Genomic DNA, 230,686 nt, shown 5'->3' on the forward strand with positions numbered 1-230,686 from the left:
TCCCGTCATTTCCGAAGGATGCATCGGCCTCTTTCCTGGCCGATTCCCATGCGGCTTCCAGGTCTTCCTCTTTCCAAACAGCACGCATCCCTTTACCTCCACCACCGGCGGTAGCTTTCAGCATGACTGGAAACCCGATTTCTTTAGCGACTTTCAGACATTCCTTATAATCCTTCAAAACACCTTCAGATCCTGGGACACAAGGTACTCCGGCTGCTCTCATCGTAGCTTTTGCGGTAGCCTTGTCTCCCATTTTGGAGATCATCTCTGGTGAAGCACCGATAAATTTGATATCGTGCTCTTCACAGATCTTAGAGAACTTTGCGTTCTCTGATAGGAATCCGTATCCCGGGTGAATCGCATCGGCATTGGTGATCTCTGCCGCCGCGATGATATTCGATATTTTTAAATAGGAAAGGTTACTTGGTGGTGGTCCTATACATACAGCTTCATCAGCAAATCTTACGTGAAGACTTTCAGCATCTGCCGTAGAATAGACCGCTACCGTTTTGATACCCATTTCCTTACAGGTACGAATCACCCTTAAGGCGATTTCCCCTCTGTTTGCAATCAATATTTTCTTGAACATACCTAGTTGTTTTTAAAATTCTGAAGCCCTCGAAAAAAGGGCTTGCAGTTGTTAAAACGGGTAGTAAATTATGATGGATCTACAAGGAACAATGGCTGATCGAACTCTACCGGTGAAGAATCCTCCACAAGTACCTTAACGATCTTACCAGTAACCTCACTCTCGATCTCGTTGAACAATTTCATGGCTTCGATCACACAAAGCACATCACCTTCCTTTACGCTGTCTCCAGTCTCTACAAAAGCTGGTTTATCTGGTGAAGGTTTTCTGTAGAAAGTTCCGATGATCGGGGACTTTACGGTGATATATTTAGAATCGTCGGCGGCTGAAGAATCCTTGGATTCCTTCTCGCCAGAACCACTTTCCTGTTGCTGTGGAGCCGGAGCGGCTGGTTGAGGAGCCGAAGGCATTTGCTGCGGCGCATGTTGTTGTCCCATTGGGACATGTTGTACTATGGTAGTTTCCTTATCGTCTGAACCTGTTTTGATAGTGATCTTTACGTCACCGGTTTCGAGCTTTACCTCACTTGCACCAGATTTGGCTACAAATTTAATCAGGTTCTGAATTTCCTTTAAATCCATAATATAGGGTGTTGATTTTTTAAGAATTATAGGCCCATTTCAGGTAAGCCGATCCCCAAGTGAATCCGCCTCCGAATGAAGCAAAAATTAAATTATCTCCTTTTTTAAAATTCTTTTCATAGTCGCTTAATAACAATGGTAAAGTTGCAGAAGTAGTATTTCCATAACGTTCAATGTTCATAAGAACCTTGTTCTCGTCATGCAAATTCATCCTATTTGCAGTAGCATTGATTATTCTTTTATTAGCCTGGTGAGCAACCAGCCAGTCTACATCTTCATTGGAAAGATGGTTCCTTTCCATGATCTGCTCACTTACTCCAGCCATATTGGAAACGGCAAACTTGAATACCGTTTTTCCATCCTGCCTTACAAAGTGTAATTTCTTGGCCACGGTTTCCTCAGTAGGCGGCAAAATAGATCCACCTGCCGCTATCTTCAAGGACTCCCGTCCAATAGCATCGCTTCTCAGTATCTCGTCCTGTAACCCCAGCCCTTCTTCATTAGGCTCCATTAATACTGCACCGGCCCCGTCACCAAAGATGATGCAGGTAGTACGATCGGTATAATCAATGATAGAGGACATTTTATCGGCTCCGATAAGCAAAACTTTTTTATACCTCCCGGATTCGATATAGGCTGCCGCCGTAGACATTCCATATAAGAAACTAGAGCAGGCTGCCTGCAGGTCATATGAAAAGGCATTGGTAGCGCCAATTTCGGTGGCCACGTAAACTCCAGTAGAAGCCACAGGCATGTCTGGAGTGGCAGTCGCCATGATCACTAAATCTATTTCTTTGGGGTCCAGGTTCGTTTTTTCAAGAATTTCCTTTGCGGCCTGGATTCCTAGGTAAGAAGTTCCCTTTGCGGGGTCTTTGAGAATTCGACGTTCTTTAATTCCGGTTCTGGTGGTAATCCATTCATCATTCGTATCCACCATTTCTTCCAACATCTTGTTGGTTAAAATATCTTCTGGCACATAGCCTCCTACAGCCGTGATTGCTGCCGTGATTTTACTCATAAAATTGAATTTAATTCACTCATCACCGGTTCCAAATAGAATTCGTCAATCATAGAAAATTACTAAAATTAATTCTAACCGGCGTGCAAATTAAGGTCTTTTTAGGACTTATTCAACTAAAAACAAAAAACTCCCACAAAGTGAGAGTTCCTTAATTTTTTATGAAGCTCTATTGTTAAATTAAGCTTCTATTTCTTCGGTATTATCGATCAATACCTGGCCACGGTAATACAATTTACCTTCATGCCAGTGAGCTCTGTGATAAAGGTGAGGTTCACCTGTTACAGAATCTACAGCCACTTTTGGAGCTGAAGCTTTATAATGTGTTCTTCTTTTATCTCTTCTGGTTTTCGAGATTTTTCTCTTTGGATGTGCCATGGCTTCCTGTTAATTATTCGTTTAGTAAATTTTTTAATTTGTCCCAGCGAGGATCTGTCTCGTCCTCATTTTTCTTTTTCTGATTTTTCAAACTCAGCTCTTCGAGCCTGTCGAGTACTTCAGATTCCAGTGTTCCATCTTCAACTCCAGGATGAATACGCTTGGCAGGTACCGAAAGCACCACCAGTTCGTAAATATATTGCTGGATATTTACCTCAAATTCTCCATGAGGTATGATCAGCAGATCTTCATCTTCATCGTTGAATTCATCCCCAAACTTTATCACCAGAAATAAACTGCTGTCTATTGGCTGATCATAAGGTTCGTTAGTAAGATCACAATTTACATTCACTGTTCCCGTTGCCTTAAAAGTCAACTCCATCATGGTAGTTTTCTTTTCGAACAACAGGTCGATCTTTACATCTACACTATTGAATTCGTCGTACTCAAAATGTTCAAAGAACCTGTTATCTAACTCATACTCAAACTGGTGTTTCCCAAGCTTTAATCCCTTAAAAGGAATCGTAAACTCTGCTAAATTCCTCATCTCTCCTCAGTTTTGAGTGCCTAACGTTGCCGTAAAGGCGGGTGCAAAGATATAAAAATTAATCAATTAAGGCCTTTTTATAAACAAATTTTTGTTTATATCTTCTTGCCTTGTTTTTTTAACGGATTTTCGGTTAGAATCTTATATTCTTCCCGGGCTTTATAAATCTCGATAGCCTTAAAAACTGCCTCTTTAAACGAATTGATATTCGCTTCATTCTTCCCGGCAATTTCAAATGCTGTTCCATGGTCGGGTGAAGTCCTCACCTTTTTTAATCCTGCCGTATAATTCACACCCATTCCAAAGGAAAGAGTTTTAAAAGGAATTAGTCCCTGGTCGTGATAACTCGCAACCACGGCGTCAAAATTCTTATAATTCTTGGAACCGAAAAAGCTATCGGCAGAATAAGGCCCGTAAACCAGATCTCCTTTATCACGTATTTTCTGAAGAGTAGGTTTAAGAATCTCTTCATCCTCTTTCCCAATTACTCCATTGTCTCCACTATGCGGATTGATTCCTAAAACAGCAATTTTAGGTTTCGAAACCCTGAAATCCTGTTTAAGGGTCTGCTGAATGATCTTTACTTTCTTTTCGATCAGTTCCGGAGTAATGACAGAAGCAATATCTTTCAAAGCAACGTGATCTGTGAGCAACCCGATCTTAAGGTTATCGGTGATCATGAACATTAAACTTTCCCCACCTAGCTCTCTTGCAAGATAATCTGTATGTCCAGGAAAGTTGAATTTTTCAGATTGTATGGTTGCTTTGTTAATGGGAGCGGTCACCAGCACATCAATCTCATCATTTTTCAAAGCCATCGTGGCAGCTTCAAGCGATTTAAAAGCATAATTACCAACCTCGGTATCTTCCTCGCCAAAATTAATTTTGACATTCTCTTTCCACACATTCATGACATTTATCTTCCCGTCGATCGCTTTGGAAGGATGATCTATTCCCTGGAAATTCAGAGAGAGGTTATATTGCTTTTTTAAAAAATTGATGATCTTAGAGGACGCAAAGATGATCGGGGTACAAAATTCCAGCATCCTGGTATCATCGAAGGTCTTTAGCACAATCTCGCTTCCAATTCCGTTAAGGTCTCCAATGCTTATTCCTAATTTGATCATTTCGGCATGTTTCATATACTTTCCCGATATAATATTTTAATTTTACTCACAAATGTAACCATTATTATACAATACCATGTTCACAGGGATCGTAGAAGAAATAGGAAAAATAACCAGGATAAGCAAATCTGGAAATAACCTGGATATCTGGGTCCAGGCTCGTTTGACTCCAGAGCTTAAAATCGACCAGAGCGTAGCGCATAATGGCGTATGCTTAACGGTTGTTTCCCTGACCGATACACAATATAAAGTGACTGCCGTTAAGGAAACCCTGGAGAAAACCAATTTGGGTAACTTAAAGACTGGAAGCCAGGTAAACCTGGAAAGAGGTATGAAGCTAGGAGACCGGCTGGACGGACATATAGTTCAGGGTCATGTTGATCAAACGGCCAAATGTACCCGTGTCCAGGAGGTTGATGGCAGTTGGGAATTCAGTTTTGAGTACGACGCCGATCTAAACAATATTACGATCGAAAAAGGATCGATCACTATCAATGGTGTAAGCCTTACCGTGGTAAATTCAAAAAGGAATTCATTTAGCGTAGCTATTATTCCGTATACTTATGCACACACCACCTTTAAAAAGTTAAAGGAAGGAGATACGGTAAACCTGGAATTTGATGTAATTGGTAAATACGTAAAAAGGATTCAGGAATTAGGCTGAGAAATTTCAAAATCCCGTAGCTTAAAACAGCCGTACATCACTCCTACCGCCATTAACAAATATACATAATCATCTATAGGTAAGCAGAGACCAGGTGGCGGCGGAGTACCGCCTCCTCCAGTTCCCGGATCGCACGGGGGACCATCATGAGATTTAGTTCCAGGTTGAGGAGGATTCTCCTTATCCTGAGAAAACCCAGCAATAGAAATTCCAAAGCTGAAAATAATTACCAAAAAAATGTGTCTTACCTGCCCCATTGACGCTAGGTTAATATTTTCGGCGAAAGCCCTATTTATAAGTTAATTTTCAGAAGATTATAATCTAAAGTAAGAATTTTCAATCAATAACAAACCCTAAGGTCCTGTCATATACGGATATACAATTCTTACTTTAAAATTTACGCAATAAACAATCATAAGGTTTTAGTTTATTCTAACGTTTGGATATAAACTTAAAAACGCTGTGATTCAATCGATTATCAACATGTATTTATTTCAAATGTATTGAATTAGTGAATTGAATTCCTAATAAAATGCCAATTTTTACTTTACGAGGCTTAAAAATAATTGTCTACTGTAGTTTTTTGGGTAGGAAATTATAAAATTTGATTTTAATTCATAAGTGAGTAGGCTATGATTTAATTAAGGATCATAAAGTAAGAACTATTCCAATTTAGAAGCAAAAAAGCCCTGCATTTCTGCAAGGCTTCTGTTTAAAAGTGGTCCCACTTGGGCTCGAACCAAGGACCACCTGATTATGAGAATTCGATTTTAACATTTTTTCTAAGTCAAAAACCACTTATTTTTATGATTTTCAGCTATTTACATTTTATTTGTGTTCAATTGATTTCATTTAATATCAAACAAATAAGTGTGCATTACATGTGATTTTCCCGAAAAATTAGGGGCATAATTCGTAAATTATCTTCTCAATTTTCAATTTACTAATATGCAAACCAGTGCCAACTTAGCCATCGATAAGAGGAGGATAAAAAAGGACCAAACCTTCACTATAATTATTAGACTTTGTCATTTTCAAAAAACAACTTCCATATCCACTGGTAAATCTATTCCTTTACATTTTTGGGATAATAAAAATAAGAAAGTAAGATCAATTTATGGTCGGAAAAGCGAGGTTAATTTGTTGAACCAATTTCTTTATGAACAATTAGGGAAGGCAAGAAATATCATCAACATTCTGGAATTGAAAAATGAACTAAGATTCCTATCCATAAATCAGGTCAAGGAAAGAATTAGTAAACGAAGAAAGTTTGATTCCTTTTTAGAATATGGAGACAATCTAGTTGAAGAATTAATCAAAGCCAATCGAATTGGAAGTGCCAAATCCTATAGAGGATTACTAACTAGATTAAGGTCCTATACCAAGAAAAAAGATCTAAAGTTTAATGATATTAACTATGAGTTTCTTGTGAATTTTGAAACATTTCATTTATCCAATAATAATTCTTTAAACGGACTTGCATCTTACTTAAGAACGCTTAGATCTATATATAATAAAGCAATAAAAGACAGATTGATCGAGAAAGAAGCTTATCCTTTTAAGGATGATCAAATTAAAACTACACCTACCTCTAAAAGAGCTATTCAATATGAAAGTGTTTTGAAACTACTACATTATAAAACAGAGAAAGGCTCCTGGCCCTTTCATTATAAAAATTACTTCCTGATATCCTATTTGCTTTTTGGAATGTCATTCATAGATATGGCTTTTCTTAAAAAGAAAAATATTGTTGGTGATAGAATAAAATTTCAAAGAAAAAAAACATCTAAAAATTATAATATTCTTATTACCGATCAACTATGGGAAATTCTGGATTTCTATTTAGTAGATAAGGAATATGACGATTTTATTCTACCCGTTCTAAATTCTGAAACTTTGATTGAACAGTATAAACAGGTACAAGAAGCCAGAAATCGATATAATAAAGGATTAAGGAGAATTGCTAAACAATGTGGAATAAAGGAATATCTTACTTCCTACGTTTCAAGGCATAGTTTTGCAACCCACGCAATGTTAAAAGATATCCCTCTTCATGTGATTTCCTCGATGCTAGGCCACTCTAAACTGAACACAACTCAAATTTATTTGGATTCATTGCCAACTAATGTTCTTGATAAGTATCATAAACAGTTGGAATTGATATAAACTCTTTAACTTATTTATCTAAGCTTATCGACTAGACATATAAATAGTAACCTCATAAATGGTTTGATGTAGTTAACTTTTATTACGGAAGGAAAACTAACTATCAATCGAGGGAATGAAATTTAACTAAACTAGCATGATTTTCTATTTCTCCGTTAATTTATTTTTTGCTGTGATAGAAGTTCTTTTTCTATAATATTCTGGATTTTCAAAACAAACCCTTCCTCGAATAATTCCGGGATGAACTCTTACTTTTTTTGAAAACTCGTAAATCACCTCATCAGAAAAATGGTCATTAGAAAGAACAAAATCATTCCATTCTTCTAATTGAATTAAATTGTCCTGTGCAAAGTTATCTGCTTGAAACTCTTCTATCTTTTGCTTTGCATTATTAATGAAGAAATTAGCATCCATATAATCAGGATTTGTTAAATGTAGATATACGTGCCCCAATTCATGCATTAAAGTAAATGCAAAATAATCCAATCTTTTATATCGCAAGCTAAGAGCAATAGCCGGGCTACCATCTGACATAAACGTTTTACCTTCTACTGGAGTTTTCGGTGGTCTATCAAGTGTAAAGAATTTAATCCCGTATTTTCTTAGAAGCTTTTTTGTTCTTTCAATAACTTTAGTATTATTGAAAAATATTTCCTTTAATTCATTTATTAGATTTTCCTGATCAATAGGTCTAAATTTACCTACCTTAATCAATTTCGCTTTTGCTTCAGCAACTATCGACCATGTAATTACATTATTCTTTTCTTCAGCAAATTTGGATGATTTTCTAAAGTAATATAAATCATAGTTCTCTATTTTACTCTTCAATCCATCGTAATCTGAAACATTGAAGAGTTTATAAATATTACTAACATCTTCTGAACTTTGAACATCCAGAAAAGGTTGCTTTTTTAAGAATGTAAGAGGAACCAAGTTGTTTTCATCTATTTTCTTCCAATCTTTAATATTAGAATCCCGTTTTTGAAAAGTTTTGTTTTTTTTGGCCTCATATATAGAATAATGTGCTTGTAATTCAAGCCAATATGAAGCTTCCTTAAATCCAGCTGCCTCTAAAGCTAACGCATGATTTACATTAAAATTTCTAGTCCCATTCAGAATATTACTTAATAAAGAGTGAGCTATATCAATTTTAGCCGAAAGTTCTCTTTGTGTAACATTCCTTTCCGTCATAAGCTCTGCTAAGACCTTACCCGGATGTACTACCCTATCCATTGTCATAAAGAGTGAAGTATAATTAATACGCTAAAGTAAATAAAAATTTTTAATCGCCTAATCTGATAATATTCATTTAAGAAACAACCAGATTTATGAGTTCCAAAATTAGAAAAGTGTATTGCTATATTTTATATATTTGCCATATAACAATACCGTAATATACAAAAAATTCTTTAAACAAATAATATGTTTACAATTTTGTTACCATTTTCTTTGGTCTTAAAGAATGTTTAAAGTATATTTGTTCGTGTATGTGAAATTGAAAAAAAATATATATGCAGGATTAGCAAAAAAAAATCCAATCTATTGCGGCAACAATAAATTGGATTAAGCTTATAAGGAAAAAATAGTTGGTTGACTACGCTTGAGGATTAATCCACCTCAACGCCTTTCCTTTTATTCTTCTACAAAGATAAGTTTTTAATCAATATAAAACAAGTTTTTGTCGGGAGATTGCCTGAGCAGTTGTAGGTCTCAACTGTTTTAAAATCAGAAGACTAAAATTATTAATTGGTTAAAAACTTTATTACCATGAAAAACTTTAAAGAACCTTCGAAAGAAGTAAAATTAGAAATTACCGTAAACGGTACACCTAAAAATTGGTCTAAAAGAACACTCGCATACGATGAGATTGTGCAACTAGCTTACGGAGCAACTCCTTCAAATCCTAATACCTATTACACAGTAACTTATAAAAGAGGTCAAGGCCATGGAGAACAAGGGAAGGTCGCCCCGGGTCAAGAAATAAAAGCAACTAATAAAATGAAGCTTTATGTCACAGCTAGTAATAAATCATAGTCCGGATCTAAAAAAACTTCGTGATGAAGGTTACGAAGTTCGAATTATAGGTTCTCATTTAGTCGTGGACAGTATTCCCTATTTAAATTCTACTAAGAATTTAATGTTCGGAAAGTTCATTACAGACATTGTACCAGATCAAACTGGTAAGGCTTCAAAACCTAGAACACATGTTATTCACTTTCAAGGCGACTATCCAAGTAATTTGGATGGTCGTCCTATTGAAAAGATAAGACATAATTCCACAACTAGAAATTTAGGAAGTGGATTGATGGTTAATCATAGTTTCTCAAACAAACCTGCGGGTGGGTTTGAAAATAATTATGATAAGGTGATTCATTATATTAATATAGTCTCTGCTCCGGCAATGGCTATTAATCCTGATGTAACCCCACAGACATATAAGCCAGTGCAAAGTATGGTGGAGGAAAATTCTCCCCTGTGCTATTTGGACACCAATGCAAGTAGAGCTGAAATTGGTGGTCTAATGGAGGTATTCAAAAATCTTCGCATTGGAATTATTGGCTTAGGGGGCACGGGATCCTATATTCTTGATTCGGTAGCTAAAACCCCTGTAAAGGAAATCCACCTCATTGATGGAGATATATTCCTTCAGCATAACGCTTTTAGGTCTCCTGGCGCTGCTTCAATTGAGGATTTATATGGAATGCCAAAAGTTAATTACTACAAAAGGATGTATTCAAGTATGCACCAGGGCATTTTCAGTCATAACTTCTATTTTGATCGAGCCAGACTAAATTCTGTTCTTCCACTTGATTTTGTATTTCTTAGTATTGATAATGGTTTTGAAAAAAAGAAAATTATCAATATCCTGGAGGAACTCGGAATTTCTTTCATTGATGTAGGAATGGGGGTAGAATATAACCCTAAGGGGCTTATAGCAACCATTAGAACTACTGCTAGCACCAAAACCATGCGATCCCACATTAAGGAGAAAAATCGAATTTCCTTTGGCAAGGAAGATGAAGATGAATATTCATCTAATATCCAAATAGACGATTTGAATGCTATCAACGCTAAGTTGGCTGTGATTAAATGGAAAAAGTTTTGTGGTTTCTATCTCGATGATGAGCTCGAGTATCATTCTGTATTTAATATTAATTCAAATATTCTATTGAGTGATGATTTTGAAACATAGTTTTGTAGAATACATTCCCGAGGATATTAAAGAAGATAAACTTTATGTTTCTGTGGAGAATGAGATAATAGTTCATAAATGTTGTTGTGGATGTGGTGAAAAAGTTTTTTTACCCTTATCTCCAGTAGACTGGAAATTTATTTTTGACGGAGAATCTATAACAATTGACCCTTCCATAGGAAATTGGGGAATGGCTTGTAAATCTCACTATTGGATTAAAAATGGTAAAATAGTTTGGTCTAATAACTGGAATCAGGATCAGATCGATGATTGCAGGATTAATGAAACTGTAGAACACCAAAGGTATTTCAATAGTAAAAAGATTTCATTCTGGTCTCGAATAATAAGTTTTTTTAAATCTAATAATTAAAAAAAAGGGGGGGGTACCCCCTCTTTTTTTTACATACATCATTCGGTTCTACATCCTCTTCAAGAATTTTTTATATACCTCCCATTCTTTAGAAATGTTTTCTTCTCAGTTTTTATCAAAAAATTCGAATGGATGATTCTTCGGACTAGTCATCTAAACATAGAAAAAGTGGTTATTAGAAATTAAATGAAAGATTATGAAAATTTAGCCAATTTTAAAACTACACAAGGATTGTTGAAAGATGTACCACTTCATGTAATTTCCTCGATGCTAGGCCACTATAAACTGAACACAACTCAAATTTATCTGGATTCATTACCAACCAATATCCTTGATAAATATCATAAACAGTTAATTCTTGATTGATCTTTAAGTTTATCAAAAAAGGAATTGAGATAACAAATTTATTCTAAAGCAGTTAAACCTATTATAGAATAAACATGCGGTTTACAAAGAACAACCTTGTATGAAGTAAAACAAAATTTTTTTATTTATAATTAGTCTAAATAATATTAAGGTTTTTATATTTGCCCCCAGACAAACTATGTAAAAACCCAAAATGAGACTACTACTACCGCTTCTATTAATTTTAACTTCGATCGCTTACGCCCAAAATTCCAGTTTATCCGGAACAATTACCGATGAGAATAATGTACCTATTCCAGGAGTAAACATTTTACTAAATGGAAATCAAGGTACCCTCACCGATTTTAATGGTTATTATGAATTTAAAAATCTCCAACCGGCTTCTTATAATATGGAGATTTCCTTTTTAGGTTATGAAGATCAAACTGAAGTTATAAATTTAAGTGAAGGCCAGAATAAAGTATTAAATTTTACCCTGGAAACCTCTAATGAAAGTTTACAGGAAATTGAAATAACCGGTAGAAAAGCCAGGTCTTATAAAAATGAATTGACCTACGCCGCCACAAAAACTGCGACTCCAATTAAAGATGTACCTCAGGCTATAAGCTATGTGACCAAAGAAGTTTTTGCAGATCAACAAGCCTACCGGGTAAATGACATTGTAAAAAATGTAAGTGGTGTAAACATGTTCTCTTATTATGATGATTTTACTATGAGAGGATTTCGCTCTGGCGACACTTACATAAATGGCTTAAGAGTTGTAGGCCTTTTTGGTCCTCAACCTCTACTTGCAAATATTGAACGAGTTGAAGTAATTAAAGGACCTTCCTCTGCTATGTTTGGGAATTCAATTCCTGGCGGGGTAATGAACAGGGTTACAAAAAAACCTTTAGCAGATGACCGGAAATCTATAAACTTTACCCTTGGCAGTTTTAATACTCTAAGAACAACAGCTGATTTTACTGGTTCCGTTAATGAAAAGGAAACCCTTCTTTACAGGCTTAACCTTGCTTATGAGAATTCTGATAGTTTCAGAGATCTTCAGGAGTTTAAATCTTATATGATTGCCCCTTCCATATCGTTTTTACCAACTGATAAAACTCGAATTAATTTCGATCTTGTTATCACCAATTTTGATGGAAAATTAGATCGTGGACAGCCAATTTTTGGTGCCAGTGCTGGGACGGATTTAAATTCTACTCCAATATCTTTTGCATTAAACCAAACAAACGATTTTCAAAAGAGCGATGTAGTTTACTCAACATTATCTTTAAACCACAAATTCTCTGATAATATTTCCTTTAATACTTCCTACATGAAATATTTATTTGAAGAGGATTTGGTAGAACATAGAACTTCAAATCAATTTGCAATAGATGGTAACGGAGAACAAATTCCTACTTTAATGGGAATGCAGGTGATTCAACGTCAACGCCAGTTTATAGCGGACAACCTTTCCAGTTATTTTGTTTTTCAAGCAAACACCGGAGCCTTAGATCATAAAATAGTAGCTGGTTTCGATTACATTGAGCAAAAACAACCACGAGGTGGGGCTTCTGCATTTGCGAGAGGTTATAAATTACAAGGAGGGGGCGTTTCAACCAATCCGGCAGATTTTCAAAACTTTCTACTTGATGAAAATGGAAATCCGGTTCCTAATGTTCCACACTTTAACTTGGCAAATCCTACCTATAATCTCGCACAATTAAGTAATTACACCTTTACCCAAAGCCCCAGTCCCGCTACTAGGTATTATACCTATGGTTTGTATGTCCAGGATCAAATAAAATTTAATAAATGGCAGGTATTGCTAGGTGGAAGGCAAGAGTATTATAACGATGTGGTAAATGTTGATCAGGCAGATGAAGAAACAACAACTCAAAATAAATTTTTACCTCGCCTTGGTCTAGTTTACTCTGTTACTAATGCGATAAATTTATATGGTACCTACACACAAAGTTTCCAGCCTCAGGGACTTGCAGCTCAAACAAATCCGAATGTTGGAGGGCCATTTGACCCTGTTACAGCCGAAATGGTAGAATTCGGTGCAAAAGGTGAGTTCTTCAACAAGCGCTTAGGTGCAAACCTTGCTGTATATTATATTGAAAATAACAATATTCTGGTAAATGCTAATGAGCCTGGCAACCCTGAACTGTTAAGACAGAGGGGACAGGAAGAATCAAAAGGATTTGAATTGGATATTAATGGACGAATTCTTCCAAATTTAACCCTTACCGCAAATTATGCCTACAATGAAGCGATTATTTCAGAAAGTGATAATCCAGATGAAATTGGTATTAGAAAAGAAAACGCTCCCTTACACCAGGGTGGGTTTTTCGGAAAATATACTTTTATTGATGGAAAGATTCAAGGCCTAGGAATCAGCTTAGGTTCTAATTTTGTTTCTGAACGAAATACATTCTCTAGCGAATTACAATTACCTTCTTACACTATAGTTGATGCTGGAGTTTCATATAAAGTGGATCGCTTTAATATATCATTTTTACTAAATAATGTTTTCGATAAAACTCATTGGGTAGGAGGTTATGATTATGTAAGATTATTCCCTGGAGCCCCAAGAAACTATTTAATGAGTGTAGGTTATTCTTTCTAATATGAAATTAAAGAAAAAACATTTTTTTCAATTACATAGTTGGATTGGCACCCGGTTGAGCATACTATTTTTTATAGTATGCTTTTCTGGTACTTTAGCCACATTGAGTAATGAAATGGATTGGCTTTTCTTTCCCGAGAGCAGGGTGCGTCCGCAATCAGAATTAGCTGATAGAAATGTTATAGTAAAAAATATTAGCAAACAATATCCCAATGGGGAAATTCAATATTGGGATCTAAAAGAAGAACCTTATTTATGTGATATAGTTTATGTTGGGGTTGATGGCAAAAGAACCTATGTTTTTGTAAATCCCTATACCGGCGAAATTCAGGGAAGCACGAACCTAACATTTCAACGTTTTTTCCGGGATTTACACTATTATCTCTTTATTCCATTTCAAATAGGGCATTTTACGGTATTGGCATTTGGTTTTCTATTGCTTATATCATTGATAACAGCCCTATATTTCTATAAAAAATGGTGGCGTAAATTATTTGAACTACAAACCGGAAAAGGCAGATTAGTACTTTTTAGAAGTATACATAGGCTGGTAGGTTTATGGTCTATTCCTTTCACCATATTATTTTCTATTACGGGAATCTGGTATTTTATGGAACGTGCCAATGTTGGAGGATTATCTGATGCTGTAAACACATCTTCTCCTGATTTCATTCACAATAACGAAAAACAACCGGAAAGAGAACTTACATACAATGTAGATTATGAAAAGGCTTCAAAAATAGCTCAACAAGAAATCCCTGGACTGCAAATTGGTACCATACTTCCACCTACTTCCCCAGAAGCACCGTTCTATTTAACTGGAAAAAGCGAAGTCCCACTGGTCCGAAAAAGAGCAAATCGCGTTTATATAAATCCAAATACCTACGAAACGATAAAAGTCCAAAAAGCTGAAGATATAAGCACTACTATGTGGTTAAACGACATTGCAGATCCGTTGCATTTTGGCTATTGGGGAGGGCTAATTACCAAAATTATTTGGTTCATTTTTGGTCTTGGAATTTCCTCATTAATTCTTACCGGTATTTGGATCACCTTAAAAAGACAGGCCAATAAACGAAAAAAGAAAAGAAAACCGGTAATGGGCATTTGGCGATTTATTAATTGGGGAATATTTCTCGTTTTTGTAGGTTTTATGCACACGATTATTATAACGCGATATAATGCCTCTAATCAAGCCCTCGTTGTGATTTCATTAGGATGGCTCATTTTCGCATTTCTTACTTATTATATTTTTGTGTTCAGACTCAATAAAGCAATAACCAAATCCTGAAAATGGAAGACAGGGATATCCATATTTTATATTACAACCAGTCCGGAATAGGATTTTTATGGAATAATATCCCAACTAAATCTAAAATCCAGCTTGTTTTCAGAGATATGAATCTTGAATTCGAAAAGCCTGAATTAGAATTATTTCGGGAATTAATCAGTAATACAATCACCCACTACTCAGGATGTAAAAAATGTGAAAATCCAGATCATTGCCAGAATATTTTATTGCTTACTCCATTAACAGGCCTAAGTCTAATATTGAGCACGAAAGAGCTAGAATCAATTAAAGATCTGATTGAAGGAGTTATTTTTAACCTGAATTTGGAGAATTTGCTAGATGATTTGATTTTATAAGTTTAGCTAATTTATAAACTTCTGGATAGAAGCGACCTTGCAATTATTCATAATGTAAATTAAACAGGACAAGGCTCATTCCCGCTTATATAACTGGTCCATCCAGGTACAGTAATTTTCTTTTATTTCCGGATTTTCAGCGAAAAAGATTAGGTAGGATTTCAGTTCCGATTCAGAAATAGTTCGATAGATCTGGAATTTCTCTTCTTCTTTAACTTTATTAGAATAATAGAGATATCCTAGCCCAGATAAAAGGAGGAGAAGAATACTTCCAATTAAAACGATGATATAGTTCGGGATAAGGCTGGCTCGTTCCAGTTTATCATTAATATCTCTGAGTAATTCATTTTTTACTTCTTTGCCCTCTTCCTGTTTCTGAAGAAAACTCTGTAGATTCTCATCAATTGCAGCTCTACTAATGGGAATACTCATTTCGTTCAACTCTTTAGATAAGGCTTCCAGTTTTTCCAGCGATGTTTTAAAATCGGCCATTTCATCGGCCATCAATTCCATGATCTCATCTAGTTTTTTCATGCTATTTTCATTTTAATATCCCATACCGGCATCAAGGCCACGTTTAATTACCTGTTTCGCCAGGTCTTTCGCTATTTTATTAGCCATGTTTGTACTTAATTGTACTGTACTATTGATCAGTTTCAGTGTTTTTGGAGCGTCCCTGGATTTTTGATATCCATTATTCTGAGTAATAGATGCAATTAATTTGCTGCCACTCATGGAGCGGTCTACCTCACTACCTTTCAAATTGACGCCCTGGTATTCAAAACGAAAACCCTGCAGCTGATTTGATTTATTGATACTAAGAATCACTTTTACATTACAGGCTTTCATGTTTTTGATATATTCATCCAGGGATTTAGGCCGGGTTTCCATTACTGTGTTATTAACATGTTTAATGGCCAGTCGGTGCCATTTTAATTCCTGTAGCTTTTCATGTTGAACTTCTCTTACCCGGGTAAGACCTAATTGTTTAGCAACATTGTCTGCGGCAATCTGACTTCGCTTACCTATAAAATTGTCTTTATAGACTTCACCCTTTAAACTGATACGGTTCGCATAGATATGAATATGGGTATGCTCTTTATCCTTATGAACAAAACCAATAGCCTGATGATTCTTTAGATCCATCTCTTTAATGAATCGCTGAGCGATCATTTCCAGATCTTGATGGTTTAAATTCTTACCATCTTTGATGGTTGGACTCACCACAAAGCTCAAGGTATTTTTAATGCACCGGTCATTTTGCGATTGGATGATCTTAAACTCATCGGTGATCTCCTCTGGTGTATCGCCGGCCAGATATTGTTTAAGAACCACTTCGGCTTCTTTTTCCTGGTTCCAGCCATATGCGATGGATGCCTGGGTTCGTGATATGGATTGTCCCTTTCCGATCATTTTTGAAAGTTTTGTAGATGGGTTCTAATTTTTTCGGCGAGATCTTCAACTTCTTTAGCCAACCTGGAATCACGATGTTTGAACATATTGCTGATTCGCATAAAGTTGTTCTTGTACTGGATAAGCATCTGGTAACATTCCAGTTGTTCAGGAGTGAGTCTTTCAACAATATTGATTTGAAATGCGGTTAACCGCAAGTATTCCGAAAGTGAAATTCCAGCCCTGGCCGCTCTTTTTTTGAGTAGCTTTTTCTCGTAGATCGAGCATCGAATCTGGATGACTTCCCGTTTCATAATTCTGTCTTTTTAATCTTTGCAACCTCCGGGCGCAAAGCAAGATTGTCATGACAATGACACATCTTGCTTTGCTACTCAAAAACGATTTTAGCTTGTGGAAATCCTGTGTCCACAAGCTAGTTTTTCATTGAGGTCCTTATAGTTTTTATAGCGATAACTCTGGTCTTTTATATTCGGATAATACTTTAATAATTCAGTGGTGTTTTTCTTTCCGGGAAGATCATTATCCAGGTAAAGATCAACTGTTCTATATTTTTGAAAATAAGGGGTGATCTTTTGTAAAAATGAAATGGAGTTTAAACAAATAGCATCTGAATTCTTTAGTTCTTCGGGGTACAATTCAGCGATGGATAACAGGTCAAACATACCTTCACATACCACCAGAATATCCTTCTGATTTTTAATGAATGTATAGGTCTTTGGGGATGTTGAAGTTTTAAAATAGAGATTGCGCAGTTCCCAGCCGCCTTCGATATTCTGAAGTCCGATGGCATAGTAAATGGAGCCTTTAGATTCATACCAAACCTCTTTGCAATAGGTTCGGGCAACCTGTAAAGAAATACCTCTAGATCTCAGATACTTCCTTAAATGGCTTTTGGAGATCGGTCTTACTTCTATAACCCTGTTGCAGCTATCTTTTTTATAGATATGAGGTTCATGGTTTTGAGTTCTAAATACCGGCAGATCATCTGAAAGGAATTCCAGGGCTTCAGCAACACTACAGTTTGAAACTTTGGATACCAGGTCGATGACATTTCCACCTTCACCTATTCCGAAGTCGTACCATCGGTTTAGTTTTAAAGATACCTTGAAAGAGGCCTGTGTTTCTGACCGAAGGGGACTCAGAAACCAGGCTTCTTTCTCTGTTGTCTTACTGGGAAAGTGCCCCAGTTTTGCGAGTGTTTGCACGATGCAAATACTGCGGGCTCTTTCACAGGTTAATTTTTTTAAATTCATTTTTTCAAATTTTAGTTACCTACTTACCTATTGCAGCAGTAGCAAGGCTTTTCAAATAAAAATGCTACTTACCTTATCTTACCTATCTTACCTGGATTCCTGTTTTTAGGTAACTTAGGTAAGATGAATCTAGTTTTACTTACCTGGCTGAATGTCCCGCTATCATTCGGTTTCACAGATTTTAGGTAAGTAGGTAAGTGACTTTTATATTTTTTAAATTATTTCTTTCATGGTTTACCTAAACAAAGCCCTCACCCCTGGACGGGGTTTTGTTTAGGTAAACGGATGAAAGACTTTCCTTCCTTTTTTATTTCAATAGCATTTTCATTATTGCTATTTAGCCATGTTTAGTATCCCGTCAGTCTTTTCTTAATTTTGTCATCATTTTCATTTTGATGACAGTTTGATGACATTTTGATGACAGCCTAAACCCTTACTATTACTGGGCTCATCTTATTCTGTCATCAATTCATCAAAAAAAAGAGAGAATCAAAAGCTTTTCCCTGAAAAGTCCGTTTCAAAATGATGAATTGATGACAACACATGGGAACCCCCTGTGAATACTGGTATTTCCCTGTCATCATTTTTTCATCAAATCATCATTTTTGTTCGAGCCAGTAGAATCTACTCGACCTTCTCTTCCTCAAACTGCTGCTGTAAGAACATTTTAGTTATGGTGAAATAGCGCCCTTTAGCTTCCTTCCAGTTAATATCTCCATCAGCGTAAGTGACAAAGCGCAAGTAGCTATTAGAGTTCGATTGACTGGAAAGTTTCCAGTCTCTTTTAAAGATCTTCCGGATCTGGGTCAGGTCAGTTCGTACCCGGGATTTACCCAGGGCATTTAAAACATCTACCGGACATACTTTGATCTCCTCAGAATTATCTGTTTCCATGATGGCAAGTAGTAAACTGGCCATCTCCTTCTCCACCCGGTTCCTGTTATTATGAACCAGCCTTTTTAAGGCTTTGGTTTCTAATTGCTCAGGAGTAAACCACATACGCGTTTTCTTGCTTGTATTCATTTCCCGATTCGAAAGAAAATAGAGAAATGCCGGGATCTCATTTTGTAGTTTTTCTAGTAATTCGGTTTCTTCCTTTTCGGCCCTGGGTACTTTAAGAACCCAGAAGCGGGTTTCATGTTGGTCGATCTTGATAAAGTTTTCCTCATTATTACTGCAGAGGATAAACTTGCCAAAAAACTCTACTTCCCTCTTATCCTTTCCTTTTGCCTCAAGCTTGTTATAATTAGTGGTACTGAGGTATTTGATACGCTCGGTGAGTTCTTCCTTATTAAACAGCACTTCATCCACACAGATAAGCAGTTTATTAGTCCAGTCGGAATTGAACTGGCTACTGAAATCATCATTGAGCAAATAGGAAAGGTTCCCCTGGAAGATGTTCTTTAGCCATTTTAGAAAGGAGCTCTTTCCAGTAGAGCGTTCCTGAGAAACAAGGCAAAGAATGGGAAGAATCTGAGTGGGTTTGGTATACAATAACTGCAGGTAGTCCAGCCCGAGTTCAGCATGAGAACCGAAAATATGATTGATGAATGCTAAAGATCGATTGATACTTCCTTCCTCTGGACTATGGCTCAAGGGAGCATAGGTATTATAAAAATTATGGAAGGTCGATTGAAAGTTAAGATGGTCTGGAATGCAAGTGAAGCCATCAAATTTAGGGATTTGGGCTAGAAAGGTCTTACCATGATCCTGGCGGATAGTTTCGATATTCCAGGGAATCAAATTTTGATTCGTATGCCCTGAAATAGTAGGAATTTTCACCAGTTTAAAATACTGAGTTCCTACTCTAAAATATATGTTTTCCTTCTCCAAAATAGACCAGTAAGTACATGACCTATTAAAAGTAAACAAACATTTTATAATTACGAAATTAATAACAAAATACTACTATTTATGAATATACGTCAAAATATATCATTTAATATCAACTATTATGAATATATTTCAAATAAATTTAATATAAATACAAATGATATATTTTGAATGCAAAAATTATTTTTTAGTTATTCTACGTGTGAAATACGTGTGAAAAATGAAGGCTCCGCAAAACTGAATTTGCGAAGCCTTGATTTTACTAGTGGTCCCACTTGGGCTCGAACCAAGGACCACCTGATTATGAGTCAGGTGCTCTAACCAACTGAGCTATGGGACCTGAAATAGGTTTGCAATATTAGCATTATTTTTAATTTTCCACAAGGGATATTAGTAGAATAAATCAGGTGATCAAATTACCGTTTTCATCCCATTGAGCCTGTATCATTCGCTTGCTTTGATCAATGCATTTTTCGAGCCATTCCGGTTCATATTCAACTCCATGCTGGTCCAGGACATCCTGGGGAACTCCATCCCAAACATTGGGTCTGTTCCCCTTATACCCAATATCCTTTATACCCATTTCAGAAGTAAAATATCCGGTAAGTGTCAAATTACGCACCAAAGCAAAGAACTTTCTTCCCTGGGCGAGATGTGTCGACTCATCTTCTTCAACTTCAAAAGCGATATCTTCTAAAATCGATTTTTGGTCATTTTCTTTTAATGAATTGAAATCTTTATCGAACCTCGAATTTGCCTCGTGATCCAGCCACATCAAGCCACCTCTCAGTGGGGTTTGAAAAGGAGGATAATCCTTGACCATGAACTCAATAAAATCAACCGAACCCGCATCGGTAGCACTACCATATTCTTCATTAGCCGGCAATATCAAAGCGCATAGAACGCCGAGTGTATCTAATTCATGCTCATTGAAGAACTGTTTTTCAAGCAACTGCTCGTCATGCTTTTTTTCTGCTTCCGTTCTGCCATAAGCCGGAAGATTTTTGCTCGCTTCAACTAGCTTTTCAGTTTCAGTATCGTTATTACAACCCTGAAGGGGTACAGTAACTGCAGCAGATCCTAGTACGATGTATTTTAAACTCTCTCTTCTTTTCATAGCCTAGAGGTTTTGCTTTTTCAACTGTTCTATAATATAATCTGAAGTTCTCCAGCTTAGTGCCAGTATGGTCCAGGTTGGGTTCTTATCGGCCTGGGATACGAATGGGCCAGCATCTGTAATGAACACATTATCTACTTCATGCATTTGCTGGAACTCATTAACCACCGATTCCTTTTTATTGGTACCCATTCGCGTGGTACCAACTTCGTGGATAATTCTTCCGGGATTAAGCAAGCCATAATCGGTTTCCTCCCCGGGTTTATCTCCAATTACCTCTCCACCCATATTTTGAATTATTTCCTCGAAGGTGTCCTGCATATGCCTGGCCTGTTTCCGCTCGTAATCGCTCCATTTATAATGAAACCGCAGGACGGGAATTCCGAATTCATCCACGGTATTCGGGTCGATCTCGCAATAATTATCTTTCATGGCTATTGACTCTCCCCTGCCAGACATACCCATAACCGAACCATAGTATTTTTTAGCATCTGCTCTTAAACTATTTCCGTAGCCACCCACGGTAGTTCCAAAGAACCTGTTCAGAGCGTTTACATCAAATCCGAATCCGTAACTGGGCATTCCTATTCCTCCCCATACTTCAATATGATAGCCCCTTGGAAAATCGAGATTTTTGTTATCAAGCCACCATGGGGTATACACATGCATACCACCTACGCCATCTTCATTGTATAGTTTCCGGTTCATAAGGTCCGGAACAAAAGCTGCCCTGCTGGCTCCGGTTGAATCGTGAAGGTACTTTCCAACGATATCACTCCCGTTTCCAAGTCCGTTAGGGTGTTGTTCACTTTTTGAATTTAACAGGATTCTGGCGCTACTACAGGCTGAAGCTGCTAAAACCACGATCTTTCCTTTTAACTGGTATTCTTTCCGGTCTTCTTTATTGATGTACGAAACCCCTGTAGCTTTTCCCCTGTCGTCTACCAGGACTTCACGAACCATGGAGTTGGTATAGATCCTAACCTGTCCGCCACTTTTCTGAGCGGGAAATATCAAACAGGTACCTGCAGAAAAATCGGCGTAAGCCGAACAGGCCCGGTTGCATTGCCCGCAATAGAAGCAAATTCCCCTGTCGTTACTGATCTTTTTAGTGACCATAGACATCCTGGAAGGAATCACAGGCACCCCTGACTTCCGGGCTCCTTTAATATAGAATAACTCATGAAGTCTTGGTTTTGGAGGCGGAAGAAAAAAACCATCGGGCTCATTAGGCAGGTTTTCCTTAGACCCAAAAAGCCCGATCAATTTATCTACTTTATCATAATAGGGTTTTACATCTTCATATCCTATAGGCCAGTCTTCTCCGAGCCCATCAACACTTTTATGCTTAAAATCCCTTTCACTGAAACGAAGTGAAATTCTCCCCCAGTGATTGGTTCTACCACCCAACATTCTCGACCTGAACCAATCGAATTTTGTTCCGTCTTTATGAGTATAAGGTTCCCCGTCTATTTCCCAGCCCCCGTAGGCAGCGTCAAAATCACCAAAAGGTCTTTGAGTTCCCGCACCTCTTCGAGGTGACTGATAAGACCATTTCATCTGGGTCATTTGTTCGGGGTCTGCAGGATCGAAGAAAGGTCCTGCTTCTACAACGGCAACATTTAGCCCGGCATCGGCCAGTACTTTTGTGGCCATCCCTCCACCGGCCCCCGATCCCACAATGATGACGTCGTAGACCGTGGAAGATTCCTTTATTTGCATAGGTAAAACTTTAGAAGAATTCTGATTTGGTAAGCAATTAATTTTTACCCCTACAAATTATAAAAAGAAATGTTAAAAAATAAGATTTCTTACGATTTCTTATCGGCGCATAGCTCCACCAATACCCCGTTGGCATCCTTCGGATGCATAAAGGCAACTATCTTGTTGTCTGCTCCCGGTTTCGGGGTTTCGTTCAGAAGCCGGAAACCTTCTCCCTTAAGGCGTTCAATTTCGGCTTCGATATCATCTACATAAAAAGCCATATGGTGAATCCCCTCGCCCCGCTTTTCGATGAATTTTCCGATTGGGCTATCCGGCCTTGTGGCAGCTAATAACTCGATCTTGCTTTCTCCAATCTTAAAAAAGGAAGTACTCACCCCCTCGCTTTCCACGGTTTCGGTTTTGTAATGTTCCGATCCAAGAACAGCCTTATATATTTTGTTCGCGGCTTCCAGGTCTTTTACCGCAATTCCTATATGTTCAATTTTCTTCATTTTCTTAGGTATTTGCTGAACAAATATCATTAATTAATCTTATATCGTTCAATTTCATCAGGATGAAGATATTTCACACTTAAAAATTTTACTTTTGTAGCATGGAAGAAACAAACAGACAGAAAAAGATAGGAGGATTATTGCAGAAGGATCTGGCCGATATCTTACAGAATTCATTAAGAGAAAGCGGCAGGACAGGAATCTTGATTTCTGTTTCCAAGGTAAGGGTCACGACCGATCTTTCTATCGCCAAGGCCTATATCAGTATTTTTCCGGCGAAACACCAGGAAGAAGTGCTTAAAGAGATCAAGGAGAATACTTCCCAGATCAAGCATGAGGTTGCCCAACGCACCAAGCATCAGCTTCGAAAAATGCCTGATCTTAATTTTTATATCGATGATTCTCTGGAGTATATTGATGGTATAGAACAATCCATAAAAGGAAAAGAGAACCCAATCAGTAATCCGGATCTTCTGGACAAGAGGAAAAAATCATAATTTGAAGTTTCCCCTCTATATTGCCAAACGATACTTGTTCACCAAGAGCAAGAGCAATGCGATCAATATTATCACCATTATCGCGGCAATAGGGGTTTTTGCAGGAGCTTTCTCCTTATTTATCGTTTTAAGCGGATTTTCAGGTTTGCGGGATTTCAGCCTGTCCTTTTCCAACGAATTTGATCCTGATCTCAAGATTTTTCCGAAACAGGGAAAAACCATTCAGATTTCAGATTCCCAGCTCAATGAACTCGAAAAGCTAGAAGACATTGAAAATTTCAGCAAGGTCATCGAGGAACGGGTGATACTCAGTTTTAGATCCAAACAACAGCCGGCTTTTATTAAAGGTGTGGATGAGAGATACCGCCAGGTAAACCAGATAGACAGTGCCATCGTATTCGGCACCTGGTTAACCAGCAGCGAACCTCAGGTGGTGATGGGTAACGGCCTTTCCAGGCTGTTGAATGTTGGAGTCTTTAATTATCAGAACCTTTTAAAGGTCATGGTTCCAAAACCAGGCAGGGGACAAATAAGCATGACCAATATTCAGGATGCTTTCACTCAACGCCAGGTCGTGGTTACAGGAATATATAGTGTAAATGAAGAACTGGACGACAGGTATATTTTCAGCAATATTGGCCTTGCCCGGGATTTGTTGAATCTTGAGGAAAATGAATATTCTGCGATCGAGTTCAGGTTAAATCCTGGAGCCTCGTCCCAGGATGTGAGCGATAAAATTAATAGCATCTTCAACAACAATATAGAAGTTAAAACCAGGGCAGAATTGAACGATGCGCTCAATAAAATGCTGAATTCGGAGAACCTGTTCGTCTATCTTATTTTCACCCTCGTGCTTACCATCGCGCTATTTAACGTGGTAGGTTCCATCATCGTGATGATCCTGGATAAACGGGAAAACATAAAAACGCTTTACAGCCTTGGAGCAACGCCCAACCAGATCAAAAATATCTTCTTTATGCAGGGAATGTTGATGACCTGCCTGGGAGGATTGATAGGCCTGGTAGTAGCTATGCTATTAATAGTTTTACAGATGAATTTCGACCTCGTCATGATCACGCCTAATCTTCCCTATCCGGTTCAAATGAAGCTTGAGAACGTTCTGGTAGTGATCGTTACTATATTTATCCTTGGTTTGATCGCCTCTTATATCGCAGCGGGCCGAAGCAAAAAAGCGCTAAAGGCCGATTAAATATTTAGATCTAGTACTATTTAATATGTACTGCTTCCACTGCGCTCAGCATGACATTTTAAGCAAATTCGTAATCGGCGAATTCTCTTTCTACCTCATCAAAGGCGTCAAAAACATCTTTTGAATCATCACTGGTCACCATTTTCATTCGGTATTCCTTGAAGTGTGGAATTCCTTTGAAATAATTGGTATAGTGGCGACGGGTTTCAAAAACGCCCAGTTTCTCACCTTTCCAGTCGATCGCCATTTGAAGATGTCTCCTGGCAGCATCCAGTCTTTCCTTCATGCTTGGTGGCGGAAGATGCTCCCCGGTCTCGAAATAATGCTTTACCTCGCGGAAGAACCACGGGTAACCGATACTTGCACGGCCTATCATCGCGCCGTCCAGGCCGTATTGATCACGCATTTCCATGGCGCGTTCCGGAGTATCAACATCACCATTCCCGAAAACAGGAATATGCATACGCGGGTTGTTCTTTACCTCAGCGATCGGCCTCCAGTCGGCTTCTCCTTTATACATTTGAGCTCTGGTTCTTCCGTGGATCGAAATAGCCTGGCAGCCCACATCCTGAAGCCTTTCAGCTACCTCAATGATCTTGATGGAATCGTGATCCCAACCCAATCTTGTTTTTACCGTAACCGGAAGTTTGGTGTGCTTAACCATGGCTTCGGTAAGCGAAACCATCAGGTCTATATCTTTTAGGATTCCGGCACCGGCTCCTTTGGAAACCACTTTTTTAACCGGGCATCCAAAGTTGATATCGATAATATCGGGTCCCGATTTTTCCACAATTTCAACCGACTGAAGCATGGATTCCAGGTTCGCGCCAAAGATCTGTATCCCAACCGGGCGTTCCTTTTCGTAAATATCCAGTTTCATGGTACTTTTCGCGGCATCGCGAATAAGCCCTTCAGAAGAAATGAATTCGGTGAAAACCACATCGGCTCCCTGTTCCTTGCAAAGCGCACGAAACGGCGGGTCGCTCACATCTTCCATCGGTGCCAAAAGCAGCGGGAAGTCTCCTACATCTATATTTCCAATTTTTGCCAAAGCCTCTGTTTTTGAGATGGCAAAATTAGTAAATATTTCGGTTGTCTAAAAATATGAATTTCAGCCTCTTAGTCCAGAGGTCCTTTCTCTTTTAAACGCTCGCTTTCTTCGGCATCAATGGCCCTGTTATTATCGCTTAGGCGGAAATTTCCGAATTTATAGATAAGTCCAAACCGTATCATCCTGGATTCCGGCCGTGCGAAATAACCGTTATTCTGATTGAGGTACTGGGATTTAAGCGGAATATTCATCGAGTTGAAAATATCCTGTGCATCGATAGTGGCGACAAGCCTCGAATCCATGAAAGTTTTCCTTAGACCAATGTCGATCCCGTACTGCATCTCATCGAATTCATAGGAACCTGCAAGCCAGTCCGGACTAAAGGTCCCGATAACCTCTGCCGAAAAAGTACCGTCTTCAGACAATACCAGGTAATTATAAGCCTGCACATAGGTGCTGAAAATGTCTTTTTGAACAAGCTGTCCGCCACTCTCCAAAGCCGGGAACTCGTTTTCCATATAAAAGATCGAGGAGTAAAAAGACAAATACCACCAGTCTTTCAGGTAACTGAAATAACTGATATCAAGGCTGAACTGCTGGTTATAATTCAGGTTAAGGCTCTCTGTCCTGAGGGTCCTGTTCTGGTTGTCCTGGAAGGGTAAGTTTTGAATATAATCATCTGCCCGATCCCAGTAAAGATCGAAAGACCATTTATTATCAAAGGTATAATTGAAATTGATCTTGTTGGTAATCGCAGGCATCAGGTTAGGATTTCCATCCTGGAAATTATTTTCGTTCAGGAAATAGCGATACGTATTCAGGTTTTGAAAGGCCGGTCTTTGTATCCTCCTGCTGTAATCGATCCCGAATGCATGTTTTTCACTCCCGGTGTACATCAGGTAAAATGTCGGGAAAAGCTGAAAATATTCCTGGTTATTCACAAGGCCGAAGGAATTCGAAATTCCCTGAACATCGGTATACTCACCTCTTAAACCGGCTTTCATACTAATGTTATCCCAGTCATGCGAAAGGCTTGCATAAGCGGCGTAAATATTTTCATCGTAGTCCAGCTCGTCAGATAAGGCTCCCATGAATGGCTGCACCCCGGAATTGTTTCCGAAAAAGTCCTGCCCGGTCTGGGTTTGCAAACCTGAATATTTTGCCCCGGTCTCAAAGGATGAACCACCCAGCATGGTACTGATGTCGAATTGAGCCGTGAAAATATCGCTTTCCTGTTGAGCAAAAGTTGAAAAGGCATTCTGATTCAGCAAATTTCCCTGCGGACCAAAATACTCGGTCTCCAGGTCCTGAAGCTGTTCATCATCATATTTGATATAATTCGCAACTGCCTCAAAACTGGTATTTTCTCCAAAACTGGTGGAATAGGCAGCGCTAAAAAGCAGGTTTTTGGTTTCATTCTCCAGTCGGCTATCTGTAGTGAATAATGAATCCAGGCTACCTGAAGGCTGGTATATTTCGGTTAGTCCGCTTATATCCGAATCGGTTTTTGGAGTGAACAGTAAATTAGCGCTTAGGTTCAGCGTGCTTTTTTCACTTAAAATAAAATCAAGGATCGTGCTCACGCTATGTGAATAGCTTTCGGTATCTCTTCGAAAATCGGTAAGCCATTCAGAATCTGTCCCACCGCCAGGCTCGAAGAATTCAGTATAACTTTCGTCCTTTTTTAAGGCATCCCTCTGGTTATAGTTATAACTTCCGAAGACATTCAGCCAGTCATTTTTATAATACTGACTGGTTCCAAGGTTATATTTTGGAACCCTGGCAATGGTGTTTGAAGCATTAAAACTTCCTTTATAGCCAATAGAGATATTCTTTGAAGTGACGATATTCAGGATCGCTCCACCTTCGGCGTCATACCTGGCAGGAGGATTGGTGATCACTTCAACCGATTTGATATTGCCTGCAGAAAAGCCTTCCAGCAACTGTTGTAATTCCTGGGCGCTTAAATAAACTTTCCGTTCATTGATGTAAACCGTCGCTGCCCTGTTTCGAACCAGTAACTGTCCCTGGCTCACGATCACCCCAGGTGTTTTCTTCAAAATATCAAAAGTATTCCCAGATGACAAAACAGAATTCTCCACATCAAAAACAAGGCGATCCACGCTTCGGGTCACTTTAGGTTTCCTGACGTTTACGGTTACTTCATCGAGTGAATCTGAAGATGCATTCAGGGTAATAGGCTCCAAACGGGTATTCCCATTCACCTCGATTCTCAACACTTTTTCAGCATAACCAATAAAACTGGCCTTTAATACATAGGCTTTGTTTTCAACACTATCAAAACTGAAACTCCCATCTTCCTCGGTCACGGTTCCCCGGTAAACCGTTGTGGAATCCTGGGCATTAAAAAGGATGATATTGGCGTATGAAACTGGCTCGTTATTGCTATCCCGAACACTTCCCGTAAGCTGACTTTGCGAAAAAGAAAGGATAGGAAAAAGCAATAAGATCAGGGGGATGAACTTGGTATTTATCATGAATGGTTAGTTCGATTTTTTGGGCAAAAGCAGAACAAATATATACTTTCTGGCGATTTTTACAATATTTTAAGGATATATCGCCCTGAAAGCAAATAGCTTATCAAAATCGAAAAGAACTACCCAATTTTCAAAATTCTAATCCATCATAGAATCGTAGATCGCCTGCTGTATCTGGGTTCGGGTATTCAGCTGGTACAAACGGGTATTTTCTCGGGTTGGCAACACGCGGTTGGAAAGGAAAATATAAAGCAGGTCGTATTCAGGATCTACCCACACCATGGTCCCGGTGAAACCGGTATGACCAAAGCTGCTTTCACTGGCAGATTTAGCGGTATTATTGTTCTCACCGGTATATTCCAGGTTGGGTTTATCAAATCCAAGTGCCCTGCGGTTTTCATTTTCGGGAAATTGGGTTTTTGAGAACTCTTTTAAAGTAGCTTCTGAAATATATCGCTTACCGGCATATTCACCCATGTTCAGGTACATTTGCATCAACTTTGCGATATCGGTGGCATTGGCAAAAAGCCCCGCATTGGCCGAAACTCCGCCCATCATGATGGCGCCTTCGTCATGCACATTGCCGTGTATGGTTTCTCTTCTGAAATTAAAGTCACTCTCGGTAGGCACGATCTGGCTTTCAGGAAATTCCTCCATGGGATTATAGGTAAGGGTCGTGGCACCAAGCGGCGAATAAAAATTCTCGTTTAGATATGTCCTGTAATCTTCATTGGTGATTTCTTCTACAATGCTGGGCAATAAATAAAAAACAAGCCCGGAATATTTATATTCAGCCTTTTCCTCCAGCGGAGATTTCTTGATCTCCCTGAAGATCTTTTTCTGGTAATTTCTATGTAACCACAGCTCGTCGCTCACCTTTATAGGATACCTTGCTGAAGAATCCTTTTTAAAGGTGTTCCACTTAAAACTACCATTCTTTCTCAGGGTGTTTTTCCAGTAAGGGATCCATGGTTTGAGCCTCGCCTGGTGTGCCAGGATCTGGCGGAATGGGATTCCCGCTTTATTCGAATTCCTGAAATATGGCAGGTAATCATCTATCCCGGCATCAAGACTGAATTTGCCCTCATCGTACAATTTCATCAAAGCCGGCAAGGCCGAAGAAATCTTGGTTACCGAGGCCAGGTCGTAAAGGTCGTTTTTTTTTACCCTGATGGTATCGCTATACCTGTGAAACCCGTAAGCTTTATGCATCACCACCTTTCCGTTCCTGGCGATCAGGATCTGGCCTCCGGGAATGGCTTTGGCATCGATCGCCTGCTGCATTAGGGAATCTACCTTAGGAAATAAATAACTGGATTTCATGCCCGCTTCTTCCGGTAAAGTATATTTAAACCTGCCAAGGCTTTTAGAATTCAATCCGTCACCTAATTTGAATTTTTCACCAACACTAACCGGAAGTTTGCCACTGGCACCAATCGCCCCAAAAATAAGCTGCGCCGCCATTTCCTGGGTAACCTCTGAGTCCTGGTAAGCTTCAATAAGAACCTGGGCGTTTTCGATATTATCTAAACTGGCAATAACATAGGGGTTCTTGAAGAGACTCAGAATGGTATTTTCACGACCGCTTAATTCTGAAATGAATTCCTGGACCTCTTTGGAAAAGCCTACGGCGTTTCGCGGATATTTGCTAATGTCGTGCAAGCCTGCGATCACCAGGTTATAATCTTTTAATCTTTCCTTTAACGAATCTATTTCCTTGGAAGTAGCCTCAACAGGAAGCTGAAAATGGGCAACCCTGGCATATAATTCAAGTCCTTCCTGGAACCTGGTCATTTGCTCCGCTCCAATCGAAATGGAAGCGATCTTCAGGCTATCCGGTCTTTGCAAAGGAATCAGGGAAGCCTCATTCTTAAGCAGGGTTAATGAGGCCTCCACCAGCCTGCGGTGTAGAAGTTTTGCCTCAGCTGTGTTCAGATCTGCGACCATGTTTTGGGTGCTGGTTGGGGTATATTCATCCAATCCAACCCATTGCTTTACCGCAAGGATCTTTCGAACCCTGTTATCTATTTCCTCCTGCGTGATCAATCCTTTATCGATAGCATTTCTAATCTCAGAAATCGCCTTAGGAACATCTTCAGTGAACTCGAGAAGATCATTTCCTGCAAGCATTGCTTCCTTATCAACCACTCCCGGTTCGTTGCCTTTGGTCACGCCTTTCATGTTCATTGCATCAGTGATCACCAGGCCGCGAAATTCCAGGCTGTCTTTTAAAATGTCAGAAATTATTTTCCTTGAAAGCGTGGAAGGTACTCCGGAACCGTCCAGGGCTGGTATGTCCAGGTGAGCCACCATCACTCCGCCAATTCCGGCATCAATCAATTTTTTAAACGGGTAGATCTCAATGGAATCCAGTCGTGTCCTTGGATGATTGATCTGCGGAAGATCGTAATGTGAATCGGTAGCCGTATCGCCGTGGCCCGGGAAATGTTTTGCAGAAGTCAGTATATTATTGTCCTGCATACCTTTCATATAGGCTATTCCCTTTTTGGTTACATTTAATTTGTCTTCCCCAAAAGACCTGTAGTTAATCACGGGGTTTTCGGGATTATTGTTTACATCTACCACCGGCGCAAAGTTTACATGTAATCCCACTCTCTTTATCTGACTGGCGACCTCCTGGCCCATTTCGTATAACAATGAATCATTCTGAATAGCTCCCAATCCCATCTGGAATGGATAGCTTATGGTATTGTCCAGTCTCATCCCGAGGCCCCATTCAGCATCTATGGCGCCCAGAAGAGGAACATCAGCGACAAGTTGATAGTCATTCATCAGTTCGGCCTGGGTGACCGGGTCTCCCTGGAAGAAAATCAAACCACCCACCTTTTGCTCTTCTACAAGTTTTAAAATTTCCTGTTTGTGTGCCTCATCGCGATTCGAATAGGCTGCAACCATTATAAGCTGGGCGATTCGTTCATCGGGACCAAGGGAATTCATAATAGAATCCACCCATTTGCTGTTGGTGTATTTTAAAAATTCGGGCTGTTTCGAATTCTGGGCAATAATACCCGGGCTAATAAGCAAAAAACACAATACGATAGGGGCAATTATTCGATTCATTTCTATGTACTTAAACTTTGATATAAATTTTTCTTTTATCCATCCAGAAACCAATAAGCCACATTAGCAGCATAAAGGATAACGCAAAAAGCAGGGAGGCATTATTCGGTGCTAACCAGCTGGAATAAAACCGGTCGTAAATTACGGATTTAAGGCTGGAATCTCCTATTTTAATCAGGATCAATAATTTCACGATCACCCCCGAAAGGATGAAGATAAAAAGGGGATTTCTTCCAAAGGCCTGAAAGAAATAGGTCCATCTTTTCAGCCCGAGCAGTTCGATGATCAAAACCAGCAACGCAAGAATTATAAGGTCCCAACCGGTGCTGAATATCACAAAACTGCTGGTCCAGATCGCTTTATTGATAGGAAACCAGGTATCCCATAGAAGCCCTGCTCCAAGAAATACCAGGCCGGCAAGCAATAAATTAGTAAAGGTCTTCTTCGAATTACCGTATTTCTGAATGAACTTTCCGCATAGAAAACCCGCAAGTACATTTACGGTGGCAGGAAGGGTACTTAGCAAACCTTCAGGATCGAAGGTCTTTCCAAAGCCAGACCAGAGGTTTTCAGGAGAAAAGAGAAAAAGGTCAAATTTAAGAGCCGCGTTATTCTCCAGCGAATAAGGATTTGGGTGATCTCCAAAAAAGTATAGGATCGCCCAATAGCCGAATAATATCATGATCGAAACTCCAGAAATTGCCTTCCAATTGAGAAATTTCACAATTAAACTAGCTAAAAAATAACAGAGGGCGATACGCTGAAGAACGCCCATTATTCTAATTTGACTAAGATCTTTGAAGACAAGTTCTTCATTTTCGCGGGTAAGAAAAGGAAAGGCATTTAAAAGAAGACCAATCAGAAAGATCAGGATAGTTCTGCTTAAAACCTTTTTCCAGAAACCGGCATCTTCAGCCTTAAATTTCCGGAAACTGAAACTCATTGCGTTCCCAACCACAAAAAGGAAGGTTGGAAACACAAGGTCTGTAGCGGTAAATCCATGCCAGGCTGCATGTTTAAAGGGCGCGTAGATGCTTGACCAGCTACCCGGAGTGTTCACCAGGACCATCAAAGCGATCGTCATTCCGCGAAGTACATCCAGGGCCAGATAGCGTTTTAAAGGCTCGGCGCTTTTCTCCAGCATATCTTACTAAGATTAATTGTTTATAAAAGTAAATATATTTTTTAAATAAGTAATCTTTACTAATTTTTTTAATTAAGTCCTTTTTTATAACGGTTTTTTTATTAATTTTAAATCATAATTAGCTGTTTTCTTTTAATATGCCTATTTTAATAGTTTTTAATAATTTCACAGCCATTCTGACTATCTAAAAACTATATGACAAAAAATTTAAAAGGATTCCTGGTTTCGAAAAAAGAGATTGCAGGAATGAGCAATGTTGAACGCAAAAAGTACCTGCAGAAATTAAAGATCATCAAACATCTGTTTCTGAACGGGGAAACCTCTAACTCTGATATTTGCAGCCGTTTTAATGTAAGTTTACCCACCCTGATGACCCTCATCAATCAGCTAAAAGAGGCTGGAATCGTGGTAAAGACGGGACAGGGAAAATCGGAAGGAGGGCGCAAGCCAGACCTGTTTGGTTTAAGGGAGCATCTGTTCTTTGTACTTTCCATTCACATAGAAAGAGCCAGCATTAAACTGGCCATTATCGATAACAATCAAAGTATAATTGCTGAAAGGACCGTAGAAAAGGAATTATCGCCTTCCGCGGCAATTGTTGAAGACCTTCATAACCTGTCTAAAGATCTGCTGGCCGATTCAAAAATAAGCGGTGACCAGTTAATGGGCGTGGGTGTTAGCATGCCCGGCCTGGTTTCTACTGAAGAAGGTAAGAACTTCACGTATTATTTAAGCGAACAGGATCCTATTCCTCTTCAGAAAAAACTGGAAGCCACCTTTAATAAACCCGTTGCGATCCTTAATGATGCTAAAAGTTCCTGTCTTGCTGAATTCCGTTATGGTCTTGCAAGGAATAAACAGGATGTACTGGTGATCTCCATGGACTGGGGTATTGGCCTTGGCATTATCATGGGAGGAAAAATGCATTCGGGAACTTCTGGCTTCGCTGGAGAATTTGGCCATATTCCAATGACCGAGGATGGAAAATTATGCCACTGCGGAAAAAGAGGTTGTTTGGAAACCGAAGCATCAGGCCTTGCACTGGTTCAAAAAGCACAGGAAGGTCTTGATAAAGGGCAAACCTCTATACTTAACGACCTTTTGAAAACAAAATATGAAAAACTGGAGCCACAGGTGATCATCGAAGCAGCCAACAAGGGAGACCAGTTTGCGATAAGCGTGATCTCGGATATTGGAATTCAGCTTGGGAAAGGGATCTCTGTACTCGTACAGATCTTTAATCCCGAATTGATCATCCTGGAAGGAAAAATCTCTGAAGCCAGGCAGTTCATCACCACACCTATCCAGCAGTCAATGAATACCTACTGCATGATGCAGTTAAAGGAAAGAACCAAGATAGAACTATCCACCCTTGGACCTAACTCGAGTCTTTACGGAGGAATTATAGCGGTAATGGAAAATATTTTCCAGGAGCAGACCAACCTAATAAAAACACATATCAACTAAAATTTACCAGACTTTGCGATGGCCAGACTTAACTTTTTAGAAGAAACCAGATTCGAAAAACTACCGGTAACGGTCTATGAGAATGAATCTATTGCGTGCAGAAAGGTAGCATTGCGAATTTCTGATATCATCAAAAGCAAGCAACGCCGTCTCGAAAATGCAGTTCTTGGTCTTGCCACCGGAGCAACCCCCGTTGGCGTTTATGAAGAATTGATAAGGCTTCACAAGGAAGAAGGACTTAGTTTCAAAAATGTGATCACCTTCAACCTGGATGAATACTATCCCATGCAGCCAGACTCTAAACAGAGTTACGTCAAGTTCATGGATGAAAATCTTTTTAATCACATCGATATTAAAAGGGATAATATTCATATTCCTGATGGAACTTTGGACAAGGAGGATATCACCAATTACTGCCTGGCTTACGAGCAGAAGATATCGGCAGTTGGCGGCCTTGACCTGCAGATCCTGGGAATTGGTAGAACCGGTCATATTGGTTTTAACGAACCGGGCTCTGCTCCTAATTCGGGAACCAGGCTGGTCACTCTTGACGATCTAACGCGTAGAGATGCTTCCCGTGATTTTGGTGGAAAGGAAAATGTTCCCACCAAGGCCATTACCATGGGAATCGGGACCATCTTCAAGGCCAGGGAGATCATCCTGATGGCCTGGAACAAGAAAAAAGCGCCGATCATTAAAAAGGCAGTGGAAGGTGAAATTTCAGCAAATGTTCCAGCTACTTTTCTTCAGCTTGCTGAAAATGTCGAATTTATCTTGGATAAGGAGGCGGCATCAGAACTCACGCGTTTTGATACGCCCTGGCTGGTAAAGGATTGTGCCTGGGACGAACCGCTCATCAAGAAAGCGGTCATCTGGCTCTCTGGAAAATTGAATAAGGCAGTTCTGAAATTAACCGAAGAAGATTATAATGCCAATGGAATGGCCCAGCTTATTACCGACCAGGGAACGGCCTACGACATCAATATAAAAGTCTTCAATAAATTGCAGCATAGCATCACTGGTTGGCCGGGTGGAAAACCAAATGCCGATGACAGTCAGCGGCCTGAAAGAGCTAAACCTGCTCAAAAACGATCGCTGATTTTTAGTCCGCATCCAGATGACGACGTCATCTCCATGGGAGGAACTTTTATCCGTCTCGTAGACCAGGGACATGATGTACATGTGGCTTACCAGACTTCAGGAAATACAGCCGTATGGGATACCGATGTATTGCGATATGTTGAATTTACCATCGACTTCAATAAAAGTATAGGGGAAGATACCAGCAAGCTGGAAAAGACCTACCAGAAAATGTGGAAGTTCTTCGAAAAGAAGAAACCAAATGATATTGACCTGAAAGAGATCCAGGACGTAAAAGGTTTTATCAGGAAGACCGAAGCCATTGCCGGAGCGCGTTATGCAGGACTGCAGGACGAAAATATTCATTTTATGGCACTGCCTTTCTACGAAACCGGGAAAAAGGTAAAGAAACCGGTGACCAAAAAAGATGTGGAACTTACCAAGGAACTGCTTCAGGAAATAAAACCTCACCAGGTTTTCACGGCAGGCGATTTTGCCGATCCTCATGGTACACATATCGTTTGTTTTAATATCGTTCTTGAAGCTTTGAACCAGCTTCGAAAAACCGAGGAATGGACCAAAGACTGCTGGCTGTGGATGTACCGCGGAGCCTGGCAGGAATTCAATATTCACGAGATCGAAATGGCCGTACCGCTTTCACCACAGGAAGTGGAAAAGAAAAAGCACGCCATTTTCCAGCATCAGTCACAAAAAGACAGGCCTGTGTTCCCGGGAGACGACGAGCGCGAATTCTGGGTTCGCGCCGAGGAGCGAAATCGCGAAACTGCCGAAGCCTACCATAAACTGGGCCTTGCCGATTACGAGGCTATGGAAGCCTTTGTTAGATGGAAATTCGATTAACATGAAAAATGTATTCACACTGTTACTTGCCGCAATGTTTTTTGCTGCCTGTAGCTCCAACCCCTATTCCAAAACCAACCGGCTGCATAAAAAGCAGGTAAAACAATATGCAAAAGAGTTAAAAGAATTCCCTGTTGAAGATAACGGGTTTCAGAATCCACTCAATTACGGCCCTTACGAGGTTGGTACGACCAATTTCAACTTAAGAAAGCCTAATTTCGTGGTGATCGGATTCGGTGCGACAAACCCTAACTACTTTTACCATTCCCAGGACGCAGGTGAGCTCTCATTATGTGATTGGTGATGATGGCGAGATCTATCATATGCTGAATGACTATTTCAGGGCATGGCACGGAGGTATAGGAAAATGGGGAAATACCAACGATCTTAACTCTGCATCCATTGGCATCGAATTGGATAATGACGGAAAAGAAGAATTTTCGATCGCACAGATCAATTCGCTCATTAAGCTCCTGAAAGAACTAAAGGAAAAATATAAGATCCCGCAGGCTAATTTCATCGGGCATTCAGATATCGCTCCTACCCGGAAGGTCGACCCTCATGCAGGTTTTCCGTGGAAAATACTGGCCGAAGAAGGTTTTGGCCACTGGTATGATGAAGAAAGGGTTCGGGAACTTCAATTAGAAAAAGATAGCCTACCGACTGTTGCCAGTGATTCAACTGATCTTCAGAATCAAGCACTAGAAGCCAATTCAGAAAACAGAAAAAACCTGGTTCCTAAAAATTTTGATCCGGTCATGGCTCTACGAATCATCGGTTATGATGTTTCCGATCCCGTAGCTGCTAAAAAAGCTTTTAAACTGCACTTTATTAAGGAAGAAGAAACCAGTTCCGAATTAACCGATTTCGACCTAAAGGTCCTGTATAACCTGTACCAGAAATACCTTTAAATGATAAAACGCTTTCAATATATCCTGTTTCTTGGTTTGTTTTTATTTCAGCTGAATCTTCAGGCCCAGGATTTCAATTTTGCGCATGTTTCAGATACGCATATTGGATCCAGCACTTCTGAAGAGGACCTGAAAATGGTGGTTAGAGACATCAATTCCCTGGACAGCCTTGATTTTGTGATCGTCACCGGTGACATTACCGAAATGGGAACCGATGAGGAAATTTCAAAAGCGCATCAGGTACTCGAAGGACTTGATATTCCTTACTACGTGGTACCGGGAAATCATGACACGGGCTGGTCAGAATCCGGTGGTGTTAGTTTTATCAATGAATTTGGTTACGATAAGTTCAGTTTTGAGCATGAAGGTATCAAGTTCATCGGTTGCGCGTCCGGGCCTTATGTGAGAATGTCTGATGGGCATATTCCAAGGGACGCCATCGTTTGGCTGGATAAGATTCTGAAAGACACGCCGAAGGATCAGCCTATCATTTTTGTAAATCATTATCCGCTGGACAACAGCCTGGACAACTGGTTCGAGATCACCGAAAGACTGAAGGATTACAATATACAACTGGCGCTTTGCGGCCACGGCCATCGAAACAAGTTGATGGATTTTGAGGGAATTCCAGGCATTATGGGACGTTCCAGTTTAAGAGCCGAGGAAGAGACAGGCGCGTATAATATCATCGAAATCGATCAAAATAAAGCCAAAATACACGCCAAGCGTCCTGATAAGGATATTACGCACATCTGGACCAGGGTGGAACTTTACAACAGGGATTTCGATACAGATGTTACCTACGAACGGCCCACCTATAAAATGAAGGACTCTTTTCCGCAGGTTAAAAAAACATGGGAATATCATTCAAATGCCAATGTGATTTCCACTCCTACTCTGAATAATGGTAAGGTCATTTTCGGAAATAGCGTGGGAAAGGTAGAAGCCCTGGATGAAAACAGTGGAAAAAAAGTATGGAGTTTTGATACGGAAGGCGGGATCTTTTCATCACCTGCGAACTATCAAAATTCGGTCGTTTTTGGTTCGGGAGACGGAAATATTTACAGCCTGAATACCGAAAATGGTGAATTGAACTGGAATTTCAGGACCGAAGCTTCGGTTCTGGGTTCACCTATCGTGAAAGACGGCATCGTTTATATAGGTGGAAGCGACGGAAACTTCAGAGCAATAAATGCCGAAAGCGGAGAACAGCTCTGGAATTTTTCGGGCCTTGAAGGTCCTGTAGTAAGCAAGCCATTAATTTATAAAGAAAAGGTCATTTTCGGAGCCTGGGATAAAAATCTGTACGCACTTGATTTGAAGACTGGCGAGTTGGATTGGAAATGGAATAACGGTTCAGCAAACCGAATGTTCTCCCCTGCTATGGTAATTCCTGTTGCAGTTAAGAATTCGGTTTATATAGTGGCGCCAGACCGCTATATCACTTCAATCGATTTTAACACAGGAGAAACCCAATGGCGTTCCAACGAGGTAACCGTACGGGAATCTCTGGGCGTTTCTGAAGATGGAAAAACTTTGTTTGCCAAAACGATGAACGATACGCTGGTGGCCTTCGATCCCGCAGCTGATAAATCCTCCTTAGCCTGGAAAATGGATATGGATTATGGTTATGACCATGTCCCTTCCATGCCGATAGAAAGAAACGGCAGACTTTATTTCGGCGGAAGAAACGGGGTAGTATTTTCAGTAGATCCAGATAAACAGGAGTTAGTCTGGAAATTCAAAATCGATAACTCCATGGTCAATACCGTGAATATTATAAAAGACGGAAGATTGCTGGCAGCAACCATGGATGGAAAGATCGTGATGCTGGATGGCAGGTAAATATGGATTTGTTTAGTTTACTTTTATATAGTTTGTTTAGTTTGTTTAAATGAAAAGACCCGGATTCTCCGGGTCTTTTTTTATTTGGTGAACAGCGAACTGTCCTTGAGATTGATCATCTTCTCCTTTTCCTCGTTCAGTACCCGCTTGGTTCGCAAGTAGCGACCATAATTGTAATCGTCAAAATCGGTAGCTGTTGTATCAAAGTTACTGATGTGAACTTCTCCCATGGAATGTATGAACTTATTTTCACCGATCCACATTCCTACATGCACCACTCTTTCTGAAGTAGAGTCGGTTGCCTTTCTTCCGAAGAATAAAAGATCTCCCGGGATCAGGTTCTCGAAATTTTTAGTGGAATCTACCAGTTTCCCGGCATGAACCTGCTGGGAAGCGTCTCTTGGTAAAACAAATCCATTCAGAAAATAAACCGTTTTAGTGAAGCCACTGCAATCCACTCCCTTGCTGGAAGTTCCTCCCCAAAGGTATGGAAGGCCCATAAGCTCTTTTGAAGTACTCACAAGGCTTTCCCGTTCCTGGTCAAGGCCAGACAGCCATTCACTGTACGGCATGGCATTAGAACGTTCGATAAAGGCCTTTTTGCCATTCGGATATTTTACCTCGTAAAAATTTCCTGAAGTTCCGGTTAATTCAAGAATATTCCCGGCAACCAGGTCTCCGGCTACTGCTGAGGCTTTGTCGGCTTTTTGATAAGAAGCACCAAAGGTTTCGGTGAAGATCGCTTTTTCCGAAGCTTTCCAGGAATCAAATTCAGCCTTTGACATGCTTACGATCCCTCCATAATCCACCCATGCCAGGTAACCATCTGGTGTTTGAACATAGAACCAGCTATCGGTCTTTTTTAAAACTTTTAAAGGCATTCCCAGGGTTGCCTGGGTAACCAGCTGAGCTGAATGTTTTGGCTCGTCACGCAGGTTTGCTACCGAGATCGGCACTACTCCCCAGGTCTTGCTTTCAAGGCCTTTTTCATCGGGTAGCATCTGAATGCTATCTGTATAATTGATATTCTCTTCCTCCAGGTTCTTTTTTAGACTGGCAACCGCATCGGGAAGATTAGATTCCCCTTTCAAGACATAGGCATCTCCTGCCCTGTTCGCTTTGATATCGAAAAGTGCTACGCGACCATCCGGAGCATAATTTTCCCGTACCTCAGCGATCTCTTCATCAATAGTTTCAGTAGCCGGAGCTTCAGCCTTTTCTTCACAGGAAGCAAAAGCCAGTAAAAGGCCTAATAGAAATATTCCGTTCTTTATTTTCATAGTTTTCACTTCAGTTTTAGTTATTCAATACTACGCCGGTTCCGTTACGATTGGCATAGGTTATTTTACCATTTTCAATTTTTACGCCTTCTGCAATATCCTGTTTCAGCAGCAAGGGTCCGTCCATATCCACATAATCAAGCAAAGGCAGCAGTTGGGCAACTGCGGAAACTCCTACACTGGACTCGGTCATACAACCCACCATCACTTTCATTCCAAGCTCGCGGGCTTTATCGATCATTCGCCGTGCAGGGGTGAGCCCGCCACATTTTGTAAGCTTGATATTTACGCCGTGAAAATAAGGAAAACAATTTTCAACATCACCTTCAGTAATACAACTTTCATCGGCGATCACCGGAAGGGCCGATCTTTCATAAAGCTCCTTCATTCCTTTTTTATCATCTGGTTTTAAGGGCTGTTCCAGGAACTCAACACCAAGATCTTTCAGCTCATGACTGTAATCAATAGCCTGATTCGCACTCCATGCCGCATTCGCATCTAACCTGAAAAGCGCATCGGTATGTTTTCTTAATTCCTTGACGATCTCCACGTCATTTTCTGTTCCGAGTTTAATCTTATACACCGGCCACGGAAACTCCTTGATCTTTTTGATCATTTTCTCAACGCTGTCCATACCAATAGTATAACTGGTTAGCGGAAGATCCTTATTCTCAAGACCCCATAATTTATACAGGGGCTGTCCTTTTCGTCTTGCGTACAGATCATGTAATGCGATATCCAATGCGCAATGTGCAAAGCTGCTGGCCGAAAGATAGGGCCGACAGATCTCCCAGATCTCTTCAGGAGTTTTGTCTATATTTTCTGAAACGATCTTTTCAACAGAATTGATGGAATCGATCATCTTCTCCACGCTTACTCCGTAATAACTGGTAGCGGCAGCTTCTCCGAAGCCATGAAAATCATCATGAATCAGCTCAAGGATCAGGGACGGCTGAAAATCTCTCGAACCATAACTGATGGTAAAGGTATGTTTCAGCTCCAGGTTGTATGAATGATATTTAAATTCCATAGACCTTAATTTTTAATTGAACCTCGAGAAATTAAAAGTAATCCTAAAAAGGTGATCGCCGCATTTACCAGCAGGATCTCAAAACCAAACTGGTACCCGAAAAACCACTCCACCGAATTCGAGTCGAGTATGAACGAAAGTATGGGTGAAAGTATGCAAACCAGCGGTACGAACCTGTCTTTAACGCTACGCTTATTCAGCAAACCAAAGGCAAAAAGTCCTAATAATGGGCCATATGTAAAGCCGGCTACCTTGAATACGGCGCTTACCACGCTGGTATCGTTGATGGCATTAAAAATAATGATAACCAGGAACATGATGATCGTAAAACCAATATGCACCAGCATCCTGGTTTTTTTCTGGTCTTTTTTGCTTTTCTGAAGATCGAGTATGTCCACACAGAAGGAAGTGGTGAGTGCCGTAAGGGCCGAATCGGCGCTGGAAAAGGCAGCGGCCACGATTCCCAATAAAAACACGATCCCGGCGATGGTTCCGAATTCGTTCAATGCCAGGAACGGGTATACCTCATCGCTTCTTTCAGGAAGCAGCACCTGTTGATCAACGGCATATTTATACAATAGAACACCCAGCGCAAGAAATAATAAGGTCGATAAAAAGAAAGTGATAGAAAACCAGAAAATGTTCTTCTGGGCATCGCTTTTGTTCTTGCAGGTAAGGTTCTTCTGCATCACGTTCTGGTCCAGCCCGTTCATTGCAATGGTAATAAATATCCCTGCAAGAAAGGTCTTAAAGAAATTGCGGTCAGATCTCCAGTTCAAGTCAAATATTGTTGAAAGTTCACTTTTGCTTACCACGCTAAAAACTTCGGTCGCCTTCAGGCCCATATGGTTCACGATCACAAAGATGCTTATAACAACAGCCAGCAGGAGAAAAGTGGTTTGCAGTGTATCTGTCCAAACTATGGTTTTGATCCCTCCTCTGAAGGTGTATAGCCAGATTAAGATGATGGTTACCAGAACTGTGATATAAAATGGTATTCCGAAGACATCAAAAAAGGCCAGTTGTAAAACCAAAGCTGCCAGAAATAACCTGAAAGAAGCTCCAATCGTCTGAGAAACCAGGAAAAAGGAAGCACCCGTCAAATAGGATTTTATCCCGAAACGATCTTTTAAGTACTCGTAGATCGAAATAAGATTCAGCCTGTAAAATAATGGGATCAGGACCAGGGCAATAACTGCATAGCCCACCATGTTCCCCATGACGAATTGCAAATAGGTCCAGTTGGTATTCCCCACTTCTCCCGGAACCGAAATAAAGGTAACACCAGAAAGACTGGCTCCCACCATCCCAAAAGCCACCAGGTACCAGGGCGACTGCCTGTTCGCGGTAAAAAAAGTAGCATTATCGTTATTACCCGAGGTAAAATAACTTATGGCAAGCAATACCAGGAAATAACCAACGATAATACTTAAAACCAGGATAGGACTCATGCTTCGTTAGTTTTTGATTGAAATATTCCTGAATTCACCCTGATTTCCTAACCGGTCAACAGCAGTGATTCCTATTTCCTGCAGTTTTCGTTTTTTGTCTCCTACGATATACTGCATTTCAAAATTTCGCTTATCACCGCTGAAGATCCTGTAGTCCCAGTTTCCGCCTTCGTAACGGAAATACAACACCCACTTGTCTGCTTTTTCGGCATTTTCAGGGTAAGTCCATTTAATACCGATTCGTTCACCCCGGATCTCGGTGGAAACCTCTGGCGTTGCCGGCGGTTCATCATCCAGCCAGGGACTGGCAGGTACAAGCCCCGGTTTTTTATACGGCCCCTCTTTAATAGAAGTCGCCAGCGAACTATGCTGAACCAGGGGACCTATACTCCAGTGAACCGTTCCCGGACTTTCCGGGAGCATCCCCCGGGTGATCATGATCTGGTTAATCGTTTCGTCGGCATTGCTGGAATCTCCTCCAAGGCCTACATTGATCCCTGGCCAAAGATGCCTTCCCATAGTGTTCTCGCTTTCCCACCATCCTAATAATTCCGGAAAGCTCTGCCCGTACTGGTTGATCTTCCAGTATAACTGAGGGGTAAAATAATCTATCCAGCCTTCATTCAGCCATAATTTGGCATCGGCATAAAGCTTTTCATATTGATTATAACCAGTAACCGATTGTGGATAGCCCGGTTTCCAGATTCCAAAAGGGCTAAGGCCAAATTTCACGTAGGGTTTTTCAGCCTTGATTTCAGAATAGATACGCTTTATAAATCGGTTCACCTGGTCCCTTCTCCAGTCAGACCTGGATAATTCTCCACCATTGTTCACATAAGCTTCCCAGGTAGCCGAATCAGGAAAATCCTTTCCGCTGTTGTAGGAATCATAGGGATAGAAATAATCATCAAAATGAACCCCGTCTATATCATAACGTTTAACAATGTCCATCACAACTGCTGAAGAATGGTCCTGAGTTTCCTGTTTGGCAGGGTCCAGCCACCACATCCCGTTATCAAGCTTAACAGCCAGCCCCGGTTTTTGTTTGATCACAGAAGCTTCAGTGATCTCTTTCCCGGTGGTATGGTGGGCCCGGTATGGATTAAGCCAAACATGCAATTCGAGGCCACGCTCATGAGCTGCCTCTATCCAGAATTTCAGGGGATCATAATATGGATTGGGAGCCTGCCCTTGCTTCCCGGTAAGGAAATAAGACCATGGTTCAAGCTCGCTGTCATATAACGCATCGGCCTGTGGCCGCACCTGGAAGATCACGGCGTTGTAATGATGATCTTTCAGGAAATCGAGCAATTTGAGTGCTTCCTGTTGCTGCTGCGAAGTGGATAGTCCTGCTTTACTGGGCCAGTTGATATTGGCCACTGTAGCCACCCATGCCGCACGGAATTCATAAATGTCCTGGGGTGGTGGAGTAATGAACGGGCGCTCTTCTTTTTCTTCGGCTTTTTCAGGAGCCTCTTCTACCTCAGGAGCCACTGGCTCTTCGATAGTCTCTTCTTTTTCGTCAACAGGTTGTGGTAAAGGCTCAGAAGTTGTTGGTTTGCTTCCGCCACAGGCATAAAGAAATGCCAGTGCCACTACTAAAATTGCTTTCTTTATTTTCATCGGTTAAAACTATTGTAAAAAAGTAAGTCCTTCAAGGGAAAAATACCCAAGAAGGACTTTACTAATTCAAATTCACCTATTACCATCCAGGATTTTGTTCAAGGTGTGCACCGTTATTGCTGTAAAGTGTTATCTGGTCCAGCGGGATAGGCTGTAGATAAACCCTTGGATCGTCAAATGTTCTCAACGAAGCAGCGGCTGAAGCAGGAATTATATATCCCTCATCTCCTTCTGTTAGTACCAGGTTATCAAGATTCGCATCGGGATAGTCGGCTTTTACTATCCATGCTCCCCTGTTGATATCCGGATATTCTACCATATCTGTATACTCTAATTTTCTCCATCTTTTAAGGTCATCCAGTCGGAATCCTTCCATCATCAACTCGGTTCTGCGCTCTCTTCTTATTTCCCAGATAAGAGCCGGAACGTCTGGATCTCTAGCCGGGTCATCGTAGGTCATCCCATTCACGGCTGGCTGGCCTCCCACTACTTCAAGAGCTGGAAGATCTACCCCTGGGCGGTTTCTCAATACATTGATAGACTCATCAAGATCGGCCTGGCTAAGCGCAGGGCCTCCAACAGTGGCAAGTTCGGCAGCTGCTTCAGCATAATTAACCAGAACTTCACCGTAACGAATCACCGGAGCATCGGTTGGATTCAGGTTAGAGCTTCCAATTGGATCGTCCTTGATCTCTTCATTCAAAAACTTGTGAGTCGCATACCCGGTAGTTGAGTGGTTAAAATCAATTCCGTTCAACCTCAATTCATCTGATACAAAAGTCTCGTACATTCTTGGGTCCCTATTGGCCATGACATTGTCGATACCTCTGTCTCCCTGGTATTCTGAAGATAAAGCTATTGGTAGACCATCTGCAGCGAGGTAACTTTCAATCGCGTCTTTTGAAGGACCCGTCTGAGGTTCCTTATTATTATAGCTGTTAAGCGCGTGTGTTAGCACACCTTCAGCATATTCCCTGTAAAGGATCACCTCAGGATTTCCTGAAAGGCTTAAAGAGTTAAATACTTCCCTGTAATTTCCAAGTGAGAATTCACCAGAATTGATCACTTCCTGTGCTGCCCATTTAGCAGCTTCCAGGTATTCCCTGGCTTTTTCGGTATTATTCTCGTGATATTTTTGCCAGGTGCCTTCAAAAAGAAATACCCTGGACATATAGGCCAAAACTACACTTCTGTCTACTTCCTGGCCTTCGTTGGCAACATTCTCTCTAACGTTCGCAGCAGCGAATTCGAAATCTTCAAGCACGCGGTCCATTACGAAAGTGCGATCGTCCCTACTCTTATAGAGCATCTCATTATCATTTTCTTCCAGTTCCTTATCGTAATAAGGAACATCGCCAAAGCTTTTTACAAGATCGTGGTACTCAAGACCTCTAAAGAATCTTCCAACACCTGTCCAGTGATCAATAGCCTCCTGCTCCATTGGAACAGTAGCAACCCGATCTATAAAGATATTCGCCTTTCTTACCCACCCAAAGTTCCAGCCTCCACCAGAGGTTGGTACCTGCTGAGTGAAACGAGGTGGATTCGTAGGGGCAAAATCGTCATTAAGCGACTGGCCAGAGAAATAATCTCCCCAGGCAAAACTTTCTCCATATCCTATGAAGTAGCCTTCATAAAATCCATAAGAAAAAGTTCTTACATTCTCTTCACTGCTCCAGAAGGTTTCATCTGTTAACTGGTCCTGCGGGGGTACCTCGAGAAAGTCCTTCTCACAACCTAATATTGCGAAAGCAATAAGTATATAAATTGGTAATCTACGTATGTTCATTGCTCCTGTATTTTATAAAGTTAATTGTAATCCTAACGAAAATGTTCTTCGGAATGGGTATACCCTTCCAAAGGTGTTCGTATCATTAATTCCGGCATTGGTATAATCAACCTCAGGGTCAATAGGGAAATCGGTATTGGTGATTTCGAATACATTTTCCCCACTAAAATAAACTCTGAACCTGTCGATATTTACTTTCTCGGTTAGATTTTTCGGGATAGAATAACCAAACGTAATGTTCTTCATTCTCAGGTATGACATGTCTAACAGATACCTGGTCTGCGGCAGGAAGTTCATCGCGTTGTTGGAGTTCTGCTGGTCGTTTGGTCTTGGATAGAAAGCTCCTGGATTTTCTGGTGTCCAGTAATCCAACTGGTGCTCGTACCAACCTTCAGCATATCTGTATCCCGGAATAAATACAGGACCATTTGCCCACATATCACGTTTTCCAACTCCCTGCATAAAGATATTCAGGTCAAATCCAAGCCAGTCTGCTCCAACAGTGAACCCATACTGATATCTAGGAGTTGAGTTACCAATCACCTTTCTATCTCCAGGGTTTTCAATAGTATTATCCCCAAAATCGATCACTCCATCTCCGTTAAGATCTTTATATTTCACATCACCAGGCCCGTAATTAAACCATCCGTTAGTTTCAAAGATATCCTGATTAGCAACCCCATCGGCATACGAACCATCGGCATTGAAATCATCTTCTGTAAATAAACGATCGGTTTCATAACCCCAGATCTCACCCAGGTACATACCTTCATAATATTCACCTCTTATGGCTGCAATTTGTGATATAGGATTAGGAATTACGTTAGTGGAATTGGCAAATTTGGTTATTTTCTCTCTGTAATCTGAAACATAGGCGGTGGCGTTCAGGTTAAAGCCATTGCTAAATTCATAATTGAAGTCAAGTGCAAGTTCCCAACCTCTGGTTTGCAATTCACCAAAATTTCTCCTGGTAGCAGCTGTACCAAATGTACTAGGAAGGGTGATACCTGCACTGTGCATGTCAGAAACCGTTCTTTCGTACCAGTCGAAGGTAAGCCCCAGTTTATTATCAAAGAATCTGGCGTCCAAACCAATATCCAGTGTAGTTACGGTTTCCCAGGTAAGCGAGCTTGGAAGTGCTCCCGGAGTTCGAACCGAAATCTGCTCCTGCCCATCAATCACCCAGTCTGATCCATAAGAAGGCATGATCCTAAAAATATTTCCAAGGCTTGCGTCCTGGTTTCCAACAGAACCATAAGATGCTCTAAGCTTCAGGAATGAAAGCAAATCTGAATCATCCAGGAAGTCTTCCTGAGTGATCACATAACCTACAGATGCAGATGGGAAGAAAGCCCATTTTTCATTTGGAGATAGTCTTGAAGAACCATCATACCTCCCGTTAAGTTCTAGTAGGAATTTCTCTTTGTAGGAATAGTTGAACCGACTGAAAACACCCAGGGTGGTCCAGCGATTCCTGCCACCTCCCACAAACTGATCTCCTGTAGCCAGGTTTAATTCTCCCTGATCAGGATTAAGTAGCTGTCTACGCTGTGAGTATTGCGACCAGAATTCATATTCTTCCAGGTCACCTCCAAGCGTGAATTTTATATTATGATCTTCACCAAACACATCCTCGTACACACCAAAAGCACGAGCGGTGTTTCTTCGGCTCCAGTCTGAGTTATACTGTACTCTATCATAGGCGGCACTGCTGTAGGGAACATAAGAAAAATCGGCTCCCTGTGCCCAGAAGTTATAGGCGTAAAGGGTTCCACCGGTTTGGTGTTCATGCCCTTCTATCCTATCGTGCGTATAATCAAAGTTGATGGTTAATTCATCTAAAGGAGTAAGCGTTGCTCCTAAATTCGCACGAGATAACGAATTACTGATCTCGTTCATTTTTGCCTGCTCTACCTCTGTAATATGACTTCTGAAAGGTTTTCCGTCAAGCGTTCCATAAGGATAGAAGGCTGGCCATCTTGTTACATAATACCAGGCATCGTAAGTAGCCGAACCAAATTTAAAAGGTTCAGTTTTTAGGCTGTTACTGTGAAGCACCTTTGCCCTTGCTTCGAACCAGTCGTTCACCTGTGTTGAGACGGAAAGGTTAAGGTTATATCGTTCAAATTCATCCGGATTGGTTTTATAAACCCCGCCCTGGTTAAGATATCCAAGACCTATATAATAATTGGTGTTTTCAGATCCACCGCTAACCGAAAGGTCATGCTTTTGCTGTGGAGCCCAGTCTTCGATGAAAAGTTCCCTCGGATCCCAGGAACGATAGAAGAATAATCTTCCATCTCTTATTTCGAAATCCCTTCCTTCTACCATTTCCATCCCCAGGTCCTGGTCGCCATATAATTCTTCCCATTCTCGCATTCTATCAATTGCGGTCTGGTCAAGATACATACCTAGAACTCCATAAGCATCTAAAGAAGGTATTCTTCGGTTTACTGCAGCGAAGGCCATCTCTGCTCCTTCTGCAGCCGGTGCGACCTTTGGAAGAACAGTTGGTGTAGCCCAGGAAAAGTTATTCGAATAGGTTACACTTGGCGCCTGATTCTTTCTACCATTCTTAGTGGTGATCAAAATTACCCCCCAGGCAGCACGAGAACCATATATCGAGGCGGAGGCCGCATCTTTTAACACAGAAATATTTTCAATGTCTTCCGGGTTGATGGTTTGAAGATTGGTCACCTCCACATTATCTACAAGGATTAGAGGCTGTGATCCACCTCCTGCACCAATCGATCCTACACTACCACGAAGGCTAATCGATGGATTTTCACCAATCTGGCCGGATGGAGCGGTTATGGTTAAACCTGGGCTGGCTCCCTGGAGACCTCGTGCTACATCAGTGATTGGCCTGGAATCAAGGATTTCCGGATCGATCGTGGCGACTGCCCCGGTAAGATTTTTTCTTTCTTGTTTACCATAACCTACTACTACCACCTCATCCAGACTTTGAGTATCCTCTTCCAAAGTGATATTGAATTGTGTTTGGTTACCAATAGTTATGGTTTGCGTTTTAAAACCCAGGGATGAGAACTCGATTACGGCATTCTCATCATCTGGAACATTTAAAGTGAAGTGGCCGTCAAAATCGGTAATGGTTCCATTAGAGGTATTCTGTACAATTACATTCACTCCGGGCAGGGGAACACCATTTTGATCGAATACATCTCCTGAAATTTCTCGTTCCTGAGCCCAAGCACTCGTGGACATAAGAAAAATCAAAAGTGAAATAACTTTTAGAGTTTTTTTCATAATTAGAATCTGATTAAAAGGATTGTTAGATTAAAAGGACTTAATAATCATAAAATTTATGTTATAAATATATAATTATCTTAAATAATCTAAAATTATTTCAGCTTTTTTAAATAAAATAATCAGACTTAATAAAATTTTTTGAAGAAGTGGTTTTGAAAATCAGCTATTTAGCTAATTTGCCCTGAAGTAGTCAATTGCTTTTCGAACACTACCGTGTTCCTGGAGAAGTTTTTTTGCCTCATTTTCGGGAATATTGAGCTCTTCCATGATCATTCTGGTGCCACGGCCAACCAGTTTTATATTAGAGAGCTGCATATCTACCATCTTATTTCCCTTCACCCGGCCTAGCTTGATCATCACCGAAGTGGAGATCATATTTAGAAGCATTTTTTGAGCGGTACCGGCTTTCATTCGGGTGCTTCCGGTGACGAATTCCGGGCCGGTCACCACCTCGATTGGATATTCTGAAGCTGCTGCAAGCGGACTTCCTGAACTACAGGTGATACACCCGGTGACAATTCCTTTTTCCCGGCAATCTTTGATACCACCTATTACATAGGGAGTGGTACCTGATGCAGCGATCCCTATTACTACATCATTTTCTGAAATATCACAGGCTTTAAGGTCTTTCCACGCCTGCCGGGTATCATCCTCAGCATTCTCTACCGCATTCCTTAAGGCCGTATCTCCCCCGGCTATTAGACCTATCACGATTCCCGGACTTACCCCGAAGGTTGGCGGGATTTCTGAAGCATCCAGCACGCCAAGTCTTCCGCTCGTACCGGCTCCTATATAAAACAGGCGCCCTCCAGCCTCCATTTTCGGGACGATAACATTTACCAGTTTTTCTATAGCCGGGATTTGCTTATTGATATTGGCGGCAACACTTTGATCCTCCCTGTTAATGTTGCTTAAGAGTTCAAAAGTGTTCATCTTTTCCAGATGATCATAATTGGAAACTTTTTCGGTATCCGGGTTCTTTTTATTCATTATTTAATTTGAAAGTTTTTCAGAGAATATTCCTTTTTCTCCAGTGCTATTCCATTTAACTTCAGGACTCCTGAAATATTTGATTTCAAGCTCATCCAGCCTTAGGCCATGTTTAGCCAGTCTTTCGGTAAAATCCTGGAACTGCCTTTTATCGGTACTGGTCCAGCCTACCTCGGCCACAGCAATGCTCCTTGGCCAAAGCCTGTCATCTGCCCGATCGTCACTGATAACCAGCTCGCTCCATACAGGTGCTTCGATACCAATTACCCGATCATCATCCGGCTTATAACTATACACCTTTTCCAGGCTGATCCCATCAGGATTACACCATTTATAGGTGTTCTCCTGGTCGAGCACATTTCCGTGATCCAGGTAGAAAAATTTACAAAAGGAATCGATTATCTTCTGGTCATCGGCTATATCGATCTCCCCGGTCCATCGCTGAACGATAAAACTGTCGCTTAGTTCTGCCTTGGCGCTTTCCTCCCAGCCTATGGCCGTTTTCTCATATTTACTAACTATGCCACCAGCTTTTTCAATGAACTCTTCATATAAGGGGTCTTCGATCTCATCACCTCCAATGTGTATCCATTCTCCGGTGGTGATATTCGCTAATTCCTTTATGATATCATCTACAAAATCATAGGTTTTTTCATCTTCCAGGCATAGTCGTGTCCAGCCTACATTATAGCCATCATAGAGCTCTGGTGGAGTCGCTCTTTTTGGTTCGATGTTCTTGTTGTTTTCGCAATTGAGTTCAGGGTACGAGGTAAGCGCGGCATAGACATGGCCGGGCATATCTATTTCAGGAATGATCACGATATTCCTTTCAGCTGCATATTTCTGAAGTTCCTTGTATTCTTCCTGGGTCAAATATCCCGATCGGCCATTTTTCACAGCGCTCTTCCCTCCTATTTCAGTAAGTTTAGGATATTTCTTGAATTCGAGTCGCCATCCCTGGTCATCGGTCAAATGCAGGTGTAAACGATTCATTTTATAGAGGGCCATTCGATCGATATGATCCCTGATATATTCTTTAGAAAGAAAACTTCGGGCGATATCCAGCATACTTCCCCTCCAGGAAAAAGAAGGTTTATCGACGATCTCAACTTTTTTCAAGCCAATTTCAGAAAATGTTCTTCCGCTTTCGATACCTGCAGGAAAGAACTGCCTCAATGTTTGGATCCCATAGAACATTCCGGCTTCCGAAGCGCTTTTTATGTTTATACCTGATGAGCTGATCATTAACTGGTAGCCTTCCTCTCCTAGTTGTTCGGTTAGGGAAGGATCAATTTGAAGTTGCCAGTTACCACAATTCTCACCTTCTTTTAAACTGATCTTCTTTCCAGTAGCCTCCACTAATTTCTGGATCCATTTTGTGGAATTTCTCGCCGCCTGATTAAAACAGATAGTGTTATTCTCTGGAAGCTGGTAAGTTCCCTCGGTCCATTTCACCTCCTGAGGCAATGGAATAATGGCCGGTTTATCATTCGAAGCTGATTCGTTTCCAGCATTCTGCATTCCTGAAACTGAAAGGCTCATGATTAAAGCCATTAAAAGGCATACCGAAATTTGTGTGGTTTTTGATTTCATTTTTTTGAAGGTTTTTCAAATGAGCCTGAAATGAAAATCATTTTTCATATCGCTCATCTATTTTAATTTCAGATACTTCGATTATAAGGTTCGACAGTTTGTTTGTTACCGCCTTAAAAAAGCCTTCTCCCTTTTCTGCACTTGCTTTTTTTGGATTTCCAATCCCGGTATCTTCGGTAACCAAAGACCATTCTCTCTCAGCCCAGGCCCAGCCTTCTCTTATACCCCTTATCCTTGATTTTTTCTCTTTTCCTTCCCCGGCTTCTTCAAGATCTGAAACCAGGTCTGGTCTTAGATGCAGCATCAGGCTGGTTTCCATTTCATCGGCATGATCACCTTCTTCTTCAAAAAAGTCTGGTTTTTCTGAAAATTTAAAGAAATCGGAAGTAAGCAGGAACATCCTGGGAAACTTATATCCCAGTTCCCTTAGAATAGGTTTAAAGGTATTACCCCCATGCCCGTTAAGCAGGATAAATTTATAGATTCCCTGTCGGTTTAGCACTTCAATAATGTCTGAAAGAATTGCCAGTTGCGTGCTTGGAAGCAAATTGATATCCAGTTTGATATCGGCCTGACCTGTATTGACACCGAAAGGAATATTGGGAAGCAGCTTTACCTTCGCTCCTTTTCCATATGCGATTTTAACCGCTTCGGCAGCGACGGCTTCTATCTGGTAATTATCGGTACCATAGGGTAAATGATAATTATGTGCTTCGGTGGCCCCCCAGGTAAGGACGGCTACTTCAATTTGCTCATTTTTTACAGTTCTCCAGTTATTTTCGGCTAATACATAAGGTCTCATGATTTTCTGATTTTATGACCGGCAACAGCGAAATACAAAATAAACAGGTAACAAGGGATCAAAAGCCAGTATGCCTGTTGAGGTGTCCACGATTCAGCTAATGCACCATAGATGAGCGGGATTATTGCTCCACCCGCGATTCCCATTACCAGCAACGAGGATGCTTCCTTGGTAAATTTTCCAACCCCGGCCAGCGATAAGGGCCAGATAGCCGGCCACATCAATGAATTAGCAAGTCCAAGCAAGGCTATACATGCAAGAGAAACGTACCCATCAAAGAAAATTGCAGAAAGTGCGAATACCACGCCTAACACTGCTGAAACCTTTAAGGCTCCTTCCTGACTGATGATCTTTGGGATACTCACAATCCCGATAATATAACCTACTACCATGGCAATCATGGTCGCGGTGGCAAAGAATTTAGCGGTAGTAAGAGCAATACCCTGTGAAGCTCCGTAACTTATGATCGTATCGGCAGCTATTACCTCAACGCCAACATACAGAAAAAGCGAAATCACCCCCAGGATCACATGTGGATAATCGAAAACGGTTTTTTTAACCACCGGTTGTCCGGGAACTATCTCGCCTTCCTCTTCTTCATTATCAACTTCAGGAAGAGCGGATTTATAAACCCATAATGCCAGTAGCAGCAATACGACGATGATCCCAATATATGGCGGAATTACCCGCATTGCCATAGCATCCAGTTCAGAATTGAGTTCAGCAGGAGAAAGACTGGCAATTTCAGACCTGAGCTCATCGGCCTTATCAAGCTGAAGGAATAAACCGATCAAAATAGGTGCGATCGCGCCTGCAATTTTATTGCAAATTCCCATGATGCTGATCCTTTTCGCGGCACTTTCAGCAGGACCAATTATAGTCACATAGGGATTGGCAGCGGTTTGTAGGATGGCCAGTCCGCTTCCCATGATAAAAAGTCCCGAAAGGAAAAGGAAATAGGTTCGGGTCATGGCTGCCGGGATAAACAATAAGGCTCCAACGGCCATGATCAAAAGCGCCACCGACATTCCTTTTTTAAATCCAAGCCAGTTGAGCGTCCTCGCCGAGATGGGTGCCATTACCACGTAGGCGATATAAAAGGCGAAGGTCACGAAATAAGATTGAAACGTGGTTAGTTCACAGGCGATCTCCAGGTAAGGGATCAGCAGGGAATTCAGCCAGGTAACGAATCCAAAAATAAAGAACAGGGCTCCAATAATGATAATGGACCGGTTGGTTTTAGAAGTTTCGACTTTGGGGGTATAGGTTGTGCTCACGCTTATTGCTTTATTGAATGTCAGGTGTTTGATTCGAAAATTTACTGGCTTTATCCAGCCTGGCTTCCACCAGTGCTGCTGCTCCATACATAGCAACTTTTGAAATATCTGAAGTTTCGATAACCAGATCTTTCAGCACTCTGGAAAACGGGAATGAAGCTAAGGAATCTTTTAGTGCTTTTTCAAAAAATTTATAAGATTTACTTACCGAGCCTCCTAAAAATATCGCCTGGGGAGAGAGTAAAAAAAGAACCATTTTAATGGCTTCACCAAGATGACTTCCATATTCGTCAAAAATCCTTAAGGCTTTTTCATCGCCTTTAAGTGCCATTTCATAAACTTCACTTCCTTTTAATTGATATTGCTGAAGAAAGAACTTGCCGCTGCAATAATCTTCAATGGTTTTATCCTTATAAGGCAAACTGCCAAGTTCACCGGCTGCAGAATAATTCCCGGCATATAACTTATTATCTATAAAAATTCCTGTTCCCAATCCTGTACCAATACTAATCCCAACGAAATTTCGATAGTTCCGGGCCTTCCCAAAACATTTTTCACCAAGCACGAACATATTCGCATCGTTGGTTACCAAAACCGGGACTTTAAAATGACTCTCCAAAAAGTCCTTTAGATGCACTTCTTTCCAGGAAGGGATATTGTTAAGATCGTAAATGATCCCTTTCTTTTCGTCTACCAGTCCTGGAACCCCGATTGCGATCACATCAAAATCCACCTGGAAAGATTCGATTTGAGTTCGAATCTTATGGAGGATCTCCACGGCAGCAGCTTTCGAATTGGTAGGAAAAATCTTCTCCTTAAGAATTTTTCCATCGTGTATATGCCCAATATGGATCTTTGTTCCACCAATATCGATGGCCAGGACTAACTTTTTCATCTTTTAACGATTAGGAAACTTATAATTATCCTTCAATTATTGGATTCGTTGCTACAAAGTATAAATATTTTTTAATTATTCACAAATACTTTATTAAAAAAATTAAATAAGTATCATAGTTTTTATATTCTGCAGCTGAAGAGAAATTATTAGGTATGAGTGTTTATTCAATTATATTTGTAATTCTAAACTTATCGCATTTTTTTGCGATCATCAGAGAAGGATCGGAACATGAAGAATATTCGAAATTTTTGCATTATCGCTCATATAGACCATGGTAAAAGTACCCTGGCAGACAGGCTTCTTGATTTCACCGGTGCAGTAACCGAAAGGGAAAAACAGGAACAGTTGCTGGACAGCATGGATCTGGAACGAGAACGTGGAATTACCATAAAGAGTCACGCTATACAAATGGATTATGTTCATGAGGGAGAAGAATATATCCTTAACCTCATCGACACCCCTGGTCACGTTGACTTTTCGTACGAAGTTTCCCGTTCTATCGCAGCCTGTGAAGGTGCTTTACTGGTTGTAGATGCAGCACAGAGCATACAGGCCCAGACCATTTCCAATCTTTACCTGGCCCTGGAAAACGACCTGGAGATCATTCCAGTTTTGAACAAGGTGGATCTTCCCAGTGCAAATCCTGAGGAAGTAACCGATGATATCGTAGACTTACTGGGATGCGATCCTTCCGAAGTAATTCCTGCCAGTGCCAAGACCGGGCTGGGGATCAAAGAGATCCTGGACGCTATCATTAACAGGATCCCTGCTCCGAGCGGTAAGGTAGATGCTCCATTAAGAGCACTTATTTTTGATTCGGTTTATAACCCATTCAGAGGAGTTGAGACTTTCTTCAGGGTGATCAACGGGACCATTAAAAAAGGTCAGCATATCAAGTTCGTCAATACCGATAAGAACTATTACGCCGATGAAGTTGGAACTTTAAAACTAAAGCAGCTTCCTAAAAAAGAAATTAAAACCGGAGATGTAGGTTACCTTATCACAGGGATCAAGGATGCCCGTGAAGTCAAAGTTGGGGATACCATCACCGGTGCCGATAATCCAACAACCGAAGCCGTTGCCGGTTTCGAGGATGTAAAACCGATGGTTTTTGCCGGAATTTACCCGGTAGACACCGAAGATTATGAAGAACTAAGGGCTTCCATGGAAAAGCTTCAGCTTAATGATGCTTCCCTGGTGTTCACCCCTGAAAGTTCTGCGGCACTTGGATTTGGTTTCCGCTGCGGATTCCTTGGAATGCTTCACCTGGAGATTATCCAGGAAAGGCTGGAGCGCGAGTTCGATATGACCGTGATCACCACGGTACCAAACGTATCCTACCACGCCTATACCAATAAGAATCCGGATGAGATCATCCTGGTTAATAACCCATCAGACCTGCCGGAACCTTCTACGCTAAACCGTGTTGAGGAACCATATATCAAGGCAACAATTATCACTAAAGCCGATTATGTAGGAAATGTGATGTCGCTTTGTATCGAAAAAAGAGGGGAGATCACCAATCAAACCTATCTTACTACCGAACGGGTGGAGTTAAGCTTCGATATGCCGCTCGCAGAGATCGTTTTTGACTTTTATGACAGGTTAAAGACCGTTTCAAGGGGTTATGCTTCGTTCGATTATTCTCCAATTGGAATGCGGGTTTCCAAACTGGTTAAGGTAGATGTACTGCTGAACGCTAATAAAGTAGATGCCCTTTCCGCACTGTTACATGTTGACAACGCCTACGATATTGGCAAGAAAATGTGTGAGAAGCTGAAAGAACTCATCCCAAGACAGCAGTTCGATATTCCTATACAGGCAGCCATCGGGGCGAAGATCATCGCTCGTGAGACCGTAAAAGCGCTTCGTAAAGACGTTACCGCCAAATGTTACGGTGGAGATATTTCCCGTAAAAGAAAGCTGTTGGAAAAGCAGAAAAAAGGTAAAAAACGTATGAGACAGGTTGGGAACGTAGAGATCCCACAGGAAGCATTTATGGCGGTCCTGAAGCTGAACGATTAAAAATCTTTATTGTTTTAATCTGGGCGTTCCGCCTCCTTTTTTCGGCGGCGGGCTATCCGTTCTAGTCCCGTTCCGGGAGCTATCACTCCTATCCCTAACGCAATTAAATATACAGACCTCACAGGTTTCAAAAACCTGTGAGGTCTTCTGCTTTAATCCAGTTCCAGTACATTTTTTTAAATTTGTTTTTTAATCGCTTCGGAAAAATCTAAGAACTCCGAACAACAAACTACAAACTAAACAAAATGGCCGGACACAGTAAATGGGCGAATATAAAGCATCGTAAAGGAGCACAGGATAAGAAAAGAGCCAAACAGTTCACCAGGGCGATCAAAGAGATCACCGTTGCGGTGAAAGAAGGTGGTGGACCAGATCCTGAAGCCAATCCAGCGCTTAGAAATGCTATTCAGAATGCCAAGGGTGTTAATATGCCAAAAGATACCATCGAACGCGCGATCAAGAAGGCTAGTGGGGCAGATGCCGATAATTACGAAACCGTAACTTTTGAAGGTTACGGTCCTAACGGAATTGCCATATTTGTTGAATGCACGACCGATAATACCAACCGTACCGTAGCTTCGGTAAGATCTATATTCTCCAAGAACGGTGGAAGCTTGGGGACTAACGGATCACTGGAATTCCTGTTCGATAAAAAAGGCGTTTTTGTTCTGGAAAAAGAAAAGATCGAAATGGATCTCGAGGAATTCGAACTGGAATTGATCGAAGGCGGTGCCACCAAAATTGAAAAGGAAGATGAATTCATCACTGTATATACCGAATTCAATGATTTTGGCCTGATGTCTTCGAAATTAGAAGAACTTGAAATTGAACCAAAGAATTCCGAGGTTCAGCGAATTCCACTCAATACCCTTGAATTACCGGTTGATGACGCGATAAAAATCCTGAATTTGATCGAGAAATTCGAAGACGATGATGATGTCCAGAACGTTTACCACAACCTGGAAATTTCAGACGAAGTGATCGCAGAAATGGAGAAAGAGCAGGCCTAATCAGCCTTGATATTCTCTTCGATATTCTCCTTTTCCTTACTGTCTCCCTGCTCGATCTGTTTACCAAGGTAAACCAGCATATAATCTTCCTCGATCTCCACCTCCATGCTATTGGATGGAATGATGCTCAATTCGCCTTCTTTATCCTTTACGAATAGGGGAATGATGTCTGGATCGGTCTTACTGATCTCGATCAATCCTTCATAATGTTCCTTGGAGTTCAATTCGATCTCATGGATGGAAGGATATTTTCGGGCCAGGTTAGTAAGCTTGATATAATCATCGGTTTGGGAGAACAAGCCTTCCTTTGGATTATTCTCAGGATCATACATCTCATCTGATGACACTACCCTGAAAGACCCGTTTTCGCCAAAATGTTTTCTGAATTTTTCTATGGCATTCAGATTCACTTCCGTATTTCCGGTCATGGCCATCAAATAACCCACATCGCTCAACTCGATATTATTGATAAGATCGTCTGAATACACATTTTCCTGTATGGCATCAAGCCCCAGTTCCCTTGCCTTCCGGATATTTGCGCCGTTACTGTCTACCAATACAACATGGCGATTGTTCTTTTTGAGATAGGAGGCGATCAACCTTGAAATAGTAGACGCTCCAATGATAAGAATTCCCTGGGAATTCTTAAGAAATACACCAACCAGTTGGGCGAAATAACGGGCCGTTGTGGCATTCAGCAATACCGTTCCAAGTACGATCATAAACACCAGCGGAGTGATATATTCGGCTCCTTCAACTCCCTGGCTGGCCAGTTCAAGACCAAATAGCGAGGCAATACCGGCGGCTACGATACCACGTGGTCCAACCCAGCTTATGAACAGTTTTTCATTCACCTTTAAAGAAGATCCTATACTACTAATAAATACTCCTAACGGACGTATTAGCAGAACAACCGCAAGGAATAAGTATAAAGCCTTGATATCATAAACAAGCAGGAGGTCTTCCATGTTAATATTCGCGGCAAGTAAAATGAATAAGATGGATATTAACAGTACACTAAGTGATTCCTTGAAATAAAGCAGTTCCTTAAGGTTAGGCAGGTTGATATTCCCCATAACAAGACCCATCACTACCACAGCTAAAAGTCCGCTTTCATGGGCAAACATGTCTGCCAGTACGAAAACTCCCAGCACAGTTGCAAGGGTTAAAACGTTCAAAAGGTAATGCGGGATAACGTTCTTTTTGATCGCAAAGGCCAGGGCATGAGCAAAAGTAAATCCAAATGTAAACCCGAAAAGCACGATTTTCCCGAACTCAAGCAGGGCAGTGGTGGTAAATTCGGTTCCCGTACCTGCGCTGATGAATTCGAACATCAAAACCGCGACCAGTGCCCCAATTGGATCTATCAGGATTCCTTCCCATTTCAGAATAGCCGAAACATCGCTTTTTAACGGAATATTTCTAAGAATAGGCGTAATAACCGTAGGTCCGGTTACAATGATCAAGGCCGCGAACAGGAAGCTGATCTGCCAGCTAAGCCCGAATATAAAATGAGCGGCGATCCCGGCTCCAAAAAAGGTGATGATCACCGCGACAGTGATAAGTTTCAGAATAACGGGACCCACATTTAATATTTCACCCTTGCGAAGGGTAAGTCCACCTTCAAAAAGTATGATCCCTATAGCAAGGGAAACGAAATAGAATAAGCTATCCCCGGGGAACAAACCAGAATCCCCGTCCCATATAGGTTCTATTAATTTAGAGCCATCTGCGGTAAAATAGGTAGAAATTGGTCCTACGGCAAGACCTATCAAAATAAGGGGAAGAATTGCAGGAATTTTAAATCTCCATGCCAGCCACTGTGCTAATATTCCCAAAATAACTATACCTGCTAATTCAACCATAGGAAGTCTCTTTACTTAACTCAATAAAAATAATTAAAATGTTTTACTCTGAAAGCTTCGCTATAAAGGCCTTTCTGAAAGCATTTCTTGTTAAATGAACGAAAATTAATTAGAAATGGGGTCAAGATTTTCTATTTTGCGGGGAATTTTTAAAAATTTTATAATGAGATTATATCCTGTTGAAGCCGGAAATTTTAAACTCGACGGAGGTGCCATGTTTGGGGTCGTACCTAAAAGTCTCTGGAACAGGACCAATCCGGCCGATTCGAACAATATGATCGATATCGCCGCGCGTTGCCTGTTGATCGAAGAGGGTGACAGGCTCACTCTTATCGATACGGGAATGGGCGATAAGCAAAGCGATAAATTCTTCAGCTACTACTACCAGTGGGGAGATGATTCCATAGACAAATCCCTGAAAAAACATGGTTTTCACCGTGATGATATCACTGATGTGTTTATGACCCATCTTCATTTTGACCATTGCGGTGGGAGTATTAAATGGAACAAAGACCGAACGGGTTACGAACCGGCTTTTAAAAACGCACGATTCTGGAGCAATAAAGATCACTGGGAATGGGCTACCAATCCCAATGCCCGCGAAAAGGCCTCATTCCTTAAGGAAAATATTCTACCCATGCAGGAAAGCGGACAACTTGAATTTATAGAAAGAACGGCTCAGAACAGTTTTCAGAAAGACAGCGAACTGGGATTTGGCGTATTATTTGTAGATGGACATACCGATAAGCAAATGATCCCGCATATCGATTATAAAGGAAAGAAGCTTGTTTTTATGGCCGATCTGCTTCCCACCGTGGGACATATACCTTTGCCATATGTAATGGGATATGACACCAGGCCTTTGCTTACACTTCCGGAAAAGAAAAAGTTCCTGGAAACAGCGGCCGATGAGAATTTTTACCTTTTTATGGAGCATGACGCTCATAACGAGGTGATCACTCTTAAGCATACCGAAAAAGGGGTTAGACTTGATGAAATCTATACATTCGATGAGATATTTAATTAATATGAATAATCAGTTAATACGGGGCATATTTTTACTGTTCCTGGTAAGTCTTTTAGGCGCTTGTAGTACTAGAGCCCCAAAGATCGTTTCAACACCTATAGAAAATATCGATTCCATTCCTCTAAAGGTAGTGGAACTAAGCGATGCGCAATATAAAAGCTGGGTAGAAGCCGATCTTCGAAAAGATACCATCCCCGGGATGAGCGTTGAAAAGGCTTACAACGAGATCATCAAAAATAGAAAGCCCTCACCTGTTATCGTGGCCGTTTTAGACTCTGGTGTAGATATCGAACATGAAGACCTGGAAGGATCGATCTGGACCAATGCCGATGAAATTCCCGGAAACGGAAAGGACGATGATAACAATGGCTTTATCGATGACGTGCATGGCTGGAATTTCCTGGGTGATGCCGTTGCTGAAAATATGGAATATACCCGTATCATCAGAAGGCTGAAACCAAAGTTCGAAGGCAAATCAGAGAGCAGTATCAGTACGGCAGACAGGGCTCAGTTTAAAATGTACCAGGAGGCTAAAGCCGAATATGATAAGGAATACAATGAAACCATTGAAAACCGAAATTACACCAAGCAAATCCTGAACCAGGTCGAAGCTGCACACCAGGCGGTTTCAGATGAACTGGGTACCCAGGATTATACTGCCGAGCAGCTAGAAGAATACAGCCCACTTACAGATGGGATGAAAAGCTACAAACGCATGCTGATGTTTGTTCAGGAAAATGTGGATGAGAACATTCCGAAGGCTATGGAACTTATCCAGGATGATATCGAAATGCTCAACGAACGACTGGAAACCCATTTCAATCTCGAATTAAATGGAAGAGAAAAAACAGGAGATGATCCTTATGATATTACGGATACCGATTACGGAAATAACCAGGTTTATGGTCCTGAACCCGATAAGGAAAACGTAAAGCATGGTACTCATGTAGCCGGGATCATTGCCGCGAACAGGGGTAATAATATAGGTGCTAACGGGGTAGCTTCTAACGCCGTGATCATGGCGATAAGAGCTGTACCGGATGGTGATGAATATGACAAGGATATTGCGCTGGGTATAAGATATGCCGTGGATAACGGGGCAAAAGTGATCAATACCAGCTTTGGAAAATATTTCTCTCCAAATCCTGAATGGGTTTACGATGCCATCAAATATGCCGAAGAAAATGATGTTCTTATTGTAAATGCTGCGGGAAATGAAGGCCTTAACCTGGACACCAAAATGGTGTATCCTAACGACCAGACTCCGGAAAATACCACAGAGATTTCAGGTAATTTTCTCACAGTTGGAGCACTGAATTATGAATATGGCTCTGGTCTTATCGCCGAATTCTCCAATTACGGGAAAACCAATGTAGATGTATTTGCTCCGGGAACCAAAATATGGTCTACCACACCTAATGATGAATATGAGTTTCTTCAAGGTACTTCCATGGCCGCACCAGCTGTTAGTGGAGTAGCAGCGATCATTAGAGGATATTATCCACAATTGAGCGCAGCGCAGATAAAACAGATCATCATGGACAGTGGCCTATCTACCAACGCCACCGTCATTCTTGGAGGAGACCGAAATAGAACCAGTAAATTCAGGGAAATATCCACTTCCGGAAAAATGGTAAATCTTTATAATGCCCTTATTTTAGCAGACCAAATCGCAAAAAACAATTAAAAATGACACGCACTATATTTAGCTTATTAGTATTCGCAGTTGGGTTCTTACAGGCCCAGAACAATACCTCATACTGGCAACAGCATGTGGATTACACCATGGAAATAGACATGAATGTTGATAATTTCCAGTATACCGGGACCCAGGAACTGGTGTACACCAACAATTCGCCAGATACCCTGAACAGGGTTTTTTATCACCTCTATTTTAATGCCTTTCAGCCTGATAGTGAAATGAACGCCAGGCTGGAAAGCGTACGGGATCCGGATAGCAGGATGACCACAAACCAAGGAACTAAGGAAGATCCTAAGATCGTTAGTAGAATCTCTGAACTATCACCGGCTCAGATTGGTTATTTAAGAGTGAATTCACTTACGCAGGATGGAAAGGAACTTCAATATGAAGAAGTAGGTACCGTACTGGAGGTAGAGCTTGCCGAGCCTATCTTACCCGGGAAAAAAGTGACCTTCAACATGGAATTCGAAGGACAGGTTCCTGAGCAGATCAGGAGATCGGGAAGGAACAGTGCTGAAGGAGTGGCGCTTTCCATGAGCCAGTGGTATCCTAAAATGGCAGAATATGACTTTGAAGGCTGGCATGCCGATTCCTATATCGCTCGTGAATTTCATGGCGTTTGGGGAGATTTCGATGTAAAGATCACTATCGACAAGGATTACACCGTTGGAAGTACCGGTTATCTTCAGAATCCGCAGGAGATCGGGCATGGTTATGAAAAAGAAGGTACCAAAGTTTCAAAGCCAAAAGGAGATAAGTTAACCTGGCATTTTGTGGCACCTCAGGTTCACGATTTCACCTGGGCTGCAGATCCTGAATATATCCACGATACCAGAATTGCCAAAGATGGAACCGTGCTTCATTTTCTTTATAAAGACAATGATGAGATCAAGGAAAACTGGAAGAACCTTCAGCCAAAAACCGAAGAATTACTATTGTTCTTCAACGAACATATTGGTCCGTATCCATGGGATCAGTACTCTGTTGTTCAGGGTGGAGATGGTGGAATGGAATATGCCATGCTTACCCTAATTACCGGAGAGCGTTCTTTTGGGAGCCTTGTTGGTGTAACTGCACACGAAATGGCACATGCCTGGTTCCAGCACCTAATGGCCACTAACGAAAGCAAGCACGAATGGATGGACGAAGGATTTACTTCCTACATTTCTTCTGAAGCCGAAAACGTGGTAATGGGCGATAATGCTGAAAATCCGCATAAAGGTTCTTACAGGGGCTATTTCTACCTGGCAAGATCGGGCGCTGAGCAACCACAAACCACTCATGCCGATCGATACGCTTTGAACACGCTTTACTCTACTGCAGCCTATTCAAAGGGAGCGGTATTCCTGGCTCAACTGGGTTACGTGATAGGAGAGGAGAACCTTGCTAAGACCCTTAACAGGTACTATGATGACTGGAAATTCAAACATCCAACTCCAAATGACTTTATCAGGGTTGCCGAAAAAGTATCAGGTGCAGAGCTTGACTGGTACCTGATGGACTGGACACAAACCACCAATACGATCGATTATGAGATCGCTTCAGTTGAAGGAAGTAATAACACTACCACCGTGGGGCTTAAGAGAAACGGTCTTATGCCTATGCCGCTTGATATTGATGTGACCTATGAAGACGGTAGCAAGGAAACCTTTTACATCCCATTACAAATGATGCGTTGGGAAAAACCTGCTGAAGAAGGAACCAAGTGGACCGTGAAAGACGACTGGGCCTGGGGATTCCCTTCCTATGAGCTGGAGATCCCTGTTTCTAAAGAAAAGATCTCGAGCATCGTGATCGATTCTTCTGAATTGATGGCCGATGTCAATAGGGATAACAATAGCTGGCAAGCTGAAGATTCTTCAGAACAATAAAATATAATGACATTTTTAAAAACCCTTTCCTGCTGGAAAGGGTTTTTTTATGGCTTCGTTTTAAAAGAGATCAAAGATTATGATTTTGCAAATTCTTGAAGCCCGCGTTCGTCTCTTTAATTTACTGAAGTAATTGCTACTTTTACCGAAGAATCAGAAAACATGGACCAGACATTTTCCGCAGATCAGCGTTTAAAAAGCAAAAAACTGATAGACCAGTTATTCCTGGAAGGAAAAAGTCTAAAATCTTACCCCTTGAAATTGATCTATGTTCCCATAGAATCCGCTGAAAAGCCCCATCTCAAAACCGCGGTATCGGTTCCCAAGAAACTCGTGAAGACCGCCGTGCAACGCAATAGAATTAAAAGACTGATGCGGGAAGTTTTCAGAAAAAATAAGTACCTTGTTACCAAAGATTTAGACACTTCGCACGCTTTCATGTTTATTTACATCTCCCGTGAAGCCATTACCTTTGAGAGGATGGAGAAGTGTATGATCAAATTATTGGAAAAGTTCAGCGAAAAGAATTAGGCTATGAAAAAACGCATGAAACGAATAATCATTATTCCGGTTATTCTAATTGGAATATTCCTGAGCACGGTAAGTTTCAAATCAGATTTTTTTGAGATCGCGAAACAGATAGAGATATTCACCACCCTGTTCAAGGAAATAAACATGAATTATGTAGATGAGACCAATCCTGCAGCACTGATGGATACGGCCATCAAATCCATGTTGAGTGACCTGGATCCCTATACCAATTACTGGAATGAACAGGATGTGGAAGAGTCCCGCATTAACAATTCCGGGGAATATACCGGTATTGGTGCCTTGGTTAAAACAGGTCCTGAAGCCATCACCGTAGTGGAGGCTTATAAGGATTATCCTGCAGATAAAGCTGGTTTAAAGGCCGGTGACGAGATTATAAAGATCGGCAATGTGAATGTATCCGATTTCCAGGAAGATGCAGGAGAATTGCTAAATGGAGCTCCTAACAGTTCTATCAACCTTACCTATCGCAGGCAGGGTGAAGTGAAACAAACCACGCTGGAACGGGGCTCTGTTGAATTAAATGCAGTTCCTTTCTATAAATTGCTGGAAGATAATTCCGGATATATCGTTCTTTCACGTTTCAATGCGCGCGCATCGAGCGAGGTAGCAAGAGCATTAAAAGATCTAAAAAACCAGGGAGCTGATAAGATCATCCTTGACCTTAGGGGAAATCCCGGTGGGTTGCTCAATGAAGCCATCAATGTGAGCAATATTTTTATTCCTGAAGGTGAATTGATCGTAACTACAAAATCGGTGATCGAGAAATACAACCGTGAATATTTTACTCAAAAGGAACCGATCGATACTAAAATTCCATTGGTGGTACTGGTTAACGGAAGAAGTGCCTCAGCGAGCGAGATCGTTGCAGGAGCCGTGCAGGACCTGGACAGGGGAGTGGTTGTTGGTGCGAGAAGCTTCGGAAAAGGCCTTGTACAAAGACCCCGGGAACTGGCCTATGGTACCCAGTTAAAAGTGACCATTTCCAGGTATTATACTCCTAGCGGAAGATGTATACAGGCACTGGATTACCGCCGCAGAGACGAAAACGGCAAAGCCATACGTACCCAGGTGGAGGACTATAATGAATTCACTACCCGAAATGGCAGAAAGGTATTTGATGGTGGTGGAATCCTTCCAGATGTAAAACTGGAAACATCAGAGTTCAGCGATATCACACAGGCATTGCTTTACCAGGACGCGATCTTTGATTATGCCACCAAATATTATTATTCCCATGAACTTCAGGATGCTTCGAACTTTGAATTCACCGATTCAGATTACGAGGATTTCAAGAATTTCCTGAAAACTTCAGGTTTTAAGTATACTACGGCTACCGAAAAGGAACTGGAAGAAATGCTTGAAAAAGCCGAGGATGAAGAATTAAAGTCTCAGATCAGTTCTCAAATAAGTGGCATTAGACAACAGATAGAAGCCTTTAAAAAACAGGAGTTGAACAACAAGAAACCAGAGATCGTTAGTTTGTTGACCGATGAGATCATTAAAAGATATTTCTACAAGGAAGGTTTGTACGAATATTACACCGGCAACAATCCGGAGATCAAAAAAGCAAAGGCTATTCTTAACAATCCTACCGAGTATTCTTCGATCCTGAATTAAAATTTTCTGATGGAAGCTTTTCTATCATTTTTTGAACTGATGCCCGTCTGGCAGAAACTGCTATGGATAAGCCTGGTCTTATTCTTTTTCTGGATCCTAGAGGGATATTATGCGCTCATAAAGTTCAGATACAACAAATGGAAACATGCAAGGACCAATTTCATTCTTTTGGGATTTGTTATGTTGATAAACCTCGTATTCGGTTTTCTTACGGCTGGTATCTTTATATGGATCGATCAATCGGGTTTTGGACTATTAAACCTGGTAGAGTTACCGGTTTGGGTAGAACTGATACTCGCCATCATGGTTCTTGATCTTATCGCACAATATTTAGTTCATTTCCTGTTACACAGGATCAAATGGCTTTGGAGACTGCATCTTATTCATCATACCGATACTCACGTAGACGCCACAACCGGAACACGACATCATCCTCTGGATTTTATGGTACGAGAAAGCTTCGCCCTGATCGCTATTATCATCACCGGGATGCCGGTAGCCTTCTATTTATTTTACAGGATCCTGAGCGTATTCTTTACTTATTTTACCCATGCCAATATAAGTATGCCAACAAAAGTAGATAAGACGCTGAGTTATATTTTCGTAACTCCGAATATGCATAAATTCCATCATCATTACCAGCTACCCTGGACCGATAGCAATTACGGGAATATGTTAAGTATCTGGGATCGTATGTTCGGAACCTTTATTTATGATGATACCTCGAAGATCAGGTATGGGATCGATATCGTAGAGGACACTACTTCTAATGATATCGCTTACCAGTTAAGAATACCCTTTAACAGGAAGATAAGAACCAAAAATTAATATTTTACCATGGCGATATGAGGGATCCCATCTTCCAGGTAACCTTCACCAGTAGTTTTAAAACCGTGGGATTCGTAGAATTTGATGAGATATTGCTGGGCAGATAATTTAATCCTGGAAGTTTGAAAATACTTTTTAATAGCTTCTTCTGAAGCATCCATGATCTCATGCCCGTAACCAAATTTTCGTTCTGCCATTCTCACAAGAACCCTTCCTATAGAAGCCTCCTCGAAATAGTATCCAGGCCTGAAACACCGGGTATAGGCAACGATTTCTGAATTCTTTTTCCCAATAATATGAAGGGCTTCGGTATCCTTTCCGTCGATATCCTGGTAAACACAATCCTGTTCTACCACAAAGATTTCAGAACGCAGTTGTAAAACGTCATAAAGTTCAGTGAGGCTTAATTCACTGAACTTTTTAACTTCAATGTTCATATCCATAGGTTATGAACAGTTTTTCTTAGCAGGGATCTTGTCTACTCTTCTTTGGTGACGGCCCCCTTCAAACTGCGTATTTAAAAAGACTTCGGTCATTTTAGTAGCCAGTTCCTCTGAAACGAACCTGGCAGGAATACTTAATACATTGGCATCGTTATGTTCCCGGGCAAGTTGAGCGATCTCCTCATTCCAGCATAAAGCCGATCTTACTCCCTGGTGTTTGTTCGCTGTCATGTTAGCACCATTCCCACTACCGCATATAATGATTCCCAGGTCTGCTTTCTTGTTTTCAACATCCTCAGCAACCGGGTGCACAAAATCAGGATAATCTACGCTATCATCTGAATTTGTACCATAATTGGTAACTGTATGCCCCATAGCCTCCAGTTTTTCGCTGATCATTTCCTTATAACCAGTCCCGGCATGGTCGTTTCCTATTGATATTTTCATAGTTGTCTTGTTTGTGGCAAAGTTAAAAAAAGCCGCTATTAACCATCGCATTTTTGATTGTTAATTACTTTTCAAAAAAGGCTTATTTCCAGCTGTTTAAAATTGACAACCAATTGTGAAAAACCTTTGATGATTTAGTCAAAAAGAAATTTTGTTTTTAAGAAAATAATAACAATACACGCAGCAACCTGAATAATCCAAATTATAACTCATGAAATTTTTAGATAGTTATGAGCACTTAATAACCGGTTATTGACAAGGATTGATTTTAAACTTTTCCCAAAAACCTATTTAATAAAAATTGTGAACTTCTGTTAAGTAATTCTTAAAATCCGAAGATTATCAGGGCTTTATCGATTTAAACAGATGTTCATAAACTGTTATCAAAAACTTACAACTGAAATTCCAAAGCATCCTTCAAAAAATTGTACTACAAATTAACACGCCATCATATACCATCATTTAATTTTTTAAAAAAAGAAGAAATAATAAATATGATATATACTGTTTATAACTAAACGATGCGTAGATGAGAAGATCGGTCATTTAGAGAATCGATGATCTCCCTGGCCTTCCTGATGTCTGCTGGGTGAACCATAAGTTTGATGCCTCCAAAAGCAAAAGAAGAGAGAGGTAGCAATCCTACCAGGGTTTCGTTCTGGAAATAATGTTTAATACCTTTATCTTCCAGTTTCAATTTCAGGACGAAATATTCGTGGGGGTAGGTAAATACGGCAATGCAGCTATAATCTTTCATGCATTTTTTATTTACCAATAAATATAAGATATATCTAATTACCGGTAGTGGGAAACAATGGTTTCCTGGTGGATATGGAATTCCTGTAAGAAAATTTCGGTCTTCTTATTCAGGCTAAGGTTGATAGAAGTCACAGTAAGGACTACACCCAGTAGGAATATGAGGAAAAATAGTACCGAATATTTTGTAGCCTTATCTACCTTCATGATAATGAAATTGTTAGAACAAAAGTAGGGGGAAGTATTCGGGACAATGTTATTTTAAAATTAAGAAAAATTTAAGAATAACAATTAAAATTTTCAAAAAGATTAAAAATTTAATTTTTAGCGTCAAAATTAGAATTCGAATTGATTTTCAGTTCCTTAACAAAACTTTAAACCAGAAAAACCTTTGTCTGCCCATAAACACTTAATTTTACCCTATACAATCTAATGAATGAGTAAAAAGAAAAAGAACAAGGCTACTATACAGGGCAATCTATCCCGAAGCATCATTGATATCCTTAGAAATAATGCTGGGAAAACCTATAACTACAAACAAATCGCATCTATCCTGGGTGTGAATGATGCCAGTAGCCGGAACCAGATTATCAAGAAACTGGCCCAGCTTGCGGCCAAGAAACAAATTGAAGAGGTGGAAAGAGGTAAATTCAAGATAGATTCCTCTAAAAACTATTATACAGGGGTACTGGATCTAACCACCAAGGGATATGGTTACGTGATGGTACCAGAACTGGCAGATGATATCTTCATCGCCGCTAAGGATTTGCATGCTGCTTTTGATGGAGATACGGTGCAGATCTATGTTTATAACCGAAGAAGAAGAAAGCGTTCTGAAGGTGAGATCACCAAGATCATCAAACGCAAAAGAACTGAGTTTGTTGGAACCCTTCAGCTGAAAAAGGATTTTGGATTCGTGGTCATAGATGATAAATCCATGTACACCGATTTCTTTGTTTCGGGAAATAAACTTAACGGCGCTACAGACGGTGACAAAGTGGTAGTGGAATTCGAGGAATGGCCTGAAAAAGCCGACTCACCTTTCGGAAAGATAATCAGGGTGCTTGGTACGCCAGGTGAACATCATACCGAGATCCATTCCATCCTGGCTCAATACGGGCTTCCGCATGAATTTCCGGAGGAAGTGGAAGAATTTGCCAACAAGATCGATACCAGCATAAATGAAAAGGAGATCAAAAAACGCCGTGACATGCGTGATGTTCTCACCTTTACCATAGACCCGAAAGATGCAAAGGATTTCGATGATGCGCTGAGCTTTCAAAAACTGGAAAACGGAAATTATGAGATCGGGATACATATTGCCGATGTATCGCATTATGTGAAGCCGGGAACGATCTTGGATGATGAAGCCTATGAGAGGGCGACTTCGGTATACCTGGTTGATCGCGTGGTGCCCATGTTGCCAGAGATCCTTTCTAACAATGCCTGTTCCTTAAGACCGAAAGAAGAAAAATTCACCTTTTCAGCGATTTTTGAAATCGATGATAATGCAAATGTGAAAGATCAGTGGTTCGGACGTACCGTAACTTATTCTGATGAGCGTTTCGCTTATGAAGAGGCTCAGCATATTATAGAAACCGGTACGGGCACCATTCCCGATGATGTTTCCATAAGAAAGCATTCATATTCTGTACGCGGAGCTCTTGTAGAGGCTATTGTCACCTTGAACCGACTGGCCAAGAAGATGCGTAGTCGCCGAATGAGGGAAGGAGCCATCTCCTTTGATAAGGTAGAGGTTAAGTTCAACCTTAATGAAGATAATAATCCTACCGGTGTATTCTTTAAAACTGCGAAGGAAGCAAATAAACTTATCGAGGAGTTCATGTTGCTTGCCAACCGTAAAGTGGCTGAATTCATAGGAAAGCAGAAACCAAAAAAGACATTTGTGTATCGTTGCCACGATGAGCCGGATGAGGAAAAACTGGCGGCACTACAAAACATCGTAGGCAGGTTTGGTCATAAACTGGAATTAAGAGACCGTAAGACCACTACTTCTTCCCTAAATAAATTACTGGAAGATGTACAGGGGAGGAAAGAACAGAATATGGTTGACACGCTTGCGATTCGATCGATGAGCAAGGCTTACTATGGCACCGAGAATATTGGCCATTATGGGCTTGCATTCGATTTTTATACGCATTTCACCTCTCCAATCAGGAGATATCCCGATGTAATGGTGCATCGATTACTGCAGCATTACCTGGATAAGAATGAATCGGCTAGCGAGGAGGAATATGAAGATAAATGTCATCACAGCAGTGAGATGGAGAACCTGGCTTCTAATGCCGAGCGAGATTCCATTAAATACATGCAGGTGAAGTTCATGCAGGACCATGAAGATGAAGAATTCCTTGGAGTGATTTCCGGGGTGACCGAATGGGGAATCTTTGTGGAGATCGTGGAGAATAAATGCGAAGGGATGATTCGTTTACGAGATCTTAGCGATGATCATTATGATTACGATCCCGATGAATTTGCAGTAGTTGGAAAACGAACTGGTAAGGTTTATACTCTTGGAGATGAGGTTTACGTAAAAGTGAAAAATGCCGATCTGGTAAAAAGACACCTGGATTTTACCTTAATTGGAAGCCGGGAAGAAGTAGAAGCAGATTAATTGAAATAACGAAAATAGATCAGGGTAAATACAGGCGATTTTGATAAGACTTTTTAATTTATCAAAAAGCTTACATTTGTAAAACATGCTTAGTGTATGCTACAGGACATTTTAGCTGGTTTACCCCTTGGTCTCTTTTTGGCTTTCTTATTAGGGCCTGTCTTCTTCGTATTGCTGGAAACGGCAGCGATAAAGGGATTCAGGGCCGCTATTTCCCTGGATATGGGGGTGATACTTGCAGATATCGTTTTCCTGCTCATCGCTTATTTTAGTACCACCAAACTTCTCAATCGAATCAAGGATGATCCCGCTCTTTTTATTTTTGGCGGAATGATCCTGGCTACTTATGGTGTGATGAGTTTTTTGCAAACAAAAAAAGCCATTCAAACCGATGAGGATAGGCCTGAAATTCGAAAACTGGGTAAAAGCGATTATTTTGGGCTATTTGCGAAGGGTTTCCTGCTCAATTTTATCAATATAGGTGTTCTGGGCTTCTGGCTGGGAGTTATTATCGTATTCGGCCCTAAAATGGATATGGAACGAAACCGGATCTCGGTTTTCTTTGCAGCCGTCCTGGTGACGTATTTGATCATTGATGTGATCAAAATATTGCTGGCCAAAAAGCTGAATCGAAAACTGACTCCTAATCGCATCTATTTTATGAAAAAGGGCATCAGTGTGTTGCTGGTGGTTTTTGGCGTGGTCCTGATCTTCCAGGGTGCCTTTCCCAACCAGGCAGGTGAAATAAGGGATCAGCTTGAAGAAATCACCCCTAATGATTCTTTAATAGGAAATCTTCAGAATAAACTCCAGCTTAAAATGCCTGAAGAAAAGGAATAAGGAGTATCAACAGTGATTCAGCTCAATTAAAATTTGTGGAGAATGACAGCCTTGATCTAGCAAATAAGTACCAATGCTTAGTAAAATAAAATTCCCTGGTGCTTACATGGAAGGTTTCGATTTTCAGAAGGAAAGCTCTACAATTACCTAAATCCATTAAATAAAAAAAGCTCTCAGTAAAACTGAAAGCTTTTTGAGGCATCGAGCGTCCCGAAACCTCGGGAGAACCGCTGTACAAGGTTTTGTTTAAAATTAAAAAAGCTCCCAGAAAAACTGGAAGCTTTTTTGAGGCATCGAGCGGATTCGAACCGCTGTACAAGGTTTTGCAGACCTCTGCCTAGCCACTCGGCCACGATGCCCTAATCAGGGTTGGCAAATGTAATAAAAATTTTAAGTTTCAAAACTAAAATCTATCGAGTTTTAGTGCGGCTTACCGTAACCATAGCCACATTGCCCCCGATTGGCGGATTGATCTTTGAAACTTCCACCCTGGCCTTCTGAACCATGATCAATTCGTCCATGATTCGATTCAGGATACGTTCAGCCACATTTTCAAGCAATTTAGACCGGATAGCCATTTCTTCCTTAACGATCTTGTTCAAATGTACATAATCTACCGTATCGCTTAATTTATCGGTTTTGGCAGAATGAGAAAGATCGGCGTGTACCTTCAGGTCAACCCGGTAGTCGCTTCCAATTTTACCTTCTTCATCAAGACATCCATGGTAAGAAAATACCTTGATATTCTTCAGTTTTATTACACCCACGAATAATTAATTTTTTACAAAGATAGGTTCTCGGGTTGAGCTTATCAATTATTGAATTGTTTTGAACGATAGTATTTCTCTGTATTCAATGCTATCGATTTAAAATTTGATAAATTTGCGCTTTATTTTAATTCAGTTATGGCCGAAGGAAAAAAATCGCTCAATTTCATTGAGCAAATCATAGAAGAAGATCTGCAAAAGGACTATAAAAAGGAAAATTTGAAGTTTCGTTTTCCTCCGGAACCCAATGGATATCTTCATATTGGACATGCATCTTCGATATGTTTGAATTTCGGACTCGGTGAACGCTATGATGCGCCGGTGAACCTTAGATTTGACGATACCAACCCTATCAAAGAAGAACAGGAATATGTAGATGCCATCAAAAGGGATGTGGAATGGTTAGGTTTTAAATGGGCTAAGGAATGTTATGCTTCAGATTATTTTCAGCAGTTATACGACTGGGCCGTAGAAATGATCAAAAATGGAGATGCCTATGTAGATAGCCAGACTTCCGAAGAAATAGCTGAACAAAAAGGTACTCCAACCCAGCCTGGAAAGGAGAGTCCGTTTAGAAATCGTTCGGTAGAGGAGAACCTGGATCTTTTTGAAAAGATGAAGAACGGTGATACTCCGGAAAGAGGTCACGTACTAAGGGCAAAGATAGACATGGCTTCTCCAAATATGCTCATGAGAGACCCTGTTATGTACAGGTGTTTACATAAGAACCATCATAGAACCGGTGGGGAATGGAAAATTTACCCAATGTATGACTGGGCACATGGACAAAGTGATTTTATCGAGCAGGTTTCTCATTCATTCTGTACGCTGGAATTCCTTCCGCATAGAGAATTATATAACTGGTTCATTGAAAAGGTGAGCAACCCGGGTGAATTTGAGCCAAAACAAAGGGAATTTGCCAGAAGGAATCTGAGTCATACCGTGGTAAGCAAACGAAAATTGCTTCAACTGGTTGAAAAGGGTATTGTAAAATCCTGGGATGATCCAAGAATGCCAACCATTTCCGGCCTTAGAAGAAGAGGTTATACTCCGGATTCGATACGCAAGTTCGCAGATTCGATTGGAGTAGGGAAGAGGGAGAATTTAATCGATGTGGCCCACCTAGAATTCTGTGCTCGTGAAGATCTTAATAAAGTAGCTCCGCGTGTAATGGGAGTGTTGGATCCCGTGAAACTGGTGATCACGAATTATCCTGAAGGCGAAGAGGAGTGGCTGGAAGCCGAGAACAATCCTGAGGATGAATCGGCTGGAAGCAGGCAAGTTCCGTTTTCACGGGAATTATATATCGAACAGGAAGATTTTAAGGAAAGTGCCAACCGTAAATTTTTCAGGCTCACTCTTGGAAAAGAAGTAAGGCTTAAAAATGCTTATATCATAAAGGGTGAAGACGTGGTGAAGGATGAGGATGGGAATATCGTGGAAATCCATTGTTCCTATGATCCTAAGAGTAAAAGCGGAAGCGGTACCGAGGAATCTCTCCGTAAGGTAAAGGGAACCCTTCACTGGGTTTCGGTAAAACATGCTCTTGAGGCCGAAGTAAGGCTTTATGATCGATTGTTTACAGAGGAAACACCAGATGCCATTAAGGAGCGGGACTTCCTTGAATTCATAAATCCTGAATCCCTTAAAGTGGTTACAGGTTATGTAGAACCCAGTTTAAAAGATGCTGAAGTCCAGGATAAGGTGCAGTTCCAGAGAATTGGATATTTCTGTGTAGACAGGGACTCAACCAGTTCCAAACTTGTTTTTAATCGTACGGTAGGTCTTCGAGATAGCTGGGCCAAGATCAAAAATTAGGAATTTCTTAGGTTCTCTTTAAGAATAATTTAGCATAGGATTTTAACATATTAACCGGTTATTAACAAGCAGAGGTTTAGGCTTCTATTATCTTTGATCGAAACAACTGTTTAATCAATAACTTAAATTCAAAATCTTATGGCAAATACAGGAAATACTCTTTTAGCATTAATAACCGGAGCTGCAATTGGTGCAGGCCTAGGCTTGCTTTATGCTCCAGATACCGGTGAGAACACCCGTAATAAGCTAAAGAAAGATGCTCAGGATGCCCAGGATAAGTTCAATAAACGTTATCATGAAACCACTTCCAATTTGAGCGATAAAGCCAAAAAAGCAAGGCTGGATTTTGAACACAGGCTGGAAGAAACCTTGAATTCAGCAAGTCACAAGGCAGATGATATTTTGGTGGCGATGGAGAATAAACTTGAGGAATTGCGCAAACAAAACGCTAAATTGCAGAAAGAGAAATCAGGCAAATCCTCTGGAAGTAAACCAGATCAGGCCGTAGTATAAACCACTATATGGCATTTGAAAAGTTATCTCACAGCATTCAGGAATTAAACCATAATGTTCAGGCATTGATGCAAAGCAATGCCGAATACTATAAATTATTAGCCTTTAAATCGGGAATGAAGGGAGCAACTTCCCTTGTTCGGTTTCTAGTACTGGCTTTTCTTTTGAGTACTGCAGGAATGATGATCTCTTTTGCCCTGGCTATTTTGATAAGTGAAGCCATTGGAACGCCAAGTTCTGGCTACTTTATAGTAGGTGGATTTTACCTGTTGATCTTTATACTTATCTTTATATTTGGTAAGGAACCTATAGAAAAGCTAATACTTAAAAAGTTTTCGAAAGCTGTTTTTAAAGAAGACGACCACTAATGAGAACTTATAATTCTTTTGAAGAAATAGATAAAGATCTTAAGATCCTTAAGCTCCAGACCGAAATCGATAAGGAGGAGATCAAGTTGAGCATGGATAAAGTGAAAAGCGGGATGTCACCTGTGTCACTAATTGGAAGCGCTGTTGGTTCTATCGTTCAAAAAGCGATCTTATTGAAGGCGGTTTCCAAGATTTTCGGGATCAAGAAACTGTCATCCAAAAGAAAATAGAAAAAATCAGTTTACGAAAAAGCCCATATTATTATGGGCTTTTTTTATGTATCTCCGTTAGATTTATTTCTCCGTCCTGATTTGCCAGGTGTCTTTTTATTTTGTTCTTTCATGGCTTCTCCTATTTGATTAGAAGCCGTAAATGAGGCAACCATATTGTTGAGCATATCGCTTCCTGCCTGAGGTGAATTTGGAAGCAGGATAAGGTTGGTGTTGGTCTCTTCACCAATGGCCTGTAAAGTATCATAATGCTGTGTAACCACGATTAGTGCTGAAGCTTCCTGTGAATTGATCCCTACATTATTTAAAACATCCACACTTTCTTCCAGTCCGCGTGCGATCTCACGGCGTTGATCGGCAATTCCCTGTCCCTGTAATCGTTTGCTTTCTGCTTCGGCTCTTGCTTTAGCCACGATCTTGATACGTTCGGCTTCCGCATCATATTCTGCAGCGACCTTTTCCCTTTCAGCAGCATTGATACGGTTCATAGCGGCTTTAACCTGAACATCTGGATCTATATCTGTTACCAGGGTCTTGATGATATCATAACCATAAGACTGCATGGCTTCGTTCAGTTCACGGTTTACAGCAATAGCGATGTCGTCTTTGCGTTCAAAAACATCGTCCAGCTTCATTTTAGGCACTTCTGCGCGCACAACGTCAAATACATAGGCAGTTATTTGGTCATGAGGGCTTTCAAGCTTGTAGAAGGCGTCATATACATTATCACGGCGAACCTGGAACTGCACGGATATTTTCAGTTTAACGAATACATTATCCTTGGTCTTGGTTTCTACCAATACATCCAGTTGCTGAACCTTTAAATTGATCCTTCCTGCTACCTGGTCAATAATTGGGATCTTTAATTGAAGTCCGGAATTTCGTATACTGGTAAACCTGCCGAAACGTTCGATTACGGCTGAGGTTTGCTGTTTAACTATAAATATTCCAGAAAAAATGGTGAGAACCGCAAGAACGGCGAGGATTGGGATTAAAATTAAATTGAACATGATGCAAGAATTATTTCCTCACAAGTTAGGAATAAAAGGAATAGGCAACACTAAAAATAAAAACCCCAACTTGTTTGATAGTCGGGGTTTTTAGAAAAAATAGTATCAGTTTGTTTAATCCAGTGTTTTAATGGCCTTTTGAATTCGGTTGATGGTTTCTTCCTTCCCGATCATCTCAGCGATCTTGTACAGGTCAGGTCCCTGAAGGGCTCCAACCAGGGCGATTCGCAATGGCATCATCACTTTCCCGAATCCAATTCCCTTTTCCTTGATCCAGGCCTTGACCTTTTCCTGGAGGTTTTCAGCTGTAAAATCTTCCTGGGCTGAAAGCAGATCAGCTAATTCCTGCATCAGGCTGCCGGTATCTTCCTTCCATGCCTTTTTTGAATCTTTTGGCTCGAATGAGGTAGGGGAGATGAAGAAGAAATATCCCTGGTCCCAGAGATCTTCAACGAACACCGCTCTTTCCTTGATAAGTTCTATCACTTCAACAGTGTATTCCCTTTTTGCATTTACAGCTTTATCTTCCAGTACCTTTTCGAATTTTTCAGCCAGGATCTCGCTATTCTTTTCATGCATATAGTGCTGCTGAAACCATTTGGTCTTTTCAGGGTCGAATTTTGCACCACCTTTATGAACTCGTTCCAGTTCAAAAACTTTCGTGAGTTCTTCCAGGCTGAAGAATTCCTGCTCGGTACCCGGATTCCATCCAAGGAATGCGAGCATATTTACCACCGCTTCCGGAAAATATCCGTCTTCACGATATCCTGCTGAGATTTCCCCCGATTTTGGATCTTTCCATTCCAGAGGAAATACCGGGAATCCCATTTTATCACCATCTCGCTTGCTTAGCTTCCCTTTTCCCTGCGGTTTCATGATCAAAGGAAGGTGAGCAAATTCCGGAGCCTGCCATCCAAATGCGCGGTACAGCATAAAATGAAGTGCTAGGGATGGCAACCATTCTTCCCCTCTAATCACGTGGGTAATTTCCATTAAATGATCATCCACGATATTCGCCAGGTGGTATGTTGGCATCCCATCACTTTTAAAGAGAACTTTATCGTCCAGGATGTTCGTATCTATTTCAATTTCTCCGCGAATAATATCCTTAAGTTTCAGTATCTCATCTTTGGGAGATTTGAACCTGATCACATAATCATCACCTGATTCCAGTTTTTCATTCAGTTCATCCTGGGACATGTTGAGGGAATTCTTCAGTTTTTCCCTGTTATGCCAGTTATAAATAAAGGTTTTTCCTTCTGCTTCATGATCTTTTCTATGTGCATCCAGCTCTTCCGAAGTATCGAATGCATAATAGGCATTTCCAGATTCTATGAGCTTTTCAGCGTATTTCTGGTATTTATCCTTTCTTTCACTTTGCCTGTAAGGACCAAAACCCTTTTCCTTTCCCGGACCTTCATCAAAAGGAATTCCGCACCAGTTCAGGGATTCCACGATATAATCTTCGGCACCTTCAACATATCGGTTCTGATCTGTATCCTCGATTCTAAGGACAAAATCGCCACCGTGCTTTTTGGCGAATAAATAATTATATAAGGCTGTTCTCACCCCACCAATATGTAAAGGACCTGTAGGACTTGGCGCAAATCTCACTCTTACTTTAGAAGACATATTCTCTCGGTTTTTTAGGGGCAAAGATACAACCTTCTGTTACCAATCCTAAACGAGCAGCTTTAATGAAAAATTAAGTACGATTTTTGTTGTATTTTTAAGGAAACATTGCTTTTGAAATGGAGAACTTTGGACTGGTGAAGAGGAAGCTGGAAGCTTTCATCAAAAAGTATTATTTAAACCTGATCATTAAAGGCGGGATTCTATTTCTCGCTTTTGGAGCATTGTATTTTTTGCTGATCGTTGGTCTTGAAAATTTTCTTTGGCTTGACAGCCCTGGAAGAAAAACACTTTTCTGGTTGTTCATCGTGATCGAAATTGCCTTGTTTTCATATTACATTCTGATTCCGGCTCTTAAACTTTTTAAAATCTCAAAAGGGATCAATGATTTCCAGGCTTCGGAAATTATTGGAAACCATTTTCCGGAAGTAAATGATAAGCTTACCAATCTTTTACAATTACGCGGTAATTCCAAGGATTCTGAACTTTTGCTAGCAAGTATCGACCAGCGGTCTAAAGAACTTCAACCTATTCCCTTTAGCCGGGCAGTGGATTTCAAGGGGAATAAATACTACTTAAGGTACCTCGTTTTTCCATTTTTGATCATTTTAGGATTGGTGATCGCGGGGAAGGCCAATATAATAACTAATAGTTTTGGTAGGATCTCAGATTATAATACGGTTTATACCAAACCGGCACCCTTTCAATTCCTTATTCAGAACCCAGAACTTAAGGAACTGGAAGGGGAAGACTTTATTTTACAGGTGAGAACGGTAGGGGATTATGTTCCCGAAATGGTTAAGATCGAGTTTGAAGATAGCGAGGCTTTTCTCAAACAAACTTCGCCGGGTACCTTTGAATACCGTTTTAATAACCTATCTGGAAACGTGAATTTCAGGCTTATTTCCAATGGGGTTGAATCTATCGAACATACTCTTGAAGTAGTGGAAGTTCCTAAATTATTGAATTTTGAGATGTTCCTGGATTATCCGGCCTATACAGGTTTAAGCGATGAGAATATGAAAAGCACCGGGAATATAACGGTGCCTGAAGGTACCCGTATTTCCTGGAAGTTCAATACCAGTCATGTGGAAAGAATTCATTTCTCAACATTAGATACCGTTTATGATATCCCCATCGAAGCCAATTCTGGTGAATATGAAAAGAGGCTCTTATCAAATATGCCTTATTCCCTGAGCGCCTCCAATAAAGTGGTTCAGGAATATGAAAAGCTGGATTATGAAGTTTCGGTTGTGCGAGATGAAAGCCCCAAAATAAGCGTTTTAAAGCAGGTAGATAGTTTAGATTCTGATATTCAGTATTTTAAAGGAGATGTATCAGACGATTATGGCTTAAGCGCCTTAAGGATCGTCTATTATCCTGCCGATGAAACTGATAGTCTTAAATTTGGTGAAATACCTGTTGTTAAAGAGGGTTTTGATCAGTTTCATTATAGTTTTCCGGGTGAACTGGATCTTGAGAACGGGGTATCCTATGAATTCTATTTCCAGGTTTTTGATAATGACGCGGTAAACGGATCCAAATCGGCACGAAGTGAGACCTTCAGTTTTCGTAAAAAGAGCCAGGAAGAGATGGAGGATCAGAAACTGGAAGAACAAAATGATGCCATCCGTAAAATAGGGGAGCAGTTGAATGATTTTGACCGTTCCGAAGAAGAATTAAAGGAGATCTCCAAATTGGAAAAGGAGAAGGAGGAATTGAATTATAATGAACGTAAGAAACTGGAAGAATTCCTGAAGCGACAGAAACAACAGAATGAAATGATGAGGTCGTATTCCGAAAAACTGGATAAGAGTCTGGAAAAAAACAAATCGGATGATCCAACCTCCATGGAAAAGGAATTATCAAAAAGACTTGATAATACCGAGAAACGATTGCAGGAAAATGAAAAGCTATTGGAAGAGCTGGAAAAGTATTCTGAAAAGATCGAAAAGGAAGACCTGGGTCAGAAGCTGGAAGAACTGTCTAAACAAAACCAGAACAACCAACGAAATCTCGAACAGATCTTAGAGCTCACTAAAAGATATTATGTCGAGGAGAAGAAACAAAAATTGGCAAGGGATCTCGAACGTTTGGCTGAAGAACAGGAAAAAATTTCGGAAGATGAGCCTAATAATACATTAGAAAATCAGGAAAAGCTGGATGAGAAATTCGATGAATTTCGTGAGCAAATGGATGACCTGGAAAAGGAAAACCAGGCTTTAAAAGAACCTAATGATCTTGGCAGGGAAGAGGTAGACGAAGAAAGCATACAAAAGGATCAAAAGGAGGCTGGAGAAAAACTGGAACAGGGTGATAAGAATGAGGCCGGCAAAAAGCAAAAGGATGCTGCCAAAAAGATGAAGCAAATGAGCCAGCAGATGCAGCAGCAAAGCATGCAGCAGCAAATGCAGCAATTGGAAGCAGATGCTGAAACCTTAAGGCAAATTGTAGATAACCTGATTGTCTTTTCCTTTGAACAGGAAGCCTTGCTAAAGAACTTTAAGACCATTCAGCAAAACAATCCAAAGTATGCCTCCAGGTTGAAGGAACAAAGTAATCTTCGTGAAAATTTCAGGCATATCGATGATAGTTTATATGCCCTTGCGTTAAAGAATCCTATGATCAACGAGGCTATTACGGATAAAATAACCGATGTAGAATTTGATATTGAAAAGTCGCTCGAACGTCTTTCTGAAAATGAAATCCCCCAGGGTACGGCCAGCCAGCAGTATGTTGTAACCGGGGCGAATGACCTCGCAAATCTTCTGGGTGATATTTTGAATTCCATGCAGCAAATGATGGCAAATCCTCAAATGGGGAGCGGGCAGGGTGAACAGGAATTTCAGTTACCAGATATTATCGAAGGTCAGGAAAAACTGACTCAGCAAATGCAACAGGGGATGGAGAAAAAACAGCAGGGTCAGCGTGAAGGAGAATCCCAGGGCGAAGGAGAAAATGGTGAGCTCTTTGAAATCTATAAAGAACAACAAATGCTTCGTATGCAAATGGAAGAAATGTTGAGGCAAAATGGTATGGAAGATGGAGGTAGTCCGGCCGATGAAATGAAGGAAATAGAAGAACAATTGCTCGATAAAGGTTTTGATCCTGAAACCGTGAAACGCATGCAACAATTGCAGTACGAATTACTGGAATTTGAGAAAGCAAGGCAATTGCAGGGAAATAGTTCCAAGAGAAAGTCTGAAACCAATGAAACCGAATATCAGAATGATCTTCAAAATCAGATTGATAAGGCAAAAGAATATTTCAATTCCACTGAAATTTTAAATAGACAAATCTTACCTTTGCGCCAAATTTACAGGGAGAAAGTAAAGGAATATTTTGGAAAAGGGAGAGATTAATTTTTTTTCGGAAAACAGCTTTGAGTTAAACCAGGAATCGGCTTATAAAAATTGGGTCGGGAGAGTGATCGAATCTGAAGGTAAATACCAGGGGGAAATCAATTTTATATTTTGCGATGATGATTACCTCTACCAGATCAACCTGGAATACCTTTCTCATGATACCTATACCGATATTATCAGTTTTGATAATTCAATAGGGAATACCTTACACGGCGATATTTACATCAGTACCGAACGGGTGGCAGAAAATGCTTCCGAATTTGGGACGGAATTTGATGAAGAATTGAAACGTGTGATCATACACGGCGTTTTGCATTTTTGCGGTTATAAGGATAAAACTGAAAGGGAACAGGAAGAAATGCGACGCAAGGAAGAAGAAAAAATTGAATTGTTCCACGTGGAACAATAGATTAAAAATAAGATTTTATATGTTCGAAAAGGAGTATGATGTGATTGTTGTTGGAGCTGGTCATGCGGGTAGTGAAGCTGCCGCTGCGGCTGCTAATATGGGTAGTAAGACACTTCTTATTACCATGAATCTCCAAAACATTGCTCAAATGAGTTGTAATCCGGCTATGGGCGGGATCGCCAAAGGACAAATAGTTCGGGAGATCGACGCAATGGGCGGGTACAGCGGTATTGTAAGTGATACCAGTGCTATTCAATTCAAAATGCTCAATAAATCGAAAGGACCTGCAATGTGGAGTCCGAGGGTTCAAAGCGACCGTATGAGGTTTGCTGAAGACTGGAGAACTAAGTTGGAGCAAACTCCAAATCTTGATTTTTACCAGGAAATGGTAGCCGGGCTTATCATTAAAAATGATAGAGTAGTTGGGGTAAAAACTTCTCTTGGTCTCGAGGTAAAAGCAAAAACTGTAATCTGTACTAACGGAACCTTTTTGAATGGTTTGATCCATATCGGGGATAAACAATTTGGAGGAGGTAGGGCAGGAGAAAGAGCTGCTACTGGAATTACAGCCGATCTTATCGAAGCTGGTTTTGAAGCCGGAAGAATGAAAACCGGAACACCTCCTCGTGTTGATGGAAGATCCCTGGATTATTCCAAAATGGTGGAGCAACCTGGTGATGATATCCCGGGTAAATTTTCTTATTCAGATGAGACCAGGCCATTGACGAAACAGCGTTCCTGTTATATGACCTATACTTCGAACGAGGTGCACGAAATCCTTAAAGAGGGATTTGACAGGTCGCCTATGTTCAATGGTAGAATTAAAAGTATAGGACCGAGATATTGTCCTTCGATCGAGGATAAGATAAACAGGTTCGCCGATAAGGACAGGCATCAATTATTCGTTGAACCCGAAGGATGGAATACCGTGGAGGTTTATGTAAACGGATTTTCCACTTCGCTTCCCGAGGATGTTCAGTATAAGGCGTTGAAATCTGTAGCCGGGTTTGAGAACGTGAAATTCTTCCGCCCAGGTTACGCTATCGAATATGATTATTTTCCTCCAACACAATTAAAACATACGCTGGAAACTAAACTGGTTGAAGGTTTATATTTTGCCGGACAGATCAACGGAACCACCGGTTATGAAGAAGCAGCTTGCCAGGGAATGATGGCCGGAATCAATGCCGCTTTAAAGGTTCAGGAAACGGATGAATTTATCCTTAAACGCAACGAAGCTTATATAGGCGTTTTGATCGATGATCTCATTACAAAAGGAACCGAAGAGCCGTATAGAATGTTTACTTCAAGAGCTGAATATCGTACACTTCTTAGACAGGATAATGCCGATTTCAGGTTAACCGAAAAGTCATATAATCTTGGTTTGGCTTCGGAAGGTAGAATGCGAAAAATGGAAGAGAAAAAACATAAGTCTTTCAAATTCGTTGAATTTTTGAAGGACTTAAGTGTTGTTCCTGAGGAAGCAAATCCGGTGCTGGAAACCAAAAAATCCTCGCCCATGAAACAAAGCGACAAGGTTTTTAAAGTTTTCTCAAGACCTCAGATCACGATGGAAGATATCAAGAATTTTTCTGGTGTTCAGAATTTTATCGATGAGGAAGAACTGGATGAAGAGATGATCGAACAAACAGAAATCCAGGTTAAATATTCCGGTTATATAGAAAAGGAAAAGAACAACGCTGATAAGTTAAACCGACTCGAGGATATTCGAATTCCATCTAATTTTGATTATTCCAAGATCAAATCCATGTCTTACGAGGCTCGTGAAAAATTGAAAAAAGTTCAACCTGCAACCGTATCCCAGGCTTCGAGAATCAGCGGAGTGAGTCCGAACGATATTTCGGTTCTACTGGTATATATGGGTAGATAATTTAATGGTGTTCCACGTGGAACAAATCTTATTTTTGATTGAGAAAAGCACCCCAACAAGAAAGAACTAAAGCAACTTCCGGTATTAACCTGGTTTGTCAGGACCACCTGGTAAGTGGAAAGAAATTTACAATTTCAGAATATGAACCCGGGATCTTGAAAACAGAACCGGTTCCCGAAAATCTTTCTCATTATTATGAAAGTGATGAATATATTTCTCACAGCGATTCATCAAATAATATCCAGGATAAGATCTACCAGGTTGTTAAATCCTATATGCTCGATCAAAAAGCGAAATGGATTATAAAGGAAAAAGGTTCCGGAAGAATTTTAGATTTTGGAGCAGGGACTGGTGATTTTTTGAAAAAAATGAAATCGGTAGGCTGGGAAATAGAAGGAGTAGAACCTAGCTCAACAGCTAGAAATTTAGCCGATAAAAAAGAATTAAATCTAAAGAGTGATTTAGCTTCCATTTCGAAAACGAAATTTGATGTAATAAGCCTTTGGCATGTTTTGGAACATATTCCGGATTTTGAAAATCAAATAAAGAATTTTTCTGAACTCTTAGATGAAAATGGAATTCTTGTTATCGCTGTCCCAAATTATAATTCTCATGATTGTAATTACTACAAAGAATTCTGGGCAGCCTGGGATGTACCAAGACACCTTTGGCATTTTTCCAGGACAGGTCTGCAATCTAAACTTTCAGAACTTGGTTTTTCATTGCTAAAAGAACAGCCGCTTTTGTTTGATTCGTTCTACGTAAGTTTGCTTAGTGAAAAGCACAAAGCAGGAAAGGCAAATTATATGAATGCTTTATACCAGGGCTCAAAATCGAATACCAAAGCAAAAAGCTCGGGTGAGTATTCTTCAATCGCCTATTTCTTCCAAAAATCTACCAAAACCTCAATTTAAGGCCTTATAATGCGTTTTCAGCCTTAAAAGGTATGTGGCTGTGGGTTTTTTAAAGAAAATAGCATATAGCTCGTTTATTTAAGTTGTTTTAAATAGACGCCGCTTATTGTATTTATTTTTACGATAATTAAATATTATTAGGTTAGAATTATTTCTATTTCAGGCAAAAAATAGTTTTTTACATTTGCCACTCAAAACAAAAATTATGATAAAACGATTTATTGGAATAGCTGCGCTTGCGGTTGTGATGGTATCCTGTAATGAGCAAAAAACTGCTTATGTGGATACTACTAAGATTATTCAGGAGTATAAGGAAATGAAAGAGGTGGAGGCAGAGTTCACCACAAAATCAGATTCTGTTAGGCAGAGACTTGATGCCGTTGCCAGGGAATTCCAGCAGGAAGTTCAGCAATACCAGTCTCAAATGAATAGCATGTCTGAATCTGCTCGTCAGGAGAAAGAAGGAGAACTCATGCAAAAGCAACAAATGTTGCAGCAACAACAGCAAATGGTAAGCAACCAGTTAAGAGAAGAAAGTGCTGCCGTTATGGATTCTATGGTTACAAAAGTGAAGGATTTTGTAAAGGCCTACGGGGAAGAAAATAACTACACCTATATATTTGGTTCCAACGAAAGCGCGAATATCATGTACGCGAAAGAAGGTCTGGATATAACCGATGAGATCCTGAGCGAAATGAACGAGGAATACGGTGGAACTAAAACTGAGGTTTCAGAAGAAGCTGAGGAGACTGCTACAGAAGAATAAATATTTAATATTCCAGAAAAAAAAGCTTCAGGTCTCCCTGAAGCTTTTTTTATGTTTTTAGGTGATGCATTAGGTGAGTAGGTAAACTCCAAAAACACACACGATAAAATATCCTGTAAGAGTGAATGCACCGGCATAATCTTTTGCAACGCGCTGCCCGAAAAGGAGCATCAAAAGGCTTACACAGGCCAGGGCACATGCATATAGAGCATATATATTTTCTCCGTATGCCAGTATTCCAATAATCCCGGCAATGGCAAGTAGACCGGTAATGATCTCCAAAATCATAATAATAGCCACCATCAGCGGAACCATTCCGCCCATAAAGGTTTTTGAAAAATGCTCTTTAAGCCAGCTTATATTTCCGTTCCAATCTGAAGCTTTATCAATTCCAGATTGTAAAAACGTGATCAGGATAAATAACAGGATTAAAATTTCAGCTAGGTTCGTTAAAAGGTTTTGCATATTAGGCTGCTTTTTTATGTAAGAATCGGGTTAATTTGATAGAAAGATCGGTTAGAATGATTTTAGCATTTCCGTTTCTTTCTATATGATAAATAGCTGTTTCTATCGCCTTTGTGATTTCCATAATATTATTACCATGTACAAAAGGCGCAAAATTTTCCATTTTGAATTTTTCGGTCCTCGGCTCGAGGTAAACAAGGTCTTTTGCCTTGTAATTCATCATAAGTGATTGGCGGAAGAAATCAAGACAGTACAGCAAAAAGCTTTTCTGTGTCTCGCGATTCAAGGTAGCGATCTCTTCGCTCCAGGCTACCAGTTCGAGTACGGTAGATTTGTTCTTTTTAGCTTTAAAGGCACTTCTTACCCAGCTTATGAACCAGGCTTCGAACTGCTCATCGCCTGAATTTTTCTGAAGTAAATGTAAGGCCTTGGTATAATCTCCATTAGACCGGTGCGCTATTGTTTTAGCAGTGTTTTCGTCACAATTTTCTCGCTGAATAAGTGCCTGAGAAATATCGGCTTCTCCCAGAGGTGGAAAATGAAGTCTCTGGCATCTGGACCTAATGGTCTGTATGATCTGTTCTTCATCTTCAGCTATCAGAAGGAATACCGTTTTATTGGGCGGTTCCTCGATTAGCTTTAAAAGTTTATTGGCAGCCGAAGTATTCATCTTTTCAGCCATCCAGATGATCATTACTTTAAAACCACCTTCATAAGATTTCAGGGAAAGAGATTTTACGATATCATGTGCTTCGTGAACGCTGATATTACCCTGTTTTTTTTCAATTCCCAGGAACTGGTACCAGTCGTAAAGGCTACCATACGGATTCTCTTTAAGAAATGCTCTCCATTCCTCCAGGAAATGGGATGAAACCGGGTTTTTTTTGATCTTATCTGTAGTAGCTACCGGAAAGGCGAAATGCAGGTCTGGATGCCCCAAACTATTGAATTTCCTGTTGCAGGCGGGATTGTTTTGCTGGTCATTCTCACCTCCGGCATTGGAACAGATAATATACTGGGCATAAGCAATGGCCATAGGCAGTGCACCGCTACCCGGGCTTCCAGTAAAAAGCTGCGCATGCGGAATCCTTTTTCTGTCCGCGGTGGTCGTGAGATGATTTTTGATATGCGGAAGACCAATTACGTCATTAAAAAGCATAGGCAAATATAAAATTATATAGTCTTTATTATATTAGTAAAGATTTATATTTGTAAGAAAACATCCTATGAAAACAATAGACGACTACAATTTTAAGAATAAAAGAGCTTTAATAAGAGTTGATTTCAATGTTCCGTTAAACGAAGATCTTCAGGTTACAGATACTGAAAGAATCGAAGCTGCCAAACCTACTATTATTAAAATTCTTGAAGATGGAGGTAGTGTCGTTCTAATGTCGCATTTAGGAAGACCAAAAGGAAAAGAAAGCAAATATTCCCTTCAGCATATTGTTAAGAAACTTTCAGAGATCATAGGTGTAAAAGTTCAATTCGTGGAGGATTGTATTGGCCCGGAAGTAGAGGAAGCTGCCAATGAACTTAAACCAGGACACATCCTTCTGCTTGAAAATCTGCGTTTTTACGATGAGGAAACCGCTGGAGATGAAGAATTTGCAAAAAAGCTCTCGAAATTAGGGAATATCTACGTTAATGATGCCTTTGGTACTGCACACCGGGCACATGCTTCTACCACTGTGGTGGCCAAATTTTTTGAAGAAAAGTGTTTTGGTTACTTGATGACCAAAGAAATTGAAAGTCTTGACAAGGTTCTTCACAGCGAAGAAAAGCCAGTTACTGCCATTTTAGGCGGTGCCAAGGTTTCTTCCAAGATCACCGTGATAGAAAATATCCTCGATAAGATAGACCATTTGATCATTGGTGGAGGGATGACCTATACCTTTATCAAGGCCCAGGGAGGCCACATAGGAAACTCGCTGGTTGAGGACGACAAGCAAAAGCTGGCCCTTGAAATTCTTAAAAAGGCCAAGGAAAAAGGGGTGGAGGTTCACCTTCCGGTTGACTCGGTTATCGCTGATAGTTTTTCTGAACAGGCCAGTACTCAAACCGAAAGTGTAGATAATATCCCAGATGGATGGATGGGACTGGATATAGGTCCACAAACCGTTGAGAACTTCTCAAGGATCATCAAGGATTCGAAAATGATCTTATGGAATGGCCCTTTAGGGGTGTTCGAAATGGACACCTTTGCGAAGGGAACCATTGAAATAGGCAAGGCGATTGCCCAGGCTACCAAAAACGGATCTTTCTCACTTGTTGGAGGAGGTGACTCCGTGGCAGCTGTTAAAAAATTCGGTTTAAAAGAAAAAGTAAGTTACGTGTCAACCGGTGGAGGCGCTATGTTAGAGATGCTTGAAGGGAAATCCTTACCTGGTATTGAGGCAATTAACAATTAAAGAGGTACGAAATTTGATATTTAGACGTTCCGTATTGTAAATTGATTATATGCTGAAACGAAAATTTATAGTGATGTTGGCCCTGGCCGGCTTAACAACCGGTTATGCCCAGGAGAAGAAGAACAATGAAAGGATCGAAAAGGCCAACTTCAGGGTACAGATTTTTCAGAAAGGCGATAACACTGAAATAAAGCTTGCTGAACCCGACCCGGAATTCCGGGATAAATTACCAATTTCTGCCGCGATCAGGGACTCTTCCAAGGTAGCACTCGCAGATCTTCCAAAAGCTCAAACCATTGATTCCCTGTGGAAGCAGGAACTGCTAAATTCAGATCTTTTTGAAAGCATGCAGAAAAGCATCCTGGACCAGGATTATGAAGAGGTGGTCTATGATGACCTTCCAACCGATACCCTGAAAGCGCGCCTGGAAAAACTTAATGCCAGGACTCCTTTTAATATTGAGTACAATCCTATTTTGGAAAGTGTGATCAAATCCTATCTCAAGCGAAACAAGCAGGGAATGGAACGTTTGATGGCGCTTAGCAATTACTATTTCCCCATGTTCGAGCAGGAACTGGATAAATACGATATTCCTTTAGAGATCAAATATTTATCGATAGTTGAATCAGCACTTAATCCACGCGCAAAGTCAAGGGTTGGTGCAACTGGTTTATGGCAGTTCATGTTCACTACCGGGAAAATGCATGGCCTGGACGTGAGTTCTTATGTAGATGAGCGTATGGATCCTATACGGGCGACTACGGCTGCTGCCGAGTATCTGGCCAGTTTGTACAAGGTATTTGGTGACTGGGACCTGGTGCTGGCTTCCTATAACTCAGGTCCGGGGAATGTTTCTAAGGCGATCAGGAGAAGCGGTGGTTCTACCGATTACTGGCATCTAAGAAGATATCTTCCACGTGAAACAGCCGGATATGTACCTGCTTTTCTGGCAACCTTGTATCTATTTGAATATGCCGATGAGCATAAATTTCAGCCAAAGAATCCTGAAGTTGTCTATTTTGAGACCGATACCATCCAGGTGAAAAAGATGATCACTTTCGATCAGGTCTCACAGGTAACGGGAGTAGATACCGAAATGCTTCAGTTCCTGAACCCGAGCTATAAACTGAATATCATTCCCTTTGTGGATGATGAAAAATACACTCTAAGACTTCCAAAACCGGCCGTTGGTAAATTCGTGAGCAACGAGAATGCCATCTATGAATTCGCTACTACTCAAATGGAAGAGGAGAAAAAAGAACTTCCAAAGTATGTAGAGACTGAAGACCGCATTCGCTACAAGGTTAAAAATGGAGATTATTTAGGGAAAATTGCCGAAAGATACGGTGTAGGCGTCAGCAGTATTAGAAGGTGGAATAATATGCGAAGCAATACGATTAGAGTAGGCCAGTATCTTACCATTTACCCAAGAAAACCGGTAGATGTGGCTTCCACTACTTCTAATTCAGGATCTTCCAGTTCGTCGAACCCTAAGACCTATATCGTGCGTAAGGGAGACTCTCTTTGGAGTATTTCAAAGAAATTCCCTGGCGTTACGGTACAGAATTTGAGGGCATGGAATGATATGAACACCAATAGCCTAAAACCCGGCATGAAACTGAAGCTTTCCAAGGGCTAGGCTAAACTAAAACCAATATAATGAGACGAAGCTTATTCCTGCTTGCCAGTATTTTTTTTATCATTTCCTGTAAAGACACAAAAGAAAAGCCCAACAGCCGAATTCTTTCCGATTCCTCTGGAAATATCAATCAGTTAACCGTAGTGATTGAAAATAATTTATGGGAAGGAGAAGTAGGTGAAGCAATAAGGGATAATTTCGCGGCACCGGTGGATGGGCTGCCGCAGGATGAACCGCTTTTCAGCTTAAGCCAGATACCTCCGCAAACATTCAGCGGTTTTGTAAGGAATAGTAGAATCTTTTTAAAGATCGAAAATGGGAATCCTGGGATCGATATTATTTCTGACGAGTTTGCCCGGCCACAAAAAGGTGTCGTAATACAGGGGCAGAATTCTGAAGAGATCATAGAGGTGATCAATAAAGAGTCTGATTCGATCATCAAAATGCTTAAAAAGACCGAGTTGACCGAAAAACAGCGACGAATAAGGAAATCCCTTAAAACCGATGAGACGCTGGAAGAAAAATTCGGTATCAGCATGAAATTCCCTACCGCATATCGCTACGCCAAGGAAGATGATGATTTTGTATGGATCCGTAAGGAGATTCCAAAAGGGAATATGGAAATCCTGGTTTATGAAGTGCCTATCAGCAAACTGGAGAATGATTCCAGCGTGATCGCCAATATCACCAAAATGAGGGATTCCATAGGAGAAGCTCAAATTCCGGGACCTGTCGAAGGTTCTTATATGATCACAGAAAAAGCCTACGCGCCATACCTGTTTGAGACCGAGATCGACGGTAAATTCGCCTATGAGACCCGTGGTACCTGGGAGGTGAAGAACGCTTTTATGGCGGGACCGTTCATCAATTATGCTATTAAAGACGAGAAGAACGACCGTTTCATCATCCTGGAAGGATTTGTATTTTCACCATCACGAGGTAAACGGGATAATGTTTTTGAGCTCGATGCCATCTTGCAATCGGCGAAAGTGAAGTAATAAAAAAACCCAACTGAGAAGTTGGGTTTTTCTTTATATCTAAATCGGTCGATTCTTAATTTTCGCCCGAAACCTTGTTCTTATCATCAGATCCGGCTCCTTTATCGTCATCTTTAGAAGCGTCTTTGAATTCTTTAATTCCACTTCCCAGGCCTCTCATCAGTTCAGGAATCTTACGTCCACCAAAAAGCAACAATATCACCACTACGATTAATATGATTTGTGGTGCTCCTATAGCCAAAGGCAAAATAAATGCATTCATGTCTTTATATTTAGTTTTACAAACTTAACAAGAATTGAGCAATATAAACGTTAATAAGGCAAATAATTGCCTGCGTTTAAGGCCTTATCGAATTAGTATTCTGCTGATATCCTGCGGGAAATTATTTAAATTATCTTTGTAAATCTAATTATGGCTATGGATCAGGAAAAAAAATCCAAAAGGAAGTTCGCCAAAAAGCTGCTGCATAAATATCGAATGGTAATATTGAATGAAGACACCTTCGAGGAGCGTTTCTCATTCAGGTTAACCAGGTTAAATGTATTCGTAGCCGTTGGTCTTTCAGCAATTTTCCTTATCGTGGCAACAACTATTTTGATTGCATTTACGCCCCTGAGAGAATATATACCGGGTTATTCTTCGGCTGAATTAAAGGAAAGAACCGCAAACCTCGCCTATACTTCAGATTCTTTGCAGAACGTGCTCCGAAACAATGAACAATACCTATCTTCCATTAAAAGTGCTTTGATTGGTGAGTTCGACCTGGAGAGGCTGGATCGGGATTCGATCATGAACAGGCCAATTTCTGATGCCGAATATGAAGTTATAAGCCGTATTAAGGCCGATTCGATTTTAAGGGAAGAAGTGGCCCAGGAAGACAAGTATAATATACTTCCAACGGCTACAGATAATATTAATTTTTCACTTTTTGCACCGGTTAAAGGAACGATTTCTGAACCTTATAGTATCGAAGACCGGCATTATGCTGTGGATATCGTTACAGCCCGAAATGCCCCAGTTAAATCGGTAGCCGATGGAAGGGTGATCTTTGCAGAATGGACAGCCGAAACCGGGAATGTGATCATCATCGAACATAGTTATGGTTTGCTTTCAGCCTATAAGCATAATGCCTCGCTAACCAAATCCCAGGGAGATATGGTTAGGGCAGGAGAGGTGATCGCCACTGCCGGTTCTACCGGTGAACTAACAACAGGGCCGCATTTGCATTTTGAACTATGGAGCGATGGAAATCCCGTTAATCCATCAGAATATATCGATTTCAATTAATTTATGTCTATAAAGTCTTTCGCAGCCAAACTATTCGCTTCCTACATCAGGAATAAAATTGATAAATGGGCCTCAAATCCTGTTGAAACTCAAAAAAAAGTCTTCAGTGAACTTATAGAAAAGGCTAAGCATACCAATTTTGGAAAGGACCACGATTTTTCAGGGATCCGTTCTCACTCAGATTTTACAAAGCGAGTACCCATAAGGGATTACGAGGAACTAAAGCCCTATGTGGAAAAAATGCTGGCAGGCGAAACAAGTGTTCTATGGCCGGGTAAGCCTTTGTATTATGCGAAAACTTCGGGAACCACCAGTGGAGCAAAATATATTCCCTTAACAAAGGAATCCATGCCCACCCATATCAATGCCGCTCGTAACGCTATTCTTTGTTATATCAATGACACGGGGAAATCGGGGTTTGTAGATGGGAAAATGATCTTTCTGCAGGGAAGTCCTGAGCTGGATGAGAAGAATGGCGTAAAATTGGGCAGGTTATCAGGGATCGTGGCCCACTATGTACCTGGCTATCTCCAGAGAAACAGGATGCCTAGCTGGGAAACCAACTGTATCGAAGACTGGGAAACCAAGGTGGAGGCGATAGTAGATGAAACCCTGAAGGAAGACATGTCGGTTATTAGCGGGATCCCATCCTGGGTACAGATGTATTTTGAAAGGCTAATTGATAGAACCGGAAAAAAAGTAGGCGAGATCTTTCCAAATTTTAACCTGTTCATTTACGGAGGGGTTAATTACGAGCCTTACCGGGCTAAATTTGAAAGCCTGATAGGCCGAAAGGTTGACAGTATCGAGCTTTTCCCTGCTTCAGAAGGTTTTTTCGCTTTTCAGGACCGGCAAAATGAAAAAGGAATGTTGCTTCAGTTAGATTCCGGAATTTTCTACGAGTTCATCAAGGCCGATGAATTCTATGAGGAGTATCCTAAAAGATTATTGCTGGATGAAGTAGAACTGGGCGTGAATTATGTGATGATCGTATCTACCAATGCCGGCCTTTGGGCCTATAACGTGGGAGACACCATTCAGTTTACCGCACTTAAACCCTTCAGGGTGATCGTTTCCGGAAGGATCAAACACTTTATTTCGGCTTTTGGGGAGCATGTGATCGCCAAGGAAGTGGAAGAGGCCATGAAAGTAGCAGTTTCAAAAACCAATGCGGCCATTAGTGAATTCACGGTGGCACCACAGATAAATCCAGAAGGCGATCAACTGCCTTATCACGAATGGTTCGTCGAATTTGAGGAAGAACCCGAAGATTTGAATAAATTTGCAGAGATTATCGATAGATCGTTGCAGGATCAGAATTCCTATTACCTGGACCTCATCGACGGGCACATACTTCAAAGGCTGAAGATCACCAAAGTGCCGAGAAACGGATTTCAGGAATATATGAAGTCGATCGGGAAACTTGGCGGGCAGAATAAACTACCAAGACTTTCCAACGACCGCAAGATCGCCGATAAACTCTACGAGATTATTTAAAAAAATTATATGTCAATACTAAAATTACAGGGCAGAACAAGGGCGCAGGAAAGTTCGAGCGCTATTGAACGCATGTATATAACCATGAGACACCTTTTTAATCGCGGGTTTTATAAACCCATGGGTGTTTCAGGAGAAACATTAAGAGAATCGCTTTTAACCCTAAGGCCAGAGATCTACGGCTCCATCGCCGATGATAAGGCTGAACTGGAAGGATTGTTATACGTTATAGACAGGCTTCCCCGTGGGATCGAGGAATGCCGTTTCATCAATCTTACCAGTGATGAGGGTTACGGGAATTCTCATTTCAGACCGATAGTTCCTCCTAAAAGGAGGAGAAATTGCTATCGCATAGATGAGGAGCAGATGAATATAGAGATCACTCGAGGCAGATCTGAGATCTACGATATTCTAACCCACCTTACCTTTTTGTTCATCGAATCACACAAGATCATGAAAAGGGTGTTGATCGATGAAGAGGGTAGCGTAACCAGGGACTGGGAGAAACTGGAGTTCGCGGTAAACCAGGAAGAACTCAGCCAGACGCAACGAGAGGTAGCACTTACCCATACGGCAAGTATCCTGGGACGTACTTTTCACGAAATTAACCAGGTCTATTCTAAATTTTCAACACCAGATAATCCCGATCGATTCTTGAAAATGGTCTGGTCTTTAGGGAAAATGGCTATTAGGGAAGTGGTGAAGAACGAAAAGAGGATCATTACCTTTAGTCCTGTGCTTCGAGAAAGGCTTGGGCATCATATTCATGGAGAGATCTGGGCGAACGATATCAAGAAAAATCTTTTGGATAAAGATTTGATGAAGCGTCCGCTGCACGTTATCAGCGCGAATATGCACAGTGTAATGAACACCTTATTCGCTCCTTTCGCATTCAAAAATGAGCTAAAGAAGAAAACGCCGCTGGAGATCTATGAGCAATTAAGCGATACCGGGAACGGAGATCTGAGACAGAAAGTAATGAAGTCTGCCCTTGATAAAGGCATGGTCTTTCTTGAGGATAAAAGCGGGACGAATATCGATGTCCAGATAATTGATACGGCAAGTTTTGACAGCCATTTCTGCAAAAATGATCAGCCTGCCGAAGAAAAACCGGTGATCATAGTCATGGATTATGCCTTTGGTGAACAGGCCTATGAAACCATGGATGAGTTGTTGAAACCGCTGGTATTTGATGGAACTGAACATAAAATGAACGTAAAATCGATCTCGATCATGGGTAAGGCCGGAATCCTGGAAGGTGGAAAGGGCGATATCATGATCCCTGATGCACATTTGTTCGAAGGTACTGCAGATAATTATCCTTTTAGAAACCAGCTAAAAAAGGCCGATCTGGACAAGCAAGGGATCAAGGTAGTAGATGGGGCGATGATAACTGTACTGGGAACCTCGCTTCAGAATAAGGATATTTTAAAGTTCTTCCATGATTCCACCTGGAATGTTTGCGGGCTGGAGATGGAAGGAGCGCACTACCAGAAGGCCATTCAGGCGGCATCCAGGTTGCGTGGAAGTATCGATGAAGATGTAAAGGTGAGATATGCCTATTACGCATCAGATAATCCGTTGGAAACAGGGAGTACACTGGCATCTGGCGGTCTTGGAACCTCTGGTGTAAAACCCACCTACTTGATCACCGAAAAGATCCTGGAACAAATCTTAAATTCTTAAAAGCCAATCATGCAGGTAGAAGAAACACCCTTAAAAGACTGTTATCTTTTAAAACCTAAAATTTTCAGGGACGAAAGAGGAATTTTCCTCGAAACCTACCAGAGAAGACAACTGGCCGAAATTAGTGGGATCGATGCCGAATTCGTACAGGATAACCAGTCGGTTTCAAAATATGGAGTGGTTCGGGGCCTGCATTATCAAACCGGTGAATTTGCGCAAACCAAGATCGTAAGGGCTATTTACGGAAGGGTTCTGGACGTGGTCGTGGACCTAAGACCAGATTCTCCTACTTTTAAACAAACCTATTCGGTCATTCTGGACGATGAGAATCTGTACCAGTTGTATGTTCCAAAAGGCTTCGGACATGGTTTTTCCACGCTTTCTGAAAAATCGGTTTTTGCCTATAAATGTGATGATTATTATCGGCCGGGGTCTGAAGCCGGGATCATTTACAACGATCCGGAACTGGCCATAGACTGGCAGTTACCCGAAAATGATATCATTCTTTCTGAAAAGGACAGGAATTTGCCAACCCTTAAACAGGCTTTTGGATGAAAACGATCCTCGTAACAGGTGCTGGCGGGCAGCTGGGGCAGTGCTTCAGGAAACAGGCCCTGAAATTCCCCAATTTTAAATACATATTCTGCACTTCCAGGGAGCTGGATATAACTTCAAAAACCCAGTTGAGATCGGAGATTGATCGTTATTCACCCGATGTTGTCATCAATGCTGCTGCTTATACCAACGTAGAGCTGGCCGAAACAGAAAAGGAAAAAGCATTCCTGGTGAATGCAGATGCTTCCCGTAATCTGGCAGAGATCTGCAGTGAAAAAGCCATCGAATTATTTCATTTTTCTACCGATTATGTTTTTAACGGCAGGGCTTCAGAGCCATATTCTGAAGAGGATGAAATCGACCCTATAAATGTATATGGTGCTTCCAAGCTTGAAGGTGAAAGGATGATTGAAGAAAAGTTAGAAAAGCATTTCATTTTCAGAACTTCCTGGTTGTATTCTGAATTTGGCCATAATTTCTTCAAAACCATCCTGAAAAAAGCGGCGAAAAAAGCAGAATTGAACATTACCAGTTCTCAAACTGGTACGCCTACTAACGCCAATGACCTCGCAGAATTTGTTCTGAAGATCATCGAGTCTGGTTCTAAAGAATACGGAATTTATCACTTCAGCAACCTTGGGGAGGCTACCTGGTATGATTTTGCCAGGGAAATACTGGAATATGCTGGTAAGATCGATGAGGTCGTTTTAAACAAAACCGGCTTTTTTAAGACGAAAGCTGAAAGGCCTGAATACAGTGTGCTGTCTAAAGAAAAGGCCCTGAACACTTTCGGGTTTAACATTCCGCACTGGAAAGAGAGCCTTCATGGCCTTATTGATGAAAATTGATTAATTTTCAGCTGAATTCAAATCTTATGGCAAAACGAATATTGATTACCGGTGCGGCCGGGTTTTTAGGATCCCACCTTTGCGATCGATTCATCAGGGAAGGTTACCAGGTGATAGGAATGGATAACTTGATCACCGGCGATCTTAAGAATATCGAACATCTCATGAGCCATGAGAATTTTGAATTTCATCATCACGACGTGACCAAGTTTGTGCATGTAGCCGGTAAGCTGGATTATATCCTGCATTTCGCCTCCCCGGCAAGCCCCATCGATTATCTTAAGATTCCAATTCAAACCCTTAAAGTAGGCTCTGTGGGTACGCTTCACTGCCTTGGACTGGCAAAGGAAAAGAACGCCAGGATCCTCATCGCTTCAACTTCCGAAGTTTATGGTGATCCGCTGGTACATCCACAGAATGAAGAATATTATGGAAATGTGAATGCAATTGGGCCGCGCGGGGTTTATGACGAGGCCAAGCGATTCCAGGAATCGATCACCATGGCCTATCATCGTTTTCATGGACTGGAGACCCGTATCGTGAGGATTTTTAACACTTATGGGCCAAGAATGAGACTGAATGACGGGCGTGTAATTCCGGCTTTTATAGGCCAGGCCTTGCGTGGAGAGGACCTAACCGTATTTGGAGACGGGTCTCAAACCAGGTCTTTCTGTTATGTAGATGACCAGGTAGAAGGTATCTACAGGCTGTTGTTAAGTGACTATTCAGAACCTGTGAATATTGGAAATCCAGATGAGATCAGTATTCTTGATTTTGCCAAAGAGATCATTAAGCTTACCGGAACCAACCAGAAGATCGTTTTTAAGGAATTACCACAGGACGACCCGCTTCAGCGACAGCCCGATATAAGCCGTGCAAGGGAGATACTCGGCTGGGAACCCCAGGTGAGCAGGGAAGAAGGTATGAAGATCACTTATGAGTATTTTAAAAGTATGAGCGCTTCCGAACTTGAAAAAAGGGAGCACAAGGATTTCTCCAAACACATAAGGAGGTAAAAATGCAGGACTACGGACTCGTTTCGGTGGTCATGCCCGCCTATGATTCAGAAGCATTTATTTCTGAAGCGATCCAGTCTGTCATTTCTCAAACATATCCCAACTGGGAGCTCATCGTCGTGGATGACGGCTCTTCAGATGCTACTCCAAAGATCATTCAGGAATTCATAGCGGCCGATGATCGCATAAAACTGGTCAGGAACGATAGGAACCAGGGAACTCATATTGCCCGGAATAAGGCTATAGAAGCAGCAGGAGGCAATTTTATTGCTTTCCTGGATGCAGATGACCGGTGGAAGGCAGAAAAGCTTCAGAAACAGCTGGAATTGATGATCGAGAAAAACCTGGCGGCCTGTTTTTCGAGTTACGACCTTATCGATGAGATGGGAAACAGCTTAGGTAAAAAAGTCGAAGCTCTTGAAGAACTTTCCTATGAAAAACTTTTAAAAGCCAATTACGTGGGAAACCTAACCGGGATCTATAGCTTGGATAAACTGGGAAAGATCTACTGCCCGGATATCAAAAAAAGACAGGACTGGGCCCTTTGGCTTGAAGTGGTCAGGAAGTCGGGACCCATAGATGGAATTCAGGAATCGCTGGCGGTTTATCGAATCCGGAAAGGATCTATTTCTGGGAACAAACTGGAAATGCTGAAATATAATTTCCAGGTATATCAAAAAGTGCTGGGATACGGTTCATTCAAAAGCACCTGGAAAATGCTCATTTTCCTGAACGAGCAATTCTTTATCAAATCCAAACAGGTCAAACCTCTTCCACCAGGGAAGTGAACTGTTTAAGCTTTCCGCTAGGACTTCGTTTAAGGATTTGTAGCCTTTCAAAAGAGATAGTAAGGTTTTTTCCAACGTAGGTGCGAATCGCTGCAAGGATCTTCTCTTTTTGCTCTGGAGTAAATTCATATTCACTTACATAATCGATCTTAAAATGATCGAGCTTTGTTTGTATGATCACAAATTCCTTAATATTCCCGTTGTCCTCGATTATGGTCTTGGTAACGTAATAAAAAGTTAGGCCGGGTACCACCTTGCCATCGGTAAGCCTTGCGATATCATTGGTTCGGCCTACCAGTTTTTCAAGAATTGGTTTTTTTAGAGTGCTTTTTTCAGAAAGGGAACCAATATCCCCAATATCGTAACGAATCATGGGATGTGCCTTATTGTAAAGCGAGGTGATCACCACCCGACCTTCTTGGCCATAGGGCAGAATTTTGCCATTTTCGTCCAGGATCTCTACATAAAGATCTTCCGAATTTACGATCCATTGATGCTGCCGATCTTCAAATGCGATAAGGCCAACCTCGCTTGCACCATATTCGTTGATCACCGGAACACCCATGGCATTTTCGATAAGCATTTTGTCCTTTTCAAAAAGCCTTTCAGAGGTTACGATACAGATCTTTAAACTGGGGCAAAGCTCTTTTAGAACAAGGTTCCTAGCCTTCAGGAACCGGGCAAAAAGTACGATTGCGCTGGTATAACCGTTCAGGTATTCAAAATTTGACCTGGTGAAGCGCTTCAGAAATGCTTCCATCTTCTGCTCGCTGAGGTCGAAGATATTAAACCGCCGTCTAAGGCTTATCCGGTCTTTTAAACGCTCCTGTATATTTCCAAAGAAATCCAGTGGAATACCATAGAACCTGGCCTGTAGTGATTTGTTGAGGTCTATGCCATACCATTTGTAACGATCGTGGAAACCAGCCCAGCTAAGGGCATGAGCGAACCTGTTTTTGGCAAAAATGAACGGATGCCCGCTGCTTCCCGAAGTTTTACCCACGTAAGCTGTTTTGGAATTGTAAGTTTCACTCAGCCTGTCCCGAAGCGGATGCTGCAGATCAGATTTTTTCATGATGGGCACATGCTGCCAGTCGTCAAATCCATCCCAGTTGAAGAATTCTCGGTAGAATTCGTTGTGCTGAATATGATAATCAATGATCGCGTTCCTCCTTTTTCGCTGGTAACCGGCATAATCATCCTCGGGGATCGCCTGTATCTTTTCCAGCATCTTTTGCGCCCGCCTAATGGGAAATTTGTTGAGTTGAAGTGAAAGTTTGAACCAATCCAAAGGCAGAAGAGCTTTTTTAACGAAATTATTCGCGCTTCAATTTACAAACAATTATTTTTGAGGCAACATTTAAAAATTTGTCCGCATGAATATTCTAATCCTTGGTTCCGGTGGCCGTGAACATACTTTTGCATATAAGATCGCTGAAAGTTCGCTTTGCAATAACCTATATGTAGCTCCCGGGAATGCGGGCACTTCTGAAATCGGTGAAAACCTTAGCCTGAACCCTATTGATTTTCCGGCGGTTGGAAAGGCCGCTCTAGATAAGGAGATAGATATGGTCGTGGTGGGGCCTGAAGATCCTTTGGTCAAGGGCATCGTGGATTATTTTAAAAAGGACGAACGGCTAAGGGAAATTATGATCATTGGGCCGTCCAGCAGGGGAGCCTTGCTGGAAGGAAGCAAGGAAAGAGCCAAGGAATTCATGGCGATGTATGATATTCCAACCGCTGCTTATGAAAGTTTCAGTTTTGAAAGTCTTGGTGCCGGAAAGAAATTCCTGGAAAAACTCGATCCGCCTTATGTGCTTAAAGCAGACGGGCTGGCTGCCGGAAAAGGTGTATTGATCATAGACGATCTCGAAGAAGCTAAAAAAGAACTAGAGAACATGCTTTCCGGGAAATTTGGAGCGGCCAGTGAAAAGGTGGTGATCGAAGAATTCCTGGACGGGATCGAATTAAGCGTATTCGTTTTAACAGACGGTAAAAGTTATAAAATTCTGCCTACCGCCAAGGATTATAAGCGAATTGGTGAGGGAGATACAGGTTTGAATACCGGAGGAATGGGGGCTGTTTCGCCTGTTCCGTTCGCTGATGCCGAATTCATGACCAAAATAGAAGAGCGAATCGTAAAACCAACTGTTGAAGGCCTTCAGAAAGAAGAAATAGATTATAAAGGATTTATTTTCATAGGTCTTATCAAGGTAAATGAAGAGCCGTTCGTGATCGAATATAATGTGCGAATGGGAGACCCGGAGACCGAAGTTGTGCTTCCAAGGATCAAAACCGATCTGGTTAAACTGCTTGAAAATACGTGGAATTCCAGTCTGGATTCCATTGAGCTGGACATAGATGAGAGATCGGCCGCTACGGTAATGCTGGTTTCAGGAGGTTATCCGCAGTCTTATGAAAAAGGCAAGGAAATAACAGGTCTAAAACAAATTGAAGACTCCATCATTTTCCATGCGGGAACGAAGATGGAAGAAGGAAAGGTAGTGACCAGCGGGGGACGTGTGATCGCGATTACCTCTTTTGGAGAAGATTTCAATAAGGCACTAAAAAAATCTTACCAAAATGCAGATAGACTGCAGTTTGATAAGATGTATTTTAGAAAGGATATAGGTTTTGACCTATCCCAGGAATGAGTGTGAAGTAGATTCTCTGTTCTCTTCGTTGCGATCGTTGAATCCTTTTAACTGTTTCATCCAGTAGAAGAAGGCCAGGAATCCAACGATTACGAATATCCAGTTGAGGATGTTCGCCAGGAACCAGGAATCCAACTCAAGCTCTCTAAGAGCATCCAGAGGATAGAAAAGTATATTTTCAAAAAGATACTCTATTCCTTCAAAAAAATCTTTCATGGTGTCAACTTTGTATGAGATTACAAAAATATAAAAAACCTCAATGCTAACAAGCTTTTTTAGCAAATCCAAGCCCCTAAGCCTGGCCGTCATCATTCTGCTTATTTGCGTTTTTTATATAGGGGTTAGCTTTAGCTCCTGGGAAAACGGATTCGGGTGGGTCGAATTTCTGGAAAAAACCGGCGGATTACTGGTGCTGGTTTTGAGTCTGCTGGTACTAAATTTTATCGCTAAAAAGAATGAGCTTACTAAGCGGAGTGCCTATAAAAGCTTGCTTTTTGCCATTTTTGCGATCTCATTTCCAAAGCTGCTGCAAAACAGTCCTGTGATCATTGCCAACCTCTGTTTACTTTTTGCCTTCAGGCGTATCATAAGCCTGAGATCTTACAAGAGCGTTCAAAAGAAAATATTTGATGCCAGTTTTTGGGTCAGCATTGCCAGTTTGTATTATTTCTGGTCCAGCCTGTTCTTTATCCTGATCTTTTTCGCGATCTTAAATTTTGCATCCAGCTTTAAAAATTGGCTGATCCCGTTCGTGGCCATGTTAGCTGTTGGATCCTTGACTCTTTGCTTTCACCTGTTGGCTTATGACCAATGGTACCTTTTCCAGGACTGGTTCCAGCCGAGCGAATTCGATTTTTCGAAGTATGGTGAGGTTCCTATCCTGGTACCACTAAGCTTTTTACTGGGCCTCCTTATCTGGACCTTATTTCCATATTTTGTAGCCATTCAGAAGGCCAGTGTAACCCGACGGCCGGTATTGAGCGTGGTGCTTCTTTACTTGGCCCTGGCAATTGTTGTAGCTATCCTGGCACCGGAAAAGAACGGAAGTGAACTCATCTTCTTCTTTGTTCCGTTAAGCATCGTAGCTTCCAATTATTTTGAATCCAAAAAAGACCGGATATTCAAGGAAATTTTACTTCTGGCCATAATTCTGATGCCTTTCGTAGTGGTGCTGATCCTTTAAAGCCGATGTTTAGCCCTGCTTAGGCTGAAAACTCTTATTAAAATAATATCTTTGTAGTTGCCGGGAAAAATCGACTTTCGGTAGAAAAAATTCAATAAATAGTAAAGAAAATAAGCATGTTTTCAGATAAAGCCAATACCATCTTTAGAGAAGTAATCGAAAAATATCATGTAGAAGATAGGGTAGACCAGGAATTCATTAATCCTTACGATCCAGAAAAAAATCTTCTGGAACACCTGCTATATCGCAAATGCTGGATAGATACGGTTCAGTGGCATTATGAAGACATCATCAGGGACCAGAATATCGATCCCGAAGCCGCTTTAAAACTGAAAAGACAGATCGATGCCTCTAACCAGGACCGTACCGATACGGTGGAATATATAGACAGTTATTTCCTCGAAAAATATAAGGATGTGAAGCCTAAGGAAGATGCGACCATCAATTCCGAAAGTCCAGCCTGGGCGATAGATCGTCTTTCAATCCTTGCTCTTAAGATCTACCATATGAATGAAGAGGCGAACAGGGAAGATGCCTCGCAGGAACACAAGATGAAATGTAAGACAAAACTCGACGTACTTCTGGAGCAGCGTGTAGACCTTTCCACGGCTATCAATCAGCTATTGGAGGATATTTCGAATGGGGATAAATATATGAAGGTTTATAAGCAAATGAAGATGTATAACGACGACGAGCTAAACCCTGTTCTAAGAGGGAATAAATAAAGCTTTATGGAGGAAGCGGGCAATCCTTCTCATAACGAAAACGGGAAACATATCCTGGTGATCAGGCTTTCTGCGCTTGGCGATGTGGCCATGGTGGTTCCAGTTCTAAGCGTCCTGGTCTATACCTATCCGCAGTTGCAGATCACGGTTTTAACCCGTAGTTTTTTCCGTCCGCTATTCAGTCATTTACCCAATGTGAGCATTTATGAGGCCGATGTAGATGGCATTCACAGCGGGGTGCTTGGCCTTGGGACCCTGGCCAGGGATCTTCGTGATGAAGGTATAGACGTGGTGGCCGATCTGCATGATGTACTGCGCAGCAATGTGCTCAAATCCATTTTCTATTTCTACGGAATTCCATTCTACCAGATCGACAAGGGCAGGGCCGAAAAGAAAGCGCTTACCAGGGAGAACAATAAGATCTTTAAACCACTGAAATCAACCCATGAGCGCTATGCCGATGTCTTCGGGAAATTAGGTTATCCCCTGGATCTTTCGAAGTACACTCCGCCAATCAAGCGTAAATTGATTCCCAGGATCGAAGAATTGGTTGGCAGGGATCGCAAAAAATGGATCGGGATCGCTCCGTTCGCCCAGCACGAATCCAAATTTTACCCTACAGACCTTATGGAAGAGGTTATTCGGTATTTTTCTGAAAATGGAAAGACCAGGATCATCTTCTTTGGGGGAGGCGAGGAAGAACGTGAAAAACTGGAGGCCTGGGAAGAGCGTTTTCCGAATACGGTAAGTATAGTCGGGAAATTGAGATTCGCCGAAGAGCTTAGCCTTATTTCCAATTTAGACCTGATGTTGTCTATGGACAGCGGGAATGCGCACATGGCTGCGATCTACGGAATCCCGGTGGTAAGCATCTGGGGAGTAACGCATCCTTTCTTAGGGTTCAAGGCATTTAATCAGCCTTTAGAGAACTGTATTTTGCCCGATCTGGATAAATATCCAAAAATTCCAACCTCGGTATATGGGAATAAGGTTCCCGAGGGATATGAAGACGTCATGCGTAGCATTCCCCCGGAAACGGTTATCAAAAAGATCGAAGAGATCTTGTGGTAAATTGTTTACAGATCGTCAAAATCTACCTTCAGGGTAGGAGTGGTTGGATGTGCCTGGCAGGTTAGAATAAAGCCTTCTTCGATCTCTTCATCGGTTAAGATCTGGTTTTTGCTCATTTCGGCTTTTCCTTCCGTAATTCTTGCCATACAGCTACTGCAAATTCCACCCTGGCAGGAATAGGGTACATCAATATCATTTTCCAGTGCAACGTCCAGAACAACCTCCTTGCGATCCATTGAGAACGTATGCTCCTCATCGTCCACCATAACCGTAACGGCGGTTTGCCCATCGGTATCTCCCTGGATTTCTTTTTCTTCAGCTGTATTGGTGAAAAGCTCAAAAAGGATCTGGTCATCCTTAATTCCGTTGTTTTTTAAGACTTCGGTCACCTGTTTGATCATAGCTTCCGGACCACAGAGATAGAATTTGTCGAATGGATGATCCTTGAACTTGTTTTTCAGAACATAGTTAACCGTACTGGTCTCTATCCTTCCAAAATGTGAATTCTCTTCCCTGGTTCTGCTGTAAACGAATTCAATGAACAAACGGTGAGGAAATTCGGCCTGTAACTTCAGCAGTTCCTTGAAGAAAATAGTGTCGTCTATGGATTTATTTCCGTAGGTGAGCACGAATTTGCTGTGAGGCTCGTCCCTTAGAACGGTCTTGATGATAGAAAGAATGGGTGTGATCCCGCTACCAGCAGCAAAAGCCGCGTAATTTCCTATTTTTTCACCGGGTTCCAGTATAAATTTCCCTTCAGGTGGATGAACTTCCAGGATGTCACCTGCCTGTAATTTATTATTGGCGATCACAGAGAAACGTCCGCCTTCAACTTCTTTAACTGTTACCTTGAACTCATCAGATTTTGGCGCCGAACAAAGCGAATAGGCCCTCCTAAACTCCTGGCCATCAGCTTCAAATTTGACGGTGATGTATTGTCCTGCTGAAAAGTTGAAAGTATCTTTTAGATTCTCAGGTATTTCAAAAGATATACTTACCGCCTGCGATGTTTCGCGAATTATTTCCTTTATTTTTAGCGGATAAAACTTGCTCATTATTTATTATTTGTGCGCAAAAATACAAAGTATGGGCTTTTTTAAGTTGTTTGTAACAATATTTTAAATTTCTATACCTATAGGCAAATCCTTTGATATGTTCAAGAAATTTATCTGGCTGGAATGGAAATCCTTCTTTCGATCGGCAAGTTTAGGAAAGAGTCTGGGCTTAAAGATTTTGATGGCTTTTCTGGCTTTATATTTTTCCGGGATGTTCCTTTTCTTCGGAATTTTCCTGTTCCCCATTATCAAAAAAATATATCCTGAAGGTGATCCCCTGCTTATCGTGAATAGGTTTGCTCTTATTTACCTTACCCTCGAGCTCATCTTTAGGTTCATGCTTCAAACATTACCGGTTCTTGATATTAAGCCATTAATGGTACAGCCAATCAGGAAGAAGAAAGTGGTGAATTTCGTGCTCATCAAATCGCTTTTTTCCTATTATAATGTCCTGCCGCTTCTATTGCTGGTTCCCTTCGGAATCTACTGTATAGTAAAGGAATCCTATCCGGTAGGGAACATCCTTGGCTGGATGCTGGGAATGTATGCGCTCATTCTTTGCGTAAATTATTTGAATTTCATCATAAAAAAACGCTTTACCGAAAACCTGAAAGCGCTTATTCCTGTTGTAATTATTGGGATCGCATTGGGTCTTCTCGATTACCTTAAGATCTTTTCGGTAAGCATTTACTTCGGAAAATCACTGAATATCCTGTATGAAAATCCTGTTCTGGCTATTGTTCCGGTTGCGTTATTGATTGGTCTTTATTTCTGGAATCAAATAAATCTGAAAGGTAAATTCTACCTGGATGCTCATTTAAAAGGAAAAAAACAATCGGTAGATACCAAAGAATTCGGATGGACCCGAAGATTCGGAAGTATTGCGCCGTTTCTTCAGCAGGATCTAAAATTGATCTGGAGAAATAAAAGACCGAAAACAACTATTTACCTTTCGTTCCTGTTCTTGTTGTATGGTCTTATTTTTTATCCGAATGATGCTTACCAGGATATGCCGGCATTTTTTGTATTCGTAGGCATCTTTATAACCGGGATCTTCATGATCAACTTCGGGCAGTTCGTTCCTTCCTGGGACGCTTCTTATTACCCAATGATCATGGCCCAGAACATTCCGCTCAGGCAATACCTGGCTTCAAAAATGGGACTGATTACTTTCAGTATCGTAGTGCTGGCGATACTTTCGACGCCTTATGTTTATTTTGGCTGGAACATCTTACTGCTGAATATCGCCTGCGCCCTTTACAATATGGGTGTAAATGTGCCAATTTTATTATATGCCGGCTCTTTCAATAAAAAAAGGATCGATCTGGATAAGAGTCCGTTCATGAATTACCAGGGCACGGGCGCTTCCCAGTGGCTGGTAGGTATTCCGTTGCTACTCATCCCGATATTCTTTTTCTGGCTTTTCAATAAATTCATCAGTTACGAAATAGCCGTTGCATTCCTGGCGGTGCTTGGTATTACGGGATTGATCTTAAGACCCGCACTGCTAAGGTTTTTAGAACAACGCTACCGGAAAAGGAAATATGTGATGATTCAGGGATTTAAACAAAAAGGTGACTAAAAATTCAAAAAATGATAACTGCAACCAATCTTTCTAAAACATATAACGGGACCAGGGTCCTGAATATCGAACATCTTGATATTCCTTCGGGTCAGAATTTTGGCCTGGTAGGAAACAACGGTGCAGGAAAAACAACCTTTTTCAGTTTATTGCTGGACCTTATCGAGCCGTCTACCGGAAGTATTTTCAACAACGACATCACTGTAAATCAGAGCGAGGAGTGGAAAACCTTTACTTCGTCTTTCATCGATGAAAGCTTTTTGATTGGCTACCTCACTCCTGAAGAATATTTCTATTTCGTGGGAGAATTACGCAACCGTAATAAGGCTGATATTGACTCATTTCTTTTGAGATTTGAGGATTTCTTTAACGGCGAGATCCTTTGCAGGAAGAAATACCTTCGAGACCTTTCTAAAGGAAACCAGAAAAAAGTTGGGATAGTTTCGGCACTTATCGGAGACCCTGAGGTAGTGATCCTGGATGAGCCCTTCGCCAACCTGGACCCAACCACACAGATAAGACTTAAAAAATTGCTGAAGGAGATCTCTGGAACGTCCGGTACAACATTTCTTATATCCAGTCATGACCTTATTCATGTAACCGAAGTATGCGAACGCATCGTGGTGCTGGATAAAGGTGAGATCGTGAAGGATATTGAAACTTCTGAGGCTACCCTGGCCGAACTGGAAGCTTATTTCTCCAGGGAGATCATGGAAGGCTAGGCTGCCTGCTTGGACTTTAGAAAAAGAAGCTTACTTTTACATACTAAATCATAGTATCAAAAGTTATTCATGATACCCACTAAAGGTTCATTTTGAATAGGTTCACACGCTTCGCTTTATTCCTCATACTTTCTGTAAGCATTTTTAGTTGTTCCAGGAAGAAGAATTCCTTTGTAAACAGGAATTATCATGCTGTTACGGCGGAATATAATACCCTTTATAATGGGAATTTAGCGCTAAGGCAGGGACGGGAAGAGATCAACCAGAACTACGCCGATAATTACTGGGATATCCTACCAATAGAACGGCTGGATGTGGATGAAAAGATCCTCCTGCCAGATTCGGTTCGAAATCAGAATTTTGGAAGGGCTGAAGAGAAGGCTGTAAAAGCTATTCAGAAACATTCCATGCAGATAGGAGGGAAGGAGCGAAATCCGCAGATGGATGAAGCCTATATTCTTTTGGGAAAGGCCCGGTACTACGATCAGCGGTTTATTCCAGCCCTGGATGCTTTCAATTATATACTCTACAGGTATCCTGCCAGCGACAATATTAACCATGCCCGGGTTTGGCGCGAGAAGGCCAACATAAGGTTAGGAAATGAAAAACTGGCGATCAAAAATTTAAAAGATATCCTTGAGTCAGATCGTTTGAACGATCAGGATATTGCCGATGCCAGCTCCAGTCTTGCCCAGGCTTATATCAACCTGAATTACCTGGACAGTGCCGTGGTACCGCTTCAGAACGCCGCCAGATTTACCGATGTGAATGCCGAAAAAGGCCGTTATTATTATATTCTTGGCCAGTTACACAATCGTTTAGGCGAAACAGCTTCAGCCAACGCGGCTTTTGACAGGGTGATCGATCTACACCGAAAATCGCCACGCATTTATTATGTGAACGCCTATGTTCAGAAGGCCAGGAATTACGGGCAGAATGGAATGGATGAAGCTTCCCTGCTTCTTCTGTTACAGGAACTGGAGGAAGATCGCGAAAACAGGCCGTACCTGGATAAGATCTATTTTCAGTTGGCCGAATATTATAAGAACCGTGATTCTATCGAGCTTGCAGTAGAATATTATAATAAATCATTACGATCACCCTCAAGCGATATTTATCTTAAATCCATCAATTATGAGCTCCTTGCAGAGATCAATTTTGATGAGGCCGAATATCAGCAGGCTGGAAAATACTATGACAGTACCTTAACTTTTATGTCTCCAGATCTGCTCGAATTCCGTGCGATCAAGAAAAAAAGAGAAAATCTTGCCGATGTGATCAAATATGAGAATCTCGCAGAGGAGACCGATAGTATTCTATTCCTGGCCGGCCTTTCTGAAGCCGACCAGATAGCCTATTTCACGGAATATACCAATGAGCTACGAGCCAAAGCGGTAACCGAAATGGAGGCTGGAGAACTGCCAGTTTACACGGCAAATATAGGACCTGGGGGAAACTTTCCATCTGCTAATGCCTTACCACCAGCAGACGGATCAGGATCGGCCAACGCATTTTATTTCTATAATCCGCTCAGGATCTCCAGGGGGGCACAGGAATTCCTTCGAGTCTGGGGGAGCCGTGAACTTAGTGATAACTGGAGGTGGGCTTCCCGTGCGGTGAATCAAAGCTCACTAAATGCACAGGAACGAATTATGGAGATCAACCTCGATAACGATCCTTTATATGATCCCATGTCTTACGTAAGCAAAATTCCGGGAGAAGGCTCGATCCTGGATAGCCTTTCCAGCCAGCGAAATCTGGCTTACTACCAGCTTGGAGTGATATATAATGAAAAATATGGTGAATTTGACCTGGCTGCCGAACGACTGGAGATACTGCTAAGGAATGACCCGGATGAAAGGCTGGTCCTGCCTGCAAAATATAATTTGTATAAGATCTATGGCGCGCAGGGTAGATTACAGGATCAGGAACGAATCAAGGCAGATATACTTCAGAATTATCCCGATTCAAGATATGCCGCCTTTATAACCAATCCGGAGACCGTTGGCCGGGATACCGAAAGCCCTGATTTTCTTTACAGGTCACTTTTTGAAGCCTATGAAAACCAGCAGTATGAAGAGGTCATAGAAAAGTCGAATGTTTATATTTCACGTTTTGTTGGAGATCCAATCGTTCCAAAACTGGAACTTTTAAAGGCCCAGGCTAACGCGAGGTTACTGGGGCTGGACGCCTACGAAAAGGCTCTGAATTATGTCGCGGTTACCTATCCTCAAACCGAGGAGGGAAGAAAAGCTCAGCAAATCCTGAATACCTCCCTACCCGAATTAAAGAACCTGGAATTTAACAGAGACAGCCTGCAAACGGATTATAAACTGGTCTATCCTTTTGAAGTTGAGAAAAAAGAACAGGCCAGGGCTTTACAGGTTAAGCTCGAAAAGGCAATTTCAGATCTTGGTTATGATAGGCTTTCGGTTTCGGTAGATGTATATAACCCTGACCAATTATTCGTAGTGGTGCACGGCCTAGAGAACGAATCTAAGTCGCTGGGATTCCAGGAATTACTTCAGAAAAATAAAAATTATAAAATAGCTAGGGAAGCCTTTGTTTTGTCCACAGAAAATTATAGAATTGTGCAGATTAAGAAAAATTTAAGAACTTACATCGATAACAATTAAACCCTACCTACTTATGTTTTCTGAACCCAAAAAGACCAAACCTACATCAGACCAGAACCAACAAAACCGAATTGCGGCCGGAACCCTTATCACCGGGGACATCCAGGGAAAAGGCTGTTTCAGGGTCGAAGGAACCCTTGAGGGAACCCTTAAAACTCCAGGAAAAGTTGTGATTAGCGAAGGCGGACTTATCAACGGAACGCTTGAGTGCGAAAATGCAGATATTGAAGGGAAATTCCAGGGAAAATTATTGATCAAGGGAATACTTACACTTCGCAATACTGCAAATATTGAAGGTGAAGTCGTTACAGGAAAACTGGCCGTTGAACCGGGAGCGGTTTTCAATGCTACCTGTGAGATGAACGGAGGTGTAAAACCTCTTAAAAATGACAATGAAAAACGATCAGCGTAACAAATATCTCCAGTTCGTAAATATTGCTTTCCAAATGGGAATCATTATTGCGGCTGGAGTTTTTTCTGGTATATGGCTGGACGAAAAGTATCCGAATAAATATTCGGCCTACACCATAGGCCTTTCATTGCTGGGGGTTTTTATCGCCCTTTACCAGGTGTATAGAAGTGTGAAATCTATGGATGAAAACGATTCATGAAAGAGAATTTATCTGGTTTTTTAAAAGTATTCCTGCCTTTTAGTTTATTAACTTTTGGTATTCAGTTCATCCTGGTTGATTATATATACCAGGCTGAAACTTACTATTCTACCCTGGCCGTTTATGCCTTTCATATACTGGCCACTTTTCTTATCTATTATTTTTTGCTGTTCGTTCATTCGAATTTTGAAGAAAAAACAGGATTTGCCTTTATGGCCTGCAGTTTGCTTAAGATGCTGGCAGCTGTTCTTTTCCTTTTACCGCTCATGTTAAGCGATACCGAAGCAATGTTACCAGATATTGCTGCCTTTTTTATCCCTTATTTTTTATTTCTTTTCTTCGAAACTTATTACGCTGTTAGACTCATCAATACAAAATAACTACCTGTAATTCAGTAAAATCGTTAAAATCCCAGAAACCTCTAAAAAATTAGAGTTGGTGCTTTCAGATAAAAATTAAAAGTATACCTTTGCACGGAAATTTAGAGCCCACAACTTTTAAGTAGAACAGGTACTATGACAGCACATAAATCTTTGGTGATTAGGGTGTACTTTACATTGGCTTTGGCCGTTTTTCCGTTACTTACTTTCGCACAGGAGCATTCAGAGGCTGAAAATGCTGAAGAAGAATTCAACGCAACCGACATGATCATGCACCATATTGGTGATTCTCATGGCTGGCATTTCTTTGGAGAAGGAGACAACTCCTTTACCCTTCCTTTGCCAGTGATTCTTTATACCGATAACGGACTGGTAACCTTTATGTCCAGCGAGTTTCACCATGATACCGAAGGACATCATGTGGTTGAAAAGGATGGAATGCGATTTGTGAATCTTCACGAAGATATTTACAGGTTGGATGCCGGTGCAGAGAGCGTGGAGTTCGATGCAGAACATCATCCGGTAAACGCCAGCAAACCCTGGGACCTTTCTATTACCAAGAACGTGGCTGCCATGTTCCTTACGGTTATTTTGATGGTGCTGTTCTTTGTGATCGGGCTTGCAAGACATCACAAAAAGAGTGAGAAGGCTCCAAAAGGCTTCAATAATGTTCTTGAAACCCTTGTTCTTTTTGTAAGAGACGAGATCGCTATCCCACAGATCGGGGAGAAAAAATACATGAAGTTTATGCCATTTCTTTTAACGGTATTCTTCTTCATCTGGATCACGAACCTAATGGGTCTGCTTCCTGGAGCTGCCAACGTTACCGGTAATATCGCGGTAACCGTATCTCTTGGATTATTTACCCTGGCTTTGATCCTTATCAACGGAAATAAAGATTACTGGAAACACACCCTTTGGATGCCGGGCATCCCTACATGGGTTAAGCCTATCCTTGCTATCGTGGAAGGTGCAGGTGTGTTCATTAAGCCAATCGCACTGATGATTCGTTTGTTCGCGAACATCACCGCGGGGCATATTATCATCCTTAGTTTGATAGGATTGATATTTATTTTAGAAAGTGCAGGCGTTGCCGGAATTTCGGTTCCTTTCGCCTTATTCATAACAGTACTGGAATTGCTTGTAGCATTCCTTCAGGCGTTTATTTTTACGATTCTGTCGGCCCTGTTTATCGGGATGGCAGTTGAGGAACATGAACATCATTAATTTTAATCTTTAATTTATTCTATTATGGAATTATTGTATGTAGGTCTTGCAGCTTTAGGAGCTGGACTAGCGGTTCTAGGAGCCGGAGTAGGTGTTGGTAAAATCGGTGGTTCTGCCATGGATGCTATCGCACGTCAGCCAGAAGCTTCTGGAAAAATCCAGACAGCTATGATTATTGCTGCTGCACTTGTAGAAGGTGTTGCTCTATTTGGAGTAGTTGCCTCTTTACTAGGTGTACTAAGATAATTAATGCAAAGAGTCCCTTTCGCAACGGTTGGTTGCGAAAGGACTTCTTTAAATGATGTTTTTAACTATTATTATTTAATACTATGGATTTAATAACTCCCGAATTTGGCTTGTTTTTCTGGCAAACCATCGTGTTTTTGGTACTGCTTTTCCTTATGGCAAAATTTGCCTGGAAACCTATTCTTAATTCAGTAAGAAATAGAGAGCAATCCATTAATGACGCGTTGGCTTCAGCTGAAAAGGCACGTAAGGAAATGCAGAATCTTAAATCGGATAACGAGCAATTGATGAAAGAAGCCCGTGCCGAAAGAGACGCGATCCTTAAGGAGGCCCGTGAGTTAAAAGAAAAGACCATTGCAGATGCTTCAGAAGAAGCTAAAGCAAAAGCAGAAAAGATCGTAGCCGATGCCAAAAGAAGCATCGAGCTGGAGAAACAATCAGCAATGGCAGAATTAAAGAACCATGTTGCCGAACTTTCAGTAGAGATCGCTGAAAAAGTGGTACGCAAGGAACTTTCAAGTAAAAAAGAACAGCACCAGATGATCGAAAAGATGATCGGTGAAGCTAAGCTTAACTAAACTATGAGAGGAACCAGAGCTGCACAACGATATGCAAAGGCGATCCTTTCATTAGCAAAGGATAAAAAAGTTACAGATGCTGTTGAAAAGGATATGCAAACTATCCTTCAAACTGTGGAGAACAGCCGGGATCTGGAGAATATGCTTACAAGTCCTGTTGTTAGGAATAATATTAAAAAGAGTGCCCTTCTTGAAATCTTCAAGAACCTGGATGTGGTTACAAAGGGAGCGATAGATATATTGATCGAAAACGGAAGGATTAACATTCTTCACATCGTTGCAAGACAGTATATCATTCAGTATAACGAAATGAACAATGTACGGCAGGCTGTTGTTACTACTGCGGTACCTCTTGATGGTGAACTGGAAGCACAGGTTCTTGCAAAAGTGAAAGAACTTACCGGTTCTAAGGCTACTCTTAAGAATATCGTTGATGAGGATATCATTGGCGGTTTTATTCTAAGGGTTGGTGACCTGCAATATGATGCCAGTGTAGCCAGGAACCTTAGCAGGCTAAAAAGAGAATTAAAAGACAACACATACGTTTCAAAATTTTAATTAAAACCGGTGCGTCCCAGACGCGCTATTTTATCTTAAATAATTATGGCAGAAGTAAATCCTGCTGAAGTATCAGCAATATTAAAACAACAATTATCGGGTTTTGAATCCAAGGCCTCTTTAGATGAAGTAGGTACCGTGCTAAATGTTGGTGACGGTATTGCTAACATTTACGGACTGGCTAACGCTCAATACGGGGAATTGGTACAATTTGAAAGCGGTCTTGAAGGGATCGTTCTTAACCTTGAAGAAGATAACATCGGGGTAGTACTTTTAGGTCCTGCTAAAGAGATCAAAGAAGGTTCAACCGTAAAAAGAACTCAGCGTATTGCTTCTATCAACGTAGGTGAAGGTATTGTTGGGCGTGTGGTTGACACTCTTGGTGCTCCAATCGATGGTAAAGGTCCTATTGAAGGAGAAACTTTCGAGATGCCGCTTGAGCGTAAGGCTCCTGGGGTAATCTTCCGTCAGCCGGTAACCGAACCGCTTCAAACAGGTATCAAATCTATCGATGCGATGGTACCGGTAGGAAGAGGTCAGCGTGAGCTGGTGATTGGTGACCGTCAAACTGGTAAGACTACCGTTTGTATCGATACCATCCTTAACCAGAAAGAATTTTACGATGCCGGTGAGCCGGTATACTGTATATATGTTGCTGTTGGCCAAAAGGCTTCTACAGTAGCAGCAATTGCCAAGACTCTTGAAGATAAGGGAGCTTTGGCTTATACTACTATCGTTGCGGCAAACGCATCAGATCCTGCTCCAATGCAGGTTTATGCTCCGTTTGCAGGTGCTGCGATTGGTGAGTACTTCAGGGATACAGGTCGTCCTGCATTGATCGTTTATGATGATCTTTCCAAACAGGCGGTCGCTTACCGTGAGGTTTCTCTTCTACTTCGTCGTCCACCAGGACGTGAGGCATATCCAGGGGATGTTTTCTTCCTTCACTCAAGACTTCTGGAGCGTGCTGCGAAGGTGATCAACGATGATGATATTGCAAAGCAAATGAACGATCTTCCAGACAGTCTTCAAGGTAAGGTAAAAGGTGGCGGATCATTGACCGCTCTTCCGCTTATCGAGACTCAGGCTGGTGACGTTTCAGCATATATTCCAACGAACGTAATTTCGATTACCGATGGTCAGATATTCTTAACATCAGACTTATTTAACTCCGGTGTTCGTCCGGCGATCGACGTGGGTATCTCTGTATCTCGTGTAGGAGGTTCGGCTCAGATCAAGTCGATGAAGAAAGTTGCTGGTACACTTAAGCTAGACCAGGCCCAGTATCGTGAACTGGAGGCTTTTGCTAAGTTTGGGTCGGACCTTGATGCGGCTACCATGAACGTGATCGAAAAAGGTAAGCGTAACGTGGAGATCCTTAAGCAGGGACAAAACGATCCTTATCCGGTAGAAAACCAGATCGCGATCATCTATGCAGGATCCAAGAACCTTTTGAGAGATGTGCCGGTTGACAAGATCAAGGAATTCGAAATGGAATACCTGGACTATCTGAATGCGAAGCATAGAGATACGCTTGATACCCTGAAAGCTGGTAAGCTTACCGATGAAGTGATTGATACGCTTACTTCGGTTGCTAAAGATCTTTCATCTAAGTACAAGAAGTAGTATTGAGTACGGGATTTTGAGATCCTAGATCTTGAATACTGTATTTAAAATTGAAATTATAAAAGTATTGGGTAGTTACTAAACACTAACTACCCGATACTCAATACTAAATAAAATGGCAAACTTAAAAGAATTACGTAGCAGGATCACTTCGGTTTCATCAACCATGCAGATCACCAGCGCCATGAAAATGGTATCGGCTGCAAAGTTGAGCAAGGCCCAGGATGCGATCACCTCTATGAGACCGTATGCTGAAAAGCTTACCCAGTTGCTACAGGATTTAAGTGCTACTCTGGATGATGACTCCGGAAGCAAATTTGCTGAAGAGAGAGAGGTGAAAAAGGTTCTTATTGTGGCAATTTCCTCTAATAAAGGACTTGCCGGTGCTTTTAACACCAACATCATCAAGAAAGTTAAAAGTAAGATCCAGGACCAATATCAGGGTAAGGAAGTTAAGGTTTACAGTCTTGGTAAAAAAGCCAATGATATTCTTAAAAAGACCTATCCTATTCATACGAATAACAACGGGATCTTTGATGAACTTACTTTTGAGAACGTTTCTGAAATCGCTGAAGAGCTTATGCAATTGTTTCTTGACGAGAAATTCGATAGGATTGATATCGTTTACAACCAGTTCAAGAATGCCGCTACCCAGATCGTAATGGACGAGCAGTTCCTGCCAATCCAGAAGTTCGAAAGTGAGAGCAATGTTCAGCTTGATTATATCTTTGAACCTTCAAAACTGGAAATCGTTAAGGATCTTATTCCTAAGTCCCTTAAAATGCAACTTTTCAAGGCGCTTAGAGACTCTTTTGCTGCGGAACATGGTGCGCGTATGACTGCGATGCACAAGGCCACAGATAACGCGAAAGAGCTTAGAGATGATCTTAAACTTTCTTATAACAAAGCAAGACAGGCTTCTATTACCAATGAGATCCTTGAGATCGTTGGTGGTGCAGAAGCATTGAACGGATAAATCTGGGTTCCATGCTGTATTTATTTCAGCATCTCTGAGATCCCGAAATAAGTTCAGGATGACATAAAACAAAAGCCCTCGTATCGAGGGCTTTTTTCTTTGGTACGTGTTTTGTTTTATCTTAGTTACTAAAATCTAATTGATATGAGAAAAGCAGTACTATTCGCAACAGGCCTCCTTGTTATGGCCCTATTCGCTTCCTGTGGAAGCAATAAAAATCTTCAGGAAGACATTCCTGCACAGTTCAGCGAGGTTTATTATAACTATACTTCAGATGGGATCAAACTTCATATTCCGTTGGTAAGTATTCAGGAAGAACGTATTTCGCTGGACGCGGTTTATTTTCACGGGATGAAGTCGCCGCTGGTTCAAAGTGAGGAAAGAAGTAATCTCTATGTGGCCAATTTCCGCATGGGAAGCAAGGATATGGTGATGCATGAAGACCCGAAAAAAGAATATGGGAACCAGGCTCCTCAAAAGCCGGAAAAAAGCCCTGTTGACCTTGATAATGATGAAGCTTTGCTGGTTTTCACCCAGGATAATCAAACCAAATATTATAAACTTACCGGCATTGTAGAAAAGGAATAGGCATTGGCTTTCATAATTGTGATTTATTCAGATATTTGTAATAAATCAACCAGCTCCTGTTGAGTACCTTTAAAAAACTTTTTCAGCAAACTTTTATCTACGGATTGGCAACAGTGTTGCCAAGAATGCTAAGTTTTTTACTGATTCCCTTATACACTGGAGTTCTGCCACGAGAAGAATATGGAGAGATCTCGGTGATCTTTGCTTATTTTGTACTGTTCAACGTGATCCTGGCCTATGGGATGGAAACCGCGTTTTTCAGGTTCTATAACAAACAGGAGAATAAAAATAATGTTTTAAATACATCAGGATGGTCCTTGTTCATGAGTTCCATCCTTTTTTTTATACTCGCTTTTTTCGCCAGAGAATGGCTGGCCGGGATCACCGGAATTGATCTGGAATACATCAACCTTGCCATCTGGATCCTGTTGCTGGATGCACTGGTCATCATTCCGTTCGCATGGTTAAGAGCTGCTGAAAAGCCCATGCGATACGCCATCATCAAGATCCTGAATGTCGCGGTGAACCTCGGGTTGAACGTCTTTTTTCTTCTTTTTCTTCCCGGACTGGCCGAAAATTCTGCATTTTTCGAGGCTATTTATGTTCCCGATTTTGAGATTTCCTATGTGTTCATCGCCAATGTGATCGCCAGCGGGATGACGCTGCTGTTGATGAGCCCATTCTATTTCAAGCTCAACTTTAGCTTCGATACCGCTTTATGGAAAAAGATGCTGAATTATGCATTTCCGGTGCTTATCGCGGGAATCGCATTTTCCATCAATGAAGTTTTTGACCGCATCATGCTCGACAGGCTATTACCACCAGCAATCGCAAGGGAAGAAATTGGAGCATACGCCGCCTGTTATAAACTGGCGCTTTTCATGACGCTTTTCGCCACTGCATTTCGTCTCGGGATCGAACCTTTTTTCTTTAGTCATGCCGAAGCCAAGAATGCAGCCAAAACCTATGCCCAGATCACCAATTATTTCGTGGTATTTGGAAGTATTATCCTGGTGGGAGTGATCGTCTTTATAGATCTGCTGAAAGTGATTTTGATCCAGAACGATTCATATTGGGAAGCCATGGATATCGTTCCAATCATCCTGCTGGCTAATTTATTCCTGGGGATCTATCATAATTTATCGGTATGGTATAAGATAACCGACCGGACCAGGTTTGGTGGCTATATTTCACTGGTAGGTGCGGCATTTACAATCATTCTCAACCTGTTGCTTATCCCGGTGATAAGTTATACAGGCTCAGCCATTGCAACCCTGGCCGCGTATGGAAGTATGATGCTGTTATCATATTATTACGGGCAAAAGTATTACCCAATACCTTATGATCTGAAAAAGATAGGGATGTACCTGCTTTCGGCTATGATCATTTCGGGAATATCGTTATACCTGTTCCCGGGAAATTATTTGGTGGGTATACCGTTATTATTAATATTCATAACGATAGTATATTTTACAGAAAAGGAACAAATTACCCGAATCATACGATCCTAAGGCAGGTTGAATTTTTTCAATGAAATGAACCAGTTGCTTTTTGATCATGTAAAACCAATTTACCAATAAGAGATGAAAATAAAAGTTATCAATAAGTCGGCTCACAAACTGCCGCATTACGAAACCGATTTTTCAGCAGGAATGGACCTTAGAGCCAATATCGATGAACCTATAAGCCTGAAACCACTGGAGAGAGCCGTTGTAAAAACCGGGCTTTTTATGGAGATCCCTTTAGGATATGAAGCACAGGTAAGACCAAGAAGCGGACTTGCTGCCAAAAAAGGAATAACCGTTCTTAACTCTCCTGGTACAATCGATGCCGATTATCGCGGGGAAATTGGGGTGATACTTGTAAATTTGTCCAACGAAGAATTCGTCATCTATAATGGCGAACGCGTCGCACAGATGGTTATCGCCAAACACGAACATATTTCCTGGGAAGAAGTTGATATCCTTGGGGAGACTTCCAGAGGAGTCGGTGGCTTCGGAAGTACAGGAAGTAAATAAAGAATTAAAAATTATCCAGGCTAGAAATTGATGGATAGTCTGAAACAAAAAAATTAAAATGAAAATTATTGTACCAATGGCTGGTCGTGGTTCGCGACTTCGCCCTCATACCTTGACTGTTCCAAAACCTCTAATCCCTATCGCCGGCAAACCTATCGTTCACAGGCTGGTAGAAGATATTGCCAAAGTGCTGGATGAAAAGATCGATGAAGTGGCTTTTATCATAGGCGAGGATTTTGGTGAAAAAGTAGAGCAGGACCTGATGAAAATTGCCAATTCTCTTGGTGCCAAAGGAACCATTTACTACCAGGATAAACCCCTTGGAACCGGTCATGCCATCATGTGTGCCCAGGAATCGCTTAGCGGTCCGGCGGTAATTGCCTATGCAGATACGCTTTTCAAGGCAGATTTCAACCTGGATAAATCGGCAGATGCGGTGATGTGGGTGAAAAAAGTTGAAAATCCTTCGGCTTATGGCGTTGTTCAGCTGAACGATAATGGTGAAATAACCGACCTTGTCGAAAAACCCGAAGAATTCGTTTCAGATCTTGCCGTGATTGGTATCTATTATTTCAAGGATGTTGGAATCCTGAAAAAAGAACTTCAGAATGTACTGGACGCAAAATTAACGCGCGGAGGCGAGTACCAGATCAACGATGGTATCGAAGCCATGAGAAAAAACGGGCTGAGATTCGTACCTGGGAAGGTTGACGAATGGATGGATTGCGGGAACAAGAACGTGACCGTAGAAACCAATGGCCGCATGCTGAATTTCCTGCACCAGGATGGTGTGAAGCTTATTTCTGATTCTGTAAAGATCAAGGATTCTGAAATTACCGAACCCTGTTATATTGGAGAGAACGTGGAGCTGATCAACGCAAAGATCGGTCCCAATGTTTCAATAGGCGATGGTACAAAAGTTGAAAATTCAACGATTAAGAACAGTTTGATCCAAACCTTTTCTGACGTAAAAAATGCCAAACTGGAGAACGCGATGATTGGAAATCATGCCAAATTTAATGGTAACTTTACTCAAATAAGCATTGGAGATTATTCGGTGCTTGAATAAACGAGCAATATGAAGATCCTGTTGAACATCCTATTGGTGTTTATGTTGGCGCTTCCCGCAATTTCGCAGGAGGTGCCACAGGCTTTTCAGGATGTGAACCAGGACGATCTCGGGAACGTTACCGATGAATTTCAGGAATATTTTTTTGAAGCCCTGAAACAAAAAGGGATTGAGAATTATGAAAAAGCCATAACCTCCCTGGAGAAATGTTTGGAACTGGATTCAGAAAAGGCGGTGGTTTACTTCGAACTGGGTAAAAATTACCGCGAACTGGAAGATTTCGATAAGGCCATCGATAATTTACAAAAGGCTCACGAAATTCAACCGGAGAAAGAAGCGATCCTGGTATATCTTTTTCAAACCTATGGTATGACCAGGAATTATGCGGGAGCCATCAATACAGTTCAAACGCTCATTCCATTTGATGAAAGTTACAAAGAGGATCTGGCTAATCTATATCTGCTGAATGAAGATTATGATAAAGCCTTGCAATTGATAGATGAACTGGATAACCAGTTAGGGGCCAGTTCGTATCGCAATTCATCAAGACGGCAAATCTACGCTCGCACCAATAATACAGGTGCACAAATAGACAACCTGGAACAAAGCATTATCGATAACCCGGAAGTAGAACAAAATTATCTCAACCTGATCTACATTTACAGTGAACAGGGAGAGCAGGAAGAAGCTTTTAAGGTGGCCCAGGAGCTTTTAGAGGCAAATCCTGGCTCTACGTTAGCTCATCTGGCTCTCTATAAGTTTTATCTGGATAAAGGCGATGTAGAGGCTTCAATCGCTTCCATGAAGATCGTCTTTGAAAGCGAAGAGATCGATACCGAGTCTAAATTCAAGGTTTTGAATGATTTTCTCAATTTTGTTCAGGAAAATCCAGCATACGAAGAAGAATTGATCGAAGTTACTGCCAAGTTTGCCGAATGGGAAAATGCTCCAAAACTGTATGAGCAACTGGGTGAATATTATCTGAAAAAGGATAATAGGGAAGACGCTTTGACGTTCTTTGAACTGGGTATAGAAGAAGATCCTGAGAATTTTGAACTTATCAGGAACACCCTGTTGCTTCAGATCGAATTTCAAAAGTATGAGGCAGCTAGGGATTTGAGTGAACAGGCACTGGAAAGTTTTCCTTCCCAGCCTTTATTTTATCTTTTCCAGGGAGTTGCCTTAAACCAGCTGGAAAATTTTACAAAGGCTGAAGCGATTCTTACCGAAGGCCTGGATTATATCATCGATGATGCAAAAATGGAAGTCGATTTCTATTCTCAGCTCTCCATTGCCTATACTGGTATGAATAATGCAGGTAAGGCTGAAGAGTATCGCCTTAAGGCGGAAAATTTGAAAAAAGAGATAAACTAATGTTGAAGAAATATTTTGCCCTTATCCTACTAGGCGCATTTGTGGTATCCTGTGGCAGTACCCGATCTAAAACCGGCATCGCCACCAAAAATGCCGAAGCTGTTTCAGTGATCCAGAAACACTATAACGAAGAAGCCGGTTTTAAAACCGCTTCAGGAAAATTGCGTGCGGTTTACCAGGATGAAGAAAAAACACAATCGGTTAACCTGAGCTTCCGGATGAAGAAAGATGAAGTGATCTGGATGAGTGCCAGCATCCTTGGTTTTCCAGTTGCTAAGGCCTATATCACGCCTGAAAGTGTTAGTTATTACGAAAAGGTTTCTCAGACTTACTTCGAGGGTGATTTTGAACTGATCAGTCAGTTTCTTGGTACCCCGTTGGATTTTCAAAAACTTCAGAATCTACTTTTGGGGCAGGCGATCTACGATTTGCGCATCGAGGAGTATGAATTTACCCAGTCTCCAAGGGGATTTCAGTTTGTGCAGGATCCCGAAGCTGGCATGAAAAAGATGTTCCTTTTAAAACCTTCCAATTACAAAGCAGAAGCCCAGCAACTGGTACAGGATGCTGAAAATAGAAGTCTTACGGTTACTTATTCAGATTACCAGAAATTACAGGGTTTCCTTTTTCCCGATAATATCAGGATAGTCGCGAGCGAAGGCGGTGTAAGTACCAATATAGAACTTACTTACCGTTCTGTTAGCTTCGATGAGGAAGTGAGCTTTCCGTTCGATATTCCGGGTGGTTATGAACAAATCAGCTTAAAATGATCGATTTGAAATTTACCAGGCCAGTACTTTGCCTTTTCATTTTTTGTTTCAGTTTTCAAATTTCCATTGCCCAGGACAGGGAGGCCCTGGAAGAAAGAAGACTGGAATTGCGTAAGGAGATCAACAGGATCAACGAGCTTAGAATTTCGAATCAGAAGAAACAGCAGTCGGTGCTTGGCCAGGTCGAGGATCTAAATCAACAGATCAAGAGTACAGAAGACCTGATCAAGGTTACCAACCAGCAGGCAAATTTGCTGACTCGTGAGATCAATACCAACACGAATAAAATTGGTGAACTCAGAAAGGAATTGCAGGAGCTCAAGGAAGATTATTCCAAAATGATCAGGCGTTCCTATAAAAGCAAATCTCAGCAGAGCCGTATCATGTTCCTCCTGTCTTCTGAAAATTTTCTGCAGGCCTACAAACGGCTTCAGTACATGAAGCAATATACCGAATATCGTAAGCAGCAGGGAGAGCAAATCAAGGCCAGTACCCAGGAACTGCAGCAACTCAATTCCATGTTGCTTGAACAAAAGGAAGATAAGGAAAAGCTAATAGTTGAAAACCGCAAAACCAGGGCCGAGCTGGAAAAGAACCGGAAATCCCAGCAGGACCTGGTCGCCCAGATTCGAAAAAGAGAAGGTGATTTTGCGGCCCAGATCAGGAAGAAACAGGATGAAATAAATGAGATTGACCGTGCAATAGATCGAATGATCCGGGAGTCCATCGCCAAGGCAAATGCCGAAACCGGTTCCAGCGAACGGGATACCTACGAGTTGACTCCGGCTGCGAAAGCACTGGCAGCCGATTTTGCCAAAAATAAGGGAAAACTACCATGGCCGGTACGTTCGGGAGTGGTAACCATGAAATTCGGGAAACAGCCGCATCCGGTGGTAAGATCGGTAATGGTGAATAACAACGGGGTACGTATCGATACCGACCAGGGAGGTAAGGCCCGGGCTGTATTTACCGGTACTGTTAGTGAAGTGCAGGCCGTCAAGGGAGCTAATAAAGCGGTGATGGTGCGCCATGGAGACTATATTACCATTTACAATAACCTGGAAAAGGTATTCGTAAAAAGAGGAGACCAGGTTCTAACCGAGCAGGAAATAGGTGAGATCGCCACCAGCAAAACGAACGGAAAGACCACCTTGCATTTCTTATTGTATAAAAACAACCAGAAAATGGATCCCGCTGAATGGATCTTCCAGATGTAAAAACATTTATCGGTTTTTGATATCTTTAGGGTCTAATGAAAAAACTTCTCTGCTTTTTAACAGCCCTAAGCTTTATAAGTTGTGCATTAGATTACGAGGATAACCGAAGGATTCATCTCACAGGATCACTTTTGGATCCCGCTGGTGATCCATTGCGGGATGCCGGGGTAGACCTGTACGTGGAAACCTTCGGTTTTAAAAATTCGGTTTCCAACGTAATTGCGAGTACGACGACTACCGAAAATGGACATTTTGACCTGCTAAGCATCGAGCCAAAGGACGAGATCCTGTTCCTGAGCATTTCTGAACGATTGAGTAGCTTTATGGGTGTAAGAATTAGGGAATCGGTAGATAATCATGGTCCATTTTATGACCTGGGCGAGCTAAGATTGAATGCTCGTGGCAATTTTCAGCTTAATTTCATCAATCAAAGCGGAACTGAAGAGATGGTGTTTCTGCAAGTGAAATATCCCGCCTACACAGCATTTCAATCCTTACCCGAAGGCTGGGAATATGTTTATACCTACGAAGGTTCTGAAACCGGAGAGGTAACCGATTTAAGAACATTTTCTACTCAGGGAAATAACCAGATCTACCTTACCACCTTATTAAATTCTCAGGTTCAAATTAAGTATAGTATTGGGGAATCTTTAAACCAGTCTGATGATATCCAGGAGCTTGTTCTGGATATATCGGAATCAGAAAGCCAGTATGAAATTATATTTTAAATGCTTTATTTTATTCTTCGTCCTGCATGGTGCTAATGCACAGAATGAGGAAGAAACCGAGTCTGATTCTGATGCAGGAATTAAGGTTTTTGTTGGAGGTTCCAAACCATTTGCCCTGGATGATAATTTTATAGGAGATTCCTATAACTTAAAATACGGAGCTGAGGTTGGAGTACTTTACTTATTCACAGACCACTGGTTCGCCGGCGCGCAGGTAGATGTTCTTTGGACAGATGTCACGAATTCTGAAAAACTGGGAGGGATCAACCGAACAAGGATTATTAGTTCTTCACTAAATGGAGGTTATTTAACAAGCTTAACCGGGAGCCTTGAATTTTCAGCTAAATTAGGTTTTGGCCATGCAAGATATGCGAACAGGGCTTCTGAAAATGGACGGGCTTTCCATGATGATGCCTTCATTACCTATCTGGAACCAAAGCTAGCTTACCTTATCAATGATGGCATAGGAATCTATCTGGGCCTAAATTTCAGATATGATAATATGAGTATTAAGACTTCAGACCAGTATGAGGATTACTTTAGTAGTTCTACGCGTCTGGCTCCAACTGTAGGAGCGCAATTTTCCTTTTGATTATTCCTCGAACAGGGCCTTGAGCTCTGTAGCCTCAGCCGGTTTCATTTTTCCGGCCAATACCAGGCTTAACTGCTTTCTTCGTAGAGCGGCTGCGAAACGCTGTTCTTCGATCTCGGTTTCCGGCTTGAGCGGTGGAATATGTACAGGTGTCCCGGTCTCGTCTACGGCAACAAAGGTGTATATAGCCTCATTTGCCTTGCTTCTGCGGCCACTTTCGCGGTCTTCTACCCAAACATCTATAAAGATCTCCATAGACGACTTAAAAGCTCTTGAAACGGCTGCTTCTACCGTTACCACACTGCCCAGGGGAATAGCCTTGTTAAATGCAACATGGTTGACCGAAGCGGTAACCACGATCCTTCTGCTGTGTCTTCTGGCGGCGATACTCGCGGCACGATCCATACGTGCGAGCAGTTCACCTCCAAAAAGATTATTTAAAGGATTAGTTTCACTGGGAAGAACCAGATCTGTAAGGGTTGTTCGAGATTCACTAGGGGATTTAGCCTCCATGTTTATTTTTTTGCAAAAATAAGGAGGATAAGTTAAAGGGACTCGTTAATAAACTATTAAAGTTCCTGAACCAGTAACCAGGCAGCCGAATTGGATTTTTTTACCTCGTAAAGCTTGTTGATCGCTTCCCTTCGTGTTTGATGACTGGAATATACAACCTGGTGAAGTCCGTATTGGTTTTCTCCAATCAGTCTTGCGGCATAACCGGCATCACGGAGTTCCTCAACTTTTTTCTCAGCATTTTCCTGAACGCGGAATGCACCTGCAACCACGTGAAAATCCCCCGATTGCTTTTCTACTTCAAAAGTAACGGCAGGAAGTGGATTGTCAATAATAAAGGTAGCCTGCTGAATTTGCTGGTGAAGCTTACTCTCAGCTTTTTGCTGTTCAGCGATATTGTGCTGGGAAACCTGGTTGCTGTATATGTTCAAACCGGCAAAACCTGATAGTCCCAAAGCCACTACGGCAACAGCTGCGTATTTAAGAAAAGAGCGAGATTTTCTTCGTTCCGGTGTAAAATGTAGAGGTGTTTTTTCCTCCAGTTGTTCAACCTGTTTCCTGTAAACCTCACGATTGACTTCTGAAGTTTTGAAAGACTCCAGTCCAAAAGATTGCATCAGGAAGTTTACATTCGAGAACGGCTCGAACTGCAATTTGTCTTCCTTATCCAGGAATAGTCTTCCAATATTTGCCAGTTCAGCCCTGGATTCGTTCTGAAGTGAATTTTCAAGGTCATAAACGAATTCCTGGATCATATTTTTCGCCACATTGTAGGAGACTCCTTCAACTTGTGAAACATAATTCACCAGCAAGCCATCATTCTTGATCAACTGCCTGTTGAATGAAATTTGCTTGTTTGGAGGATAGAATTCATCTGTGTTTTGGTCTATATAAGCAGATTGTTTTTGCGATAAAAAGGCTCCGAAACCTGGAAGCACCACGCATTCATATCTGTAAAGAAGGTCCTGGATGTGGGTAGAAATATTCATTGGTCGCAAAAATATAGGTTATTGGCAGTGGGTTAAAGTTACCCAAAGAAATTTTATTAACAAATGTTTTTTTCTGTAATTTTGATCAAATTATGCCTGATGGATTTTGATGACCTGCTTTATGTGATGGCCCTGCAACATGTTCCTAATCTGGGAGATACAACTTCGCGTAAATTGATCAGTCATTTTGGAAGCGCTAAGAAAATTTTTTCTGAAAAGACCTCTAGTTTACTCCGAATAGATGGTATTGGAAAGAAGCGAATCGAAGGTCTTTATGATAAAATTCATCTGAAAGCTGCAGAGCAGGAACTCAAGTTTATCCAGTCTAACCAGATAAAGGTTCTGTATTTTGAAGATCCTGATTATCCTGAAAAACTGAAACACTGTCCGGACGCCCCGCTTCTTTTATTTTCAAGAGGAAATATTGATCTGAAGAAAAGGAGGATCATCAGCATTGTAGGTACCAGGCAGATCACCCAGCATGGAATTGCTTTCTGTGAAAAATTGATCGAGGATCTTGCAGTTTTGGATCCCGTGATTATTTCTGGTTTTGCTTATGGTGTGGACATAACTGCCCAGAAAGCGGCGGTGAAGCATGGGCTCCAAACCATTGGTTGCCTTGCCCACGGGCTTGACCAGATTTACCCGAAATCTCACAAAAAATATATGGCCCAGATCGAAAATAACGGGGGGTTTTTAACCGATTTCTGGAGCAGCGATAAATTTGAGCGGAATAATTTTCTAAAAAGGAACCGGATCATTGCCGGAATTAGTGAGGCTACCGTTGTAATTGAAAGCGCCGAAAAAGGTGGCGCACTGGTAACAGCCGATATTGCCAATTCTTACGATCGTGAAGTTTTTGCGGTTCCCGGCAGGCCAGGTGATAAATACAGTTCAGGTTGTAATGGGCTGATTAAAACCCAGCAGGCACATGTACTCACTTCAGCAGCCGATATCGCCTATATTCTTAACTGGGATGTTGAGGAAAAACAAAGCGTGGTTCAGAAACAATTGTTCGTGGACCTGGAGCAGGATGAGCAAAAGCTATACGAGTTCTTGAAAGACCAGGGGAAAACCGAATTGGATCACCTCGCACTTACCTGTAATTTTCCAACCTTTAAGACCGCCTCCTTACTTCTGAATATGGAACTAAAGGGAGTGGTAAGACCTTTACCCGGAAAATTATTCGAAGTGGTTTAATATCCCGCTTTCTTGCGTACTTTTTTAAGGACCTCTTTTGCGATTAGCCTGGCTTTTTCAGCTCCTTTTTCAAGGGCTTTATCAACTTCTTCCAGGTTGTTGATATAGTATTCGTACTTCTCCCTGGGCTCCTGGAATTTATCTTTTATCAATTCAAAAAGTGCCTGCTTGGCGTGACCGTAGCCGTAACCTCCCTGCTCATAATTCTTACGCATTTCGGCGACCTGCTCATCATTGCCCAATAGCTTATACAGAGCAAACACGTTACAGGTTTCTGTATCTTTTGGATCTTCGAGCGGAGTACTGTCGGTCTCAATGCCCATGATTTGCTTACGAAGCTTCTTATCGGTCTGGAAGATATTGATGGTATTGTTCTTTGATTTGCTCATCTTTTCACCATCGGTTCCAGGAACGTACATAGTGTCCTTTTGAACCTTTGCTTCCGGAAGCACGAATACCTCTCCCATTTTAGCATGAAAACGCGAAGCTACGTCACGGGTCATTTCCAGGTGTTGTAACTGGTCTTTTCCAACCGGAACGATTTCAGCATCATACAAAAGAATGTCTGCTGCCATTAACATTGGATAGGAAAAAAGGCCACTATTTATATCTTCCAGGCGGTCTGCCTTATCCTTAAAGGAATGGGCAAGGGTTAAACGCTGGTACGGAAAAAAGCAGCTCAAATACCAGGAAAGTTCTGTAACCTGCGGAATATCGCTCTGGCGATAGAACACACTTCTTTCTATGTCCAGGCCACAGGCAAGCCAGGTTGCAGCTACCGAGTAAGTGTTCTGCCTAAGCGTTTCAGCATCCTTGATCTGGGTTAGCGAATGAAGATCGGCTATAAAAATAAAGGAATCGTTATCGGGTTGATTGGCCATTTCGATTGCTGGCATGATCGCACCTAAAAGATTACCCAAATGCGGGGTTCCTGTACTTTGTACTCCTGTAAGTATTCTGGACATTGGTTTCCTGATTTTGCTGCAAAGGTAAATTTTTTATAGAATACCCTCGGCTCATTTTACTACTTTTGGAAGCATGAAGTACATCAAAAAGGTGGGCATCCTGTTTTGGAGAATCTGGTTCTATATCCTTATGGTACTTCCTATCGTGATCATGCTTCCGGTGCTGATCATTATTACTTCAGCTGAACGCTTTTATCCGCAATTCTTTATCTGTGCTCGCATCTGGGCCAAGATTATTGTATATGGAATGGGTTTTCGAATAAAAGTAAGGGCCGATGAGCTTCCAAAGGAACATAAAAGTTATATGCTGGTTGCCAACCATGCTTCTATGCTGGATATCATGTTAATGCTTGCTGTTATTAAGCAGCCCTTTATTTTTATAGGGAAAAAAGAACTGAGCAAAATTCCGGTTTTTGGCTTCTTTTATCGCAGAACCTGTATTCTTGTTGACCGGAAAAGGCAAAAAAGCAGGATGGAGGCCTTTGAAGAAGCCCAGCGAAGGCTTAAGCAGGAGAACAGTATCTGTATCTTTCCGGAGGGTGGTGTTCCCGATGATACAGAAATTCTATTGGATCAGTTCAAAGACGGCGCTTTCAGGCTTGCCATAGAACATCAAATTCCTATAGTTCCCATTACGATTCATGATACCAAAAAACATTTTTCCTATAAATTCTTTTCCGGAGGACCGGGTAAATTAAGGGTTAAGATCCATCATTTTATTTGTACCGAAGGCCTTGGGCTTCGTGACAGGAGGTCTTTAAAAGAAAAAACCCGGGAAGTCATTCTTCAGGAATTACAGCATCCAACCATCAACTAGAGTTTAAAGTTGATCCCTGAATAGATTCCAAAATTCGCAGGCCGAACGTTCTCTACGTTATTAAAGGTGTTGAGCTGATATTTAAAAATGGGCTCCAGGCTTATGCTAAAGCGACTGTTGAGTTTATAATCCATACCAAGCCCGATATTGGTACTAAAACTGGTATTATTAATATTTGAAGCTTCCCCAATATTGGTACTGCTATTTCCCGAAACAAGGTTTACCTGGTTATCATCCAGGAACAAACTGCTGGCACCTCCAATCAGGTTCAAACCGAATCTTTCATTAATAATAGAGTATTCAATTTCCAAAGGAATTTCTATAAATCCGAATTGCTGGTTAATGGCTCCTGGAGTGAATACTGAATTGGTAAGCGAATTCCTGTCTGCCGAATTCGAACTAAAAGAACTTCCGGACTCTGCATTATTGCGTATCTGTATATTATCCTGGTTTGCCCTGATATTGTCAAAACTTGTTGACATAGCCGCAGGAGAATAAGAAATATCATTGATGTCCTGGCTAACATTCATCTTGCTGATCCCGGTTCTAAGCCTGATCTTATCTGAAATTTCATAAGCTACCTTAACACCATAGGAAACAGTAACCTCTGATGAAGTGGAATTATTCGAAAACTGGGAAGAAATTTCATTACCGCTCCCAAGGTTCGTATAGAAGACCGGTGCAGCAAAAGTTGAAAGCCTGAACTTCCTGGAATTTAATTCCTCCAATTCTTTTTCTGCAGCTTTATCCTTTTGAGATTCTTCGAGTTGAGCCAGCGCATTTTCTTCCTCTGTTTCCAGGATCGATTTTGTACTTTTTTCTTCCTGGGTGCTTTCCGATTTTGAGTCAGCGATTTCGCCGGAAACTACTGCTGAAGTAGTCTCCGGTTGGATCACCTCTTCTTCTTTTTCATATTTTGTTCGTTCAGATCTTTCTACCACTGAAGCAATCGAAGAATCTTCTTTGCTTCCAGCAGATCCTGATTCCGTTTTTCCTGATGCCGTGGTAGAAGTAACCAGTTCGCTATTGGTAGAGTTCTGTGAATTTTCCTCCGAATCTTTTTCGGAATTTGTTTCCTGGTTTGCGATCCTGTTGGAAGTTGCCTCATTGCCAGGATTATTTTCAGGATCGATCTTTTCTTCATCCAATTCGGAAGGTTCTTCAAACACTACACCTGGTTCCGGTTGGCCTGGATCGGTAGTATTGGTGAAGAGTATACTGGCGACCACCAATCCAAGAACGGCAGCGACGCCTCCCACTTTTAACCAAAGAGGAATGATAAAAGGCCTTTTTTTCTCTTTTTTATCCAGTCTGGCAGAAATTTGATCCCAAACCTGTTCCCTTGGTTCGGCTTCAAAATCCTTGAATTTTTCCTGGAAAATTCGGTCTATGCTCTTTTTTTCCTTCATGATGATTGAGCCGAATTTTTAATGTTTTGTTGCTTTTCTATTTTTTCCTGCAGAGTCTTTCGAGCCCTGGCCAGGTTGGATTTGGAAGTTCCCTCGGAAATATTCAGCATACTGGCGATTTCTTTATGGGAATAACCGTCCAGGACGTAGAGATTGAAAACCTGTCGGTACCTGTCTGGTAAGCTTTGAACGCATTCCATTAAAAAGTCTACCTCCAGGTTTTCAGTTTCTACTTCGAATTCTTCCTCTTCAAGTTGATCTTCATTATTTAACCCGTAAACCTTTTGTTGCCGGTGTTTCTGAAGAGCGGTATTTATCATGATCCTTTTCATCCAGCCTTCAAAAGAACCGGAATGATTGTACTGGGAGATCTTTTCGAAGATCGTTACAAATCCGTCCTGCAAATTATCTTCTGCCTGTTGTTTATTTTCAGAATATTTCAGGCATACAGCAAAAAGCTTGGCTGAGAACAGCCGGTAAAGCTGCTCCTGTGAACTCCTGTCGTGCTTTTTACACTGATAAATGAGGTTCTTTAAAACCACCCAACAAATTTATAACTTGAATTCTTAGTTTGCTGCCGGATCCACGACTGGAACTACAACAGTTTGATAAATAGGTTCATTGTTGTTCTCACCAATCAGGAAGTTAAAAGTATAATCGTCTTCTTCGTCAATAGTGATCGTAAATTTAGAGGTGCCGGTTTCTCCACCTGTAGTGGTATCACAATTTTCATCCTCGTTGATGGTAGAAACTGCTGCGATAAAGATGTTTCTTCTTTCAGCACCCACAGCGCCTTCTCTTCGTGCATCCAGTCCGAAAAAATTATGGCAGGTCGATGGTAGTACGTAAGTTACAGTAACCTCGTAAACTTCACCCAATTCCAATTCATCAGGAAGGTCATTAGCCACTATCTCTGCTAACTCATAAGAGATGTTTGGCGTATTGTCATCATCAATTGAACAACCTGTTAAGGCAAAAACAACCATAAAAATAAACACTAGTTTTTTCATATCATTAATTTGTATTTATTCCATAGATGCTATTTTTAGTAAAAGGTTGCGTAAGGATCAAAAAAAATCCCCGTTAGGGGATTCTTTTTATTGTTCTTTAGCGACCTTGATCGCGTTTTTGATCTTTACTTCCAGCTCTTCCATGAGATCAGGATTGTCTTTCAACAGTATTTTAACCGCATCACGACCCTGGCCAAGTTTGGTGTCCTCGTAGCTAAACCAGGAACCGCTTTTCTTGATGATCTCGTAATCTACCCCAATATCGATGATCTCACCGATCTTGGAAACTCCTTCTCCGTACATGATATCGAATTCGGCAGTCTTGAATGGCGGAGCCACTTTATTTTTAACAACCTTAACCCGGGTCTTGTTTCCGGTTACGTCGTTATTACTATCCTTGATCTGTGTAGATCTCCTAATATCCAGCCTTACCGAAGCGTAGAACTTAAGTGCATTACCACCGGTAGTGGTTTCAGGATTACCGAACATTACCCCGATCTTTTCCCTAAGCTGGTTAATAAAGATCACGGTACAGTTGGTCTTGCTGATAGATGAGGTTAGTTTTCTAAGAGCCTGTGACATCAACCTGGCGTGAAGTCCCATCTTGGAATCTCCCATTTCCCCTTCGATCTCACTTTTTGGAGTAAGCGCGGCTACCGAGTCAATTACTATGATATCGATCGCGCCTGACCTTATCAGGTTATCAGCGATTTCTAACGCCTGTTCTCCGTTATCTGGCTGTGAAATGATCAGGTTATCAATGTCTACATCCAGTTTTTCAGCATAGAACCTGTCAAAAGCGTGTTCAGCATCAATAAAAGCGGCGATACCTCCTTTTTTCTGAGCTTCAGCGATGGCATGCAGCGTAAGAGTGGTCTTACCTGAAGATTCCGGACCATAGATCTCGATCACCCTTCCTCTGGGATATCCTCCTACTCCGAGTGCAAGATCAAGTCCAAGTGATCCGGTAGAAATAGCATCTACATCTACTACCACCTGGTCACTCATCTTCATTACCGTACCCTTTCCGTAGGTTTTATCCATTTTATCAAGGGTAAGCTTCAGCGCCTTTAATTTCGCTTCTTTTTCTTTATCGTTGCTCATGAATCTATTTTATAATGTGTGAAATAAGGTTTGCTAAAATAATATAAGTTTTGATGTGATACAATAAAAGTTGTCCAATATTATTGGAAATATTCCAAAAATTTGGACAATATTTTTTAGCGAATCATCTAATATGGTCGGTTCGTCTAAAAATGTATCTTTGCAAAAATTTTCTTTAACACTTAAAATATTAGTATAGCATGCAACTGTACAATAAATTGAGCGCTAAAGAAAGAGAAGCCCTTTTAGAAGAAGCCGGAGAAGACAGGCTTACGCTCTCTTTCTATGCTTACGCAAAGATCGGAAACCCCGAATTATTCAGGAATCACTTGTTCATTGCCTGGGACCAGATGGAGGTTCTTGGTAGAATTTATGTCGCCCACGAGGGTATTAATGCCCAGCTTTCGGTACCCGCAAAACGTTTTAACGAATTCAAGGATTTTCTTGATGGAATCTATTTCCTGGAAGGTGTAAGGTTGAATATTGCGATCGAACACGATATCAAATCTTTCCTGAAGCTGAAGGTAAAGGTTCGGGATAAGATCGTTGCAGATGGATTGAACGACGAGACTTTTGACGTAACCAATAAGGGAGTGCACGTGGATGCTCAAAAGTTTAACGAGCTTATCAGCGATCCTAATACGGTCCTGGTAGATATGAGAAATCATTATGAAAGTGAGATAGGACATTTCCAGGGTGCAATCACACCAGATGTGGATACCTTCCGTGACTCTTTGCCAATTATTGAAGAAGACCTTAAAGAACATAAGGAAGACAAGAATTTGGTAATGTATTGTACAGGTGGGATTCGTTGTGAGAAGGCCAGTGCTTATTACAAACATCGCGGATTCAAGAATGTGTATCAGCTGGAAGGTGGGATCATTGAATATACCAGACAGGTTCAAAGCAAGAAACTGGAAAATAAATTCATAGGTAAGAATTTCGTTTTTGATCATCGCCGCGCGGAAAGAATTTCAGAAGATGTGATCGCCCACTGTCATCAATGCGGGAAGCCGTGTGATACCCATGTGAATTGCGCGAATGAGGCCTGCCACTTATTATTTATTCAGTGTGAAGAATGCGCTGAAAAGATGAATAATTGTTGTTCCGATAACTGTAAAGAGATCGCAGCACTTCCTTACGAGGAGCAAAAGGCACTTCGTAAAGGCAAGGGAGCCAGCAATAAGATCTTCAAGAAAGGAAGATCTGAGGTTTTACGTTTTAAGCAATAGGTTTTTTCTAAAATGGTGGTGCCAATTAATATTGGTATATTTACTGTTGAAAATTTTTTATGAACCTCAAGGAGGTGCTTTTACCAGTACGCTAAGCCTGAGATTTAGGCTGTTGAAGATGAAGGAGATTCTGCACTAAGTGCCATGAATGGCAGGACAGAATGATGTTTTAAGCGTTAGGAAAGGCAGCGTCCTCAATATATAATATATATGGCTTGCAGCAGTTGCTCGACCGGGAAAGACGGTCAGCCTAAAGGATGTAAGAATAACGGAACCTGTGGAACCGACGGATGTAATAAGCTCACCGTTTTCGATTGGCTCTCCAATATGTCGCTCCCGGGAGGCGTGGAACCCTTCGATTTTGTGGAAGTCCGCTTTAAGAACGGGCGCAAACATTTCTTCAAAAATTCTGAAAATCTTAGTTTAAGCATCGGCGATGTGGTGGCTACCGAAGCCAGTCCTGGCCATGATGTAGGGATCGTAAGTCTTACCGGCGAGCTGGTAAGGGTTCAGATGAAAAAGAAGAAAGAAGATCCCAATTCCGGAGAAATTCTCAAGATCTACAGGAAAGCTTCCCAGAAGGATATCGATGTCTGGCAGGAAGCCCGCGAGCGGGAAGATAAGATCAAACAACGTTCCCGGCAGATCGCCATACGCCTGAATCTAAGCATGAAAATTAGCGATGTGGAGTTCCAGGGAGATGCTTCCAAAGCTACTTTTTATTATACGGCAGACGATCGCGTTGATTTCCGTCAGTTGATCAAGGAATTCGCACGTGAATTCAATACGCGTATCGAGATGCGCCAGATAGGCCTCAGGCAGGAAGCTGCAAGACTTGGTGGAATTGGTTCCTGCGGAAGGGAACTTTGCTGTTCTACCTGGTTAACCGATTTCAGATCGGTAAGTACTTCTGCTGCAAGATATCAGCAATTATCGCTGAATCCTCAAAAACTTGCCGGCCAATGCGGTAAGTTGAAGTGTTGTTTGAATTACGAACTGGATACTTACCTCGAAGCCTTAAAATCTTTTCCGAAAACCGACGTTAAATTAAAGACCAAGAAAGGAACTGCCGTATGTCAGAAAATTGACATTTTCAAAGGTCTTCTTTGGTATGCTTATGAAGGGGAATGGATGAACTGGCACAAGCTAACGCCAGAGCAGGCCAATAAGATAATTGCGAAGAATAAAAAAGGTGAAGCTGCGGGTAGCCTGGAAGAATTTGAAGTGGAACTTCAGCTTGAAGATGATCCTAAAAAGGAATTCCATAACGCGGTAGGTGAAGATAGCTTGACTCGTTTTGATAAGCCAAAACGACAACAAAAGAAACGTAGAAACAAAAAAAGAAAAAAGCGCAAGGGAAATCCCAATGCCTCAAAGTCTAAAAATGCGTAGCGAAATTGCTTTTTCATTTTTGGTCGCGATCCTCTTTTTGGTCACCGCCTGTGACAGGAATCGCGTTTACGATGAATACAAACCGGTAAGGGGGTGGCATCGCGATTCAACCATCACATTCGATCTGGGGGAACTCGATTCGACCAGGACTTACAACCTGTTTTTGAATATCCGCAACAATAATGATTATAATTACAGTAACCTGTTTTTGATCACACAGATCCAGTTTCCACAGGGAAAAGTGATCTCAGATACGCTTGAATATGAAATGACCCGGCCAGATGGTGAGTGGCTCGGCACAGGTTTTGGTGATGTGAAAGAGAACAAGCTCTGGTACAAGGAAAATGTGAAATTCGATGAGCCTGGAAACTATAAGGTAAACGTAAAACAGGCGATGCGAAAGAACGGAGAAGTTCAAGGAATTGAAGAACTTGAGGGGATCACCCATGTAGGTTTCAGAATTGAAAATAAAGAATAACAATAGCTTAGTAATAAATGGCCCGCACATCTAAAAAATCGAAAAAACCTGCCCGGAATTATGGCAAATACATCCGTGGTTTCTGGACCTTATTCGGAATAGGAATTCTGGCGATCGTATTCATCTTCCTGCTTGCAGGCTGGGGTGTATTTGGGAAAATGCCAACTTTTGAAGAACTGGAAAACCCTGAAACCAACCTGGCGACCGAAATCTTTTCTTCAGATGGTAAAACTTTAGGGAAATATTACAGTGAGAACAGAACTCCTGTAAAATATGAAGATCTTCCAGATCATTTGGTGCAGGCCCTGGTGGCTACCGAGGATGAGCGTTTTTATCAGCACGCGGGAATTGACGCCAAGGGAACCCTTCGTGCGGCTGTATTTTTAGGAACACGTGGTGGAGCGAGTACTATCACTCAGCAGCTTGCCAAACAGCTTTTTACAGAAAATGTTTCCAGCAGTATTTTTGAAAGGATCTTTCAGAAGATCAAGGAATGGGTGATCGCCACCCGACTGGAGCGGCAGTATACCAAGGAGGAGATCATCACAATGTACTTCAATAAATACGATTTCGTGTACCAGGCGGTAGGAATTCGTTCCGCTTCCAGGATCTATTTTGATAAGGAAGCCAAAGACCTGAACATACAGGAATCAGCTGTTCTGGTTGGAATGCTGAAGAATGCGGCCTTATATAATCCCGTACGTAGACCTGACCTGGTGCAGGGCAGAAGGAACCAGGTTTTTGAACAAATGAATCGAAATGGTTTTATTTCAGAAACCGAAATGGACAGCCTGAAGCAACTGCCAATGAAGATCGACTTTACACCGGAAGGGCATGACGAAGGAATGGCAACCTATTTCAGGGCCTATCTTCAGGGTTTTATGAAAGAATGGATCAGGGAAAACCCAAAGCCTGACGGAACCGAATACAGCCTGTATCGCGACGGCTTAAAGATCTATACCAGCATCGACTCTAAAATGCAAAATTACGCCGAAGACGCGGTTAAAAAACATATCGAGAACCTTCAAAAGGAATTTGACAGGCAAAATAAAAGCAATCCAACGGCACCATTCCGCGATGTCGATAATAGTGAAATTGCAAGTATCGTAGAGAGCGCGATGAAACGTTCAGACAGGTGGCGTGTTTTGGAACAGCAGGGAAAATCGGTTGAAGAGATTAAAAAATCCTTCACCGAAAAGACCGAAATGAGGGTCTTTAGCTGGAACGGAACCATTGATACGGTTATGACCCCAAGAGATTCCATACTTTATTATAAAGGATTTCTGCAGGCCGGGATGATGTCTATGGTGCCTCAAACAGGTGAAGTGAAAGCCTGGGTTGGAGGAACCAATTTCAAACATTTTAAATACGACCATGTTAAGCAGGGGAAAAGACAGGTTGGATCAACCTTTAAACCTTTCGTTTACGCAACCGCGATCGACCAGTTAAAATTTTCTCCATGCGATACCCTGCCAAGGGCAAGATTTACCATGGAGGCCGGAAAACACGGTAACCAGGAAGACTGGTCGCCTAAGAATGCCGGAGATGATGGATACGAAGGAATGATATCCCTTAAAAACGCACTTGCTCAATCGGTTAATACCGTAACAGCAAGACTTATTGATAAAACTGGTCCGGAACCCGTGATCGATCTTGTTGAAAAGCTTGGTGTAGATACCAGGAATATTCCGGCGGTTCCTTCAATCGCGCTTGGAACACCCGATATTAGTCTTTTTGAGATGCTTTCGGCATTCAGCACTTTCGCGAACCAGGGCGTGTATGTAAAACCAGTGATCGTGAACAGGATCGAAGATAAGAATGGAACTGTTCTTTACCAGCATGTTCCGGAAACAAGGGATGTGTTAAGTAAAGAAGCAGCTTATGTAACGGTAAACCTGTTAGAAGGTGTTACCCAGTCTGGATCTGGAGTTCGACTGCGTGGAACCTATGCTAAAGATCGTATCGATTATAAAAGAGCCGTGACGGGTTATCCGTATGATTTCGATCGTAGTATTCCTATTGCTGGAAAAACAGGTACCACCCAGAATCAAAGTGATGGCTGGTTTATAGGGATGGTTCCAGACCTCGCCACAGGTGTTTGGGTAGGTGCCGAAGACCGTTCAGTACATTTTCCGAATATCACCTATGGTCAGGGAGCTACTATGGCTCTTCCAATCTGGGGAATGTATATGAAGGACGTGTATAACGATAAGGACCTGAAGGTCTCTAAAGAGCCTTTTGAACGCCCTGAAAATCTTAGTATCGAGGTGAATTGCGACGAATACAAGGTAAACGGCGATACCAACAATTCGGTTCCTGACGAACTGGATTTCTAGCTACTTTTCAAAAACATTTTTTAGAATTCATATTTAAACAGGATGTCTCCCAATTATCATTGGGAGCACTTGTTTATTTTCGTATTTTTCGGAATAAAATTTTAAAAAATGATCATTAAAACCGTTAAAAATGTGCAGGAAGCTCTGGAAGGCGTAAAGGACGGAATGACCTTTATGCTCGGTGGATTCGGCTTATGCGGAATCCCGGAGAATGCCATATCAGAGCTGGTACGACTTGATGTAAAGAAATTAACCTGTATTTCTAATAATGCCGGGGTAGATGATTTCGGGCTCGGGCAGCTACTTCACAAAAAACAGATCGACAAAATGGTATCTTCCTATGTGGGAGAAAATGCCATTTTTGAAAAGCAAATGCTCAGCGGCGAACTGGAAGTGGAGCTTATTCCGCAGGGAACGCTTGCAGCCCGTTGCCAGGCCGCTCAACAGGGTTTTCCGGCTATCTATACTCCTGCCGGCTATGGAACCGAAGTAGCCCAGGATAAGGAAACCCGTGAATTCGATGGCAAAATGTACGTGCTGGAAGAAGCCTTTAAAGCCGATTTCGCATTCGTAAAAGCCTGGAAAGGGGACAAGGCAGGAAACCTTATTTTCAAGGGAACTGCCAGAAATTTCAATCCGTGTATGTGTGGTTCAGCAAAAATAACAGTTGCTGAAGTTGAAGAACTCGTTGAGCCAGGTGAACTGGATCCAAACCAGATCCATATCCCCGGAATTTTCGTTCAGCGAATCTTCGAAGGCAAGAATTACGAAAAAAGGATCGAGCAACGCACTGTTCGGACTAAATAAATTTGAAAATTAACCAATTTGAAAATTCTAATGTGAGAGATGATAAACAGAATATAATAGTGAGTAAAACTTTCGATTTTTCGCTAGAGATTATTCTGTTTACTGAAGTTCTGCGTAATGAAAGAAAATTTGAGCTTGCTTCACAATTATTCCGAAGCGGAACATCAATTGGAGCAAATGTGAAGGAAGCTCAGAATGCCGAGAGTAAGGCTGATTTTATTCATAAATTCAAAATAGCTGCCAAGGAAGCAGATGAAACAATTTACTGGTTAGAGCTATGTTCGAAATCTGAAGTTCTTCCAAATCCAACTACAGGGCTTTTGGATAAAGCTAATGAGATCATGAAAATTCTTTCGAAGATAATCAGCTCTGCCAAGAAAAGCAGATTCTCAAATTAGCCAATTTTCAAATTAAAAAATTAAGACAAATGCTTGATAAAAACGGAATAGCACAGCGAATAGCCAAGGAAGTTAAAGATGGTTATTATGTGAATCTGGGAATTGGTATTCCTACTCTGGTGGCCAATTTTGTTAGAGACGATATACAGGTGGAATTCCAGAGTGAAAATGGGATTCTGGGAATGGGACCATTTCCGATTGAAGGCGAAGAAGACGCCGATTTGATCAATGCCGGAAAACAAACGATTACTGCTTTGCCTGGAGCTAGTTTCTTTGATTCCGCGACCAGTTTTGGAATGATCAGGGGGCAGCATGTAGACCTAACTATCCTGGGAGCGATGGAAGTTGCCGAGAATGGAGATATCGCTAACTGGAAGATCCCTGGTAAAATGGTAAAGGGAATGGGAGGCGCCATGGACCTGGTGGCTTCTGCTGAAAATATCATCGTAGCCATGATGCATACCAATAAAGCGGGTGAGTCGAAATTACTAAGAAGATGTACCCTGCCTTTAACGGGTGTTGGTTGCGTTACCAAGATCGTAACTAACCTCGCGGTGCTGGAAGTCACTGAAAATGGCTTTAAACTGCTTGAAAGAGCTCCTGGAGTAAGTGTGGAGGAGATCAAGAAAGCGACAGAGGGGAGTCTGGTTGTGGAAGGTGATATTCCAGAAATGAAATTATAAAAAAGAACTGCCGGGATTTCCCGGCAGTTTTATTTTCTTTTTTACGCCACCGAGGTGGAGTTTTCTTCTATATCCACCAGGAAATCTATGGCTTCATCCTGTGAGATCAATTGTCCCCTGGAGTTAGCCTGGGAGAAATATCCATACCAGCCGGCTTTTTTCAGATTTTTTTCAAGTAATTCAACCTCGCTTATTGAAGGCATTTTCCAAACCGTCATATACCTGTAGTCACTTCGGTAGGGAGTGTGCTCGTCATTTCTTGCCCACCCCAGGTTTACTACACCACTGGCTTTCATATTACTGATCCTGGACTTCATATCATCCATTAGCTTTTTTCGTTCCTCATGGCTTAATTTCATCCATTTTGTAGTAACATTCCACATTTCGATATAGAGATACATAACACGTGATTTTTATTGGTTCTCTCTAATTTAATCATTTCAAATCCCTAATACCAAGTTATGAGCGCTGAATAACAGTATTTTAAGAATAATTTAAACCGAAGTGATCTCATTCCCATCCAGAAGCGGCTCCTGTCTTAATCGAAGGATGACCTGGGCTATCGCCAGGACATCTCTTTCGCAATATTCCACGATCCGGTCCAGTTCACCGTTCTCATAATAGACCTCTCGAACCATAGAACCATCAATATCTTCTTTAGGCGACGGAATATTGAGTACGTGGGTAAGTAGTTTTAGTGAAGTATAGTGCTTATAATCGCCAAATTTCCATAGCTCCAGGGTATCCAGGTGAGGCACCTCCCAGGGTTTCTTTCCAAAGAGGTTTAGCTTGGCGGGCAACCTTAAGTTGTGGATGATCATTCGGCGGGCGATATACGGAAAATCGAATTCCTTGCCGTTATGGGCGCAAAGCAGGTGATAAGGCTGGAAAAAGTGCTCTTCCAGCAAGGCATTGAATTCTTTTAATAAGTTTGGTTCATCTCCCTTAAAACTCGTTATCCTGAAGCTCCTACTACCATTTCTGAAGCTGAAAAAACCAACCGAGATACAGATGATCTTTCCAAATTCGCTCCAGATACCGGCACGTTCGTAAAATTCTTCAGCGGTAATTTCCTCTTTTCTCTGGTATTTGGACTTTTCCTCCCATAGCTGTTTTTTCTCATCGCTGAGTTCGGAATAGGAATGATATTCGGGTACCGTTTCTATGTCGAGAAACAGGACATTCTCAAGATTAATTTTGTGAAGCATTGTTATTTAGCATGTTATAAGCTTCATCAATATACATATAAAAGTCCTTGTAATGTTTATCGCCTTCTGGTTTTTCCAGTTTTTGCCTGCCAAGTCTTACGATTATGAGATCGTCTTCGGGGATCATTATAACGTACTGGCCTAAAATCCCCCTCATGTAGACGATTTTCTTATTTCGATAATCGCTTAACCAGAAGCCATATCCATAATACGGAGCATCTTCAAATCTTGGTTGGGAAGCCAATGCCACATAAGCTGAATCGAGCAACTGCTTGTTGTTCCATTCACCATAGTTGGAAAACAATTTGCCAAATTTGGCAAAGTTCCGGGCATTGCTGGAGATACAGCAGTAAGCCTTTTCCATGTCATTTTCCTGGCTGTCTACCTGCCATAAGGCATCGTCGTTCATACCTAACGGCTTCCAGAAACTCTCACTTAGATACTCGCTAAGGCTTCTGCCGGTAGCCTTTTCAATGACCATCCCCAGTAATTGCGTATTCCCGCTAAGGTATTTGAATTCCTGTCCCGGTTCCTCAACCACCTCAAGCTCCAGCACCTGTTCTCTAATGTCCTCTCCAAAATAAGCTCTTGCAGTGGAAGCGAATGGGTTAAAATAATTTTCGTCCCAGTTAAGACCAGAAGCCATCGAAGCAAGATCTCCAACACTGAGTTCGGGATCAAATTTTGGAAAAAAATCGGCTACAGGCTGATTTATATTTTCGATATATCCGTCCTGAATCGCTTTGAACATAAGAGCAGAAACTATGCTTTTTGCCATCGAGAACGAATTCGTTTTTGATTTTGAACCATACTCGCCATAATAGTTTTCGAACCAGATACTGTCATTTTTAATGATCAGGAAAGCTGCGGTTTCCAGTTCCTGGTTTAGGCTGTCTAATGTTCGAGTAGACTTCGTTTTATTGTAATTCCCGTGCAATGGCCATTCCTGTATGGAGTCTGCATTCGAAATAAAATTGTTTTCGAAATAGGGGTGATCATCGATGAAGGCGGTTTTATGGCCTGTAAAATAAGTGGTGCGAATGGCTTTGAAAATATACCCGTAACCAAGTATATAAAGGATCAGGGAGCTAAAAAGAAGAAAAACTGAAAAAAGGAGTAAGAAATTGACAAGTTTTTTCATAGAATCAATTTAATGATTTTTAGAATAAACGTTGTTGGATTGGCGGGTTTTCATGTTCCAGCAGCCATTTTTTGCGATGCAGTCCGCCGGCGTAACCAGTAAGTGATCCATCGCTGCCAATGACCCGGTGGCATGGAACAAGGATCCATAAGGGATTTTTTCCGTTGGCAGAGGCGACGGCCCGAATAGCTTTTTCATCACCTAATTTTCTTGAGAGTTCTAGATACGAAGTCGTGTGGCCAAAAGGGATATTGATTAGTTCTTTCCAGACCTTTTTCTGGAATTCAGTGCCTTGAGGGTTCAATTTGAGATCGAATTTTTCGCGCTTCCCGTTGAAATATTCTGAAACCTGTTCAGCAGCCGATTGTAATTCGGAAGGGATTTCTTTATCGAATTCTTCTTTGTCGTCCAGGATACTGAAATACGAAAGGCCATTTTCATCACCTGCAAGTTCGGCAATTCCCAGCGGGGTTTTAATTCTCGCTTTCTTCATCGCTGATCTCGTCTACAGATTCTTCGGTTTCCTGGTCCTGTTTCCGCTGTATGAGTCCAATTCGCTTAGCCCGTCTTTCCCAGTTCTTCCTGGCAAGCATTTGCATATCCTCCACGTTATCGCTTTCGTCCATGATCTCGAGACCAAGCAGGGTTTCTATGATATCTTCCATGGTCACGATCCCGGTGGTATTTCCAAATTCGTCCACGATCATGGAAATATGGGCCCTTTTCTGAACGAAGATCTCGAATAGTTCAGGAATTGGCGTATTGTCTTTGGTTACCAGGATATCACGTTTTATACTGCTTAAAGGTTGCTGACCTCTTTCCTCGATCATTTCTTCCAGCACATCATCCTTTAGAATAAAACCGGAAATATTGGTTGAGCGATCCTTATAGACCGGAACCCTCGAAAATTTAAGATTCTTATGATTTTTGTGAAATTCTTCCAGCGAAGTACTTTCATCTTCCGTGATGGCTACCGAAAAAGGTGTCATCACATCCTTGGCTTCAACCGACTTAAATACCAGCAAATTCTTGATCACCGTCGTTTCACTTTCCTCGAATACTCCCTCTTCCTCGGCAGCATCGGTGATCGCGGCGAATTCTTCACGACTCATACTGCTCACGTGGGCCGACTTCCCGATTAGTTTCGTAGTAAGCATCAGCAACCATAAGATCCCGGTATACTTTAGCGGAAAGATCATGATATTAAGAGATTTCGCTGTGAAATTGCCAAGTGATTGCCAGTAAGTGGCGCCTATGGTCTTCGGAATGATTTCAGAAAGGATCAATATGGCAAGAGTCATAATGGCCGAAACGATCACAACCGAATTGCCTCCATCCCCAAAAGTCTTTTCGGCCTGCACACCTACCAGGATCGCACCCACCGTGTGCGCAATGGTATTGATGGTAAGAATGGCGATTAGCGGTTTATCTATATCTCTTTTTAGGGCAGCCAGCGTTTTCGCGTATGCTTTTCCCTCTTTCTTCTTGATCTTGATGTAGGAAGGCGTGATACTTAACAAAGCAGCCTCCAGGATCGAGCACATGAATGAAAAGAAAATGGATAAAGTGGCGTAAACTAATAATAAGCCCATATAGTTAACTGAGTATTAGACTGGCTAATTTATATATTCTGACATCAAATTCATTAAAAGAAATTATAAAAGCAAGAAAAAGCCTTCCCGTAGGGCGGAAAGGCTGTGTTTAAAAAAAGCTATTTCTGGATTAAGCTAGCATGCTCTTTTGAAGCATCGCGTCCCATTTCCTGGCAATATTCAGTTTAAATTCTGGTTCGAAGCTAAGTTCATCATCCTCATCATAAAGACAAATCTCTTTTTTACTCGCCCGATCGGTTATTTCCAGCTGAAGGCTGAGGTGAAGGACCTTTTGCTTTTTAAGATTGTCGAAAGTTTCAGGTAAATGATTCACATTGAGACCTGCTTTTTTCACTTTTTTCAGGTCGATGATATCATAGTCAGAACGTTCTTTCATATTGGCGACCAGGAATTTTTTGCCAGCCGAATCCAGCCCAAGGGCCAGTGGAGGATGGAATTCCAAGGTGTCCAGTTTCAGATTATTTTCTGAAGCGATCTTTTGAATGAATTTTTTGTCCCTTGTATCTTCAAGGTGTTTATCGATTAAAATATAAATAACGGGTACCACGAAGCTCGCTAACAGCAGTACACCGATAGCTAATGAATAAATATCCATTTTTAATAAAATTTAGGTGAATGAATGGCTGATCCTGCCTCGATTGGCAAGGTTGGCGGTAAAAATCCAAAAGTATGCCTGGGATCACCAGAAAAAATGGAAGGGGAAGATCTGCCGGTACAGAATCTGCTTGTTGCTCGCAGCCGAAATTTGAGCTTTTGATGTTTCCTTTTTTAACTCAGGATAAGAGTCGGTTACAGAAAAAGAAGTCTGTAATTTAAATTCTGAAATTGGTTCTTCTTCAGCTTTTTGAAGCAGGCTATCCTCGTTCAGGTTTTTTGGAAGAAAGATTTTGGAGGGAGCTGACTTAAAAGTATCGCTCTCGGCTTGATAAAAATCGCTACTCTGCGTGTTTTCCGAAGCGAAAATTGAGCAGCCTGCCAGCATGAATACCAGCAAAAACAGCAGTTTCGAAAAACTATAAGCAGAATTTTTCACAACCTAAATGTATAAAGGAAGTGGATTCGAAATTTAAAATTTTAGTTATTTTTTTAGGTCTCAGGAAATTATTTTTACCGCCTCTTTTGCGAAATAACTGGCGATCAAACTCGCCCCTGCCCGTTTGATGGCAGTAAGCTGTTCCAGTACAACGGCATCATGATCCAGCCAGCCTTTTTCGGCAGCTGCCTTGATCATCGCGTATTCCCCGCTTACCTGGTAAACCGCCACCGGCACGTTCACCACGTTCCTGATATCCCTTACGATATCCAGGTAACATAAGCCGGGTTTTACCATTACGATATCGGCTCCCTCTTCAATATCCATCAGGGTTTCCTTAACAGCTTCCTCGCGGTTGGCGGGATCCATCTGGTAGGTTTTCTTATCTTTTGGTATATTTTGAGCATCTACGGGTGCGGAATCCAGGGCATCGCGGAAAGGTCCGTAGAAGGCAGAAGCGTATTTGGCACTATAACTCATGATCCCGGTATCGTGAAATCCTTCATCTTCCAATAGACTTCGAATTTCGAAGATTCTACCATCCATCATATCTGAAGGCGCGACGAAATCGGCACCGGCTTTTGCATGGGAAAGAGATATTTCAGCTAAAACGGCAGCAGTGTCATCATTCAGAATTTTCCCGTCATCGATGATCCCATCATGTCCGAATTTTGAATAGGGATCCAGAGCCACGTCGGTCATCACGATCATTTCTGGCACCGCATTTTTGATGGTTTTAACCGCCCGCTGCATCAAACCTTCCGGGTTAATAGCTTCCTTTCCGGCATTGTCTTTAAGCTCTTCAGAAACCTTTACGAAGAGAAGAACCGATCTCAATCCTAAACTCCATAGTTCTTTCACCTCTTTTTCGATCAGGTCCAGGCTGTACCGGTAATATCCAGGCATCGAATTGATCTCATCTTTTACGTTCTTGCCTTCAACGATGAACAAAGGCACTATAAAATCATTAGGTGAAATGGAAGTTTCCCTTACCATAGATCGAATGGCTTCGTTTGTTCGTAATCTTCGGTTTCTTCTAAGCATTTTTGTTAGATTTTAATTTATCAGATACTTTATACAGTCTTCAACTTACAGCTTAGCACTTACAGCTGAAAGCTATTTTCATACCCACTCCCGGGGATTCTCAAGCACTTCAAGTAATTTTTCTTCTTCACTTCCCGGTTCCGGATGGTGATCGTAAACCCACTGAACATGGGGCGGAAGACTCATCAGGATGCTCTCGACGCGGCCATTGGTCTTTAATCCGAATAAAGTGCCCTTGTCGTGTACTAAATTGAACTCCACATACCGGCCTCTTCGAATTTCCTGCCAGTTCCTGTTGGCTTCGGTGTAAGGCATGTCCTTCCGTTTCTGAACGATCGGGATATAGGCTAATAAGAAAGAATCGCCTACATCAGTCACGAAATCATACCAGTCTTCGATCTTCATCCTATCATCTTCCTTCAGGTAATCAAAGAATAAACCACCAATACCACGGGCTTCATTTCTGTGGGAATTCCAGAAATATTCGTCACACTTCTTTTTATATTCCGAATAGAACGAAAATCCATGCGGATTACAGGCCTTTTTCGATACCTGGTGAAAATGCCGGGCATCTTCCTCGAATAAATAATAGGGAGTAAGATCCTGGCCGCCACCAAACCACTGATCGATCACCGTACCGTCTTTTTCATACATCTCAAAATACCTCCAGTTGGCGTGAACGGTTGGAACCATTGGGTTTTGGGGGTGGAGTACCAGGCTGAGTCCGCAGGCGAAAAAGTCCACATCGCCCACCTTGAAATATTTTTGCATTGCAGGTGCAAGCGGCCCATGCACTGCTGAAATGTTCACACCGCCTTTCTCAAAAACCTTCCCATTTTCAATGACACGAGTTCTTCCGCCACCTCCTTCTTCGCGTTTCCAAATGTCCTGGCGAAATTTGGCCTTTCCGTCTATTTCTTCAAGCCTTGAAGTTATCTTATCCTGAAGTTGTTCAATATATTTATAAAAACGTTCTTTCATTTCTAAGTTTTCTCGATATGCACCAGCCCTTCAACTTTTGAATTTATCCCCGAAATACCTTTTACAGCCCTCGAATTTTCAGCCATTTTGAGCAGGATTTCAAAAATATCCCCGGTGCTATCCTTCAAAAATAACTTTCTTCCAACCGCATTATTGTGCAGGTCCATTTTCCGTTCTATTTCAGAATTTGGAGCCAGCTCTTCATGAAGGCTGGTCAGTTTTTCAGCCCATGCGGCAGCTTCTTCCTTCGAAATTCCCTGTTCAAAACAGCTTTCACAGATCAGGTAATTCCAGAGAGCATGCCTTACCGCATTGGCTCTTGAATTCCCGTGATGTTCCTTTCCGAAGTTATCATCGCAGAATTCCAGCGTTCTTTCGGTGGCCCTGTAGGTCGGTAAAATAAGAAGTGGCCTCGAAATGCCTAATCTCACCAGGTGTTTTAACTCGGAGAGCTTCAGCTTCCTAAACCGCTTCCAGATCATTTTAACGATACTCCTTCACAGCGTCCACAAAAGCCCTGGCGTTTTCTACCGGGATATCTGGAAGAATTCCGTGCCCAAGGTTCGCGATATAGCGATCCTTGCCGAAAGCATTGATCATATCATGCACCATATACCTGATCTCCTGTGGCTTTGAATAGAGCCTTGCCGGATCAAAATTACCCTGAAGAGTGATCTGCCCTCCACTTAGATATCTTGCGTTTCTGGCTTCACAGGTCCAGTCAACTCCAAGAGCCGAAGCACCGCTTTGAGACATTTGCTTCAGTGCGAACCAGCAGCCTTTACCATAAGCGATAACCGGCACCTCATCTTTTAGTGCTGTAATGATCTGCTGCATATATTTCCACGAGAATTCCTGGTAATCCTTTGGTTCCAGTAGACCTCCCCATGAATCAAAAAGCTGAACCGCATCCACTCCGGCTTTCACCTTTTCTTTAAGGTACGCGATGGTGGTATCGGTGATCTTCTGAAGCAGCCTGTGAGCAGCAATAGGTTCTGAAAAACAGAACTTCTTGGCCTTATCAAAATTCTTGGAACCCTGTCCCTGTACCAGGTAGCATAAAATGGTCCATGGTGATCCTGCAAAACCGATTAGCGGAACCTCGTCATTCAATTCCTGCTTGGTCATTTTGATCGCCTGGAAGACATAATCCAATTCTTCTTTTACGTCCGGTACGATCACCTCGTCCACCTTTTTTGCGGTTTTGATAGGGTTTGGAACCCATGGGCCAACTCCTGGTTTCATTTCGATCTCCACCTGCATGGCCTGAGGCACTACAAGTATGTCGCTGAAAAGGATCGCGGCATCGGGACCGATCTGTCTGATTGGCATCACGGTAATTTCGGTGGCCAGTTCGGGAGTTCTGCAGCGGGTGAAGAAATCATATTTTTCCTTCAGCTTCATGAAATCTGGCAAATATCTCCCTGCCTGTCTCATCATCCATACCGGAGGCCGCTCCACGCTTTCTCCTTTTAATGCTTTCAATAACAGATCGTTCTTTATCATCTTGTCTTATTTTTGATCAGTTGGCCTGATAAATTTAATTCGTTTTAAAATGTGATACCAGCCTGGCAACTAAGTTTTCAATACTGGGCCTGGAGGCGATCACGATATCTTTTGTGTGTTTTCTGGCTTCGGCGGCCGTGGTCTCTCCAATGCAAAAAGCGGTGGTGTCCAGCTTGTTCTTTTTGGTGAATGATTTCACCGCACTCGGACTAAGAAACAGAATGCCATCGAATTCTGAATGAAATTGCCTGAAATTTAACGTTGTTTTATAGACTTCGGTTTCTGTGAGTTTAACCTGGTTTTCCTTCAAAATTGCTGGCAATTCGTCCCTTCTTTTGTTTCCGCAGAAAAAATGAAAATGCTTTTCAGCATGTTTTTCTACCAGTAGTTTGCCCAGTTCCTGTCCGTTATCGGCTGTCTCTGCAACATGAAATCCTTTGGCTATCAGAAGCTCTGCCGTTTTTTCCCCTACGCAATAGCAGTTTTCAATTTTAAGCCCTTTTTTCTCAATAGCTCTAACCGCATTCTTACTGGTGAAAATCACATTTTTGAGGTTCTTTTCCGGTAGCTGAAAATCGATGAATTCGATCTGAATGGAATCATATTCCACGAGACCGATGCCAGCATTCAGCAATAATTCCTTTTGATTTGGAGCAAGCTTACGGGTAGCAAGAACAGTAGGCATCTCCTAATTATTTAAGATGCTTTTGATGTGGGTCATCAGTTCCTTTCCGCCGTTTTCCAGTATATGTTCTGCGCAGGAAATTCCGAAATCCTCAATTTGGTCAATAGAAACACTTCTTTCTACTTCGATCTTCTGCTTTCCATCCAGGCTGAAAAGCGCTCCCTTAAAATGCAGTTCGTCTTTGTGAATCCTGGCTAGAGCACCAATTGGTGCGGTACAACCACCTTCCAGTTTTCTTAGAAATTGCCGCTCTACATGGACTTCGATCCCTGAATTCCTGTGATGCAGTCCGGCAAGAGCCTTTCTGCAATGATTATCCTCTTCCATGGCAACGATTAGCATGGCTCCCTGGGCGGGTGCCGGGATCATCCAGTCGAGATCTATAAAATTATGGGGTTTTATATCGATTCGTTCCAGTCCGGCTGCCGCAAAGATGGCACCATTCCAGTCACTGGCTTCGAGTTTTTGCATCCTGGTGTTCACATTCCCCCTTAGATCCACCACCTTATGGCCGGGATGCCTGTGCAGCCATTGAGCTTTACGCCTCAGGCTTCCGGTTGCAATGGTGCCGCTTTCTGAATCCAGGAAATCCAGTCCTTTATGGATCAAAATATCTTTGGTGTTGGCTCTTTTCATGACCGCACCTTCAACGATGCCTTTAGGAAGGGCAGTGGGCACGTCTTTCATCGAGTGAACGGCAATATCCACTTCACCTTTTATCATGGCCACATCCAGCGTCTTGGTAAAGATCCCTGTAATGCCCATTTCATATAATGGCTGGTCGAGATTAAGATCGCCGGTTGATTTAACAGGAACCAGTTCGGTTTTGTGACCGGTTTTTTCCAGAGCGTTTTGAACGGTCGTGGCCTGCCAAAGGGCTAATTCACTGTCCCGGGTGCCTATTCTTATGGTTCTGCTCATTTGCTGAGCTCTTCTAGCTGAAACATCTTCTGTATTAGCTCGAGGCTTTCATCGGTAGTTTCTGAATCTTCCTTAAGATGATTCGCGAAGTGTTTCATTATTTTCTGAATGATCCTGTTGCTTACGATCTCGGCCTGTTCATCATTGAATCCTGAAATTTTTTTACGCTGAAAATCAAGTTCGGCGTCTTTCATAGTTTTCAGCTTTTTCTTTAAAGCCTTAATGGTTGGCGCAAATTTGCGGGTTTCCAGCCATCGGTTGAAATCGCCTTCCACTTCATCAATGATGCTTTTAGCCTGCGGAATGAATTGCTTGCGACGCTCCAGGGTCTCATCGGTCATTTGTGAAAGATGATCAAGGTGGATCAGTTTCACATTTTCCAGTTCCTGCACATCGTCTGAAACGTTCTTCGGAATGGAAAGATCCAAAATCAGCAATTCCTTCTTTGGGTAGATCAATTCCTTTGAAATGGTAGGATTATGAGCGCCAGTGGCTACAATAAGAATATCGCTGTTGCGAATTTCGGCTTGTAGATCGGCATAATCCTTCACGATCAAATTGAACTTCCCGGCAATCTTTTCAGCCTTGCCTTTTGTTCTGTTAATAAGGGTGATATGATTGTTCCTGGTGTGTTTTACCAGGTTTTCGCAGGTATTGCGGCCAATCTTTCCAGTCCCAAACAGCAAAATATTCTTTTCTGAAACATCCTTGATGTTATTCAGAATATATTGAACAGAAGCAAATGAAACCGAAGTAGCTCCACTTGAGATCTCTGTCTCGTTCTTGATGCGCTTGCTGGCCTGTATCACGGCATTAACCAGTCTTTCTAAAAAGGCATTCACAAGTCCCAGTTTTTTGGACCTGATAAAGGCAGTCTTAAGCTGACTGATGATCTCAAAATCCCCAAGGATCTGGCTGTCCAGGCCGGTTCCAACCTTGAAAATATGTGAAATAGCCTGGTTGTTCTTATATACATAAGCTACCTTTTCGAATTCCTCAACGGTTCCGTGGGTGTGTTCGCAAAGAAGCTTGATTAGCTGAAAGGGGTGCTGTGCAAAACCATAGATCTCTGTACGGTTACAGGTTGAGGTGACCAGAATTGCATCTATGCCCTCTTCCTTAGCCTGTTGCAGCAATCTCACTTTAGAATCCTCATCTAAACTAAAGTGACCTCTGATCTCTGCATCAGCCTTCTTGTAGCTTAATCCTATGGTGTAGAAATGTTTTCCTCTCGAAATGTGATAATCTTCCATGTATCTATTTGTGGATACGGTGGCAAAAATAATGTAAGTGAAAATGAAAAAGTAACGCTGGAAGCACTAAATATGTCGATATATGATAAATATCATCTAAAAGGGCCTAAAAATAACAAAATAAGCTACTTTTGTAGTGCTTATGCCGGTTTCGGAAGGATTAGTTTAGACTCATTCTAAATAAATAAATTGTTTTGATGATGGAAGATGATTTAAAAAATAACGCTGTAAGTATTTCTGAAGAGATAAAAGTAGAAGATGGATTTTATATCCTGAAGTTTCAGAATGATACCAATTCTACTAAGCTCATGTCTCGCGACATCGACAATAGTTTCATTCAATTTCACTTCAGCGTAAAGGGAAACAGCAAATTTCTTTTCAATAATGGCTCATATGAATTGCCGCTTTCCGAAGAGAATTCACTGCTATTATATAACCCGCAACGGGATCTGCCGTTGAATGTATCGCTCGAGGCCGATACCTGGCTTATTTCACTGGTGATCTCCATTAAGAAATTTCATGCCCTTTTCTCACAGGAAGCCGATTATATCACCTTCCTCAGTGAAGAGAACCGGGATAAGAAATATTATAAGGACTCTCCCGTTTCGCCTTCGATGGCGATCGTGCTCAACCAGTTGATGAATTTCAGTTTAACGCCGAGTATCAAGAATTTATATTTCCGGGCGAAGGCTTACGAATTGCTGAGCCTTCATTTTAATAAAGCGGAAAATCCTGACCTGGAACAGTGTCCATTCCTGAGCGATGAAGAGAACATTAAAAAGATCAGGAAAGCCAAGGACATCGTTATCGCGCGAATGGCTGAACCGCCATCCCTACAGGAGCTGGCAGATGAAATTGGTCTTAGTTTGAAAAAGCTCAAGGAAGGTTTTAAGCAGATCTATGGTGATTCTGTTTATAGTTTCCTGTTCGATTATAAAATGGAATACGCCAGGAAATTGCTGGAAACTGGAGAATATAATGTGAATGAAGTTGGCCTGAAGGTAGGTTACAGTACGGCCAGTCATTTTATAGCCGGATTCAAAAAGAAATTCGGCACCACTCCAAAGAAATATACGCTCTCTGTAAATTAAAGTTTTTCTAATGAGGATATTCTGTTCACTACTTTTTTGCCTTTTATTTTCCCTTGTTACTTTCGCACAGAAAAATGTTCTGGTATTTCATGAAACCAAGGGATACAGGCATGCCTCGATAGAAACCGGGATTCAGGCCATTCAGCAGCTGGGTAACGAAATGGATTTTAAGACTACGGTGAGTAATGACAGCCGGTTCTTCCTGGAAAATGATCTCGCTCAGATCGATCTTATCATTTTTCTGAGTACGACCGGGGATATTTTTGATAAAGAAGAAGAATTGGTCTTTGAGAATTATATCGAAAAAGGAGGGAATTTCTTCGGAATACATGCCGCAGCAGATACCGAATATGACTGGCCTTTCTACGGAAGGCTTGTTGGGGCTTATTTTGAAAGTCATCCCGAAATTCAGCCTGCAGAAATTGAAGTGGTAATGCCGGAGCATTTTACGGTGGAACATTTGCCGGAAACCTGGAAGCGCACGGATGAGTGGTATAATTATAAAAATATCAGGCCCGATCTTCATGTTCTGTTAAAACTGAACGAAGAAAGTTATAAAGGCGGAAAGAATGGTGAAGACCATCCAATTGCCTGGTACCAGGACCTGATTGGCGGCGGGAAGGCTATCTATACCGGCGGCGGGCATACTGCCGAGTCTTATTCAGAACCGAATTTCAGGGAGCATGTGAAACGCTGTATAGACTTTGCATTGTTTCAGTAGTCAAATAATTATTAGGCCATAGAAAACTCCGATACAAGAACTGTTTTCAGATTGTGTAGGAATAGTATTTTTGAGTTGAAAAAGAAAAATTATGAGTAAAGGTGTACTACTTGTAAATCTGGGTTCACCAGACAGTACCGATCCTAAAGATGTAAAACGATACCTTGGTGAATTCCTGATGGATGAGCGGGTGATCGATGTGCCATATTGGGCGAGAACCCTGCTGGTTAAGGGCATCGTGTTGAATACCCGCCCCAAGAAGTCGGCAGAAGCTTACCAGAAGATCTGGTGGGAGGAAGGTTCACCTTTAATTGTATTATCTGAAAGACTGCAGTCCAAAATCGATGACCATACCTCAGTTCCCATCGGGCTGGCGATGCGTTATGGTAGTCCGAGTATTATGGATGGCCTACAGGAACTCCATGATAAAGGTGTGGATGAGGTACTGCTTTTTCCATTATACCCGCAGTTCGCAATGGCTACTACCGAAACCATCCTGGTGCTGGCGGAAGAATTAAGGAAAAAACATTTCCCGAATATGCAGTTCACTTCGGTGCCTGCTTTTTACAATCACCCGGATTATATCCGAACCCTTGGAAATAGCATTGCCGAAAGACTGAAAGATGTAGATTACGAACACCTTCTTTTCTCTTATCACGGGGTGCCGGAAAGGCACATCCGCAAAAGCGATATCACCAATTCGCATTGTAAAATAGATGGCTCCTGTTGCTCAACTCCATCTACTGCACACCAGTTTTGTTACCGCCACCAGTGTTTCGAAACCACCCGCTTAACGGCTGAATATCTCGGCATGAAGCCAAATACTTACAGCGTTTCCTTTCAATCAAGATTGGGATTCGATCCATGGCTTAAACCCTATACCGATCGTACCATCGAAAGATTTGGAAAGCAGGGTATGAAAAAGCTGGCTATCGTGACACCGGCTTTTGTTTCAGATTGCCTGGAAACACTTGAGGAGATCGCCATGGAAGGGGAGGAGATCTTCCACGAAGTAGGTGGTGAAAAGTTTACCGTTGTTCCATGTCTTAATGATCGGGATGAATGGGTAAAGGTGCTATCCAGGTGGATAGACGAATGGGCCCATCAAAAGCCCGTTGAAGCCTAATGCCGGGGCACCGTTCAGCGGAATTAGGTGAAAAACCAATTGCAAAACTTCTGGTTCAGCAGGCCGTACCCGCTTCTGTGGGGATCCTGGTCATGTCGCTGAACATACTGGTAGATACCATTTTTGTTGGAAACTGGATTGGTGCGATCGCCATTGCAGCTATTAACGTGGTATTGCCGGTTTCCTTTTTTATTGCGGCACTTGGGATGGCCATCGGGATAGGTGGTTCTTCCATTATTTCAAGAGCGCTTGGAAGCGACGATAAAGCCAAAGCTTTAAAGACCTTCGGAAACCAGATCACCCTAACGCTTATATTAAGTGTAGGCCTGGTGATCCCGGGTCTATATTTCATGAATGAACTCATTCCCGCTTTCGGAGGGAAGGGAGATATCTTCGAGCCTGCTAAGATCTATTATACAATTGTCCTTTACGGAGTGCCATTCCTGGCGCTTTGTATGATGGGTAATAATGTGATACGCGCCGAAGGCAAACCCAGGTTTGCGATGATCGCCATGATCATTCCTTCAGTAGGTAATTTAATTCTGGATTATATCCTGATTTATCAGCTTGATATGGGAATGGAAGGAGCGGCCTGGGCCACGAGTGCTTCTTATGTGCTATGCTGTGGATATGTTTTCTGGTTCTTTATTTCGAAAAATTCTGAACTCAAGATCGATCTTTCTCACTTCCGTCTTGACAGGCCTATAATTAAAGAAATGTCTTCTTTAGGTACGGTCACTTTATCCCGCCAGGCGGTAGTGAGTGTCACCTATTTGTTGATGAACAATATCCTGTTTGACCTGGGAGGCGAGGATTCAGTTGCCGTATATGCGATCATTGGAAGGATGCTTATGTTCGCACTTTTCCCTGTGCTGGGAGTTACACAAGGCTTTCTGCCAATTGCCGGTTTTAATTATGGAGCCGAAAAATACGAGCGTGTCCGGAAAAGTATCAATACGGCCATTTTGTATTCCTGTGGGCTTGGCTTATTAGTCTTCCTCGGCATCATGTTCTTTGCCGAAGATATCGTCAAAATATTTACCGATAATGCCAGCGTGGTTGAAGAAACACCTTCGGCGATGAGGTGGGTGTTCGCTGCAACCCCAATAGTCGCAATTCAATTGATAGGTGCTGCCTACTTCCAGGCAATAGGAAAAGCAGTACCGGCATTCTTGCTGACGCTTTCCAGGCAGGGATTTGTATTTATCCCGCTTATCCTTATCCTGCCTTATTATTTTGGGGAGATCGGGGTCTGGGCTTCATTCCCGATCGCCGATGTGATTTCGACCATTATCACCGCCTATTTTCTGAATCGCGAGATCGTGAAAACGCTGAAATAAGCTTTTTGAGGAAAATTGAGTTAAATCCTTATCTTTAAAACCTCTCAAACAAATACTATCAATGAACAAACATTTACTTCAGCTGGCATTGTGCGCATTTATTTCAGCCACTGCCTTATTTCAGAATCAAACCTATGCCCAGAACTTTAATGAAAAACTGTATGACACGCTAGAATACAGGTTGATCGGTCCTTTTCGTGGTGGTAGAAGTGCTGCCGTTACAGGAGTACCGGGTAAACCAAACCTGTTCTATTTTGGAGCTGCCGGCGGTGGTGTTTGGAGGACCAAGGATGGAGGTAGAAGCTGGGAAAATATTTCAGACGGCTATTTTGGGGGTTCCATAGGTGCCATTGAAGTGGCAAAAGACGATCCAAATGTGATCTATGTAGGTGGCGGTGAAAAGACCGTGAGGGGAAATGTTTCTTCGGGTTATGGAGTCTGGAGAAGTGTAGATGCCGGGAAAACCTGGCAGGAGGCCGGACTTCAGCAAAGCAGGCATGTTCCTCGCCTTGTGACCCATCCAGATGATTATAATACGGTTTATGCGGCCGTCCTTGGAAATATCTATAAACCAACTGAAGAACGTGGGGTTTATAAATCTACCGATGGTGGTAAGAACTGGAAAAAAGTATTGTTCTCCAATTCACAATCGGGTGCGGTAGACCTGATCATGGATCCCAATAATCCAAGAGTTTTATATGCTTCTACCTGGAACGTTCAGCGTACACCATATAGCCTGAGCAGTGGTGGAGAAGGTTCTGCCCTTTGGAAAAGTACCGATAGCGGTGAAAGCTGGAAAGAGATCTCAAAAAATCAAGGTTTTCCAACCGATACCTTAGGGATCATTGGGGTGACGGTTTCCCCGGTTAACAGCGAACGCGTTTGGGCGATCGTTGAGAACAAGGAAAAAGGAGGAGTTTACCGAAGCGATAATGGCGGTCAAACCTGGAGCCAGGTGAATGATGACCGAAAATTGAGACAACGAGCCTGGTATTACACCCGAATTTATGCCGACCCAAAAAACGAAGATGTGGTCTACGTCCTAAACGTGGATTATCACAAAAGTACGGATGGCGGAAGAACCTTCGGCGACAATGTGGCCCCACATGGCGATCATCACGATCTTTGGATCGCTCCTGAGGATCCGCAGCGCATGATCATGGGTGACGATGGAGGAGCCCAGGTTACTTATGACGGGGGCGAAACCTGGAGTACCTACCACAACCAGCCAACTGCGCAGTTTTACCGCGTGACCACAGATAATGCATTTCCGTACCGAATTTATGCCGCCCAGCAGGATAACTCAACAGTGAGGATCAGCCATCGTACCGAAAGCGGAAGCATTAATGAAGATCACTGGGAATCGACAGCTGGAGGGGAAAGCGCCCATATCGCCGTAGATCCTGAAAATAGTGATATCGTTTACGGCGGAAGTTATGACGGATTCCTAACCCGCTACAATCACGAAACCGGGACGGTTAGAAGCGTTAGCGTCTGGCCTGATAACCCAATGGGGCATGGGGCCGAGAACCTGAAATACAGGTTCCAGTGGAACTTCCCTATTTTCTTTTCTCCGCATGATCCTGATAAGCTGTATACAGCATCGAATCATTTACATATGACCACCAATGAAGGTCAGAGCTGGGAAGAGATAAGTCCGGACCTTACCCGAAATGATAAATCCAAGCAGAAATCTTCCGGAGGGCCTATTACAAAGGACAATACTTCGGTAGAGTATTACAGCACCATATTCGCGGCAGCCGAATCTCCGGTTACTCCGGGAGTACTGTGGACAGGTAGTGATGATGGCTTAATTCATGTTTCCCGTGATGGAGGAGAGAACTGGACCAATGTTACTCCAAAGGGAATGCCTGAATGGATGATGATCAACAGCGTTGAACCTTCGGCTTTCGATGCAGGGACTGCCTATGTTGCCGGAACCCGTTATAAGCTCGGCGATTTTGCTCCGTACTTATATAAGACCAGCGATTATGGAAAGAGCTGGAAAAAGATCACCAACGGTATCGCTTCTGAACATTTCACAAGAGTATTGAGAGAAGATCCAAAACAGAAAGGTTTGCTTTATGCAGGTACCGAAACCGGGATGTACATCTCTTTTGATGATGGTGCTAACTGGAGGTCTTTTCAGCTGAATCTGCCTATCGTTCCAATCACTGACCTGGCTGTTAAACAGAATAACCTTATCGTAGCTACTCAGGGTAGAAGTTTATGGATCATAGATGACCTGTCGCTTCTTCACCAGCTTTATGAGCTAGATGGAAATGCCGAAAATGTATTGTTTCAGCCGAAGGATACTTACAGGCTGGATGGCTATTCGAGGAAATCGAATTCGGCAGGAACCAATCATCCTTCAGGAGTGATCACTTATTTCCACCTCGAAGATCCTTCAGAAAAAGAAGTGAAATTGAGCTACCTGGATTCCAATAATGATACCATTCAATCTTTCAGCACTTCATCTGATAAGAATAAGCTGAAAGTCAACAAAGGTGCCAATATGCACACCTGGGATATGAAAGGTAAGGGCGCCGAAAGACTGGACGGTATGATCCTTTGGTGGGCGAGCCTGGAAGCTCCTCAGGCGGTTCCGGGTGAATACAAGGTCGTGCTGGAAGTGGATGAAGAGGTGATGACCAAAACCTTTAACATCCTGCCAGATGAAAATGCCGAAACGGACATTGAAGGTATGAGGGAGCAATATGAATTCATCAGCGATGTGAATGCTACCGTAGACCGGGCTCATAATTCCATCAAAAAGATGCGAGATATTGATGCCCAGTTAAAGGATTTTCAGAAGCAATATAAAGGGAATCCACAGGTACAGCCATTGATCGAAAAAGCCAAAGGCCTGAGCGAGGAACTGTCTGAGATCGAGAACGCGCTTTACCAAACTAAAAATCAGAGCAGGCAGGATCCGTTGAACTTCCCGATCAAGCTTACCAATAAACTGGCGCATTTGAATGCCCTCGTTGGGATGGATGATTTTCCACCAACCGAGCAGGATATCGCGGTAAAAAATGAACTTACCGCCGAGATCAATGCTGAACTGGAGAAGTTCGATGCCCTTCTTTCAAAAGAAGTAAAGGAATTTAACCGTGAATTCAACGAACTGGATCTGAATTACCTGTTCGTGGAAGCTGAAAAGGAGTAATGGAATATTACAATTATATCAAGGCCCTGCATCTCATCTTTGTGATCACCTGGTTTGCAGGGCTTTTTTACATTCCCAGGCTTTTTGTTTACCAGATCGAAGCCTTTCAGAAGAAAGAGCCCGAAAAAAGCATTCTGGGTGAACAGCTTAAACTGATGGCCAAACGGCTTTGGTTTATCATAACCTGGCCCTCGGCGATCCTGGCGAGTATTTTTGCCTTCATTTTGCTATTCATGATCCCCGAATGGTTACAACAGCCGTGGATGCATGTTAAACTTGCCTTCGTGGTGCTATTATATGCCTATCATTTTAAAACCCACCTGATCTATAAGCAGCTGCAGAACGACATTGTGAAATGGACTTCTAACCAGATGCGTATCTGGAACGAGGGCAGTACCCTTATCCTGTTCGCAGTCATCTTCCTGGTGATCGTAAGGGATGCGCTTAACTGGATCTATGGGGTTATTGGGATCTTCCTGCTGGGAATCATATTGATGCTGGGGATCAAACTTTATAAAAGAATTCGAGCAAAGAACCCTAAAGCCTGATGTGGTGCGATAATTGTAGAAATACCGGCAAGTATTAAAATATGAAACTGCTGAAGCTTTCTTTACGAACCCGGATCTTTATTTCCATGATCCTCCTGGTGCTGGGCGCCTCTATTCTTATTTTCGGGGTGACCGTTTACCAGTATAAGCAGGAAGCTGAAAGTTACCACGAGGAAAGACTGGAGCGTAAAGAAAAGGCCATTCTTGAGAACATCAATTATGTGCTATCTCAAACCACCTTCGTGATCGAAACCGAGAACCTGGAACCTATTTTCAGTACCCAGAACAAGATCAACGAGATGGCCGAGGTTCATGAAATGCAGATCCATATCTACGATCTTAATGGTGAGCTGATCATAAAATCTGACGAATCTTTCTTTCGTGATACCACCAAAACCAGGCTGGAACCTGATATATTAAAAGAACTGGCGGCTTCACCCGATAAGAGCTTTTTGAAGAAGACCGAAGTGAACGGCCAGAAATACCAGAGTGCCTATACCTACGTTCTCGATCCCAAGTTCAAGCCCCTGGCCATCATGTACCTGCCCTATTTGCAGGATGACAGCCTGTTGAACCGTGATCTGAACAATTTCCTGGTCCGCATGGCGGAAGTGTATTTGTTCATGCTGGTAATTGCCATTATTCTATCTTTCTTCCTTTCAAAATACATTACGAAATCGCTGAAGATCATTTCTGAAAAGATCAACCAGACCAGGCTTGATAAACGCAACCAGAAGATCGAGTTGTCAAATGCAACCGAAGAGATCTATGCCCTGGTTTCGGCTTATAACAGTATGATCGATGAGCTTGAGGAAAGTGCAGTGAAATTGGCAACCGGGGAGCGAGAGCAGGCCTGGAGAGAGATGGCGAAGCAGGTGGCCCACGAGATCAAGAATCCATTAACGCCAATGCGCCTTAGCGTTCAAAGTTTTCAGCGCAATTTTGATCCTAATGATCCGGAGATCAATCAAAAGGTAGATGAATACAGCAACACCTTAATAAGCCAGATAGATACGATGAGCTCGATCGCCTCGGCTTTTTCGAATTTCGCCAAAATGCCGGCCCAGCAAAATGAAACCCTGAACGTGCCGAAGATCGTAAAACTGGCGCTGGATATTTTCAATGAAAAATACATTGAATTCAAATGTGAAAAAGAAGAGATCCTTGCCAAGTTCGATCGTACTCAACTGATCAGGGTAGTCACTAACCTGGTGAAAAATGCCATTCAGGCGCTGAAAGATGTGGATAATCCGCGAATCCTTGTCGTTGTGGAAGAGGAAGAAGATCATGTGCTGGTTTCGGTTTCAGATAATGGATCGGGAATTTCAGAAGAGAATAAGGAAAAGGTTTTTGAACCTAAGTTTACCACGAAATCCAGTGGAATGGGACTGGGGCTCGCAATGGTGAAGAATATAGTTGAAACCTATAACGGCAGCATCAGTTTTGTGTCGAAACAAAATAAAGGCACTATATTTAACGTACGATTTCCAAAATAATAATTATGAGTTATCAGAACATTTCAGAACATATTGAAAATAATATTCTAACCCTGAAGATCGACAGGCCTAAAAAGCTGAACGCGCTCAACAGGGAAACCATACAGGAATTGCATGACGCTCTTAAATCGGCCAAACACGATGATGAGGTTATGCTGGTCATCCTTACCGGGAGTGGTGAAAAGGCTTTTGTGGCAGGTGCCGATATTAGTGAATTCGCCGATTACTCTCCCAAGGAAGGTAAGCGCCTTGCAGCCGACGGGCAGGAGAAACTTTTCGATTATGTAGCAAATTTTCCGAAACCTGTTATAGCTGCCATTAATGGCTTTGCACTGGGTGGAGGCTTAGAACTGGCCATGGCGGCGCACTTCAGGATCGCAAGCGAGAATGCTAAAATGGGCCTTCCGGAGGTGTCACTTGGTGTTATTCCGGGTTATGGTGGTACCCAGCGGCTTCCACAACTGGTTGGAAAAGGCAGGGCCATGGAAATGATCATGAGCGCAGGAATGATAGATGCACAGCAGGCTTTGCAATATAACCTCGTGAATCATGTAGTAGAGCAGGAAGACCTGTTGGATTTCGCAAAAGAACTAGCCGGGAAGATCATGAAGAATTCAATGGTGGCGATTTCAGCGGCGATAAGGGCTATTAATGCCAACTATGAAAAAGGAATAAACGGATTCGAGGTTGAGGTCAAGGAATTTGGACATTCCTTTGGAACCGACGATTTTAAGGAAGGTACTTCAGCCTTTTTGAATAAACGAAAGGCCGACTTTCCGGGAAAATAATAAGATCGAGCCACGTTAAATTCGTGGCTTTTCTTTTCTTAAATAAATGGAAAAATTCCTTTTAATAGGAAAAAATCCATAATTTTGAAACATGTCAATTTCAGAATTTAAGAAGGGGAGAGGTGCTCAATTGAACACGGCAAATAAATTCCATGAGCATAGCCACGAGATAAGAGATGATTTCCTTAATTATTGCGCTTCGGAAGGAGAGGAAGCCGAGGAATCACGGACTACTATCATTGAAACTTTTCCGAAGACCATCGTCAATAAAGTGACCAGTCCGGATGTGGGCCTGGAATATTCATTGAATCCGTATCAGGGTTGTGAACACGGCTGTATTTACTGCTATGCACGTAATTCCCATGAGTACTGGGGATATAGTGCGGGCCTTGACTTTGAACAAAAGATTCTTGTTAAAAGAAACGCCGTGGAACTGCTCGAGCAGAAACTTAGAAGTAAGAGCTGGAAAGCCACACCTATAGTTCTTTCGGGAAATACCGATTGTTACCAGCCTATTGAAAAGGAACTCAGGATCACCCGGAGCCTGCTTCAATGTTTTTTGAAATACAGGCACCCGGTAGGAATGATCACCAAAAATGCGCTCGTTCAGCGAGATATGGACGTACTCAGGGAACTGGCACAGGAAAACCTGGTGCATGTGAATTTGTCTATCACCTCCTTAGAGGAAAAAACAAGGAGAATCCTGGAACCCAGAACTGCAACTATAAAAAAGAGACTGGAAACGGTTGAAAAGCTTTCTACAGCTGGAATTCCGGTGAGCGTTATGATGGCTCCTATCATTCCTTCCATCAATAGCCATGAAATAATGCCTTTGGTAAAGGAGGTAGCGGAGCGGGGAGCACTGGGAGTCGGTTATACGATCGTTCGGTTGAATGGCTCTATTGGCCAGATCTTTAGTCACTGGATCAAAAAGGCGATGCCAGACAGGGCAGATAAGGTCTTGCACCAGATCCAACAGGTTCATGGTGGTAGTTTAAATGACAGCCGTTTTGGAACCCGAATGAAGGGCGAAGGGGAGTTTGCTTCCCAGGTGGCACAGCAATTTAAAATCGCCAAAAGGCTCTACTTAAAGGATCGCGAGCGCCCCCAGTTGAACTGCAAATTACACGAGGAATTTAAAGACGGCCAGATGAAACTGTTCTAGGCCTCACCATTCCATTCAGCGAAAAAATGATCCAGGTATTCTACCATAAAGGCATGACGATCTGCAGCAATTCTGCGACCTGTTTCCGTATTCATCCGGTCTTTTAACAGTAATAGTTTTTCGTAAAAGTGGTTGATAGTAGGAGCTTTTGAAGCCTTATACTCTTCTTTTGTCATGTCCAGTTTTGGTTCGATCTCGGGATCGTAAAGAGCACGGCCCTTGAACCCGCCATAATTGAAGGTTCTCGCGATACCTATGGCACCAATGGCATCGAGCCTGTCGGCATCCTGAACGATGTCCAGTTCAGTCGAACTGAAATTTCTTTCAGTATTTCCTCCTTTAAAAGAAACATTTTCGATGATCTTAACAACGTGATCTATAATAGTCGCATCTACTTTTTCAGATTTCAAAAATTCAGAAGCTATTCTGGGTCCTACAGTTTCATCGCCATCATGGAATTTCGAGTCGGCAATATCATGCAATAAAGCAGATAATTCCACCACCAGTGAATCGGCTTCCTCGCCTTCCGCTATATGACGGGCATTTGCCCACACCCGTTGAGTGTGGAACCAGTCGTGGCCTCCTTCGGCATTTTTAAGGCTGTTCTTTACAAAATCAGCCGTTTTTTTAATGATTTCCTGGGACATAGATCAGTTCTTTATATCTGCGATAATGGTTCGTTCGATCAGGGCGGCAAGGCTGGCTGCATCATTAGAACTCACTGGAACGGGTTTATGAGCTTTCAGGGAAACCTTGATCCCAAGGTCAATTGGAAAACTGCCGTGGCGGAATAATTTCCAGGAATTATTAATGCTGATGGGCACTACCACCGCGTCTGGTAATTTCTTGAACAGGACCATCATTCCGTTGGTTCTGAATTCTTTTGGCTTACCGGTGCGGCTTCTAGTACCTTCCGGAAAGATCACCGCCGACCTTTTTGTTTTTGCCAGGTAATCTCCAAATTGAGACATTTTCAGAAGCGATTCCCTTCGGTTCTTTCGGTCTATCAGAACCGAACCGCCGTGCCTGAGATTAAAACTAATACTTGGAATTCCCCTACCCAGTTCCTTCTTACTAACAAACTTTGGATGGTGTTTCCTGAAGTACCAGATTATTGGCGAAATATCATACATCCCCTGGTGATTAGCCACAAAAATAACCGGCCTGTCAAGTGGAATATGGTGTTCATTTTCAATGTGGAAGCTCGTTCCAAGCACATTAAGGCAACGCATCAGGAACCAGTTAAGAATATCCACGCTTTTCTTGTGCGCCTGGTAACCGCCCAGTTTTAAGCAGAGCCACTGTATAGGGTGGAAAACCAGCAACGTAATAAAAAAGAGAATATAGAAAATTACCGATAAAGGGTAGGAGAGGATCTTTTTCATCTTGGTTTAAAACTACAAAAATAACCAAATAGGATTTATGGCATAAAAAAGCCACGCTCTAGGCGTGGCTTCCAGTTTTTTATTTGAAAAGACCTAGCAGAACTCGTTGTAAGCTCCAATAAGGTTTTCAGCGATCATATCTGCCGGACGGCCTTCAATATGATGACGCTCTAGCATATGAACTAGTTCACCATCTTTGAAAAGAGCCATTGAAGGAGAAGATGGAGGGAATGGTACCATCATATCTCTGGCTTTTTCAGTAGCTTCTTTATCCACACCTGCAAAAACAGTAACCAGGTTATCTGGTTTTTTCGCATTCTGAAGAGAAAGTCTTGCTCCAGGACGTGCGTTGGCTGCGGCACAACCACAAACCGAATTCACCACTACCAAAGTAGTACCTTTTTTCTGCATTGCCTTTTCTACATCTTCTAAGGTATGTAACTCCTCAAAACCAATGCTGGTAAGATCTTCTCTCATTGGTTTTACTAAATCTGCTGGATACATATATGTTTTCTTTTGATTATTAAACTTAATTGAAGCACAAAGATACCAAATTATGTTCAGCTGAACATATCTCATATTACTATGTGCGAATAGGTTGAATTTATGGGCGCGAAGGCCGAATGCGATACTGGATAGAATTTTGAAAGTGTTATCTTAGCGGCTAAAGAAAATTGCCCATGATCAAATGGCTTCTCGCAATTCTGGGATATATCTATTTCCGGTTTCCCGGCGCTATACTTGGTTTTATAATAGGTTCCCTGCTGGATAATTATGTTCGGGTTTCTGGAGGCGTCTTTACTTCCATGATGGGAAATCAGCGACAGGAAGTTTCTCCCGGAGATTTTGAGCTCAATTTGCTGTCTCTTTGTTCCATCGTTATCAAGGCAGACGGAAGTGTTTCACAGACCGAACTGGATTACGTTCGTTCCTATTTTGTACAGGCCTACGGAAAGGAGAGAGCCAATGCTACTTTTAGAACCTTTAATGAAGTAGTGAAAAGCAGGCAGGTTTCGGCTTCCAAGATCTCCCGATATCTCGCTGCCAGGACTAAATATCCAACCAGGTTACAGATCATACATTTCTTATTCGGAATCGCCCAGGCAGATGGCCGGGTTAGTGATGCTGAAGCCGCGATAATCCAGGAAATAGCCGGGTATTTACAAATTGGGGCAAGGGATTTTGCCAGTATCAAGGCCATGTTCTTCAAAAAGACCGATTCGGCCTATACCATCCTGGAAATAGATAAATCGGCTACCGATGATGAGGTGAAAAAGGCCTTTCGAAAAATGGCTAAAAAATACCATCCTGATAAACTGGGACATATGGATGAAGCTTACCGTAAGGGAGCCGAAGAGAAATTTAGAAATGTACAGGAAGCCTACGACCAGATCAAAAAAGAAAGAGGTCTTTAATTTCTAATTTTCGCGCAGAGCTTTCAGAAGCTGTTCTTTGTTGAGGAACTGGAAATATCGCGCTTTAGCCTGAAAATTTTCGTCAAGTATCACCATCGCGGGCAATGAAAAAGGCCTGTTTTTTCTGCTGGCCATCAGTATAGCGATCTGGTGAACTGGATTTCTTCTATTCAGCCGTTCGTTCACAAATACCTGGTCCCCAAACTGAATAGTGTCGGTAGATTCAACGTCCATTTTTACTGCGTAATACTTCCTATTTAGCATATCCTGAATCTCTGGATCGGTAAACACTTCCCTGTCCATTCTTTTGCATGGCTGGCACCAGTCTGCATAAAAATCGATAAATACCTTTTTGGGTTTTACCTCCAGCGAATCATACAGCTGTTCAAAACCTATCCAGTTTACAGCGGTTGTTTCCTGCGCCTTCAGCTGGCACCAATTCAGGAAAATTAACAGTATCGATATGAATGCTACAGCTTTTTTCATAGGGATCCAAGCCTGATTCCAAGGAATACCGATCGCGGACTTCCCGGACCATAAATATAATTGCTATCCCGGTTTTTACCGATATCAAAATCAGACTGGTAAGCGTTGGTCACATTTTTGACACCACCGAATAATTCAACAGCCGAGCTCAATGATGGGATATTCAGTTCATAACCTAATCGAAGGCTTAGTTCAGCAAAAGAAGGGGTAGAGGTATACTCATCTACATCCTGGCCGGTTCCTTCACCAGCAAAATGAACTATATCCATTTTCCCTGTATATACGAAATTTGCTGAAGCGCTAAATCGCTTGTTGGGTGTAAAGGTGAGCGTGGCATACCCGTAATCATTAGGGGTTCTTAAAAACTCTCTCCTTGCTTCCAGGCCTTCGATATTTTCAACCGGATCCTTGAATTTGCTTGACTGTAATGTGAAACCGGCTTCCAGTTCAAACAAATAGTCAAAATTAGCCCGGGTTTCAAGGGTGAATCCTTTAACAGTGGCACCTGATCCATTTCGTTTTTCAAATCGTTCTCCAAAGTCATCTTCACCCAGTGGTTGCAGGTAAAATGCATCGTTCAGGTTGGTATAGAAAGCCTCCACGGTGTAGCCCCAAATGAAATGTTCGGTGGCGCGGTCATAATTTACCGAGGCTGTAAAACTATTCGAGCGTTCTTCTTTCAAATCTTCGGAAAGAGAGATCCTTGAAATTCCGCCGCCAGCAAATGCGATATGGAGGTCGGTATCAAAGGCCTGGGGCGCCCTGAATCCAGTTCCCCAACCAACCCGGAACTGGGTGGTTTCCTTCAGTTTATAGAGAAGGGAAAGCCTTGGGCTGAAGATCGCATGATCTACCAGGTTATGTTTATCCAGTCTGAAACCGGAGAGGAAATTCAGATTTTCGGTGATATCCCAGTCATTTTGAAAAAATGCGCCAAGATTTCGCGTGGTTTGATCGATCAGGTAATTATAAGAAGGGATCTCATCAAATACATCGTCATATACGTATTCGGCACCTCCGGTCAAAACCGTGCTACCACCCAGGAAACTATTGATTCGCTGGTTGAACTGGACACCACCCTGGTGAGTAGTTACCTTTGAAGTTCCGTAAGGAGGCGTTTCGAAAAATTCGATACGGTCTTCCTCAAGGTCCGGGATGATACCAGTATAATGATCCCTGTTAGTTGACTGACCTCCATAATAAATTATCAATGAGCTCCTGTCGTCATTGAAGTTAAGCTGGTAATCCAGGCTTCCCATCAGCACGTTATGGGTTCTTTCTTCGCTTTGTTCGGCCAGGTAAGCGGGGCCTTCAACCATTTCACCACCATAGCGATATTCGTATAAGCTGCTTAAACTTAAGTTCAGCTTGGAATCTTCGGTTGGAAGATAAAAGGCGTTAACGCCGAAGGAATTGTCCTTTAGTTCTGGCAATTCTGAAAAATTATCATCGTTGGCATCATACATTCCGCGAGTTCGGTGACTTACGAAGAAATTGGCACCAGTGCGATAATCCTTGGAAACTACGGTTGCATTCCCGTTCAGAACATTCTGATCGGTCTGTCCGTCGATATTCTCGTAGGTATAGGTGAGGTTGTAATTATTTTGTTTAGGGATCTTGGTGATCACGTTCACGGTGCCACCGATCGCGCTGGAACCATAGAGTGCAGATACCCCACCGCGCACCACCTCGATACGTTCTATCATATTCACCGGGATCTGTTCAAGGCCATATAATCCGGTTAACGGACTAAAGATGGGTCGGCCATTTATCAGGATCTGGGAATAACCACCCTGCAGACCGTTCATTCGTAATTGGGTATAGTTGCAGGTCTGGCAATCGGTTTCCACACGAAGACCGGGTTGGAATCTTAAACCTTCTGAAAGATCGGTCGCTGTTACCTGTCGCAATGTTTCACTGTTGATGAGATTTACAATAACGGGAGAATCGGTCTTTCTTTTCGCGGTTCTTGTTCCGGTGACCACGATCTCGTTAAGGGAATCCGGGTTGGGTTGGAGTTCGAAATCGATCTTTCGTTTTTCGCCATCCTTAAGTTCGATGGTCCTTGAAATAGTTCGATAACCCTGGAACTGAATCGTGATTCGATGCTTGCCAGCTGGCAAGGTAAGCCTGTATTCTCCATCTATATCCGCATCGGTGCCATTCGTGGTTCCCTGTACGAACACGCTGGCGAAGGCCAATAGTTTACCTTCTGAGTAGATCGTGCCATAGATTTCGGCTTCCTGCGAAAGAAGGCTTAAAGGAAATATTAATAGACATATCAATTTCAATCGCATTTCAAATTTTTTTCAAAGGTAAAAATAAATTTAGGCTTACCTAAAAAATTGATTAATTAGAATTAAAAATGTATTTTTGGCGAGTAAAATTTTTGACATGTTCAGTTTATCGGAAGAGAATTATCTCAAGGCTATCTTTCACCTCGAAAATTCATTAAAAAGTGGGGTGAGCACGAATGCCCTTGCCGAGGAGATGCAAACCAAGGCCTCCTCGGTCACCGATATGGTCAAGCGTCTTTCAGATAAGGACCTGGTGAACTATAAGAAATACCAGGGCGTGAAACTAAGCCAGGCGGGCAGGGAAGCAGCTATCGAGGTAATAAGGAAGCACAGGTTGTGGGAGGTTTTCCTGGTTGAAAAACTGAATTTTAACTGGGATGAGGTTCATGAAGTTGCCGAGCAGCTGGAGCATATCAAATCTGAAAAACTTACCAACGAACTGGATAAATTCCTCGATTTCCCGGAAAGAGATCCTCATGGCGATCCTATTCCAGACGCACAGGGGAATTTTCATATTTCCAATCGCGTGCTGCTTTCCAACCTGGGAGTGGGAGAGACTGGGATCTGCATAGGCGTTAAAGATTCTTCAGCTGAATTTTTGCAATACCTGGATAAGCATGATATCTCCCTTGGAAAAAAGATAGTGGTCATCGAAAAAGAAGATTTCGATAAATCAATGCTGATCAAATTAGACGATCAGGAATTAAGAATATCAAGCCAGATCTCGGCTAATCTTTATATAAAAACTTTGTAAGATGGATGTTATTTTAGATTATTTTCAGGAAATAGATCCCGTTCTCGCGGCATTTCTAGCCACTTTATTTACCTGGGGGCTTACTGCCCTGGGGGCTTCCCTCGTTTTCCTTTTTAAGGGAATGAACAGGGCTTTCTTTGATGGGATGCTGGGTTTTACTGGGGGAGTTATGGTGGCCGCCAGTTTCTGGAGTTTACTGGCGCCTGGGATCGAAATGAGTCCCGGCGAGGGTTTCCAGAAGGTAGTGCCTGCCGTTGTTGGCTTTGCGCTGGGAGCATTGTTCATTTTTGGCCTGGATAAGATACTTCCTCATTTACATGTTAATTTTAAAATGAGCGATTCTGAAGGGATCAAAACGCCCTGGCATAAATCGGTTTTATTGACCCTGGCGATCACCCTTCACAACATTCCTGAAGGACTTGCCGTTGGAGTGCTGTTCGGCGGAGTTGCAGCCGGGTTTGAAGGAGCCAGTATAGGTGGTGCGGTAGCTCTTGCCCTGGGGATCGGACTTCAGAACTTCCCGGAAGGATTTGCAGTTGCCATGCCTCTTAGAAGACAGGGACTCAGCCGTTGGAAATGTTTCAATTACGGACAATTATCGGCCATTGTAGAGCCGGTTGCAGCGGTAATTGGAGCCTGGGCGGTTCTTACTTTTCAGCCTATTCTGCCTTACGCCTTGTGTTTCGCAGCAGGTGCTATGATCTTTGTAGTGGTAGAAGAAGTGGTTCCCGAAGCCCAGCAGGGTAATTTTACCGATATTTCCACGCTCGGTTTTATTGGCGGTTTTATGGTCATGATGACCCTGGACGTTGGTTTGGGCTAAAATGCCACTTTCGCTGAAATGTTTCGTCTTCCATAAAAAGATGATTCATGAAAATCGCAATTTTCTTCCTGTTAATTTCACTTTGGTCTGCTGATAAAGAAAAGCCGGTTGGCGCTACCGAATCAATCAATCTTAGTGAAACATTTTGTGTTGGAGATGAACTGGTGCTGGGAAATAGCAGGATAAAATTTTCCAGGGTCATTTCTGATTCCCGCTGTCCTGAAAGTGCAATTGTCACCTGTATCTGGGCTGGAGAAGTGAAAATACTTCTGGAGCATTATGAAGGTAATGAGCTAAAATCCAGACTTATTATTAGGAATTCGGTGTCTGAAATAAATGAATTTCTGGCTGGTACAGGGGTTTCAGTAGGATGGTTTGAGGTGCTTCCTCATCCCGAAAAACCAGAAAATTTGATGCAGGAAGATTATTCTTTTAAAGTTCAGATTTCAGAAAGGCTGGCGAGAAATTAGTCGCCACATCCACAATCTGAAACTCCGCAGGAACCGGCTTTTTTCTTGCCACCAAGAAATGCGGGTTTCCAGACGAACTTGGTTATAAGATAGCCTGTAGCGATAAAAAAGGTGATAAAAACAAGTATTTCCTGTAGAACTTCCATAGTTTTTAAGTCGTTTTAAATCTGTATCCTTACTATTTTAAGACCTGAAAGGCAATTAAGGCCACTACATAAGCAAATGCACTCATGATTATTAATTGCAGCACCGGCCATTTCCAGGTGTTGGTTTCTTTTTTCACGATCGCGAGCGTACTCATACATTGCATGGCGAATGCATAGAACAGCAATAAACTAACCCCGCTGGCAAAGGTGAACAACGGGCCCCCAAGTATAGGGTTGATCTCGGCGGCCATCCGGTTTTTAATGGTTTCCTCTTCATCGCTGCCTACACTGTAAATGGTTGCAAGCGTACCCACGAAAACTTCACGTGCTGCAAAAGAACTGATGATTGCTATCCCGATCTTCCAGTCGTAGCCTAATGGCGCAACAACAGGTTCAATACCTTTACCCATGATCCCGATGTAGGAATTCTTCAGTTTAAAGGATGCTACCTCCTCTTCGATCTCATCATGGTTTACTTGCTGTTCGGTTTCGGTGTATTTTGAAGTTACGATCTCTTCGGCATTCTCAAAATCGTCGCCAGGTCCATAGCTCGCCAAAACCCATAATATAATTGAGATCGCCAGGATGATCTTTCCTGCCCCAAAAACAAAGGATTTGGTTTTCTCCACCACATTTATGGCAACGTTCTTTACCATGGGAACCTTGTAATTAGGCATTTCTATCACGAAATAACTTTTCAGGTTGCTTTTCATGATCTTGTGCAGCAGCCAGGCCGAAAATATGGCCATTCCAAAGCCTAAAAGATACAGGATCATTAAGGTTAGTCCCTGCATATTGAAGCCAAGGAAAGATTTATCGGGGATCACCAGGGCGATAATGATCAGGTAAACCGGAAGCCTGGCCGAACAGGTTGTGAACGGAACTACCAGGATAGTGATAAGCCTTTCTTTCCAGTTTTCTATATTTCTCGTGGCCATCACTGCGGGGATTGCACAGGCTGTTCCTGATACCAGGGGCACCACGCTTTTTCCGCTTAGGCCAAATCTTCTCATGATGCGATCCATCAGAAAGACCACCCGGCTCATATATCCCGATTCTTCAAGTATCGAAATGAACAGGAATAAAAAGGCGATCTGTGGAATAAATATGACGATCCCTCCAAGCCCGGGAATGATCCCTTCAGCAATTAAACTGGTAAAAGGTCCCGATGGAAATGTTTCTTTGGTGATCTCGCTCAGCGAGGCAAAAGTTGCGTCGATCCAATCCATGGGAACGCTGGACCAGCTGTAGATAGCCTGGAATATAAGCAACAGAATACCGAAAAAGATAACATAACCCCATACTTTATGAGTAAGGATGCGATCTAATCGTGAGCGAAGATCGGTTGCTGCATTTTTATCCACGCTCATGGTCTCTTTCAGGACACCGTTTATGAACTGGTAGCGAATGATCGTTTCCTTCTGCTGAAGCCGTTTCAGGTCGCTGGTAGATTTTGTATTGAAGCTGGTGTTGGTGTTGAGCTCGGCGCGATTAATATTTCCGAAATTCACATCCTGGGTAATGACCAGCCATAATTTGTAAAGCGACTGGTTTGGAAAAGCCTTGCGCAGGTTTCCGAAATATTCCGGATCTATTACTGAAGCATTTACACAGGGTTCAATTGGGATATGACGGTAATTGATGATGAGCTCCTTCAGGTAATCGATTCCCATCCTTTTGCGGGCACTTACCAGGGCGACCTTGGTTTTAAGTCGTTCCTCCAGTAATTCCACATCCAGGGAAATTCCGCGGCGCTCCATCCTGTCGGCCATATTGATGGCGAGAATGGTAGGAATTCCAAGGTCTTTGATCTGGGTAAAAAGAAGGAGGTTTCTTTTTAAATTTTCAACGTCGCTTACCACTACTGCCACATCTGGGTAATCTTTATCATTCTTATTCAGCAGCAGTTCGATAACGACATTTTCGTCAAAAGAAGAAGCGTTGAGGCTATAAGTTCCGGGAAGATCCAGGATATGAGCCTTTAATCCGCGCGGAAGTTTGCAGATCCCTTCTTTCTTTTCTACCGTGATGCCTGGATAATTACCAACCTTCTGGTTAAGGCCGGTTAGCTGGTTAAATACAGATGTCTTACCGGTATTGGGGTTACCAATTAAAGCAACATTAATTTGCTTACCCATATTAGCCTATTAATTCAATTTCTATAAGCAGGGCGGTTTCTTTTCGAATCGCCAGGTGACTGCCGTTAATGTTCAGGTACATTGGATCCTGAAAAGGGGCAGTTTGCACCATTTCTACTTCATTTCCGGGAAGGCAGCCCATTTCAAGAAGTTTAAGCGGGACATGTTCTGCGGAAAATTCCTTGATAATCCCCCGTTGTCCCCTCTTCAGATTTGCGACCGTGACCTTCACCTTTTATTTAGATTGATTTTAAACAAGGCAAAAGTAATGGAATTTAACCCAATACAAAAGTTAAAGGAAGAAAAAGTAAGTTTAGCGGTATTGCGCTTTAAGAACCTTTAGATCATGCATAAGGTTTTTGATAGCCTCCGGATCTGTACCATCATAAAAGCCGCGTATTTGCTTTTCTTTATCCACCAGGATAAAATTCTCGGTATGGATCATATCGTATTTCCCGCCATCGCCAGTAGATTTTGTTGCGAGGTAAGATTTTCTGGCCAGGTCATAGATCTGTTTCTTATCTCCGGTAACCAGGTTCCATTTTTCGTCAATGACGCCTTTCTCGATCGCATATTCCTTTAGAACCGGAACGCTGTCTGCCACCGGAAAAACGGTATGTGACAAGAGTAAAACCTCATCGTCGCTTTTGATCTTTTCCTGGATCTCGATCATATGATCGGTCATGATGGGGCAGATGGTAAGGCAGGTGGTAAAGAAAAAGTCGGCGATATAGATCTTGTCTTTATAATCTTCCTGGGTGATGGTATCCCCATTCTGGTTTACCAGTTCGAAGTCGGCTATTTTATGATATTTCCGAACATATTGAACGGTGGAATCAACCAGCTCGGCATTTACCATTTCGGGTTGATAGACGGGCAGCCGTTCTTCCGGTTTCAGCAAGGTGTATATGCACAGAATTATGATCACCGAAAGGACGAATAAAACTATGGCAAAGGTTTTGTATTTAGCAAAAAACTTGAGCACCAGATTATAATTTTTGCAAAGTTATGGCCTGAGGTTCAAATAGTCGAATTCTACCAAGAAAAATTTCAGGTGCGAATCTGGCTTGATTTAAAACTTTTTTGAGAGTTTTTAAAAACTTACTTTTGTGCGATTTTAAATTTGAAGTTGACTAATGGATCCATTTTTAGTAAAAGCCATACAATTAATATTATCTCTTTCTTTACTGATTGTTCTGCATGAATTAGGTCACTTTGTGCCTGCCAAACTGTTCAAGACCAGGGTAGAGAAGTTCTTTTTGTTCTTCGATGTAAAATTTGCCCTTTTCAAAAAGAAAATTGGCGATACGGTTTACGGGATTGGCTGGCTTCCGCTTGGAGGTTATGTTAAGATCTCGGGGATGATCGATGAGAGCATGGATAAGGAGCAGATGGCCCAGCCGCCTAAGGATTATGAATTCCGAAGCAAACCAGCCTGGCAGCGATTGATCATTATGCTTGGTGGGGTAACGGTAAACCTGGTTCTGGGATTCCTGATCTATATGATGATCATGTTCGTTTGGGGGAAACCTTTTATAGATCCGGCTGATCTGCCTAATGGTTACGCAGTAGCCGAAAGCTTTAAGGAATTCGGGTTTCAGGATGGTGATAAGGTTCTCAGAATGGACGGGAAGGATGTGGAGAGCTATAATGATGTAAATAAACATCTGTTCTTAAGAGATGTAAATAATATTACCGTAAAACACCAGGATGGTGTGGAAGAAACTATCGAATTGCCTGAGGATATTGGTAGCACCATGTTTCAACAGGGAGTGATGCAGCCATTTGTGCCTATTACCTATCCTGTTCTGGATACGGTGGTTGCAGATATGGCCGCGGAAAAGGCAGGTCTTAAAAAAGGAGACAGTATTATTTCTCTTAATCAATTCGAGATAGGCTACTGGCACGAAATCGCGCCCATTTCTCAGGAAAATCCTGGCAAGGAAATCGAGGTGGTTTATAAAAGAGATGGAGAGATCCAGAGCGTGATGATCACACCAGATGAAGAAGGGAAACTAGGTATAGCACCCATTATTAGATTAGAGCCAGATCGCAAGCGGTATGGTTTTATGGAAAGTATCAGCGCCGGTTTCGATTATGGTTACTGGATCCTTCATGATTATGTGGCACAGTTCAAATATGTATTTACCAAAAAAGGGGCTTCCCAATTAGGTGGTTTTGGTGCTATTGGTGGCTTATTCCCTGATACCTGGAACTGGTATGGTTTCTGGCATACCACTGCACTGCTATCTATCATTCTGGCCTTTATGAACATTTTACCAATTCCTGCCCTGGATGGTGGTCATGTAATGTTCCTGTTATATGAGATGGTAACCGGAAGGAAGCCTAACGATAAGTTCATGGAAGTTGCCCAGATGGTAGGGTTTTTCCTGTTGATCGCGCTGGTTCTATATGCCAATGGAAATGATATTTATCGCTGGTTATTTGATTAGATTAGTTGAAAAAACATTAATAAACAGAGCCTGGGACATATTTGATCCCTGGCTCTTTTCATTTTAATTATGATGAAGAAATCCTTAAAATCTCTTGTGAACCTGCTTAATCTAATGCTGCTCCTGTTTGTTCTGGGAGCTTGCTCAAGCACCGATAAAACTAATAATACTGATGATGCCCCAACGGCGGAATCTATTGTGATTTTTACCGTGAATGACCTGCACGGAAAGATCGATAACTTCGGAAAGGTAAAAGCCATTCTCGATGAAGAAAGAAAAAAAGAATCTCAGGTGTTTTTTGTAGCGGGTGGAGACCTTTTCTCGGGAAATCCCATAGTCGATTTTCATCCTGAAAAAGGCTTCCCGATAATTGATCTGATGAACAGGACCGGGATTGATGTTTCGGCCCTTGGGAATCATGAGTTCGATTATGGTCAGGAAATTCTGAATGCCAGGATGCAGCAGGCCAGTTTCCCCTTTCTTTCTGCAAATGTTAAGAATATAAATGGGGAGCTAAATCTGCCGGAAGGTAGGGTCACCATTGAAAAGGATGGTTTTGAGATCGCTTTTATCGGTGTGGTGGAAACCAGTTCTCCCGGGAATATACCTTCAACCCATCCCAAACGGATACAGGGCCTGGACTTTGAGGAAGGAGTTAATTCTGTAGCGAAATACAGGGATGACGAGGAGGTTCAAAATGCCGATCTGGTTATCGCGCTTACCCACTATGGATCTCATGGAGACGAAATGATCCTTCAGAATCATGATTTTGTAGACCTGGTTATTGGGGGTCATAACCATGACATTTATAACAGGAAGGTCAATGGCAGATATATGGTTCAAAGTGGATCTAATTTAAGATATATGACAAAGCTTAGCCTGGAAGTGCTGGAAGGTGAGATCGTGGAATATGAATACGAACTCGTCAACCTGGATGAAAAGACCGAGGAAGACGCAGAGATCATGGAGATTGTTGCCGAATACAACAATAAGCCCGAATTCTATGAAGAAATTGGGACTTCGCTAAGGGATCACAATTCGGCCCAAACAGGTTGTTTCTATACAGATGCTTTACGAACGATCACGGGTGCCGATATCGTCTTCCAGAATTATGGGGGGATTCGTGCCGGGCTGGATTTTGGGAAGATCACTCCTTTTGATATCTATACCATTGATCCCTTCGGAAATGGCCTGGATACTTTTTCCATGAGCGTTAAAGAGCTGAAAGAATTCCTGGAGGCTCCAGATGCTCCTTCGATGGCATATTCAGGTCTTAAGATGACCCGTGATAATGGACGGGTTCGTATTTATGATCCTGAAGGCAGGGAACTGAATGACGAATATGAACTCGTCATTGGACTGAACGATTATATCTCGAATGTACATTCAGACGATTTTACCTCGCCATTAAAGACTTTTGAAAAAACCACCGCAGAATACCTTATAGAATACCTTAAGGCCTATCAGAGCGTGATCGATTACGAGGATTGTAATAATAGTATTTAAAAAATCTGCAAGGCTGAAATTCATATTTATCTGTCTATTTGAGAGATAGGATTAACGGTGATTTTTTCCTCAAAAAAAATTTAAAAATTCTTTTGACAGCATTTAAAAATTGACTTATATTTGCAACCGCTTTTAAAGCAAAACACTCCTCCTTAGCTCAGTTGGTTAGAGCATCTGACTGTTAATCAGAGGGTCCTTGGTTCGAGCCCAAGAGGAGGAGCAACCTAAGCCAGTCGAAAGACTGGCTTTTTTTATTTCGCTTTGGGCGAGAAGTTTAACCTGAGCGAAGTCGAAGGGATTTCAACCTAACCTGATTAAGTTATAGAAGTTAAAGACCCTGTAACCGCTGCCATTTATTCTCGACCATTATTTTGTCAGGATCCCAAAACTCAATAAAAAGCGCCAGTAAATTGGTTCTTGTTTTTTCATTATCATATTTCTCTGATAGAGCTCCGGAGTAGGGTAATTGTAGTATAACATTATTATGTCCTAATTTGGCGTCTCCACCCAGGCTAAAGGATAATGATAGGGCATCCCCTAAATTGTTAGATCCGTTCCAGAATTTCGTACTGTAATAGAATTGGGGATATTCTGATAAAGCACAGGACTTACATAAAAGATTTTTTATCTCTTCAAAATTATTATGTAATCTATCCTCCGGCTTATTCATTTTTTTAAATCCGGTAGGAAACCAATTAGAAAAATTATCATCGCATTTCTCTAATAGGTAAATGAATATCAATATGTCATTAACACATTCTTCAAGGCTTTGTAATCTTTCACCCCATGCTACTCCTATTTTCTTAAGTTTAATTTTATTACTCAAAGGCTAGGTGGTCTTTTATAATTCTCCTTCAAATATAGATCTATATCAATTGTTTACTAATATCATTAAAAGCCATTTTATTTATGGCAGTTCATTACCATTACAGACTTAATTTTAATTTAATATACAATTGACACTATGTTTAACTTGGAAGCCTTTATTTGTGGGGTCTTAGGACGCACACTTAAAATCGTTAAGTTTTTGTCGACTTGATTCTAATAGTGTGTCAGGGCTGCCTCTCAGGGCAGCCTTTTTTTATTCCTTCAAATAATATTCATGACTTAACTAACAGGAAACATTTACTTAACATTGTTATCGTTTCTTTGCCGGCGACAAAAACTTAGAAAACGATTTTAATGAGACAATTTATCTGCATGGCAGTTATTTGCCTTTTTACTGCTTTTAGTCTGCAATCACAGGAACTTGGTGATATGAAATTCGGGAAAGGACTTCTTAATTTTACCGCCAAAGACAGTTCCTTCAGTTTGAAATTTGCACCGAGGATACAGTTTAGATCGGAAACCACATGGAACTATAACGGTGATGCTTTTGAGGATGCAGACCAGGCATTTTTCATACGAAGAGCGCGATTAAAGTTCGACGGCTGGGCATTGACCCCAAAACTTAAATATAAGATCGAACTGGGTCTATCGAATTTTGATATTGGAGGAGCCAGCGTGTATACCAATAACGCACCGAGATATATACTGGATGCGGTTCTAAAATGGAATTTTTACGAGAATTTTGAATTATGGGCAGGCCAGACCAAGCTTCCCGGTAACGTGGAGCGGGTGGTATCCTCGGGAGACCTCCAGTTTGTAGACCGTTCCCTTCTTAACAGCCGTTTCAATATTGACCGTGATATAGGGATACAGCTTCATCATAAGATCAATATAGGAGAGGATTTTGTGATCAAGGAAAAATTGGCTCTTTCCCAGGGGGAAGGTAGAAATGTAGTGGTTGGAAATATTGGAGGGCTGCAATATACGGGTAGGCTAGAATTGCTGCCATTTGGAGAATTCAGCAAAAAGGGCGATTATTTCCAGTCTGATCTTGAAAGAGAACAAAGCCCCAAGTTAATGATGGGTGTAGTTTATGATTTTAATCATGATGCGGTTAAGACACGTAGTAACCTGGGAACCTATATGGAGCTGGATAACGGGGAGTTGTATCGCACCGATATCGAAACCTGGTTCGTGGACGCGGTCTTCAAGTATCGTGGCTTTTCATTCATGGGAGAATATGCGAACAGAATTTCAGGCGATCCTTTAGCACGTGTCCCGGGTGAATCCAATGTAGAGTATATCGTGTTAGAGGGGGAGGCATTCAATATGCAGGCTGCCTATCTTTTCAAAAATAATTACGAGATTGCGGCCCGGTATACGACAAACGATTATGAAGATTTTACGAATGTTTCAGATGTTGAGCAGTATACTATTGGCGCATCCAAATATATTGTGGGTCATAAATTAAAGCTACAAACAGATTTAAGCTATACCACATTGAATAAAAATACTGATAATCTGGAGTGGAGAATAGGCTTCGATTTTCATTTTTAATAGTTTAAAGATTTTATAACCGGTAAATAGTTTAGACATTTACACCATAATTTAATTCAATATAATGGGAGATATTTATTTGTTGATGTTAGTTGCCTTAGTGGTACTTGCCGTTGCCGATTTGGTAGTGGGAGTTAGCAACGACGCGGTAAACTTTCTTAATTCGGCTATAGGTTCCAAAGCCATTTCCTTCAAGACCATCATGGTTGTTGCGAGCCTTGGGATCTTCATAGGAGCCGTTTTTTCAAGTGGAATGATGGAGGTAGCCAGGAAAGGCATCTTTATGCCAGGTGAATTTTATTTTGATGAGATCATGATCATTTTCATGGCCGTTATGATAACCGATATCCTCTTGCTCGATTTTTTCAATACCCTCGGGATGCCTACATCCACTACCGTTTCTATTGTATTTGAATTACTTGGAGCGGCCGTGGTCATGGCATTGATCAAGATAAGCGCCAGTGATTCTGAAACCGTTGCGAACCTCGCGAGCTATATAAATACCGATAAAGCCACCCAGATCATTTCTGGAATATTCCTTTCTGTGGTGATCGCATTCACTATAGGAGCCCTGGTACAGTGGCTTTCCAGGATCATTTTCACCTTTGAATATGAAAAGAAGATCAAGAACTTCGGTGCCCTTTTTGGTGGTTTTTGTCTTGCTGCGATAGGCTATTTCATATTTTTCAAAGGCCTTAAGGGAACCCCTTATTACGATGATTTTAAGGACGTGCTTGAGAATCAGGCGATTTACGTCTTACTTGGGAGCTTCGTTTTCTGGACACTGTTCTCGTATTTCTTTATGAAAATCTTCAAAAGAAGTATACTTATTTTTGTGATCGCTGTTGGAACTTTTGGTCTGGCACTAGCCTTCTCCGGAAACGACCTTGTGAACTTCATAGGGGTGCCAATGGCTGCCTACCACTCATTCCTTGCCTGGTCTGAATCTGGGATAGCACCGGGAAGTTTTTCAATGGAAGTGCTTCAAAGCAAGGTTCCGGCCCAGCCTTACCTGCTGTTTATCGCCGGGGGGATCATGGTGGCAACACTTTGGCTGTCTAAAAAGGCCCGCAGTGTGGCTGAAACTGAAATTGGCCTTTCACGCCAGGGTCACGGTTCTGAAAAATTCAGTCCGAATCTTTTGTCCAGAAGCCTGGTAAAAGGAAGTACCAGCTTATTCGATGGCATCAAGAAGATCCTTCCGGTTAGCACCAAACAAAGCATGAGCCGAAGATTCTCCAAGCCTGAAGAAGGTGATGATTTTCAGAATATTGAGGATAAGCCGGCTTTCGACATGATACGTGCTGCGATCAACCTCACCGTTGCAGGTGTATTGATCTCCATTGCGACTTCTTATAAATTGCCGCTTTCAACTACTTATGTAACCTTTATGGTGGCCATGGGTACTTCCCTTGCCGATAGGGCCTGGGGCCGTGAAAGTGCCGTTTATAGGGTAGCCGGAGTGCTAAATGTAATTGGAGGATGGTTCTTTACTGCTTTTAGCGCATTTGCTGCTGCAGGTATACTTACCTATATCATCTTCCTTGGAAGAGGTCCTGCGATTGCCATTTTATTGTTGCTGGCAATTGGTTTATTGGTAAGGAACTATATTTCTCATAAAAAACAACAGGAAGCTAAGACCGACAAATCCGGCCTTAAAAAGTCTGAAAGCAAAACCGTACAGGGAATCATTTCAGAAAGTGCGAATAATATCGCGAATGTGGTGAGTCGCACCAATAAGATATATACCGATGTGCTGGAAGGCCTTTCTTTGACCGAAAAGAAGAAACTGAAGAAAAGCAAAAAAGGTGTTGCTAAACTTGATGCTGAAATTGAGGAATTACGAGACCATATTTTCTTCTTTATCAAAAGCCTGGACGAGACCAGCGTTAGGGGAAGTAGTTTCTATATCACCATCCTGGGTTATCTTACTGATATTGCGCAATCGCTTGAATTCATCACCAAAAAGAGTTACAAGCATGTGAATAATAATCACAAACCCCTGCGTTATAACCAGATCAATGACCTTAAAGAAATAGATGATTCTCTTGAATTGCTACTTAAGGAAATCGAAGAGATCTTTACCGAGAGAAAATTTGAAAGAATAGGCCTTGTTCTTGAGAAAAAGGATAAGATCATGAATTCCCTTTCTGAAAAGATCGAAAAGCAGGTTTCCCGCACCAGGACCGAAGAATCCAGCCCAAAAAATACCACTCTTTATTTCAGTATTCTTCTGGAGACAAAAGACCTGGTGAACAGTTTGATGAAATTGATGGAAGAGTATAATAATTCTTATAAGAAAGTTTAGATTTCGAGTTCTAAATTGGTAAAAGAGCCGTTCTGAAAAGGACGGCCTTTTTTATTTTAAAGTTTACGGAAGCATTCAGTAGCCTGAATCATTTCAATCTTCTTCTGAATTTCAATAACTTTAGGAAAAAGACCAATGAAAGTGGAACTTCAAAATATTGAGATCGAAATAGTTAAGGGAGATATTTCAAACCAGCCAGACCTGGATGCCGTGGTGAACGCTGCAAATGCCGAACTTGCTCCTGGTGGAGGTGTGGCCGGTGCCATCCATAAGGCTGCGGGGCCAGAGCTTTACGAAGAATGCAAGTCCCTTGCACCCATCGCTCCCGGCGAAGCTGTGATTACAAGAGCTTATGGTTTGCCTAACCAGTTTGTGATTCATACCCTTGGTCCCGTTTATGGAAAGGATAAACCCGAAGACCAGTTGCTTTCTAATTGCTACAGGAACTCCCTCAAACGCTCTGAAGAGAAAAAACTTGGTTCTATTGGGTTTCCGGGGATCTCCACAGGGATTTTTGGTTATCCTAAAGAAGATGCCGTATCGGTTGTCTTTAGCACGTTAGTAACCGAATTACCCAACCTGGAGCATCTTAAAAAACTTAGATTTGTAGTCTTCAGCGATGCTGATCGTGAATTATATGAATCAAAACTTAAGGAAGTCGCTGTTGGCTAACCAACTATTTATACTACATGAATAATTTTTCAGCTACCTATACAGACCAGTACCAGCTTGCCATGGCGCAGGTCTATTTCAATAAAGGCCACCGGGAACACCGGGCTGTTTTCGACTATTTTTTCAGAAAATTACCTTACAAAGGAGGTTTTGCCGTTTTCGCCGGCCTGGAAGATCTGCTTTCGATCATCCAGGATATTCGGTTCTCAAAAGCCGATCTTGATTATTTGCAAAAGCAGGGTTTTAAAGGAGAGTTCCTGGATTATCTGGAAGATTTCAGGTTTCGCGGAACCATACATTCGGTGTCGGAAGGCGATGTGGTCTTTCCAACCCGTCCCGTCCTACAGGTTGAGGCAAATATTATTGAAGCCCAGATTATTGAGACCATCCTGCTAAATCTTCTGAATTTTCAGACACTTGTGGCCACGAAAGCGAGCAGGATGAGGCAGGTGGCCGGGGAGGCCCATCTACTCGATTTTGGTCTAAGACGAGCCCAGGCTACGGGTGGTTTTTACGCCACAAGGGCAGCTATGATCGGGGGCTTTAACGGAACCAGTAATGTGATCGCCGGAAGAGAACTCGATATTCCGGTTTCGGGAACCATGGCTCATTCCTTTATTCAGAGTTATGATGATGAATTAACCGCATTCAGGGATTTTGCTGAAGACAGGCCGGAGAATTGTGTTTTGCTGGTAGATACTTACGATACTTTAAAGAGCGGGGTGCCCAATGCGATAAAGATCGCGAAAGAAATGGAAGAGCGGGGACATAAGCTGCTTGCCATACGGCTCGATAGCGGGGACCTTTCTTATTTCGCCAAGGAAAGCAGGAAACAACTGGATGCCGCCGGACTGGAATATGTTAAAATTGCTGCTTCCAACCAACTGGATGAATACGTGATCAAGAGTTTGCTTGAACAGCAGGCGCCGATTGATGTTTTCGGGGTTGGGACCAACCTGGTCACCGGCGATCCCGATGGGGCGCTTGATGGAGTCTACAAACTTGCCTGGTCTAACGGGCAGCCACGGATCAAAATTTCTGAAAGTATCGTCAAGATAACCCTTCCGCATAAAAAACAGGTTTTTCGTGTCAAGGATGAAAACGGAAAATGTATTGGAGCAGATGCCATTGGTCTGGATTCCGAAGAAATGGTGGAAGAAATGTTCCATCCGCATGAGCCTTATAAATCCTTGAAAATTGGCCAGTTTCAACAGGAAGGACTATTGAGAAAAGTGATGGAGAACGGGAAAATGCTTATCGAAAAAAGATCGCTTGAAGAGATCGCCGATTATTCAAAATCCCGCCTTGCCGAATTACCGTTGGAATACAAGCGTTTCAATAACCCGCATATCTACAAGGTTGGCATCAGTTCCAGGCTTCAGGAGGAGCGCGAGAAATTAATTCAATCCCATAAAAATTCAGCTTCATGAAAGTTTTAATAGTGATAGATGTTCAGAACGATTTTATGCCAGGAGGAGCTCTGGCGGTACCCAGCGGTGACGAGATCGTGCCGGTGATCAACGATTTAATGCACAGGTTCGACCTGGTGATAGCAACCCAGGACTGGCATCCATCCGGACACTCCAGTTTTGCCACCAGCCATGAAGATGCTTCAGAATTTGAGGTTATCAAACTCGATGGGCTCGACCAGGTAATGTGGCCAGACCATTGTGTGCAGGGCAGCAGAGGAGCAGAATTCCATAAAGACCTTAAAACTGAAAATTTTGAAGCTATTTTCAGAAAGGGAACCAATCCTAAGATCGACAGTTACAGCGGTTTCTATGATAACGCGCATTTGAAGTCCACAGGCCTGGCTGGGTTCCTGAAAGAAAAAAATGCTGAAGAGCTTTATTTTACAGGCCTCGCCGCAGATTACTGCGTTTATTTTTCAATGAAAGACGCTATTGGCGAAGGCTTTTCGTCAAACCTTCTAGAAGATGCCACAAGGCCTCTGAAACAGGACGAATTTGAAAAAGCTAAAATAGATTTGCTAAGAAGGGGTGGAAAGATCATGAAATCTAAAGACCTGGATTTTTAGAAATTCAGGTAATACACATAGCCCACGGCCAGCCATAATACAAAATCATTGAACTTATTCTGGGGTTTCTGAACATCGAGGCCTTCGAGCTTATCGGTGTCATAGTAATGTGCCCTCGCTTCCAGCATGAGGTCGTTATACCTGCCCAACCGGTATCTAACTCCGCCGCTTCCAACAATCGCGAAGGTATGCCCGGGTTCCATGAAAAGTCCGTCTTCAAAAGTGGGGAACAAAACCTTGGGGCTGTCCAGTGGACCAAGGTCTGAATAAGCGCTGGGATTATAATAGACATAATGCACGCCTAAACTAATGTAAGGAGAAAACAGGGTTGCGAAATCCCTGGCTTCTTTTATCCCAAAAAGATGGTACTCCAGGGCGAGCCCGCCCTGGAAAAGTTCGGTATTTCCATGCATCGCACGGAGTTGCCTTCCGCCTTCGGTATCTTTTGATGCCACCGGCCCGTAATGGTCCAGTTTGGATTTCAGGTAATTTATTTCGGTTCGAAGTCTGAAGTGTTTGGTAAAGAATAATTTAGTTGGCCTGCAACTACATTCCGGCTTAAAAGCGAGGTTCATATAATGTACGAGACCAATTCCGAAGCCTTCATTCTCGAGGTTGTTCCGCACATTCCAACGTTCTCCGTAATCGGTAAAAAATCCGGCCGGGCCCAAAAAAGTGCCAATCTCATGACCTATATGTAACTGGCCAAAAGTCTTTCCACTCCAAAGCGAAAGAATTAACGTGAAAAAGAAAATTGCCTTGGTTTTCGACATGTAGATGACTTGGCTAGTTAACAAATATAGCAAAATACCTTAACGAAAATATCGGGAAGACCGGTATATACCAAGCTCTATTTTTAAAAAGTTAATATTATATGAAATACAAAAATGAATCTACTAATCCTTAGAGAATATTTATATTTGTGCCATTAATTGGACGTGATTTTCAAAATTTAATAATAGCGCCAGTCATTATGGAAAAAAACATCAAAGAATTCCTGGATAAAGTATCTACCAGGAACCAGAATGAACCCGAATTCATGCAAGCGGTTCATGAAGTTGCAGAAACTGTAATCCCTTTTATAAAAGAGAATAAGAAGTATCAGAATAAAATGCTTCTGGAGCGAATGGTGGAGCCAGAAAGAGTGGTGATGTTTAGAGTGCCCTGGCTGGATGATAAAGGGGAGATCCAGGTAAACCGTGGTTTCAGAATCCAGATGAACTCAGCAATTGGCCCGTACAAGGGAGGTTTGCGTTTTCACCCTTCAGTAAACCTAAGTATCCTTAAATTCCTTGCTTTTGAGCAGGTGTTTAAGAACAGTCTTACCACGCTGCCTATGGGAGGTGGAAAAGGAGGTTCAGATTTTGACCCGAAAGGAAAATCAGATAATGAAGTGATGAAGTTCTGCCAGAGCTTTATGAACGAACTATATCGCCACATTGGTTCTAACTGTGATGTTCCGGCAGGGGATATTGGTGTTGGAGGCCGTGAGGTAGGTTACCTGTTTGGACAGTATAAAAAATTACAGAATGAATTCACCGGTATCCTCACCGGAAAAGGACTTTCATACGGAGGATCGCTAATTAGACCAGAAGCTACCGGTTACGGTAACGTCTACTTTGCACAAAATATGTTGAAGACCAGAGGTGAAAGCATTGAAGGTAAAACCGTGGTGATCTCTGGATCTGGTAACGTGGCCCAATATGCGGCTGAAAAAGCCATCCAGCTTGGAGCTAAAGTGGTGACCATGTCTGATTCCAGCGGATTCATCCACGACGAAGATGGAATCGACCAGGAAAAACTGGAATTCATCATGGAATTGAAGAACGTTCAGCGAGGACGTATCAAGGAATACTTGGATAAATATTCTTCAGCTAAATATCATGAAGGTGAAACACCATGGAATATCAAGTGTGATATAGCACTTCCATGTGCGACTCAAAACGAACTTCAGGAAAATGATGCGAAGATACTTGTTAAGAATGGTTGTATTTGTGTAGGAGAAGGGGCGAATATGCCTTGTACTCCAGAGGCCATTGCGGTATTCCATAAAGAGAAAATATTGTTCTCTCCAGGAAAAGCGTCTAATGCCGGGGGTGTTGCTACTTCTGGTCTTGAGATGTCTCAGAACTCGATGCGATACAACTGGACTGCCCAGGAAGTAGATAATAAACTACATGAGATCATGAACGATATCCACGAAAAGTGTGTGGAATATGGTACTACCAAAGATGGTTATGTAGATTATGTAAAAGGAGCCAATATTGCAGGATTTGTAAAGGTTGCCGATGCGATGCTCGCTCAGGGTGTTGTTTAAGTAAACCGATTCTTATAAAACGAAAGCCGCTTTCTCAAAGCGGCTTTTTTTATACCTTCACGGCAAAAATTTCTGAATGCTGGTCAAGACCGAAGCCATCGTAATTAGCTCTTTAAAGTACGGAGAAGCCGATCTGATCGTAAAGATCTATACCCTGGCAGATGGTTTAAAGACCTATATGCTTAAAGGCGTTCTGAAATCTAAAAAGGGTAAATTCAAGGCTTCCATGTTCCAGGCATTGAGCCAATTAGAGATCGTATCCAATCACCGGGGAGCCGGCAAAATGGAATATTTGAAAGAGGCTAAGGTGATCAACGCCTATCAAAGCATTCATTTTAACCCGGTTAAAATGGCCATGTTGATGTTCCTGGCTGAAATGCTTAAAATCACGGTTAGAGAGGAAGAACCTAATCCACCCTTGTTTCATTTCCTGCAGGCTAGTTTTGCCTATCTTGATGCCGAGGATAAAATAGCTAATTTTCACCTTGTTTTCCTGTTGCATTTAACCAGGTACCTGGGTTTTCAACCCGATAGCCAGCACGAAGATCTGCCGGTTTTTAACCTGCTTGATGGCGTTTTTCAGGAAGTACCATCCAGCGATTACTGCATCGAAGGCAAAAATGTTGAATTGCTGAAGAGCCTCTTAGGCATTGATTTTGATGAAATGCAGCACATAAAATTGAACCAGGTGAACCGGAATGACTTCCTCAATATGTTACTTTTGTATTTCGAGTTGCACGTGGAAAGCTTTCATGAACCCAGGTCACTGCAGGTCCTAAAAGAAATATTCGGTTAAATGCGCATAAAACTATTGCTTCTTTTTCTATTTATAAGTTCAATTTCTTTTTCTCAAAAGATCAGGGTGCTCGATGCCAATACGGGGGAGCCGCTGGTAAATGTCGCTATTTACAACAAAGATAAATCTAACTACGCGATCACTAATATCTCTGGCCAGGCCAGTATCTCCAATTTTACAGATACAGAGGTCATGATCTTCAATATGGTAGGTTATGAAGAAACTTATCGCCGAAAAAGGGAGGTACTAAATAATGATAATAAAGTGTTGATGGAGCCGGGGAAAAATCAACTGGACCAGGTAACGCTTTCGGTTGCCCGATTCAAGCTTCAGAAGAACGAGATTCCTCAAAAAATTGTTGGCATTACATCCGGGGATATTCAGCTTGCAAGCCCGCAAACCTCTGCCGATCTGCTCGAAAGCACCGGGCAGGTTTTTGTTCAGAAAAGTCAGTTGGGAGGCGGAAGTCCCATGATCAGGGGATTTTCAACGAACAGGCTGCTTTTAACGGTGGATGGAGTTAGAATGAATTCGGCGATATTCAGAAGCGGAAACCTTCAGAATGTGATCTCCATTGACCCTATGATGGTAGAAAATACCGAGGTAATCCTGGGGCCGGGTTCGGTGGTATATGGTAGCGACGCGATTGGAGGAGTGATGAACTTCTTTACACTGAAGCCTAAATTCAGTTTTAATGAAAAGACCTCGCTTTCCGGAAATATCTATACTCGATATGCAACCGCAAATAATGAGAATACTGTACATGCCGATTTAAACCTGGGTCGGGATAACTGGGCCTTCAGGACCGGCGTGACCTATTCCGATTTTGGGGATCTAAGGATGGGAGAGCACGGCCCTGATGATTACCTGAGACCGGATTATGCGGTTCGTGAAAATGGTGAGGACATCATGGTAGATAATCCAGATCCTCTGGTGCAGAGACCAACCGGTTATGAGCAGATCAATCTGCTGCAAAAGGTGAAATTTATGCCATCAAAAGACTGGGATCTGAACCTGGGGCTTATCTATTCAAATACCTCCGATTTCCCCAGATACGATAGGTTAGCCAGGAAGCGTGACGGAGTTTTAAGAGCTGCCGAGTGGTATTATGGTCCGCAAACATGGTTTATGGGCAATTTTAAGGTAAATCATCGCAGTGACTCTAATATCTATGACCGGGTTCAGTTCACAGCTGCTTACCAGTTCTTTGCAGAAAGCCGTAATGATCGTGATTTCGGAGAGCCTATTAGGTTCAATACCGAAGAAAATGTAGATGCCTATTCGGCCAACCTCGATTTTGAAAAGGCCTTTTCTGAAAGCAAATTATTCTATGGCTTTGAATATGTGCTGAACAATATTAATTCTGAAGGCAGTTTCAGAAATATCGAAACTAATGAAACCGGAGTTACTGCCAGCAGGTATCCCGATGACTCCAAGTGGCAATCCATTGCGACCTATGCGAGCTACCAGTGGAAATTAAGGGAAGATCTTTCCCTGCAATCCGGTGTTCGGTACAACCACATTTTGGTAGATGCAAGTTTTGATAATCAATTCTATGATTTTCCGTTCGATAGGGCCGATATCAGTACCGGAGCGCTTACCGGAAGTCTTGGTCTTAACTGGCGTCAAAATGATGTGATGGGATGGCGACTGGGGCTTTCCGCCGGTTTCCGGGCGCCGAATATTGACGATGTGGGTAAGATCTTCGACTCTGAACCGGGATCAGTAGTGGTGCCAAATCCAGATCTAAAGTCTGAGTACGCCTATAATGCCGAACTGGGAACAGATATCAATCTTTCTAATAAGGTGAGACTCGACCTAACGGGATATTATACCTACCTGGACAATGCGATGGTACGAAGGGATTATAGCCTGGATGGTGTGACCGAGATCGATTACCAGGGTGAGTTGAGTACGGTGCAGGCCATTCAAAATGCAGCTCATGCCTATGTTTATGGAATTGAAGCCGGGCTGGAAGTTGACTTTTCGGTTGCTCTAAGACTAAGGTCCCAGTTCAGTTATACCGAAGGAAAGGAAAATGAAGGGGGTGATTACGTTCCGCTCCGGCACGCAGCGCCTATGTTCGGAAATACTCATTTGATCTGGCATAAACGCCGGCTGAAATTTGACCTTTTCGCTGAATATAACGGCCAGTTCGATTTTGAAGACCTCGCGCCGGGTGAGCAGGATAAACCCTATTTATATGCACTGGATGAGAATGGAAATCCATATTCGCCTTCGTGGTATACACTCAATCTTACCGGCCAGTATGAGCTGAATTCAAACTGGCTGGCAACGGTTTCCGTTGAAAATATAACTGATCAACGGTACCGAACTTATTCTTCTGGAATTGCTGCGGCGGGAAGAAATCTGATCATTGCCCTGTCTTATAGCTTTTAAATAAAATCACTCTGGAAATACCCGGTAGGCCGTGTTAATTTCAGTTTCAGGCAGCTAACCCGCTTAAGCAGGTGATTTTACCATTTTATAACCTCTTCTTTTACTAAAAATCCTTATTTTCGCACATCATTTGAAAAAAGGAGATAATGAGCAGAAAATTCCCTGAATATAAAGGTCTTGACCTGCCTAAAGTGGCAGAAGAAATCCTAAACTACTGGGAAGAGAATGATATTTTCGAAAAAAGTGTGACCACCCGTGAAGGAAAGGAACCATTCGTGTTTTTCGAAGGTCCGCCTTCGGCCAATGGTTTGCCGGGGATTCACCATGTGATGGCTCGTGCCATCAAGGATATCTTTTGTCGCTACAAAACCCAGAAGGGTTACCAGGTAAAACGTAAGGCCGGTTGGGATACCCATGGTCTTCCTGTGGAGCTTGGAGTGGAGAAGGAATTGGGAATTACCAAGGAAGATATCGGCTCAAAGATCAGCATCGAAAAGTATAATGAAGCCTGTAAGAACGCGGTAATGCGTTATACTGATGTTTGGAACGAACTTACTCAAAAAATGGGTTACTGGGTGGATATGGATGATCCATATATCACCTATAAGTCAAAATATATGGAAACGGTTTGGTGGCTGCTTTCCGAGATCTATAAAAAAGACCTGATCTATAAGGGTTACACCATTCAGCCTTATTCTCCAAAAGCCGGAACCGGTTTAAGTTCGCATGAGCTTAACCAGCCCGGAACCTACCAGGATGTGACCGATACCACGATAACGGCCATGTTCAGGGTTAGGGAAGAGACGCTGCCGGAATTTTTAAAGAACGAAGAGAATTTATTCTTTATCGCCTGGACCACCACGCCATGGACACTTCCGTCCAATACGGCGCTTACCGTTGGTCCAAAGATCGATTATGTTACGGTAAAGACCTACAACCAGTACACTTTCGAGCCTATTACTATCATTGTGGCGAAGGAGCTTGCCGAAAAACAATTCGACAAAAAATTCAGAAAGGCAGAGTCTGAAGAAGACCTGAAGTCTTATTCAAAAGAAGATAAAAAGATCCCTTACCTGGTTGGCGAAAGCTTCAAAGGTAAAGACCTGTTAGGCATCACTTATGAGCAGTTACTGCCATATGCTTTGCCAAATGATAATCCTGAGAATGCTTTCAGGGTTATTTCAGGGGATTTCGTAACTACCGAAGATGGTACCGGGATCGTTCATACCTCGCCTACTTTTGGTGCAGATGATGCCCTGGTAGCCAAACAGGCCACACCAGAAGTTCCACCTTTACTCGTTAAAGATGAAAACGGAAACCAGGTACCCCTGGTTGATCTTCAGGGTAGATTCAGACCTGAAATGGGTGAACTGGCTGGGAAATACGTCAAAAATGAATATTACGATGAAGGCCAGGCTCCGGAAAAGTCGGTAGATGTCGAGATCGCCATCAAGCTGAAGGAGGAGAATCGCGCCTTTAAAGTTGAAAAATATGTTCACAGCTACCCGAACTGCTGGAGAACCGATAAGCCTATACTATACTATCCGCTGGATTCCTGGTTCATCAAGGTGACCGAATTCAAAGACAGGATGCATGAGCTAAACCAGTCCATCAACTGGAAGCCAAAATCTACCGGTGAAGGCCGTTTTGGGAACTGGCTGGCAAATGCCAATGACTGGAACCTGAGTCGTAGTCGATATTGGGGAATTCCGTTGCCTATCTGGAGAACTGAAGATGGAGTAGAAGTGAAGGTCATGGGTTCAGTAGCGGAACTTCAGGAAGAAATGAAAAAGTCGGTAGAAGCTGGCTTTATGGATGAAAATATCTTTAAGGATTTCGATCCTGCAGATATGAGCGAGGAGAACTACGAGAAAGTAGATCTTCACAAGAACGTGGTAGATGAGATCATCCTGGTTTCCGATTCAGGAAAACCTATGAAACGCGAGGCCGATCTTATCGACGTTTGGTTCGATTCAGGCTCCATGCCGTATGCTCAATGGCATTATCCATTCGAAAATAAAGAGAAGGTAGAGAACAAATGGCGTAAGGCCGACTTTATCGCAGAAGGTGTTGACCAGACCAGGGGATGGTTTTATACCCTGCATGCGATCGCGACCATGACCTTTGATGATGTGGCCTATAAGAACGTGGTTTCTAACGGTCTTGTGTTGGATAAGAATGGTCAAAAAATGTCCAAAAGACTGGGCAACGCGGTAGATCCATTCGAAACACTTGCCGTTTATGGTCCGGATGCGACGAGATGGTATATGATCTCCAACGCCAATCCATGGGATAACCTGAAGTTCGATATCGAAGGCATAGGAGAGGTGCAGAGAAAGTTCTTTGGAACGCTCTATAACACCTATTCGTTCTTTACGCTCTATGCGAATATCGATGAATTCACTTATTCTGAAAAGGATGTGGAGCTTTCAGAAAGACCGGAGATCGACCTATGGATACTTTCCGAATTACATACCCTTATCGAGAAGGTAGATAAATTCTATGCCGATTACGAACCCACCAAGGCTACAAGGGCTATTTCTGAATTCGTACAGGAAAACCTGAGTAACTGGTTCGTGAGGTTAAGCCGAAGAAGATTCTGGAAAGGCGATTATGAGCAGGATAAGATTTCGGCTTATCAGACGCTTTATACCTGTTTGGAAACTGTGGCGAAATTAGGAGCTCCTGTTGCACCGTTCTATATGGACAGGCTGTTCAGAGACCTGAATGCGGCTACCGGGAAGGATACTTCAGAATCGGTACATACAGCCGATTTCCCCGCTTATGAACGAAAATTTGTTGATAAGTCCCTGGAAAGGAAGATGGAAAAGGCTCAAACCATTTCATCCTTAGTGCTTTCGCTTCGTAAAAAAGAGATGATCAAGGTAAGACAACCGCTGCAAAGAGTAATGATCCCAGTACTTGACAAAGAACAGGAACAGGAGATCAAAGCAGTTGAAGACCTTATCAAATCTGAGGTGAATGTGAAGAAAATCGAGTTGATCGATGATGCTTCAGGCCTGTTGAAAAAGCAGATCAAGCCGAATTTCAGAGTTTTAGGTCCAAAATTCGGAAAGGATATTAAGCTGGTAATCAATAAGATAAATCAGTTTACTTCAGATGATATTGCCAAAATCGAACAGGAAGGCGAAATAAGCGTGCAGATTAACGAAAAAATGGTTAATTTGTCACTAGAGGAGGTAGAAATTACCTCACAAGATATCGAGGGCTGGCTGGTTGCCAGCAGTGGAAACCTTACGGTAGCCCTTGACGTTAGTATTACAGAAGAGCTTAAAAAAGAAGGAGTTGCCAGGGAATTGGTGAACAGAATTCAGAATCTAAGAAAGGATTCGGGCTACGAAGTGACTGACACCATTGATGTGACCCTACAAAAAGACGGCATTGTCGAGGATGCCGTTAACGACAACATAACTTATATTAAGAACGAAACATTAACTGCAAACCTCGAATTTGCAGAAGTGGTAGATGAAGGCGCCGAGATTGAATTCGATGATATTGCCACTAAATTGTTTATTAAAAAACATTAAAGCCATGTCTACAGAAGTAAAAGAACGTTACAGCGACGCCGATCTGGCAGAGTTCAAGGCTCTGATCAAGAAAAAGATTGAAAAGGCACAGGAACAATTAGAGATTTACAAAACTGCTTATAAGAACGACGGTAACAACGGAACCGACGATACCTCTCCTACTTTCAAGGCTTTTGAGGAAGGAAGTGAAACCATGAGCAAGGAAGCGAATTCTCAGCTGGCTATTCGCCAGGAAAAATTCATCAGGGATCTTAAGAATGCCCTGATGAGGATCGAAAACAAGACTTACGGAGTTTGCAGAGTGACCGGTAAGTTAATTGCAAAAGAGCGTTTGCTTTTAGTGCCTCACGCAACTTTAAGCATCGAAGCAAAGAATATGCAACGATAAATTGTTTTAATTTTATAATAGAACGTCCTGCTTCGTAAGATGCCAGGACGTTTTTTGTTTAAACGCGAGATGATGAGGCCTTTTTGTATCTTATTTTTGCTCTTCGGAATTATGGCTCATGCGCAGCGTGAAACCATGGAAACCATAGATGCACGCAACATCAAAATCCTACGAATTGCTACCGATGAGGTCTACCAGATCAAATTGTTAGCTTCGAAAACTTCAGACATTTCCATCAAAACTCGTTCTGAAGGAGAATATTTCAGAGATATTTATTTAGATACTTCAATTAAGGATGGAGTATTAAAAATCAACAGTCGATATCCCCAGCGACTTGCAGGCGGATATGATAAATTAAGTGCTCACAAGGTCTTTTCTATGGAAGTGGAGATCGAGGTTCCTGAAGGATTGGAGATCAGTATAACTTCTAACCTTGCTTCGGTCATAGCCACCGGGAATTTTGAAAGCATTCAGGCCGACCTAAAACAGGGTTACTGCAAATTGTTGAATTTTTCTGGAAGCGCAAGGATCAATACCTATTCCGGGGATATCCTGGTTGAAGCCCACTCAGGAAAGATAGAGGCAACAACCAGGAACGGCAAGCTCGTACTTCCCGATTTTTTACCTGGCCAGATGCCCTTAAGGCTCACCAGTATAGACGGCGACATTCAGGTTAGAAAAACTAAATATTAATTGTATTTTTGAGCCGTTTTAACAAGAAAAAATCAATGTCTCTTAAAAAAGCCGGTATTATTATCATCCTGATCCTTCTAATAGATCAGATCTCCAAATTCTATATTAAAACTAATTTTGCCCTCGGGGACGAGGTGGAAGTTTTTGACTGGTTCCGAATCCTTTTCGTGGAAAACGAAGGGATGGCCTGGGGAACTAAGATACCGGGAGAATATGGTAAACTGGCGCTTACGCTTTTTAGACTGGCCGCTATCACCGGTATTGGTTACTGGCTATGGGATAGCGTACGCAAGAATGGCTCGAGATTATTGATCGTTGCGATCGCTATGATCTTTGCAGGTGCTTTCGGTAATATAATCGACTCGGTGTTCTACGGGATCATTTTTAACGATAGTTACGGGCAGGTAGCGAGCTTTATGCCTCCAAATGGGGGTTATGGCACTCTTTTCCACGGAAAGGTGGTAGACATGCTCTATTTTCCGTTATGGAAGGGTTATCTTCCGGAGTGGATCCCGTTCTGGGGAGGAGAATATTTCACGTTCTTTGAACCGGTTTTCAATATCGCCGATTCTGCGATCAGCGTTGGTGTGGCTCTGCTGCTTATTTTCAATAAAAAGGCATTTCCAAAGCCAGAAGAAGAGAAAAAATAATCAGGCAGCCGTCTTTTCGAAGATCTTCTCGAATTTTTTTAGCTCAATGGGTTTGATCAGGTAATCGGTTACCAGGTTGAATGATTTTGCTCTTTCCAGGTCTCGCGGATCTATGGAAGAGCTTACAACGTATAAGGTGATCTTTTTGTTCAGGTTATTCTTGATCTTGATAAATTCATTCAGGAATTCCCAGCCATCCATCACAGGCATGTTCAGGTCGAGGAAGATGATATCGGGAAGTTTATCTTCATCGGTGGTATTTTGCATGATCTCCTTGAAGTAATCCAGGGCTTCCTTCCCGTTTTTGTAGATGAGCAGATTTTCTGAAAGCTTTTTGATCTCAATGATCTTCTTGACTAAATTCACGTATATCTTATCGTCATCAATGATACACGCCAGTTCTACTTTTTGCCCCATAATCGATAGATCTAGAATTTGATTTTAAACGTCGTACCAATGTCCAGCGTACTGCTAACAGATATGGTCCCCCCAAGGGCTTCTACCTGGTTCTTAGTAATGAACAAACCAATTCCTTTGGCCTCGGGATTATTTTGATGGAAGGTTTTATACATCCCAAACATCTTATCACCATACTCCTCGAGGTCTATTCCCATACCATTGTCGCTCACTTCAAGATACTCCTTGTCGTTCTCAACATAGGTCTGAATAAAGATGACCGGTTTACGCCCCGGTTGTCTGTACCGGATTGCATTGGTGATTAAATTTAGTAAAATACTTTCAAGATACTCAGGGATGTAGCGGATTTCTTTCAGATCCTGAAATTCAGCGACGATTTTTGCATTTTCTCGATTAATCAGGGAAGAAATCGATGCCAGAACAACGTCGAGCGCTTCATCAAATCGAATATTTACCCGTTCTTTTTTAAGCGAGGTCTGTATACTAACAATATCATTCAGGCGGGAAATTGCATTATCGAGGTTCCCGGCCACATCTTCAACGTTGGCCAAAAGATCCAGTTTGTCCCTGTCGGTTTTAGATTCCCTAAGCAGTTCACAAATCAGGCTCAGGTTACTGCTATGAGACCGCAAATGATGGGACACGATATGGGCAAAATTGAAAAGCCTTGAATTTTGGGTGGCAATGATATCTAACGAATTCTGAAGGTTGAGCTCGTTATTCTTGTTTTCATCTATATTCTGAAGCACCCCTCGAATCCCTATGATGACCTGCTCGTCATTATAAACGGGCTTGCCGGTAAGCCTTACCCAGAATTCCCTGTTCTGGAAAGACAGCATCTTTAATTCCAGTTTAAAGGGAATACCAAAATTCTCACATTTTTCGAAGGCATTAAGCATGCGGTTGTGATGCTCCTTCGCATAGAACTTCATGCGATCTTCATAGGCTGGTTGAAAATCTTTGGGGCAATCAACGATCTTCCTGGAAACATCGTCCCAGTAAATATTCTTATTGACCGTATCTATATACCAGCCGCCGGTTGAGGTCATTTCGGCTGTTTCTCTATAATAGAAGAAGTTTTCCTCGATGGTGTACTGGTCGCGCTTGGTCTGGTGAATATTGACAAAAAGCAGTACGGCTGTTTCCCTGAAACTGTTGCCGCGGCTTTTTTGATTCTTGCATTCGAACCAGCGATACTTGCCGTTTTCCAGCCTTAATTTGATCTCGAAGCTAAAGGTTTCGTTCTCCTTCAGAAGTTTTTCAAAATGTATCCTGAAGTCGTATCGATAATCGGGGTGTAGTATATGGTTGATGAAAAACTCGAAGCGATCTTCATCGATCTGTGGTTTCCCTACCAGTGAATCAAAATGCTGAGACCATGAGATTTCCTTGGAAAACAAATTGATCTTCCAGTAGGCAATATCAAAGTCTTCCAAAATGCTATTTAGCTGTAGGTCGGTAAGCATTCAAGTGATTTGTCTGGTTAAAAATAACTTAAACAAGGCATTCCCGCAAAAATTATTTTAAGTCCCAAATTCATAAATTTTTTGTGGTGTGATGCAATAATCTAATGGCACATCACTGCTAAAGATCTCTTTGATCTCGTTTACTGGCTCAAAAAATGAGAGGCCAATTTTGACGATCCCGGGTTTACAGTTGGACAGGAATTTATCATAGAATCCTTTTCCATAGCCCACCCGATGGCCCTTTTTATCGAATGCCAATAAGGGAACGAAGACCACATCCAGTTTTTTGGTATCTATCTCTATTCCGTCCTGTGGTTCCGGAATGTTCCATCGATTCTTTTTAATGACGGTTTGATCGGTGAGCAGGTAATGGCGCATGCTTCCCGTCTCGTGTTCGGTCTTTGGGATCACTACTTCCCGGTCTTTTCCCTGGAGGATGTGCAGTAAGAATTCGGTATCTACTTCTTTCTGTTCAGCGATGCTTAGGAAAATATGAAAGAACCTGTAATCCCAAATTGGCAATTCCAGGCTCCAGTTAGCGATTTGAAGGCTTTTCTCTTCGATCTCGTTTTCACTGAGTTCCAGCCGAAGAGCCTTGAAGTGTTTCCTGATCTCACTCTTCTGCATGTTCCTCGACTTTTGGCTGGGTTGAAATATGAAAGATCGCGTCACCCTGGTAAACGATAGGTGATTCGTTTACGTTGATCACATAACCTTCAGTATTCGATTTGATCTTATGCCTGAATTTTCCGTAAGGATCGGTAATGGTAGCGATATATTCGCCTTTTTCCACATGCTTGCCGCAGGGTACTTTTACGTGTAGCAACCCACTATACTTGGCTCTAAGCCAGGAACTGGTTTCGATAAGTACCGTTTCCTTTTTAACATCGGGATATTCGAATCTTGGGGCTAACATTTCCAGGTGGCTCAGGATCCTCATCGCACCTTCCACGCCATAACGGGCTACATCTTTATTGCTGTCAAGGGATTTTCCACCTTCAAACAATAGTACCGGGATCCCTAGTTTGGAACAGGTCTCACGGTAAGATTTTGTAATGGTCTTGGAGTGAATGGTAAAAGGAGCATTGAAAATCTTTGCATATTTGATGCTTTGCTCGTCTCCCTTTTTCACCCGAATTTGCGGTGCGTTGAACCTGGCAGCTCCCCCGGTATGAAAGTCCAGGCAGAAGTCGGCAATTGGCAATATCTTTTTTACGAACTGGTAGGCGAACCGGCTGGCCAGTGAGCCATGCTTGGTTCCCGGGAATACCCGGTTAAGGTCTCTACCGTCAGGAAATTCACGAGACATGTTCAAAAACCCAAAAATATTGACGATGGGAATGCATATAATGGTTCCTATTCGCGGTTTGTTCATTCCTTTGGAAATGATCTGCCTGATGATCTCCACTCCGTTGATCTCGTCCCCGTGAATCCCGGCGGTTAGCAAAACAACCGGGCCGGGTTTTTTAGAGCGTTCGATTATGACCGGTACCTCTACAGAAGTAGTGGTGTAAAGCTTGGCCATATTAAAATTGATGGTAGCTCCCTTCCCGGGCAGTACCTTTTCTCCTAAAATCTCAAGAACATTGTTCTTGTCTATTCTCGGCATATATTATTCGTTTCGTTCGATATATCGAATGATGGTTTTGGCGATGTCTTTGCCCGTAGCTGCTTCAATTCCCTCCAGGCCGGGAGAACTGTTCACCTCGAGAATTAGCGGCCCCCTGCTGCTCTGAAGCATATCTACCCCGGCTACTCCAAGCGCCATGGCTTTGGCAGCCTTGATCGCTGCGTTTTCTTCTTCATCTGTAAGCTGAATAACCGAAGCGGAACCTCCACGGTGCAGGTTCGATCGAAATTCACCTTCTTTTCCCTGTCTTTTCATAGCACCAACTACCTGGCCATCTACCACAAAGGCGCGAATATCGGCCCCGCCGGCCTCTTTGATAAATTCCTGCACGATAACCCTGGCCTGCAAACCGTTGAAGGCTTCGATGACCGATTCAGCTGCATTTTGAGTTTCTGCCAGAACCACTCCAAGTCCCTGGGTTCCCTCCAGCAATTTGATGATCACCGGGGCACCGCCTACGTGCTCAATGATCTCATGAACATCTTTGGAGTAATTGGTGAAAACGGTCTTTGGTAATCCCAAGCGTGCCCTGGAAAGTATCTGCAGGCTTCTCAATTTATCACGGCTTCTAACCAGTGCCTGTGACTCGGTAGTCGTAAAAACCCCCATCATTTCGAACTGTCTCACCACCGCGGTTCCATAAAAGGTTACTGAAGCACCAATCCTGGGAATAACGGCATCTGTATCCTCCAGGAAATGTCCTTTATAATAGATGCAGGGATTCTTTTTCTCAATGATAAGGTCGCATTTTATGGGGTCTATTACCTCTACCTCATGATGCCTTTTCTTGGCGGCCTCAACCAGTCTTCTGGTTGAATATAATTTTGGGTTTCTCGAAAGAATTCTAATCTTCATTAATCTTCTTGTTATACGACACATCGATCTGCTCGGTGTCTACAATGAATTTTTTTGTTAAAAACTTGCGACCAATTAATACGGGATATCGCATTTCCTGCCTGTCTGATAAAGACAGGGATATTTTAAAAGTTTTGTTGAACAGTCGTATCCTTGATTGGATCAAATACCGTTTCTGAATGATGCCGTTGCTGCTTCTCACAAAAACCACATCATATTCTTTGAAAACAAAGGCTTTATGGTTGTAATCAGGATGTTCGTCATCCAGGAAGCTGCAATGGATCTCGTCATCTACCTCCTCGATGTTCTCGCAATGTATGGAGGAGGTGTAGGCTCCGGTATCGATCTTTACAGCGATATCATTGAGCTTAAGATCAGGGAAATCTGCCTTATCGAATCTACCGATCACGATTTTATCCATACTGCAATATACTAAAAACGAACAGCTTTAATTTAAAGCAAAAGTAATGGATAAAGTTTTGAATATTTTCAAAAATAAACCGGCCGGAATGTTAAGATTTCCGGCCGGTTCATGCTTAAAAAAAGAAGCTCACCTTTCCTCTTGCAAAGAAAGGGGTACCAGGGGTGAAATGTATCTCTTCCACCGGGAGCACCTCATTTCTCAGCCTGCTTTCGGTAGCAAACTGGGTTTCGTTCCATTCGGTATCGAATAGATTCTCGATAATGATCCCAAACTCGATATTGTTAAATCGATAGTTCAGGTTAAGATCTGCCACGAAATAGCCTTCAGCCGTTATGCTGAAATCTTCATTGGCAGGCCGGTCGTTAATATAACGGTAATTCAGGGCGCCTGAAAATCCTGATAGGTTTTCCATGGCGATCCCTCCTGACGAAGTGAATTCCGGAGCTAATGGAATATAATCTTCGCCCGAAGCTTCCTCTGTGCTTCTCGCGTAGGTGTAATTTAAATCGCTAAAAAGGTACAGCCAGTTTGCTGCCTGCCATCGCGCTCCCAGGTCGAAACCAAGTCTTCTGGTTTTTCCGCTGGGTTCCACGATCGCGGCATCGCCCACATAAACGAATTCCTGGTCCAGGTAAAGTATCCAGGCCACGGTATTCAGGATCCACCTGCTGTTAGGTTTAAAGACCAGCCCGAGATCGGTTCCGTAGGCTGCAGGAAGGATCTCTTCTCCATTTCTGGCGACCACTACCCGGGTGTCGTTGGAATGAAACCCGATCCCGCTTTTCAGGTACAATTGTAACTGGTTGGAAGCGGTATAGCTGAAATTGAGCTTCGGGCTTAGGATCAGTTTGTCCTCGCTTCGGTTATCATAGGTTTCAGTGATCAGATTTTCATAATCGAAATTGAAATAGTCCAGTCTTAAGGCCGGATTCACCAATAACTTTCCAAAATTGAAATTCGTGTTCAAAAAACCATACAGGTTGGTCTCATCGATATTCCCGTAGGCCAGCCTTTCAAGGAGTTCATCCCGGTTTTTAGTGCGGGATAGCTCATTCTCGTTACTGTCGTCATACCTGAAACCGATCCCTGCCGAATAATCCATTTCAAAAGGTAAATTGGTCTCTTCATTCACAAAAACCGTTTCTGCGCCTAACAAATTCCTGTCTTCCTTTTGTTTGATCTGGTCACCGTTCACCGGGTCTTCCAGGAAAAAGGTGAAATTGGAATACAGCTCGAAATCATAATGGGAATAATAGGCCCTCGTTTTCAGCTTTTTGGAGGCTGAAAGGAATTCGGTATGATTCAGCAAAAGATTGGTACGGCTGGTATTCCCGCCTTCCGTATCATCGATAGCGCCAAACCTGCTGATGGTTCCATCATCTACCGCTCGCTGCGGGATCTGACCCGATGCGTCCCATTTACTTTGAAAATGGGATAAGCTAACCTTTAATTCCTGGTCTCCTGGCCGGTCCAGGTTGTATTTTCCCATGATATTGAACCGGTTGAAATTCTGCGGACTTTCAAAAGGTCCGTCAAATAGGTTCAGGGAACTTGCGATATAGGCATTGCTGTTTTCCCTCTCGAGGACATTCAGCATTCCCACCAGCCTTTTGCTATTGAAATCCCCTAGTTCAAGGGAAACCAAATTTTCATCGAGTCGGTCTTTTGTTCTGAAATCAACAAAACCGGCTGTGGTAAAATTTCCAGATTCGGCATAATAAGGGCCTTTTCCAAATTCGATGTTTTTGATCGTTTCCGGGATCAGGAAATGCAGGTCGCTGTATCCCTGGCCGTGGGCATGCGAAACCATGTTCACCGGCAGCCCGTCAACCGAAAGGGAAATATCGGTCCCGTGGTCGATATCGAAACCGCGAAGAAAGATCTGCTCAGCCTTACCGCCGCCAGCATGCTGACCAATGATCAACCCGGGCACCTTCCTCAGGATCTCCTGCGACGATTTTACCGGGTTGGTTTGAAGATCGATGCTGGTGATCTCGCTTAAGGGATTGCGTTTGCCGCTAAGCACGATTTGCTCAAGACTCATCGAACTTTCCCTGAGCTCAAAAATCTTAAGCCTGCCAGGATCTTCGTTGGTAATTGTGTATTCGAGTCGCTCATAACCAAGGAAGCTGATGCTGATCACATCTCCCGGAGCTACATTTTTTAAGTTGAATTCTCCCATGGAATTGGTATGCGTGTGAAATCCTGAAGAGCTGTCGTAAACAGCTACATCTTCAAGCGGATTTCCCAGGGTGTCGGTTATTTTGCCCTGGAAACTTTGAGTCTGGGCAAAACCGATTCCACAGAAAAGAATTAGAATATTCAGTATTCTTTTCATTTTAGAATGTATGCAAGCAATGGTCCTTAGTTTCGGGCATAAAAATGCCGGCTATTTAAGAACCTGCTTTTGTTTTTTAAATAGGTAAATGGACGAACCTTACTAAGGCCGTCTAAGGAAATAATTATGTGCTGAAGATTTCAGGTGGAGGAGAAGGGATTTTCCGAAAATTCGAATAGTCTTTTAATTTATAGACTATTTGTTCAGCTGAATGTGATTCTACAAATTTTTCTGCTGCAGCTAATTCCTGAAGCAGGTGTTTGTCATATTTTTCTTTTTCGGTCTTTTCCTGCGGAATTTGATCATGATCCTGGGTATTCAGCACCGTGCCAATGAAATCAAGGACATCATGGCTATGTTGTGCTGAAGGCGAATGCTCCTGATGCGCGTGTGAATGCTCTTTCTGCCCATGCGAATGTGTATGTTTTTTAACCTGAACATGGGAATGATGATGGGCAGAGGAGGTTTCGCTTAGCTGGTGTGATATTTTGTGAGAAAGTTCCAGGATCTGCTCGTGCATGGGGCTAAGCAGATATAGCAGGGCGAAAGACACTGCCAGGTATTCCTTGATCGAAACTGGAAACTGCATCTGAAACTATCGGGATTCGCTTCAAATTTAAATAAAATTGGTTTGGGGTAAATGCCGAAGACAGCTTTTAATAATTTTGTGCGCCCCAAACCGAAACAGACTGTCAATTAAATTTTAAATTTGGGATAATGGAAAAACCTGCTCTGGAAGTTCAGTTAAAAACCCTGCCCAACAATCCCGGTGTCTATCAGTATTTCGATAAGAACGGGAAGATCCTTTACGTGGGAAAAGCGAAAAACCTGAAAAAAAGGGTCTCTTCTTATTTCAACAAGAAACATGATAGTCATCGTACCGGGGTGATGGTAAAGAAGATCCATGAGATCCGGCATATCGTGGTAGAATCTGAAACCGATGCGCTTCTCCTGGAGAACAACCTGATCAAGAAACACCAGCCTCGCTTTAACGTGATGCTGAAGGATGATAAGACCTATCCCTGGATATGTATCAAAAATGAGCGTTTCCCAAGGGTTTTTCCCACTCGCAAATTAATTAAGGATGGAAGCGAATATTATGGTCCGTTTACCAGTTTTAAAACGGTGAATACGCTTCTGGATCTTATTAAAGGGCTTTATAAATTGCGTACCTGCAATTATGACCTGGCCGAAGATAAGATCAGGGATGGAAAATATAAGATCTGTCTCGAATATCATCTTGGAAACTGTGAAGGCCCTTGCGAAGGGTTTCAATCTGAAGAGGAGTATAACCGAAATATCGAAGCCATCCGGCAGATAGTAAAGGGGAATTTCAAGGATTCCCTTCAGCGCTTCCGAAACCAGATGAAAGAGCATGCCGAAAAGATGGAATTCGAGGATGCGCAGCGAATCAAGAACAAGATCGATGTACTGGAAAACTACCAGTCCAAATCAACTGTCGTAAACCCGAAGATCAATAATGTAGATGTGTATTCGGTAGTTTCAGATGAAGGTTATGGCTATGTGAATTTCCTTCAGCTTTCACATGGCGCGATCATCAGGTCTCATACTATCGAGATGAAGAAAAAACTGGATGAAAGCGACCGTGAGTTGCTGGAGCTGGCTATCGTAGAGATCAGGCAACGATTCAATTCCAATTCAAAGGAGATCTATGTGCCCTTCAAAGTTGATGTTGGGGAAGATATCAGGATCACTGTTCCGAAATTAGGAGATAAAAAGAAGATCGTCGATCTTTCAGTAAGGAACGCAAAATACTTCCGCCAGGAAAGGTTCAAGCAAATGAAGATCGTGGATCCAGACCGGCATGTGAACCGGGTAATGGCCCAGATGAAGGAGGATCTTCGGCTTAGCCAGGAACCAAGACATATCGAATGCTTTGATAATTCCAACATACAGGGAACCAATCCCGTTGCAGCCTGCGTGGTCTTTAAAAACGCTAAACCAAGTAAGAAAGATTATCGTAAATTTAATATTAAGACGGTTGAAGGGCCAGATGATTTCGCTTCGATGGAGGAAGTGGTCTTTAGAAGATACAAAAGACTTTTGAACGAGGGGGAGGAGCTGCCGCAGCTTATAATTGTAGATGGTGGGAAAGGTCAGCTTTCGAGTGGGGTGAAAGCCTTGGAAACGCTCGGTTTGAGAGGAAAAATAGCCATCATTGGGATCGCCAAAAGATTAGAGGAGATTTTTTACCCCGGAGACCCGATTCCTTTGTATCTTGATAAGAAATCTGAAACTTTAAAAATCATCCAGCAGCTCAGGAACGAGGCGCATCGCTTCGGAATTACATTTCATCGCAATAAAAGGAGCAAAACCGCGCTTAATACAGAGCTGGAAGAAATTGCAGGCATCGGCGAGAAGACCGTTGTGGAATTGCTGAAACACTTCAGGTCTTTGAAAAGGGTGAAGGAAGCTTCAAGAGATGATCTTGCTGAGGTTATAGGCTCTGCTAAAGCTGCTATTATACATAATCATTATCATCAGGAATAGATGAAACGTATCCTCTGTTTACTTTTTATTAGCATGTCACTTCTGCTGCATGCTCAGGATCAACCTGAGCCAAAGGTAGGACTTGTGTTAAGCGGAGGTGGAGCCAAAGGTCTTGCGCATATCGGTGTGCTGAAAGTGCTGGAGGAACAGGGAATCAAAATAGACTATATTGGCGGGACCAGCATGGGCGCTATAGTTGGCGGACTTTATGCTTCGGGATATTCAGCCAGTGACCTGGATTCGATCTTCAACCAGACCAATTTTAATATCCTTATACAGGACGACCTTCCAAGAAGGGCCAAGACCTTTTATGAAAAGGAAGATTCAGAAAAATATGCGATTACACTTCCATTTGATAATTTTAATATTTCATTTCCCACCGGTTTTTCAAAAGGTCAGAACATTTACAATTTGATGTCCCGGCTTACCATGCATGTGAGCGATGTAGATGATTTCAGTAAATTGCCTATTCCGTTCTTTTGTGTGGCGGCAAATATTGAAACCGGCGAAGCGGTCTTTCTCGATGAGGGGTCGCTGGCCAAGGCCATGTCGGCCAGTGGGGCTATTCCAACCCTGTTAAGCCCTATAAAAATAGATGATGACTTGTTAACCGATGGTGGGGTTGCCAATAATTATCCTGTGGAAGAGCTTCGGAAAAGGGGCGCGGATATAGTGATTGGGGTAGATGTTCAGGATAGCCTGGTTCAGAGAGACCGGTTGCGAAGTGTTTTTGAGATCCTGAGCCAGATCGGGAATTTCAGGACAATAGCAGAAATGCAGGAAAAAATTCCGCTAACCGATATTTATATCAAACCAGATATCACTCCTTTTTCGGTAATGTCTTTTGAAAAGGGAAATGCGATCATCGATTCAGGAAGGGTAGCTGCTCTTGGAAAATTACCGGAATTGAAGGAGCTGGCAAAAAGGACCTCAAATGCACATCCACGGCCAAAGGTTAGCAGGATAGATACCTTCAATATTAGTTCACTTTCGCTTCGAGGGAACAGCACCTATCCCCGGGCGTATGTTCAGGGTAAACTGAAGCTGAGGTATGATGAGCCTTATAATTTTGATGATCTCAATATAGGGATCAATAACCTTAGCGCTACCGGGAACTTCAACAGGATCAGCTACCAGCTTATCCCCGAGGACGACAAGGGAAATTATAACCTGGCCATGCAGATCGAAGAAAGTGAGAATAAAATGCTGCTTCGGCTTGGACTGCATTATGATGAACTCTACAAAAGCGGGGCACTTATCAATCTAACCAGGAAGAGTTTGCTGTTTGCCAACGATGTGGCTTCCATTGATTTCGTTGTAGGTGATAACCTAAGGTATAATTTCAATTATTATCTGGACAAGGGATATTATTGGAGCATTGGCTTGAATTCACGATACAATAATTTTGATAAATATGTAGCGGTGGAGGATATTCGGTCTTCTGGCAGGGCCCAGGATCCAATTTTGCTGAACGAGCTGGAGATCAATTTCAGGGATTTCACCAATCAGCTTTACCTGGAAACCTTATTCCAGCAGGTATTTTCGATCGGTGCCGGGCTGGAGCATAAATACCTGAATTTTGAAACCACGACTTTCAATGATCCCGAAAGCGGATTAGACGAGATCGTTTTTGACGACAGTCATTACGCCAGTACCTTTGGATATTTGAAATTCGATTCGTACGACAACAAATATTTTCCTTCAAAAGGCTTTCATTTCAACGGAGATTTTCATCTTTACCTGTATAGCAGTGATTATACCAATTCCTTTTCTGAATTTTCCATCGCACAGGGCGCCATTGGGTATGCAGCATCGCCTTTTACAAATTTCACTACGCGAATATCTACTGAAACAGGCTTTAAGATAGGGAACGACGGTACACAGGTGCTGGATTTTTTCCTGGGTGGCTATGGCAATGATTTTATCAATAATATCAAGCCATTTTTCGGTTATGATTTTATGAGCCTGGCTGCCGACAGTTACATAAAGGCGACCTTCGAACTGGATTACCAGATCTTCCGGAAAAATCACATAATCGCCGGGGCCAATATTGCCAACGTGGAAGATCGTTTATATTCTACGGGAAACTGGTTTACTTTGCCTGATTACACTGGATACGCCTTAGGCTATGGAATCGAAACATTTATGGGTCCGCTTGAGGCTAAATACACGTATTCACCTGAGGTAAAACAGAGTTACTGGTTCTTTAGTCTGGGCTTTTGGTTCTAATTTACGGGTTTACAGATTTTTAGACTATGTGAGCTGTTTTTAGACTGTTTTTAAGATTGTTTCTCTAAATTTTCATGATATTTGTAGTAATCGAAAAATATGGTCGAAAAATTCCTAATTTTTCAATAATCTGAAGGAAATTCTTCGATTTAAAAACAAATTCTCATGCCTTTTTATCATAAACTTGGTAAAATACCTCATAAACGCCACACGATCTTCAGAAAGCCAGATGGCGGCCTGTATTACGAACAGCTTTTTGGTACCATAGGTTTTGACGGGATGTCTTCGAACCTGTACCATGAGCATCGTCCAACCCAGGTTAAGGAGATCAAAGGGAGTTATGATGCGACACCAAAAGTTGCTGTAGAAAATAATATAAAATCCTATCGCTTTAAGGGATTCCAGGTAACCCCGAATCCAGATTACCTGGAGAGCAGGAAGCCCATACTTACGAATTCAGATTGTGATATCATCCTGGCCTCTCCACAGGGCTCAACGAAAGATTATTTTTATAAGAATGCCGATTCAGACGAATTGCTTTTTATTCACAAAGGGAGCGGGAAATTGAGGACTCACCTTGGAAATCTTGATTTCAAATACGGCGATTATCTTTTGATCCCAAGAGGAACAATTTATAAGATTGATTTTGATGATGAGGATAACCGGTTATTCATCGTGGAATCCAGGAGACCTATCTATACACCGAAACGCTATAGAAACTGGTTCGGACAGTTGTTGGAGCATTCACCTTTTTGTGAGCGCGATCTAAGGCAGCCACATGAACTGGAGACCAATGACGAAAAAGGAGATTTCCTGATCAAGATCAAGAAAAAAGGAAAAATATTCGATATGGTTTATGCGACGCACCCGTTCGATGTGGTGGGTTATGATGGCTATAATTATCCGTACGCGTTTTCCATTCATGATTTTGAACCTATAACCGGGCGTATTCACCAACCACCACCGGTGCACCAGACCTTTGAAACAGATGCATTCGTGGTTTGTAGTTTCTGCCCTAGAAAATATGATTATCACCCGGAATCCATTCCGGCGCCATACAGCCACAGCAATATAGATAGCGATGAGGTGTTATATTATGTAGATGGCGATTTTATGAGCCGAAATGATATCGAGGCCGGGCATATTTCACTGCACCCTGCCGGAATTCCACACGGGCCTCATCCAGGTGCGGTAGAACGCAGTATAGGTCAGGTAGAGACCGAAGAGCTCGCAGTGATGGTAGATACCTTCAAGCCATTGATGCTTACTGAAGACGCCATGGAAATCGCAGATGAGACCTATTATAAATCGTGGTTAGAAGATAATCATAAGTAAATTAGAAGATCAGAGAATTAGATAATTAGAGAATATGGTCAAACGGGTTTTGTTTTTATGATGACTTTTAATGAACGTTATAAGGACAACCTAATCTTGATCAAAAGCTTTGAATTCGCCAGGAAAATTATCGAGTTCGCTGAATTACTGAATAGCCAGAAAAAATTTGTATTATCCGATCAGATCCTAAGATCAGGAACTTCGATTGGAGCAAATGTCAAGGAGGCTCAGAATGGAGAAAGCAAAAGGGACTTTTTGCATAAGATGAAAATAGCGATTAAGGAAGCAGACGAAACAGAATACTGGCTTTTCTTATGTAATGATTCTCCGGGATATCCAAATTGCGAGCCTTTGATCAGAGATTTGGAAGTAATAATTAAAATTTTGAATAAAATAATTGGTTCCTCAATGAGAAAATAGGTCTGGAAAAATTTTCTGATCTTCTCATTTTCGAATCATCTAATTTAAATTAAAATGTCAACAGATAATACATCACTTAAACTTGAAAAAGTAGTACCTCAGGCAGAAGATTTCCTGCCAATTCTGGGGACGGACTTTGTAGAACTATACGTGGGTAATGCCAAGCAATCTGCTTATTATTACCAGCATGCCTGGGGATTCCAGCCTGTAGCTTATTCCGGATTGGAAACAGGGAATAAGAATGCTGTTTCCTATGTGCTTCAGCAGGGAAAGATCAGGTTAGTACTTACCTCGCCAATGCAGCCAGATGGAGATATCAATGCTCATATCAACAAACATGGAGATGGTGTGAAATTCGTTGCCTTATGGGTAGACGATGCAAGAAAAAGTTATGAGGAAACCACCAAACGTGGAGCAAAATCATATGTAGAGCCATATGTTATGGAAGATGAGAACGGAAAAGCCGTGATCTCAGGGATCCATACCTATGGGGAGACCGTTCACCTGTTCGTAGAGCGAAAGGATTACCAAGGGCCATTCCTTCCCGGTTATAGGGTTTGGAATACCAAGGCGCAAACCAAAGATACCGGGTTGAAATATATAGACCATATGGTTGGTAATGTAGGCTGGAACGAGATGAACAAGTGGGTGGAATTCTATGCCAAGGTGATGGGCTTCGCCCAGCTGGTATCCTTTGATGATAAGGATATCTCAACCGAATACACTGCTCTTATGAGTAAGGTGATGAGCAACGGTAATGGAAGGATCAAATTCCCTATCAACGAGCCAGCAGAAGGAAAGAAAAAATCCCAGATCGAGGAATATATCGATTTCTACAATGGTGCCGGGGTGCAGCATATCGCACTGGCGACCGATAATATCATCGAAACGGTTACTCAGTTAAGAGATCGCGGCGTGGAATTCCTGTATGTGCCAGAAACCTATTATGACGATCTTCTGGACCGAGTGGGTGATATCGACGAAGATCTTGAACCTCTAAAGGAGCTGGGAGTACTTGTAGACAGGGATGATGAGGGGTATTTACTTCAGATCTTTACCAAGCCGGTATTGGATCGTCCAACCATGTTCTTTGAGATCATTCAGAGAAAAGGCGCTCAATCTTTTGGAAAAGGAAACTTTAAAGCCCTTTTTGAAGCGATTGAAAGAGAGCAGGATTTACGAGGAACGCTGAATTAGTTTTAAAAGATTGCTAAAATTTAGATGGAAAAAATGAATTATTGAGAACTCCATAATAATATAGTTAAAGTTAATTTTGCTATTGCGGGGAAGGTAGAAATATCAGACTTTTGCACCGCATTTTTGGAGTGGTTACCAGGAATGATAAATTTTTTTCATAATTTAAGTTTTAGTTGGTTAATAAGACAAAATTCCCTGTCATTAATTTGATGGGGTTTTTTGTTTTAATATTTTTGGAATAGTAATTGTAATTAGCCTAACAGCCTGAAAACACTATAACTTTAGGATTAACCTTATGAAGAGACTTATTGCAATTACCACTGCTTTCCTTTTTATAGCCACAGCCCCTCTATTTTCCCAGGATGCATTTAAGAATGGTGAGTGGTTTAAATTCCGAATTCACTACGGGCTCTTTAATGCCAGTTATGCAACTTTAGAGGTTAGCGAAGCCCATCTAAACAATAAGCCTGTTTATCATATCCAGGGTCGTGGAAAATCTACCGGCCTGTTAAGTCTTTTCTTTAAGGTGGACGACGATTATCAAACATATATCGATAGAAATACAGGAAAACCTTACAAATTTATAAGAAAGATAGATGAGGGCGGCTATACCAAAGATCTAGAAATCGACTTTGATCACAGGGCTAACAAGGCTCATGTGCTAAACAAGAAAAACAATACCAGAAAGACCTATTCTGTACCCAATAATGTGCACGATATGTTGAGTGCATTTTATTATATTCGCAACCAAATAAATTCTGAAGAGCTAAGACCGGGCGAGGAAATGAGGCTTAACATGTTCATCGATGACGAGAACATGGATTTCAAGCTGGTGTTCCTCGGCAGGGAAGTGATAAAGACCAAATTTGGCCAGGTGGCCACTTTAAAATTCAGGCCATATGTTCTGGCCGGAAGGGTTTTTAAGGAGAAGGAAAGCCTCACTTTCTGGATTAGCGATGATAAGAATAAAATTCCGGTGAAGATCGAGGCCGATCTTGCCGTTGGTTCGCTGGATGCCGACCTTGAAGCGTATAAGGGATTAAAGCACCAGTTTAGTATAATAATGAAGTAAGCAGCATGGAAATAAAACCTGAAATCGCTGAGAGAATAGGGAAGCTGGAGGAAAAATTCAGGAATTCAGGACAGGATATGGGCTCCTATCTGGACGGCCTTTTGCATGACAGGTATTTGTCTTACTGGGACTATATTAGTTTGGACACGCTTTTAAGCCTGCAAAAAACCAATACTCATTTTCCCGATGAAACCATTTTTTTAACTTACCATCAAATTACCGAACTTTATTTTAAGCTCATTATCCATGAGCAAAAACAAATCATAGAAACCCCTCAGCTTTCGGTCTCGTTTTTTACTGAAAAGCTACATCGAATCAACAGGTATTTTCGCATTCTAATCGATTCCTTTGACGTGATGATCAAAGGGATGGAACGTGACCAGTTCCTCAAATTCCGGATGGCTCTTTTGCCTGCCAGCGGATTCCAGTCGGCGCAATTCAGAATGATCGAGTTCTATTCCACTCCAATGGAGAATCTAGTTTCTGCAAGTATTAGAAATCAGTATTCAAAAGAAGACAGTATCGAAGAGCTTTATGAGAATATTTACTGGAAAAAGGGCGGGATCGACTTAAAAACCGGAGAAAAAACACTTACCTTAAAGCAATTCGAAAAAAGATACACTCCCCGGTTTTTACGAATTGCCAACCAGGTTAAGGAAAGCACCATTTACCACCGCTATCTCGATATGACCGAAGAAGACCGGAATAATGAGCAACTGGTAAAAGCGCTTCGAAATCTTGATGTAAATGTGAACATCAACTGGTTGTTGATGCATATGGGCGCAGCCTACAGGTATTTGAGCAAGGAAGGAAAAACCGTAAAAGCGACCGGAGGAACCAATTGGAAAGAATTTCTTCCACCTGGTTTTCAAAAAATATCATTTTTCCCGGAACTCTGGACTCGGGAAGAGCTGGATGACTGGGGAAAGCAATGGGTGAATCATACTTTTAATACAGAAAAATAAAATAGCATAAAATTGAAGAAATTAGGTTTACTGTTTATGATGATGCTGGCATTTACTGCCTGCAATGACGATGAAAAAGAACAGGCTGTAAAGGAGGTCAAAGAGGAAAAGCCTGTGCCTGTCAAGAAGGAGTATGGTTTTATCCTGGATGACTATGAAGTGCTAAAAGATACCATCGAGTCTGGAGACAGTTTCGGTTTTATCATGAACGAAAACGGGGTAGATCATGGAAAGGTTTTCGAGATCTCTGAAAAAGTAAAGGATACTTTTAACCCTGCCCGTATCACTGCTGGAAAAAAGTACATGATCCTGAGGGCGAAAGATTCGGCCAGGACTCCCCAGTATTTTATCTACGAGAACGACAAGATCAATTATACCGTGGTTTCCCTGGGAGACAGTATTTATGCTGAAACCCGCAAAAGGCCTGTAACCGTAAAAAGAAGAGAGGTTTCCGGAGTGATCGTTTCTTCACTTTCAGAAGCGATACAGGACCAGGGGCTGAGCAATTTGCTGGTTTATGAACTTTCTAATATTTACCAGTGGAGCATCGACTTTTTCCGCCTTCAGAAGGGAGACCAGTTTAAAATGGTTTACCACGAAAAATATATTGAAGACACCATTTTTGCCGGAATTGAGAAGGTGGACGCCGCGGTTTTCAAACATTCAGAGAAGCCTTTCTATGCCTTCAGGTACAATGTTGACTCTCTTACCAATAAGCCAAGTTTTTACGATGAAGAGGCCAAGGCATTGCAAAGCTTTTTCCTAAAGGCACCGCTAAATTATTCAAGAATTTCCTCGAGATATACCAAAAGAAGATTTCATCCGGTTCAGAAAAGATGGAAAGCACATTTGGGAACAGATTACGCAGCTCCTTACAATACGCCTATCGTTAGTACGGCCAATGGAACCGTGATCGCTTCAGGATATACTTCAGGAAACGGAAATTATGTAAAGGTGCGACATAACAGTAAATACACTACTCAATACCTGCACATGACCAAAAGAGCCGTTAGAAATGGCCAGTTGGTGAAACAGGGAGATGTGATTGGTTATGTTGGAAGTACCGGACTGGCAACGGGACCTCATGTATGTTACAGGTTCTGGGTGAACGGAAAGCAGGTGGATCCTTACAGGCAAAACCTTCCTTCAGCCGAAAAGATCAAAGACGAATTAAAGGATGAATATTTTGCTTATATCCAGCCATTAAAAGCAGAATTAGAAGAAATAGAATATAAAAGTATTTAGATGAAAGCGATTAATCCAACCACTACAAAAGCCTGGAAACAACTAGAAAAGCATTACGAGGAGGTAAAGGATGTGCATATGAAAGATATGTTCAGCCAGGATCCATCCCGTGCAGAAAAATTCAGCATAAAGTGGGAGGATTTTTATGTTGATTATTCCAAAAACCGGATTACCGAAGACACCCGTAAACTGCTATTAGACCTGGCGGAGGAATGCGGACTGAAGGGTGCTATGGATGCCTATTTTGGCGGTGAGGCAATCAATCAAACCGAAAACCGGGCTGTTTTGCATACGGCATTAAGAGCTTCAAAAGATGCGGCTATCCAGGTTGATGGAGAGAACGTTATACCCGAAGTTGAAAATGTAAAGGCGAAAATAAAGGATTTCAGCTTCGAGGTTATCAGCGGGGCAAAAAAAGGATTTACCGGGAAACCGTTTACCGATGTGGTGAATATAGGAATTGGAGGATCTGATCTTGGGCCCGATATGGTAACCCAAAGCCTTAAATTCTACCAAAATCATCTCAATCTTCATTTTATATCCAATGTAGATGGAGATCACGTACACGAGACCATAAAAGATCTGAATCCTGAAACGACCTTGTTCGTGATTGTTTCCAAGACCTTTACCACGATGGAAACTTTGAGCAATGCTACTACCGCAAGGGAATGGTTTCTGAAGTCGGTTCCTGAGACCGAAGTTTCCAAACATTTCGTGGCCGTATCTACGAACCTGGAGAAAGTGGAGGCTTTTGGGATAGATCCTGAAAATATTTTCCCAATGTGGGACTGGGTTGGAGGCCGATTCTCACTATGGAGCGCCGTTGGACTTTCTATCTGCCTGGCCATAGGTTATGAAAATTTTTCGGCCCTTCTGGAAGGAGCCCGAAAGATGGATGAGCATTTTAAGAATACCAAGTTCGAAGAAAACCTTCCGGTTCAGCTTGCCATGCTTACTGTTTGGTATAACAACTTTTTTAAGGCTGAAAGCGAAGCCATCATTCCATATTCTCAATACCTGGAGAAATTCCCTTCTTACCTGCAGCAGGCGATCATGGAAAGCAATGGAAAGAGCGTGGACAGGAATGGCGAAAAAGTGAATTATGAGACTGGCACTATCATCTGGGGAGAGCCCGGAACCAATTCACAGCATGCGTTTTTCCAGCTTATTCACCAGGGAACCAAATTGATCCCAGCCGATTTTATAGGTTTTAAAAGATCGCTTTTCAGGGATAAAGCCCACCAGGATAAGTTGATGGCCAATTTCTTCGCGCAAACCGAAGCTCTACTGAACGGAAAGGACGAACAAACCGTGGTCAACGAAATGAAGTTCAAGAAATTCAGGTCTGAAGAGATCGATAAGATCAGGTCTTTTAAAGTATTTGAGGGAAATAAACCTACCACTACCATCCTGATCGATAAGCTCACTCCTGAAAGTCTTGGAAAGTTAATTGCTTTATATGAACATAAGATCTTCGTGCAGGGAGTGATCTGGAATATCTTTAGCTACGACCAGTGGGGAGTGGAATTAGGAAAGCAGCTTGCCAGTAAAATACTTGCTGAATTCGATGATGATTCGGTAGAAGATCATGATTCTTCCACACGTAATTTATTGAAACAGTATCTTAATAATTAAGAATTTTCTTGTTAATATGCTGATGTTATTTTAACATACATATAATCAGGCATTTATAATTTTGTTTTAGTTTTAAGGGACCTGTTTATTGATCTAACCAATTAATAGACAGGTTCAGAGAAAGTAAACCTGTAAGATTTGATCTTTCAGGATTAAAATATCTAAACAAAACTAAAACCTATGAGAAAATTATTACTACTGGCGATGCTACTGGCGTCTGCTACAATTTTTGCCCAGGGAACTGTTACCGGTACGGTTTACGATTCAGAGATGAACTCTCCGCTACCTGGTGCAACAGTCCTGGTTTCCGGAACCAACACCGGAACTTCAACCGATTTTGATGGAAATTTCAGTATTAATGTACCGGCCAGTTCCGGAACACTGGAAATTAGTTTCGTAGGATATGAAACTAAAAGATTGCCATTTACCCTGGTAGATGGAAAGGCCGATCTTGGACAGATTATTCTTAACACCGATGCCGGAGCCCTTTCGGAAATCGTGGTGATAGGTTCTGGAGTGATCGACCTGGAAGAAGATAGGCAAACGCCTATTGCTGTTTCTACTATTAGAAGAGGTGAGATACAGCAGAAGGCTGCCGGGAACGTTGAATTTCCTGAAGTCATGAAAAGTGTACCATCGGTGTATGTTTCAAACCAAACGGGGTTTGGCGATTCACAAATGTTTCTGCGTGGTTTTAGCCAGGCCAATACCGCTTTCCTTTTAAACGGACAGCCAATAAACGGGATGGAAGACGGGTTGATGTACTGGTCTAACTGGTCTGGGATGACAGACATTGCCAACGCTGTACAGGTGCAACGTGGGCTTGGTTCATCCAAACTGGCCATTTCATCGGTTGGAGGTACGGTGAACATCGTGTCTAAAACAACCGATAAGACCGAAGGCGGATTTGGAAGATTCCTTACCGGAAATGATAGCTTCTTTAAGGCTACTGCCGCTTATGATTCTGGGCTTAATGATAAGGGATGGGGTTTTTCCGTTCTATTAGATCACTGGCAGGGCCATAGAAAATTTAGCGAAGGAACCTTTGGGGAAGGTCAGAACTATTTCCTATCCATTGGTAAGCTCCTTGGAGATCATAACTTCAACTTCCTGATCTTTGGAGCACCACAGATGCATGGACAGGTTTGGTCTCAGCCAAGAGAAGTTGCCGATGTTTTCAGAAAATATAATCAGCATTGGGGTTTCGATGAAGGAGAAATTGAATCGGAAAGAACCAATTTTTACCATAAACCGGTTATGAACCTTAACTGGGACTGGAATATTTCTGATGCTTCGAATCTTTCTACCGTTGTGTATGCGTCCTGGGGACGTGGCGGCGGAACCGGTCCAAGAGGAGGTCAGCCAATTCGGGAGCCCGATTATAATATTGAAGGAGTTGAAATTGCCGGGCAAATAGATTTTCCTGCAATTCGTGAACGCAACAGCCAAATTGGTGTTGGTGGGGATTTTAGCAATCCCGATGGTCCTGGGTATATTAGAAGAGCTTCGATGAACAACCACCAGTGGTATGGTATGGTATCGAACTTTGAAACTCAATTTGGGGAAAGATTTAGCTTTAATGTGGGAGCAGATTTCAGGTTTTATACTGGAGACCACTTCAGGCAGGTGATCGATTTCTATGATCTTACCGGCTGGTCTAATGACAGGCCAGATGACCGAATTGTGCGCGAATCTTTCAGCATTAATCCATGGCAAACTCTGTTTGATTATGCCGATGAAGACGAACGGATCAATTACGATTATTCCGAAGATATCAACTACCAGGGTATATTCTCACAGATCGAATATGCTTCCGATAAATTTTCGATTTTCTTCCAGGGGGCTTTGTCCAATCAATCCTACCAGCGACAGGATCGATTTGCAACTGATGCCAATGGGGACCAGACCACTGTAGAGTCTGATAAGGCCACTAAAATTGGATTCAACCTTAAGGGAGGAGCTGCTTACAGCTTTAATGACCAGCATAAGGTGTTTGTGAATTCAGGTTTCTATTCAAGGCAGCCATTCCTTGACAATATTTTCTCGGGAACTGCTGAGCTTGCCACGCCCGAAGTAGATAACGAGGAGATCACCGGCCTGGAAGCCGGGTATCGCTTCGAAATTAATAATTTCAGGGCAAATGTGAACGTGTATCGAACCGAGTGGGCAAACAGGTTCATTTCCAATGGAAATACGATAATTGAACGATCTACTGGGGAAGAGATCGACCTGAGCCGTGAGCAAACCGATGTAACCCAGTTACATTCCGGTTTGGAAATCGATATTACATACAGGTTGTATAATAATTTGCGGTTTGGAGCCTACACTTCGATTGGAAACTGGGAATTCTCAGGTTCCACTCCTTACAGAAGTAGGGATTTTAGAGATAATACCTATTTCGATAACGAAGACCTTGACGATTATACCGATAGGGATGGTAACGATTTACCGGCGAGTTTCTTTTCTGGTAATGTGAACCTGGACGGAGTTGAATTGGGAAATGCCCCTCAATTTACTATTGGCGCCAATTTTTTCTACGAGGTGACCAATGACTTCGAGTTTGGTCTCGACTGGAATTATTTCGACAGACTTTATGAATTTGTAGATGTATCTGATGTGGTTTCTGAAGGTAATTCGTATGAAACTACTGAGCTGGAAAGTTTTTCGGTATTCGATTTTACAACCAGTTATAATTTCGATATCGGGAATAACAGTGATTTTATCTTAAGAGCGAATGTCTATAACCTGTTCAATACTGCCTATATCAATCAAACTGATGCGTTTGGCGTATTTTACGGGAATGGTAGAACCTGGAACGCAAGCGTTACCTATAGGTTCTAAAACCGAAAAATAATTCAATTCCTATTTATGGCTCCGGGTAATCCTGGAGCCTTTTTTTAACATACTTTTCACATATAAGTAGGGCAGCTTCTCAAAATACTGTTAGACAGTCAATTACTCTCTGGGCTTTGAATTTATAGACCTGATATTTAATTGGTTATATCGTTTTCGTAAATAAAAAGCTTGTTTTAGTTAAAAATCTTAACATTTAAATAATGCAGGATCGCAAAGAATATATTTTTTTTGCAGCGAATTTAAATCAAACACAAACTTTTTAAAACATGAGGAAATTATTACTGTTAGCGATGTTTCTTACATCTGCTACCATTTTTGCTCAAGGGACTATTACCGGAACGGTGATTGATTCCGAAATGGATGGACCGCTACCGGGAGCCAACGTCAAAGTTGTAGGTACGAACAACGGTACCATGACCGACTTCGATGGAAATTTCAGTCTTGATGTAGGGTCAGCTGAAGGATCTATTGAGATCAGTTTCGTGGGTTACGAAACTAAAACTGTAAAATTTTCAGTTTCTGGAGGAACGGCTGATCTGGGAAGGATCATTCTTAGTCCTGATGCAGATGCACTGGATGAGGTAGTTGTAACTAGCTTCTCGCTGGCAATAGACAGGAAAACCCCTGTTGCTGTATCTACAATTAGTGCAGCTGAAATTGAAACCAAGATCGGAAACCAGGAATTTCCTGAAGTTCTTAAATCTACACCAGGTGTTTATGCCAACAAGAGTGGTGGTGGATTTGGAGATGCCGAGCTTAGAATGAGAGGTTTTGAAGGTGAAAACATCGCAGTAATGATCAATGGTGTTCCTGTAAACGACATGGAAAATGGTCGTGTTTACTGGAGTAACTGGGCTGGTCTTAGTGATGTAACCAGAACCATGCAAACTCAAAGAGGTCTAGGTGCTGCTAAAGTAGCTGTACCATCTATCGCAGGTACCGTGAACATCGTAACTAAAACTACCGATGCGGTAAAAGGTGGAAACATCTACGCTGCTACTGGTAACGATGGCTATACTAAATTTGGTGCTACCGTTTCAACCGGTAAGACCGAAGGAGGGCTTGCTGCTACTGTTTCTGCCTCTAAAACTACCGGTAACGGTTATGTTGATGGAACACAGTTTGACGCTTATAACTACTTCATTAATTTCGCCAAGGAGTTTGGTGAAGACCACGAATTATCTTTCACTGCTTTTGGTGCACCACAAACTCATGGGCAGCGTCAAAACAGGTACCTTATCGAAACTTACCGCGAGAGTGAGAGCGGCATTCGTTTCAACGGTGACTGGGGTTATATGAACGGTCAGGTTACTCATATAGAAGATAACTTCTACCACAAACCACAAATGTCTTTGAACCATTACTGGGACATCTCTGAAAAAACTGAACTTTCAACCGCTCTTTATGCTTCTTTCGGAACCGGAGGAGGTGGTGGATGGGCAGGAACCAACAAGTTTGGTCTTAACTCAAAATACAGAGATGGTTACCTGGAGCCAGTTAATCTTGACCTTATCGTAGACGAGAATGTTACAAGAGGAGCTCAGGGTTCTGAAACGATCCTAAGAGCTTCAAGAAACGACCATAACTGGTATGGAGCACTTTCTACTCTTTCTACAGATCTAACCGAAGATATCGAGCTTTTGGCAGGTGTCGACCTTAGATATTACAAAGGAAAACACTTCCAGGAGGTTACCGACCTTCTTGGCGGACAGTATTTCTTCGACGATTCTAACGTGAACGATCCTGTAAACCTTGCTCGCGAGGGTGATAAGATTAGCTACTATAACGATGGTATCGTACTTTGGGAAGGTGGATTCCTTCAGGCTGAGTACACAAAATCAGATTTTGATGCCTTCGTTTCTCTTGCTGCTTCTAATACCTCTTACAAGCGTATCGATTATTTCAACTACGAAGATTCAAATCCTTTACAGGAAACCGACTTTGTAAACTTCTTCGGTTTCCAGGCAAAAGGTGGAGCTAACTATAACTTCACGAAGAGTAGTGGTGTATTTGCAAACATTGGATATTTTGAAAGAGCACCATTCTTTGATGCTGTTTTCCTTAATTTCCAGAATGATGTAAACGCAGACGCACCAAACCAAAAGATATTCAGTACTGAGCTTGGATATACTTTCAGAACTGAAAAACTAAGAGCGAATGTGAACGTTTACAGAACCCAGTGGAACGATAGATCTCTAAACTATAGCTATAACAATCCTGATGGTTCTCTTGGAGTAGCTAACATTTTGGGTGTAAACGCACTTCACCAGGGTATCGAACTTGATTTTGAATACCGTCCTTTTGAAGAGCTAACCGTAACAGGTTTCGCTTCTCTTGGAGACTGGACCTGGTCTGACAATGTAACTGGTGTTCAGATCTTCGATGAAGAGCAGAATCTGGTTGATGAGGTTAATCTATTTATCGAGGATACTAAAGTAGGTGGATCTCCACAAACTACTGCCGGTCTTGGTGTTGATTATGAGTTCATCGAAAATATGAGGTTAAGAGCGAACTATAACTTCTACGGAGATTTCTACTCAGATTTCGATCCGGTAAGCCGTACGAGTCCTGATACTCCTGAAGTTTGGAAATTGCCTGATTTTGGTACTATAGATGCCGGTCTTTCTTACGACTTCTCTATTGTAGGATTTGATGCTGCTATCAACGGAAACGTTTACAACATTACAGATACCAGTTATATCGCAAACGCTCAAAACGGGCTTAATAACGATGCCCGTACTGCTTTGGTATGGTATGGTTTCGGAAGAACCTATTCTATTGGAGCAAAACTTAATTTCTAAAAATATATAATAATGAAAAAGTCATTCAATCTAATTATGGTTTTGTTGGGTATGCTCGTGGTGAGCTGTAACCCAATGGAAGAAATCCATGACGAAATAGATACTGAGTTGGACAATCAGATGGCTGTGGCTGAAGCTGATTATGTTCTAACTGAAGATGATTACGAAGACCTTGGGCAGAGCTTCCCAAACTTTAGCTCTGTTGAAGATGCAAGGACTCTAATACCTACGCTTTTATCAGATCTTTTTCCTACTTACGGAGCAGGTTCTATCATTAACGTAGGCTTCGACCTGTATGATCCTTTAAGAGTTCAAAATTATACGGTTACTGATTCAGATTACTCTAAAATAGAGCTTTCCAATGATTATTTTTCTGGAATGGGAGAGATCAAAGAATTCCTGGAGATCGAATTTCCACAGGCTGAAGAAGGAGCTTACGTAAGATTAACTTACGATATGCTTGCAGATGAGAAATACTACTCTCTTAATGACGGGGATTACGATTTCGTGGGTGAAGAATTTGAAGCTGAATATGCTGGTCCTGCAGGAAATGCTGCTCAGTATGGTAGTTTTGATGTTAGAGAAAGCAGCGATAACTACTGGAGCGAAGATATGCTTATTGAAGCTCTGGGAGCTGTGATTTCTGAAAATTTCGGAACCGTAGCCGGGCAGAAATATAATGTTACCTATGAAGTTTATTCTGGTAGCGTTGAAGAGAGAAGTATGACTATCCAGTTTGATGGCAATGCATATGTTTCTGTTGGAGGTACTTCTTACGAACTATCTGATGCCGATTATGATGCTATTGGAGATGAGTTTGCTGATGAATACGCAGGTCCTGCAGCTAATGCAGCTAGATTTGGAAGCTTTGACGTAAGATCTAGCAGTGACAATTACTGGAGTGAGGATATGGTTTTAGAAGCGGTTAACTATATTCTAAAAACTCAATACCCTGCTGCCGAAGATGGAGCTAAATTTGCAGTTTCCTATGCTATTTATAATGGTTCAGTTTCTACTCAGGTAACTAACGTGGTTTTAAGCGGAGATGATTATGTAATCGATACCGAAGCTTCAGTTTCAACAATTGAAGAAACTAAAGTATTCGCTTATACCAATGGTGAATGGAACGAGCCATATATGCTTCCATCTGATTCTTACACTGAAGAATTCGGTCAGTCTTATTCTAACTTTGGAGACGAGGAAGAAGCTCTTTCAAAGATCGCTATTTTCCTTGGTAGAGAATTCCCTTATGCAACCGAAGGTGAATATAAGGCTGTTGGTTATAGGTTCTATAACGGTGAAGCAACCGTAACCGAATATGCAAATTACGTATTCAAAGGAGGTGAGTGGAACCTGATCCCAACTGTGATTTCTGATTCTCTTCAGTTTGGATATGAAGATGGAACCTGGGTGCCAGATAACACCATCAACTATACCCTAAGCTCAGCCGATTATTCTATAATTGCTGATGCACTTGCTGGAAACGCCGAGTATTCTACTGCAGTAGCAAGTATGGAGCGTTACAGTAACTTTGATCGTCGTCCGGGGGCTAGCGCTTATTGGAGTGATGAAATGGTGGTTGTTGCCATGAAGGCACTATTGAACGAGATCGCGCCTAACGCAGAGGAAGGTCAGAAGTATGTGCTTACTTTTGATATCTATAATGGATCAAACACTACCGAAAGTCTTGGCCTTATCAAAGAAGGCGGAGAATGGGTAGTTAACGAGTAAGATCGAAACTATATTCTTAATAAAAGACCTCTTATCAGCCATGGTAAGAGGTTTTTTTAATTTTGGCTGAAATGTTTGATATTTGCAGCCCTTAAATTTTCCAAATGAAGAAATTAACTTATTTATTCCTGTGTTTGCTAATCCTTGCCTGTAGTGCTGAAGATGAACCGGGAACAGATCCTGGACCGCCAGTTGCCAAAAAGGATCCTACGGCCCAGGATGATGAGCTCACCGCAGTAGAGAACGAGGCCTACATCTTTAATAGGGCTGTTCTTTTAGAAAACGACGAATTGATAGATAACGCCATCATCGTCTCCGTAGATGCTGAAACCCAGGAAGGCGGAAGCATTACCGATAACAGGGATAATACCTATACCTATGATCCCCCTTTAGATTACCAGGGAGAGGATAGTTTTTCCTATACCATCTGTGTGCCGGGCGATTCTGAAAGATGCTCCACCGCGACCGTAACTATTGCTGTTGGTGACGCGGGATCTCCGGTTGCTGTAGACGATGCGTACCAAACCGAAGAGGACAAACCTTATACGATCATTAATTATCTGGATAACGACCAGGTGGTGGATAATGCGGTTGTTACCGAAGTTCTAAGCGAAAGTGGAAATTCAACTGTTGTATTACAGGAGGATGGAAGCATTGTTTACACCCCAAATCAGGGATTTTCTGGGGAAGATAGCTTTACCTATACCCTTTGCGATGACGATGAAACCCCTAACTGTTCTACGGCCACCATAACCATGACCGTTATTGATACAGGTTCTCCTGTGGCAAGGGACGATTCTAGAGTAGTAGAAATTGGTAGTGGAGGAATCAATTTTAAAAGACTTCTGGATAATGACGACCTGATAGACGATGCTCAAATCACCTCTGTGAATGGTGATGGAATAAGCGGACAGGTAACACTTGAAAACGACGGTAGCGTTACCTATATACCCGCTGCGGGCTTTTCTGGCGAGGAGACTTTCACCTATACTATCTGTGACGATGATGCCGAACCTACCTGCTCTACGGCAAATGTGACCATTAATGTAGTTGAGGCGGTAGCTTTTGATATTCCTGCCGGCCTTGAAGATTATTATTCTGAATTGGTCTTCACTCAGGATTCAGATCTATTATATGAGAGCCTGTCTGATTTCAGCACCACCATGCATACCAACAGGCTGGAGTATTCAGATCGTCATGATTATTTATATGATGCCGATGCTGCACTAAATGATCCATCAATGGTCGTGCTGATCTATTCAGGCGAACTAAGACCAGATGATGAATACCAGATAGGAGATCTAGATGGAGACGAAAGTTTTAATACGGAACACATCTATCCGCAATCGCTTCTGAATACCGAAGTATCGGTAAGTGATCTGCATTTATTAAGGGTGGCTGATGCTGAAGTTAATTCAGAAAGACTGAATTATCCTTTTGTAGATGGGAGCGGCACTTACAAACTGGTAAATGGCAATAGCTGGTTTCCCGGTGATGACTGGCGAGGAGATGTTGCCAGGATGGTGATGTACGTAAACCTGAGGTACGGGGATTCTTTTGACGAAGTAGGTACGCTTGAGCTTTTCCTTAAATGGAATCGTGAAGATCCTGTTTCAGACTTCGAGATCCAGCGAAATAATGTGATAGAAGGCGCCCAGGGCAACCGAAACCCTTTTATTGATAATCCATATTTGGCAACCATTATCTGGGGTGGGGAAGCTGCAGAAAATAGGTGGGAATAATCCAATTTGGATTTAGTATTTTAGCCTTTGTAGAAAAACTAATATAATCATGTACGAAACGGTTCAGTTTATTCATTCCTGGTGGGCATATCTGGTGCTCTTTATGCTTCTAATTGCGAGTTTTAACGGCATTATAGGTTTTGCCACGAATAAGGAATATTCCGCCACTAATTTCAGGATCGCGCTTTTTACGCTTATCGTAAGCCATATACAGTTGTTGATCGGGATTGTTCTTTATTTCCTTACACCATATTTTAGTATGTGGGCGCAGGAAGGAATGGGTGGCGTAATGGGAGATTCTGTGCTGCGTCTTTACAACGTGGAGCACCCGCTTATGATGATCATTGCGATAGCCCTTATCACTATTGGATATTCAAAACATAAAAAGAAATTAACTTCAAGACCTAAGTTCAAGATGCTGGCCATCTTTTATGGGCTGGCACTGGTAGTGATGCTCTCCAGGATTCCATGGGCCGCCTGGTTCTAGGAATTTTGAAAATAATGTCACCTCGAGCGCCTGCCTGCTGATGGCAGGTAGTCGAAAGGTTAAATAATTTAAAAGCCCCGGTCTTCGGGGCTTTTTTTAATTATTATGAAAAGGCTTGCTATTTTTATAAAATCGTATCTTACATACAGAAAATGAATTTAAAAATGATCACCAAAAATTCTCTTATAAAACAGATTGAGCATCTACCTGAAAGTTTCTCAATAGATGAGTTGATAGAACGCTTAGTTTTGATAGAAAAGGTTGAGATAGGTGAAAGGCAATCTGATAATGCTGAAATTATTTCTGAAATTGAATTGAATAAAGAAATGGAAAAATGGTTCAAGTAAATTGGACTATCCAGGCCAGAGACGATCTTAAGACTATCTATAATTATATTGCCAGGGACTCTAAAAAATACGCTCAACTTCAGGTGTTGAGACTTAAATCTCGAACCCACATCTTAAAAACACAGGCTTTTTCAGGTAAAATTGTTCCTGAATTGGAGCGTAATGATATCAGGGAGCTTATTGAAGGCAGTTATAGGATTATTTATAAAGTAATTAATGAAAATCGTGTAGATATTTTGTCAGTTCATCATTCAGCGCGTGACCTTTCCCTGAGAAGAGTGTAATAAAATAAAGTATTTCCATGTCCCCTCGAGCGGAGTCGAGAGGTTATATAATTTCAAAGCTCCTTTCCTCGGGGCTTTTATGTTTGCTAGGCTTAATCTGAATCCACAGGTCTTATTAAATAAATGTAAACCGGGAAATGATCACTATATCCGCCTTCGTACCCCGAGTATCCATAAGTTCGTCGCGGATAACCTTTAAATTGGCCGGTTTGGGTCTCAAGATAAGGCTTTTTGAAGATACCCGCCTTGTAAAATTGCCATCCCTCGCCTGAATTACCTGTCAAATTGGAAGTCATAAAGAACTGGTCAAACAAATTCCAGGTGTCCCGATAAGCCAGACTGCCCTGTCCGTTTTTTAACATATTCTCCATGGGATTGAATAAATAGTCATTTCCCAGTTCATCGTTTTTTGATTGAGTTTTAAGGATTTTTTTAAAGCTTTTACTGCTTGGGTCATCATTAAAATCTCCCATACTTATAATTCTTGATTCAGGATCTATCCTTTTTATAGAATCGATGATGCGCAAATTAAGAAAGGCAGCCTTTTCCCTTTTATAAGCACTTCTCGCTTCCCCGCCACCCCTGGATGGCCAGTGGTTAACAATAAAGCTGATCTCCTCGTTGTTTAAAAGTCCTGTTACCACCAGTTGATCCCTGGTGTAATCGCGCTTCATGGCCTTATCAGATTCATAGATCAATAATTTACGAGGATGATATTCCAGCGGGCGAAAGACCTGTTTTCGGTAAAGCAAAGCTACATCGATCCCACGTTCGTCGGGAGAGTCGAAGTGGATGATTCCGTAGTTAAAATCTAGAAGATTTGGATGGGAGACCAGATCTTCCAGGACCTGGATATTTTCTACTTCACATAAGCCGATCACCACAGGTGGCTGCCCTGCCTGGTCTGTCCCGATCTCGGAAATCACCCTGCTGATATTATCGATTTTACGTCGGTATTTTTGCTCGTCCCATTTATCCTTCCCCGTTGCGCTGCGGTCATCATCAAAAATATCGGGGTTATCCTCGGTATCAAAAAGGTTTTCTACGTTGTAAAATGCAACGGTTTGTATTTCATAATTCCGTCTTTCCTGTGAATTACAAATCAGAGGTAGAATGAATAAAAGACCTATGGCCTTAATAAAAATTTTGTCCAATACCGTTATATTTTATTAGAATTTAAAACGCTGAAAATAAGATATTTGTATATATTTGATTCAAAACATTTCATAAAATTTAATTTGGGGCCACGCTATGCGTTTAAAGCTAATTCCGGCCTTCGTTTGCATGTTTCTGGCAATGCAGGCGTTGGCTCAGCAGGTCACCATTAGCGGTCGACTTGCCGATGCCTTTACAGAAGTGTCCCTACCACTGGTAAAAGTTTCGATAGACGGTCTCCCTGTAGAGACCCTTACTTCTTCTGATGGATCATTCTTATTGGAATTCGATCCTGTTCCTTCTGCTGAAGTCGTTCTTCGGATGGATAAGACGGGCTATATCCTGAAACGCCTGCCTGTTAAGACGGCACTTGAAAAGAAAGAACTTGGAGTAATTTACCTACAGCTCGATCCGGCATTCGAAATGAGGCAACAGAATATTATAAGCCTAACCGAAGCTGATTTACTGGAAGCCGAAAGTGAGCTGGACAATATTTCGGGTATACTTCAATCCAGTCGCGATGTATTTCTTAATGCCGCTTCCTTCGATTTTAGTCAAACATTTTTTCGTCCTCGTGGACTCGGTGCCGAATACGGAAAACTGCTCATCAACGGCATTGAAATGAATAAATTTAACGATGGCCGCCCACAATGGAGCAACTGGGGCGGCCTCAACGATGTGCAGCGTAACCAGGTCTTCACTAATGGAATTTCGGCTAATGATTACCAGTTTGGAGCATTGGGTGGAACTACCAATATTATTATGCGTGCTTCAAAATATCAGAAAGGCGGTCGAATTAACCTGGCCGCTTCCAACCGAAGTTATACTGGACGTGTCATGGCCACCTATGCCAGTGGCGAGGAAAGCAATGGCTGGTATTATGCGCTTTCCGTGGGGCGAAGGTTTGCAAAAGAAGCCTATATGGATGGGACGCTTTACGATGCCAATTCCTTTTTTCTTTCAGTTGAAAAGAAACTCAACGAGAAACATGCTCTTAATTTCAGCGGCATTTATACACCTAATACCCGGGGGCGTTCAGCGCCAATGACCGAGGAAGTTTTCGATTTAAAGGGAAGAACCTATAATCCATATTGGGGTTTGCAGGATGGTGAGATCAGGAATTCCAGGATGAGGAGCATAAAAGAACCTATTTTGATGCTTAATCACAACTGGGATATCTCCGAAAAGCTGAATTTAAGCACGAACCTTGCCTATCAATTTGGTGAGATCGCGAATTCGCGTATCGATTATGGCGGAACTACCGTGAATGAGCTTAACGACCAGCTTGCTTTTATAGGAGGAGGTCAGAATCCTGATCCTGTTTATTATCAGAAATTACCATCTTATTTTCTCAGATTCGAGGATAACAAGAATTTCGAGTCGGCCTTTCGTGCACAAAACTCAATTAAAGCAAACGGACAACTGGATTGGAATGCTTTATACCGGGCTAATTTAACCGCTGCGGAAAATGGCCTGAATAGTATTTATGCTTTTTCTGAAGATGTGAACCAGGATAGACAATTTTCGTTCAATTCCATCTTGAACTGGAAGCTTAGCGATCGCTTTAGTTTGAATACGGGTATCCGGGCTAACAGGTTGCAGAGCCATCAATTTGCCAGGATCAATGAGCTACTTGGAGGTATTGCTTTTCTGGATATCGATAGTTTTGTACAGGATCAACCTGGGGAGCAGCCAGGCCTGGCTGCCCAAAGCGATCTTTTGAATCTGAACAGGTTGGTCGGAGAAGAAGATTCTTATAAATACAATTACGAGATCTCTGCAAATGACGCCGAATTCTTCTCTCAGGTACAATACCAGGGAAAAAAACTGGACCTTTTCCTTGCAGGCCGGCTGGGAATGATCAATTATTCCCGTACAGGTTATTATCAGAATGGCGTATACCCTGAAAATTCGCTGGGCAATAGTCCCTCTGCAGAATTTTTGAACTATGGTCTTAAGACCGGAGGCGTCTATAAATTTTCGGGAAAGCATAACCTGGAACTCAATGCTGCTCATTTCTCGAAAGCACCGGCCTTTAGAAATGTATTTATCAATCCTAGGCAGAATAATTTCCTGGTACCCGGTATTACTGAAGAGAAGATCACCTCTGGAGATCTGAGTTTTCGTTACCGAAATACTGAAGTGAACTTCAGGCTAACCGGTTATTTCAGTCAGATCAATAATTCAACAGAGGTTTCCTACTATTTCGCTGAGGGTTTATCTGGTTTAGAGCGGGAGAATACCACGGCTTTTGTCCAGGAAGTTTTAACCGGCCTGGAGAGGTTTAATTACGGGTTGGAGTTTGGCGGAGAAACGTATGTCACCAATAGCATTACTGTAAAGGCTGTTTTGAGCCTTGGAGAATATTTATATGCCAGTGATCCAAATGTGCTGGTAAGTTCAGCAGGGCTTACTGAAACGATTAATTACGGCAGGGCCAGTTTGAAGAATTATCACGTCCCCGGTGGTCCTCAAACTGCGGGGCAGGTTGCTTTCGAATATCGGGACAGGGATTTCTGGTGGTTTGCAACAAGCCTCAATTATTTTTCAAGAGCTTTTATCGATATCAATCCGCTTACCCGCACCACCAATTTTCAGCTTGATTATGATGGCCTTCCATTAAATGAGTATGACCCTGAGATTGCTTCCGAATTACTTCGGCAGGAGCAATTCGATGATTATTTCCTGGTGAATGCCGTGGGAGGAAAATCATGGAGGATCAATGGCAATTACCTCGGAACCTTTTTCAGCCTGAACAATATTTTCAATGTTATATACAAAAGCGGTGGATTTGAACAGGGTCGGAATGCGAATTATCGTAGCCTGAAGACCGATATGGACCGGGATATGCCGCTGTTTGCACCTAAATACTGGTATGGACAGGGGACGAGCTTTTTTGCGAATGTTTATTTTAGATTTTAAGAAGATGAAAGATAAGATCTTTATTGCCGGAATTTTAATGATAGTTTTTGTGTTTACCGGTTGCGTGCAAACCGATGACTTTGACCTGCCCGAAATGCGGCCTGTTGAGATCGATTTCGATGGTGAACTTACCTCTATAGAAGCGGTGAAGGGAAACTTTAATATCCAAACGGGACAGGTCTTCACATTTATCAATACAGATGCATGGTTCACAGGCTATGTGATATCCAGCGATGCCGGCGGGAATTTTTACAAGGAACTAATCATTCAGGATAAGGCGAGTAACCCGGTCGCAGGAATTCAGCTTTTGCTGGATGATAACTCCTTATTCGAAACCTTCAATTTTGGGAGGAAAATTTACGTTAAACTGGATGGGCTTAGCCTGGGTTATAATAACGGCGTACTTCAACTGGGGATGAAACAACATGGAGATGTAATTGCGCTACCAAATTCACTTATCGATGATCATGTGATCAGGACCGAAGAAGTTGCTGAAATAACTCCCTTGTCGATTAAAATCTCTGACCTGAACCCGAACCTGAAAAATCTGTACGTTAAAATTGAAGATCTGCAATTCGACCGAAACCTGGTAAAACAAGACCGCACATTTTCCTTTGCTTCCAATCCCGCCGACCAGTACGACGGCCTCAGGCAACTGGAAAGTTGTGAAACAGGGGAAACAATCTTACTGAGCACTAGTACGTTTTCGAATTTCAGGTCGCTTTTACTTCCACAAGGATCTGGTAGTGTTGAAGGTATCCTTACCAGGGATTTTTTCGATGAACGCTATGTGGTCATGCTGAATACTCCGGATAAACTCGATATGAATGGACCACGTTGCGATCCTGAATTTTTTGAATGTGATACTGATGTAATCGAAGGCTCTCAAATCCTTTATGACGAGAATTTTGAAGGGGTAACTTCCAATTCTACCTTGAATTCGAGAGACTGGACCAATGAAAACCTGAGCGGAG

209 protein-coding genes and 3 tRNA genes (2 of these 212 only partly in view) are annotated in these 230,686 nt (G+C 41.9%); 124 read left to right on the forward strand and 88 right to left on the reverse strand.

Annotated features, from left to right (window positions below; all coding sequences use genetic code 11):
- The 6 genes from accC to pdxA form a co-directional block, all read right to left on the reverse strand.
- Window positions 1–589, reverse strand: partial view of an acetyl-CoA carboxylase biotin carboxylase subunit gene (accC, locus tag MKO06_RS04900; RefSeq protein ID WP_241549540.1) — the 5' portion only. 764 nt of this gene lie to the left of the window's left edge; only the first 589 of its 1,353 coding nucleotides appear in the window; the start codon lies at window positions 587–589; the stop codon falls past the left edge of the window.
- A gap of 68 nt (window positions 590–657) precedes the next feature.
- Window positions 658–1,170, reverse strand: a complete 513-nt coding sequence (gene accB / locus MKO06_RS04905; RefSeq protein WP_241549541.1) for an acetyl-CoA carboxylase biotin carboxyl carrier protein — start codon at window positions 1,168–1,170, stop codon at window positions 658–660.
- Window positions 1,171–1,189: 19 nt separating this feature from the next.
- Window positions 1,190–2,188 carry a beta-ketoacyl-ACP synthase III gene (locus MKO06_RS04910; protein WP_241549542.1) on the reverse strand — a complete coding sequence of 333 codons (999 nt, stop codon included), beginning with the start codon at window positions 2,186–2,188 and terminating at the stop codon, window positions 1,190–1,192.
- 180 nt (window positions 2,189–2,368) lie between these two features.
- Entirely contained in the window at window positions 2,369–2,566 is a 198-nt protein-coding gene (rpmF, locus tag MKO06_RS04915) for a 50S ribosomal protein L32 (RefSeq protein ID WP_156280504.1), read from the reverse strand.
- Window positions 2,567–2,579: 13 nt separating this feature from the next.
- Window positions 2,580–3,113, reverse strand: coding sequence for a YceD family protein (locus MKO06_RS04920; RefSeq protein WP_241549543.1), 534 nt, complete (start codon window positions 3,111–3,113; stop codon window positions 2,580–2,582).
- A 95-nt stretch (window positions 3,114–3,208) separates the two neighbouring features.
- Window positions 3,209–4,255, reverse strand: a complete 1,047-nt coding sequence (gene pdxA, locus MKO06_RS04925; RefSeq protein ID WP_241549544.1) for a 4-hydroxythreonine-4-phosphate dehydrogenase PdxA — start codon at window positions 4,253–4,255, stop codon at window positions 3,209–3,211.
- Between the two features lie 61 nt (window positions 4,256–4,316).
- Here pdxA and MKO06_RS04930 point away from each other — a divergent pair, with 61 nt between their 5' ends.
- Window positions 4,317–4,904: a riboflavin synthase gene (locus MKO06_RS04930; RefSeq protein WP_241549545.1), complete on the forward strand. Its 588-nt coding sequence runs from the start codon at window positions 4,317–4,319 to the stop codon at window positions 4,902–4,904.
- Here MKO06_RS04930 and MKO06_RS04935 read toward each other — a convergent pair.
- Window positions 4,889–5,161, reverse strand: a complete 273-nt coding sequence (locus MKO06_RS04935) for a hypothetical protein (RefSeq protein WP_241549546.1) — start codon at window positions 5,159–5,161, stop codon at window positions 4,889–4,891. The two genes, MKO06_RS04930 and MKO06_RS04935, sit on opposite strands and share 16 nt — an antisense overlap.
- A 691-nt stretch (window positions 5,162–5,852) precedes the next feature.
- Between MKO06_RS04935 and MKO06_RS04940 the strand changes: the two genes are divergently transcribed.
- Entirely contained in the window at window positions 5,853–7,070 is a 1,218-nt protein-coding gene (locus MKO06_RS04940) for a site-specific integrase (protein WP_241549547.1), read from the forward strand.
- Window positions 7,071–7,214: 144 nt separating this feature from the next.
- On the opposite strand, the gene MKO06_RS04945 is transcribed toward MKO06_RS04940, so the two are convergent.
- Window positions 7,215–8,303 (reverse strand): HigA family addiction module antitoxin, encoded by a 1,089-nt coding sequence (locus tag MKO06_RS04945; protein WP_241549548.1) that lies wholly within the window; start codon window positions 8,301–8,303, stop codon window positions 7,215–7,217.
- Window positions 8,304–8,837: 534 nt separating this feature from the next.
- Here MKO06_RS04945 and MKO06_RS04950 point away from each other — a divergent pair.
- The 6 genes from MKO06_RS04950 to MKO06_RS04975 all read left to right on the forward strand — a co-directional run bounded on the left by MKO06_RS04950 (window position 8,838) and on the right by MKO06_RS04975 (window position 15,260).
- The gene (locus tag MKO06_RS04950) at window positions 8,838–9,104 is read left to right on the forward strand and encodes a multiubiquitin domain-containing protein (protein ID WP_241549549.1); all 267 of its coding nucleotides are present in this window, start codon (window positions 8,838–8,840) and stop codon (window positions 9,102–9,104) included.
- On the forward strand, window positions 9,079–10,263 hold the full coding sequence (locus MKO06_RS04955) for a ThiF family adenylyltransferase (RefSeq protein WP_241549550.1): 1,185 nt from the start codon (window positions 9,079–9,081) through the stop codon (window positions 10,261–10,263). The genes MKO06_RS04950 and MKO06_RS04955 overlap by 26 nt, the downstream gene beginning before the upstream one ends.
- Complete coding sequence (locus MKO06_RS04960; protein ID WP_241549551.1) at window positions 10,247–10,633, forward strand: ubiquitination-like system serine protease family protein; 387 nt, start codon at window positions 10,247–10,249, stop codon at window positions 10,631–10,633. The genes MKO06_RS04955 and MKO06_RS04960 overlap by 17 nt, the downstream gene beginning before the upstream one ends.
- A gap of 559 nt (window positions 10,634–11,192) precedes the next feature.
- Complete coding sequence (locus MKO06_RS04965; RefSeq protein ID WP_241549552.1) at window positions 11,193–13,613, forward strand: TonB-dependent receptor; 2,421 nt, start codon at window positions 11,193–11,195, stop codon at window positions 13,611–13,613.
- Between the two features lies 1 nt (window position 13,614).
- Window positions 13,615–14,904, forward strand: a complete 1,290-nt coding sequence (locus MKO06_RS04970) for a PepSY-associated TM helix domain-containing protein (RefSeq protein ID WP_241549553.1) — start codon at window positions 13,615–13,617, stop codon at window positions 14,902–14,904.
- Window positions 14,905–14,906: 2 nt separating this feature from the next.
- The gene (locus MKO06_RS04975; RefSeq protein ID WP_241549554.1) at window positions 14,907–15,260 is read left to right on the forward strand and encodes a DUF6686 family protein; all 354 of its coding nucleotides are present in this window, start codon (window positions 14,907–14,909) and stop codon (window positions 15,258–15,260) included.
- Window positions 15,261–15,335: 75 nt separating this feature from the next.
- On the opposite strand, the gene MKO06_RS04980 is transcribed toward MKO06_RS04975, so the two are convergent.
- The 9 genes from MKO06_RS04980 to mce form a co-directional block, all read right to left on the reverse strand.
- Window positions 15,336–15,794: a DUF6730 family protein gene (locus MKO06_RS04980; protein ID WP_241549555.1), complete on the reverse strand. Its 459-nt coding sequence runs from the start codon at window positions 15,792–15,794 to the stop codon at window positions 15,336–15,338.
- A 12-nt stretch (window positions 15,795–15,806) separates the two neighbouring features.
- Window positions 15,807–16,673, reverse strand: a complete 867-nt coding sequence (locus MKO06_RS04985; protein WP_241549556.1) for a relaxase/mobilization nuclease domain-containing protein — start codon at window positions 16,671–16,673, stop codon at window positions 15,807–15,809.
- Window positions 16,670–16,966, reverse strand: a complete 297-nt coding sequence (gene mbpA / locus MKO06_RS04990; RefSeq protein WP_241549557.1) for a mobilization protein MbpA — start codon at window positions 16,964–16,966, stop codon at window positions 16,670–16,672. Before mbpA ends, MKO06_RS04985 begins: the two co-directional genes overlap by 4 nt.
- Window positions 16,967–17,056: 90 nt before the next feature.
- The gene (locus tag MKO06_RS04995) at window positions 17,057–17,926 is read right to left on the reverse strand and encodes a toprim domain-containing protein (protein ID WP_241549558.1); all 870 of its coding nucleotides are present in this window, start codon (window positions 17,924–17,926) and stop codon (window positions 17,057–17,059) included.
- Window positions 17,927–18,550: 624 nt separating this feature from the next.
- Entirely contained in the window at window positions 18,551–19,798 is a 1,248-nt protein-coding gene (locus MKO06_RS05000; protein WP_241549559.1) for a primase-helicase family protein, read from the reverse strand.
- A 227-nt stretch (window positions 19,799–20,025) separates the two neighbouring features.
- Window positions 20,026–20,099 (reverse strand) — tRNA-Ile (locus MKO06_RS05005).
- A gap of 63 nt (window positions 20,100–20,162) precedes the next feature.
- Window positions 20,163–20,876 (reverse strand): gluconate 2-dehydrogenase subunit 3 family protein, encoded by a 714-nt coding sequence (locus MKO06_RS05010; RefSeq protein ID WP_241549560.1) that lies wholly within the window; start codon window positions 20,874–20,876, stop codon window positions 20,163–20,165.
- A 3-nt stretch (window positions 20,877–20,879) separates the two neighbouring features.
- Window positions 20,880–22,598 carry a GMC family oxidoreductase gene (locus MKO06_RS05015; protein WP_241549561.1) on the reverse strand — a complete coding sequence of 573 codons (1,719 nt, stop codon included), beginning with the start codon at window positions 22,596–22,598 and terminating at the stop codon, window positions 20,880–20,882.
- A gap of 89 nt (window positions 22,599–22,687) precedes the next feature.
- Window positions 22,688–23,092 carry a methylmalonyl-CoA epimerase gene (gene mce, locus MKO06_RS05020; protein ID WP_241549562.1) on the reverse strand — a complete coding sequence of 135 codons (405 nt, stop codon included), beginning with the start codon at window positions 23,090–23,092 and terminating at the stop codon, window positions 22,688–22,690.
- A 101-nt stretch (window positions 23,093–23,193) separates the two neighbouring features.
- Here mce and rbfA point away from each other — a divergent pair, with 101 nt between their 5' ends.
- Together rbfA and MKO06_RS05030 are read left to right on the forward strand one after the other, a co-directional pair.
- Window positions 23,194–23,589 (forward strand): 30S ribosome-binding factor RbfA, encoded by a 396-nt coding sequence (rbfA, locus tag MKO06_RS05025; protein ID WP_241549563.1) that lies wholly within the window; start codon window positions 23,194–23,196, stop codon window positions 23,587–23,589.
- A gap of 1 nt (window position 23,590) precedes the next feature.
- Window positions 23,591–24,799, forward strand: coding sequence for an ABC transporter permease (locus MKO06_RS05030; protein ID WP_241549564.1), 1,209 nt, complete (start codon window positions 23,591–23,593; stop codon window positions 24,797–24,799).
- A 58-nt stretch (window positions 24,800–24,857) separates the two neighbouring features.
- Here MKO06_RS05030 and dusB read toward each other — a convergent pair whose 3' ends face one another.
- The 4 genes from dusB to MKO06_RS05050 form a co-directional block, all read right to left on the reverse strand.
- A complete protein-coding gene (gene dusB, locus MKO06_RS05035; RefSeq protein WP_241549565.1) occupies window positions 24,858–25,850 on the reverse strand; it encodes a tRNA dihydrouridine synthase DusB in 993 nt (330 codons plus the stop codon).
- A gap of 68 nt (window positions 25,851–25,918) precedes the next feature.
- Window positions 25,919–28,348, reverse strand: coding sequence for an outer membrane beta-barrel protein (locus MKO06_RS05040; RefSeq protein WP_241549566.1), 2,430 nt, complete (start codon window positions 28,346–28,348; stop codon window positions 25,919–25,921).
- 138 nt (window positions 28,349–28,486) lie between these two features.
- Window positions 28,487–31,429, reverse strand: coding sequence for a serine hydrolase domain-containing protein (locus MKO06_RS05045; RefSeq protein ID WP_241549567.1), 2,943 nt, complete (start codon window positions 31,427–31,429; stop codon window positions 28,487–28,489).
- A gap of 10 nt (window positions 31,430–31,439) precedes the next feature.
- Entirely contained in the window at window positions 31,440–32,573 is a 1,134-nt protein-coding gene (locus MKO06_RS05050; protein ID WP_241549568.1) for an acyltransferase family protein, read from the reverse strand.
- Window positions 32,574–32,768: 195 nt separating this feature from the next.
- Between MKO06_RS05050 and MKO06_RS05055 the strand changes: the two genes are divergently transcribed.
- The 5 genes from MKO06_RS05055 to MKO06_RS05070 are packed head-to-tail and all read left to right on the forward strand — an operon-like array spanning window position 32,769 to window position 38,737.
- Window positions 32,769–34,040 (forward strand): ROK family transcriptional regulator, encoded by a 1,272-nt coding sequence (locus MKO06_RS05055; protein ID WP_241549569.1) that lies wholly within the window; start codon window positions 32,769–32,771, stop codon window positions 34,038–34,040.
- A gap of 18 nt (window positions 34,041–34,058) precedes the next feature.
- The gene (gene nagB, locus MKO06_RS05060; protein ID WP_241549570.1) at window positions 34,059–35,981 is read left to right on the forward strand and encodes a glucosamine-6-phosphate deaminase; all 1,923 of its coding nucleotides are present in this window, start codon (window positions 34,059–34,061) and stop codon (window positions 35,979–35,981) included.
- Window position 35,982: 1 nt separating this feature from the next.
- The gene (locus MKO06_RS17135; RefSeq protein WP_341849946.1) at window positions 35,983–36,285 is read left to right on the forward strand and encodes a ParB N-terminal domain-containing protein; all 303 of its coding nucleotides are present in this window, start codon (window positions 35,983–35,985) and stop codon (window positions 36,283–36,285) included.
- The gene (locus tag MKO06_RS05065; protein WP_341849947.1) at window positions 36,260–36,892 is read left to right on the forward strand and encodes an N-acetylmuramoyl-L-alanine amidase; all 633 of its coding nucleotides are present in this window, start codon (window positions 36,260–36,262) and stop codon (window positions 36,890–36,892) included. Before MKO06_RS17135 ends, MKO06_RS05065 begins: the two co-directional genes overlap by 26 nt.
- Entirely contained in the window at window positions 36,893–38,737 is a 1,845-nt protein-coding gene (locus MKO06_RS05070) for an outer membrane protein assembly factor BamB family protein (protein ID WP_241549571.1), read from the forward strand.
- 80 nt (window positions 38,738–38,817) lie between these two features.
- On the opposite strand, the gene MKO06_RS05075 is transcribed toward MKO06_RS05070, so the two are convergent.
- The 11 genes from MKO06_RS05075 to MKO06_RS05125 all read right to left on the reverse strand — a co-directional run bounded on the left by MKO06_RS05075 (window position 38,818) and on the right by MKO06_RS05125 (window position 54,737).
- On the reverse strand, window positions 38,818–40,017 hold the full coding sequence (locus tag MKO06_RS05075; protein ID WP_241549572.1) for a C40 family peptidase: 1,200 nt from the start codon (window positions 40,015–40,017) through the stop codon (window positions 38,818–38,820).
- 16 nt (window positions 40,018–40,033) lie between these two features.
- Entirely contained in the window at window positions 40,034–41,047 is a 1,014-nt protein-coding gene (locus MKO06_RS05080) for a dipeptide epimerase (protein WP_241549573.1), read from the reverse strand.
- A 5-nt stretch (window positions 41,048–41,052) separates the two neighbouring features.
- Window positions 41,053–42,498: a sodium:solute symporter gene (locus tag MKO06_RS05085; RefSeq protein ID WP_241549574.1), complete on the reverse strand. Its 1,446-nt coding sequence runs from the start codon at window positions 42,496–42,498 to the stop codon at window positions 41,053–41,055.
- Window positions 42,499–42,504: 6 nt separating this feature from the next.
- Window positions 42,505–44,121 carry a glycoside hydrolase family 10-like protein gene (locus tag MKO06_RS05090; protein ID WP_241549575.1) on the reverse strand — a complete coding sequence of 539 codons (1,617 nt, stop codon included), beginning with the start codon at window positions 44,119–44,121 and terminating at the stop codon, window positions 42,505–42,507.
- A 79-nt stretch (window positions 44,122–44,200) separates the two neighbouring features.
- Window positions 44,201–45,910, reverse strand: a complete 1,710-nt coding sequence (locus MKO06_RS05095; RefSeq protein WP_241549576.1) for a RagB/SusD family nutrient uptake outer membrane protein — start codon at window positions 45,908–45,910, stop codon at window positions 44,201–44,203.
- 12 nt (window positions 45,911–45,922) lie between these two features.
- Entirely contained in the window at window positions 45,923–49,135 is a 3,213-nt protein-coding gene (locus MKO06_RS05100; RefSeq protein WP_241549577.1) for a SusC/RagA family TonB-linked outer membrane protein, read from the reverse strand.
- 216 nt (window positions 49,136–49,351) lie between these two features.
- Entirely contained in the window at window positions 49,352–50,170 is an 819-nt protein-coding gene (murQ, locus tag MKO06_RS05105; RefSeq protein ID WP_241549578.1) for an N-acetylmuramic acid 6-phosphate etherase, read from the reverse strand.
- A 3-nt stretch (window positions 50,171–50,173) separates the two neighbouring features.
- Window positions 50,174–51,763: a beta-N-acetylhexosaminidase gene (locus MKO06_RS05110; protein WP_241549579.1), complete on the reverse strand. Its 1,590-nt coding sequence runs from the start codon at window positions 51,761–51,763 to the stop codon at window positions 50,174–50,176.
- 37 nt (window positions 51,764–51,800) lie between these two features.
- Window positions 51,801–52,565 (reverse strand): creatininase family protein, encoded by a 765-nt coding sequence (locus tag MKO06_RS05115; protein WP_241549580.1) that lies wholly within the window; start codon window positions 52,563–52,565, stop codon window positions 51,801–51,803.
- Window positions 52,562–53,842: a sugar MFS transporter gene (locus tag MKO06_RS05120; protein ID WP_241549581.1), complete on the reverse strand. Its 1,281-nt coding sequence runs from the start codon at window positions 53,840–53,842 to the stop codon at window positions 52,562–52,564. Before MKO06_RS05120 ends, MKO06_RS05115 begins: the two co-directional genes overlap by 4 nt.
- A gap of 10 nt (window positions 53,843–53,852) precedes the next feature.
- Window positions 53,853–54,737: an ROK family protein gene (locus tag MKO06_RS05125; protein ID WP_241549582.1), complete on the reverse strand. Its 885-nt coding sequence runs from the start codon at window positions 54,735–54,737 to the stop codon at window positions 53,853–53,855.
- A gap of 231 nt (window positions 54,738–54,968) precedes the next feature.
- On the opposite strand from MKO06_RS05125, the gene lepA reads away from it, so the two are divergent.
- Together lepA and MKO06_RS05135 are read left to right on the forward strand one after the other, a co-directional pair.
- The gene (gene lepA, locus MKO06_RS05130; RefSeq protein WP_241549583.1) at window positions 54,969–56,765 is read left to right on the forward strand and encodes a translation elongation factor 4; all 1,797 of its coding nucleotides are present in this window, start codon (window positions 54,969–54,971) and stop codon (window positions 56,763–56,765) included.
- A gap of 245 nt (window positions 56,766–57,010) precedes the next feature.
- Window positions 57,011–57,775: a YebC/PmpR family DNA-binding transcriptional regulator gene (locus MKO06_RS05135; RefSeq protein ID WP_241549584.1), complete on the forward strand. Its 765-nt coding sequence runs from the start codon at window positions 57,011–57,013 to the stop codon at window positions 57,773–57,775.
- On the opposite strand, the gene MKO06_RS05140 is transcribed toward MKO06_RS05135, so the two are convergent.
- On the reverse strand, window positions 57,772–59,640 hold the full coding sequence (locus MKO06_RS05140) for a cation:proton antiporter (protein WP_241549585.1): 1,869 nt from the start codon (window positions 59,638–59,640) through the stop codon (window positions 57,772–57,774). The two genes, MKO06_RS05135 and MKO06_RS05140, sit on opposite strands and share 4 nt — an antisense overlap.
- A 163-nt stretch (window positions 59,641–59,803) precedes the next feature.
- Between MKO06_RS05140 and MKO06_RS05145 the strand changes: the two genes are divergently transcribed.
- From MKO06_RS05145 to MKO06_RS05170, 6 genes are all read left to right on the forward strand, one after another.
- The gene (locus tag MKO06_RS05145) at window positions 59,804–60,667 is read left to right on the forward strand and encodes an MBL fold metallo-hydrolase (protein WP_241549586.1); all 864 of its coding nucleotides are present in this window, start codon (window positions 59,804–59,806) and stop codon (window positions 60,665–60,667) included.
- The gene (locus MKO06_RS05150; protein WP_425248405.1) at window positions 60,651–62,354 is read left to right on the forward strand and encodes a S8 family serine peptidase; all 1,704 of its coding nucleotides are present in this window, start codon (window positions 60,651–60,653) and stop codon (window positions 62,352–62,354) included. Before MKO06_RS05145 ends, MKO06_RS05150 begins: the two co-directional genes overlap by 17 nt.
- A gap of 2 nt (window positions 62,355–62,356) precedes the next feature.
- Window positions 62,357–64,240: a M1 family metallopeptidase gene (locus MKO06_RS05155; protein WP_241549588.1), complete on the forward strand. Its 1,884-nt coding sequence runs from the start codon at window positions 62,357–62,359 to the stop codon at window positions 64,238–64,240.
- A 162-nt stretch (window positions 64,241–64,402) separates the two neighbouring features.
- Window positions 64,403–64,771 carry a ribonuclease P protein component gene (gene rnpA / locus MKO06_RS05160; RefSeq protein ID WP_241549589.1) on the forward strand — a complete coding sequence of 123 codons (369 nt, stop codon included), beginning with the start codon at window positions 64,403–64,405 and terminating at the stop codon, window positions 64,769–64,771.
- 15 nt (window positions 64,772–64,786) lie between these two features.
- Window positions 64,787–66,409, forward strand: a complete 1,623-nt coding sequence (locus tag MKO06_RS05165) for a S41 family peptidase (protein ID WP_425248406.1) — start codon at window positions 64,787–64,789, stop codon at window positions 66,407–66,409.
- 9 nt (window positions 66,410–66,418) lie between these two features.
- Window positions 66,419–67,237: a sterol desaturase family protein gene (locus MKO06_RS05170; protein WP_241549591.1), complete on the forward strand. Its 819-nt coding sequence runs from the start codon at window positions 66,419–66,421 to the stop codon at window positions 67,235–67,237.
- Here MKO06_RS05170 and MKO06_RS05175 read toward each other — a convergent pair.
- The 4 genes from MKO06_RS05175 to MKO06_RS05190 all read right to left on the reverse strand — a co-directional run bounded on the left by MKO06_RS05175 (window position 67,234) and on the right by MKO06_RS05190 (window position 69,090).
- Window positions 67,234–67,674 carry a GNAT family N-acetyltransferase gene (locus MKO06_RS05175; RefSeq protein WP_241549592.1) on the reverse strand — a complete coding sequence of 147 codons (441 nt, stop codon included), beginning with the start codon at window positions 67,672–67,674 and terminating at the stop codon, window positions 67,234–67,236. The two genes, MKO06_RS05170 and MKO06_RS05175, sit on opposite strands and share 4 nt — an antisense overlap.
- A gap of 9 nt (window positions 67,675–67,683) precedes the next feature.
- Complete coding sequence (rpiB, locus tag MKO06_RS05180) at window positions 67,684–68,127, reverse strand: ribose 5-phosphate isomerase B (protein ID WP_241549593.1); 444 nt, start codon at window positions 68,125–68,127, stop codon at window positions 67,684–67,686.
- A gap of 514 nt (window positions 68,128–68,641) precedes the next feature.
- Entirely contained in the window at window positions 68,642–68,884 is a 243-nt protein-coding gene (locus MKO06_RS05185) for a DUF2007 domain-containing protein (protein WP_241549594.1), read from the reverse strand.
- A gap of 38 nt (window positions 68,885–68,922) precedes the next feature.
- On the reverse strand, window positions 68,923–69,090 hold the full coding sequence (locus tag MKO06_RS05190; protein WP_241549595.1) for a hypothetical protein: 168 nt from the start codon (window positions 69,088–69,090) through the stop codon (window positions 68,923–68,925).
- A 229-nt stretch (window positions 69,091–69,319) separates the two neighbouring features.
- Between MKO06_RS05190 and rnr the strand changes: the two genes are divergently transcribed.
- Together rnr and MKO06_RS05200 are read left to right on the forward strand one after the other, a co-directional pair.
- Window positions 69,320–71,518: a ribonuclease R gene (gene rnr / locus MKO06_RS05195; protein ID WP_241549596.1), complete on the forward strand. Its 2,199-nt coding sequence runs from the start codon at window positions 69,320–69,322 to the stop codon at window positions 71,516–71,518.
- A 96-nt stretch (window positions 71,519–71,614) separates the two neighbouring features.
- Window positions 71,615–72,358, forward strand: coding sequence for a LysE family translocator (locus MKO06_RS05200; protein WP_241549597.1), 744 nt, complete (start codon window positions 71,615–71,617; stop codon window positions 72,356–72,358).
- A 288-nt stretch (window positions 72,359–72,646) separates the two neighbouring features.
- On the opposite strand, the gene MKO06_RS05205 is transcribed toward MKO06_RS05200, so the two are convergent.
- Together MKO06_RS05205 and folB are read right to left on the reverse strand one after the other, a co-directional pair.
- Window positions 72,647–72,717 (reverse strand) — tRNA-Cys (locus MKO06_RS05205).
- Between the two features lie 51 nt (window positions 72,718–72,768).
- On the reverse strand, window positions 72,769–73,125 hold the full coding sequence (gene folB / locus MKO06_RS05210) for a dihydroneopterin aldolase (RefSeq protein WP_241549598.1): 357 nt from the start codon (window positions 73,123–73,125) through the stop codon (window positions 72,769–72,771).
- A 138-nt stretch (window positions 73,126–73,263) separates the two neighbouring features.
- Between folB and MKO06_RS05215 the strand changes: the two genes are divergently transcribed.
- The 4 genes from MKO06_RS05215 (at window position 73,264) to MKO06_RS05230 (ending at window position 76,054) form a co-directional block, all read left to right on the forward strand.
- On the forward strand, window positions 73,264–74,943 hold the full coding sequence (locus MKO06_RS05215; RefSeq protein ID WP_241549599.1) for a glutamine--tRNA ligase/YqeY domain fusion protein: 1,680 nt from the start codon (window positions 73,264–73,266) through the stop codon (window positions 74,941–74,943).
- Window positions 74,944–75,081: 138 nt separating this feature from the next.
- Window positions 75,082–75,456, forward strand: coding sequence for a YtxH domain-containing protein (locus MKO06_RS05220; protein ID WP_241549600.1), 375 nt, complete (start codon window positions 75,082–75,084; stop codon window positions 75,454–75,456).
- An 8-nt stretch (window positions 75,457–75,464) separates the two neighbouring features.
- Complete coding sequence (locus tag MKO06_RS05225) at window positions 75,465–75,824, forward strand: phage holin family protein (protein ID WP_241549601.1); 360 nt, start codon at window positions 75,465–75,467, stop codon at window positions 75,822–75,824.
- Complete coding sequence (locus MKO06_RS05230) at window positions 75,824–76,054, forward strand: DUF6327 family protein (protein WP_241549602.1); 231 nt, start codon at window positions 75,824–75,826, stop codon at window positions 76,052–76,054. Before MKO06_RS05225 ends, MKO06_RS05230 begins: the two co-directional genes overlap by 1 nt.
- Window positions 76,055–76,098: 44 nt before the next feature.
- Here the strand turns inward: MKO06_RS05230 and MKO06_RS05235 are convergent, their stop codons facing one another.
- Both MKO06_RS05235 and gltX read right to left on the reverse strand, forming a co-directional pair.
- Window positions 76,099–77,064 carry an SPFH domain-containing protein gene (locus MKO06_RS05235; protein WP_241549603.1) on the reverse strand — a complete coding sequence of 322 codons (966 nt, stop codon included), beginning with the start codon at window positions 77,062–77,064 and terminating at the stop codon, window positions 76,099–76,101.
- A gap of 114 nt (window positions 77,065–77,178) precedes the next feature.
- Window positions 77,179–78,696, reverse strand: a complete 1,518-nt coding sequence (gene gltX, locus MKO06_RS05240) for a glutamate--tRNA ligase (protein WP_241549604.1) — start codon at window positions 78,694–78,696, stop codon at window positions 77,179–77,181.
- A gap of 119 nt (window positions 78,697–78,815) precedes the next feature.
- Here gltX and MKO06_RS05245 point away from each other — a divergent pair, with 119 nt between their 5' ends.
- From MKO06_RS05245 to MKO06_RS05265, 5 genes are all read left to right on the forward strand, one after another.
- A complete protein-coding gene (locus tag MKO06_RS05245; protein ID WP_241549605.1) occupies window positions 78,816–82,058 on the forward strand; it encodes a coiled-coil domain-containing protein in 3,243 nt (1,080 codons plus the stop codon).
- Window positions 82,039–82,470, forward strand: a complete 432-nt coding sequence (gene ybeY / locus MKO06_RS05250) for an rRNA maturation RNase YbeY (protein WP_241549606.1) — start codon at window positions 82,039–82,041, stop codon at window positions 82,468–82,470. Before MKO06_RS05245 ends, ybeY begins: the two co-directional genes overlap by 20 nt.
- Before the next feature lie 19 nt (window positions 82,471–82,489).
- Window positions 82,490–84,361, forward strand: a complete 1,872-nt coding sequence (mnmG, locus tag MKO06_RS05255; protein ID WP_241549607.1) for a tRNA uridine-5-carboxymethylaminomethyl(34) synthesis enzyme MnmG — start codon at window positions 82,490–82,492, stop codon at window positions 84,359–84,361.
- Window positions 84,362–84,399: 38 nt separating this feature from the next.
- On the forward strand, window positions 84,400–85,275 hold the full coding sequence (locus MKO06_RS05260; RefSeq protein ID WP_241549608.1) for a class I SAM-dependent methyltransferase: 876 nt from the start codon (window positions 84,400–84,402) through the stop codon (window positions 85,273–85,275).
- A gap of 205 nt (window positions 85,276–85,480) precedes the next feature.
- Window positions 85,481–86,041: an OmpH/Skp family outer membrane protein gene (locus MKO06_RS05265; RefSeq protein ID WP_241549609.1), complete on the forward strand. Its 561-nt coding sequence runs from the start codon at window positions 85,481–85,483 to the stop codon at window positions 86,039–86,041.
- A 69-nt stretch (window positions 86,042–86,110) separates the two neighbouring features.
- On the opposite strand, the gene MKO06_RS05270 is transcribed toward MKO06_RS05265, so the two are convergent.
- Together MKO06_RS05270 and MKO06_RS05275 are read right to left on the reverse strand one after the other, a co-directional pair.
- Entirely contained in the window at window positions 86,111–86,506 is a 396-nt protein-coding gene (locus MKO06_RS05270) for a DoxX family protein (RefSeq protein ID WP_241549610.1), read from the reverse strand.
- Window position 86,507: 1 nt separating this feature from the next.
- Window positions 86,508–87,665: a DNA polymerase III subunit gene (locus MKO06_RS05275; protein WP_241549611.1), complete on the reverse strand. Its 1,158-nt coding sequence runs from the start codon at window positions 87,663–87,665 to the stop codon at window positions 86,508–86,510.
- 67 nt (window positions 87,666–87,732) lie between these two features.
- Here MKO06_RS05275 and MKO06_RS05280 point away from each other — a divergent pair, with 67 nt between their 5' ends.
- Genes MKO06_RS05280 through MKO06_RS05290 form a run of 3 tightly spaced genes read left to right on the forward strand, consistent with a single transcriptional unit; the run spans window position 87,733 to window position 91,554 of the window.
- Complete coding sequence (locus MKO06_RS05280) at window positions 87,733–88,917, forward strand: phosphoglycerate kinase (RefSeq protein WP_241549612.1); 1,185 nt, start codon at window positions 87,733–87,735, stop codon at window positions 88,915–88,917.
- 49 nt (window positions 88,918–88,966) lie between these two features.
- Window positions 88,967–90,556, forward strand: coding sequence for a LysM peptidoglycan-binding domain-containing protein (locus tag MKO06_RS05285; RefSeq protein ID WP_241549613.1), 1,590 nt, complete (start codon window positions 88,967–88,969; stop codon window positions 90,554–90,556).
- Between the two features lie 20 nt (window positions 90,557–90,576).
- Window positions 90,577–91,554 (forward strand): DUF4837 family protein, encoded by a 978-nt coding sequence (locus tag MKO06_RS05290; protein WP_241549614.1) that lies wholly within the window; start codon window positions 90,577–90,579, stop codon window positions 91,552–91,554.
- A gap of 55 nt (window positions 91,555–91,609) precedes the next feature.
- Here the strand turns inward: MKO06_RS05290 and tatA are convergent, their stop codons facing one another.
- Window positions 91,610–91,816 (reverse strand): twin-arginine translocase TatA/TatE family subunit, encoded by a 207-nt coding sequence (tatA, locus tag MKO06_RS05295; protein ID WP_156280612.1) that lies wholly within the window; start codon window positions 91,814–91,816, stop codon window positions 91,610–91,612.
- Window positions 91,817–91,972: 156 nt separating this feature from the next.
- Between tatA and MKO06_RS05300 the strand changes: the two genes are divergently transcribed.
- From MKO06_RS05300 to MKO06_RS05330, 7 genes are read left to right on the forward strand one after another with little or no spacing between them, the layout of a single operon-like run.
- Window positions 91,973–92,842, forward strand: coding sequence for a M23 family metallopeptidase (locus MKO06_RS05300; protein WP_241549615.1), 870 nt, complete (start codon window positions 91,973–91,975; stop codon window positions 92,840–92,842).
- A 3-nt stretch (window positions 92,843–92,845) separates the two neighbouring features.
- A complete protein-coding gene (locus MKO06_RS05305) occupies window positions 92,846–94,339 on the forward strand; it encodes a GH3 auxin-responsive promoter family protein (protein ID WP_241549616.1) in 1,494 nt (497 codons plus the stop codon).
- A 9-nt stretch (window positions 94,340–94,348) separates the two neighbouring features.
- A complete protein-coding gene (locus MKO06_RS05310) occupies window positions 94,349–96,025 on the forward strand; it encodes a DUF6909 family protein (protein WP_241549617.1) in 1,677 nt (558 codons plus the stop codon).
- A gap of 9 nt (window positions 96,026–96,034) precedes the next feature.
- Entirely contained in the window at window positions 96,035–96,580 is a 546-nt protein-coding gene (gene rfbC, locus MKO06_RS05315) for a dTDP-4-dehydrorhamnose 3,5-epimerase (RefSeq protein ID WP_241549618.1), read from the forward strand.
- A complete protein-coding gene (gene rfbD, locus MKO06_RS05320; RefSeq protein ID WP_241549619.1) occupies window positions 96,577–97,428 on the forward strand; it encodes a dTDP-4-dehydrorhamnose reductase in 852 nt (283 codons plus the stop codon). Before rfbC ends, rfbD begins: the two co-directional genes overlap by 4 nt.
- 26 nt (window positions 97,429–97,454) lie before the next feature.
- Window positions 97,455–98,444, forward strand: coding sequence for a UDP-glucuronic acid decarboxylase family protein (locus MKO06_RS05325; protein WP_241549620.1), 990 nt, complete (start codon window positions 97,455–97,457; stop codon window positions 98,442–98,444).
- A gap of 2 nt (window positions 98,445–98,446) precedes the next feature.
- Complete coding sequence (locus MKO06_RS05330; RefSeq protein ID WP_241549621.1) at window positions 98,447–99,232, forward strand: glycosyltransferase family 2 protein; 786 nt, start codon at window positions 98,447–98,449, stop codon at window positions 99,230–99,232.
- On the opposite strand, the gene MKO06_RS05335 is transcribed toward MKO06_RS05330, so the two are convergent.
- Window positions 99,207–100,523 (reverse strand): phenylacetate--CoA ligase family protein, encoded by a 1,317-nt coding sequence (locus MKO06_RS05335; protein ID WP_241549622.1) that lies wholly within the window; start codon window positions 100,521–100,523, stop codon window positions 99,207–99,209. The genes MKO06_RS05330 and MKO06_RS05335 overlap by 26 nt on opposite strands.
- 85 nt (window positions 100,524–100,608) lie before the next feature.
- Here MKO06_RS05335 and purD point away from each other — a divergent pair, with 85 nt between their 5' ends.
- Window positions 100,609–101,886, forward strand: coding sequence for a phosphoribosylamine--glycine ligase (gene purD / locus MKO06_RS05340; protein WP_241549623.1), 1,278 nt, complete (start codon window positions 100,609–100,611; stop codon window positions 101,884–101,886).
- Here purD and MKO06_RS05345 read toward each other — a convergent pair.
- Window positions 101,872–102,102 (reverse strand): DUF6341 family protein, encoded by a 231-nt coding sequence (locus MKO06_RS05345; RefSeq protein ID WP_241549624.1) that lies wholly within the window; start codon window positions 102,100–102,102, stop codon window positions 101,872–101,874. The two genes, purD and MKO06_RS05345, sit on opposite strands and share 15 nt — an antisense overlap.
- Window positions 102,103–102,145: 43 nt before the next feature.
- Between MKO06_RS05345 and MKO06_RS05350 the strand changes: the two genes are divergently transcribed.
- The 3 genes from MKO06_RS05350 to MKO06_RS05360 all read left to right on the forward strand — a co-directional run bounded on the left by MKO06_RS05350 (window position 102,146) and on the right by MKO06_RS05360 (window position 104,865).
- Window positions 102,146–103,069, forward strand: a complete 924-nt coding sequence (locus tag MKO06_RS05350; RefSeq protein WP_241549625.1) for a DUF6427 family protein — start codon at window positions 102,146–102,148, stop codon at window positions 103,067–103,069.
- A 116-nt stretch (window positions 103,070–103,185) separates the two neighbouring features.
- Window positions 103,186–103,794, forward strand: a complete 609-nt coding sequence (locus tag MKO06_RS05355; RefSeq protein WP_241549626.1) for a DUF4254 domain-containing protein — start codon at window positions 103,186–103,188, stop codon at window positions 103,792–103,794.
- Between the two features lie 6 nt (window positions 103,795–103,800).
- The gene (locus MKO06_RS05360) at window positions 103,801–104,865 is read left to right on the forward strand and encodes a glycosyltransferase family 9 protein (protein ID WP_241549627.1); all 1,065 of its coding nucleotides are present in this window, start codon (window positions 103,801–103,803) and stop codon (window positions 104,863–104,865) included.
- Between the two features lie 5 nt (window positions 104,866–104,870).
- Here MKO06_RS05360 and MKO06_RS05365 read toward each other — a convergent pair whose 3' ends face one another.
- Window positions 104,871–105,920, reverse strand: coding sequence for a ferredoxin--NADP reductase (locus MKO06_RS05365; protein WP_241549628.1), 1,050 nt, complete (start codon window positions 105,918–105,920; stop codon window positions 104,871–104,873).
- A 97-nt stretch (window positions 105,921–106,017) separates the two neighbouring features.
- On the opposite strand from MKO06_RS05365, the gene MKO06_RS05370 reads away from it, so the two are divergent.
- From MKO06_RS05370 to MKO06_RS05470, 21 genes are all read left to right on the forward strand, one after another.
- Window positions 106,018–107,502, forward strand: a complete 1,485-nt coding sequence (locus tag MKO06_RS05370) for a DUF5687 family protein (RefSeq protein WP_241549629.1) — start codon at window positions 106,018–106,020, stop codon at window positions 107,500–107,502.
- Between the two features lie 11 nt (window positions 107,503–107,513).
- Window positions 107,514–108,224: an ABC transporter ATP-binding protein gene (locus tag MKO06_RS05375; RefSeq protein WP_241549630.1), complete on the forward strand. Its 711-nt coding sequence runs from the start codon at window positions 107,514–107,516 to the stop codon at window positions 108,222–108,224.
- Between the two features lie 92 nt (window positions 108,225–108,316).
- A complete protein-coding gene (gene porW, locus MKO06_RS05380; RefSeq protein WP_241549631.1) occupies window positions 108,317–110,860 on the forward strand; it encodes a type IX secretion system periplasmic lipoprotein PorW/SprE in 2,544 nt (847 codons plus the stop codon).
- Between the two features lie 13 nt (window positions 110,861–110,873).
- A complete protein-coding gene (locus MKO06_RS05385) occupies window positions 110,874–111,272 on the forward strand; it encodes a bactofilin family protein (RefSeq protein WP_241549632.1) in 399 nt (132 codons plus the stop codon).
- Window positions 111,253–111,471, forward strand: a complete 219-nt coding sequence (locus MKO06_RS05390; protein ID WP_241549633.1) for an AtpZ/AtpI family protein — start codon at window positions 111,253–111,255, stop codon at window positions 111,469–111,471. Before MKO06_RS05385 ends, MKO06_RS05390 begins: the two co-directional genes overlap by 20 nt.
- Window positions 111,468–111,851, forward strand: a complete 384-nt coding sequence (locus MKO06_RS05395; protein WP_241549634.1) for a hypothetical protein — start codon at window positions 111,468–111,470, stop codon at window positions 111,849–111,851. Before MKO06_RS05390 ends, MKO06_RS05395 begins: the two co-directional genes overlap by 4 nt.
- 135 nt (window positions 111,852–111,986) lie before the next feature.
- The gene (atpB, locus tag MKO06_RS05400) at window positions 111,987–113,078 is read left to right on the forward strand and encodes a F0F1 ATP synthase subunit A (RefSeq protein ID WP_241549635.1); all 1,092 of its coding nucleotides are present in this window, start codon (window positions 111,987–111,989) and stop codon (window positions 113,076–113,078) included.
- A gap of 24 nt (window positions 113,079–113,102) precedes the next feature.
- Window positions 113,103–113,324 (forward strand): ATP synthase F0 subunit C, encoded by a 222-nt coding sequence (gene atpE / locus MKO06_RS05405; protein ID WP_011711113.1) that lies wholly within the window; start codon window positions 113,103–113,105, stop codon window positions 113,322–113,324.
- Between the two features lie 83 nt (window positions 113,325–113,407).
- Window positions 113,408–113,902, forward strand: a complete 495-nt coding sequence (locus MKO06_RS05410) for a F0F1 ATP synthase subunit B (RefSeq protein WP_156280652.1) — start codon at window positions 113,408–113,410, stop codon at window positions 113,900–113,902.
- A 3-nt stretch (window positions 113,903–113,905) separates the two neighbouring features.
- Window positions 113,906–114,460, forward strand: a complete 555-nt coding sequence (gene atpH, locus MKO06_RS05415) for an ATP synthase F1 subunit delta (RefSeq protein WP_241549636.1) — start codon at window positions 113,906–113,908, stop codon at window positions 114,458–114,460.
- A gap of 45 nt (window positions 114,461–114,505) precedes the next feature.
- On the forward strand, window positions 114,506–116,086 hold the full coding sequence (gene atpA, locus MKO06_RS05420; RefSeq protein ID WP_241549637.1) for a F0F1 ATP synthase subunit alpha: 1,581 nt from the start codon (window positions 114,506–114,508) through the stop codon (window positions 116,084–116,086).
- Window positions 116,087–116,201: 115 nt separating this feature from the next.
- On the forward strand, window positions 116,202–117,062 hold the full coding sequence (gene atpG, locus MKO06_RS05425) for an ATP synthase F1 subunit gamma (RefSeq protein ID WP_241549638.1): 861 nt from the start codon (window positions 116,202–116,204) through the stop codon (window positions 117,060–117,062).
- A 144-nt stretch (window positions 117,063–117,206) separates the two neighbouring features.
- Window positions 117,207–117,650, forward strand: coding sequence for a hypothetical protein (locus tag MKO06_RS05430; RefSeq protein ID WP_241549639.1), 444 nt, complete (start codon window positions 117,207–117,209; stop codon window positions 117,648–117,650).
- Between the two features lie 59 nt (window positions 117,651–117,709).
- Window positions 117,710–119,161: a lipopolysaccharide biosynthesis protein gene (locus MKO06_RS05435; protein WP_241549640.1), complete on the forward strand. Its 1,452-nt coding sequence runs from the start codon at window positions 117,710–117,712 to the stop codon at window positions 119,159–119,161.
- A gap of 72 nt (window positions 119,162–119,233) precedes the next feature.
- The gene (gene dut, locus MKO06_RS05440; RefSeq protein ID WP_241549641.1) at window positions 119,234–119,668 is read left to right on the forward strand and encodes a dUTP diphosphatase; all 435 of its coding nucleotides are present in this window, start codon (window positions 119,234–119,236) and stop codon (window positions 119,666–119,668) included.
- 58 nt (window positions 119,669–119,726) lie between these two features.
- Window positions 119,727–120,737 (forward strand): sugar phosphate nucleotidyltransferase, encoded by a 1,011-nt coding sequence (locus MKO06_RS05445; RefSeq protein WP_241549642.1) that lies wholly within the window; start codon window positions 119,727–119,729, stop codon window positions 120,735–120,737.
- Between the two features lie 9 nt (window positions 120,738–120,746).
- The gene (locus MKO06_RS05450) at window positions 120,747–122,111 is read left to right on the forward strand and encodes a tetratricopeptide repeat protein (RefSeq protein WP_241549643.1); all 1,365 of its coding nucleotides are present in this window, start codon (window positions 120,747–120,749) and stop codon (window positions 122,109–122,111) included.
- Complete coding sequence (gene lolB1 / locus MKO06_RS05455) at window positions 122,111–122,881, forward strand: lipoprotein insertase outer membrane protein LolB1 (RefSeq protein WP_241549644.1); 771 nt, start codon at window positions 122,111–122,113, stop codon at window positions 122,879–122,881. The genes MKO06_RS05450 and lolB1 overlap by 1 nt, the downstream gene beginning before the upstream one ends.
- Window positions 122,878–124,098 (forward strand): murein hydrolase activator EnvC family protein, encoded by a 1,221-nt coding sequence (locus MKO06_RS05460; protein WP_241549645.1) that lies wholly within the window; start codon window positions 122,878–122,880, stop codon window positions 124,096–124,098. Before lolB1 ends, MKO06_RS05460 begins: the two co-directional genes overlap by 4 nt.
- A gap of 35 nt (window positions 124,099–124,133) precedes the next feature.
- A complete protein-coding gene (locus MKO06_RS05465; RefSeq protein WP_241549646.1) occupies window positions 124,134–124,826 on the forward strand; it encodes a carboxypeptidase-like regulatory domain-containing protein in 693 nt (230 codons plus the stop codon).
- Window positions 124,810–125,418, forward strand: coding sequence for a hypothetical protein (locus tag MKO06_RS05470; protein WP_241549647.1), 609 nt, complete (start codon window positions 124,810–124,812; stop codon window positions 125,416–125,418). Before MKO06_RS05465 ends, MKO06_RS05470 begins: the two co-directional genes overlap by 17 nt.
- Here the strand turns inward: MKO06_RS05470 and MKO06_RS05475 are convergent, their stop codons facing one another.
- The gene (locus MKO06_RS05475) at window positions 125,419–125,931 is read right to left on the reverse strand and encodes an acyl-CoA thioesterase (protein ID WP_241549648.1); all 513 of its coding nucleotides are present in this window, start codon (window positions 125,929–125,931) and stop codon (window positions 125,419–125,421) included.
- Window positions 125,932–125,987: 56 nt separating this feature from the next.
- The gene (locus tag MKO06_RS05480) at window positions 125,988–126,920 is read right to left on the reverse strand and encodes an HU domain-containing protein (RefSeq protein WP_241549649.1); all 933 of its coding nucleotides are present in this window, start codon (window positions 126,918–126,920) and stop codon (window positions 125,988–125,990) included.
- Window positions 126,921–127,019: 99 nt separating this feature from the next.
- On the opposite strand from MKO06_RS05480, the gene dprA reads away from it, so the two are divergent.
- Window positions 127,020–128,120, forward strand: a complete 1,101-nt coding sequence (gene dprA, locus MKO06_RS05485; protein ID WP_241551028.1) for a DNA-processing protein DprA — start codon at window positions 127,020–127,022, stop codon at window positions 128,118–128,120.
- Here the strand turns inward: dprA and trpS are convergent.
- On the reverse strand, window positions 128,117–129,085 hold the full coding sequence (trpS, locus tag MKO06_RS05490) for a tryptophan--tRNA ligase (protein ID WP_241549650.1): 969 nt from the start codon (window positions 129,083–129,085) through the stop codon (window positions 128,117–128,119). The two genes, dprA and trpS, sit on opposite strands and share 4 nt — an antisense overlap.
- A 73-nt stretch (window positions 129,086–129,158) precedes the next feature.
- Between trpS and MKO06_RS05495 the strand changes: the two genes are divergently transcribed.
- On the forward strand, window positions 129,159–129,902 hold the full coding sequence (locus MKO06_RS05495) for a lysophospholipid acyltransferase family protein (protein WP_241549651.1): 744 nt from the start codon (window positions 129,159–129,161) through the stop codon (window positions 129,900–129,902).
- Here MKO06_RS05495 and MKO06_RS05500 read toward each other — a convergent pair.
- The 4 genes from MKO06_RS05500 to recA all read right to left on the reverse strand — a co-directional run bounded on the left by MKO06_RS05500 (window position 129,899) and on the right by recA (window position 133,425).
- On the reverse strand, window positions 129,899–131,311 hold the full coding sequence (locus MKO06_RS05500; RefSeq protein WP_241549652.1) for a hypothetical protein: 1,413 nt from the start codon (window positions 131,309–131,311) through the stop codon (window positions 129,899–129,901). The two genes, MKO06_RS05495 and MKO06_RS05500, sit on opposite strands and share 4 nt — an antisense overlap.
- Window positions 131,308–131,853: an RNA polymerase sigma factor gene (locus tag MKO06_RS05505; protein ID WP_241549653.1), complete on the reverse strand. Its 546-nt coding sequence runs from the start codon at window positions 131,851–131,853 to the stop codon at window positions 131,308–131,310. The genes MKO06_RS05500 and MKO06_RS05505 overlap by 4 nt, the downstream gene beginning before the upstream one ends.
- Window positions 131,854–131,877: 24 nt before the next feature.
- Entirely contained in the window at window positions 131,878–132,321 is a 444-nt protein-coding gene (locus tag MKO06_RS05510) for a hypothetical protein (protein WP_241549654.1), read from the reverse strand.
- 87 nt (window positions 132,322–132,408) lie between these two features.
- On the reverse strand, window positions 132,409–133,425 hold the full coding sequence (recA, locus tag MKO06_RS05515) for a recombinase RecA (protein ID WP_156280694.1): 1,017 nt from the start codon (window positions 133,423–133,425) through the stop codon (window positions 132,409–132,411).
- A gap of 200 nt (window positions 133,426–133,625) precedes the next feature.
- Between recA and trhO the strand changes: the two genes are divergently transcribed.
- The 7 genes from trhO to MKO06_RS05550 all read left to right on the forward strand — a co-directional run bounded on the left by trhO (window position 133,626) and on the right by MKO06_RS05550 (window position 140,751).
- Entirely contained in the window at window positions 133,626–134,657 is a 1,032-nt protein-coding gene (gene trhO / locus MKO06_RS05520) for an oxygen-dependent tRNA uridine(34) hydroxylase TrhO (RefSeq protein WP_241549655.1), read from the forward strand.
- Between the two features lie 210 nt (window positions 134,658–134,867).
- Complete coding sequence (locus tag MKO06_RS05525) at window positions 134,868–136,049, forward strand: PSP1 domain-containing protein (protein WP_241549656.1); 1,182 nt, start codon at window positions 134,868–134,870, stop codon at window positions 136,047–136,049.
- Entirely contained in the window at window positions 136,042–136,527 is a 486-nt protein-coding gene (locus MKO06_RS05530) for a gliding motility lipoprotein GldH (RefSeq protein WP_241549657.1), read from the forward strand. The genes MKO06_RS05525 and MKO06_RS05530 overlap by 8 nt, the downstream gene beginning before the upstream one ends.
- A 17-nt stretch (window positions 136,528–136,544) precedes the next feature.
- A complete protein-coding gene (locus MKO06_RS05535; protein WP_241549658.1) occupies window positions 136,545–138,863 on the forward strand; it encodes a penicillin-binding protein 1A in 2,319 nt (772 codons plus the stop codon).
- A gap of 108 nt (window positions 138,864–138,971) precedes the next feature.
- Window positions 138,972–139,670 (forward strand): CoA transferase subunit A, encoded by a 699-nt coding sequence (locus MKO06_RS05540; protein ID WP_241549659.1) that lies wholly within the window; start codon window positions 138,972–138,974, stop codon window positions 139,668–139,670.
- Window positions 139,671–139,702: 32 nt separating this feature from the next.
- The gene (locus MKO06_RS05545) at window positions 139,703–140,068 is read left to right on the forward strand and encodes a four helix bundle protein (RefSeq protein ID WP_241549660.1); all 366 of its coding nucleotides are present in this window, start codon (window positions 139,703–139,705) and stop codon (window positions 140,066–140,068) included.
- A gap of 29 nt (window positions 140,069–140,097) precedes the next feature.
- Window positions 140,098–140,751, forward strand: a complete 654-nt coding sequence (locus MKO06_RS05550; RefSeq protein WP_241549661.1) for a CoA transferase subunit B — start codon at window positions 140,098–140,100, stop codon at window positions 140,749–140,751.
- Between the two features lie 41 nt (window positions 140,752–140,792).
- Here MKO06_RS05550 and MKO06_RS05555 read toward each other — a convergent pair whose 3' ends face one another.
- The 14 genes from MKO06_RS05555 to hemA form a co-directional block, all read right to left on the reverse strand.
- Window positions 140,793–141,152, reverse strand: coding sequence for a DUF6616 family protein (locus MKO06_RS05555; RefSeq protein WP_241549662.1), 360 nt, complete (start codon window positions 141,150–141,152; stop codon window positions 140,793–140,795).
- 93 nt (window positions 141,153–141,245) lie between these two features.
- The gene (locus tag MKO06_RS05560; protein ID WP_241549663.1) at window positions 141,246–141,959 is read right to left on the reverse strand and encodes a 3'-5' exonuclease; all 714 of its coding nucleotides are present in this window, start codon (window positions 141,957–141,959) and stop codon (window positions 141,246–141,248) included.
- On the reverse strand, window positions 141,943–143,100 hold the full coding sequence (locus MKO06_RS05565; protein ID WP_241549664.1) for a serine hydrolase domain-containing protein: 1,158 nt from the start codon (window positions 143,098–143,100) through the stop codon (window positions 141,943–141,945). The genes MKO06_RS05560 and MKO06_RS05565 overlap by 17 nt, the downstream gene beginning before the upstream one ends.
- 19 nt (window positions 143,101–143,119) lie before the next feature.
- Window positions 143,120–143,593 (reverse strand): methylated-DNA--[protein]-cysteine S-methyltransferase, encoded by a 474-nt coding sequence (locus tag MKO06_RS05570; protein ID WP_241549665.1) that lies wholly within the window; start codon window positions 143,591–143,593, stop codon window positions 143,120–143,122.
- The gene (locus tag MKO06_RS05575) at window positions 143,574–144,692 is read right to left on the reverse strand and encodes a CNNM domain-containing protein (protein ID WP_241549666.1); all 1,119 of its coding nucleotides are present in this window, start codon (window positions 144,690–144,692) and stop codon (window positions 143,574–143,576) included. The genes MKO06_RS05570 and MKO06_RS05575 overlap by 20 nt, the downstream gene beginning before the upstream one ends.
- 130 nt (window positions 144,693–144,822) lie before the next feature.
- Complete coding sequence (locus tag MKO06_RS05580; RefSeq protein WP_241549667.1) at window positions 144,823–145,308, reverse strand: hypothetical protein; 486 nt, start codon at window positions 145,306–145,308, stop codon at window positions 144,823–144,825.
- Window positions 145,309–145,392: 84 nt separating this feature from the next.
- Window positions 145,393–145,746: a hypothetical protein gene (locus MKO06_RS05585; RefSeq protein WP_241549668.1), complete on the reverse strand. Its 354-nt coding sequence runs from the start codon at window positions 145,744–145,746 to the stop codon at window positions 145,393–145,395.
- Between the two features lie 60 nt (window positions 145,747–145,806).
- Window positions 145,807–146,790 carry a porphobilinogen synthase gene (gene hemB, locus MKO06_RS05590; RefSeq protein ID WP_241549669.1) on the reverse strand — a complete coding sequence of 328 codons (984 nt, stop codon included), beginning with the start codon at window positions 146,788–146,790 and terminating at the stop codon, window positions 145,807–145,809.
- A gap of 78 nt (window positions 146,791–146,868) precedes the next feature.
- Window positions 146,869–147,771 carry an oxygen-dependent coproporphyrinogen oxidase gene (gene hemF / locus MKO06_RS05595; RefSeq protein ID WP_241549670.1) on the reverse strand — a complete coding sequence of 301 codons (903 nt, stop codon included), beginning with the start codon at window positions 147,769–147,771 and terminating at the stop codon, window positions 146,869–146,871.
- 2 nt (window positions 147,772–147,773) lie between these two features.
- Window positions 147,774–148,202 (reverse strand): DUF6973 domain-containing protein, encoded by a 429-nt coding sequence (locus tag MKO06_RS05600; protein WP_241549671.1) that lies wholly within the window; start codon window positions 148,200–148,202, stop codon window positions 147,774–147,776.
- Window positions 148,203–148,254: 52 nt separating this feature from the next.
- Entirely contained in the window at window positions 148,255–149,277 is a 1,023-nt protein-coding gene (gene hemE / locus MKO06_RS05605; RefSeq protein ID WP_241549672.1) for a uroporphyrinogen decarboxylase, read from the reverse strand.
- 34 nt (window positions 149,278–149,311) lie between these two features.
- Entirely contained in the window at window positions 149,312–149,962 is a 651-nt protein-coding gene (locus MKO06_RS05610) for a uroporphyrinogen-III synthase (RefSeq protein WP_241549673.1), read from the reverse strand.
- Window positions 149,963–149,965: 3 nt separating this feature from the next.
- Window positions 149,966–150,883 (reverse strand): hydroxymethylbilane synthase, encoded by a 918-nt coding sequence (hemC, locus tag MKO06_RS05615; protein WP_241549674.1) that lies wholly within the window; start codon window positions 150,881–150,883, stop codon window positions 149,966–149,968.
- Window positions 150,880–152,136 carry a glutamyl-tRNA reductase gene (gene hemA / locus MKO06_RS05620; RefSeq protein WP_241549675.1) on the reverse strand — a complete coding sequence of 419 codons (1,257 nt, stop codon included), beginning with the start codon at window positions 152,134–152,136 and terminating at the stop codon, window positions 150,880–150,882. The genes hemC and hemA overlap by 4 nt, the downstream gene beginning before the upstream one ends.
- A 200-nt stretch (window positions 152,137–152,336) precedes the next feature.
- On the opposite strand from hemA, the gene MKO06_RS05625 reads away from it, so the two are divergent.
- The 9 genes from MKO06_RS05625 to MKO06_RS05665 all read left to right on the forward strand — a co-directional run bounded on the left by MKO06_RS05625 (window position 152,337) and on the right by MKO06_RS05665 (window position 163,580).
- Complete coding sequence (locus MKO06_RS05625) at window positions 152,337–153,227, forward strand: AraC family transcriptional regulator (protein WP_241551029.1); 891 nt, start codon at window positions 152,337–152,339, stop codon at window positions 153,225–153,227.
- Window positions 153,228–153,237: 10 nt separating this feature from the next.
- Window positions 153,238–153,948: a ThuA domain-containing protein gene (locus MKO06_RS05630; RefSeq protein WP_241549676.1), complete on the forward strand. Its 711-nt coding sequence runs from the start codon at window positions 153,238–153,240 to the stop codon at window positions 153,946–153,948.
- 91 nt (window positions 153,949–154,039) lie between these two features.
- Window positions 154,040–155,074 (forward strand): ferrochelatase, encoded by a 1,035-nt coding sequence (hemH, locus tag MKO06_RS05635; RefSeq protein WP_241549677.1) that lies wholly within the window; start codon window positions 154,040–154,042, stop codon window positions 155,072–155,074.
- Window positions 155,074–156,414 (forward strand): MATE family efflux transporter, encoded by a 1,341-nt coding sequence (locus MKO06_RS05640; protein WP_241549678.1) that lies wholly within the window; start codon window positions 155,074–155,076, stop codon window positions 156,412–156,414. Before hemH ends, MKO06_RS05640 begins: the two co-directional genes overlap by 1 nt.
- 61 nt (window positions 156,415–156,475) lie before the next feature.
- Window positions 156,476–159,583 carry a VPS10 domain-containing protein gene (locus MKO06_RS05645; protein ID WP_241549679.1) on the forward strand — a complete coding sequence of 1,036 codons (3,108 nt, stop codon included), beginning with the start codon at window positions 156,476–156,478 and terminating at the stop codon, window positions 159,581–159,583.
- Entirely contained in the window at window positions 159,583–160,131 is a 549-nt protein-coding gene (locus MKO06_RS05650; protein WP_241549680.1) for a CopD family protein, read from the forward strand. The genes MKO06_RS05645 and MKO06_RS05650 overlap by 1 nt, the downstream gene beginning before the upstream one ends.
- Window positions 160,132–160,172: 41 nt before the next feature.
- Complete coding sequence (locus MKO06_RS05655; RefSeq protein WP_241549681.1) at window positions 160,173–161,627, forward strand: sensor histidine kinase; 1,455 nt, start codon at window positions 160,173–160,175, stop codon at window positions 161,625–161,627.
- A gap of 5 nt (window positions 161,628–161,632) precedes the next feature.
- Window positions 161,633–162,415, forward strand: a complete 783-nt coding sequence (locus MKO06_RS05660; RefSeq protein ID WP_241549682.1) for an enoyl-CoA hydratase/isomerase family protein — start codon at window positions 161,633–161,635, stop codon at window positions 162,413–162,415.
- A gap of 91 nt (window positions 162,416–162,506) precedes the next feature.
- On the forward strand, window positions 162,507–163,580 hold the full coding sequence (locus MKO06_RS05665; RefSeq protein ID WP_241549683.1) for a PA0069 family radical SAM protein: 1,074 nt from the start codon (window positions 162,507–162,509) through the stop codon (window positions 163,578–163,580).
- On the opposite strand, the gene MKO06_RS05670 is transcribed toward MKO06_RS05665, so the two are convergent.
- The 3 genes from MKO06_RS05670 to MKO06_RS05680 form a co-directional block, all read right to left on the reverse strand.
- Complete coding sequence (locus MKO06_RS05670; RefSeq protein WP_241549684.1) at window positions 163,577–164,227, reverse strand: HD domain-containing protein; 651 nt, start codon at window positions 164,225–164,227, stop codon at window positions 163,577–163,579. The genes MKO06_RS05665 and MKO06_RS05670 overlap by 4 nt on opposite strands.
- A gap of 3 nt (window positions 164,228–164,230) precedes the next feature.
- Window positions 164,231–164,965, reverse strand: coding sequence for a lysophospholipid acyltransferase family protein (locus MKO06_RS05675; RefSeq protein WP_241549685.1), 735 nt, complete (start codon window positions 164,963–164,965; stop codon window positions 164,231–164,233).
- 93 nt (window positions 164,966–165,058) lie between these two features.
- Entirely contained in the window at window positions 165,059–165,469 is a 411-nt protein-coding gene (locus MKO06_RS05680) for a BrxA/BrxB family bacilliredoxin (RefSeq protein WP_241549686.1), read from the reverse strand.
- 176 nt (window positions 165,470–165,645) lie between these two features.
- Here MKO06_RS05680 and MKO06_RS05685 point away from each other — a divergent pair, with 176 nt between their 5' ends.
- On the forward strand, window positions 165,646–166,380 hold the full coding sequence (locus MKO06_RS05685) for a tellurite resistance TerB family protein (protein WP_241549687.1): 735 nt from the start codon (window positions 165,646–165,648) through the stop codon (window positions 166,378–166,380).
- A gap of 3 nt (window positions 166,381–166,383) precedes the next feature.
- Here the strand turns inward: MKO06_RS05685 and MKO06_RS05690 are convergent, their stop codons facing one another.
- Together MKO06_RS05690 and MKO06_RS05695 are read right to left on the reverse strand one after the other, a co-directional pair.
- Window positions 166,384–166,866 carry a thioredoxin family protein gene (locus MKO06_RS05690; protein WP_241549688.1) on the reverse strand — a complete coding sequence of 161 codons (483 nt, stop codon included), beginning with the start codon at window positions 166,864–166,866 and terminating at the stop codon, window positions 166,384–166,386.
- Window positions 166,863–169,163 carry a TonB-dependent receptor gene (locus MKO06_RS05695; protein ID WP_241549689.1) on the reverse strand — a complete coding sequence of 767 codons (2,301 nt, stop codon included), beginning with the start codon at window positions 169,161–169,163 and terminating at the stop codon, window positions 166,863–166,865. The genes MKO06_RS05690 and MKO06_RS05695 overlap by 4 nt, the downstream gene beginning before the upstream one ends.
- Window positions 169,164–169,260: 97 nt before the next feature.
- On the opposite strand from MKO06_RS05695, the gene MKO06_RS05700 reads away from it, so the two are divergent.
- Genes MKO06_RS05700 through MKO06_RS05710 form a run of 3 tightly spaced genes read left to right on the forward strand, consistent with a single transcriptional unit; the run spans window position 169,261 to window position 171,210 of the window.
- Window positions 169,261–169,917: a metal-dependent transcriptional regulator gene (locus MKO06_RS05700; protein WP_241549690.1), complete on the forward strand. Its 657-nt coding sequence runs from the start codon at window positions 169,261–169,263 to the stop codon at window positions 169,915–169,917.
- A gap of 1 nt (window position 169,918) precedes the next feature.
- The gene (locus MKO06_RS05705) at window positions 169,919–170,740 is read left to right on the forward strand and encodes a ZIP family metal transporter (protein WP_241549691.1); all 822 of its coding nucleotides are present in this window, start codon (window positions 169,919–169,921) and stop codon (window positions 170,738–170,740) included.
- A gap of 47 nt (window positions 170,741–170,787) precedes the next feature.
- Window positions 170,788–171,210, forward strand: coding sequence for a hypothetical protein (locus tag MKO06_RS05710; protein WP_241549692.1), 423 nt, complete (start codon window positions 170,788–170,790; stop codon window positions 171,208–171,210).
- Here the strand turns inward: MKO06_RS05710 and MKO06_RS05715 are convergent.
- The 4 genes from MKO06_RS05715 to MKO06_RS05730 all read right to left on the reverse strand — a co-directional run bounded on the left by MKO06_RS05715 (window position 171,207) and on the right by MKO06_RS05730 (window position 174,479).
- Window positions 171,207–171,356, reverse strand: a complete 150-nt coding sequence (locus MKO06_RS05715; RefSeq protein WP_241549693.1) for a FeoB-associated Cys-rich membrane protein — start codon at window positions 171,354–171,356, stop codon at window positions 171,207–171,209. The two genes, MKO06_RS05710 and MKO06_RS05715, sit on opposite strands and share 4 nt — an antisense overlap.
- 32 nt (window positions 171,357–171,388) lie before the next feature.
- Window positions 171,389–173,494, reverse strand: coding sequence for a ferrous iron transport protein B (gene feoB / locus MKO06_RS05720; protein ID WP_241549694.1), 2,106 nt, complete (start codon window positions 173,492–173,494; stop codon window positions 171,389–171,391).
- A gap of 1 nt (window position 173,495) precedes the next feature.
- Window positions 173,496–173,726, reverse strand: coding sequence for a FeoA family protein (locus tag MKO06_RS05725; RefSeq protein WP_241549695.1), 231 nt, complete (start codon window positions 173,724–173,726; stop codon window positions 173,496–173,498).
- An 81-nt stretch (window positions 173,727–173,807) separates the two neighbouring features.
- Window positions 173,808–174,479 carry an SCO family protein gene (locus MKO06_RS05730; protein WP_241549696.1) on the reverse strand — a complete coding sequence of 224 codons (672 nt, stop codon included), beginning with the start codon at window positions 174,477–174,479 and terminating at the stop codon, window positions 173,808–173,810.
- Between the two features lie 151 nt (window positions 174,480–174,630).
- On the opposite strand from MKO06_RS05730, the gene rseP reads away from it, so the two are divergent.
- From rseP to MKO06_RS05745, 3 genes are all read left to right on the forward strand, one after another.
- Window positions 174,631–175,947, forward strand: a complete 1,317-nt coding sequence (rseP, locus tag MKO06_RS05735; protein ID WP_241549697.1) for an RIP metalloprotease RseP — start codon at window positions 174,631–174,633, stop codon at window positions 175,945–175,947.
- A gap of 69 nt (window positions 175,948–176,016) precedes the next feature.
- Window positions 176,017–177,453: a bifunctional metallophosphatase/5'-nucleotidase gene (locus MKO06_RS05740; RefSeq protein WP_241549698.1), complete on the forward strand. Its 1,437-nt coding sequence runs from the start codon at window positions 176,017–176,019 to the stop codon at window positions 177,451–177,453.
- 146 nt (window positions 177,454–177,599) lie between these two features.
- A tRNA-Asn gene (locus MKO06_RS05745) sits at window positions 177,600–177,673 on the forward strand.
- Between the two features lie 108 nt (window positions 177,674–177,781).
- Here the strand turns inward: MKO06_RS05745 and MKO06_RS05750 are convergent.
- Window positions 177,782–178,279, reverse strand: coding sequence for an Imm52 family immunity protein (locus tag MKO06_RS05750; protein ID WP_241549699.1), 498 nt, complete (start codon window positions 178,277–178,279; stop codon window positions 177,782–177,784).
- A 356-nt stretch (window positions 178,280–178,635) separates the two neighbouring features.
- Here MKO06_RS05750 and MKO06_RS05755 point away from each other — a divergent pair, with 356 nt between their 5' ends.
- From MKO06_RS05755 to pncA, 5 genes are all read left to right on the forward strand, one after another.
- On the forward strand, window positions 178,636–179,838 hold the full coding sequence (locus MKO06_RS05755; RefSeq protein WP_241549700.1) for a porin: 1,203 nt from the start codon (window positions 178,636–178,638) through the stop codon (window positions 179,836–179,838).
- Between the two features lie 64 nt (window positions 179,839–179,902).
- Window positions 179,903–182,146 carry an inorganic phosphate transporter gene (locus tag MKO06_RS05760; protein ID WP_241549701.1) on the forward strand — a complete coding sequence of 748 codons (2,244 nt, stop codon included), beginning with the start codon at window positions 179,903–179,905 and terminating at the stop codon, window positions 182,144–182,146.
- A gap of 135 nt (window positions 182,147–182,281) precedes the next feature.
- Window positions 182,282–182,818, forward strand: a complete 537-nt coding sequence (locus MKO06_RS05765) for a macro domain-containing protein (protein WP_241549702.1) — start codon at window positions 182,282–182,284, stop codon at window positions 182,816–182,818.
- A gap of 17 nt (window positions 182,819–182,835) precedes the next feature.
- Complete coding sequence (locus MKO06_RS05770; protein WP_241549703.1) at window positions 182,836–184,248, forward strand: nicotinate phosphoribosyltransferase; 1,413 nt, start codon at window positions 182,836–182,838, stop codon at window positions 184,246–184,248.
- The gene (gene pncA, locus MKO06_RS05775) at window positions 184,245–184,856 is read left to right on the forward strand and encodes a bifunctional nicotinamidase/pyrazinamidase (RefSeq protein WP_241549704.1); all 612 of its coding nucleotides are present in this window, start codon (window positions 184,245–184,247) and stop codon (window positions 184,854–184,856) included. The genes MKO06_RS05770 and pncA overlap by 4 nt, the downstream gene beginning before the upstream one ends.
- Here pncA and MKO06_RS05780 read toward each other — a convergent pair.
- Complete coding sequence (locus MKO06_RS05780; RefSeq protein ID WP_241549705.1) at window positions 184,853–185,629, reverse strand: THC0290_0291 family protein; 777 nt, start codon at window positions 185,627–185,629, stop codon at window positions 184,853–184,855. The two genes, pncA and MKO06_RS05780, sit on opposite strands and share 4 nt — an antisense overlap.
- A 200-nt stretch (window positions 185,630–185,829) precedes the next feature.
- Here MKO06_RS05780 and gdhA point away from each other — a divergent pair, with 200 nt between their 5' ends.
- The 7 genes from gdhA to MKO06_RS05815 all read left to right on the forward strand — a co-directional run bounded on the left by gdhA (window position 185,830) and on the right by MKO06_RS05815 (window position 195,648).
- Complete coding sequence (gene gdhA / locus MKO06_RS05785) at window positions 185,830–187,173, forward strand: NADP-specific glutamate dehydrogenase (protein WP_241549706.1); 1,344 nt, start codon at window positions 185,830–185,832, stop codon at window positions 187,171–187,173.
- Between the two features lie 76 nt (window positions 187,174–187,249).
- The gene (gene recO, locus MKO06_RS05790) at window positions 187,250–187,969 is read left to right on the forward strand and encodes a DNA repair protein RecO (RefSeq protein ID WP_241549707.1); all 720 of its coding nucleotides are present in this window, start codon (window positions 187,250–187,252) and stop codon (window positions 187,967–187,969) included.
- The gene (locus tag MKO06_RS05795) at window positions 187,970–190,369 is read left to right on the forward strand and encodes a TonB-dependent receptor (RefSeq protein WP_241549708.1); all 2,400 of its coding nucleotides are present in this window, start codon (window positions 187,970–187,972) and stop codon (window positions 190,367–190,369) included.
- A 146-nt stretch (window positions 190,370–190,515) separates the two neighbouring features.
- The gene (ileS, locus tag MKO06_RS05800) at window positions 190,516–193,917 is read left to right on the forward strand and encodes an isoleucine--tRNA ligase (protein WP_241549709.1); all 3,402 of its coding nucleotides are present in this window, start codon (window positions 190,516–190,518) and stop codon (window positions 193,915–193,917) included.
- 4 nt (window positions 193,918–193,921) lie between these two features.
- Complete coding sequence (locus tag MKO06_RS05805) at window positions 193,922–194,305, forward strand: TraR/DksA family transcriptional regulator (RefSeq protein WP_156280785.1); 384 nt, start codon at window positions 193,922–193,924, stop codon at window positions 194,303–194,305.
- 69 nt (window positions 194,306–194,374) lie between these two features.
- Window positions 194,375–194,998 (forward strand): DUF4097 family beta strand repeat-containing protein, encoded by a 624-nt coding sequence (locus MKO06_RS05810; RefSeq protein ID WP_241549710.1) that lies wholly within the window; start codon window positions 194,375–194,377, stop codon window positions 194,996–194,998.
- A gap of 35 nt (window positions 194,999–195,033) precedes the next feature.
- The gene (locus MKO06_RS05815) at window positions 195,034–195,648 is read left to right on the forward strand and encodes a lipoprotein signal peptidase (RefSeq protein ID WP_241549711.1); all 615 of its coding nucleotides are present in this window, start codon (window positions 195,034–195,036) and stop codon (window positions 195,646–195,648) included.
- Here MKO06_RS05815 and MKO06_RS05820 read toward each other — a convergent pair whose 3' ends face one another.
- From MKO06_RS05820 to MKO06_RS05855, 8 genes are all read right to left on the reverse strand, one after another.
- A complete protein-coding gene (locus tag MKO06_RS05820) occupies window positions 195,649–196,065 on the reverse strand; it encodes a response regulator (protein ID WP_241549712.1) in 417 nt (138 codons plus the stop codon).
- 11 nt (window positions 196,066–196,076) lie between these two features.
- A complete protein-coding gene (locus tag MKO06_RS05825; RefSeq protein ID WP_241549713.1) occupies window positions 196,077–197,531 on the reverse strand; it encodes a sensor histidine kinase in 1,455 nt (484 codons plus the stop codon).
- Between the two features lie 57 nt (window positions 197,532–197,588).
- Complete coding sequence (locus MKO06_RS05830; protein ID WP_241549714.1) at window positions 197,589–198,158, reverse strand: 5-formyltetrahydrofolate cyclo-ligase; 570 nt, start codon at window positions 198,156–198,158, stop codon at window positions 197,589–197,591.
- A complete protein-coding gene (locus MKO06_RS05835) occupies window positions 198,145–199,140 on the reverse strand; it encodes a succinylglutamate desuccinylase/aspartoacylase family protein (RefSeq protein WP_241549715.1) in 996 nt (331 codons plus the stop codon). The genes MKO06_RS05830 and MKO06_RS05835 overlap by 14 nt, the downstream gene beginning before the upstream one ends.
- Window positions 199,141–199,143: 3 nt before the next feature.
- A complete protein-coding gene (gene rimK, locus MKO06_RS05840) occupies window positions 199,144–200,016 on the reverse strand; it encodes a 30S ribosomal protein S6--L-glutamate ligase (RefSeq protein ID WP_241549716.1) in 873 nt (290 codons plus the stop codon).
- Complete coding sequence (locus tag MKO06_RS05845; RefSeq protein ID WP_241549717.1) at window positions 200,006–200,437, reverse strand: ATP-dependent zinc protease family protein; 432 nt, start codon at window positions 200,435–200,437, stop codon at window positions 200,006–200,008. The genes rimK and MKO06_RS05845 overlap by 11 nt, the downstream gene beginning before the upstream one ends.
- Window positions 200,438–200,552: 115 nt before the next feature.
- Entirely contained in the window at window positions 200,553–202,778 is a 2,226-nt protein-coding gene (locus MKO06_RS05850) for a TonB-dependent receptor (protein ID WP_241549718.1), read from the reverse strand.
- 124 nt (window positions 202,779–202,902) lie between these two features.
- Complete coding sequence (locus MKO06_RS05855; protein ID WP_241549719.1) at window positions 202,903–203,367, reverse strand: hypothetical protein; 465 nt, start codon at window positions 203,365–203,367, stop codon at window positions 202,903–202,905.
- A gap of 128 nt (window positions 203,368–203,495) precedes the next feature.
- Here MKO06_RS05855 and uvrC point away from each other — a divergent pair, with 128 nt between their 5' ends.
- The 16 genes from uvrC (at window position 203,496) to MKO06_RS05935 (ending at window position 225,635) form a co-directional block, all read left to right on the forward strand.
- Window positions 203,496–205,289 carry an excinuclease ABC subunit UvrC gene (uvrC, locus tag MKO06_RS05860; RefSeq protein WP_241549720.1) on the forward strand — a complete coding sequence of 598 codons (1,794 nt, stop codon included), beginning with the start codon at window positions 203,496–203,498 and terminating at the stop codon, window positions 205,287–205,289.
- Complete coding sequence (locus tag MKO06_RS05865; RefSeq protein WP_241549721.1) at window positions 205,290–207,518, forward strand: patatin-like phospholipase family protein; 2,229 nt, start codon at window positions 205,290–205,292, stop codon at window positions 207,516–207,518. It begins immediately after the preceding gene.
- A 165-nt stretch (window positions 207,519–207,683) separates the two neighbouring features.
- Window positions 207,684–208,853, forward strand: coding sequence for a homogentisate 1,2-dioxygenase (locus MKO06_RS05870; RefSeq protein WP_241549722.1), 1,170 nt, complete (start codon window positions 207,684–207,686; stop codon window positions 208,851–208,853).
- A 57-nt stretch (window positions 208,854–208,910) separates the two neighbouring features.
- Entirely contained in the window at window positions 208,911–209,273 is a 363-nt protein-coding gene (locus MKO06_RS05875) for a four helix bundle protein (RefSeq protein WP_241549723.1), read from the forward strand.
- A 54-nt stretch (window positions 209,274–209,327) separates the two neighbouring features.
- Window positions 209,328–210,470, forward strand: a complete 1,143-nt coding sequence (gene hppD, locus MKO06_RS05880; RefSeq protein WP_241549724.1) for a 4-hydroxyphenylpyruvate dioxygenase — start codon at window positions 209,328–209,330, stop codon at window positions 210,468–210,470.
- Between the two features lie 295 nt (window positions 210,471–210,765).
- Entirely contained in the window at window positions 210,766–211,542 is a 777-nt protein-coding gene (locus tag MKO06_RS05885; protein ID WP_241549725.1) for a DUF3108 domain-containing protein, read from the forward strand.
- A 5-nt stretch (window positions 211,543–211,547) separates the two neighbouring features.
- Window positions 211,548–212,507: a tryptophan 2,3-dioxygenase family protein gene (locus MKO06_RS05890; RefSeq protein WP_241549726.1), complete on the forward strand. Its 960-nt coding sequence runs from the start codon at window positions 211,548–211,550 to the stop codon at window positions 212,505–212,507.
- A gap of 12 nt (window positions 212,508–212,519) precedes the next feature.
- Window positions 212,520–213,752 (forward strand): peptidoglycan DD-metalloendopeptidase family protein, encoded by a 1,233-nt coding sequence (locus MKO06_RS05895; protein WP_241549727.1) that lies wholly within the window; start codon window positions 212,520–212,522, stop codon window positions 213,750–213,752.
- Complete coding sequence (gene pgi, locus MKO06_RS05900; protein WP_241549728.1) at window positions 213,753–215,387, forward strand: glucose-6-phosphate isomerase; 1,635 nt, start codon at window positions 213,753–213,755, stop codon at window positions 215,385–215,387. It abuts the gene before it with no gap.
- A 180-nt stretch (window positions 215,388–215,567) separates the two neighbouring features.
- Window positions 215,568–218,228, forward strand: coding sequence for a TonB-dependent receptor (locus MKO06_RS05905; RefSeq protein WP_241549729.1), 2,661 nt, complete (start codon window positions 215,568–215,570; stop codon window positions 218,226–218,228).
- 281 nt (window positions 218,229–218,509) lie between these two features.
- On the forward strand, window positions 218,510–221,044 hold the full coding sequence (locus MKO06_RS05910) for a TonB-dependent receptor (RefSeq protein ID WP_241549730.1): 2,535 nt from the start codon (window positions 218,510–218,512) through the stop codon (window positions 221,042–221,044).
- A 12-nt stretch (window positions 221,045–221,056) separates the two neighbouring features.
- The gene (locus MKO06_RS05915) at window positions 221,057–222,775 is read left to right on the forward strand and encodes a hypothetical protein (protein WP_241549731.1); all 1,719 of its coding nucleotides are present in this window, start codon (window positions 221,057–221,059) and stop codon (window positions 222,773–222,775) included.
- Window positions 222,776–222,879: 104 nt separating this feature from the next.
- Entirely contained in the window at window positions 222,880–224,517 is a 1,638-nt protein-coding gene (locus tag MKO06_RS05920) for an Ig-like domain-containing protein (protein WP_241549732.1), read from the forward strand.
- A 49-nt stretch (window positions 224,518–224,566) separates the two neighbouring features.
- Window positions 224,567–225,004: a hypothetical protein gene (locus tag MKO06_RS05925; RefSeq protein WP_156280816.1), complete on the forward strand. Its 438-nt coding sequence runs from the start codon at window positions 224,567–224,569 to the stop codon at window positions 225,002–225,004.
- 164 nt (window positions 225,005–225,168) lie between these two features.
- Entirely contained in the window at window positions 225,169–225,351 is a 183-nt protein-coding gene (locus MKO06_RS05930; protein WP_241549733.1) for a hypothetical protein, read from the forward strand.
- Window positions 225,339–225,635: a type II toxin-antitoxin system RelE/ParE family toxin gene (locus tag MKO06_RS05935; protein ID WP_241549734.1), complete on the forward strand. Its 297-nt coding sequence runs from the start codon at window positions 225,339–225,341 to the stop codon at window positions 225,633–225,635. The genes MKO06_RS05930 and MKO06_RS05935 overlap by 13 nt, the downstream gene beginning before the upstream one ends.
- A gap of 92 nt (window positions 225,636–225,727) precedes the next feature.
- Here MKO06_RS05935 and MKO06_RS05940 read toward each other — a convergent pair whose 3' ends face one another.
- Window positions 225,728–226,789 carry an endonuclease/exonuclease/phosphatase family protein gene (locus MKO06_RS05940; RefSeq protein ID WP_279346095.1) on the reverse strand — a complete coding sequence of 354 codons (1,062 nt, stop codon included), beginning with the start codon at window positions 226,787–226,789 and terminating at the stop codon, window positions 225,728–225,730.
- A 97-nt stretch (window positions 226,790–226,886) separates the two neighbouring features.
- Here MKO06_RS05940 and MKO06_RS05945 point away from each other — a divergent pair, with 97 nt between their 5' ends.
- A complete protein-coding gene (locus MKO06_RS05945) occupies window positions 226,887–229,712 on the forward strand; it encodes a TonB-dependent receptor (RefSeq protein ID WP_241549735.1) in 2,826 nt (941 codons plus the stop codon).
- A 4-nt stretch (window positions 229,713–229,716) separates the two neighbouring features.
- Window positions 229,717–230,686 carry the 5' portion of a DUF5689 domain-containing protein gene (locus MKO06_RS05950; protein WP_241549736.1) on the forward strand. Its footprint extends 416 nt past the window's final position, so the window shows 970 of its 1,386 coding nt (coding positions 1–970); the start codon lies at window positions 229,717–229,719; its stop codon lies beyond the right edge, outside the window.

The organism is Christiangramia oceanisediminis (assembly GCF_022570735.2).
GTDB classification, from domain to species: Bacteria; Bacteroidota; Bacteroidia; order Flavobacteriales; family Flavobacteriaceae; genus Christiangramia; species Christiangramia oceanisediminis.

Bases quoted from the DNA above. Each gene is read 5' to 3' on its own strand.
- MKO06_RS05355 (WP_241549626.1), top strand. From the start codon at position 103,186: ATGTTTTCAGATAAAGCCAATACCATCTTTAGAGAAGTAATCGAAAAA.
- MKO06_RS05530 (WP_241549657.1), top strand. From the start codon at position 136,042: ATGCGTAGCGAAATTGCTTTTTCATTTTTGGTCGCGATCCTCTTTTTG.
- recO (WP_241549707.1), top strand. From the start codon at position 187,250: ATGCTGGTCAAGACCGAAGCCATCGTAATTAGCTCTTTAAAGTACGGA.
- MKO06_RS05765 (WP_241549702.1), top strand. From the start codon at position 182,282: ATGAAAGTGGAACTTCAAAATATTGAGATCGAAATAGTTAAGGGAGAT.
- MKO06_RS05185 (WP_241549594.1), bottom strand. From the start codon at position 68,884: ATGAAAGATTATAGCTGCATTGCCGTATTTACCTACCCCCACGAATAT.
- pgi (WP_241549728.1), top strand. From the start codon at position 213,753: ATGAAAGCGATTAATCCAACCACTACAAAAGCCTGGAAACAACTAGAA.
- MKO06_RS05100 (WP_241549577.1), bottom strand. From the start codon at position 49,135: ATGTCCACGAGTGCTTGGGCTCAGGAACGAGAAATTTCAGGAGATGTA.
- MKO06_RS04995 (WP_241549558.1), bottom strand. From the start codon at position 17,926: ATGAATTTAAAAAAATTAACCTGTGAAAGAGCCCGCAGTATTTGCATC.
- MKO06_RS04910 (WP_241549542.1), bottom strand. From the start codon at position 2,188: ATGAGTAAAATCACGGCAGCAATCACGGCTGTAGGAGGCTATGTGCCA.
- MKO06_RS05780 (WP_241549705.1), bottom strand. From the start codon at position 185,629: ATGTCGAAAACCAAGGCAATTTTCTTTTTCACGTTAATTCTTTCGCTT.
- MKO06_RS05305 (WP_241549616.1), top strand. From the start codon at position 92,846: ATGTCTATAAAGTCTTTCGCAGCCAAACTATTCGCTTCCTACATCAGG.
- MKO06_RS05885 (WP_241549725.1), top strand. From the start codon at position 210,766: ATGAAGAGACTTATTGCAATTACCACTGCTTTCCTTTTTATAGCCACA.
- MKO06_RS05140 (WP_241549585.1), bottom strand. From the start codon at position 59,640: ATGGTTGAATTAGCAGGTATAGTTATTTTGGGAATATTAGCACAGTGG.
- dprA (WP_241551028.1), top strand. From the start codon at position 127,020: ATGGATTTTGATGACCTGCTTTATGTGATGGCCCTGCAACATGTTCCT.
- rpiB (WP_241549593.1), bottom strand. From the start codon at position 68,127: ATGAAAATATCAATAGGAAACGACCATGCCGGGACTGGTTATAAGGAA.
- MKO06_RS05915 (WP_241549731.1), top strand. From the start codon at position 221,057: ATGAAAAAGTCATTCAATCTAATTATGGTTTTGTTGGGTATGCTCGTG.
- MKO06_RS05280 (WP_241549612.1), top strand. From the start codon at position 87,733: ATGAAAACAATAGACGACTACAATTTTAAGAATAAAAGAGCTTTAATA.
- MKO06_RS05215 (WP_241549599.1), top strand. From the start codon at position 73,264: ATGGCCGAAGGAAAAAAATCGCTCAATTTCATTGAGCAAATCATAGAA.
- MKO06_RS05825 (WP_241549713.1), bottom strand. From the start codon at position 197,531: ATGCTTACCGACCTACAGCTAAATAGCATTTTGGAAGACTTTGATATT.
- MKO06_RS05460 (WP_241549645.1), top strand. From the start codon at position 122,878: ATGATCGATTTGAAATTTACCAGGCCAGTACTTTGCCTTTTCATTTTT.
- MKO06_RS05500 (WP_241549652.1), bottom strand. From the start codon at position 131,311: ATGAAGGAAAAAAAGAGCATAGACCGAATTTTCCAGGAAAAATTCAAG.
- MKO06_RS05665 (WP_241549683.1), top strand. From the start codon at position 162,507: ATGTCAATTTCAGAATTTAAGAAGGGGAGAGGTGCTCAATTGAACACG.
- MKO06_RS05560 (WP_241549663.1), bottom strand. From the start codon at position 141,959: ATGCTTCACAAAATTAATCTTGAGAATGTCCTGTTTCTCGACATAGAA.
- MKO06_RS05695 (WP_241549689.1), bottom strand. From the start codon at position 169,163: ATGCGATTGAAATTGATATGTCTATTAATATTTCCTTTAAGCCTTCTT.
- MKO06_RS05570 (WP_241549665.1), bottom strand. From the start codon at position 143,593: ATGAAGAAAGCGAGAATTAAAACCCCGCTGGGAATTGCCGAACTTGCA.
- accB (WP_241549541.1), bottom strand. From the start codon at position 1,170: ATGGATTTAAAGGAAATTCAGAACCTGATTAAATTTGTAGCCAAATCT.
- rfbC (WP_241549618.1), top strand. From the start codon at position 96,035: ATGCAGGTAGAAGAAACACCCTTAAAAGACTGTTATCTTTTAAAACCT.
- lepA (WP_241549583.1), top strand. From the start codon at position 54,969: ATGAAGAATATTCGAAATTTTTGCATTATCGCTCATATAGACCATGGT.
- hemC (WP_241549674.1), bottom strand. From the start codon at position 150,883: ATGAGCAGAACCATAAGAATAGGCACCCGGGACAGTGAATTAGCCCTT.
- gltX (WP_241549604.1), bottom strand. From the start codon at position 78,696: ATGTCTTCTAAAGTAAGAGTGAGATTTGCGCCAAGTCCTACAGGTCCT.
- MKO06_RS05740 (WP_241549698.1), top strand. From the start codon at position 176,017: ATGATGAAGAAATCCTTAAAATCTCTTGTGAACCTGCTTAATCTAATG.
- MKO06_RS05655 (WP_241549681.1), top strand. From the start codon at position 160,173: ATGAAACTGCTGAAGCTTTCTTTACGAACCCGGATCTTTATTTCCATG.
- MKO06_RS05450 (WP_241549643.1), top strand. From the start codon at position 120,747: ATGAAGATCCTGTTGAACATCCTATTGGTGTTTATGTTGGCGCTTCCC.
- MKO06_RS05700 (WP_241549690.1), top strand. From the start codon at position 169,261: ATGTTCAGTTTATCGGAAGAGAATTATCTCAAGGCTATCTTTCACCTC.
- MKO06_RS05555 (WP_241549662.1), bottom strand. From the start codon at position 141,152: ATGTATCTCTATATCGAAATGTGGAATGTTACTACAAAATGGATGAAA.
- MKO06_RS05945 (WP_241549735.1), top strand. From the start codon at position 226,887: ATGCGTTTAAAGCTAATTCCGGCCTTCGTTTGCATGTTTCTGGCAATG.
- rseP (WP_241549697.1), top strand. From the start codon at position 174,631: ATGGATCCATTTTTAGTAAAAGCCATACAATTAATATTATCTCTTTCT.
- atpE (WP_011711113.1), top strand. From the start codon at position 113,103: ATGGAATTATTGTATGTAGGTCTTGCAGCTTTAGGAGCTGGACTAGCG.
- MKO06_RS05395 (WP_241549634.1), top strand. From the start codon at position 111,468: ATGAAAGAGAATTTATCTGGTTTTTTAAAAGTATTCCTGCCTTTTAGT.
- MKO06_RS05055 (WP_241549569.1), top strand. From the start codon at position 32,769: ATGACAAAAAATTTAAAAGGATTCCTGGTTTCGAAAAAAGAGATTGCA.
- MKO06_RS05125 (WP_241549582.1), bottom strand. From the start codon at position 54,737: ATGAAAAAGTTAGTCCTGGCCATCGATATTGGTGGAACAAAGATCCAT.
- MKO06_RS05155 (WP_241549588.1), top strand. From the start codon at position 62,357: ATGACACGCACTATATTTAGCTTATTAGTATTCGCAGTTGGGTTCTTA.
- MKO06_RS04975 (WP_241549554.1), top strand. From the start codon at position 14,907: ATGGAAGACAGGGATATCCATATTTTATATTACAACCAGTCCGGAATA.
- MKO06_RS05040 (WP_241549566.1), bottom strand. From the start codon at position 28,348: ATGATAAATACCAAGTTCATCCCCCTGATCTTATTGCTTTTTCCTATC.
- MKO06_RS05330 (WP_241549621.1), top strand. From the start codon at position 98,447: ATGCAGGACTACGGACTCGTTTCGGTGGTCATGCCCGCCTATGATTCA.
- MKO06_RS05690 (WP_241549688.1), bottom strand. From the start codon at position 166,866: ATGAAAAAAGCTGTAGCATTCATATCGATACTGTTAATTTTCCTGAAT.
- rnpA (WP_241549589.1), top strand. From the start codon at position 64,403: ATGGACCAGACATTTTCCGCAGATCAGCGTTTAAAAAGCAAAAAACTG.
- MKO06_RS05430 (WP_241549639.1), top strand. From the start codon at position 117,207: ATGAGAAAAGCAGTACTATTCGCAACAGGCCTCCTTGTTATGGCCCTA.
- MKO06_RS04955 (WP_241549550.1), top strand. From the start codon at position 9,079: ATGTCACAGCTAGTAATAAATCATAGTCCGGATCTAAAAAAACTTCGT.
- MKO06_RS05275 (WP_241549611.1), bottom strand. From the start codon at position 87,665: ATGCTTTTTAATGACGTAATTGGTCTTCCGCATATCAAAAATCATCTC.
- MKO06_RS05575 (WP_241549666.1), bottom strand. From the start codon at position 144,692: ATGGGCTTATTATTAGTTTACGCCACTTTATCCATTTTCTTTTCATTC.
- tatA (WP_156280612.1), bottom strand. From the start codon at position 91,816: ATGAATGCATTTATTTTGCCTTTGGCTATAGGAGCACCACAAATCATA.
- MKO06_RS05475 (WP_241549648.1), bottom strand. From the start codon at position 125,931: ATGGAGGCTAAATCCCCTAGTGAATCTCGAACAACCCTTACAGATCTG.
- MKO06_RS05170 (WP_241549591.1), top strand. From the start codon at position 66,419: ATGGAAGCTTTTCTATCATTTTTTGAACTGATGCCCGTCTGGCAGAAA.
- pdxA (WP_241549544.1), bottom strand. From the start codon at position 4,255: ATGAAACATGCCGAAATGATCAAATTAGGAATAAGCATTGGAGACCTT.
- hemA (WP_241549675.1), bottom strand. From the start codon at position 152,136: ATGGAAGATTATCACATTTCGAGAGGAAAACATTTCTACACCATAGGA.
- dut (WP_241549641.1), top strand. From the start codon at position 119,234: ATGAAAATAAAAGTTATCAATAAGTCGGCTCACAAACTGCCGCATTAC.
- MKO06_RS05820 (WP_241549712.1), bottom strand. From the start codon at position 196,065: ATGGGGCAAAAAGTAGAACTGGCGTGTATCATTGATGACGATAAGATA.
- MKO06_RS04965 (WP_241549552.1), top strand. From the start codon at position 11,193: ATGAGACTACTACTACCGCTTCTATTAATTTTAACTTCGATCGCTTAC.
- MKO06_RS05370 (WP_241549629.1), top strand. From the start codon at position 106,018: ATGTTCAAGAAATTTATCTGGCTGGAATGGAAATCCTTCTTTCGATCG.
- MKO06_RS05350 (WP_241549625.1), top strand. From the start codon at position 102,146: ATGCTAACAAGCTTTTTTAGCAAATCCAAGCCCCTAAGCCTGGCCGTC.
- atpB (WP_241549635.1), top strand. From the start codon at position 111,987: ATGACAGCACATAAATCTTTGGTGATTAGGGTGTACTTTACATTGGCT.
- MKO06_RS05385 (WP_241549632.1), top strand. From the start codon at position 110,874: ATGTTTTCTGAACCCAAAAAGACCAAACCTACATCAGACCAGAACCAA.
- MKO06_RS05010 (WP_241549560.1), bottom strand. From the start codon at position 20,876: ATGAAAAGAAGAGAGAGTTTAAAATACATCGTACTAGGATCTGCTGCA.
- rbfA (WP_241549563.1), top strand. From the start codon at position 23,194: ATGGAAGAAACAAACAGACAGAAAAAGATAGGAGGATTATTGCAGAAG.
- MKO06_RS05850 (WP_241549718.1), bottom strand. From the start codon at position 202,778: ATGAAAAGAATACTGAATATTCTAATTCTTTTCTGTGGAATCGGTTTT.
- MKO06_RS05920 (WP_241549732.1), top strand. From the start codon at position 222,880: ATGAAGAAATTAACTTATTTATTCCTGTGTTTGCTAATCCTTGCCTGT.
- trpS (WP_241549650.1), bottom strand. From the start codon at position 129,085: ATGTCCAGAATACTTACAGGAGTACAAAGTACAGGAACCCCGCATTTG.
- MKO06_RS05870 (WP_241549722.1), top strand. From the start codon at position 207,684: ATGCCTTTTTATCATAAACTTGGTAAAATACCTCATAAACGCCACACG.
- MKO06_RS05705 (WP_241549691.1), top strand. From the start codon at position 169,919: ATGGATGTTATTTTAGATTATTTTCAGGAAATAGATCCCGTTCTCGCG.
- hemH (WP_241549677.1), top strand. From the start codon at position 154,040: ATGAGTAAAGGTGTACTACTTGTAAATCTGGGTTCACCAGACAGTACC.
- MKO06_RS05670 (WP_241549684.1), bottom strand. From the start codon at position 164,227: ATGTCCCAGGAAATCATTAAAAAAACGGCTGATTTTGTAAAGAACAGC.
- MKO06_RS04960 (WP_241549551.1), top strand. From the start codon at position 10,247: ATGATTTTGAAACATAGTTTTGTAGAATACATTCCCGAGGATATTAAA.
- MKO06_RS05630 (WP_241549676.1), top strand. From the start codon at position 153,238: ATGAGGATATTCTGTTCACTACTTTTTTGCCTTTTATTTTCCCTTGTT.
- purD (WP_241549623.1), top strand. From the start codon at position 100,609: ATGAATATTCTAATCCTTGGTTCCGGTGGCCGTGAACATACTTTTGCA.
- atpG (WP_241549638.1), top strand. From the start codon at position 116,202: ATGGCAAACTTAAAAGAATTACGTAGCAGGATCACTTCGGTTTCATCA.
- MKO06_RS05290 (WP_241549614.1), top strand. From the start codon at position 90,577: ATGAGACGAAGCTTATTCCTGCTTGCCAGTATTTTTTTTATCATTTCC.
- hemF (WP_241549670.1), bottom strand. From the start codon at position 147,771: ATGAAAGAACGTTTTTATAAATATATTGAACAACTTCAGGATAAGATA.
- MKO06_RS05830 (WP_241549714.1), bottom strand. From the start codon at position 198,158: ATGCAGAAGAGTGAGATCAGGAAACACTTCAAGGCTCTTCGGCTGGAA.
- MKO06_RS05265 (WP_241549609.1), top strand. From the start codon at position 85,481: ATGATAAAACGATTTATTGGAATAGCTGCGCTTGCGGTTGTGATGGTA.
- MKO06_RS04920 (WP_241549543.1), bottom strand. From the start codon at position 3,113: ATGAGGAATTTAGCAGAGTTTACGATTCCTTTTAAGGGATTAAAGCTT.
- MKO06_RS04935 (WP_241549546.1), bottom strand. From the start codon at position 5,161: ATGGGGCAGGTAAGACACATTTTTTTGGTAATTATTTTCAGCTTTGGA.
- MKO06_RS05535 (WP_241549658.1), top strand. From the start codon at position 136,545: ATGGCCCGCACATCTAAAAAATCGAAAAAACCTGCCCGGAATTATGGC.
- MKO06_RS04950 (WP_241549549.1), top strand. From the start codon at position 8,838: ATGAAAAACTTTAAAGAACCTTCGAAAGAAGTAAAATTAGAAATTACC.
- MKO06_RS05390 (WP_241549633.1), top strand. From the start codon at position 111,253: ATGAAAAACGATCAGCGTAACAAATATCTCCAGTTCGTAAATATTGCT.
- MKO06_RS05715 (WP_241549693.1), bottom strand. From the start codon at position 171,356: ATGGAAGTTCTACAGGAAATACTTGTTTTTATCACCTTTTTTATCGCT.
- ileS (WP_241549709.1), top strand. From the start codon at position 190,516: ATGAGCAGAAAATTCCCTGAATATAAAGGTCTTGACCTGCCTAAAGTG.
- MKO06_RS05245 (WP_241549605.1), top strand. From the start codon at position 78,816: ATGGAGAACTTTGGACTGGTGAAGAGGAAGCTGGAAGCTTTCATCAAA.
- MKO06_RS05815 (WP_241549711.1), top strand. From the start codon at position 195,034: ATGTCTCTTAAAAAAGCCGGTATTATTATCATCCTGATCCTTCTAATA.
- MKO06_RS05650 (WP_241549680.1), top strand. From the start codon at position 159,583: ATGGAATATTACAATTATATCAAGGCCCTGCATCTCATCTTTGTGATC.
- MKO06_RS05795 (WP_241549708.1), top strand. From the start codon at position 187,970: ATGCGCATAAAACTATTGCTTCTTTTTCTATTTATAAGTTCAATTTCT.
- MKO06_RS05760 (WP_241549701.1), top strand. From the start codon at position 179,903: ATGGGAGATATTTATTTGTTGATGTTAGTTGCCTTAGTGGTACTTGCC.
- MKO06_RS05835 (WP_241549715.1), bottom strand. From the start codon at position 199,140: ATGCCGAGAATAGACAAGAACAATGTTCTTGAGATTTTAGGAGAAAAG.
- MKO06_RS05225 (WP_241549601.1), top strand. From the start codon at position 75,465: ATGGCATTTGAAAAGTTATCTCACAGCATTCAGGAATTAAACCATAAT.
- MKO06_RS05660 (WP_241549682.1), top strand. From the start codon at position 161,633: ATGAGTTATCAGAACATTTCAGAACATATTGAAAATAATATTCTAACC.
- MKO06_RS05110 (WP_241549579.1), bottom strand. From the start codon at position 51,763: ATGAAATCAAAAACCACACAAATTTCGGTATGCCTTTTAATGGCTTTA.
- MKO06_RS05610 (WP_241549673.1), bottom strand. From the start codon at position 149,962: ATGCCTACTGTTCTTGCTACCCGTAAGCTTGCTCCAAATCAAAAGGAA.
- MKO06_RS05550 (WP_241549661.1), top strand. From the start codon at position 140,098: ATGCTTGATAAAAACGGAATAGCACAGCGAATAGCCAAGGAAGTTAAA.
- MKO06_RS05325 (WP_241549620.1), top strand. From the start codon at position 97,455: ATGGCAAAACGAATATTGATTACCGGTGCGGCCGGGTTTTTAGGATCC.
- rpmF (WP_156280504.1), bottom strand. From the start codon at position 2,566: ATGGCACATCCAAAGAGAAAAATCTCGAAAACCAGAAGAGATAAAAGA.
- MKO06_RS05175 (WP_241549592.1), bottom strand. From the start codon at position 67,674: ATGAACATTGAAGTTAAAAAGTTCAGTGAATTAAGCCTCACTGAACTT.
- MKO06_RS05135 (WP_241549584.1), top strand. From the start codon at position 57,011: ATGGCCGGACACAGTAAATGGGCGAATATAAAGCATCGTAAAGGAGCA.
- MKO06_RS05090 (WP_241549575.1), bottom strand. From the start codon at position 44,121: ATGAAAATAAAGAAAGCAATTTTAGTAGTGGCACTGGCATTTCTTTAT.
- MKO06_RS04980 (WP_241549555.1), bottom strand. From the start codon at position 15,794: ATGAAAAAACTAGATGAGATCATGGAATTGATGGCCGATGAAATGGCC.
- rnr (WP_241549596.1), top strand. From the start codon at position 69,320: ATGAGTAAAAAGAAAAAGAACAAGGCTACTATACAGGGCAATCTATCC.
- MKO06_RS04970 (WP_241549553.1), top strand. From the start codon at position 13,615: ATGAAATTAAAGAAAAAACATTTTTTTCAATTACATAGTTGGATTGGC.
- MKO06_RS05645 (WP_241549679.1), top strand. From the start codon at position 156,476: ATGAACAAACATTTACTTCAGCTGGCATTGTGCGCATTTATTTCAGCC.
- MKO06_RS05345 (WP_241549624.1), bottom strand. From the start codon at position 102,102: ATGAAAGATTTTTTTGAAGGAATAGAGTATCTTTTTGAAAATATACTT.
- MKO06_RS05685 (WP_241549687.1), top strand. From the start codon at position 165,646: ATGATCAAATGGCTTCTCGCAATTCTGGGATATATCTATTTCCGGTTT.
- MKO06_RS04985 (WP_241549556.1), bottom strand. From the start codon at position 16,673: ATGATCGGAAAGGGACAATCCATATCACGAACCCAGGCATCCATCGCA.
- MKO06_RS05680 (WP_241549686.1), bottom strand. From the start codon at position 165,469: ATGTATCCAGCAGATTTAGTAAAACCAATGAGAGAAGATCTTACCAGC.
- MKO06_RS05565 (WP_241549664.1), bottom strand. From the start codon at position 143,100: ATGAAAAAACTTGTCAATTTCTTACTCCTTTTTTCAGTTTTTCTTCTT.
- MKO06_RS05150 (WP_425248405.1), top strand. From the start codon at position 60,651: ATGAGATATTTAATTAATATGAATAATCAGTTAATACGGGGCATATTT.
- MKO06_RS05300 (WP_241549615.1), top strand. From the start codon at position 91,973: ATGGATCAGGAAAAAAAATCCAAAAGGAAGTTCGCCAAAAAGCTGCTG.
- MKO06_RS05445 (WP_241549642.1), top strand. From the start codon at position 119,727: ATGAAAATTATTGTACCAATGGCTGGTCGTGGTTCGCGACTTCGCCCT.
- mbpA (WP_241549557.1), bottom strand. From the start codon at position 16,966: ATGAAACGGGAAGTCATCCAGATTCGATGCTCGATCTACGAGAAAAAG.
- MKO06_RS05640 (WP_241549678.1), top strand. From the start codon at position 155,074: ATGCCGGGGCACCGTTCAGCGGAATTAGGTGAAAAACCAATTGCAAAA.
- MKO06_RS05085 (WP_241549574.1), bottom strand. From the start codon at position 42,498: ATGAGTCCTATCCTGGTTTTAAGTATTATCGTTGGTTATTTCCTGGTA.
- MKO06_RS05935 (WP_241549734.1), top strand. From the start codon at position 225,339: ATGGTTCAAGTAAATTGGACTATCCAGGCCAGAGACGATCTTAAGACT.
- trhO (WP_241549655.1), top strand. From the start codon at position 133,626: ATGCAACTGTACAATAAATTGAGCGCTAAAGAAAGAGAAGCCCTTTTA.
- MKO06_RS05190 (WP_241549595.1), bottom strand. From the start codon at position 69,090: ATGAAGGTAGATAAGGCTACAAAATATTCGGTACTATTTTTCCTCATA.
- MKO06_RS05270 (WP_241549610.1), bottom strand. From the start codon at position 86,506: ATGCAAAACCTTTTAACGAACCTAGCTGAAATTTTAATCCTGTTATTT.
- MKO06_RS05365 (WP_241549628.1), bottom strand. From the start codon at position 105,920: ATGAGCAAGTTTTATCCGCTAAAAATAAAGGAAATAATTCGCGAAACA.
- MKO06_RS05910 (WP_241549730.1), top strand. From the start codon at position 218,510: ATGAGGAAATTATTACTGTTAGCGATGTTTCTTACATCTGCTACCATT.
- MKO06_RS05410 (WP_156280652.1), top strand. From the start codon at position 113,408: ATGGATTTAATAACTCCCGAATTTGGCTTGTTTTTCTGGCAAACCATC.
- nagB (WP_241549570.1), top strand. From the start codon at position 34,059: ATGGCCAGACTTAACTTTTTAGAAGAAACCAGATTCGAAAAACTACCG.
- MKO06_RS05115 (WP_241549580.1), bottom strand. From the start codon at position 52,565: ATGAGACCTTATGTATTAGCCGAAAATAACTGGAGAACTGTAAAAAAT.
- MKO06_RS04930 (WP_241549545.1), top strand. From the start codon at position 4,317: ATGTTCACAGGGATCGTAGAAGAAATAGGAAAAATAACCAGGATAAGC.
- MKO06_RS05925 (WP_156280816.1), top strand. From the start codon at position 224,567: ATGTACGAAACGGTTCAGTTTATTCATTCCTGGTGGGCATATCTGGTG.
- MKO06_RS05080 (WP_241549573.1), bottom strand. From the start codon at position 41,047: ATGGAATTTAAATATCATTCATACAACCTGGAGCTGAAACATACCTTT.
- MKO06_RS05145 (WP_241549586.1), top strand. From the start codon at position 59,804: ATGAGATTATATCCTGTTGAAGCCGGAAATTTTAAACTCGACGGAGGT.
- MKO06_RS05050 (WP_241549568.1), bottom strand. From the start codon at position 32,573: ATGCTGGAGAAAAGCGCCGAGCCTTTAAAACGCTATCTGGCCCTGGAT.
- MKO06_RS05525 (WP_241549656.1), top strand. From the start codon at position 134,868: ATGGCTTGCAGCAGTTGCTCGACCGGGAAAGACGGTCAGCCTAAAGGA.
- MKO06_RS05890 (WP_241549726.1), top strand. From the start codon at position 211,548: ATGGAAATAAAACCTGAAATCGCTGAGAGAATAGGGAAGCTGGAGGAA.
- MKO06_RS05865 (WP_241549721.1), top strand. From the start codon at position 205,290: ATGAAACGTATCCTCTGTTTACTTTTTATTAGCATGTCACTTCTGCTG.
- atpA (WP_241549637.1), top strand. From the start codon at position 114,506: ATGGCAGAAGTAAATCCTGCTGAAGTATCAGCAATATTAAAACAACAA.
- MKO06_RS05070 (WP_241549571.1), top strand. From the start codon at position 36,893: ATGATAAAACGCTTTCAATATATCCTGTTTCTTGGTTTGTTTTTATTT.
- murQ (WP_241549578.1), bottom strand. From the start codon at position 50,170: ATGAATAAAAAGAACCCGGATACCGAAAAAGTTTCCAATTATGATCAT.
- MKO06_RS05045 (WP_241549567.1), bottom strand. From the start codon at position 31,429: ATGAATCGAATAATTGCCCCTATCGTATTGTGTTTTTTGCTTATTAGC.
- mce (WP_241549562.1), bottom strand. From the start codon at position 23,092: ATGAAGAAAATTGAACATATAGGAATTGCGGTAAAAGACCTGGAAGCC.
- MKO06_RS17135 (WP_341849946.1), top strand. From the start codon at position 35,983: ATGAAAAATGTATTCACACTGTTACTTGCCGCAATGTTTTTTGCTGCC.
- hemB (WP_241549669.1), bottom strand. From the start codon at position 146,790: ATGCTTAGAAGAAACCGAAGATTACGAACAAACGAAGCCATTCGATCT.
- recA (WP_156280694.1), bottom strand. From the start codon at position 133,425: ATGAGCAACGATAAAGAAAAAGAAGCGAAATTAAAGGCGCTGAAGCTT.
- MKO06_RS05580 (WP_241549667.1), bottom strand. From the start codon at position 145,308: ATGGATATTTATTCATTAGCTATCGGTGTACTGCTGTTAGCGAGCTTC.
- MKO06_RS05930 (WP_241549733.1), top strand. From the start codon at position 225,169: ATGATCACCAAAAATTCTCTTATAAAACAGATTGAGCATCTACCTGAA.
- hppD (WP_241549724.1), top strand. From the start codon at position 209,328: ATGTCAACAGATAATACATCACTTAAACTTGAAAAAGTAGTACCTCAG.
- MKO06_RS05855 (WP_241549719.1), bottom strand. From the start codon at position 203,367: ATGCAGTTTCCAGTTTCGATCAAGGAATACCTGGCAGTGTCTTTCGCC.
- MKO06_RS05810 (WP_241549710.1), top strand. From the start codon at position 194,375: ATGATGAGGCCTTTTTGTATCTTATTTTTGCTCTTCGGAATTATGGCT.
- MKO06_RS05540 (WP_241549659.1), top strand. From the start codon at position 138,972: ATGATCATTAAAACCGTTAAAAATGTGCAGGAAGCTCTGGAAGGCGTA.
- rimK (WP_241549716.1), bottom strand. From the start codon at position 200,016: ATGAAGATTAGAATTCTTTCGAGAAACCCAAAATTATATTCAACCAGA.
- MKO06_RS05770 (WP_241549703.1), top strand. From the start codon at position 182,836: ATGAATAATTTTTCAGCTACCTATACAGACCAGTACCAGCTTGCCATG.
- MKO06_RS05510 (WP_241549654.1), bottom strand. From the start codon at position 132,321: ATGAAAAAACTAGTGTTTATTTTTATGGTTGTTTTTGCCTTAACAGGT.
- MKO06_RS05710 (WP_241549692.1), top strand. From the start codon at position 170,788: ATGAAAATCGCAATTTTCTTCCTGTTAATTTCACTTTGGTCTGCTGAT.
- feoB (WP_241549694.1), bottom strand. From the start codon at position 173,494: ATGGGTAAGCAAATTAATGTTGCTTTAATTGGTAACCCCAATACCGGT.
- MKO06_RS05095 (WP_241549576.1), bottom strand. From the start codon at position 45,910: ATGAACATACGTAGATTACCAATTTATATACTTATTGCTTTCGCAATA.
- uvrC (WP_241549720.1), top strand. From the start codon at position 203,496: ATGGAAAAACCTGCTCTGGAAGTTCAGTTAAAAACCCTGCCCAACAAT.
- MKO06_RS05200 (WP_241549597.1), top strand. From the start codon at position 71,615: ATGCTACAGGACATTTTAGCTGGTTTACCCCTTGGTCTCTTTTTGGCT.
- MKO06_RS05495 (WP_241549651.1), top strand. From the start codon at position 129,159: ATGAAGTACATCAAAAAGGTGGGCATCCTGTTTTGGAGAATCTGGTTC.
- MKO06_RS05755 (WP_241549700.1), top strand. From the start codon at position 178,636: ATGAGACAATTTATCTGCATGGCAGTTATTTGCCTTTTTACTGCTTTT.
- MKO06_RS05220 (WP_241549600.1), top strand. From the start codon at position 75,082: ATGGCAAATACAGGAAATACTCTTTTAGCATTAATAACCGGAGCTGCA.
- hemE (WP_241549672.1), bottom strand. From the start codon at position 149,277: ATGATAAAGAACGATCTGTTATTGAAAGCATTAAAAGGAGAAAGCGTG.
- MKO06_RS05845 (WP_241549717.1), bottom strand. From the start codon at position 200,437: ATGGATAAAATCGTGATCGGTAGATTCGATAAGGCAGATTTCCCTGAT.
- pncA (WP_241549704.1), top strand. From the start codon at position 184,245: ATGAAAGTTTTAATAGTGATAGATGTTCAGAACGATTTTATGCCAGGA.
- MKO06_RS05235 (WP_241549603.1), bottom strand. From the start codon at position 77,064: ATGTTCAATTTAATTTTAATCCCAATCCTCGCCGTTCTTGCGGTTCTC.
- MKO06_RS05480 (WP_241549649.1), bottom strand. From the start codon at position 126,920: ATGAATATTTCTACCCACATCCAGGACCTTCTTTACAGATATGAATGC.
- MKO06_RS04945 (WP_241549548.1), bottom strand. From the start codon at position 8,303: ATGGATAGGGTAGTACATCCGGGTAAGGTCTTAGCAGAGCTTATGACG.
- mnmG (WP_241549607.1), top strand. From the start codon at position 82,490: ATGTTCGAAAAGGAGTATGATGTGATTGTTGTTGGAGCTGGTCATGCG.
- MKO06_RS05465 (WP_241549646.1), top strand. From the start codon at position 124,134: ATGAAAAAACTTCTCTGCTTTTTAACAGCCCTAAGCTTTATAAGTTGT.
- MKO06_RS05875 (WP_241549723.1), top strand. From the start codon at position 208,911: ATGATGACTTTTAATGAACGTTATAAGGACAACCTAATCTTGATCAAA.
- MKO06_RS05230 (WP_241549602.1), top strand. From the start codon at position 75,824: ATGAGAACTTATAATTCTTTTGAAGAAATAGATAAAGATCTTAAGATC.
- MKO06_RS05905 (WP_241549729.1), top strand. From the start codon at position 215,568: ATGAGAAAATTATTACTACTGGCGATGCTACTGGCGTCTGCTACAATT.
- MKO06_RS05015 (WP_241549561.1), bottom strand. From the start codon at position 22,598: ATGCAAATAAAGGAATCTTCCACGGTCTACGACGTCATCATTGTGGGA.
- MKO06_RS05285 (WP_241549613.1), top strand. From the start codon at position 88,967: ATGCTGAAACGAAAATTTATAGTGATGTTGGCCCTGGCCGGCTTAACA.
- MKO06_RS05470 (WP_241549647.1), top strand. From the start codon at position 124,810: ATGAAATTATATTTTAAATGCTTTATTTTATTCTTCGTCCTGCATGGT.
- MKO06_RS05075 (WP_241549572.1), bottom strand. From the start codon at position 40,017: ATGAAAATAAAGAACGGAATATTTCTATTAGGCCTTTTACTGGCTTTT.
- MKO06_RS05360 (WP_241549627.1), top strand. From the start codon at position 103,801: ATGGAGGAAGCGGGCAATCCTTCTCATAACGAAAACGGGAAACATATC.
- MKO06_RS04940 (WP_241549547.1), top strand. From the start codon at position 5,853: ATGCAAACCAGTGCCAACTTAGCCATCGATAAGAGGAGGATAAAAAAG.
- lolB1 (WP_241549644.1), top strand. From the start codon at position 122,111: ATGTTGAAGAAATATTTTGCCCTTATCCTACTAGGCGCATTTGTGGTA.
- MKO06_RS05675 (WP_241549685.1), bottom strand. From the start codon at position 164,965: ATGAAAAAGATCCTCTCCTACCCTTTATCGGTAATTTTCTATATTCTC.
- gdhA (WP_241549706.1), top strand. From the start codon at position 185,830: ATGGAAAAAAACATCAAAGAATTCCTGGATAAAGTATCTACCAGGAAC.
- MKO06_RS05375 (WP_241549630.1), top strand. From the start codon at position 107,514: ATGATAACTGCAACCAATCTTTCTAAAACATATAACGGGACCAGGGTC.
- MKO06_RS05165 (WP_425248406.1), top strand. From the start codon at position 64,787: ATGAAACGAATAATCATTATTCCGGTTATTCTAATTGGAATATTCCTG.
- MKO06_RS05805 (WP_156280785.1), top strand. From the start codon at position 193,922: ATGTCTACAGAAGTAAAAGAACGTTACAGCGACGCCGATCTGGCAGAG.
- atpH (WP_241549636.1), top strand. From the start codon at position 113,906: ATGAGAGGAACCAGAGCTGCACAACGATATGCAAAGGCGATCCTTTCA.
- MKO06_RS05625 (WP_241551029.1), top strand. From the start codon at position 152,337: ATGGAAGATGATTTAAAAAATAACGCTGTAAGTATTTCTGAAGAGATA.
- rfbD (WP_241549619.1), top strand. From the start codon at position 96,577: ATGAAAACGATCCTCGTAACAGGTGCTGGCGGGCAGCTGGGGCAGTGC.
- MKO06_RS05310 (WP_241549617.1), top strand. From the start codon at position 94,349: ATGTCAATACTAAAATTACAGGGCAGAACAAGGGCGCAGGAAAGTTCG.